The organism is Mesorhizobium sp. CNPSo 4688 (assembly GCF_057784295.1).
Genome location: NZ_JBWLUY010000005.1, coordinates 1 through 224,276, shown reverse-complemented (window position 1 = coordinate 224,276; position 224,276 = coordinate 1). Strand labels below are relative to the sequence as shown.

Sequence of the window (224,276 nt, the reverse complement as noted above, 5' to 3'; positions counted from 1 at the left end):
ATTTGAAAGCCGATCCGATGACCACGACCAATCCCATCGACGCATTGCTGGCCGAAAAGGGCGTGCTGCTGGCCGACGGCGCCACCGGCACCAATCTGTTCGCGATGGGTCTGGAGGCCGGCGAAGCGCCCGAGCTGCTCAACGAGACAGCGCCTGACACCATCACCAGCCTGCACCAGAATTTCGTCGATGCCGGCGCCGACATCATTCTCACCAACTCCTTCGGCGGCACCCGCCATCGGCTCAAGCTGCACCACGCGCAGGACCGCGTCCATGCCCTGAACAAGCGCGCCGCCGAGATCGCCCGCGCCGTCGCTGACAAGGCCGGCAGGAAAGTCATCGTCGCGGGCTCGGTCGGCCCGACCGGCGAGTTGCTGGTGCCGCTCGGCGCCATGACCTATGACGAAGCGGTCGAGGCCTTCGCCGAACAGATCGAAGGTCTGAAGGAAGGCGGCGCCGAAGTCGCCTGGATCGAGACCATGTCAGCGCCGGACGAAATCCGCGCTGCCGCCGAAGCCGCCATCCGCGTCGGCCTGCCCTACACCTATACCGGCTCGTTCGACACCGCCGGCCGCACCATGATGGGTCTGTTGCCCAGGGATATCCATGGCGTCGTCGACGGGCTGTCGCAAAACCCGCTCGGCGTCGGCGCCAATTGCGGTGTCGGCGCGTCCGACATCCTGGCGTCCCTGCTCGACATGACCGAGGCCAAGCCCGAGGCGACGGTGATCGTCAAGGGCAATTGCGGCATCCCGGAATTCCGTGGCACCGAGATCCATTATTCCGGCACGCCGGAACTGATGGCTGACTATGTCAGGCTGGCGGTCGATGCCGGCGCCAAGATCGTCGGCGGCTGCTGCGGCACCTCGTTCCAGCACCTTGCCGCCATGCGCAAGGCGCTCGACGCGCACACCAAGTCCGAACGTCCGACAGTCGAAAAGATCGTCGAGCGCATCGGTCCGATGCGCAACAAGGTGGCGACGGAAAACACCGCCGAGACCAGCGAAGCCCGCCGCGAACGTCGCCGCAGCCGAGCCTGATATCGATCTGGAATTATTCGCTGTTTTCAGCGTAGCGCGACAGCGCCGTCTTGAAATCCGTGCTTGTGCTGCCGGCGTCGCCGCCCATGGTCATCAGCGTACCCGATGCGCCGGGATCGGTGATCTGCTCAAGCATGACGCGGAAGCGGTCGTTGTTCAGTGCCGACATCGCCGTGGTCCTGGCCGCGGCCACGTCATTCATGATCCGCCGAGATTCCGCCGAATGCGGCTGCGAAGCGGTCGACTGAACGTCCCTTGCCGCCGGCATCGAAGTCGCAATGTCTTTGATCTGCAATTCGGCCCCCAAAGCCCTGTATTAGCTCTTCGTAACAAGAGGAAATTGCGATCCCGTTCCGGAATTGCCGCACAATTTAACGATCCGGCACCCCTTTGTTCGAGGCGCACCTCACCTGAATATCGCCAGACCGAAAAAAGGCCGGCAAGGTTTCCCTCGCCGGCCTGCCTCACCCGCCCGTAGCCGGTTCCCCCGTATCAGAACGACCCCCGTCTGAAAGGAACCGGCTGTATTGCCACTACCGGTTACCGCCCAGCGCCGAGGCAAGGCGCACAAGCGAAAGGAACTCGGACCTGTACCCAAACGGGTCGGCTCCTCGGGCGGCGGTGGCAATCTCCATGATCTTGTCGTAGCCGAACTTCGCGGTCGCATCCTCGTCGCGCAGCTTCTGGCCGAAGGCGGCGACAGCGACGGAGAAACGCTGGTCTGTGCTGGCCTGGTCGAAGGACTCGACCTCGTTGGCCGACGTCACCGGCGTTGTGATCAGCTTCGAGACGTCTTCGTTCGGCAGCTTGTAGCGGATCTTCACGAAGGCATATTCGTCGGCATTGGCCACACCGCCATTGTTAACCGTGGCCTGGCCGTAGCGCAGCGGATCCATCTGCTCGCCGCCACTGCCCTTCGGCGTGATCTCGTAGATGGCGGTGACCGAATGGCCCGAGCCGATATCGCCGGCATCGACGCGGTCATCGTTGAAATCCTCGCGGTTCAAAGCGCGGGTCTCGTAGCCGATCAGCCGGTATTCCGACACCTTGTTCGGGTTGAACTCGACCTGGATCTTGACGTCCTTGGCGATGGTGAACAGCGTCGAAGAGGCATCCTCGACAAGGACCTTCTCGGCCTCGGCCAGCGTGTCGATATAGGCGGCGGTGCCGTTGCCGTTCTGGGCGATGGTCTGCATCATCTGGTCGTTCAGATTGCCGCGTCCGAAGCCGAATACCGACAGGAAGACGCCCGTCTTGCGCTCCTGCTTGATCAATCGCTTCAGATCCTCGTCATCAGTCTGGCCGACATTGAAGTCGCCGTCTGTGGCCAGCATCACACGGTTGATCCCGTCCTTGATGAAGGACTGCTGGGCAAGCTTGTAGGCTTCCTTGATGCCTGCCTCGCCGGCCGTCGAGCCGCCGGGCGTCAGATTGTCGATGGCATTGAGTATCTTGTCCTTCTCGGTAACCTTGGTCGGCATCAGCACCGTGCCGGCGTCACCGGCATAAGTGACGATCGAGATGGTGTCGTCCGCCTTCAGCTTGCTGACCAGCAGCCGGAACGCCGACTTGAGCAGCGGCAGCTTGTCCGGCTCGTCCATCGAACCCGACACGTCGATCAGGAACACCAGATTGGCCTTGGGCTGCTCGACCGGCTTGACGTCGAAACCCTTGATGGCGACGTGCATCAGCTTGGTGTGCCCGTTCCACGGCGTCGGCATGACACTGACAGTCGAGTTGAACGGCGTCGAGGCCGAATCCGGACCCTTCCAGTCATAGGGGAAGTAATTGACCATCTCCTCGACGCGCACCGTGTCGGCCTGCGGCAGGTAGCCCTGCTTCAGCGAGCCGCGCACGAAGGAATAGGAAGCGGTGTCGACGTCGATCGAGAAGGTCGAGACCGGATCCTGAAGGGCTGCATGCACCGGATTGGTTTTGAAATCCTCGACGCGGTCGCGGTTTTCCTCCTGCGGCGCAATCTGGTCGGCCGGCATCGTCGAAGGCTGCTGCGGCGCCACCAGCTTGGATTCGGCGGTCCCCTGGACACGGCTTGCCCGCGCGGCATCGGCTGCTGGCGCAGGTGGCGCCAGTTGCATGATAACTCTGCCACCCGATGGCGCGGCCTCGGTGCTTGGCGCAGGCTCGGGCGCCTGCCGGTAAGTCTGCAAAGTGCCGTTCTCGCGTTCGTTAACCGTCGCCGGAGCCTCGGTCTTCGGGGGCGCGGTCGGCGTGACAAGCGCATCGTTGACGTCGCGGCTTCGCACCTCGGCGTCGGCATCGGCCTTCTTCAGGTCGCCTTCGGACGCCTGCTTGTCTTTTCCCGGTGTGTTGATCGCCGGCCCACTGGTTGCCGGTTTGTCGGCCAGCGTTTCGGTGATCTTCTCGTCGCCGCCGAACGGCGACGGCTGTTCCCTCAGCATGTGGAAGGTGGCGTATCCGGCGATCGGCAGGGCGACGAGCCCGGCAATGGCCGGCGTGGCAATGAGTTTCTTTTGCATGATCTCGCTCCAGAGCTTTTGTGCTCGCTCTGTGAGACGAAGCCCGCCAACCGATCCTTGGGTGACGGCAGAAATATTTTCCTGATCATAGGCGCGCATGGCGGCTTCGAAGGCGCGTGCCTTCGCGCTCTCGGCCGGCGCCGGTACTGCTGCATCGCGCAGCCTGTTGAGTTCGTTGTCGTCGACCATGGTCACACTTCCCCGGCCGAACGCATCAACGTCTTCAGCCGTTTCTTCGCTTCATGGATGTGCCAGGAAACCGTCGTCTCCGAGATTGCCATCGCCTCGGCGGCGGCCGCATGGCTCAAACCTTCGCCATAGACCAGAAGTACTGCATCGCGCTGCTTGTCCGGCAATTGCCGCACCGCTGCCCAGAGCGCCTCAGTGGGATCTTCGGGCTCGGCCGAGGCCTCTCCCGATATCATGCTGTAGGCACCGTAGGCCTCGGTCTTGACGTTTTCGCGCGTGGTCTTGCGCATCATGTCGCGCGCCGCGTTCATCGTCACGGAATAAAGCCATGTCGTGAACGCGCCGCCGCCGCGATAGTCGCGGATCGCCTTGCCGAGGCGGACACAAACTTCCTGGGCGATGTCTTCGGCATCGGCCTTTTTTCCGCACCAGCGATAGGCGGCGCGATAGACGAAGTCGTAGTGCCTTTCCAGCAATTTGCCGAAGGCACCCCTGTCTCCGCCCTTCGCCCGCCCGATCAACTCGGCGTCGGAGGCTTCGCTTTCATCCAGCATCATCGCCATCATTTGCCTGTTGGACGAAGGCTAATGGCCAATCCTTGGGGTTATAGAAAGATTTTTTTCAGGCAGGCGCTTTTCGAAACTAGACGACTTGTCCTGCCACCCAGCCGGACGACCACGCCCACTGGAAATTGTAGCCGCCAAGCCAGCCCGTGACATCGACGACCTCGCCGATGAAAAACAGGCCCGGCACGGACTTCGCCTGCATCGTCTTCTGGTCGAGCCCGTTGGTGTCGACGCCGCCAAGCGTCACTTCGGCGGTGCGATACCCCTCGGAGCCGGCCGGCTTGATGCGCCAGTCGTTGACGGCGGCGTCGACAGTTTTCATCTGCAGGTCCGTCAAATCAGCGAGATTGCCATCGATCCCCGTACGCTCGGCCACCGCTTGTGCAAGGCGCTTGGGCAGATGGTTTGCCAGCACCGTCTGCACCGCTTGTCTGCCGTTGACGCGCCGGGCGGCGCGCAGCAGCTCGGCCACATCCATCCGCGGCAGAATGGCGATGCGGATTTCGTCGCCTTCGCGCCAATAGGACGATATCTGTAGGATGGACGGCCCGCTCAGGCCGCGATGTGTGAACAGCATCGCCTCCGAAAACCGCGTCTTGCCGCAAGCGACCTCGGCGTCGACGGCGTTGCCCGCCAGGGGCGCCAGCCGCTCGAGCGTCCTGGCGTCGAAGGTCAGCGGCACCAGCGCCGGTCGCGTTTCCATCACGGCCAGGCCGAATTGTGCCGCCAGCTCGTAGCCGAAACCCGTCGCGCCCATCTTGGGGATCGACTTGCCGCCGCAGGCCACGACCAGCGATTGGCAGGCGACGGTGCCGCTGGAGAGGCTCAGGGTAAACCCTTCCGCGGTCCGGCTGACGTCCCTCACCTCGGTCGACACCGCTAGTTCCGCACCCCGGTCCTGCATTTCGGAAACCAGCATGTCGATGATCTGGCGCGCAGAGCCATCGCAAAACAGCTGCCCCAGCGTCTTCTCGTGATAGGCGATGCCATGGCGTTCGACGAGCGCGATGAAGTCGCGCTGCGTGTAGCGGCTGAGCGCCGAGATGCAGAAATGCGGATTGCCGGAGAGAAAATTCTTCGGGCTGGTATGGATGTTGGTGAAATTGCAGCGCCCACCGCCCGAGATGCGGATCTTGTCGCCGGGCTTTGCCGCGTGATCGAGCACCAGAACCGAGCGGCCGCGCTTGCCCGCCTCGATGGCGCACATCATTCCGGCGGCACCGGCGCCGATCACCACGACATCACAGGATTGCATCAGGCTGTTCGTTCCCGCTCGACCTGCGGCGTTCTAGCAGGCCACCAACGGTAAGAAGTCAAGCCAGCGTTTCGGCAAAGAACGCCAGCAGCCGCTTCCAGTGGCGTTCGGCGCCCGCTTCATCGTAGACGCCGTGGTCCGGTACGCACCAGCCATGGCCGACGCCGACATAGTTCTCGATCGTGTGGTCGACCTCGGCGACCCTGAGCGCCTCGGCCAGCCGCGCAGACTGCTCCGGTGGAAAGCTGCGGTCGACGCCGGCGGTGCCGACATAGACGCGCGCCTTGATCGAGGCTGCGTTGCGGTGCGGGCTGTCGGGAGCCTCGCTCGCCAGATTGCCGCCATGGAAGCTCGCCGCGGCCGCGATCCGATCGGAATGCGTAGCGGCAGCGTTCAGCGCCCGGCCGCCGCCCATGCAATAGCCAACGACGCCAACCGGACCGCTGATGCCTTGCGAAGCCAGAGCATCGAGGAAAGCGCCGCTGTCGCGGATGGTCATGTCCTGCGTCGTGCCGGTGACCAGCGCCATCAGCGCCACCTTCGTCTCCTCGACGGCAAAAGCGGACTTGGCGTCGAACGGACCATAGGGCGCATTGCGGTAGAACAGGTCCGGCACCAGCACGGCATAGCCATGTCCGGCGAGCCGCTCGGCCATCACATCGAGCACCGGACGCGGCCCGAACGCGTCCATATAGAGGATCACGCCGGCCTTCGCTGGGCCAGCCGGGCGAAACAGCCCGGCTTTGGCCACGCCGTCCTTGGTCTTGATCTCGATGTCCTGCTTGGCCATGGCTCGCTCCGTTTGAGTGTCGCGCGATACATATCCGGGACAGACGGCTGGGCAAATCAATCCCGGACCCGACGCGTTTACAAATCCGTATCGCTCGGCCGCAGGGACGGAAACTCAGCGCGCGAATGCCGCCATGTGAAAGGCCTGCACGTCAGGGGGATAGCGATAGGCTTTGCCATAGGGACAGGCGTTGCGGTCGAGGCAGCCGCCGGTCCGACAGGGCGAACCATTCGCTCCCCGCAGATGCGCGACGCATGATTGATAGGCAAAGCCATCCTTCGAATAGGCGTCGACCGGACAGGATTTCATGCAAGGTTTTGCGACACATGTGTCGCAGAGGTGAATCGATGCCTGAGACGCCTCGACCGATATCTCGTCCTCGAACAGCAGCGCGCCGCGATAGGCATGCCAGAGCCCGTATTTCGGATGCATGAGAATGCCGAGCGGTGACGGCTTTAGCCCTTCAGCCCGCATCGCCCATTGCTGGAACGGCAGATATGGCCTGTCGGATGGCGACACGGCGCGCGCGCCAAATTTTTCCGCCACCGCGCCGATCACCTCGCGTGACCATGTGTCCAGCGGATTGGCGATAGTTTGCGGTTGTCGCTCGCGCCAGCGCAGGAAATGCGGCCAGGGCGCCGCGCCCGCCTGCCCGACCAAAAAGGCTGATTTGGCGGAAGCACCTGACAGGCCAGAGGGTGCCTCCTCGCCTTCGGCGAATGTGACGCAGCCGCGCAGGATGAGGCCGTTGGCGGAAAGCGCGGCCGCTATCTCGTCAGCGGTGCCGCGCACAATCATCCCTTCTGGTCCGGGTCGGAGAAAGCGCTCCGCCAGACTTCCTTGTGGATGATGTTGGCGACTTTAGCCCCGCCTGACTCGGGCTCCTTTCAAGTGAAGGCGTCAGCCATCGACGCCTTCTTCGTCGCGATGTAGTCCTTCAGCCCGTCGTCGATGCCCGGATCGAGATACGGCGCCTCGTAGCTCTCCAGCCAGCGGCGGGCGAGCTCATTGGCGCGCTGAGGTGCGGTCTTTTCGCCCTCGGCCAGCCACTGCTCGTAGGAATTGTTGTCGGCTATGCTGGAACGGTAGAAGGCGGTCTGGAAATTCGCCTGCGTGTGGTCGCAGCCGAGATAGTGGCTGCCCGGGCCGACCTGGCGGATGGCGTCCATCGCCTGGCCATTTTCCGACAGGTCGACACCCTCGGCGAACTTCTGCTGCATGCCGAGCTGGTCGATATCCATCATGAATTTTTCGTAGCAGGACGCCAGTCCGCCTTCGAGCCAGCCAGCCGAATGCAGCACAAAATTGGTGCCGGCCAGAATGGTCGAGTTCAGCGTGTTGGCGCTCTCATAGGCTGCTTGGGCGTCCGGAACCTTGGACGCGCAGAGCGAGCCGCCGGTGCGGAACGGCAGGCCAAGACGGCGGGCCAGCTGTGCAGCGCCATAGGACACCAGCGACGGTTCCGGCGTGCCGAAGGTCGGCGCACCCGACTGCATCGAGATCGACGAGGCGAAGGTGCCGAACAGCACCGGCGCACCGGGCCGGATCAGCTGCGTGAACGAGGCGCCGGCCAGCACTTCGGCCAGAACCTGCGTCAGCGTGCCGGCGACCGTCACCGGGCTCATCGCGCCGGCGAGAATGAACGGCGTGACGATGCAGGCCTGGTTGTGGCGCGAATAGACTTTCAGCGCGCCCAGCATGGTTTCGTCGAACACCATCGGCGAATTGGCGTTGATCAGGCTGGTCAGCACGGTGTTGTTTTCGACGAAATCGTCACCGAACACGATCTTGGCCATGGCGACCGTGTCTTCGGCCCGCTCCGGCGCGGTGACCGAGCCCATGAACGGCTTGTCGGAATACTTTATGTGCGAATAGACCATGTCGAGATGACGCTTGTTGACCGGCACGTCGACCGGCTCGCACACCGTGCCGCCCGAATGGTGGATCGATGGCGCCATGTAGGCGAGCTTCACGAAATTCTGGAAATCCTCGATCGTTGCGTAGCGCCTGACACCGTCGAGATCGCGCACGAAGGGCGGGCCGTAGACCGGCGCGAAGACGGTGGCGTTGCCGCCGATCTGCACCGAACGCTCGGCGTTGCGCGCATGCTGGGTGTAGATGGGCGGCGCGGTCTTGAGCAGCGAACGGCAGAGGCCCTTGGGGAAGTGCACGCGCTCGCCCTTGACGTCGGCGCCGGCCTCTTTCCACAGCTGCAGCGCTTCGGCGTCGTCGCGGAAGATGATGCCGATCTCTTCCAGCACCGTATCGGTGTTGTTTTCGATAATCGCCAGGCCCTCCTCGTTGAGGACCTCATAGATGTTGATCTTGCGCTTGATGTAGGTGAGCTGCGTGCCCGGTCCGCCGCCCGAGCGCGCCGCGCGCCTTGCCGCCGCGCCGCCGCTGGCCGCACGCCCGCGTCGCGCATTGGACGCTTCCTGGTCGACTGACGCGTTCTCACTCATGATCGTTTTCCCTAAAAACCGTTTGCGGCCGCATATCGCAGCTTCTCGCCCGGATCGTAGCCATGCACCCTATTCGAAACGGCCCGCCAGCGCCAACGCCTGTCGCAAAATCGACAAGAATTCCAATAGATTTGCGGTCGCTTTCCTTTTGCGGGAAGTCGCAAATCAGCTATGGATACACGCCCACGCCGGGTTAGGTATTGACGCGATAAATTTGAGCCGCCGCGATCTCATCCCGCGCGGCAAGGAGCCTGAGAAAAATGTCCGACGACGAGATCATCCTCTCCGAGCTTTCCGACGACGAGCTGGTGCAGCAGATGCACGACGATCTCTATGACGGGCTGAAGGAAGAGATCGAGGAAGGCACCAACATCCTGCTCGAGCGCGGCTGGGCGCCCTACAAAGTGCTGACCGAGGCGCTGGTCGAAGGCATGCGCATCGTCGGCGAGGATTTTCGCGACGGCATCCTGTTCGTTCCCGAAGTGCTGCTGTCGGCCAACGCCATGAAGGCCGGCATGTTCATCCTGCGCCCGCTGCTCGCCGCCACCGGCGCGCCCAAGCAGGGCAAGATGGTGATCGGCACCGTCAAGGGCGACATCCACGACATCGGCAAGAATCTCGTCGGCATGATGATGGAAGGCGCCGGCTTCGACGTCATCGACCTCGGCATTAACAATGCGGTCGAGAAATATCTCGACGCCATTGAGCAGCACCAGCCCGACATCATCGGCATGTCGGCGCTTTTGACCACGACTATGCCCTATATGAAGGTCGTCATCGACACGATGAAGGAAAAGGGCATCCGCGACGACTATGTCGTGCTGGTCGGCGGTGCGCCGCTCAACGAGGAATTCGGCAAGGCCGTCGGCGCCGACGCCTATTGCCGCGACGCGGCGGTGGCGGTCGAGACCGCCAAGGACTTCATGAAGCGCAAGCACAATGTGCGCGCTTCAGCCTGATTTCACTAGCAAGGCGTCTGGCCAACAATCGAAAGCCGCGCCTTGCAGCGCGGCTTTTTTGTTCCCAGCTATTGGAACGGATAGCGGCGTCAGGGTTTGGTGACGGTGTCGTCGATGGCTTTCGCGGTCGATTTGAGATCCCGGCCGACGCCGCGGACGGTGTTGGCGCAGGCCGTAAGCGCCAGGGCGCAGGCAAGGATTGCGATCGGCGCAACGCGTAACAGTTTCATGGACGGTTTATCCCTCTCTCGATAGATTCGCCCCACAGCAACGAAGGCCGCTTCGACCGGGTTCCATGGCAAGGATGCAAAAAACGAAACCGAATCAAGACGACAGGCTGCTGGTCATCGCCTGCGGAATGATTGCGCGCGAAGTTTTGGCCGTCAAGGAGCAGCTCAAGCTCGACCATCTCGACCTGACCTGCCTGCCGGCGGAGTTCCATTTCTACCCCGACCGAATCGCCCCGGCGATGGACAAGGCGATCGAAAAGGCCAAGGCGGAAGGCTATGAGCATATCTTCGTCGGCTATGCCGATTGCGGCACCGGCGGCCTGCTCGACCGGGTGCTGAAGAAGCACGGTGTCGAGCGCATGGCCGGCCCGCACTGCTTTGCCTTCTATCAGGGCATGGATGCCTACGCGAAGGTCGCCGACGACGACATGATGTCGTTTTACATGACCGATTTCCTCTGCCGCCAGTTCGACGCCTTCTTCATGAAGCCGCTCGGCCTCGACAAGCATCCCGAGCTGATCAAGGACTATTTCGGCAATTACGAGAAGCTGGTCTACATCGCCCAGACCGACGATCCGGAGCTCGACAAGGTCGCCGAGAAGGCCGCTTCTCTGCTCGGTCTCGCCTATGAGCGCCGCTCGACTGGCTATGGCGACCTCACAGGCGAACTTGCGCGGGTGGCGGCACATCCAGAAGAAGTCCGCTAGGCGCCCGAATTCGGATTATTTGCTCTCCGGTTGCGGATCCGACACGAAATCGACAACGCGGCCGTTGTCCAACCGGATCGGCCCCGTTGCAGTTGGATCCTTGCGCAAAGCCTCTGCAAGCAGAGCGTCGACTGAGTCGAGATTGGCCTGCAGAACTGAGCGATCGCCCAGTTCCCAGTACTCGCCTTCATCAAAGACGTCGAACTCTACGAAAAGAGGGGCAACCTTACGAAGCAACTCAATGATTTCGATATGGGCCTCCGACCCGGCAAACTGGCTCTTGCAATATTGCTGCATGAAGAGGTCCCTGTCGAACTCGAACCTTAGGTGATCCGACTTGGGATGCGGCAGGCATTCTATCCCCATGACCGGGCTGATATAGTCAACGCTGCGTTCGTCGATGACCCGGTTGAGAACCATTTCGGCTTCGTCTATTGGCCGAAATCGCCAGTCTCGAGCGATGGCAAACGCTTCAACTTCCTGCAACAGCGCAACATATTGTTCCTCTCCGGGCAGTTGCCCCTCAAAATGAATCGTAACCCCCACGCGCACCTCTCCACGGACATACTGCAATATAAAGCACGGATGACAGGCCGCCGCGAATGGTTAAGTTGTGCGCCGGTAGACAGAATCGGCTGCTCCAGCCGTGCCAACATGGATACATCAGATGACCCCTCGCCTGCTGATTGCCGCCCTTGGCCTCCTCTGTTTCGCCCTGCCCGCTCACGCCGACGGCGAGGTGCAGAAGATCATCACGCCGGCCGACAAGGCACGGCTCGACAAATATGGCGAGACCCGGAAAGCTGCCCTTGAAGAGGCGAAGGCCGGCGACCCGGCCGAGGTTAGCGAGCTCAACACCTTGCTGGCCAAGCCCCTGGTCGCCTTTTCCGACAAGGATCTGACCGGCAACTGGCAATGCCGCACCATCAAGGTCGGCGGCATCAGTCCGCTGGTCATCTATGGCTGGTTCAAGTGCAAGGTCACGGACGACGGCTCCGGCTGGCGGCTGGAAAAGATCACGGGCTCACAGCGCACGACAGGCCGGTTCTTCGATGACAGCGAGAAACGCGCAATCTATCTCGGTTCCGGTTATGTCAATGACAACAAGCCGAAGCGCTATGGCAGCGGCCCGGAAAGCGACCAGGTCGGCTATGTCTTCCGCAACAGCACCAATGAGTGGCGCATCGAATTCCCGGCGCCCTATTACGAATCGCATCTCGACATCATGGAATTGAAGCGCTGATCCACGAGCTTTTCGCCCTCGGGGGCGGCTGGCGCGGTCATCAAGATTTAACCCCGCCTGGCACAGAATTGAGCCAGGCAGCGCACGGGAAGACGGTTGCGCGCCGGCAAGAAGGCGCGCCATGGCTTCAGCTGACAAGAACAGTGCTGCGATCGTTGTCGTCACCGAAGGCGGCCCCCACATCTGGGCCATCGTCAACGCCATCGCCGACCGTCTCGGCCCTGTCAGCGTCATCCTGGAAAACCCTGAGTCCAAAAAGCAATTGCTGCTCGGCCGCGCCCGCCGCCAGGGCTGGTTTTCTGCCATCGGCCAGCTCGGTACGATGCTGCTGACCAGGCTGGGCAAACGCTTCTTTGCCGGCCATGCGGCGCAGCTGATTGCCGGGCAGAAACTTGAGACCGAACCAAGGCCGGACCAGAAGATCATCCACGTCTCCTCTGCCAACGCGCCCGACTGCCTGCAGGCGATCGCCGACATCCGACCGGGCGTGGTGTTGCTTGCCGGCTGCCGGCTCTTGTCCCGGCAGACGCTGGCGCAAATGCCTTGTCCTGTGCTCAACTATCACGCCGGCATCGCGCCGAAATACCGCGGCATGAATGGCGGCTACTGGGCGCTGGCTTCCGGCGATCCCCAGAATTTCGGCACCACGGTGCATCTGGTCGATGCCGGCGTCGACACGGGCGACGTTCTGAAACAGGCGCGCGGCAGGCCTGAGCCCGGCGACACCATTTCAAGCTATGCACTGCGCCAGGCGGCATTCTCGCGCGACATCTGTGTCGAGGCGGTCCGCGATGCGCTGGACGGCAAGCTGGCGACCATCAAGCCGGATCTGCCGTCGAAACAATGGTACCACCCGACGATCTGGTTCTACCTCTGGACCGGCCTCACCAGGCGGGTCTGGTAGCCGGCAATTCCCCGAAATCTCGCCTTTCTTTTTGCGACTCCCAATAGCGTCGCTTTTGAATGCGCGCGCGTCGTCCCATAACAAGCAGCCCCACTGCGCATCCGGCAATGCTCGCACCTGCTGAATAGAGTGGTCGAGCGTCCTTCGTGCGTCCAAGCGGATGCACTGCGCTCGGCAGGGAGTGAGAATTCATGGCCGATCTGATCGTCGTCTACTGGCGCGACATACCCGCCCAGGTGATCGTCAAGAAGGGCCGGCAGAACGCCAAGCGCGAGCTGCCGCTGCGCTTCACCGAGGCGATCGACATGTGCGCCATGCGCACCGGCGCCGGCGGCACCGATGATTACCTTGCCGAATGGCGCAAGGCCGAACCGGTCCCGGTCGGCGACGATCTCGAAGCCGAGGTCGAGAAGGCCTTCAACGACATCGACGCGAAATATGACCGCGAGCGGCTGGTCGCTCTGGTCAAGGCGGGCGGGAAAGAACATGTCTGAGTCTCAACCGGCGGTTACCCAGGCCACTCTGGTCAAGAAGGCAGCGCCGAAATCCGACTACAAGCCGGCCGATGTGTCGCCGCAGCGGCGCGTGCAGCGCTCGTTTGCAGTCAGGCTGTGGTCGATCCGGCATTCGCGCCTGCTCGAATGGTTCTACTCCAGGTTCGCCGACATGTTCCTGCTTCTCCATCCTTTGTGGAAAGGCCTCGGCTACGGGCGGGTCGAAGCCCCGATCAAGTTTGTCGAAAAACGCGTCAAAGGCTTCATGTTCGACTGCCGCATGTGCGGCCAGTGCGTGTTGTCCTCGACCGGCATGTCGTGCCCGATGAACTGCCCCAAGCAGCTGCGCAACGGCCCGTGCGGCGGCGTGCGCGCCAATGGCAATTGCGAGGTCGAGCCCGACATGCCCTGCGTCTGGGTCAAGGCTTGGGAAGGCTCCAAGAACATGGTGCATGGCGACAAGATCCTCGACGTGCAAAAGCCGGTCGATCAGTCGTTGCGTGAGACGTCGGCGTGGCTGCGGGTGACCGCGCAGGCGGCGGCAGCCCGCGAAGCCGCGGCCAATGCCAAGACCGGAGCCGCCGCATGATCGCCCGCCAGCGCGACGAGAACCCGGCCGGCATCCATCTGCCGCTCGATCCCCTGCCCGGCCACTCCTCGCGCGGCCGGCTGGAGCGCGTGCTGCGGCGTGGCGAGTTCGCCGTCACCACCGAGCTCAACCCGCCCGACAGCGCCGATCCCGAAGACGTCTACAACCGGGCGAAGATTTTCGACGGCTGGGTCGACGCCATCAATGCGGTCGATGCCTCCGGCGCCAACTGCCACATGTCCTCGGTCGGCATCTGCGCGCTTTTGACCCGCATGGGCTACGCCCCGATCATGCAGATCGCCTGCCGCGACAAGAACCGCATCGCCATCCAGGGCGATGTGCTGGGTGGTGCGGCGATGGGAGTCGCCAACATGCTGTGCCTCACCGGCGACGGTGTGCAGGCCGGCGACCAGCCCGGCGCCAAGCCGGTGTTCGATCTGGATTCCATGTCGCTGCTCGAAACCTGCCGCATCATGCGCGACAACGGCAAGTTCCTGTCCGGCCGCAAGTTGACGACACCGCCGCAGATCTTCCTCGGCGCCGCCGTCAATCCGTTTGCGCCGCCCTTCGATTTCCGTCCGATCCATCTCGGCAAGAAGATCGCCGCCGGCGCGCAGTTCGTGCAGACGCAGTACTGTTTCGACGTGCCGATGTTCAAAACCTTCATGCAGAAGGCGCGCGATCTCGGCCACACCGAAAAGGTGTTCATCCTGTGCGGGGTCGGCCCGCTGGCCTCGGCCAAGACGGCCAAATGGATCCGCTCCAACGTGCCCGGCATCCATATCCCGGACGCCATCATCAAGCGGCTGGAGGGTGCGCAGGACCAGAAGAAGGAAGGCAAGCAGCTCTGCATCGACATCATCAACGAGGTGAAGGAAATCCCGGGCGTCGCCGGCATCCATGTAATGGCCTACCGCCAGGAGGAGTATGTCGCCGAGATCGTCGATGAATCGGGCGTGCTGAAGGGCCGCCAGCCGTGGAAACGCGAGATCCGCCGTGACGACCAGATGGTCGCCGACCGGCTCGACCACATATTGCATGACGAGATTACCGAAACGCAGGTGGACATGGTAAAGACCGCGCACTAAGCCCGGCCGAGCACCAGACCCTGGAACGAAACCAGACACGATATAAAGAAGCACTTTATATCAGGCGGAGAGACTTCATGACCCGGACCATCGTCGCCTCGGCGACACGCGAGATCATCATCGGCTTCGACCAGCCCTTCTGCGTGATTGGCGAGCGCATCAACCCGACCGGCCGCAAGAAGCTGGCCGCCGAGATGGTGGCCGGCAATTTCGAAACCGTCATCAAGGATGCGCTGGAACAGGCCGCCTGCGGCGCCACCATGCTTGACGTCAATGCCGGCGTCACCGCTGTCGACCCGAACGCCACCGAGCCGGCGCTGCTGGTGCAGACGCTGGAGATCGTCCAGGGTCTGGTCGACCTGCCGCTGTCGATCGATTCCTCCGTCAGCGCCGCAATCGAAGCCGCATTGAAGGTCGCCAAGGGCCGGCCGCTGGTCAACTCCGTCACCGGCGAGGAAGAAAAGCTCGAAGCCATCCTGCCGCTGGTCAAGAAGTACAATGTGCCGGTCGTCGCCATCTCCAATGACGAGACCGGCATTTCGATGGATCCGGACGTCCGCTTCGCCGTCGCCAAGAAGATCGTGCAGCGCTGCGCCGATTTCGGCATTCCGGCGCATGACGTCGTCGTCGACCCGCTGGTCATGCCGATCGGCGCGCTGGGCGATGCCGGCCGCCAGGTGTTTGCGCTGCTGCGTCGGCTCCGCGAAGAGCTCAAGGTCAACACCACTTGCGGCCTCTCCAACATCTCGTTCGGCCTGCCGCACCGCCACGGCATCAACGCCGCCTTCATCCCGATGGTGATCGGCGCCGGCATGACCTCGGCGATCATGAACCCCGTGCGCCCGCAGGAAATGGAAGCCGTGCGCGGCGCCAATGTGCTGAACGGCACTGACGAGAACTGCACCAACTGGATCAGGACCTACAAGGACTACAAGCCGGCCGAAGGTGGCCAGGCGGTTGCCGCGCCGACGCAGGTCAACGCGCCGGGCGATGGCGCTGCCAATGGTGGCCGCCGCCGTGGCGGACGCGAAGCTCGGATGGCTCGAGGATAAGCGCGCAATCGTGAACTCGCCTGCAAACATTACCGATCCGCTCGTGCTGTTCATGCCGTCAGGCAAGCGCGGGCGGTTTCCTGTTGGCACATCGGTACTCGACGCCGCGCGCCAGCTTGGCGTCTATGTCGAAAGCGTCTGCGGAGGTCGTGCCACTTGCGGGCGCTGCCAGATCGAGGTGCAGGAAGGCAATTTCGCCAAGCACAAGATCGTCTCCTCTAACGACCACATTTCGCAGAAGGGCGCCAAGGAAGAGCGTTACGAGCGCGTGCGCGGCCTGCCCGAACGCCGCCGCCTCTCGTGCTCGGCGCAGATCCTCGGCGACCTCGTCATCGACGTGCCGCAGGATACGGTTATCAACGCGCAGACCATCCGCAAGGATGCCGACACCCGCGTCATCGCCCGCGATGCGGCGATCCGCATGTGCTATGTCGAGATCGAAGAACCCGACATGCACAAGCCGCTCGGCGATCTCGACCGCCTGAAGATCGCCCTGATGAAGGATTGGGGCTTCAAAAACCTCGAATTCGATTTCTACCTGATGCCGCAGGTGCAAGGCATTTTGCGCAAGGGCAACTGGACCGCTACCGCCGCCATCCACAAGGATGCCGAAAGCGACATCGCCCGCGTCATCGCGCTTTGGCCCGGCCTCAAGAACGAGGCCTATGGACTGGCCTGCGACATCGGCTCGACCACCATCGCCATGCATCTGGTGTCGTTGCTGTCGGGCCGCGTCGCCGCGTCGTCCGGCACGTCCAATCCGCAGATCCGCTTCGGCGAGGATCTGATGAGCCGCGTCTCCTATGTGATGATGAACCCGGACGGCCGCGAAGGCATGACGGTCGCCGTGCGCGAGGCGATCTCCGGCCTGGTCGACAAGGTCTGCGCCGAAGGCAATGTCCAGCGCAATGACATCCTGGATTCCGTCTTCGTCGGCAATCCGATCATGCACCACCTGTTCCTCGGCATCGATCCGACCGAGCTCGGCGGCGCGCCCTTCGCGCTCGCCGTCTCGGGCGCGGTGCGCATCAAAGCCTCCGATATCGGCCTGAAGCTCAACCAGGGCGCGCGTCTCTACATGCTGCCTTGCATCGCCGGCCATGTCGGCGCGGATGCTGCCGCCGTGACTTTGTCGGAAGGTCCGCACCGCCAGGATGAAATGATGCTGATCGTCGATGTCGGCACCAATGCCGAGATCGTGCTCGGCAACCGCACGCGCGTCGTCGCGGCCTCCTCCCCCACTGGTCCGGCCTTTGAGGGCGCTGAAATCTCCGGCGGTCAGCGCGCCGCGCCTGGCGCCATCGAGCGCGTGCGCATCGATCCCGAAACGCTGGAGCCGAAATACCGTGTCATCGGTTCGGAACTTTGGTCCGACGAGCCAGGCTTCCTCGACAGCGTCCAAGCCACCGGCGTCACCGGCATTTGCGGCTCCGGCATTATCGAGATCGTTGCCGAGATGTACCTCGCCGGCATTATCTCCGAGGATGGCGTCGTCGACGGGTCGCTGGCCGAACGTTCGCCGCGTGTCACCGCCAATGGCCGCACCTTCTCTTATGTCTTGAAGGAAGGCGAACCGAAGATCACCATCACCCAGACCGACGTGCGCGCCATTCAGCTTGCCAAGGCAGCGCTCTATGCCGGCACCAAGCTTCTGATGGAAAAGCAGAACACCGAGCACGTCGACCGCATCCATTTTGCCGGCGCCTTCGGCTCCTTCATCGATCCGAAATACGCCATGGTGCTGGGGCTGATCCCGGACTGCGACCTCGACAAGGTGTCGGCCGTCGGCAACGCCGCCGGTGCGGGCGCGCGCATGGCGCTGCTCAACCGCGGCTATCGCCGCGAGATCGAGGACACCGTCAGCCATATCGAGAAGATCGAGACCGCGCTTGAGCCGAAATTCCAGGAGCATTTCGTCTACGCCATGGCGCTGCCGAACAAGGTCGACCCGTTCCCGAAATTGTCGGCGGCGGTGAAATTGCCACCGCGCAAGACCGTCAGCGAGGACGGTATCGCCGGCGATGCCGCCCCACGCCGGCGTTCGCGCGAAGGCCACGCGGCCAGGCGCAGCCGCGAATAGGCCGGCCACCAAGGCTGGCGAATTCTTTCAATTTCATTTGTATGCAAATGTTTCCAGATCGCACCGATCTGGAAACCGAAGCGCTGTTTTCGCGCAATCCACCCGATACAGACGTGAAGCATTTAACGGACACCGAAAGGCGGGCCGGACTATTGCGCCGTCACAACGCTTCAAAGGAGAGTAACGATGTTCGAGACCCTCGGCCGTTTTCGTGCGGCCATCAAGCATGCCCAGTCCGTGCGTGCCATGAACAGCCTGCCGCCCGAAGTGCAGAAGGACGTTGGCTGGCCCGTGTCGCCGCGCATCGACGCCCAGGCCAACCTGACGCGCCTGATCCTGGGCTCGAGCCGCTGATGACCTTCGCCGACAAATGCAAATTGCTGACAAAACGCCGGGGCCGCCGCGTGGTCCCGGCTGCGCCTGACATCAAGCTGCGCGCCGCGCTGCTGCCCCGGCGCTGAGGCCGTTGGCGGGAAAACCGCAAACTCGGTCGATCAAACAACCGTGTTGCGTTGGTCCAAATTCTTGACATTTCGGCTGGAGGCGCGATCTTCGAACTAGTGGGGAATTCTCTTAGTCGGCTGCTGCCGAGCTTGTGTATTCGAATGCCCAGTTTCAAAAGCTATCTCGTTTCGTTCATCCTCCGGCACAGCCGGAAGAAGGCATTTGCCAGCCCCGAAAACCTGCAGCGCTGGATCGCCTATGCGCGCAAGACCGAGGACCACCGTCCTCCGGCATTGCTGCGCGAGCGCCTCGATATCACCGAGCGCAGCGTCGATGGTTTCCCCGTCTACGAGATCGCGCCGAAGGCCGGCGAGCGCAGGCGCATCCTCTACATGCATGGCGGCGCCTATGTCTTCCAGATCACCTCCTATCATTGGGGGTTGATCGCCGAGATGGCCGAGCGGCTGGGTTTCGGCATCACCGTGCCGATCTACCCGATCGCGCCGGAGCATGATTTTCACGCCATGTTCGGCATGGTCGGCGACGTTTACCGGCAGATGCTGGACGAGGCGGACGCCGAAAATATCGTTTTCATGGGCGATTCTGCAGGCGGCAACATGGCCGTGGTGCTGACCATGATGGCGGCCGAAGAAGGCCTGCCCTTGCCGTCGCGCCACGTGCTGATTTCACCCGGCCTCGACATGTCGCTGTCCAACCCGGAAGTGTTCGAGGCGGAACGCAACGATCCGTGGCTCGGCATTCCCGGCGGGCTGGAAGCGATCCGCATGTACAGCGCCGGCATCGATCGCAGCGACTGGCATATCAGCCCGCTCTACGGCGACCTCTCGGTGCTGCCGCAGACCCTGCTTCTGACCGGCTCGCACGACCTGCTCAGCCCCGACAATCTGATCTTCGCCAAAAAGGCGCGCGCTGCCGGCGTCGATATCGACGTCGTCTACGAGGAAGGGATGTTCCACGTCTGGCCGCTGATCGAGATGCCGGAGGCGCGTCGCGCCAGGGACAGCATCGTCACCTTCCTCGCCGGTGAGCCCGCCAGGCGGCGCGCAACTGCGCGGCGCAGAGCGCGAACCGCCTTCGCGGCGCGCCCTGCCGAAGCAGCGAAATAGATCAGAACTTCCCGGTTTCCCGGAACAGTTCGAAGGTCGCGCGGATATGGTCGGCGACCGCCTTGACCGGGGCGCTGGCGTCCGGCGACACCACCATCGCCAGATTGTAGGTGCCGATGTCGGGCATACCGTCCTTCGGGCACAGCTCGACCATGTCGTTGCCTAGGAACGACTTCGGCAGCGGCGCGACGGCGAGATCGGACATGATGGCGGCGCGCTGGCCGGCCGTGTGCGCGCTCATATAGGCGATGCGGTAGTTGCGGCCCTCACGGCTGAGCGCATCGAGCGCGCCGGCCCGCCAAGCACAGCCCTCTTCCCACAGCGATACGGGCAATGGCTCACGCAGATGCGCGCTGCCGCCCTTGGCGCCAGCCCAGACGATCGGCTCAGTCAACAGCACCTCGGCGCCGAGCGCGCTGGTCTTGTAGGAGTTGGTCAACAGCGTGATGTCGAGTGCCCGGTCGTCCATGCGGCGGCGCAGATTGCTGCTCTGGTCGATGGTGACGTCGACGGCGATCGACGGATGCGATTGCGCGAACCGCTTCAGCACATGCGGCAGCACGCGCTCACCATAATCGTCCGGCGATCCGAGCCGCACCACGCCGACGATCTTGGGGATGATGAATTTCGACACCACCTCGCGGTTGATTGACAACAGCCGGCGGGCATAGCCGAGCAGCATCTCGCCATCGGTGGTCAGCGTCACCGAGCGCGCATCGCGCGCAAAGACCGAGCGGCCGAGAATGTCCTCGAGCTTCTTAATCTGCATGGAGACCGCCGACGGCGTGCGGAACACCGCATTGGCCGCGGTGGTGAAGCTGCCGGTCTCGGCAATGGCCACAAACGTGCGCAAAACGTCGAGATCGAGCAGGGGGAGCGGATGATTGAGTGGGGCGTTCATCGGGATCGACCTTCAATTTTTCTGATGTGAAGCATCATTCCATTTCGTTTGATTGAACATCAGATTGGGAGGATAGTCAACTCCATCGAAGGCAGGACGTGCCCCGGATCGAAAAGCTCCTGACACGAAACTGCATTCGATGCGGAATATCCCGGTCACGGAACGCGTTCATGCGGGACGTGCCACAACCAAAGGAGAATGAAATGTCTATCCTGTCATCCATAGGTCGGCTTGCGACCGAGTTCAGCGCGGCCCGCGCCCGCTTCCAGACCGAACGTGCGATCCGCTCGCTGCCGATCGAACTGCAGAAGGATATCGGCTGGCCTGAAGCTGCCGACACCAAGACCGGTGCACGACACGGCGTCGGATCCTGGGCTGGAGCAAAGTAAACCATTGTGTACCATGTGCTGAAGGCCTGCCGCGCAGAACCAGCCCGGCAGGCCTTCTCTGTTTTACTCACCCGCCTTCTCTAACTTATTTGCATTCAAACGATTTTCAGAGCCATGTCGCCCTTGCATGGCGCATATGAGCAAGCTGCATAGCAGCTCAAATTTCCAATTAATGCCTTGTAAATAATCACAAATCTCGGGCAGTCTGCCGAAAAATGTCGCAATTGATGTCGCTTTTCATATCAAGCGCTTCGCATTTGCGATTTAGTTTCTGCTCACACACGCCTATATCACCGCCAGCAAACGAGCTGCCCCACTCCATCAAGCGAAGGCGACCCGTCTGAGCAACCGATAGGAGATGATGATGAAGCTTTTTGCCCGCCTTTTCCCCCGCCGCGAAATGAACCTGACCACAGCTCTCGAGCGCCAGCGCCTTGCCAACACCATGCCCGGCCAGACCGGCGCCATGAATGCGGTGCGCCTCGGCTTCGTCGCCTGAGATAACGGCTACCGCGCAGCGCTCCCTGCCGCTGCCGAAAGTCGATTACAGCGCCGCTTCGGTTTGACCGAGGCGGCGTTTTTCGTTCTGAAGCCGATGTTGCCGGATAGCGATGCTAAATCTCGCGGCAGCCCGTGCCCGTCATCCCCAGGGATTGCCCATTTGCGACCCATGTCGCAAATTTAGTTGCCGCTTAGCCGCCTAGCCGATTGACAGGAATGGTTTTTCCTGATGACGCTATGCTGTTCGCGACATCCTGTTCGCGCCATGGCTGCGTGAGGTTCCCTTGAACGCCGTAAAGCATCCGATCAAGCGATCGTTTGTATTCTTCCTCGTCCCCGACTTCACCATGATCGCCTTTGCGACGGCGCTCGACCCGCTGCGCTCGGCCAACCGCATGCTTGGCTATGAGGCCTATCGCTGGCGCCTCGCCAGCATCGACGGCAAGCCGGTGCGCGCCTCCAACGGCGTCGAATGCGCGGTCAACACCTCGCTCGAGGAAGAGCGCAAGAAAATGGCCGGACCGGACCGGCCGAATATGGCCATTGTCTGCAGCGGCGTGAATGTCGAGCGCTACCAGAACAGGTCGGCCTTCGCCTGGCTGCGCGAGGAGTATAACAGAGGCGTCGCCGTCGGCGGCCTGTGCACCGGCGCGCATATCCTTGCCGCCGCCGGCCTGCTCTCCAACAAGCGCTGCGCCATCCATTGGGAAAACCTGCCGGGCTTTTCCGAGGCCTTCCCGAAGGCCAACGTCTTTGCCGACCTATTCGAAATCGACCAGAACATCTACACCTGCGCCGGCGGCACAGCAGCATTGGACATGATGCTGAAGCTGATCGGCGACGACTTTGACGACAATCTGGTCAACCGCGTCTGCGAGCAGGTGCTGACCGACCGCGTGCGCAGCCCGACCGACCGCCAGCGCTTGCCGTTGCGCGCCCGCCTCGGCGTACAGAACTCCAAGGTGCTGACCATCATCGAACTGATGGAAGGCAACCTCTCCGAGCCGCTGTCGCTGATCGAGATTGCCGACCATGTCGACCTGTCGCGCCGCCAGATCGAGCGCCTGTTCCGTACCGAGATGGGCAGGTCCCCTGCCCGCTACTATCTCGAGATCCGCCTCGACCGCGCCAGGCATCTGCTGATCCAGTCGTCGATGCCGGTGGTCGAGGTGGCGGTCGCTTGCGGCTTCGTCTCGGCCTCGCATTTCTCCAAATGCTATCGCGAGCTCTACGCCCGCTCACCGCAGCAGGAGCGCGTCGACCGCAAGCAATTGCTGGCCGCCTGAACCGAACGCTTCAGATCAAGCCTCGGCCGGCTGCGCCTGTGCCGTCCGCATCGCCTCGACGCGAATATCTTCGGTCAGCCGCGCCTTCAGCGCCGAGAACTCCGGGCTGGTCTTCAGCGTGTAGTGGCGTGGGTGCGGCAGGTCGATGGCGACATCCGACTTGATGCGCCCCGGCCGCGCGCTCATCACGATCACCCGCGAGGCCATGAAGATCGCCTCCTCGATGTCGTGAGTGACAAATAGCACCGTCTTCTTGCGCCGTTCCCAGATGCCGAGCAAAAGCTCCTGCATCAGCCCGCGGGTCTGGTTGTCGAGCGCGCCGAACGGCTCGTCGAGCAACAGGATCTCGGGATCGTTGGCCAGCGCCCGGGCGATTGCCGTACGCTGCTGCATGCCGCCGGAAAGCTGCTTTGGCCAATGGTTCTCGAAGCCCTTGAGCCCGACGAGATCGACATAGGAGGCAACGATCCCGTCCCGCTCCTTTCCGGCCATGCCGCGTTCGCGCAGGCCGAAGGCGATATTCTGCGCCACCGTCAGCCACGGAAACAGCGTGTAGGACTGGAAGACCATGCCGCGATCCGGTCCCGGCCGCGTCACCGCCTTGCCGTCGAGCAACACGCGGCCTTCGCTCGGCGCCTCGAGGCCGGCGACAATCCTGAGCAGCGTCGACTTTCCGCAGCCCGACGGCCCGAGAATGGTGATGAAGTCGTTGGCGGCGACCGTCAGATCGACCGGCATCAGCGCCTTGACCGGCTGCGCGCCGCGCACGCCGGCGAATGTGCGCGAGACGCCTTCGATCAAAAGCTTGCTCATGCCAGGCTCCAGGGGAAGAGCCAGCGGTTGAACGCCTTGAAGGCGAAGTCGGACAACAGCCCGATCAGCCCGATGACGATGATGCCGAAGATGATCTGGCCCGTCGCCAGCCGCGACTGACTGTTGATGATCATATAGCCGATGCCTGAGGACGAACCGATCAGCTCTGCGACGATGACATAGGTCCAGGCCCAGCCAAGCACCAGCCGCAGCGTCTCGGCGATCTCCGGCGCATTGGCCGGCATGATCACCCGTTTGACGATGCCATTGTTGGTCGAGCCCAGCGTAGAGGCGGCTTCGACCAGGTCGCGCCGCGTCGAGCCGACCTTGACCGCGACGATCAGGATGATCTGGAACACCGAACCGACGAAGATGACCAACAGCTTTTCCAGCTCGCCAATGCCCGCCCACAGGATCAACAGCGGAATGAAGGCCGAGGCCGGCAGATAGCGGGCGAAGGAGACGAACGGTTCCAGGAACGCCTCCACCGGCTTCCAGGCGCCCATGGCGATGCCGATCGGCACGGCGATGATCGACGCCAGCACAAAGCCGCCGAAGACCCTCCAGATGGTAATCAAAATGTCGAGCCAGAAACGGTCTTCGACCAGCAGCCGCCAGCCATCCCGCAGCATTGACAGCGGATCGGCGAGGAAGATGCGGTTGACGTGGCCGCCAAGCGTGATCCACGCCCAGAAGGCGACGAACAGCACGAAGAAGGAAATGCCGAGCACGGTTCGAATGCCCGGCGACACCGGATGCAAGGGGCGCATCGTCAGATCGTCCGCATCTTCAAATCACCACTTGTCCAGGAGGAGGAGGCGGCGCCAAGCGCCGCCGCCTGATGGTCAAAGGCGAGCCCGTCAGTTCGATACCGCGCTGGTGTCGGCCAGCGTGGCGACATCTGGCGCTTCCTTGATCAGCCCCATCTGCAGGAGCAGTTCGCCGGCGGTTTTGGAAAAGTCCTGGAATTCCTTGGTGAAGAACTGCTTGTTCTCTGCCTTGTCGGCCCACTTCAGATATTTCGCCGAATCCTCGAACTCCTTGGCCGACTGTTTTACGTCGGCACCCATGATCTCGTAGGATTTCTGCGGATCGCTCTTGATCAGGTCGAGTGCCTCGAAATAGCTGTCGGCGAGCGCCTTGGCGGCGTCGGGATTGGCGGTGAGGAATTCGGGCGTGCAGCCGACCGTGTCGAGCACCATCGGATAGTCGAGCGTGGTCGCCAATATATGGCCCTGGTCAGCCCTGTCACGCACCGCCGAGATGAACGGCTCGTAGGTGACCGCCGCATCGTTCTGGCCGGCGAGGAAGGCTTGTGCGGCCGCATCCGGCTCCAGGTTGACTACGGTCACGTCCTTGGTCGACAGCCCGTTCTTGTTCAGCACCCAGGCCAGCATGAAATAGGGGGACGTGCCCGGCGCCGAGGACGCGACATTCTTGCCCTTGAGGTCAGCGACGGTCTTGATGTCGTTGCGCACGACAACGCCGTCGGCGCCATAGGATTTGTCGAGCTGGAATATCTGTTTGGTGGTGACGCCGCTGGCGTTCCAGACCAGCCAGGTCTCGACCGTGGTGGCGGCGCATTGCAGGTCGCCGCTGGCGATGGCAAGCGGCCGGCTGGCCTGCGGCACCTTCTTCAAGGTCACGTCGAGGCCATGCTTCTCGAATATGCTGGCCTGCTTGGCAAGCGTCAGCGGCGCAAACCCGGTCCAGCCGCTGATGCCGATGGTCACCAACGTGGCGGCCTTGGCCGGAGCGGACAATCCCGCTGCAAGCGCCAATGCCGCAGCAAAGACGATGGTCCTGTTCATGTCAGTTCCCCTTGTTTTTTTCGGATGGGGAATTGTGTCACAGACGCCCATGGGCTTGTCAATGAAACTGATGCTGCATTGCGGCATGGGCCAAAGGTCTAGTCTAGCGCGCGTCGAACATCCAGCTGCGGTCGCGCCACATTTTTTCGCCGACCTGGCAGTCAGTCGGCCGGTCCTGCGCCAGCACCACCGGCGGATGAGTGGCTTCCTCTCGGGCCCATTGCGGCGAAGCGGGGCCGGCCAGCTCCAGCACCAGCTTGCGGCGAATGGCTTCGGGAAACTGCGTCCAGTCATTGACCGGGATCATGAAGGATCCGGGCCCGCCGATAACACAGTCGCTGTAGTAGCGGTCGAGATTGTTGACGTCATAGGCGCCACCAAACCCACCGCCGCGCGTCATCAGCGGCAGTCCATTGATGATTATGCCTTGCTTGACCACCGCGTCGCGGGTGATGTCGACGGGCGCGCCCTGGTTGTTGGGGCCATCGCCGGAAATATCGATGACGCGCTTTGTCCCCTGGAAGCCGCTTTCGGCAAAAAGATCGCTGCCGAATTCGAGCGCGCCGGAAATCGAGGTGCGCCGGGCGCTGGCCGGCGGATGGGCGGAAAGCTGCGCCGCCACTCGCTCGGCGTCGGCCCGGCTGGCGATCACCGTCCACGGCACGACGACCTGTTGCGTGGTCGCTCCCGCCCATTCGACATAGGTGACGGCGACCTTGCCATAGGCGCCATCGGCTATGGCTTGCAGCACATTGTCGTGGGTTAGCGCCGCGGCATAGCCGTGGCGCTGGATTTCGAGTTCGGTGGGCGACATCGACAGCGACACATCGACGGCCAGCACCAGCTCGACATCGACCGGCTCGGCGGCCTCAACCGACAGCGTCAGCCAGAGCACCAGCGCCAGCGCGGCGCTGCCTGAAAGGAAATGTCTTGCGTGGGAAAAAGCAGACATGCCCCAAGGTAAGCGAGAATCGGCTGCTGACAAAGTGAAAAGCCCGGCCGTGAGCCGGGCTTTGCATTCATGCTTCCGCGATTGCGGTTGTCTTCTTGCCGGCTCAACTTCTCGGCTTCAAATTCTCCGGATCGTAGAGCGGCTTGTAGCCGACGCCAGCAACCTCGACGGGATAGGTCTCGCCAAAATACTCGACACTGAGCTTGCGGCCTTCCTGGGCACAGGCCCAAGGCAAATAGGCGAGCGCGATGTTCTTGCCGATGGTCGGGCCATAGGCAACGGAGGTGGTGAAGGAGCGGCGGCCGAGTTCATCGACCAACGTCTCGCCGGTCTTCGGATCCATCACCGGCATGGTGCCGACGGGATAGCGGGCGACGCCTTTGGAATCGACGTTCTCGGTCATCACCAGCGTGCACAGGATCGCCGGCTGGTGTTCACGAGCCCGGTATTCGACATGCTTCGCCTTGCCGCAGAAATCGTTCTCCTTGACCTTTGGACGCGCGAGATCGGCTTCGAGCAGATTGTACTCGGTCAGGAGGTCGGCGTTCTGCAGCCGCAGGCTCTTTTCCATACGGCGCGTGTTGGCATAGGTCTCGACGCCGAACGGCATAACCCCGGTCGAGCGCAGCGCATCCCAGACGGCGAGACCGTCCTCGTAGCGCATATGCAATTCCCAACCCTGCTCGCCGACATAGGAGATGCGGAAGGCCGTGACATCCTTGCCGCCGATTCTGACCGGCTTGATCGCCGCGAACGGGAAGTTCTCGAGCGACAGGCCGTCCGGATTCTCGACCACCTTCTGCAGCGTCGTGCGGGCATTCGGACCCCAGATGCCGATGGTGACAAACTTCTCCGTCACGTCGGTGATGGTGACATCAAAACCTTTGTCCTGCGCGGTGCGTTGCATGTAGCGGAAGTCGCGCGGGCCGGCGTCGGCGCCGTCGATCAGACGGCAGCGATCGGCCATGCGGATCACCGTGAAGTCGGCGCGCACCATGCCTTCCTCGTCGAGGAAGTGGGTGTAGATGCCCTTGCCGATATTGTTGTCGCCGCCGATCTTGGCCGCGCACAGCCATTCCAGCAGGGCGACATGGTCGGGTCCCTCGACGTCATACATAGAGAAGTGCGAGAGGTTGACGATGCCGCAATCCTCGCTCATCGCCAGGTGCTCGGCATTGGACACCCGCCAGAAATGGCGGTTGTCCCATTCGTTCTCTCGTACGGGAACCCGGTTGCCATACTTCTCCAGCAGGTGCTGGTTGGCGGCGTAGCCATGCGCGCGCTCCCAGCCGCCCAGCTCCATGAAGTAGCCGCCGAGCTCCTTCTCGCGCTCCCAGAACGGCGAGCGGCGGATGTTGCGGCCCTTGGAGAACGGCTCGCGCGGATGCACCGCCGGATTGTAGACCTTCATCGCCGTTTCGGTGCAGCGATCCCAGATGAACTGCTCCTTGGTCTGGTGCGGGTAGAAACGCGCATAGTCGATGGCATGATGGTCGATCTCGGTGCGGCCGTCGGTCATCCAGTCGGCGATGAGCTTGCCCATGCCGGGCCCGTCCTTGACCCAGATGGCGACGGCATACCACAGACCCCTCACCTTCTGGCTCTCGCCCATGGACGGACCGCCATCGGCGGTCACCTGCAAGAGGCCGTTGAAGGAATGGCTTTCATTGTAGCCGAGTTCGCCGAGGATCGGCGTCAGCTCCATGGCACGTTCGAGCGGCGCCAGGATCTGCTCCATGTCGAGGTCGCGCTGCGACGGCGACAGCCGCGCCTGGTCCTTTTCCAGGAGGTCGCGCGGATGGCAGAGGCGAGGATTGGTCTCTTCGTAATAGCCCCATTCGATCTGGCCGCCCTCGGCGGTCTTGGGATCGCCGGTGTCGCGCATATAGGCCGAATTGCCCTGGTCACGCAGCAGCGGCCAGCCGATCTCCTTGCCGGTGCCGGCAAACTCATTGTAGGGGCCGAAGAAAGTCAGCGGATGGTCGATCGGCATCACCGGCAGGTCTTCGCCGACCATTTCGGCGATCAGCCGGCCCCATATGCCGGCGCAGACCACGACATAGTCGGCCATGATGGTGCCCCGGTCGGTGACGACGCCCTTGATGCGGCCCTCCTCGACGATGAGGGATTTGGCCGGCGTGTTGGCGAAGGATTTGAGTTTCCCCGACGCTTCCGCCTGGTCGACCAGCTTGCCGGCGACCGTCTGTGAGCGCGGGATGACCAGGCCGGCATCCGGATCCCACAGCCCGCCCTGCACCATGGACTCTTCGATCAGCGGGAATTTTTCCTTGATCTCGGCCGGCTCGATCAGCCGGGCGCGGGTGCCGAAGGATTTGGCCGAAGCGATCTTGCGCTTGATCTCGTCCATGCGGCCGTCGTCGCCGACACGCGCCACTTCGAGGCCCCCGATGCGGGCGTAATGGCCCATCTTCTCGTAGAAATCGATGGAATAGAGCGTCGTCCAGCAGGACAGGAAATCATGGCTCGTCGTGTAGCAGAAGTCCGAGGCATGCGCGGTCGAGCCGATATCGGTGGGGATGCCTGACTTGTCGATGCCGACAATGTCGGTCCAGCCGCGTTCGATCAGGTGATGGGCGATCGATGCGCCGACAATACCACCCAGGCCGACGATGACGACCTTCGCCTGTTTCGGAAACTCTGCCATTGCCCACGACTCCAAGGGGATAAAGCGGGCGCGTCCGCGCCCGTTCGAATGGCGCACAATATGCAGACGACGCGGATGGAGCTACCGCCTGTTTGCGACACGTCGCAGATGCGGCGCGACCAGCGCGCCGGCGTGTCGTCAGTGGCGATCTATCTCAGGCAAAGGCCCAGATGTCCTCGGCCTGGAACCCGACCTGGTAGCCCGCGGTCTTCAGCTTGACCACGACCTGGCCAATTTCCGGGGCGGGCAGCGCGCCGACCTCGACCTTGATCATGCCGGGACGGTAACGCTTGAGGTCGAGCTGCTCGAAGACGATCCAGTCGGCGCCCTCGCAATCGACCAGAAAGGCGTCGATGTAGGTGATGCCGTTGCGATCGAGCAGCGTCTGCAGCGTTTCCGACGGCACCTCGATATCCCTGAAATGCGGGGCGAATTTGTTGAAATTGGCATCGGCCGCGCCCCAGGCATTCTTGCCCGACATCAAATTGGTGTCGGTGACCGACGAGCAGCCGATGAACTCGATCGGCAGGGTGCCGGCCTCGAGCGCTGCGGCATCGAAAGTGTGGACGGTGATCGTGCCCTTGGTTTTGGTCACCGCCACCGGCTCGATGACGAAGCGTTCGGTATCGGGGTAGTTGGCACGCAGGCGTTTCTGATTGTACGGGATCGGCTCGACCAGCACGGCCCGCGCCCGCGGGATGCGATGCAGCCATGGCGTGACGTCGTCGAACAGCGCGCCGTCGCAAGCGCCGACATTGACCATCCGGAACGGTTGCCCGCCACCAAAGCGCGCCTTCAGCGCCGCCTTGGCCAGGAATTTCGTGCCATGCAGCGCCGGCCCACGGTCGAGCAGGCCGGCAGGCAGACCGAGCGAAAGGGCAATGCGCGCCAGACCGGATACAGAACTCATGGCTTATCTCCGGGAAGGGCGTGCAAGGCGATGGGCCGCCTTCCATTCAGGTTTGCCGACGCCCACAGCGCCATGACCGGACCCACCAGCAGCAGGAAGGGCGGCAAAAGGTTGGGGAAATAGATGCGGGTGTCGTGGATCGGAAAGACGGTGAACTTCGCCAGCACGCCAAGCACAAGTGCTGCCAGCAGAATGCCGGCGCGGCGATCGAGCCGGAAGCCGGCGCGGGCCAGCGCAAACCACCCGGCCAGAGCCAGCACCGAGACGCCGACCCAGCTGTTGAGCTCAATAGCGCGAATGAAGGATGCGGCAAACGCCTTGAGATACGCGCCCACCGAAAATGGCGGCTCGAAACCATCCATATTGTAGTGCTGCTCGATGCTGGAGAACCACAGATGCGGCCACCAGCCGGGATGCTGGGCCCAGTGCGAGATGGCGAAATAGGCGACAAAGGACGCGGCAAAGCCGGCCAGCGCCCCCCATGCCCGCTGCCGGAAAACCACCAGCAGCACAGCGAAGATGGCCAGGAACACGATGTTGTCGGGACGCGCCATGAAGGCGAGGAAGAGCAACACCGCCGTTGCCACTTCGCGGCCGCGCACATAGGCAAGCAGGCCGCCGAGGAACAGCGCAGAACACAACAGATCCGGCGTCGAGGCGCGCGCCGCATCGCCGAAATCGGCCATGATCAGCACCGCGCCGACCACCGGCGCCAGCGCCAGCCCGCCTTCGGTTCGCAGCCAGAGCAGCGCGATCATCGCGAACAGCAGCACCGAGACGACCTGCAGCAGCCGCATCGCCTCCACCGGCGACATTACCGCGCTCATCGTCGACAGCATCTCGGCGTAGAGGAACTTGATCCGGTACATGCCAAGCAGCGAGTGGAAGTCGGAAGCATTTTCAGCCATATGGCTGCGGAAGCCGCTGCCATCGTCGGTCAGCGCCTTGTAGTCGGCGGCCGACACACCGGCCTGGACCGTGCTGTAGGCATAATCATGCAGCGCCTGCGCATCGGGGTAAGCGCCCTCCTCGGCAATGGCGAGGTAGGGCAGCATGTCCCAATTGGCGTCGGGCATCGTCCAGGCGGTAAAGGCCGTGAGCAGGATGTAGAGCGAAAACGCGATCGCACCGATCGGCGCCGCCCACCGCGCATAAGTCCCCTCGCCCCACGCCAGACCGGCGGCCGTCAACCGGTCGAGTATGTTTTGCGCGGAGGGAGACTTGCTCAGCATCGTCAGGCTCGGGACTTAACGGACTTGGCTTTTGACGAAATCCTTCACGATCGACACGATGCCGCGTGACAAGAGGCTGTCGAAGGCATCGATAAAGCGGTCGACATGCTCGCGCTGGCAGATCAGCGGCGGCTCGAGGCGGATGACGTTGCGGTTGTATTCGGTGAAGGCGACGAGCACGTCATAGTCGCGCAGCAACAGCGCACCGACGAAGCCTGACAGCGAACCCTTCAGCTTGTCGTCGAGCACGCTGACGATCGGCCGCAGCACCATCGGCAACGTCTGCGAGAAGTCGTGGAATTCGAGCCCGACCATAAAACCCTTGCCGCGCACATCCTTGATGATCTTCGGATATTTGTCCTTCAGCGCCTGCAGCCGCTGCAGCAGGTACTCGCCGGTCGAGGCGGCGTTGTCGATCAGCCCCTCGTCATAGAGCACGTTGATGCCTTCGATCGCGGTGACGCAGGCCTCGCCCATGCCGCCGAAGGTCGCCATGGCGTGGATCATCGCCGTCTTCGGCGTGCCATAGGCCTTCATATAGACCTCGCGCCGGGCGATCATGGCGCCGACCGCGGCCTTGCCGGCGCCGAGCGACTTGGCCAGCGCGGTCACATCGGGCACCACGCCGTAATGTTCGAAGGCGTAGAAGCGGCCCGAGCGGCCGTAGCCGCACTGCACTTCGTCGGCCACCCACAGCACGCCATACTGGTCGCACAGCGCGCGCAGCTTCTGCCAGTATTCGGCGGGCGCCTGGATGATGCCGCCGCCGCCCTGGATGGTTTCGAGCACGATGACGCCGACCTCCGGGTCTGAGCGGAACAGCCGCTCGACCGCCTCGATGTCGGCGAACGGGATGCGGACCGTATTCTCGGCCATCTTGAAGTCGGCGCGGTAGAGCTGGCCGTCGGTGATGCCGAGCACGCCCTTGGTCTTGCCGTGGAAGGAGTTCTCGGCATAGACGATTTTCGGCCGCTTCGGGCCGGCGGCACGCTCGGCGAGCTTCACCGCTGCTTCCATCGCCTCCGAGCCGGACGAGCCCAGAAACACCATGTCGAGATCGCCGGGCGAGCATTTGGCGATGTTGTGCGCAAGCGCTGCCGCATATTGCGACATGAAGGCGATGGCGATTTCCTGGCGTCTTTCCTCCTGGAACTTGCGTCGAGCCTCCAGGATGCGCGGATGGTTGTGGCCGAAGGCCAGCGAACCGAAGCCGCCGAAGAAGTCGAGAATCTTGCGGCCGTTCTGGTCGATATAGAACATGCCTTCGGCGCGTTCGATCTTGATCTTGTGGAAGCCGAGCAGCTTCATGAAGTGCAGCTGGCCCGGGTTGAGATGCGCCTTGAACAGGTCGGTCATGCGCGCGACATCCATCGACTTCGCCTGCTCGACGCTGATCAGTTCGGGCTTGGCGATAGTGGCGGGCGACAGCGCCGGCGCGCTGACCATGGTGCGCGTGTTCGTCTGCTCAGGCTTGGCCATGACGGTCATCTCGGAGTTCTCCTGGTCGTCCCATCTTATTCGGCAGGGACATGATTGGCGGTGACGGCATGGCCGTCTTTCTTGGCGCGGTACTCGCTGTAGGCGGCGATCAGCATGTCCTCGTCGCGATATTGCGGCACCCAGCCGAGCTGGCGCTCGGCCTTGGACACGTCGAGCACGCACTCTTCATCGGCGATCAGATATTGTTCGGGATCCATGATCGGCATGTTCATGAGATCGAGCAGGTCGAGCGTGCGCTTGACCGCCCAGCCCGGCGTCGGGATCAGCAACGATTTCGACCCGGCGTGCTTGATCAGGTCGCCGAGCAATTTCCTGACCGGCGGCGGATTGAGCGAGCCCAGATTATAGGCCTCGTTGGGCACGCCGGCCTTCCAGGCCGCGCGCGCAGCTTCCGCACAATCGAAAACAGAAATGAACTGATAGGGGTTCTTGCCTGAACCGATCATCGGCACCGGAAGGTTCCAGTCGATCAGCTTGAACAGTTTTTCCAATATGCCGAGACGGCCGGGGCCGATGATCAGGCGCGGCCGGAACAGCGAGATCGACATGCCGCGCTTGCGCCATTCGGCGGCAAGCTCCTCGGTCTTCTGCTTCGACCAGCCATATTCGCCGAGCGGCGCGACCGGATGCTCCTCGGTCATCGGCTGGGTCACCGTGTGGCCGTAGATCATGTCGGTGGTGTAGTGGACGAGCTTCGGTGCGCCGGCCTTGCCCATGGCCTGCATGATGTGTTCGGTGCCGTGGAAATTCACCGGGAAGAAGAAGTCGTGGCGCTTGGCCCGCACCTGGATCGGCGACAGCATCTTGGCCGACAGATTGTAGACCATGTCGTCGGCCTTCAATCCGACCTTGGCCACCGAGGCCGGATCGGTCACATCGCAGGTGACGAAGCGAACCGAACGATAATGCGGCAGGTCGCTCTTGACGATGTCGGCAACGACAACCTCTTCACCGTCGGCCACAAGCTTCGGGGCAAGATGACGGCCGACGAAGCCGTCACCGCCGAAAATTATATGTCTCATCGAACGATCTCGTTTGTCTGGATCTTGTCGGGGTCAATGGAAGCCGTCTGGTCGTCATGCCCGCGCCCGCTTTGCGCGATCAGCACCGTGCCGACGCAGATGAAGGCGATGCCGGCAATGCGCCAGGCGTTGAGGTCCTCGCGAAAGATGAAATAGGCGAAGATCGCGACCGCGACATAGGCAAGGCTGAGGAACGGATAGGCAAAGCTGAGCTCGACCTTCGACAGCACATAGAGATGCGACGCCATCGAGATGACGAAGGTGCACAGGCCGAGGAACACCCATGGGCTGAAGACGATCTGCAGGAGCTTCAGAAGCGGGTTGGTGCCTTCGAACGAAATCGGGCCAAGCGACATCATGCCTTGCTTCAGCATCAGCTGCGCGGCGGCATTGGTCATGACTGTGAACAGAATAAAGACGATATATTTCATATTTTCCATCCGCCGCTTGCGACAATCCTACTACTAACCTGCAAACATTTCGTGAAGTCATGACAATGTTTTGAGTGTTTTGAATAAACCATGGAATTTACGATCTATTTACCATGATTTGTTCGAATTGTACCTGTTCCGCAGCCTCGACGCGTCCCCTTGGCATCTCCAGTTTTTTCGCTGTCCGCAGCCAGAAACTGGACATGAACGCCGGGTCGCGCAGCGCTTCCAACAGCTGCCAATCCGGGAAGGAGGCGGCGAAAGTCTCCGCACTCATGCGCGCATCCTTATAGGGATTGACCGCGCCGCCGGCCGCGACCGTGATGCGGTCGAGTTCGCCAAGCAGTGCCAGCGTCCTACTGCCGCGATTGGGGAAATCGAGCGTCAGCGTGAAGCCGGGCCGCGGAAAGGACAGCAGTGCCGGCGAGCGGATCGACCCGAAGCGCTTCAGCACGGTGAGGAAAGAGCCCTGCCCGGCCCGCCGCGCCGCGTCGAGCAGCGCCGGCACGGTCTGGCGCGCTGCATGTTCCGGCACCACGCTCTGGTGCTGGTAGAGACCTTTGGGGCCATAGAGCCGGTTCCAGTCACCGACACCGTCCAGCGGAAAGAAGAAGCCCTGATAGCCGGTTTGGCGCGGCGCCGCCGAGCGCCCTTTCTTCCACCGGTAGGCGGCGTTGAAAGCAGTCAGGAACGGCCGGTTGAGGACGTTGAACAGCGGCTGGATCGGCACCGAAAGGCGGGAGCCGGCGCGCGACGCCGCATGCGAACCATGCTCGGCGTGATTGCCTGACAACAACAGGCCGCGCCCGCGGCCATGGCCGCCGGCGAGCTGATCAATCCAGGCGACGGCATATTCATTGGCCTGGTCGGCGGCCTCTGCCAGTTCGAAGAATTCACCGAGGTCGGCAAATCGCACTGCCGTCTCGACGATGTCGAGAGAAGGCACCCGCATCAGCCGGATCGAGGCCGACAGGATCAGGCCAGTCAGCCCCATGCCGCCGATCGTCGCCGCAAACAGCCGGGCATTGTCCGTTGCCGAGCAGGTGTAGGTCCGCCCGTCCGAGCGCAGCAGCGTCAGCGATTCGACATGGCAACCAAAGGTGCCGCGCCGGTGATGGTTCTTGCCGTGGACGTCGTTGGCGATGGCGCCGCCAAGGGTGACGAACTGGGTACCGGGAACCACCGCCGGAAAGAAGCCGTAGGGTGCGGCGTGCGCAATGATGTCGGACAGGAGCACGCCGGCTTCGGCCTCGAGCAGGCCGGTCTCGGCGTCGAAGGCGCCGATACGGTTCAGCGGCCGCATGTCGACGACCGCGCCCGCCTCGTTCTGACAGGAATCACCGTAGGAGCGACCGTTGCCGTAGGCGAGCAAGCCGTTTGCCTTTGCCTTGCCACTCTTCATCAGCTCGACAGCCGTATCGGCCGCGATGGTTCGCTTTGCGGCCGGCGTGGCGCGGCCGAAACTCTGGAACCGTTCGCCCGCCACGCTCTACCAGCCTCCGGCGACCAGCAATGCCGCGCCGATAGCCACGATGATCTGGCTGCGCCAGTCGCGGATGATGAAGACGACCGGATCGTCGTTCATCTCGTCGCGGCGCGCCAGGATCCAGACGCGCATGGTCAAATAGAGCACGATCGGCGCCAGCGGCCAGACCAGCCAGGGATGCGGATAGAGTTCGCGCACGGCGGCGCTGTCCATGTAGAGCGCCAGCACCAACGCCGAGGAGAAGGCCGACGCCATGCCGGCCTGGGCGACGATCTCCTGGTCTTCGATGCGGTAGCCGCGGCCTGCAATACGCTCGCCAACCGGAATGGCGGTGGTGCGCAGTTCGACATAGCGCTTCACCAGCGCCAGCGACAGGAAGAAGAAAATCGAGAAGGCGAGCAGCCAGAACGATACCTCGACGCCGGTCGCCGCGGCGCCCGCCAGCACGCGCACCGTGTAGAGGCCGGCCAGCGTCAGCACGTCGACCAGAAGCATGCGCTTGAACGACAGCGAATAGGCCGTGGTCACCACAATGTAGCCGGCGAGCACACCCAGGAACTCGATCGGCAATAGCAACCCGGCTGCAATGCCGATCGCCAACAGGCCGGCCATCGCGCCGAGGCCGAACGGGATCGACAGCGCGCCGCTGGCGAACGGCCGGTTGCGTTTGGTCGGGTGCTTGCGGTCGAGCGCAAGGTCGAAGAAATCGTTGAGGATGTAGATCGCCGAAGCCACCGCACTGAAGGAGACGAACGCCAGCATGCATTGCCAGATCATGTTGGCGTTGAAGTATTCGTGCGACAGCACCATCGGCACCGCGATCAGCGAATTCTTCAGCCACTGATGCATCCGCAGCATCATGACGAATGTCTTCAACGTCCTTTTTGGCGCCGGCACCATTTCGGCGCTACGCGCGGTCTGCCAGCGCTTCGCGTGGCGGTCGGGCGCCACGACGATGGCGTCGCGCGCTGCTTCGAAAACCTTGAGATCGTGGCGGCTGTTGCCGGCATAGTCGAAACCGCCATCGCCATAGGCGGCGATGAGCGCGTCGCGCTTGCGGCCCGAGGTCATGTTGTGTGGACCGTCGGTCGCCAGCACATAGTCGAAGATGCCCAGATGGGCGGCGATCACCTCGGCGAACTTGCGCGGCGTACCTGTCGCCAGCACGATCTTGCGGCCGTCCACATGGTCGGCGCGCAGGCGCTGCAGCAGCGCTTCGCGATAGGGCAGCGAGGCCGGATCGATGTCGATGCGGTCGGCGATGGCTTGCTTCAGCCGCGCCGGGCCGGCGGCCAGCCAGAACGGAACCAGGAAGACATAGAGCGGATTCTTCTTGAGAAGGATGAACAGGCCTTCCCACAAAAGGTCGGTCGCAATCAGCGTGCCGTCGAGGTCGACCGCAAGCGGGATTGCGTTCTTGTCCGACCGCGCATCCATGTCTGTCCTGTCCTGCTCATAAACCCGTCGCGCCGTGTTTCGGCGTCTTCGCAAGGGTATAGCGGCGGAACGGCGTAGTGAACGTTAAAACGCCTGGTTGCAGCCGGTAGGCGCGACGATATTTCCCGCGTCATTGTTAAGCAATCACTACCACAAACAATAAAAGGCCGGGCATTGCCCGGCCTTTGCAAGAGCTGCCCGCCGACTTTACTTGATGCGGGCAACGCCACCCGAAATTTCGACCGTTTCCGAGCCGGTCAGGGCCTCGAGGTCACCATTGGGTAAGGTGACGAAACAGCCGTTGGGGCAGAATTCCACGGTTTCGCCGGCGGCCAGCGCCAGCTCCGTCTTGCCGCCGCCTTCCGTCACAATCAGCGTACGGGTCTCAGCGTCCTTGTTGACCGCGCTGGCGGCAAAGGCCGAGCCATTCGCTGCGGTAAGAGCGATGGCGACGACGAGCGACTTCCACATTTTGCAATATCGGTGTTTCCACACCGCCTCTGTTGCATTTCGCAAGGCATTCTCGCCTTTGCATGTGAGCTTATATGAGATGCAAGCTGAACCGCAACTGAATGCCGCATTCATGCCGCAATTGGTTTTGGGAGGAGCCCGGGCCCTAGCCGGGATCGGGTTTGCGCGCCTTGCGGCCTGATTTGGCCAGGCGCGCCTTCTCGGCGGCGGCTTCGGCCTCCGCCTGCTCCTTCTCAGCGAATTCGACTTCGATCTTGTCGTCGTCGAGCGGCCATGCCTCGGTCTGCTTGACCTTGACTTCGGCGCGCGGCGTCGAGGGGATTTCGATATGTTCGGCGTCAAAAGCATCGAGCACGGCAAAGCGGATATCGTTCTGCACGATGGCCCCGTTCAGCACATCGGCAAGAAACACGCGGATCTCGAACTCGAGTGCCGCCGCACCGAAATTGGTGAACAGCACGAAGGGCTCCGGGTTCTTCAGGACCAGCGGATGGCCGCGCGCAATCTCCAAGAGGATGGCGTGCACCCGCTTGACGTCGCTGCCATAGGCGACGCCGACTTTGATCTCCACACGCCCAAGCTTGTTGCGGTGCGTCCAGTTGCCGACGGCGTTGTTGATCAGGTTCGAGTTGGGCAGGATCACCGACTGCCGCTGGAAGGTCTCGATCTCGGTGGCGCGCACGCTGATCTTCTTGACCGTGCCTGAGGTGTCGCCGGCGACGATCCAGTCACCGACCTTGAAAGGCCGCTCGGCGAGCAGGATCAGGCCGGACACGAAGTTGGAGACGACATTCTGCAGGCCAAAACCGATACCCAACGAAAGTGCGCCGGCAACGAGTGCCAGGTTGGAGAGGTCGATGCCCGCCGCCGAGATGCCGACGAGACCCGCGACCGCGACGCCGGCATAGCCGACCGCCAGCCGGATCGAATTGCGCACGCCGGTATCGACCTTGCCGCGCGCCATCACCGAACCGTCGAGCCAGCCCTGGAACCAGCGGGTCAGAAAATAGCCGATGATGAAAACGACGATGCCGCTGAGGATGCCGGTAACCGAAATCGTCACCGAGCCGATGGTGATGCCTGTTGCCAGCTTGTAGGCCCAGGCCTGGATGTCGCCGGGCTGGAACCCCCACATAAACAGGATCAGCGGCAGGAACACCAGCACGATCATCAGATTGATGGCGACGCTGACCACCAGGCCGAGCTGGTCGAGCGCGGTGTCCTCGTAGCTGGCATTGGCCGACAGCCAGCGCCCGATCGAGGTGCCGGCGAAACCGCCCTCCTCGCCGATCTCGCGCGCCGACAGAAAGCCGATATAGGCGGTGACCAGGATGGTGCCGGTGACCACGACCTGGACCGAAACGAAGATGGCCAGGCCAATATAGCCGAACAGCGCTGCCACAATGGTGGCCAGGCCGAGCGCGATGGCGGTATAGCGCAGCCAGGTTGGCCATGGACGCCAGCTCCCATCGGAGCCTTTGTACGGCCTCAGCAGCGCCATCAGGATCAGGATGACGCCGACGATGATGGCGGCGACAAAACTTCTGGCGACCGTCAGCGACAGCGGCGAGCCCATACTGTCGTTGACCACCGCTAGGAAATAGTGGACGCCGATGACAATCGCCATGGCTGTCGTCAGCCGCACCAGCCAACGCGCCGGGCCGGTCTCAACCTGGATCAGGCGCCAGTTCGGCTGCCGCGGTTCGAGCGCCGCATTGGTCAGGCGGTTGACGCAGAAAACGACGGCGATGACGCCAGCCAGCGCGTTGAGGAAGAGGCCGATGTCGCCGCGCAGCACATTGTTATAATTGTACAGGAAGACCGTCGAAGCGAGAAAGGCGCCGACCGCCAGCGTCGGCAGCAAGGTCGACCAGAACGCCACCGACAGGCGGCTGAGATAGGTGGGGTCCTCGACCGATGGATCGGCTTCGAAGATACGCCCGAACAGGCGGCGTCCGCCAACGAACAATATCGCGGCCAGCCCCAACGACATGAAGGTCGCCGCGAGCATCGCCTGGAACTTGAACTTCAAGGCAAAGGTGAGCCAGGACGACACCGCCCTGAAAAGGTTGGCGTATTCGTCGCGGGCGTCGGAAAAGACCTGCGGGCTCAGCACGTCGGACAGCACATAGCGCTTGGTCAGCAGGTTGCGGAACAGTTCGCTGCGCATATTGCCGATCTTGTCGATCAGCCCGCTGATGCGGATCGACAGGTTCTGAGCGCTGGCGACAACCGCGTTGATCTCGGCCTTTTCCGATGCCAGCGCCTGGCGCTCGCCGGTCACGATGTCGGGCTCCTGCGGCTGGCCCGCCGCCGGAGGAGGACCCAGCACCTCGATGCGATTGTTGATGTCGGTGAGCCGCGAACGGAACGCCAGCGCACTGGTCAGCGCCGCCCGCGACAGATCCTCCAGCTGCAGACGGATATCGACGAGGGAGGCATCGTCCTCGCCGTCCTGCTGTATTTTCTTCTCGAGATCGTCGGTCTTGGCCGTCAGGCCCTGGATGACCTTCTGCTGATCGCTGATCAAGCCGGCGGAGCCCTGGCCCAGCGCCTGCGCCATCGCCTCGAACGAAGGCGACGCCGAAATGATCAGCGTGAAAACCAAAATGAGGCGAAGCAATCTCAAAAGCATGACTGTTGGCGACTCACGGGCGGCAAAGGCATTCAAAAAGCCTGTCCTTGATAAAGACGGCCATATCGTGGGGCAAGCCGTCGCATCGCGGCGTCGGCCAGTCGAAAAGCCATGGCGCAATCTTGGCTTTGCGCCCGCCGCCTGCTCTATAGTCTGCCGCATCGCACCAAGGATGGCATGAAGAATGGCGGAATATTCAGCCCTTTCGCTTCTCACGAACGCGCTCAAGGGAAACCAGGACTGGAAGCCGGCCTGGCGCAAGCCCGAGCCCAAGGCCTCCTATGATGTCATCATCATCGGCGGCGGCGGCCATGGCCTGTCGACGGCCTATTATCTGGCCAAGGAGCACGGCATCACCAATGTCGCGGTGCTGGAGAAGGGCTGGCTGGGCTCCGGCAATGTCGGCCGTAACACCACGGCGGTGCGCTCCAACTACCTGCTGCCCTCCAACACCCGCTTCTACGAACATTCGATGAAGATGTGGGAGAACCTGTCACACGACCTCAACTACAACGTCATGTTCTCGCAGCGCGGCTGCCTGAACCTGGCCCATACGCCGGCCCAGTTCGACGACTATGCACGGCGCGGCAACGCTATGCGCCATCTCGGCGTCGACGCCGAGTTGATGAGCACCGCCGAGATCAAGCGGCTGGTGCCGGCGCTGGACGTTTCGGCCTCGGCGCGCTTTCCGATCGTCGGCGGCCTGATGCAGCCGCGCGCCGGCACCGCCCGCCACGATGCGGTGGCCTGGGGCTATGCGCGCGGCGCCGACCGCCGCGGCGTCGACATCGTCGAGAATTGCGAGGTCACCGGCTTCCTGCGCGACGGCGACCGCATCACCGGCGTGCAGACGACGCGCGGCGAAATCCGCGGCAAGAAGGTCGCTGTGGCGGTTGCCGGCAGCACCGGACGGGTGATGCAGCTTGCCGGCATCGACCGGATGCCGATCGAGAGCCATGTGCTGCAGGCCTTCGTCACCGAATCGCTAAAACCCTTCATCGACACGGTGCTGACCTTCGGCATGGGCCATTTCTATATGTCACAGTCCGACAAGGGCGGCCTCGTCTATGGCGGCGACATCGACGGCTACAACAGCTACGCCCAGCGCGGCAACCTGCCGATCGTCGACGAGGTGATGAGCGAGATGCTGGCGCTGTTTCCCGGCCTTGCCCGCGTGCGCATGCTGCGCTCCTGGGGCGGCGTCTGCGACATGTCGATGGACGGGTCGCCGATCATCACCGCCGGGCCGCTGCCGGGCATGTATCTCAACTGCGGCTGGTGCTATGGCGGCTTCAAGGCGACGCCGGCCTCGGGCTGGTGCTTTGCATACACCATCGCCAAGGACGAGCCGCACGAGTTCAACGCGCCCTTCACGCTCGACCGTTTTTATCGCGGGCTGGTGATCGACGATAAAGGCCAGGGCGCAACGCCCCGGCTGCATTAGGGTCTAGGGAAAAGAAGAAAAATGCTTATCACCTGCCCCTATTGCGGCCCGCGCGACGTCATCGAGTTCACCTATCAGGGCGACGGCAACCGCGAGCGCCCGCAGCCCAACTCGCAGGACCTCGACGCCTGGAACGCCTATGTCTACGACCGGCTGAACCCGGCCGGCGACCACAATGAGATCTGGCAGCATTCCGGCGGCTGCCGCACGCATCTGAGGATGGTGCGCAACACGGTCACGCATGAGATTTCCAGCACCGGTTTCGCGCGTGGCGACCACAACGCCGCTGCTCGGCACAAGACTGGGGGCAAGTCGTGAGTCCGCGCCGCACTGAAACCGGCGGCCGCATCGACCGGCTGCGCACCATCCGCTTCACCTTCGACGGCACCCCTTACACCGGCCATGCTGGCGACACGCTGGCCTCGGCCTTGCTTGCCAATGGCGTCACGCTGTTCGGGCGTTCGTTCAAATACCATCGTCCGCGCGGCCTGCTGTCGGCGGGCGTCGAGGAGCCGAACGCCCTGGTGACGGTGCTGCGCGGCGAAGTGCGCGAGCCAAACATCGCCGCAACCATGGTCGAGATCTATGACGGGCTGGTGGCCGTCAGCCAGAACCGTTTCCCCTCGCTCGCCTGGGACGTCAACGCCATCAACCAGCTCGGCGGCAAGATCCTGGCCGCCGGCTTCTACTACAAGACCTTCATGGGACCGGTTTTCGGTCCGCTGAAGGGCACCCGTTTCTGGATGTTCTGCGAGCATTTCATTCGCCGCGCCGCCGGTCTCGGCAAAGCCGGCATTGCCGCCGACACTTCGCGCTACGAGCGGATGAATGCGTTTTGCGATGTGCTGGTCGTCGGCTCCGGCCCGGCCGGCCTGTCGGCCGCAAAGACGGCCGCCGATCAGGGCGCGCGCGTCATTCTGGCCGAGCTTGAGCCGCGTTTTGGCGGCTCGGCCAACTGGTCGGGCGAGACCATCGACGGCGCGCCGGCCGCCGACTGGGCAGCACGCACCGTCAGCCAGCTCGAAGGCCACGACACGGTCCGCCTGCTGCCGCGCACCACGGTGTGGGGCTATTATGACGGCAACACGCTGGCCGCGCTCGAGCGCGTCACCGATCACAAGGAAGTGCCTGGCAAGGGCGAACCGCGCCATCGCTACTGGGCCATCCGCGCCAAAACGGTGGTGCTGGCCACCGGCTCGTTTGAGCGGCCGCTGGTGTTTCCAGGCAATGACCGGCCGGGCATTATGCTGGCGCATGCGGCCGAGCGCTATGCCAATGACTATGGCGTGCTGCCCGGCGACAGGATTGCGCTGTTCACCAACAATGACGGCGCCTATCGCTCGGCGCTGGCGCTGAAGAAGGCCGGCGCGGCCATTGTCGCCATCGTCGACGTGCGCCCTGAGCTTTCCTCTGAGATGCGAAGCCTCGCCACCGAGGCCGAGGCTGAAATCCTCTCCGGCCATGCCGTGGTCGCCACCGAGGGCGGCAAGGCGCTTAGCGGCCTCAAGGTGCAGCGCTTCGATATGAACTCCGGCTTGCTCAGCGATGACGCCCGCAGCATCCACGCCGATTGCCTGCTGATGTCGGGTGGCTGGTCGCCGACCATCCATCTGGCCAGCCAGGCCGGCGCGAGGGCCGAATGGAACCCTGCCCGCCAGGCCTTCCTGCCGCCCAAGCCGACGCAACAGCGCTGGATCGGTGCGGGCGCTTTCAATGGCAGCTTTTCGACCGTCGAAGCCATCACTGAGGGCCGCGCCGCCGGCCTGTCCTCGGCAGGCGGCGCAAGCGCGCCGGCAGCCTTGCCCGATGTCGAAGCAGCCCCTGGGGATCCCAATCCAGCGCCGGTGTTCGAGATCAAGGCGAAAGGCAAAAGCTTTGTCGACTTCCAGCATGACGTCACCGCCGAAGACGTGCGGCTGGCGCATCGCGAAGGCTTTGTCTCGGTCGAGCACCTGAAGCGCTACACCACGCTCGGCATGGCGACCGACCAGGGCAAGAATTCCAACGTGCCGGGCCTCGCCATCATGGCTGAGGCGCTGGGCAAGCCGATCCCCGAAGTCGGCACGACGCGTTTCCGCCCGCCCTATTCGGCGGTGTCGATCGGCTCGCTCGCCGCCGAGCGTTTCGGCGATTTGAAGCCCGAGCGGCTGACGCCGATGCATGACTGGCACCTCGCCAATGGCGCGACCATGTATTCGGCCGGCCTCTGGTTCCGGCCGATGATCTACGGCCTTGCCGGCGAGACGATCGAGCAGGCCTATGTTCGTGAAGCCAAGGCCACGCGCGAAAGCGCAGGCATCGTCGACGTCTCGACGCTGGGCAAGATCGCAGTGCAGGGGCCGGATGCGGCCGAATTCCTCGACCGCGTCTACACCAACATGTTTTCCACCCTCGCCGTCGGCAAGGCCCGCTACGGGCTCATGCTGCGCGAGGATGGCCTAGCCTTCGACGACGGCACCACCTGGCGACTCGGCGAACAGGATTTCCTGATGACCACCACCACGGCCAATGCCGGCAAGGTGATGCAGCATCTGGAATATTTCCTCGACGTCATCTGGCCGGAGCTGAAGGTGCACGTCACCTCGGTGACCGACGAATGGGCAGGTGCCGCGATCGGTGGGCCGAAGGCTCGGGCTATCCTCGCCGCCTGCGTCACCGGCACTGCCGTCGACAACACAACCCTGCCCTTCATGGGCATCGTGCATGGACAGATTGCCGGCGTTCCGGTGATGATTTGCCGGCTGTCATTCTCCGGCGAGATGGCCTTCGAGGTCTATTCCGGCGCTGGCTACGGCACACATGTCTGGGAAGCCTTGATCGAAGCCGGCAAGCCGTTCGGCCTGGTCACCTACGGGCTGGAGGCGCTGGGCACGATGCGTATCGAAAAGGGCCACGTCACCGGCGCCGAGATCGACGGCCGCACCACGGCTCGCGACCTGCATCTCGACTGGATGCTATCGAAGAAGAAGCCGTTCATCGGCTCGGCGATGATGGACCGCGAAGGCCTGATCGCGCCCGACCGGCTGCAGCTGGTCGGCCTGGTCTCGCTCGACAACCTGCCGCTTAACGGCGGCGCCCACATCGTGGCGGAGCTGGACGAGACCAATCCGCACGATTCGCTCGGCCACATCACCGCCTGCTGCTATTCGCCGGCACTCGGCAAGCATATCGCGCTGGCCCTGGTCGAGGGCGGCAAGGCGAGGCATGGGACCCGCGCCTTTGTCTCCGATCCGCTGCGCAAGCGTTTCGGGCCGGTCGAGATCGTCTCCAACCACTTCTACGACCCGGACGGGAGCCGCATGCATGGCTGAGCGCCAATCACCCGAACGCCTTTCGCCGCTCGAGCCGGTATTCCATCCGGGTTCGCACGGCAATTTCGAACATGGCGTCGATGTCATCCTGACCGAGACCCGGCCGGGCTCGATCTTGCAGCTTGCCGCATGGCCGGGTGCGGAGAAGCAGCTGATCGATGCGATCCGCAAGGCCACCGGCCTCGCGCTGCCCGATGGCGCCGGCGGCGGCGTTGCCAGGGACGGCAAGGCCGTATTCGGCTTCGCGCCGGGAAAGTTCACCATCGTTGACGAGGCCGAGGGCCTGGCATCGGCCTTTTCCAAGGCCGTCACCCCGGCCATCGGCACCGTCACCGACCTGTCGCATGGCCGCACCGCCATCCGCATCGCCGGGCCGAAGGCCGAATGGGTGCTGGCGAAATTCTTCGCCATTGACTTCGCTTTGCCCGCCTTCCCCATCGGCGCCGGCCGCTCGACCACGCATCACGACGTCTTCGCCCAGATCCAGCGCACCGGCGCCGACCAGTTCGACATCTATGTCTTCCGCTCCTTCGCCCGTTCGTTCTGGAAGGCGCTTTGTCACGCCAGTGAGGAAGTCGGCTACGAGGTGCAGTAGGTGGCCGAATAGCCGTTCTGGCATCAAGGCCAGCCGGTTCTGCCGCTAGAGAATCCTGCTGCAGACGCCCATGATGGAAGATGTGGCCGTCCAACCGGTCCAAGGGATCAAGAAATCCCGTCTCAGGGTCGGCATCGTCGTTTGGTTCGAACATCCCCATGACCGCAGAACTATCCGCCGGCGCCACGGATCGCGCCGATGTGTCGGCCAGAGCCTTGCTCCTGCTGCCGCTGACGGTCGCCTGCGGCGTGTTCATGACCAGCCTCGACCAGAATGTCGTGGTCACCGCGCTGCCCGGGATCAGCGAAAGCCTCGGCCGCCCGCCCAGCCAGCTCGGCCTGCTGATCACCGTCTATGTCGCCAGTCTGATCATCTCGATGCCGCTTGGCGGCTGGGCAGCCGACCGCTTCGGCCTGCGCAATGTCTACTGCTTTGCCTTGCTGGTGTTCGCTGCGTCATCGACGCTGTGCGGGCTGTCCAACGACATCTGGACGCTGGTCGGCGCCCGCGCGCTGCAAGGCTTCGGCGGCGCCTTGATGGGCACGCTCGGCCAGGTCGTCATCCTGTCGACCTTCCCGCGCAGCCATACGCTGAAGATCAACATGTATATTTCGCTCGCCGGCCAGTCCGGACCGCTTGTCGGGCCGCTCGTCGGCGGCGCGCTCACCACCTACATCTCCTGGCGCTGGATCTTCTTCATCAACGTGCCGTTCGCGCTGGCGGCCGCCGTCCTTGCCGCGTCGCTGTTCCCTACGGTCACCAAACCGGTGCGCACGCCGTTTGATTTTCCAGGCTTCCTGCTGGTCGGCAGCGGCATGGTGCTGCTGGTCTTCGGCATGGACTCACTTGCTGCGAAAGATACATCCGGCAGCATGATCGCGGCCGAGCTGGCGCTGGCGATCGTCATCCTGACGCTTGCCTCCTTCTACTGCCTGCGTGCCCGCAACCCCTTGCTTGACCTGAAACTCCTGCGCATCCGCACCTTCCGCATCTCCTTCCTCACCGGTGGCGGGCTGGACACGATCGGTTTAAGCTCCGTCGTCTTCCTGCTGCCGCTGATGTTCCAGCTCGGCTTCGGCATGAGCGCGGTGCAGGCGGGATCGCTGACCTTCGTTGCCGCAATCGGATCGCTGATCATGCGTGTCTTCATGCCGCGCCTGCTCAACCGCTTCGGCTTTCGCCGCGTGCTGGTCGTCAACACGCCGATCGTTGCCGCCATGGTTGCCGGCTTCGCCTTGATAGAGGCCACCACGCCGGTCTGGATCGTGCTTGCCTATATCTTCGCCTTCGGTGTCCTGCGCTCCGCGCAGTGGGCGTCGACCGGCAATCTCGCCTATTCCGACATCGCGCCCGCCCAGCTCGCCCGCTTCAGCGCCCTCTACTACATTCTCTGGCAGCTGGCGGTGGCGATCGGCGTTGGCCTGGCGGCGGCGCTGCTGTCATTCCTGGCCGGCGGCGGGCCTGCCGTGACCAACGATTTCCGCATCCTGTTCGTGGTCGAGGGCGTCATCACGCTGTGCGCGCTGATCGCCTATCTCAAGCTGACGCCGCAGGACGGCGCCCATGTCAGCGGTCACGGCGCGCAATTGAGCGTGGACTAGAACCAGTAAGCCGAAGTTCGTCTTACTCGCTGAACGTCACCCACTCTTCCAGCGGCACGCGATCAGTGCGGAAGTCGTTTTCGGGCTTGGACGTGTCCTCATGGCCGAGCGCCATGCCGCAGACGACAATTTCCTCATCGGGAATGTTGAGCACCGGCCGGATCTGCCGGTGATAGGGCGCGAAGGCTGCCTGCGGGCAGGTGTGCAGCCCCCTGCCCCGCGCCGCCACCATGATGTTCTGCAAGAACATCCCATAATCGATCCACGAACCCTGGTTCAGCCGCCGGTCGATGGTGAAGATCATGCCCACCGGCGCATCGAAGAAGACGAAGTTGCGGTCGTGCTGGGCGCGCATCTTGTCGACCTCGCGGCGACCGATGCCAAGCGCCCCGTAGAGCCCGAAACCATTGGCGCGCCGGCGGGTCAGATAAGGTTCGAAGAACTGGGTGGGATAATAGCGATACTCGTCCCAATCGGCCTTTTCGGCGCGGATACCGGAGTTGAGGATGGCATCTGATATCTGCTGCTTGATCTCGCCCTTGACCACATAGACCCGCCATGGCTGCATGTTGGTGCCGGAAGGCGCGCGCGCGGCAACGGAGAGAATGGCGCGGATCGTCTCGTCATCGACCATGTCGGGCAGAAAGGCGCGCACCGAACGGCGCGACAGGATCGCCTCGTCGACAACAGCCGCGTCCTGCGCGATTTGGGCGTTTTTTTCCAGCATGGGCCGTCCCTTTGCGCATACCCGGAAAGCCGAAACGGCTTTCAGGGACACGTTGCGCAGATTCCAAACCTTGGTCGCCGACCCGGCGCCCCCACATCAGCCGTTCGTGGCCGAGCCTTTGCATGAACCGCCAAAATCGCGCAAGCAAATCTTGTGGCCCCATGAAAATCCCCTTGATTTTTTCACGAGCGTGGGCTCTCATGAAATTCACTTCGGAATTTTCATAAAGTGAGCGTTTTGTCCCCAGCTATCGCCAAAACATTGCAGGGACCTGACGAACGCCTGCTGGCGAGCGATATCCGTGCGCTGCGCAAGGCGCGTGGGCTGACGCTGGCCGAGATCGCGCTCAAGCTCGGCCGCTCCGTCGGCTGGGTCAGCCAGGTTGAGCGCGGCCTGTCGATCCCTTCGCTCGGCGACCTCAGAGCCTTCGCCGACCTATTCGGCGTGCCGCTCAGCCTGTTCTTCAGCCACGACGTGCCGATCGAGAAGGAGCGCGGCGTCGTCGTGCGCGCCGGCAGCCGGCGCACGCTTGGCACAAGCGAATCCGGCCTGGTGGAGGAGCTTCTATCGCCCGATCTCGGCGGTAGTTTCGAGATGGTGCGCTCGATCTTCGCGCCGGGCGCGGAGATGAAGAGCGAGCAGCTGCGGCCGACCGAGGAAGCCGGCTACATCGCTTCGGGTATTTTCGAGATCGAGATCGCCGGCGTCTGGCATCGTCTCGGCGAAGGCGATTCCTTCCGCTTCGAACGCAAGCCGTACCGCTGGCGCAATCCCGGCACCGAGCCGGCCGTGGTTATCTGGGTGGTTTCACCGCCTGTCTATTGAACGAGGGTTTCTAATATGGCCGGTTTGCCGACCACGGCACGCGTGGTGATCATCGGAGGTGGTGTCGTCGGCACCTCCTCGCTCTACCACCTTTGCAAGGCGGGCTGGACCGACTGCGTGCTCTTGGAAAAGAACGAGCTGACATCGGGCTCGACCTGGCATGCCGCCGGCAATGTGCCGACCTTCTCCTCGTCCTGGTCGCTGATGAACATGCAGCGCTATTCGACCGAGCTCTATCGCGGTCTCGCCGACGCGGTCGACTATCCCATGAACTATCACGTCACCGGCTCTCTGCGGCTTGCCCATACAAGGGAGCGCATGCAGGAATTCCAGCGCGCCAAGGGCATGGGCCGCTACCAGGGCATGGACATCGACATTGTCGGCCCAGACGAGATCAAGCGCCGCTACCCCTTCATCGAGACGCATGATCTCAAGGGCGCGCTCTACGACCCGAGCGATGGCGACATCGACCCGGCGCAGCTGACCCAGGCGCTGGCCAAGGGCGCGCGCGACATGGGCGCCAAGATCGTCCGCTTCTGCCCGGTGACATCAGTGCGCCGCGAGAATGACGAATGGGTGGTCGAGACACCGCAAGGCGAGATCCGCTGCGAGATCGTCGTCAACGCCGCCGGCTACCGTGCCGCCGAAGTCGGCAAAATGTTCGGCCGCGATGTGCCGATGATGGTGATGAGCCATCAGTACATTCTGTTCGAGGAAATCCCCGAACTGATGGCCTGGTCAAAGGAACAGGGCAAGAAACTGCCGCTGCTGCGCGACGTCGACACGTCCTACTATCTGCGCCAGGAAAAGAACGGCATGAATCTCGGCCCCTATGAGCGCAATTGCCGCGCGCATTGGGCGACCCACAACGATCCGATGCCGGAGGATTTTTCCTTCCAGCTCTTCCCTGATGATCTCGACCGTCTCGAGCATTATCTCGCCGACGCCGTCGCCCGCGTGCCGATCCTCGGCACTGCCGGCCTGTCCAAGGTCATCAACGGGCCGATCCCCTACGCGCCGGACGGCAACCCGCTGATCGGGCCGATGCCCGGCGTCCCCAACGCTTTCGAGGCCTGCGTCTTCACTTTCGGCATCGCGCAAGGCGGCGGCGCCGGCAAAGTGCTGGCCGAATGGGTGACCGAAGGCCAGACCGAATGGGACATGTGGTCCTGCGATCCGCGCCGTTTTACCAGCTTTGCCGCCGCGCCCGACTACAGCGTCGCCAAGGGCATGGAGATCTATGGCAACGAATACGCCATCCAGTTCCCGCGCCATGCCTGGCCCGCGGGGCGCGACCGCAAGCTGTCGCCGATCCACGATCGCATCAGGGCGCTCGGCGCTCAGTTCGACGCCTATAATGGCTGGGAACGCGCCACTTGGTATGCGCAACCCGGTGACGACACGTCGGAAGAAGCGACGCTGACCTTCCGCCGCGAAGGGCCATGGCACCACCGCGTACGCAAAGAGTGCCTGGCGGTGCGCGATGCCGCCGGCATTCTCGACCTGCCCGGCTTCTCGCGCTTTAACCTCGAAGGCCCTGGCGCAGCCGAATGGCTGGCGCTGCAGGTCACCGGCCTGGTGCCCAAGCCCGGCCGCATCGGCCTCGTCTATTTCGCCGACGACAAGGGCCGCATCGTCACCGAGATGTCGGTGGTGCGCCATGGCGAAGAGCAGATGACGCTGATCACCGCGGCGGTAGCGCAGTGGCACGATTTCGAATGGCTGAAGTCGCGCATGCCGAGGGACGCGGCTTTCACCCTCACCGACAGGACCGAAGACTATTCGACGCAAATCCTCGCCGGTCCTAACTCGCGCAAGATCCTGGCCGAGGTCTGCGACGCGGATCTCTCGCTGCCCTGGCTGACGCATCAGGAAACCACGATCGCCGGCCGTTGGGCGAAGCTGGTGCGCGTATCCTTCGCCGGCGAACTCGGCTGGGAAGTCCACACCAAGGTGGAAGACACCGCCGCCATCTTCGACGCCGTCTGGGCGGCGGGACAAAAACACGGGCTGAGACCGTTCGGCATGTATGCGCTGGATTCGCTGCGCCTCGAAAAGGGCTACCGGACCTGGAAGGGCGACCTGTCGACCGACTACACGATCCTGCAGGGCGGGCTCGAACGCTTCGTCAAATGGGACAAGCCTCAATTCCGCGGCAAGGCAGCCTTGCAAAACGAAAAGCAGCAAGGCGTGAAGAAGCGCTTCGTCACCCTGGTCGTCGAAAACCCCGGCGATTGCGACGCGCCGTCGGTGTCGACACTGTGGCATGACGGCAAGATCGTCGGCGAGACGACCTCGGGCGGCTGGGGTCATCGTATCGACAAGTCGATCGCGCTCGGCATGCTGCGCGCCGACCTGGCTGAGCCCGATACCGCCATCGAGATTGAAATCTTCGGCGACCGCTTCAAGGCGGTCGTGCAGAAGGACGAGCCGCTGTGGGATCCGAAGAACGAGAGGCTGCGGGCGTGAAGACTGTTATCCTCACCGATGGCGGTATGGGCCAGGAGCTGATCCGCCGCAGCAAATCCGAGCCGACGCCGCTGTGGTCGGCCAGGGTGCTGATCGACGAACCGGATCTGGTGCGCGACCTGCATGCGGAATTCATCCGTGCCGGCGCGCGCGTCATCACCATCAACACCTATTCGGCCACGCCGGAGCGGCTGGCGCGCGAGGGTGCGGAGGAACTGTTCAAGCCGCTGCAGAAGCGCGGCATCGAGCTTGCAAGGCAAGCTTGCGAGCAAGCTGGAGAGGCAACCATCGCCGGCTGCCTGTCGCCGCTGTTCGGCAGCTATGCGCCGGCGCTGACCATTTCCTATCAGGACACACTCGACATCTATCGCCGCATCGTTGCCGAGCAGGCGGACGGCGTCGATCTCTTTCTGTGCGAAACCATGGCCTCCGCCGATGAAGCGCGCGCGGCCGTCACTGCGGCATCGGAAAGCCGCAAGCCGGTCTGGGTGTCGTGGACGCTGGCCGACCACGGTACCCCGCGCCTGCGCAGCGGCGAAGCGATCGCCACGGCCTCCCGAGCACTCGACGGCCTGCAGCTCGCGGCACGGCTGGTCAATTGCTGTCGGCCCGAAGCGATCGCCGCTGCGCTTCCCGAGCTGATCGATCTCGGCGGCCCGGTCGGCGCCTATGCCAACGGCTTCACCTCTACCGAAGCGCTCAAGCACGGCGGCACCGTCGATGTGCTGCACGCCCGTCACGACCTTGGTCCGGACGCCTATGCCGACCAGGCGCTCGGCTGGGTCGAGGCCGGCGCGAGCATCGTCGGCGGATGCTGCGAAGTCGGCCCTGCCCACATCGCTGCCTTGCGTGACCGGCTCGAACAGGCCGGTTACCAGATTTCGGGAGTTCAATGATGCCCAGACCGTCAAAGCGCATTTCCGGCATCGTGCCTTCGGGTAAGGATGGCTGGGAGGTCCACACCGAGGCCTGGGCCCGCAAGGAGGCCGGCCAGGACATCATCATGCTGTCGGTCGGCGACCATGATTTCGATACGCCGAGCCAGACGATCGAAGCCTGCGTGACAGCGGTTCGGGGCAGCAACCACCATTACACCCCGCTTCCCGGCGTTCCGCGCCTGCGCAGAGCAATGGCGGCGGCCTCGACCGCCTGCACCGGTATCGAGACAGGCCCCGAGCAGGTGATCGCCACACCCGGCGGCCAGGCCGCCCTTTACGCGGCGGTGCAGGCCGTGCTCGACCAGGGCGATCATGCCATTGTGGTGGCGCCCTACTACGCCACCTATCCCAACACGTTCAGCGCCGCCGGCGCCAGCTTCACGGTGGTCGAGACGCCGGCCGAGGACGGTTTCCAGCCACGCGCCGACAGGATCCGCGCGGCACTGAAGCCGAACACGCGCGCCATATTGATCAACACGCCGAACAACCCGACCGGTGCTGTCTATTCGCGGGAGCGTCTGGAGGAACTGGCCGATATCTGCAAAGAGCACGATCTCTGGCTGCTGTCGGACGAGGTCTACTGGACGCTGGGCGGCGGCGAACACATTTCGCCGCGCGGCCTGCCCGGCATGGCTGAGCGCACGCTGGTCATCAACTCGATGTCCAAGAGCCATGGCATGACCGGTTGGCGCATGGGCTGGCTGACCGGCCCGGCGCAGATGATCACGCTGTTGACCAACCTCAACCTGGTGACGACCTACGGCCTGCCGGCGTTCATCTCGATCGCCTGTGCCGAGGCGCTGGAGAACCGCTACGGCGTCAAGGAGATCGCCGAACGCTACGCGGCGCGGCGCACCGTCCTGCTCGATGCCGTGCGCGGCATGAACAATGTCAGCGTGCACGGCTCCGAGGGCGGCATGTATGTCATGCTCGACATCTCGGCGGTCGAGCCCGACGACGAGAAATTCGCCTGGGCTTTTCTCGACGCGGAGAAGGTCGGCGTCATGCCGGGCTCCAGCTTCGGCCATGCCGCCGCCGGCCACATCCGTATCAGCCTGTGCCAGCCGGAACCGGTGCTTCAGGAAGCCGCAAAACGCCTGCGCCGCTTCGCATCCAGCTATCGCCGCGAGGCCGCATGACCAAACCCATTCCCACCAAAGCCCGCGCCGTGATCATCGGCGGCGGCGTCTCCGGCTGCTCGGTCGCCTATCATCTGGCCAAGCTCGGCTGGACCGACATCGTGCTGTTGGAGCGCAAGCAACTGACATCGGGCACGACATGGCACGCCGCCGGCCTGATCGGCCAGTTGCGCGGCTCGCAGAACATGACGCGGCTGGCGAAATATTCGGCCGACCTCTACGTCAAGCTGGAGGCAGAAACCGAAGTCGGCACCGGCATGCGCCAGGTCGGCTCGATCACCGTGGCGCTGACCGAGGAGCGCAAGCACGAAATCTACAGACAGGCGTCGCTCGCCCGCGCCTTCGATGTCGATGTGCGCGAGATTTCGCCTAGGGAAGTCAAAGAGATGTATCCGCATCTCAATGTGTCAGATGTTGTCGGCGCGGTACATCTGCCGCTCGACGGCCAGTGCGACCCCGCCAACATCGCCATGGCGTTGGCCAAGGGTGCACGCCAGCGCGGCGCCACCATCGTCGAGAATGTGAAAGTCACCAAGGTTCACACCAGGGCCGGCCGCGTCACCGGCGTGTCGTGGTCGCAAGGCGAGGACCAGGGCACCATCCAGGCCGACATCGTCGTCAACTGCGCCGGCATGTGGGCGCGTGAACTCGGCGCACAGAACGGCGTCACCATCCCGCTGCACGCCTGCGAGCATTTTTACCTTGTCACCGAGCCAATCGCCGGTCTCGGCCGCTTGCCGGTGCTGCGCGTTCCCGACGAATGCGCCTACTACAAGGAAGACGCCGGCAAGATGATGCTCGGCGCTTTCGAGCCGGTGGCAAAACCCTGGGGCATGGACGGTATTCGCGAGGACTTCTGCTTCGACCAGTTGCCCGAGGACATGGAGCACTTCGAGCCTATCCTCGAAATGGGCGTCAACCGCATGCCGATGCTGGCGACAGCCGGCATCCATACCTTCTTCAACGGCCCCGAAAGCTTTACCCCGGACGACCGCTACTATCTCGGCGAGGCGCCGGAGCTATCGGGATATTGGATGGCGACCGGCTATAACTCGATCGGCATCGTCTCCTCCGGCGGCGCCGGCATGGCGCTCGCGCAGTGGATCAATGACGGCGAAGCGCCCTTCGACCTCTGGGAAGTCGACATCCGCCGCGCCCAGCCGTTCCAGAAGAACCGCCGGTATCTCAAGGAGCGTGTCTCCGAAACGCTCGGCCTTCTCTATGCCGACCATTTTCCCTATCGGCAGATGGCAACGTCTAGAAATGTCAGGCGCTCGCCGCTGCATGAGCACCTGAAGGCGCGCGGCGCTGTCTTCGGCGAGGTCGCCGGCTGGGAGCGCGCCAACTGGTTTGCCCGCGAAGGACAGGAGCGCGAATACCGCTATTCCTGGAAGCGGCAGAACTGGTTCGGCAACCAGCGCGAGGAGCATCTGGCGGTCCGCAACAAGGTCGGTCTGTTCGACATGACCTCGTTTGGCAAGATCCGCGTCGAGGGCCGCGATGCCTGCGCCTTCCTGCAAAGACTCTGCGCCAACGATATGGACGTGGCGCCGGGCAAGATCGTCTACACCCAGATGCTCAACCAGCGCGGCGGCATCGAAAGCGATCTGACGGTGTCGCGCCTGTCGGAGACAGCCTATTTCCTCGTCGTTCCCGGCGCGACGCTACAGCGCGACCTGGCCTGGCTGCGCCGGTATGTCGGCGAAGAATTCGTCGTCATCACCGATGTGACGGCGGCTGAAAGCGTGCTCTGCCTGATGGGGCCGGATGCGCGAAAACTGATCCAGAAAGTCAGCCCCAACGATTTCTCCAATGAGAACAATCCGTTCGGTACTTTCCAGGAGATCGAGATCGGCATGGGCCTCGCCCGCGCCCACCGCGTCACCTATGTCGGCGAGCTCGGCTGGGAGCTCTATGTCTCGACCGACCAGGCGGCGCATGTCTTCGAGGCGATCGACGAAGCCGGTGCGGATGTCGGCCTGAAACTCTGCGGCCTGCATACGCTGGATTCCTGCCGCATCGAAAAGGCCTTCCGCCATTTCGGCCACGACATCACCGACGAGGACAATGTGCTGGAGGCCGGCCTCGGCTTTGCGGTCAAGACCGCCAAGGGCGAGTTCATCGGCCGCGATGCGGTGCTCAAGAAAAAGGAAGCCGGCCTGTCACGCCGGCTGGTGCAGTTCCGCCTGAAAGACTCTGAGCCCCTGCTCTTCCACAATGAGGCCATCCTGCGCGACGGCAAGATCGTCGGCCCGATCACCTCGGGCAATTACGGCCATCATCTTGGTGGCGCAATTGGGTTGGGTTATGTGCCCTGTCTGGGCGAGAGCGAAGCGGATGTGCTTTCCTCGTCCTACGAGATCGAGATCGCCGGCGAGCGCTTCGCAGCGGAAGCATCGCTGAAGCCGATGTACGACCCGAAGGCGGAACGGACGAAGATGTAGCGCCTCTTCCTTCGCCCCGTTTACGGGGAGAAGGTGGCCCGAAGGGTCGGATGAGGGGCGGCGCCAAGGTCTGCAGAGTTCGCGCTGCCCCTCATCTGCCTGCCGGCATCTTCTCCCCGTGAATGAACGGGGAGAAGGACGCTAATCCCTCAAAACCGCTCCAGCTTTCTCCGAACTTTCGTGAGAAATGCCGCCCGGCTTTTCGGCGTCGAGGCATCCATCAGATAGTGCGCCAGAAAGAACGTCCGGCAGCGGCGAGCGCACAGTGCGCGCATGCCGCGCAGCAAGGTCTTGCGGCCGGGCTGGCCGACGACCACGCTCCACCAGGTCGGCGCGCCGCAGGTGGTGATGACGCCGACCTTGGTGACATGCGTCATCAGCGACGTGATCCGCCCCTTGCCCGCCGGCAGCTTGAAGGCGACATCGGTCGCCCACACCCGGTCGAGCCAGCCCTTCAGCATCGCCGGCAGCCCGTACCACCAGGTCGGATAGATGAAGAGGATCGCCTGCGCCCAGGCGAGATGCCCGAAATGCGGCTTCAGCGCAGGGTCTTCCGGCGCGCGCTCATTGTAGGCGCGCCGCTCTTCAGTGCCCATGACCGGATCGAATTTTTCGGCATAGAGGTCGAGCAGCCGCACATCCCAGCCCCGTGCCTTCAGCACGTCGACCGCTGTGTCGCGAATGGCGGCGCAAAAACTTTCGGGCACCGGATGGCAATAGACCACCAGCACGCGCATCAGAATTCATCCATCCCGGCCACGACCTTGGCCATGAAGGCCGCCCGCGTCTCATTGGTCGACAGGTTCATCGAATAATGCGCGAGATAGGACACGGAAGCGCCGGGCTTGATCGTCGCGCGCAGCATCCGCTTGACCAGCCGGCGTGGCGGATCGCCCATCAGCATGGCCCGGAACCGGCTGCCGCCATAGGTGGTGACGGCCGCCAGTTTACTGATGTTGTGCAGCGATGGCTGCGCCTGGCCGTCGACCAGCTTGAACGACACTCCGGGCAGGAAGACGCGGTCGAAAAAGCCTTTCAGGATAGCCGGAAAGCCATAATTCCAGACGGGGTAGGACAGCACCAGCGCCTCGGCCTTGAGCAGACGCTCGACATAGGGTGCGGCCGGGTCCGCGGGGCTGCGCTGGTTGTGATAGTCCAGCCTCTCCCCGCGCGTCAGCCTGGGATCGAAATCCTCTGCATAGAGATCGCAGTCGTCGACGTCATGGCCGGCCGCCATCAGCCGCTCGACGATCGTCCGGTGCATGCCGGCGTTGAAGCTGGTCTCCACAGGATGCGCATAGAGGACGAGGACTTTCATCACCCTGCCCTTTGCAGGCCCTTGAACAAAAAAGTCCGGCCCGAGCGATAGTCATAATCCGGATTTTCCCAGGCGATCATTTTGCCGGGGTTGAGCAGGCCTTGCGGATCGGTCTCGCGCTTGAAGGCGAGCTGGATTTCGTCGGTCTGCTTCATGCCGCCTTCTTCCAGCGTGTAGCGATGCGGGTTGAAGATCGGGCAGCCATTCTCCTCATGCAGCCGGATGATCTCGTTAAGCCGCGCCTCTGTGGTGAATTTCACCAGCGGCAGGCCGAAGCAAGTGATGTTGCCGTCGAGCCGCACGAATTCGAGATGCGAAAAGACCTCGCCCGGAAACATCGCATCCATCTTCTCGACCAGCGTCAGCTGGTTGGGAAACGGATAAAGCGACTGCAGATAGGTGATCGAGGGATCGACGCGCAGCGCCCGCAGCGTCGTGTGGTTCCACGCCAGTTCGAAACCCGGCGGCAGGCCTTTCTTGTCCTCGTCCGTCACTGTTGCCGCATTGAAGATGATTTCGCCGCCGGCGCGACGGGTGAAGGCGAGGAAAGCGTCGAGCCCATGCTTTGCAACCATCACGACGCAGATGCTCTGCCCTTCCTTGAAAAACTTCTGGTGCCGCTTGAAATAGAGCTGCGGCACCGGGGCGGCGATCGGCGTGATCAGTTTGGTCAGAATGCCGTCCTGGCACGCGAGCGCATTGCCGTAGCGCGCCGCCGGCATGAAAGCATCGAAGCCGACGATGACGTCGATCCATTCATAGGCTGCCGTCAGCGGCATCTCGACTTCCGTGATGACGCCGTTGGTGCCGTAGGCATGCGTGACCTTGTGCAAATCCTCGCCGGTGAGTTCGAGTGCCTTCGGCTCGGCTTCCATGGTGACGACGCGCAGGCGCAGCACATTGCCGAAATCGCGCAAGCCGCCGAAATTGATCGAGCCGACGCCGCCCGAGCCACCGGCGATGAAGCCGCCGATCGACGCCGTGTTGTAGGTCGACGGCGACAGCCTAAGCTCCTGCCCGGAATGCGCCCGCGTCGCTCTGTCGATGTCGGCCAGGATCGCGCCCGGTCCGGTCACGACGCGGCCCGGCGCGATGGCCTTGATCTCGTTCATCTCGGCAAGGTTGAGCACCACGCCGCCCGACAGCGGCATCGCCTGGCCGTAATTCCCGGTGCCGCTGCCGCGCGGTGTCACCGGAACGCCATGCCGATGGCAGGCGGCAAGCACCCGGATCAGTTCGGCCTCGTTCTTCGGCGTCACGATCAGGTCGCCGGTGACATGGTCGAGTTGCTGTTTCAGCACCGGGCTGTACCAGTAGAAGTCACGGCTCTTCTGCTGGACGATGGCCGGATTGTCGTCGAGTTTTATGCCGTCGAGATCGCGTTTGAGCGCCGAAACATCCATTAGTCCACCATCAGTTCGTCGAGCTCGGCATAGTCGGGCAATTGCCGATCGATCGCTTTGCCGTCACGCACGACGATGCGATCCGATTCGGGCCTCGACAGCAATTCCGTCCAGCTCCGCCCCTTGAAGATGATGAAGTCTGCGCTGCCGCCGGCAGCCAGCGTACCGAGACCGTCGAGCCGCATCACCTTGGCCGGCGTTAACGCCACCGCTTGCGGCCAATCGCCGACCGGATGGTCGAAATGCAGGATGCGCGTCGCCATACGGTAGACCTCCAGCATGTCGAGATCGCCATAGGCATAGAACGGGTCGCGCGTGTTGTCGGAGGCGACGGCAACCGGAATGCCCCTCGCCTTCATCTCGTGCAGCAGTGTCACCCCGCGCCAGCGTGGCGTGGTCTGGTCGGCGCGCCGGTCCTGCAGATAGAGATTGCACATTGGCAGCGACACCACGGCCAGCCCGGCCTTGGCCACCTTGTCCAGCGTGTCCAGCACGTCGAGGTCCGGCTGGCGCGCCAGCGAACAGCAATGCCCGACGAGGATGTTGCCCTCAAAACCGCTCCAGAGGGCAGCCTCGGCGATCTTCTTCAGCGAGATCGCCGCGACATCGTCGGTCTCGTCGGCGTGGAAATCGAGGTCGAGCCCGTGCTTGATCGCCTCAGAAAACACCTTGTCGAGCAGTTCTTCGAGATCCGGCACCATATAGGTGACGACGCCCAGCACGCCCTTGGCTGCGGCCACGCGCTTCGCCAGTTTTTCGAACCATTTTGTGTCGCGCACGCCTTCGATACCGAGCAGGCAGGCCGCCTGCAACTCGATGCGGCCGCGCCACTTATCCCGCATCGCCTCGAATACCGGCCAGGAAATCTCCTCCTGCGGCGGCACGCTGTCGAGATGCGTGCGCAATGCCTTGGTGCCATGCGCATAGGCTGAGCGCAGCGAGAAATCCATGCGCCGCGCCACATCCTCGGCGCTCCAGCGCGCGGCGCGATCGGCGCCGGTGGCATTGAGTGCGCCCATGAAGGTGCCGTCCGGATTGGGCTTGCGCGGCCAGATATGGCCCTTGTCGATATGGGTATGGCAGTCGACGAAACACGGCAGGATGATGCGGCCAGCGAGGTCGATGGCGTCTATTGGTGCTTTCGATTTCTTATGCGCTGCGATGCTGGAGATCTTACCGTCTGCAACGGCGATATCGGCCAGTGCGAAACCCTGGCTGTCGTAAGCCGCGGCCAGACCGGGCGTCAGCGACCGGTGAAGGCGGACGTTGGCGAGATGGTAATAGCCAGAGGTTGGTATCAAGCCGCACCCCCCTCTGCCCTGCCGGGCATCTCCCCCTCAAGGGGGGAGATTAGCAGTTTCGCTGGCAGCGCCCATCTTGCAACCTCGGTGATTGGCGAAATCGCGAATGACATCCAATCTCCCCCCTTGAGGGGGAGATGGCCGGCAGGCCAGAGGGGGGTGCTCCGCGCCGACATCTCGCTCACCTCACGCACCCTAACGCTCCTGCTTCAGCGCGCTCTCGTGCCAGCGGCGCAGGATGAGATGCGACACCAGCGACAGCACCAGGAAGATCACTATGCCAGTCAGCGAAATCAGGATCAGCGCCGCAAACAGCCGCGGCGCGTTGAGCCGATAGCCGGCCTCGATGATGCGCGACGCCAACCCCGACGATTGCCCCTGCGCGCCGGCGACGAACTCGGCCACCACGGCGCCGATCAGCGACAGGCCGCCGGCGATCTTCAAGCCACCGAGGAAATACGGCATCGCCGCCGGCAGCCTGAGATAGCGCAATTGCTGCCAGCGCGTGGCGCCGTTGAGCTTGAACATGTCGCGCAGATTGCGGTCGACGGAATTCAGGCCGAGCGTGGTGTTGGACAGGATCGGGAAGAAGGCGACGATCCAGGCGCAAAGCAGCAGCTTCACCGTCTGGTTGTTCACATAGATGTTGATCAGCGGGAAGATCGCGACGATCGGCGTCACCTGCAGCACGATGGCGAAGGGGAAGAACGACATCTCTACCCATTTCGATTGCGCAAACAGCACCGCCAGCCCCACACCGCCGATCACCGCCAGAAGCAGGCTGAGGAAGGTGATCCTGAGCGTTACCAGCAGCGAAGAGAACAGCAGCCCGGCATCGTCATAGAGCGTCTGCAGCACCACGCCCGGGCGCGGCAGGATGTATTTCGGGATCTCGTTCCAGACGCAGATACGGTCCCAGAACCAGATCGCCAGGATCATGATCGCCAGCGGCAAAACCCATCGGCCGATCCGCTCCAGCCGTTCCTGGCGCACGCGGCCGGCCTCCTCCGGATCGAGGGTCAGCGCAGTTTGCTCAATGGCCGTCATGATGTGGTCCGGCAGATGTGTTGATGGCGTTGACCAGGATATCCGAGGCCTGGCGGCAGAGCGCGGCGTAGCCGGGCGAGGTCCGAAACACCTCGTCGCGCGGATAGGGCGCATCAATCGCAAGCTCGGCGTGAACGCGACCCGGCCGCGCCGCCATGACGACGACGCGGTTGGACAAAAACACGCTCTCAAAGACACTGTGGGTGACGAAGACGACTGTGAAGCGTTCGTCCTGCCACAGCTCCAAGAGATCGTTATTGAGCTTGAAGCGGGTAATCTCGTCGAGTGCGGCGAACGGCTCATCCATCAGCAGGATGCGCGGCTTGGTCACCATGGCGCGCGCGATCGAGACGCGCATCTTCATGCCGCCGGAAAGTTCGCGCGGCACGGCGTTTTCGAAACCGGTGAGATGCACCCGCGCCAGCATCTCCGTCACCGCAGGCGCCGCCTTGGCCCGCGAGATGCCTTTCAGCCGCAGCGGCAGCCAGACATTGTCGAATACATTGGCCCAGGGCAGCAGCGTCGGTTCCTGGAAAACGAAGCCGATGTTGGCGCGGTCGATCGAGCCGCGCCAGTCGAGCACGCCTGAGGTCGGCGTCGACAGGCCGGCGATCAGCCTGAGCGCCGTCGACTTGCCGCAGCCTGACGGCCCGAGCAGGCTGAGAAAATCGCCTTCGCGGATTGTCAGGTCGACATCGCTCAGCGCCGTGACGCCGTTGGAAAACACCTTGCCGACATGGCGCAGCGCCAGCAGCATCGGGCTTTTACCCGATGCCGTCATGGGCGCCTGCGCCATTGTCTCCAGTCTCACGATTACTTCTTCAGCTCGAGCCCGACGCCCTTGTTGATGAAGGCCAGCGTGTAGGCCTTCTTGATGTCGATGCCGGGCTGCGCGACCTTGGCCTTGACCATCTTGTCGTAGAAACTCTGGATGCGGGCGTCGGTCATGGCGCCGATGCCGAGCTTTTCCGAATCGCCGGAATCAACCACGCCGAATTTCTTCAGCTGTTCGATCGAGAAGGCGATCTGCTCATCCGTCATGTCGGGATTGTCCTTCTTGATCATGTCGTTGGCGGCTTTGTTGTCGCCGTAGAGATAGTTGTACCAGCCCTTGGCCGAGCCATCGACGAAGCACTGGACGACCTCGGGCCGCTTGTCGATCGTGTCCTGCATGACCTCGACGGTGGTCGCATAAGTGTCCCAGCCATAGTCGGCGAGCAGGAACTGGTTCGGCACAAAGCCGCCGGCTTTCTGCACCGCGAACGGCTCGGACGTGACATAGCCCTGCTGGATCGACTTCTTGTTGGCAATGAAGGGCGCCGGATTGAAGGTGTAGGGCACGCGCTTGGCGGCATCGAAGCCGAGCTCGGTCACCATCCACTGGAAGAAGGTCTGCGCGCCCTCGTCGCCCAGTATGTACTGGTCGGCGTTCTTCAGGTCTTCCCATTTGTCCAGCCCCTGCCCCGGCTGGGACATGATGACCTGCGGGTCCTTCTGGAAATCGGCCGCGACGACGCGCATCGGAATGCCTTGTTGCACGGCGTCGAAGGCCGACAAGAGATTGCCGCCCATGTAGAAATCAAGCTTGCCGGCCAAGAGCAGCGGCCGGCCGCTGACCTGCGGGCCGCCCTGCGAAATGGTGACATCGAGGCCGCAGGCGGCATAGGTGCCGTCGGCCACGGCCTGGTAGTAGCCGCCATGTTCGGGCTCGGCCAGCCAGTTGGTGCCGAAGGTGACCTTCTCGTTCGCCGCCGCACCCAGCGTGCTGGCTCCAAGCAGCGCGAGCGCCAGCGCTGAAATCTTCTGTTTTCCGTACATCAACACCACCCTCTGTTGGCTCCGGAGCGTCACGCGCCGGGCTCGACACCATTGGTCCAAGAAGCAAGACACATGCCACCGCCCGGACTGCCTGCTTCACGCGGCAGTCATTGCCAAGACCGGACGGGTCATGCTGTGCGGGAGGCATCGTGCCTATTTTTTGGACGCCTGTCCACAATCGCCCCCGCGACATGCACCACATCTTGAGGGACTTGTTGCCTGGCCCTAGGTTGGCGACAAACCGGAGATTGCCATGTTCAGATTCCTCACCCCGAAGTCGATCAAGCCACCTTTCGCCCGCTACAGCCACGGCGTCGAGGTGCCGGCGGGCAAGCGGCTGGTGCTGTGCTCTGGTCAGGTCGCCGTCACCGTGGACGACCAGATCCCGGAGGATGCCGGCGCCCAGGCCGAACTCTGCTTTCAAAACATAGCGGCGATTCTGGCTGAAGCGGGGCTCGGGCTTGCCGACATCGTGCGTATCAACGCCTACGTCACCGACCGCGCGCATCTGCGGCCCTATATGGATGTCCGCGATCGGCTGTTTAACAGCCCGGCGCCGGCCTCGACACTGATGATCGTGACGGGCTTCGCGCGACCGGAATTCAAGGTCGAGGTCGAGGCGATCGCGGCTGGGTGAGGAGTGGTCCGCGAAGCGGGAAAGCCACAGAATTGGCTTTCCAAGCGACGAACGCCCGAAGCCATAGCGGAGGGCCGGGTCGACAATTTCGGGTTCCAGCCCTAAGGCTGGCCTATCCGCTTGAAGAGGCATGACATGACCGTTGCAAACAGACGCGTGTGGTGGGGCGATTACCGGACCACCGAATACGCTACGATCGACCCGGAGGCGACCATTGCCGTCCTGCCGGTGGCGGCGATCGAGCAGCACGGCCCGCATCTGCCTGTATCAACCGACACTTCGATCATGAACGGCATGCTGGAGACGGTGATCGCCCGCCTGCCAGGCGATCTCGACATCCGCATTCTGCCGGTCCAGGCGGTCGGCAAATCGAACGAGCATCTGCATGCACCGGGCACGCTCACTTTGCCTGCGACGACCCTGGTCGATGCCTGGACCGAGCTTGGCCTGTCCGTTGCCCGCGCCGGCGTCCGCAAGCTGATCGTCGTCAACTCGCATGGCGGTAATGAGGAGATCATGGGCATCGTCACGCGCGAATTGCGCGTGCGTGAAAGGATGCTGGCGGTGAAAACCAGCTGGCAACGCTTCGGCCGGCCGGCCGGCATGTACACCGAACTGGAAGACCGCCACGGCATTCATGGCGGCGATGTCGAGACCTCGCTGATGCTGCATTTCCGCCCGGAGCTGGTCGACATGGGCAAGGCCGACAATTTCGTCTCCAAGGTCGCCCGCGCCGAGACCGAATTTGCGCTGCTGCGCCACACCGGAACGCACGCCTTCGCCTGGATCGCCAGCGATCTCAACCCCAACGGCGTCGTCGGCAACGCCTCGATCGCCACGGCCGAAAAAGGCCGGCTGACCGCGGAGCATCAGGCCGACGGCTTCATCACCCTGTTGAAGGACGTGCGCAAGGCGAAGCTTGCCGACTGGCTGGCGTAACGGGCCGAAGCGGCTTAGCCGTCGATCTTCAACACGAAAGGCGTGCCCTCAAAAGCGTCGGCGCCACGTCCGATCGCTTCGATCGCTTCGATCATGCGGCCTTGGCGTGAGAGCAACGTATCGGCTACCGCGATCAGCCGCGGATTGGGCGTCGCCGAGGGCGAAAGCTTCCGCAATGTCTGCGCCAGTTCCACCTCGTCGCGCTTCGGCGCCAGCGCTGCGGCGATGATGTAGGCCGAGGCGGTCGAGCGGCTGATGCCGGCGTAGCAGTGCACGACCATCGGCTTCGCACGGTCCCATCGGCGCGCGAAATCGAGCAGATTACGCACATGGTCTTCGCCCGGCATGGTCATGCCGTCCTGCGCCACCGCGATATCATGCATGACCAGATGCAGGTGGTTTTCCCGCACAATCGAGGCCGGCCGCATCACCTCGGTGCCGGCGGCAAGCAGCGACAGCACGCGTTCGGCGCCGCTTCTGGCCACCGTCTCCTCAAGCTTGGACAGCGAACAGACATGGATCATCGCGCGATCTCCCTGGCGCTATCGTCGCGCCGTGCGTCCCAGCCGGCAAGCGCCGATTCAAGCCGCTGCCATTCCTCCTGACTACCCGGCAGCCCCGCGCGCAGCGCCTGCGGGCGGTCGGAAAAATGCCGGAGCAGGATGCCGCACTCGCCAAGCGCCGAAAACAGACCGGGCGCATCGGCCAGCCGGAGATAGCGAAACAGCGTCGTGCCACCGGCGACGGGAATGCCAAACCGACCGAACAGCGCGTCGAGCCGCGCGGCATCCTCGGCCAGCCGGCGGCGCATATCGGCCTGCCAGCCGCTGTCGGCAAGCGCGCGGATACCGTACTCCAGCGCCGGCCCGGCGACAGCCCAGGGGCCGAACTGCATCTCCAATCTCTCGACCGTCAGCGGTTCGGATAGCGCAAAACCGAGCCGCAGGCCGGCCAGGCCAAAAAACTTGCCAAACGAGCGCAGCACGACGATGCCGCCCTGCCCGACATCGCCGGCAAGGCTTTCGGCCCCTGGGCCGACATCCATGAAGGCTTCGTCGACGACCAGCAGCCCGCCCTTGGCACGCAACTCCCCGGCAAGCCGCAGCAGCCTTTCCCGCGACACGACGCGTCCATCGGGATTGTTGGGGTTGACGACGATGGCGAGGTCGGCACCGGCGAGCCTGTCGAAATCGTCAACCTCCGTCACCGCATGGCCGGCAATGGCGGCTGCCCTGGCATGCTCGGCATAGGTCGGCCCCAGCACCAACGTCCGGCCGGGGCTCACCAGCGAGGCGACGCGCGGCAACAGGATCTGCGTGCCCGGGGCTGATGCAACATGCACCGCCGACGGCGCGCCATAGGCATCGGCGGCGACCTTAGCCAGCTCACGCAGACGCGCCGCTTCCGGCAATCGCGACAGAGCGGTGGCGGGCAGATCGAAAAGCGGGTAGGAGTGCGGATTGATACCTGTCGAGAGATCGACGAAAGGCTGTGGCGCGTGGGGGAAGAGCGCGCTCGCCCGGCCAAGGGATCCACCGTGATCCACTGCAGCAATCGCTCCATCAGAAAGCTTCATGTCGGTCCTGATCGCTTTCCTGTCGCTGGCCATCGAACGCATCCTGGGCTACCCGGACTGGCTGTTCCGTGCCGTTGGCCATCCCGTCACCTGGTTCGGCAGGCTGATAGCCTTTCTCGACCTCCGGCTCAACCGCGCCACTGATTCCGACGCGCAGCGTCGTCGCCGCGGCATACAGGCGCTGCTGGTGATCGTGCTGGTGCCGGCGCTGATTGCCTTCGCCGTGCAAATCCTGCTCTGGCAGCTCTTTCCTGCCGGCATGATCCTCACCGCGATCTTGGCCTCGTCGCTGCTATCGCAGAAGAGCCTCACCGAACATGTCGAAGCGGTGGCCGACGCGCTGGACACCGGAGGGCTGGCGCTCGGCCGCATTGCGGTTGCCCGCATTGTCGGCCGCGATCCCGAAAAGCTCGACCACGCCGGCGTCAGCCGGGCCGCCATCGAAAGCCTGGCCGAGAATTTCTCCGACGGCATCGTCGCCCCCGCCTTCTGGACCGGTGTTTGCGGGCTAGCTGGCGGCGTCGCCTACAAGGTGGCCAACACCGCCGATTCGATGATCGGTCATCGCACCCCGCGCCACGAGGCCTTCGGCCGCGCGGCAGCATTTTTCGACGACTGGATCAACCTGCCGGCCTCCCGGCTGACCGCACTGCTGATCATCGGCGCGGCCTTTCTCGTCCGCGACGCTGACCCCCGCAATGCTTGGCAAGCAGTGCGGCGCGATGCGAAAAAACACCGCTCGCCCAATGCCGGCTGGCCGGAAGCGGCAATGGCCGGCGCGCTCGGCCTGGCGCTCGCCGGCCCGCGCAGCTATGGCGGCGTTGTCGTCGAGGACGCGTTCATGGGCGAAGGCGGCCGCCGCGAAGCCGAGAGCCTGGACATCAGGCGGGCACTGAAGCTCTACCAGGTGGCGGACTATCTGCTGATCGGCCTGTTCGGGTTGCTCTCGGCGATACTGATCGCGGTAACGTTCTGACAGCTTTACCCTCCCCCTTGTGGGGGTGAGCAGCCGGTTCGCGTAGCGAATTCGGCGCGCCAGTGGCGCGCTGAAAGGCCGGCGAACGCCGGGACGCTGCCGCAGGCAGCGGGGACCCGGCCGGGCTAGCCAATTGTCAACCCGGCCCTTCGCAGGCCCAGGGCGTTCGAAGCTCGAAAAGCCAAGCAATTGGTTTTTCGTCCGCTACGCGGACCACTTCTCACCCCCACAAGGGGGAGGGTAAAATACCCCCTAGAACTCAATCCCCTGCTGCGCCTTCACGCCGGCCGAAAAATGATGCTTGGTCACGCCCATTTCGGTGACAAGGTCCGCCGCCTCGACCAGCGCCGGCTTGGCATTGCGGCCGGTGACGACGACATGCAGGCCTTCGCGCCGCGCCTTTAGGGCCGCCACGACCTTGTCGAGATCGAGGTAATCATAGCGTAGCGCAATGTTCAGTTCGTCGAGCACGACAAGGCTGATGGACGGATCGGCGATCAACTCCAGCGCCTTGGCCCAGGCTGCCTCAGCGGCCGCAATGTCGCGCTTCAAATCCTGCGTTTCCCAGGTGAACCCCTCGCCCATCGTGTGCCAGACGACGCGGTCGCCGAACGCCGCGAAGGCATCCTTCTCGCCGGTGTGCCATTTGCCCTTGATGAACTGGACGACGCCGACGCGCTTGCCGTAGCCGAGCATGCGCAGCGCCAGCCCGAACGCCGCGGTGGTCTTGCCCTTGCCAGGCCCGGTGTTGACGATGAGCAGTCCCTTCTCGACCGTTTTTTCCGCAACCTCGGCATCCTGCATCGCCTTGCGCTTGGCCATTTTGGCGCGATGGCGCTCTTCGTCTTTTGCGTCGATGTCGGTCATCATTTCACCTTGAGCGGCAGCCCGGCCACCATCAATAGCACCGTATCGGCAATTGCCGCGATCTGCTGGTTTAGCCGGCCGGCGGCGTCTCTGAACCGGCGTGCCAGCGCATTGTCGGGCACGATGCCTTGCCCGACTTCATTGGAGACCACGAACCACGGTCCGCGCGGCCGCGACAGCACATCGGCCAACCGCCGGCACTCCGCCTCGAGATCATGGTCGGAAAGCATATGATTGGTCAGCCACAGCGTCAGGCAATCGACAAGCACCGGCTGATTCTCCGGCGAGGCCTCGAGCGCACCGGCAAGATCGAGCGGCGCATCGATGGTCGCCCAGCCCTCGCCGCGCCGCGACCTGTGTTGCGCAATGCGCTCACGCATCTCGTCATCGTAGGCTTCAGCGGTGGCGATATAGGCCCATGGCGGCGGCAGCGCCATCGCCAGGGTTTCGGCATGCGCGCTCTTGCCGGAGCGCGCACCGCCGATGATGAAGGTCAAACTGCGATCAGGCAAAGCTGTCGCGCAGGTTGGTGGCTGCGCCGGTAAAGCGTCCGCGCACCACGCCGATGACGGCGCCGAGCACCAGCCAGAACACCAGATTGGTCACCGTCGACGCTACCACAAACTGGTGATGCAGGCCTTCGGGGATCGACGTCACGTAGTTGTCCGGCTGCGGCGCGCCGACGACATGCGGCGCCACGATCAAGGCCACCGCAAGGATCGCCAGCGGCAACGACTTGCGGAAGGCAAGCAAGCCCAGACCGGCCGCAGTCGCCGCCACCGTTGCCCACCACCAGATCTGGCGCTGGGTGAGATTGGCCGCAGGCATCGCCGGCAGTTCCGGCGGCAGGCCGAGGCCCGGCGCGAGCGTGAACACGGCAAAGCCGGCCAGGCCCCAGAATATGCCCTGGCGCCAGTTGCCGATGCCTCCGGCGAATTCGGAAACCGCCACCAGGACCAGCGCGAAACCGATGCCGGTGACGATATTGGCCAGCACGCTGAAGGCGAAGCGTTCGAAGCCATCGGCCGGCGCCCAGCCTTCGTCCTCCGCCGGCGCGGCTGCTTCAGCCGGTGCTGATGCTGCGCTGCTCATGGCACTTTCGGGTGGCGCGGCGGTGCTCATGGCATCGGTATCCGCTGCGGCTGGAGCGGCATGATCGTGATGGTGACCATTGCCGGCCTTCTCAAAAACTTCAGCCTTGTAAATCAGAGGATCGGTGGCATAGGCCTGCATGCAGGCGAGAACGACGCCGGCCACGAGCCCTGCGATCGCCGCGATAAACACGACGTTGCGAAACAGGTTCATGATGTCAGATCCTCGTCAGTGGCAGGGAAACGCCATCGAATGGCGATAGTCATGCGCGGCATTGTGGACCGCATCGATATGCGAGAAGCCGACAACGCCGATGACGAAAATGCCCAGAAACGCGCTAAGCACGAGCTGCATGAAGCGCGACTGCGAGGAAACGGAAGCGCCGAGAGAAACGGAAGCGGTATTCATATCTTGTCCTTTCGCCCTCCACCCGAGGGCATCGAAGTCAGTTCCCTGTCGCCGGCAGGTCTCCTGGCTCGCGGATCAGCGCCCTTCCCCACCTTCCCGAAGAGAAATCCTCAGTGGCTTGGAGAGGACTACCGCACACAGTTGCGGGGGCAGCCACGGCATTGGGCAACAAGTCAGCCCTCACCGCATTCCCTCTTGGTCCCTAACGGAACCGACGACATGCGTGACTATAGGCTGAAACAGCCGCATCCGGCAAACCAAATTCCGCCGGCCAACAGCGCGAATGCGCCATGCGGCGCTACGGGTTCAAGGCGGTGATCCGCTCGGCGACCAGCCGCTGCAGCCGCCACAGATGGCGGTCGTGAATGCCGCGCTCCTCCAGATTCTTCACCGTGTTGTAGAGATAGTCGGCGCCCGACCCCCAGTGCCCGCAGGATGTCGCCAGCCTGTCGACGACCTTCGTCTCGTCGAGCGGGCCGGAATAGGTCAGGCCGTTGCGGTTGATGACGAAAGCCAGCGCCCTGAGCGGACCGGCCTCGCTTGCAAGCTTCAGCATGCGCGGCCGGTAACTTGTCGGCTTCAGCGTAACTTCGCGCCGGAAAAGCCGGCCCAGCTGTTCTCGCCGGTTGTCGTCGGCCAGCCGGAAGGCGACGCCTTTGCACTGTCCGCCGCTATCGAGCGCCATCATCAGGCCGGGGCTTTCCTTGGTGCCCCGCCAGCGCGTCATGTTCATGCAGAAAGACCGGTGCCAGCCACGCGCCAGCGCAACGCGGTCCTCGACATAATCGATTTCCGGCTTCCAGATCAGCGAGCCATAGCCGAACAGCCACAGCGGTTCGCTGTCAGGGAGCTCGGCCTGCAATTCATCCAGCAGCGCATCGTAGTCGCTGTCATCCAGATGCATCGCGTCCGGATCCGGCCCGGGGTCCCTGATCTCGCGCCAGCAGCGCGCGACCAGCTCCGGCGTAAGCGACATTTGTCGTGCGGCCAATTTTCCGAATCCCCCTTGTCACGACATGATTATGCGCCGTGCCTCAAACCGGCAATGCGGCACCCTGATTGACAAACGATTTGCCGGGGTGTCGGCTGGCGTATACGGGAGGAAGCCAGCCATGCAACCCAATCCGAGCCAGCGCGACCCCTATAATGGCCTGACCCGGCTGGAGCCGACGCTGCCGTCCTCGGCCTATTGGGACGCCGGCGCCCACCAGCGCGACCTCGACGCCATCTGGTACAAAAGCTGGCTGCTCGTCTGCCGCGAGGCTGACCTTGCCCAGCCTTTGGCGTTCAGGACATTTCGTGTCGGCACGCAGGAAATCGTCGTGCTGCGCGACGACACCGGCGAACTGCGCGCCTTCCACAACACCTGCCGGCATCGCGGCTCGCAGCTTTGCCAGGAAAACGAAGGCCGCCTGAAGGCGCGGCTCATCACCTGCCCCTACCACGCCTGGTCCTATTCGCTGCGCGGCGATCTGGTGCGCGTGCCCTCGAAATCGCTGCCCGAGGGTTTCGACAAGGCCGATCATCCGCTCTACCGCGTGGCGCTCTCGGTGTGGCGCGGATTTGTCTTCATCAACCTTGCTGAAAGCGTCGACGGTACGGCTGCGTCATCCTTCGATCCGGCATCCGGCAACCTCGGCAACTGGCCGCTGGAAACGCTGGTATCAGGCCATGTCCTGCGCAAGGTGATGAACTGCAACTGGAAGATATTTTGGGAAAACTTCAACGAGTGCCTGCACTGCCCTGGCGTCCACAAGGACCTGTCGCGGCTGGTGCCGATCTACGGCCGCGGCCTGATGAGCCGGCACGACGACCCCGACTGGGTTCGCCATGCCGACAATGACGCGCCGGAGTTTTCCGGCGGCTTGCGCGCCGGCGCCGAGACCTGGTCGCGCGACGGCCACGTCCATGGCCCGGTCTTCTCCGGCCTAACACCGGCCGAACGCGCGGCCGGCCAGACCTATGCCACCAATCTGCCGTCGATGTTTATCGTCGGCCATGTCGACTATGTCCGAACCGTGCGGCTGACGCCGCTCGGGCCGGAGCAGACCGAACTCACTGCCGAGTGGCTGTTCGCGCCCGAAGCGCTGGCTCAGACCGACATCGACAATGTCGTCGCCTTCGGCACCCAGGTGCTGGAGGAGGATGCCGCGATCTGCGAGATCAACCAGAAAGGCCTGCGCTCGATGCGCCACCAAGCGGGCGTGCTGATGCCTGAGGAATACGATCTGCATCGCTTCCACAACTGGGTGCGCGAACGGCATGCGGCGCTCTGATTAGAGTGACTTCGGCAGATAGCGCCAGGTGACGAAGCCGCAGGCCGCGGCCAGCAGGCCGAGCGTGACGAAAACCGAGCCCAGGCCGAAAAACGCCAGCACCACCGAATAGACCAGTGGCGGCAAAAGCGAATTCGGCCAAAGCCTTTCGGGCTCTGGCCTAAAGCGCCGCCTCATGCAGCCACGAGGCGAGCGATGCCAGCGCGCACGGCCTTCTTTTGTCCGGTGCAACCGTGATAGTCGTCCTCAGGGGCTGAATCAGATTACGAGACCATGAGCATCCAAACGCCGATCGCACCTGTTCCGGATCAACCGAAGCGCATCGTCGCCATCGACGTCGTGCGCGGCATCGCGCTGATCGCCATGGCCAGCTACCACTTCACCTGGGATCTCGAGAATTTCCACTACACCGATCCCGGCCTCACCGCCTTCGGCTGGTGGAAGATCTATGCGCGCTGCATCGCCTCGACCTTCCTGTTCCTGGTCGGCGTCAGCCTGTTCCTCGCCCATGGCAAGCAGATCCGCTGGACCGGCTTCTGGAAACGCTTTGCCATGGTCGCTGTGGCGGCCGCCGCCATATCTGCAGTCACATACTTCGTGACGCCGGGCAGCTTCATCTTCTTCGGCATCCTGCACGAGATAGCGCTGGCCAGCCTGCTTGGTTTGCTGCTCCTGCGACTGCCGTCCTTGCTGACGCTGGTCGTGGCGGCAGTGGTGATCGCAGCGCCCCTCTATCTCCGATCCGAGGCCTTCGATCATCCAGCACTTTGGTGGGTCGGTCTGTCGGCGATCAACCCGCGCTCCAACGACTATGTGCCGCTGTTTCCCTGGTTCGGCGCGGTGCTTGTCGGCATTGCGACGGCAAAGCTGGCGTCTACCACCGGCTTGCTGGCGCGGCTGGCGACGCTGACACCCGGAAGCTGGGCCAAGCCGCTCACCTTCATCGGCCGCCACAGCCTGGCGTTCTACCTGATCCACCAGCCGCTGCTGTTCGGCTGTGTCTGGCTGTTCTCGCAGATCGCGCCGGCGCCGGTCGAGACACGGGAAGTGGTCTTCCTCAAGGAATGCCAGGTATCCTGCGAACAGCAGCGCGACACGGAGTTCTGCGCCAGCTATTGTGTGTGCATGCTGGAAACGCTGCAAGGCGAGGCGGCATTCGACCGGCTCTACAATGGCGAACAGACCCCGGAGTTCAAGGCGCATCTCGCTGAACTCGCCGGCATCTGCACCGCCAAAACGGAGGAGAGCCCGATGACGCAGGGAGGGCAACAATGACCGACAAGCTTGCAAAACCCGGGCCGGCAAAAGCAGGGGTGATTCCCTGGCCGCCGCTGATCTACTGCGCCGCCATCGCCATCAGCATCGTGCTTGGCCTCTTCTATCCCCTGCCCTGGATCGGCGATCTCCTTGGCGACCTCCTGTTCGCGGCCGGCTTTGTGGTGCTGTTTGCCGTCGCCGCCCTCTGGTTCACCGCCATCCGCGCCATGATGCGCGCCAGGACCACGATGAATCCCAATGGCGTGCCGGAGCATCTGGTGACGTCAGGCCCGTTCGGCGTCACCCGCAATCCGATGTATCTCGCCAACACGCTGATGCTCATCGGCGTCGCCTTCGTTTCGGGGATCGTATGGTTCCTGCCGCTGGCCCTGATCGCAGCCTTCGCCACCCAGAAGGTCGCGATCGAAAAAGAGGAAAAAGTTCTGGCCGCCAAATTCGGCAAGAAGTACCGCGACTACGCCAAGCGGGTCAGGCGCTGGATCTGAGGGTATGAGGTTCGCAGGCGAAAGGCATTCGCTCGAGTTCGAACGTTGGCGCTGCCCCTCATTGTCCTGCCGGACATTTCTCCCCGTATAGTGACGGGGAGAAAGGGCCCTTTGGCCGAAGGTTTCGCCAATTGTCGGCGTTGCAGAAAAGGGCCGGCGCCTCGTTCAACCCCTTCTCCCCGTCACTATACGGGGAGAAGGTCCCGGCAGGGGGATGAGGGGCAGCACCAACCTTCAGAAGTTGGAACCAATAGCCTGCGGAGCGACCCTCAGGTATTCACACCCAACTCCACCAGCCGCTCGACGCAGGACTCCTCCGCCTGGTCGAGCTCCGCCAGCGTCTCCTCCAGATCGCGTCGCTTCTGGCGCAAATCCTCGCGCTTTTCCTCGATGCGCTTGATCATCAGGTTGAGTTGACCGACCTCGCCGGGCGGCTCCTTGTACATCTGGATGATTTCACGGATCTCGTTGATCGAGAAACCGAGCCGTTTTCCTCGCATGATCTGGCGGATCAGATGCCGGTCCGAAGGGCGAAACAGCCTTGTGCGGCCGCGCCGCACCGGCTGCACCAGCCCCTCATCCTCGTAAAAGCGTAGCGTGCGCGTCGACACATCGAATTCGCGCGTCAGCTCGGTGATCGTATAGTATTCCCGCATCATTGCTCCAAATGCCGGAACATGAGTCAGCGGCCGCCTGCGCGGCACCTCCCCCAATTCCGATCAAACCCGCTCCATACCGGACTCGGCAGGAAACCCCGAGACAGCGTCGCACGGCATTTACGTAAAAGTCAATTGGCGGCGCGATGCCCTGTTTCTTCAAGGGATAGCGAACCACCATGTGGCCAGTCCGAGAAAGGCGAAAAAACCGACGACGTCGGTGACCGTGGTGACGAAAACCGCTGACGCCACAGCCGGATCGATCTTGAACCGGTCGAGCAGCAGCGGGATCAGGATGCCGGCAAGGGCTGCCACGAACATGTTGATGATCATCGCAGCGGCGATGATGCCGCCCAGATTGGGATCGCGGAACCACGCCGCCGCGACGATGCCGATCAGCACGGCGAAAATGATGCCGTTGATGGAGCCCACGCCCATCTCGCGGCGGATGATGCGGCCGGCATTGTAGATGTCGAGGTCCTTGGTCGCCAGTGCCCGCACCGTCACGGTCATGGTCTGCGAGCCGGCATTGCCGCCCATGCCGGCCACGATCGGCATCAGCACGGCCAGTGCCACGATATGCTCGATGGTGCGGTCGAACAGGCCGATCACCGAAGCCGCCAGGAACGCGGTCAGCAGATTGACCAGCAGCCAGGGCACGCGCGAGCGCGAGGTCGACAGAATGCTATCGGACAGTTCTTCGTCACCGACGCCGCCCATGCGCAACAGATCTTCCTCGGCCTCCTGCTGGATGACGTCGACGACGTCGTCGATGGTCAGCACGCCGACCAGCCGCTCGTTCTCGTCGACGACGGCGGCGGAGAGTAGATCGTATTGCTCGAACTCCCGCGCCGCCTCTTCCTGGTCCATCGTGGCCGGAATGGCATGCCTGGTCTCATGCATGACCTCCCCGACCTTGGTCGCGCGCTTGGTGCGCAGGATCTGATCGAGATCGATCGCGCCGAGCAGCTTGAAGCTCGGATCGATGACGAAGATCTGGCTGAAGCGCTCGGGCAAGTTCTTGTCTTCGCGCATGTAGTCGATGGTCTGACCGATGGTCCAGAATGGCGGTACCGCGACAAACTCGGTCTGCATGCGGCGGCCGGCCGTCTCTTCAGGATAGTCGAGCGAACGCCGCAGCCTGATCCGTTCCGTAAACGGCAGCTGCGACAGGATCTCGTCCTGGTCTTCCTTCTCGAGGTCTTCGAGAATGTAGACCGCGTCGTCGGAATCGAGGTCCTGCATGCCCTGGGCAATTTGCGCATTGGGCATATTGTCGACGATATCGCGGCGGATCGCCTCGTCGACCTCGGTCAGCGCCGAAAAGTCGAAATCGGCGCCAAGCAGTTCGACAAGCGCGCGGCGCTGTTCGGGATGCAGCGCTTCGAGCAGGTCGCCGAGTTCGGACTGGTGCAGGTCGTCGACTTCGCGCTTCAGCGTCAGCGTGTCGCGATCGGCGATCGCAGCCCCGATCTGGGCGAGGAAGGACGACAGAACGGCGCCGTCCTCGCCATAGATGTCAGCGTGGGCATCGTCAGCGGCTTTGGCGCCGCTCGTTTGTTCGTCCTGGCTTTCCACCAGCGCCTCCCGCCATCATCCCTTGGGAAAAGGTGTCCGTCAGGTCTAGACCATGATCTTGAAAACTGAAAACCGGTTTTGGGTCCGGCGCTCAGACGAAAGTAGATAGGGCCGCAACACGATTCGACAACGCAAGCTGTCGCTCTAACGCACGGGAATTTCAAGCGAAATGGCCGCTTGGCGGTTGGCGCCTTTTTGCCGTGAAGCGACGGTGCCGGCCACACCGGAACCCTGTCGTTGCCATCGAAACAGCACGCGTTCCGGCTTAAGGCAGCGCGACAGCGCATGTCGCTGGGGAAAGAGCACCCCCGCACGGTTGGGGCAGAATTGTCATGATGCAGGTCCCAGGCAATGGCCGGACCGCTTAGATTGCAACCAGAATAGCCGGAAGCCCTTGAAGATCAGGTCGCAGACAGAACCCAAGGCAACCGCAGAACCGCGCGTGCGCGTGGTCGTGGCCGAACGCAACCCGCTCGTCGTATCGGCCTTGCGCGAAATGCTGGACTGCGACGGGCGCTTCGAGCTCCTGGCCTGCGTGCAAAGCGGCAGGCATTTCCTCGAACTGGCAGCGGAAGGCGAATTCGACGTCGCCGTCATCGGCTGGAAGCTCGCCGACATGGACGGCGCCGATGTGCTGGCCGAGGTTCACAGCCGCAAGCTCGGCGTGCGCATCGCAGTGTTCTCCAACGACCATGACATCGGCATTCTGAAGCAGTGCGTGCGGCTCGGTGCCCAGGGCTACTGCTTCCAGTTCGACGATCCGTCGATCATCTTCGAAACCATCCTGGCGGTCGCGCATGGCCGCATCTGCATCCCCTATATCGACATCAACAAGGTCAACGACACGCCCTTGTCGCAGCTCACCGTGCGCGAGCGCGAGCTGCTGGCGGTGCTGTCCGACGGCTGGACCAATTTGCAGATCGCAACGCGGACAGGGATTTCCGAGAACACGGTGAAATACCACCTCAAGAATCTCTACGACAAGCTCGACGTCCGCAACCGGGCGATGGCCGTTGCACTTTATGCGCGCGAGAGGCGTACCCAGAAGCAGCCTTTCGGGTAGGCAAGCGACAGGCCGCGGGTAGGCCAACCGGGTAGGCCGCCCCCACCCGCACGCGGCAAGATGTTACCCGGCAAGGTGTTGTTGCCTTTAGCCGCCGAAACGAAACTCCCCATCACCGCTTTGCTGGATCAGGAGGAGTTCGCATCATGGCCGGTTTCACCCATCTTTTCATTCCCGGACCGACCAACATTCCCGAACAGGTCCGGCAGGCAATGAACCTGCCGATGGAGGATATGCGCGCCGCATCCTTCCCCGATCTCACGCTGCCGCTGTTCGAGGACATCAAGAAAGTCTTCAAGAACGAGACCGGCCGCGTCTTCATCTACCCCTCCTCCGGCACCGGCGCCTGGGAAGCGGCGATGACCAATGTGCTCAGCCCCGGCGATCGCGTGCTGATGTCGCGCTTCGGCCAGTTCTCGCATCTGTGGGTCGACATGGCCGAACGCCTCGGCTTCGAGGTCGATGTCATCGACTGCGAATGGGGCACCGGCGTGCCGCTCGAACTCTATGCCGAGCGGCTTAAGGACGACAAGGCGCACCGCATCAAGGCGGTCTTCTGCACCCAGAATGAGACGGCGACCGGCGTGACCAGCGACGTCGCCGGCTGTCGCGCCGCGCTCGACGACGCCAACCACCCTGCCCTGCTCTTTGTCGACGGCGTCTCGTCGATCGGCTCGATCGATTTCCGCCAGGAAGAATGGGGCGTCGACTGCGCCGTCAGCGGCTCGCAGAAAGGTTTCATGCTGCCCGCCGGCCTCGGCTTCCTCTCCGTCAGCCAGAAGGCGCTGGCAGCTTCGAAGACTGCAACGCACCGGCGCTGCTTCTTCTCATTCGAAGACATGATCCGCGTCAACGACACGGGCTATTTCCCTTATACGCCGGCTACACAGTTGCTGCGCGGCCTGCGCGCCTCGCTCGACCTGATCGCCGAGGAAGGGCTGGAGAACATCTTCGCCCGTCACCACCGCCTCGCCGAAGGCGTGCGCAAGGCGGTCGACGCCTGGGGCCTGAAGCTCTGCGCCAAGGCGCCGAAATGGCACTCCGATACGGTCAGCGCCATTCTGGTGCCGGAGGGCATCGACAGCGCCAATGTCGTCAAACGCGCATACGGGGCCTACCAGACATCCCTCGGCGGCGGCCTGAACAAGGTGGCCGGCAAGGTGTTCCGCATCGGCCATCTCGGCTGGCTGAACGAGGTGATGGTGCTGGCCTCGCTCTCGGCGGCTGAACTCACGCTGCTCGACTGCGGCGTGCGGCTGGCGCCCGGCTCCGGCGTCGGCGCCGCCATCCAGCATTTCCGTGCCTCGGCCGCCGTGCCGGTCGCCGAAGCGGCGTGAGGAACCGACGATGAGCCACACCATCAACCATCTGAAGAAGCTGCGGCTGCAGCGCAGCGAACTCGCCGTTCCCGGCTCCAGCCCGGAGATGATCGACAAGGCGGCCAACAGCGCCGCCGACTTCATCTTCCTCGACATCGAGGACGCGGTCGCCCCGCCCGACAAGGAACGCGCCCGCAAGAACATCATCCAGGCGCTGAACGACATTGACTGGCGCGCCAAGGGCAAGACCGTCTCGGTACGCATCAACGGCCTCGACACCCATTACATGTACCGCGACGTGGTCGATGTCATGGAACAGGCCGGTGACCGGCTGGACACCATCCTGGTGCCGAAGGTCGGCGTGCCGGCGGACCTCTATATGGTCGAGGCCATGGTCAACCAGATCGAGATGGCCAAGGGCTACAAGACCCGCGTCGGCCTGGAAGCGCTGATCGAGACAGCGCTCGGCATGGCCAATGTCGAGGCGATTGCCGCCACCCCCGGCCGGCTGGAAGCCATGCATTTCGGCGTCGCCGACTATGCCGCAAGCTGCAAGGCGCGCACCGTCAACATTGGCGGGCTCAACCCCGACTATCCCGGCGACCAGTGGCATTTCGCTTTGTCACGGATGACCGTCGCCTGCCGCGCCTACGGCTTGCGCGCCATTGACGGGCCGTTCGGCGACTTCTCCGATCCGGAAGGCTACATCGCCGGCGCCAGGCGCGCCGCCGCTCTCGGCATCGAAGGCAAATGGGCGATCCACCCCTCGCAGATCGCGCTTGCCAACGACGTCTTCTCGCCACCGGAAAAAGAGGTCACCCGCGCCAGGCGCATCCTCGAAGTGCTGAAGGAGGCGGAGGCGCAGGGCAAGGGAGCGGCAGCCCTCGACGGCAAGATGATCGACGCCGCGTCGGAGCGCATGGCGCGCAATGTTCTGGTGGTCAACGAAGCCATCGAACGCGCCCGCCAACCGCACGTCGCCGCGCAATAGAGCAATTCCAGGAAAAGTGTGAGCGGTTTTCCGTCCGGAATTGCGGAAAAACAAAGAGAAATACCGGGAGGACAAAATGGACATCCACGAATATCAGGCCAAGGAACTGCTCGCCCGCCACGGCGTGCACGTGCCGCGCGGCGGGCTGGCCTACAGCCCCGAGCAGGCGACCTATCGCGCACGAGAGATCGGCGGCAGCAAATGGGTCTTGAAGGCGCAGGTGCATTCCGGCGCCCGTGGCAAGGCGGGCGGCATAAAGCTCTGCGCCAATGACGAGGAGATCTCCAATGCCGCCGAGGCGATGCTCGGCCGCAAGCTGGTGACCCAGCAGACCGGTCCGCGCGGCAAGCTGATCTCGAGGCTCTATCTCGAGGAAGCCGTCGATATCGCGCAGGAGCTCTATGTCGGCTTCGTCCTCGACCGCAAGGAAGAGCGCGTCATGATCGTGGCCTCGGCCGCCGGCGGCATGGAGATCGAGGACATCGTCGAGAAGGCGCCCAATTCCATCCTGCGCACCTCCGTCGATCCCGGCGTCGGCATGCAGCGTTTTCAGGCGCGCGAAATCGCATTCGGGCTCGGCCTCGACCACAATCTGATCGGCAAGGCGACCGAAACCATCTTCAGTTGCTACCAGGTGTTTCGCGACTACGACGCCTCGATGCTGGAGATCAATCCGCTGGTGGTGACCCGCGACGGCAACCTGATCGCGCTCGACGCCAAAATGTCGTTCGACGAGAACGCGTTGTTCCGTCGGCCGGAAATTTCCGAACTGCGCGACAAGAGCCAGGAAGACCCGCGCGAAACTTTTGCAAGCGACCGCGGCCTCTCCTATGTCGGCCTCGACGGCAATATAGGCTGCATCATCAATGGCGCCGGTCTCGCCATGGCGACCATGGACATGATCAAGATCGCCGGCGGCGAACCGGCCAACTTCCTCGACATCGGTGGCGGCGCCTCGCCCGAACGGGTGGCAAAATCCTTCCGCGCGGTGCTCGGCGACAAGAATGTCGAGACCATCCTGGTCAACATCTTCGCCGGCATCAACCGCTGCGACTGGGTCGCCGAGGGCGTCATCAAGGCGATCCGCGAGGTCGGCGTCAACGTGCCGCTGGTGGTCAGGCTTTCGGGCACCAAGGCCGAGGAAGGGCGCCGCATCCTGGCCGATTCCGGCGAGGCGGTGATCGTTGCCGACACGCTGGCCGAAGCCGCCGAAAAAGCCGTCGCCGCCTGGCGCGCGGCCACCAAGAAAAAAGCAGCCTGAGGGAGGTCGATAAAATGGCAATTCTGCTCAACCGCAGCACCCGCGTCATCGTGCAAGGGTTCACCGGCAAGATCGGCAGTTTTCATGCCGACGACATGAAGCGCTACGGCACCAAGCTGGTCGGCGGCGTCACCCCCGGCAAGGGCGGCCAGAAGCATCTTGGCCTGCCCGTCTTCAACACGGTCAAGGGCGCGGTGCGCGAGACTCGCGCCGAAGCGAGCATCGTCTTCGTGCCGCCGCCCTTTGCCGCCGATTCGATCATGGAAGCGGCGGACGCCGGGATAAAACTCTGCGTCTGCATCACCGACGGCATCCCGTCGCAGGACATGATGCAGGTCAAGCGCTACATGATGCGCTACCGCTACGAAGACCGCATGCGCCTGATCGGCCCGAACTGCGCCGGCGTCATCACGCCGGGACAGGCGCTGATGGGCATCATGCCCGGAAGCATCTACCTCCCCGGCCGCGTCGGCATTGTCGGCCGCTCGGGCACGCTGGGCTACGAAGCCGCCTCGCAGATGAAGGCGCTCGGCATCGGCGTCTCGACCAGCGTCGGCATCGGCGGCGATCCGATCAACGGCTCGTCGTTCAAGGACATGCTGAAACTGTTCGAACAGGATGACGACACCGACGCCGTTGTGATGATCGGCGAGATCGGCGGTCCGCAGGAAGCCGAAGCCGCGATCTGGGCGCGCGACAATATGAGGAAGCCCCTCATCGCCTACATCGCCGGCCTGTCCGCTCCGAAAGGCCGCCGCATGGGCCACGCCGGCGCCATCATCTCGGCCTTCGGCGAGTCGGCGCAGGAGAAGGTCGAGATCCTGAAGGAAGCCGGCGTCATCATCGTGCCGACGCCGTCCTCGTTCGGCGAGGTGGTGGCCGACACGCTGTCGCGGATGAAGAAGGCGGCGTGATACCGGTCGGGCAAAGCCCGCATAGCGCAATGTGCAGTTGAGGGCTGGCGCCAGGGATCGCCAGCCCAGCAATCGGCAGGATGTCAGATGAAACCGCGTTTGATTGTTACCCGCAAATGGCCGGCCCCTGTCGAAGCGATCCTTGCCGAACGCTTCGACACGACGTTCAACACCAGCGATACGCCGTTGAGCCCGGCGGCAATGACGTCCGCCTTCGCCGACTACGACGCGATCCTGGCAACGGTCAGCGACCGCTTGCCTGACGCAGTGTTCCCCGGCAGCGCTGCCCGCACCCGGATCATCGCCAATTTCGGCGTCGGCTTCAGCCATATCGATGTCGCGGCCGCCCGCAACCGCTCTATCGTGGTGACCAACACGCCGGGCGTGCTGACCGATTGCACCGCCGACCTGGCGCTGAGCCTGATATTGGCTGTCGCGCGCCGGACCGGTGAAGGCGAGCGCCAGCTGCGGGCCGGAGAATGGCGCGGCTGGTCGCCGACGCACATGGCCGGCGCGAAAGTGTCGGGCAAAACCCTTGGCATTGTCGGCATGGGCCGCATCGGCAAGGCAACGGCCAGGCGTGCCCATTTCGGCTTCGGCATGAAGATCGTGTTCTTCAATCGCTCAACTGTCGACGATGAGGAGACGCGCGCCATGGGCGCGGTGCAGATGCAGACTATGGAAGGGCTGCTCACGGCATCCGACTTCGTGTCGCTGCACTGTCCAGGCGGTGCGGAAAATCGCCATCTCATCGATGCCCGCAGCCTGTGGCTGATGAAACCTAGCGCGTTCCTGATCAACACGGCGCGCGGCGATGTCGTCGACCAGGATGCCCTGATCGGCGCGCTGGAAAGGCGCGAGATCGCTGGAGCCGGCCTTGATGTCTTCGACGGCGAGCCGGCCGTTCCGGAAGCGCTCAAGCGGTTGGAGAACGTCGTGCTCTTGCCGCATCTCGGCAGCGCGACCGAGGAAACGCGCGTGGCGATGGGTATGAAGGTGGTGGAGAACCTGACCGCCTTCTTCGAGGGTCGCCCGGTCCCCAACCGGGTTGCTTGAAAGCCTTAGCAATTCCAGGAAAAGTGTGAGCGGTTTTCCTTCCGGAATTGCGAAAAACAAAGAGATAGAGCGGTTCGCCGTTTCCGTGAAACGGTGAACCGCTCTCGCAGCCCTCGGCCCAAGGAGGAAAGCGGTTGGAACAGAGCAAACCCATCAAGTTTCGCGAAGACGAGCGCAGCCTGCTGTTGCGGCTGCTGCTTCAGGTCGCCAGCGCGCGTGAGCCCGAGATCGCCGCCGTTCTGAGCGGGCGGAGATCACTTGTCTCCCTTGCTCCGGAGCAGCGCATCCCGGCGTTGCAGGCGAGCGGCGTATGGTTCCAGTTGTTGGCGATTGCCGACGAGTTGCTGGCCATGCGCACGCGCCGCGAACTCGAACAGGGCGCGGGCGCCGACGACGTGCCGGGCTCCTTCGCCAGCGTGATCGCGCAGATGGCGGCGAACGGGCGCTCGGCAGCGGACGTGCAGGCCGCGCTCAATGAACTCTGCGTCGGCCCGACCATGACCGCGCACCCAACGGAGGCCAAACGCGTCACGGTTCTCGAGATCCACCGCCGCATCTACCGCAAGCTGACCGAGCTCGACCAGCCGCGCTGGGCGCCGCGCGAACGCGAGCTGTTGGTCGCCGATCTTGAAAGCGAGATCGAGCTTCTGTGGATGACGGGCGAGCTCAGGCTGGAGCGCCCAACGGTCGAACGCGAAATCGCCTGGGGCCTGCATTTCTTCCGTGAAGTCATTTTCGAGGCGACGCCGCAGCTCTACGGCAAGCTGCAGGACGCCTTCCAGCGTCACTATCCCGGAGAGCGGGTGAAAATTCCTGCCTTCATGCGCTACGCCTCTTGGATCGGCGGCGACCGCGACGGCAATCCGAACGTCACCGCCGCCATGACCGCCGGTGCCCTGGCCGAATACCGCAACACCGCCATTGGCTGGTACCTGACGCAGGTACAGCGGCTGGTGACGGTGCTCAGCGCCAGTTCGAACGTCGTCGAGCTGCCGGCCAGCTTTGCGCCGATTCTGCAAAGGGCACTCGACAAAAGCGGACAGGGGCACGACATCGCCGCCCGCAACCCTGACGAGCCGCTTCGCCAGTTCGCTTCGGCCTTGTTGGCCAGACTCGTGGCCACACGCGACGGCGGAGCCGCCGCCTACCCCTCCGCGGAGGCGTTTGGTGCTGATCTCCGCGGTCTGGCTTCTGTCCTCGAAGCGATCGGAGGGCGCGCGGTAGCCCGACGTTTCGTCCAGCCGCTGCTCTGGCAGGTCGCAAGCTTCGGCTTCCGTACGGTCTCGCTCGACATCAGGCAGAACTCGACTGTCGTCAATCGGGTGCTGGCCGAGATCTTTGCGCTGGCAGACCCGGTTGCATCAGGCACGCCGCAATGGTCGGCGCGCATCCGCGCGGCCCTTGGCCAAAGCGCGGGGTTGCAGATCGACGCGGACCGGCTGTCGCCCGAGGCAAGGGAACTGCTTTCGACATTCTCTGTCATTGCGAACCAGATCGCCGCCGCCGATAGCGATGCGGTGTGCTGTTTCATCCTCAGCATGACGCGCTCGGCTGACGATCTGCTCGCGGTCTATCTCTTGGCGCAATATTGCGGGCTTTCGACCGCGCCCGGTGGCGACGGCACGATCAGACTGCGGATCGTGCCCTTGTTCGAGACCATCGCCGACCTGCAGGCAGCCCCCGGCATCCTGAACGCATTGCTCGACATTGCCCTGGTGCGGCGCACGGTGCGGGATTTCGGCGCGCGCCAGGAAATCATGCTCGGCTATTCGGATTCCAACAAGGACGGCGGTTTCCTCGCCTCCAATTGGGAACTGGCCAAGGCGCAAAAGCGGCTCGCTGCCGTCGGCCGCAAGCACAAGGTCAGGATCAGTTTCTTTCACGGCCGTGGCGGCTCTGTCAGCCGTGGCGGCGCGCCGACCGGCCGGGCGATCGCGGCGCAGCCGGCAGGTACTGTCACTGGGTCCATGCGAGTAACCGAACAGGGCGAGGTCGTGTCGTCGAAATTCGCCAATCGCGGCACCGGCCTCAACCAGCTCGAAATCCTCGCCGCCGCCGTGCTGGCTCACAGTGCCGTATCGCCGGGCGACGCCGAAACCAGGCAGACACCCGAGTTCGACGAAGCGCTGGAAGCGCTGGCCGGCATGTCGCAGGCCTCCTATGCCAGACTGATGGCGGAGCCTGGATTCCTCGATTATTTCAACCAGGCGAGCCCGGTGGCGGAACTGGGATTGCTGAAAATGGGCTCGCGGCCGGAGCGCCGTTTCGGCGCCAACGGCATTGCCGACCTGCGCGCCATTCCATGGGTATTCGCCTGGAGCCAGAACCGCCATCTGCTGACCGGCTGGTATGGCATCGGCAGCGCGCTGAGTTCCTTCGTCACGGTGCGTGGCGATGCCGGGCGAGACCTTCTGGCGCGCATGTTCGAACAGTCGCGCTTCTTCCGCCTGATCGTCGACGAGGCGGAGAAGACGCTCTACCAGTCCGACATGGAGATTGCCCGGCTCTATGCCGGCCTGGTGTCCGACAGCGATGCGTCCCACCGGATCTACACCCGTATTCTCACGGAATACGAGTTGACGCGGGGCCTGATCCGCGCCCTTACCGGGGGTGACCTCTCCGTGCGCTTTCCGATGTTCAAGCGGCGTTTCGACAGTCTACGGCGTCAGATGGACGACATTCACCGGCTGCAGGTCGATTTGCTGCGTGAAGTCAGAGCAGGCACGGCGGATCAAAAGCGGTCGACCGACGCCTTGCTTGTCTCAATCAACTGCATCTCGGCTGGCCTTGGGTGGACGGGATAGGCATCCCAACGCCTCCGTCAGTTCCTCACATACGACCGCGCGCGCCTTCCGGGTCATAGGGAGAGTCGGCGATTACCCGTGCCGGGCGCCGCTCGCCGAGAATTGAAACCTCCAGCGCTGTCCCTGGCGTGCCGAGCTCGAGCGGCAGCAGCGCCAATGCTATGTCGTGGCCAAGCGTGTAGGAATAGCCCGCTGACGTAACGCGGCCGACAAGGCTGCCGTCGCGATAGACGCCCTCATAGGCAAAGGCGCTCGCCCCGTCCGCATCGATGGACAGCGTCACGATCCGGCGTGCCAGGCCCTGCTTTTGCTTCGCGGCCAGAGCGGCGCGGCCAATGAAGTCTCCCTTGTCGAGCCTCACGAAGCGGTCGAGACCGCTCTCCCAGGCCGACAGTTCGAGGTTCATGTCGCGGTACATCGCGCGAAAAGACTTGTCGAGACGCAGCGATTCCAGCGCCTGCAGCCCGACCAGCCTGAGCCCGTGCGCCTCACCTGATGCCAGAAGCGCGTCCAGCAAATGCCGCTGGTAGCAGAGCGGATGATAGAGCTCCCAGCCGAGTTCGCCCGAATAGTTGACGCGCATCAGCCGCACGTCGCTGGCTAGGTCGACAGTCGCCGACTGCACGCTGAACCAGGGGAAAGCCTCGTTCGACAGATCGATCTCGGCCAGCGGCTGCAGAACGCCGCGCGCCTTGGGCCCGACCACGGTGAAGCTGCCGCGATCGTTGGTGACGTTGCGCAGTTGCACACTACCGTCCTTCGGCAACAGCCGGTTCAGGTCGTCGTAGTTCCAGCGTTCGGCGCGCGGCGTCGAGACGAGGTAGAACAGGTCGCTCCGTAGCCGCGCCACGACATACTCGGCCTGCACACCACCGGCCGGCGTGAGATGGTGGGCGAGCGCGATGCGACCGAGACGCGGCAAACGATTGGCGAGGATCCCGTCGAGCCAGCGCTCGGCACCCGGGCCGCTGACCTCGAACTTCGTCATCGGCGTCATTTCGACCAGGCCGACGGCCTGCCGGACCGCCTGGACCTCCTCGCCGACATAGGTGCCCTTGTCGGTCCAGCGCCAGCTGTATGAATTGCGTGCCTCGACGCCCGAAGGCGCGAACCAGCTTGGCATTTCCCAGCCGTTCAGAACATCCCACACAGCACCGAGCTGACTCAGGCGCTCGTAGGACGGAGCTGTTTTCTGCGGTCGTGCCGCCGGCATGTCCTGGTCCGGATAGTGCTGTGTTGCATGGGTGCCCCAGGCTTCCCGAACCTTCTCCCGGGTCCAGTTCTTGTTGGCATGGTCGCCAAAGCGCCGCGGATCCAGTTCCGCCGTGTCGATGCTGTTGCCGCCTTCGACAATCCGCTCCGAGAGATAGTGGCCGATCGCTCCGCCCCACAGGATGCCGCCCGGCACGCCTTCGGCGAGCCAGACATTCTGAAGCCCCCAGGCCGGCCCCATCAACGGCAGCTCATCGGCCGTCATCTGGAAAGGCCCGCGTACATTTCTCTTGATGCCGGCGCGCCCGAGCGCGGGCACGAGTTCCGTCGCCCGTTCCCAGTTCCAGGAAACGGCGTCGAAATCCTCATCGAGCAGGTCGGCGCCGAACCATTCCGGCACGCCGTTCTCGGCGAACAGCTTGAGCTGTTCGGTGCGCTCATAGGGGCCGAACAGCAGCCCGTCCCCCTCTTCACGCAGGTAGCCCTCGTAACCCTCGTCCCTCAGGATCGGCATTTCCGGAAGACCCTGCCGCTTGCGTTCCACGACTTCGGGCACCGCGTCGGTGATCCAGTACTGGTGCACGATCGGAATTGCCGGAATGTCGAGGCCCAACATGGCGCCGGTCTGGCGCGCATAATTGCCGGTGGCGAGGATTACGTGTTCGCAGATCATGTCGCCGCGGGAGGTTCTGACCTTCCACTCGCCGCCCGGCATCCGCTCGAACCCCGTCACTTCGGTGCCAAGATGGATCTTCGCGCCGAGGTCACGTGCACCCTTGGCCATGGCCTGGGTCACGTCAGCGGGCGCGATGTGACCGTCATCGGGATGATAGAGCGCGCCCAGCATGCCGCTGTTGTTGAGCAGCGGCCAGATTTCTCGCGCCTCGGCAGGCGATACGATCCGCGCCCTTATGCCCTGGACTTCGGCGACGTCGATATAGCTGCGGTATTCGTCGAGCCTGTCGCGCGTGTTGGCGATTCGCAACTGGCCGCATTTGTGCCAGCCGACCTTCTGACCGGTTTCAGCTTCGAGGCTCTCGTAGATCTCAATGGATTTGGCGATCATCCGGCCGACGTTGAGACTGCGGGCGTAGGAGGGTATCAGCCCCGCCGCATGCCATGTCGAACCGGCAGTGAGCTGCGTCCGCTCGAGCAACGCGACATCGCTCCAGCCGCGCTTCGCCAAGCCGTAAAGAATACCTGCGCCGACACAGCCGCCACCGACGACCACCGCACGAAAATTGCCCAACATACGCGATGCCCCTGGATGAAGTTGTCATGGGCACTATAGGTAAGCGCGACGCCGTCGGTCACGCCATTTGCGACGCCGACGTGGCGGTTGGCGGTCGGTCCGACCGCCCGTGTGACAGCGCTTACGGATCGGTTGAATCTTGGATTTGAAGGCCGATTTCTGCCACAGTCGCGATCACGTCGAACGCCACAGAGGCGATCGGTTCCAGTTCTTTGGCGGGCCGTTTCAGAGCTTGTGCAAGCGCTGCCACGACAGCTCGAAACAGTCGGAAGAGATCAACGGCTATTCCTTTGACTTTGGCGCCGACAGCCTTCCGCTGGACGCCAGGCATCCGTTTAATCGAGGTGAATGACCGACTATGGGCAAAACTCGAATCGGCCAAGCTGCTCGGGACGTTGCTCAGCCTAGGTTTTTCTTAGGGGTGTAGAAATTTACCTTCACAATGGCGATGAACATATCTGAAAGGACACTTTCGTAAGAAGATAGATTCTGCCTCATGAACTTGCGCAGTAGGATGTAGCCCGAGGACGGTGTGTATATTACGCTGTGCTCAACCGTTTCCTTTGTGCCGTCCTCGTACTTGACTTCGGCAAATGACTCCTGGCGATCGAGTCCGATTGGAAGCTCGCTATCCATCATCCTCGACCGCCGGGTATCGAAGGCAATTTTAGGGGTCTTCTTCGGGATCACCACTGGGATTTGCACTTTTGATGTCAGTCCCTTCATCGAAACCAGCCAGCCCTCGGCGGGTGCCTGAATGACTTGACGATGTATCACCTCGTCCCGATACGATCTTAGTTGGCCGAGCCAAGCGCGATGCGCCGCCACCACGTCCAAAACGCCCCCCGTCTGCTTCTTGAGGACCATTTTCTCAAGGTCGTGCATTGAGTGAGCGGTCACCCCCGGTAAAGTTCGCGCGGCCGCAGTAGCTAAGAAATCCAATCCCGACCTAACGGCGGCCAAGAACGCTGAGAGTTCGTGAATGTAGCCCGCTGAAGACCTGATCGTGGATGCCCACTTGCTCACGATTTTTGGACTAGAGGGGGCCTTTGCTATCACCTCTTGCATCTGCTTCTTCGAGACCCCGCTCGAATTTTCAAGCATCGCTTCTATGTTGGAGAGATGATGTCGCGCGGCTTGCGCCTTGCGCACGGCAAACATTAGCAGAGTTTCGAAGTACTCCTTGTCGCTCGGTTTTTTAAATATCGGATAATTTCCAATTGGAGCCGAATCAAGGGCCTTGAACAACGCTTCGAGCGCCGCAGAATACCCAACCGAGTCAGTATTTTTCCCCATATCGGTCTAACCCTTCTCCGGCGTTCTGCGCAATTTGGGTTTGACCCTAGACGATCCGGAAGGCGTTCTTGAAATCTTCGTGCAGACACGCTTCGGCGGATAGAGGCAGGTGGCGCGCAATGCGCCGACGGTGTGACGATGGCGCGCAGAGCACGCGTCATCGTAGAGGAACTCCTCATCAGGACAAGCGTCAATCCAGCCGATGAAAGCCGTGGCGGCTTCCCGCCCATGCGCGGCCGCAAGGCCGACGGCGATATGAGAGGGCGCTTTTCTGCACCAACTGCGATCGAGGCGGTCCCGTCAGGCTGGCGATCCACAAGCTGCCGCGGAATTGAAGCTACTCCTACTCGCGGGCTGCCGTCTTAAAAGCGGGCCAGCGGATTACCTTGTGCGGGAGTGCGGTGAAACTCCTCAGGATGTTTGGTCATTTCCGCCCATACGTGGTCGGGCACCACATGCGGCCAGGCGATGACGCTGTGACTACCTGATCCCGACAAAACCAACCCTTTTTGAAGGAGCCCTACAAACCGCCCTTCGCCATACGGATAAGCAAAGGCTTGCTGATTCGAACTCAGGAGATACGACATGATGGCGTGTTCGTGTTCGGGGAGATCATGCAACCAAGCAAGCTGCGTCTTGCGCTGCTTCCTTGTCCGGAACCATCTCACCATCCACCGCAATCCGCGTCCGATCGATTGTAGTATTGACACTATGCATATGCCGGCCGCGAACACCGCGACCGCAAAGATGATCGTGAGTATCCACTCGGGGATGCCCGTCGCGTATCGGACGCCGTAGGCATTACCTGCCAGAAGAGCCGCGCAACCTATCAGCGCGGTCAGGGCGACCGGCCAAGCAACCCCAAGCGCCTCCATGAACTCCTTTAGGCTAGGCATCGAGGTCACCTCAAAAGGGCGCTATACGTCAAGATTGCCGCAAAACCGCCCCACGCGATCATATTGAGCACCAAAATGCTCCAGCCAATAATGCGCTTTCTGATGTACGGAGGAAACGGAAACCGCAGGCTTGTCGAATCAAGCTCGTCAGCCGACATACGGTAGCGTGTCTTCATTCCCCAATGATTATCCGAGTAGTCAGCTAGCGACCAAAAGTGCACGACTCGCTCATGGCTTGGAGCTATATCTCCTACCGGCAGTGCCTTGCCCTTCTCGAGTGGCCACAATTCCAGGCTGTCATCTATCTGGTACAATGCGTGTAGATCATCCGCCATTACGCTGACGTTGGTCAGCTTCTTCTTGCTGATGTTTCGCAATCGTAGCGACGTGTATCCTTTGATACCGCCAAAACTGACTAGCTGGTGATACTCTGCTTTGCCCTCTTCCGTGTCGTATGGGAGGGCTTTTATGTGATCGGCGACGATTTTTGCGATAAGCTGACTTGTCTTCGCTGGAGAAATCCTGACTTCCGCTCGCAGCCGCATACGAGAATCAAAAAAGAACTTCTTTACGAGCGGCACGATCGCAATTGGCGACAGCAGAGCCAACACTGCAAAAATAATCTGAATATTGCTCATTCATACCCCCAAGCATTTCCACCATTGCGCGAGCCCCGACGCGCGGACAAGGCCGCAGCCTAGGTTTTGTTTGGGGTTATGCCTCTTCCATTTTGAAGAGGATTCCTACGAGACTCGTCGTCTTGGTATTTGTATGTCTCGCCCCATATTCTTATCCTGCGTCAAGCCACTGAAAGCAACAGAAGCAGGGTCAAAACAGGTTCGCCAGCATGCGAATTCCATTTCGCTTTCGGGCTAGTTTATGCTGTGAACTAAACACGGGGATACCAATAAGCCGAAGCCGTGGTCTGGTCGCGCGACAAATGCGCAAACATCTAATCGCCTACATCGCCGGGCTTTCCGCGCCAAAAGGCAGACGCATGGGCCAAGCCGGCTCCATCATCTCGGCTTTTGGCGATTCGGCGCAGGAAAAGGTCGAAAATTCTCAAAGGAGCTGACATCGTCATCGTGCCGACGCCGTCCTCGTTTGGTGAGGTGATTGCCGATACGGTGCCGCGGAAAGCGGCGTCCCGAACCGGTAGCATCGCATAGCGGCCGCGTGGTCCAATATGACGCGCCGCCGTTTCGATATCCAAGGTTTGTTTGATTTGGCGATCAACGACCACGTTCAGGTCGAGAAGCCGACTTGTGACGCTGGCTTCTTAGTGCGAAGTTGGACTTGGGGAATTGGGAGGGCAGACTTCATGGCGGATCATGGTATTGACGCCGGTAAGATCACGAAACCGCTGCAACTTCTGGCGGTTTGGCTGATCGGTCTAGTACTGATCAACGGATCATTCCTAGCAGCCGCCAGGCTAATTACAGAACCGCACTGGGCTCCGAGCCTTCTCGTAATCGCGGCAGTAGCAAACGTTCCTATATTTCTTTCTTGTTTATTTCTTTTGCAGACGCGCTTCCGACCAGAAATGCAAGAAGATCATTATTATTCAAGATACCTTCAACGCAGATTCTCAGCTACAACAGGGCAAACCGAGGTTATCGAAGTCAGAGGCACAAGCGAACATCAAATATCTCACAACAATCCTTCAGAAGAAACCAACAAACTTCCAACGTCAGCCCAAATCGAATTAATTTCAGTAAATCAGATTTGGCTCAATGAGCTTTTACCAAATTTCAAAGAGATAGAGAATGACCTACATAAAATAGGAATTTTCTCCAACCATAAATTCGGCACTGGCGCAGAAAACCCAGAGACGCCAAATCCATTTATAATTACTATAACAGAAAATGCAGATTGGGATATGGTCCAAGACGTCGTCAGGGTCTGCGCAAATTATGGACTTCAAACTTTACGAATAACACGGCAACAATACTCAGAGGGTCGTATTTACATCGGTTCGTTTTCGTATCGCCAATATCCAGTTACGGACGCACTCCCGAATAGTTCTTTGATTAACCGCATTTCCGAACGCCGCTCAACAAAGACCGAGATTGAGACTCAAGTGCAACACGAACCCGCGCATTGGCCAAAGACTTAGGGACTGCCTTGCAGCCAAGTCATCCTCCATTGGAGGAAGCTGTGTCACATGCGTGAATGTCGCAAGAAACTTTATCGGTGCGGTCGAGAAGACTCGAACTTCGATGGGGTTGCCCCACAGCGACCTCAATGCTGCGCGTCTACCAATTCCGCTACGACACCGTCGTGTGGCCGATACGCTCGCGGAGGTGAAGAAGGCCGCCTGAACAGCGGCCCTCGAGTTCGGCCAAACCTCAGGCGGCCTTGTCGGTCGCGGGCTTCGCGACCTTGGTGCGGGTGGCGCTGCGGCGGCCGTCGACGCTGACCGGAACGTCGCCGTCGACCGTGGCGCGACGCACCACCCGGTGCTGATCGCCATAGTCGTTGACCGCGTAGTGCTGCGTGGCCCGGTTATCCCAGATCGCCACATCGCCGGCTTTCCAGCGCCAGCGGACTGTGTTCTCCGGCGCGGTGACATAGGACTGGAACACCTCGTAGAGCCGCGCTGAATCGCTTTTGGAAAGACCGACCAGCCGTTGCACGAAATTGCCGAGCAGCAGCGAGCGCTCGCCTGTTTCGGGATGGACGCGGACAACGGGATGCTCGGTCTCATAGACCGTCGAGGTGAAGACCTCCTCGAAGTGCTTCCTTTCCGCGGCGCTCGCACGCGGCCGCACGGCGGCATAATCGTAGGCGTTGCTGTGAACTGCCCAGAGATTGTCCGCGAGCAGCTTCAACGGTGCGGGCAGGTCCTGGTAGGCCGCGGCGGTGTTCGACCAGATGGTGTCGCCGCCGGCCGGCGGTATGACGACGCCGCGAAGAACGGAGAATTTCGGATAGGCGTCAACGAAGGTGACGTCGGTGTGCCACTGATCGGCGCGACCGCCGCCACGGCTCGAATCGAGCTCGAGAATGGACGCCGTTCCCTTGACGGGACCCTGGGTCGGATGCGGAACGAGGTCGCCGAGACGATGCGCGAAGCGCTCCTGCTCGGCATCGTCGAGATGCGCCTGATCGCGGAAGAAGACAACCTTGTGCCGCAACAGGATCTGGTTGATCGCCGCGACCGTCTGCTGCGGCAGGTCGCCGGAAAGCCGTATGTTCCTGATCTCTGCGCCGACTCGTCCCGTAAGCGGGACAATATCGGCTTCCGGGATGGTCTGCTCTACGGGTGCAAGTTTGGGCATGGGAACCTCTGTCCTCTGGAACCGCGGGCTGCTGGCAATGCTCCGCCGTTACCGGCCGCACAGCGATCGGCGGAGCAACTCCCCTCGAGGGAGCTAACTTGCTGATTCCGAAAGCGCTGCTCGCAACTCAGGAGACGAAGGCCGCCAAGGCTTAGCGAACAGTACCGAGATCCCATTCAAATCGTAATTCTACAAAATCCATAGAAAAAGTCTTTCAAAGTTCGGCGGCTCGGGGAAAAATGACTTCTGCCCGAGCTCGTTCTCCGAGCTGGCGGCGGCGTGGAGCGCGCAGGCAATGGCGGATCCAGACTGTGCCGAGTTTGCTGGGGAGGACGATGGGGAAGCGTCCCAACGGGGCAGGAAGCCGTTTCCCGGGCAAATGAGCCGCGCTGATGGCGATGCATCCACCATCGGGACCTAGCAGTGCCCGACGGCTGCCGCAGGCAGCAGGACGTCGCAACCTGATCTCATTTGGATTTAGGCGATCCCGATCGCGAAGGATCGGATGTTGGTGCGGTCGAGAAGACTCGAACTTCCACGGGTTGCCCCACAGCGACCTCAACGCTGCGCGTCTACCAATTCCGCCACGACCGCCCGTGGTAGGAGCCGGAACGAACCGGCTCGCGGCGTGTAGCAAATCGTTTCCGGCGAAACAAGGGCGCGGTACGCAATAATCGCCGGGAATTGGCATAACGGTCGGGAAGGCCAAAATGCGGGGCGAACTGGACGTTTCAGCTGGGTACCGCCATATGAAGGGCAAATGCATTCCGCCCCAGGCCAGAAGCGGTTTTGGAAGCCGGCGTGCATTAAGCGAAAAACGAAAAGCCATGACAGAACGCAGCCAGATCGCCACGTCGTTCCTGCCCTTGCCCGGCTCAGCACCGGTCGAATGGCGCATCGAGCCGGGCTTGACCGGCTACACCGATGCGCTGGCCCTGATGGAAGCGCGTGCCGAGGCGATCCGCACCGGTGCCGCCGCCGAACTGGTCTGGCTGGTCGAGCACCCGCCGCTTTACACCGCCGGCACCAGCGCCCGCATCGAGGACCTGATCGACCCCGACCGTTTCCCGGTCTTCGCGGCCGGACGCGGCGGCGAATACACCTATCACGGGCCGGGACAGCGGGTCGCCTACGTCATGCTCGACCTGAAGCGCCGGCGCGAGGACGTGCGAGCCTTCGTCGCCGCGCTGGAACAATGGATCATCGGCACGCTCGCCGCCTTCAACGTGCGCGGCGAACGCCGCGAGGACCGCGTCGGCGTCTGGGTGGTGCGGCCCGATCGCCCTGCCCTGCCCGACGGCTCGCCGGCCGAGGACAAGATCGCGGCCATCGGCATCCGCCTGCGGCGCTGGGTGAGCTTTCACGGCATCGCCGTCAATGTCGAGCCGGATCTCAGCCATTTCAGCGGCATCGTACCCTGCGGTGTGCCGGACCACGGCGTCACCAGCCTCGTCGATCTCGGCCTGCCCGTGACCATGGCCGATTTCGACCTGGCGCTGAAATCCGCATTCGAGGATGTCTTTGGCGCAGCCGAGGCTATTTCTGCCGAACCAGCGCGCAAGGCCGGCTGAAACCGCTCGATCAAACGCTCAGAGAAGCTTTGCCGAGGCCCACAGCAGGCCGTAACCATGAATGGCGAAGACGGCCAATAGCGCGCCAGCCATGGCGAAACGGTCGAAGGTGCGGATCGGCTTCAGCTCGTGGCGCGGCTTTACTCCGCTGCCCACGGTCAGCAGGCTGAGGATGGCAAAGACCGCGCCTGCCACCAGCAGAAAGCCTTGGGAAAAGCCAGCGAACCAGCCCACCGCCAGCAAGGCAGAAAGCAAAGAAAACGAAGCCAGCGCCAGCGCGATCGGCCCCGGGCAGATCTGGCGCAGCACCTGGCCGCCGTCGAATTTCCACACCGGCACAAGATTGGCGATGTTGAACAGCGCGGCAAAGCCGGCGAGCGTCGCCAGAAGGGCGGCGGCCAGCCGATGCCCCTCGCTGGACGCGAAGCCGCTGGCGACGATCAGCAGCGGCACCAGGAAAGCGGAAAAGCCGGCGCCCATCAGCGCCACGAAAGCGACCTCGAACCGGCTGTCATAAGGCCGCCCGCCAATCGCGATACCACCGAGCAGCGGGATGAAGATCATCCGCGCCTTGCGGTGACCGGTCAGCCGGAAGGCTGCCATATGGCCGAGCTCGTGCAGGGCGACGACCGAGGTCAGGATCGCGGCCAGCGCAAAGCCACCGAGATTGAGCCCGAAGAACGGCCACAGGATGAAGGCCGACAGAACGGCAAAGCCGACTTGGCTCAGCGGATGCTCGAACCAGCCGCCCTTGCGATATTCTCCGGTCCTCGCCCAGTGCTGCAGCTTGCCGAGTTCGCGGCGCATGGCGAAGTAGCGGAACACCAGAAAGGCGACGCCGCGATAGCGATCGGTCTGGCTGAGCGTCACCCGCGTGCCCGCGCCTTCCGAGACGAGTTCGATGGTCTCGTAAAAATCCTTCCAGAACGAAGCGTCGAGCGCGGTATCCTCAATGACGCGCATCGAAAACCGACTGCCTTCGACGACGTCTTCGAAGCGCGACCTGCGCTCGATCGGTTGGCCGTCGCGGCCTTCCCAGGACATCATGATGCGGGTCGTACCCTGCCCGTCCATCGGCTCTGCCGACAGGATCTCGCCTGACCAGCCGGCATCGCTGCCGAGCGGCCACAGCGCCTGCCAGAGGCGCTGCCGGTCCATGGCAACCACGCGGCTGAGCCTCACCGTGCGCAAACCGAGCGGCGCGGTTATCAGCAAGAAAATCAGTCCGAGATTGCCGGCCACGAGAAGGGCCGTGATGATCGGCGACACTTGGGCGTTTGCTCCCTGTCTTGACAGGGCACCCTAGCGTCATGGCGGCAAGAAAGGCTTAACAACACAACGCCCTCCTGCCCGCCTCAAAACACTGCGGCGAACCGCAGACTGATCACATGGCGCCGATCCAGACGGCCATGGAAACCAGAAACGCACTCATGCACACCAACGAAACGACGTCCTGAACAAGATCGCTCATAACTCTCTCCTGTTGTTGCTATGTTCGTATTTTGTTCTAATTTTGTTCGAATGTCAACGATCGGAGAGCGGCATGCAGACGAATCCTGACAGCCGGTTTGGGCAGGGTTAAGAAAGCGTTGATGGGATGAGGGGCAGGATCGTGCGGTGGAAGATATCCACTGCTTCAGGTGGCGAATTGTTGGCGAACGTAGGCGCCGCCCCTCACCTGCCTGCCGGCATCCTCTCCCCGTATAGTGACGGGGAGAGGGGTCGCTCTCATCGACGATTTCGCCAATCGCCGGCGTTGCAGGATTAAGCGCCGAGGGGCGCGGCAGGCCCCTTTCTCCCCGTCACTATACGGGGAGAAATGTCCGGCAGGACAATGAGGGGCGGTGCTGCCTTCGGCGATCTTGCTTGCCCTGAAGAACCTCGCCAAGGACAGCATGGGCCAACATCCGCAGACCGGCCGAGTATCGCCATGCCCTAAAGCGGGACGACCTTACCCTCGTGCAGCGTCACCCGCCGGTCCATGCGCGAGGCGAGCTCGTGATTGTGGGTGGCAATCAGCGCGGCAAGGCCGGACTGCCTGACCAGCGCGCCCAGCGCCTCGAAGACATAGGACGCGGTGACCGGGTCGAGATTGCCGGTCGGCTCGTCGGCGAGCAGCAGCAAGGGCGCATTGGCGACCGCGCGCGCAATGGCGACGCGCTGCTGCTCGCCGCCCGACAATTCGGACGGCCGGTGCGACGCGCGCTTGCCGATCTGCATGTAGTCGAGCAGCTGTGCGGCGCGCTCCGAGGCTTCCTTGCGGGACAGCCCCTTGATCAGCTGCGGCATCATGATGTTTTCGAGCGCCGAAAACTCCGGCAGCAAATGATGAAACTGATAGACGAAGCCGACATCGTTGCGGCGGATCGCCGTGCGCTCATCGTCGGAGAGCCGTCCGCAGGCGCGACCGGCCAGAATGACGTCGCCGGCGTCGGGGCGCTCGAGCAGGCCCGCAGTGTGCAAGAGCGTCGACTTGCCGGTGCCAGACGGCGCCACCAGCGCCACCATCTCGCCGCGCTTCAGCGAAAAGTCGGCGCCGTTCAAAATGGTGAGCTTGCGCGGCCCCTGGACATAGTGCCGCTCGACGCTCTTCAGCTCGATAATGATGTCGGACTTCATTCGTATCTCAAGGCCTCGACCGGATCGAGACGGGCAGCCCGCCATGCCGGAAACACGGTGGCCAGGAAGGACAGGCCGAGCGCCATCAGGATGACATAGGTGGTCTCGCGCGGGTCCATCTTGGCCGGCAGTTGGCTGAGGAAGTAGAGTTCCGGATTGAACAGCACCTTGCCGGTCATCCAGGAGAAGAACTGGCGGATGGACTCGATGTTGGTGCAGATGAGCACCCCGAGCAGCACGCCGGCGATGGTGCCGGTGACACCGATCGCCGCGCCCGTCATCAGGAAGATGCGCAGGATGGCGGCGCGCGAGGCGCCCATCGTGCGCAGGATGGCGATGTCGTGGCCCTTGTCCTTCACCAGCATGATCAGGCCGGAGATGATGTTGAGCGCCGCCACCAGCACGATCAGCGTCAGGATCATGAACATGACATTGCGCTCGACCTGCAACGCCGAGAAGAACGTCTCGTTGCGCTGGCGCCAGTCGACCATATCGATCGGCCGCTGCGCCGCCGCATCGACCAGCGGTTTCAGCGCGTCCACATCGTCGGGATTGTCGACATAGATCTCGATCGTCTGCGCCCTGCCGTCCATGTTGAAATAGAGCTGCGCTTCGGAAAACGGCATGTAGACGATGGAACTGTCATACTCCGACATGCCGACTTCGAAGATCGCCGCCACCTTGTAGCCCTTCAGCCGCGGCGTCGTGCCCATCGGCGTCACATCGCCTTCCGGCGAGATCAGCGTGATGGTGTCACCGAGCACGAGGCCGAGATTTTCGGCCATGCGCTTGCCGATGGCGACGCCCTCGCCCGAGTCGAAATCGGCGAGCGAACCCTGCTTGACGTTGTTGGCGACGATGGCGATCTTGCCGAGGTCCTCGGCGCGTATGCCGCGCACCAGCGCGCCCATGCCGCCGCCGACATTGCCTTGCGCCAGCACCTGGCCGTCGATCAGCGGAATGGCATATTTGACGCCGGCCACGCCGTTGATGCGGGCGGCGACCTGCGCATAGTCCTCAAGCGGCGAATCCAGCGGCTGCACGATCAGATGACCGTTGACGCCGAGAATGCGGGTCAGAAGCTCGGCCCTGAAGCCGTTCATCACCGCCATGACGACGATCAGCGTGGCGACGCCGAGCATGATACCGAGGAAGGAGATCGAGGCGATGACCGAGATCACCGTCTCCTTGCGGCGCGACCGCAAATAGCGCCAGGCGACCATGCGTTCGAACATGGAAAACGGGCCAGCGACCGGGGATTTGACGACCGGCGACTTGGCGACCGAAGGCTTCGTTGCCGCGGCTTCGCTCATGCGGTGACACCAAAGCGTTTCTTGGCCTCCGCGACCGGCAGCGTCTCGCGCTCGCCGGTCCGGCGGTTCTTGATCTCGATCTCGCCGGCGGCGACGCCGCGCGGGCCGACGATCACCTGCCAGGGCAGGCCGATCAGATCGGCGGTGGCAAACTTGCCGCCCGGCCGCTGGTCGGTGTCGTCGTAAAGCACATCCTTGCCGGCGCCGGCGAAGGCGGCATAGAGCTCGTCGCAGACGCTGTCGCAGTCGGCGTCGCCCACCTTCATGTTGATCAGGCCGATGTCGAACGGCGCCACCGCTTCCGGCCAGATGATGCCGTTATCGTCATGGCTGGCCTCGATGATCGCCGCCACCAGGCGCGACGGCCCGATGCCGTAGGAGCCGCCGGAGACGAAATGATCCTTGCCGTCGGGCCCGGTCACCTTGGCGCCCATGGGCTTGGAATACTTGTCGCCGAAATGGAAGATATGGCCGACCTCGATGCCGCGCGCCGAGACCCGGTCCGCTTCGCCGAGCTTGTCCCAAGCCGCTTCGTCATGCATCTCGTCGGTGGCGGCGTAGGGCGTCGTCCACGTCTTGACGATGTCGGCGATCTCGCCGTCATTGGCAAAGTCGGTGTTTTCGCCCGGCACCTGGAGCGACAGATACTCGCGGTCGCAATAGACCTGGCTCTCGCCGGTGTCGGCCAGGATAATGAATTCATGGCTGAGGTCGCCGCCGATCGGCCCGGTGTCGGCCCGCATCGGAATGGCCTGCAGCCCCATGCGCGTGAAGGTCCTGAGATAGGAGACGAACATCCTGTTGTAGGCTGCCTTGGCGCCCTCGAAATCGAGGTCGAAGGAGTAGGCGTCTTTCATCAGGAATTCGCGCGAGCGCATGACGCCGAAGCGCGGCCGCACCTCGTCGCGGAACTTCCACTGGATGTGGTAGAGGTTGAGCGGCAAATCCTTGTAGGACTTGACGTAGGCGCGCACGATTTCGGTGACCACTTCCTCGTTGGTCGGGCCGTAGAGCATGTCGCGGTCCTGCCGGTCCTTGATGCGCAGCATCTCCTTGCCATAGTCGTCATAGCGGCCGCTTTCGCGCCACAGATCGGCCGACTGGATGGTCGGCATCAGGATCTCCAGTGCGCCTGCGCGGTTCTGTTCCTCGCGGATGATGCGGCAGACCTTGTCCAGCACCAGCTTGCCCAGCGGCAGCCAGGAAAAGCTGCCCTGCCCCTGCTGGCGGATCATGCCGGCCCGCAGCATCAGCCGGTGCGAGACGATCTCTGCCTCACGCGGATTTTCTTTCAGGATGGGCAGGAAAAACTGCGACAAACGCATGGACAGGTCCGTGAGAGAGGAGGCTGCACCGGAATCGGCGCGGCTGGCTTGCTTGCCCCGGCTTCATAGCTATTTCGTGACGGAATGGAAACCCGACCCGCGGCATCGGCCCGAAATCGCAAAAATCGATTCTTCTTCCAAAGACCTTCGAACCGAAAACGATAATCCTTGGGCGCAAAGTGCTCCGCCAGGCTGGAAAGTGCTGATACACGCCTTGCGCCCCTGAGCGACGCAGCACACCTGGTCGCATTAATGCGGCAGCGCCGGCGTTGTTCGTTTCGCAAGCAAAGCCTGCCGTACTATTGTGCAGTGCAGCACAGGATTGCCCGTTTGCGGGCAAAATTCTGCGTGACAATTTCATCGGGGTTAGGCTAGTGTGCCCCGATAACCGAGAGGGTAGAGAAAAATCTGCTCTCCTACGCGGTCAAAGTCTTGGGAGGATGCGATCTAGGCGCGGTTACCCGCTGCCGCCGGAAACCGGAAAACAGATCGGAACGCGTTTAAATTGCAAGGCCTTGTGCCTTGCATTTTTTTTGCGCAATCATCTCGTTAGATCTACACATTCCCAAATCACATGAGCTTGCGCCGGCGTGATCTGGTCGCGATTCTATCAGGATTGGCTATGCTTGCGTGCGGGGTTGCTAACCTCAGCCCGAGTGCGCCGAAACTGGAGTTCGATGCTCCGAAAATAGGCACAAACAGCAGCATGCCGCCCGCCCGATTTTGTCGGCGGAAAAGGTTTTAGTTAGCCGGTGCCTGGCTGGCTTCGGGGATGATGTGCGGGACTTCGTCGAGGCTGTAACCCAGCCCGTGCGTCAGGCCGTAGAAAATGCCCATGACAACCGCCGTGACAATGGTGGTGCGGATCACGGCGCGCAGCATATGCGGCCCGCGCGGCGCGCTGGCGACCGTGCCCAGCGTCACGTCGTGATCGTCGTCCTGCGTGCGCACGCTGAACGGCAGCACCATGAACAGCATCAGCCACCAGGTGATGAAGAACAGCGCGGCAAACGAAATCCAGCTCATGCCTGCTCCAGTTCAACCAGCGTGCCGAAGAAATCCTTCGGGTGCAGGAACAGCACCGGCTTGCCGTGGGCGCCGGTTTTGGGATTGCCGTCGCCCAGCACGCGGGCGCCGCTCGCCTCGAGATGATCGCGCGCGGCAAGAATATCGTCGACCTCATAGCAGACATGATGCATGCCGCCCGAGGGGTTCTTCGCCAGGAAGGCCGCGATTGGCGAGCCCTCGCCCAGCGGCTCCAAGAGTTCGATCTTGGTGTTGCCGACATCGACGAACACCACCGTCACGCCATGCTCAGGCAGCGGCTGCGGCGCGGTCACGCGTGCGCCAAGCGTATCGCGATAGGCGATGATCGCCGCCGCCAGATCCGGCACTGCAAGCGCGACATGGTTCAGGCGTCCCAGCATGAAACCTCCAGCTTCTATGCTGGCGTCTTACGGCAAATCGGCCGACATCAATAGCCTTTGCGGAGGCGCGCAAGGTCGCACTTCGGTGAACCGCCGCCCTGTTCCAATCGATGTCTGCGAAGTACAAACGGCGATGCCCGATGCCCGCCCCCGCGTTTTTAGTTTCGATCTTGGCTCGTTCAAGGTCGCCGCCCTGCTCGACGCCGTCGATGTCAGAGACAATCTCGCGGCTGCTTTCGCCCCCGGGCAATCGCCGGGCGCGGTGCGGGAACTCGTCGTCTCGAACTTCATCGATCCCAACCGCTACGAGCATTGCTTCATCCCGACGCTGGTCGACACTGGCACCGAAAAGATCCTGTTCGACACCGGATTCGGCGACGACGACAGTTCGCTCCTGCAATGCCTGCGGGACCTCGGGCTCGAACCCGGCGACATCGATTTGGTGGTCATCACGCATGGCCACCCCGACCACATCGGCGGCCTCGTAAACAACGGCGAACCAGTTTTCAGCCGGGCGCGCTACGTCTTCGGTGCGGCCGAATTCGTCTTCTGGACCGAGGCGGATACGGTGCGCGAAGCCAGGCTGAACAACCGCGACCTGTTCCTGCGTGTCTGCGCCGGCCTTGCCGACCGCGCGACATTCGTAGCGCCCGGAGACGAGGTCGTGCCGGGCATCACCGCCATCGACGCCGCCGGCCATTCTCCGGGACTGCTGGCGTTCCACGTCGAAAGCGACGGACAGCAATTGCTCGTCTGGTCGGACGCCTTCCTGCACTCTGTCGTGTCGATCCAGCAGCCTGAGTGGCATGCCGACCTCGACGACGAGAAAGAGCAGGCCGTCGAGACCCGCAAGCGCCTGCTGAAACTGGCCGCCGACCACCGGCTGCTTGTCGCCGGTTATCATATGCCGTTTCCGGGTCTCGGGCACATCGAGCAGGTGGACGGGACCTTTCGCTGGCGCCCCGCCACCAGCTGAACTCCAGCGGATGGCGTCGCCCTAGCGGGTGACAAACACCGTCACCAGCGGCTTCTTGCCCCAGGCTTCGTTGGCGGCACCGCGCACGGCGCGCCGCACCGCTTCCTGCACCAGATCGAGGTCCTTGCGGCGTTGGCGGGGGATAGAGTCCACCGCGCCGACGGCCGCGTCGAGCATCAGATCTTCCATGTTCTCCCCACGGGCATCCGCCTCGGCGACGCCGATGGCGACCAGGTCGGGATCGCCGGCGAGCTCATATTTGTCGTCGAGCACGACATTGACCGCGACGTGGCCAGCGAACGACAGCTTGCGCCGGTCGCGTATGCCCATCGCCTGGTCGGTGCCGATCAGGCGGCCATCCTTGTAGATGCGGCCGAACGGCACCTGGTCGATGATGGTCGCGGGACCGGGTGCGAGCCGCAGCATGTCGCCGTCGCGCACCTGCGCCACCTGGCCGATGCCGGAGGTCGACATCAGCGACCCTTGCGCCACCAGATGCGCGGCTTCGCCATGTACGGGAACGCCGATTTGCGGCCGCACCCATTCATACATCTTGCGCAATTCGCTGCGGCGGGGATGGCCGGAGACGTGCACCAGCGCGTCGCCGTCCTCGATGATCTTGATGCCGAGATCGATGAGACGGTTCTTGATTTCGAGGATCGCCTTCTCGTTGCCGGGAATGGTGCGCGAGGAAAACACCACGGTGTCGCCTGCCGTCAGAGACACCGATTTCATCTCTTCGCGCGACAGCTTTGCCAGCGCCGCCAGCGGCTCGCCCTGGCTGCCGGTGCAGATGATGACCAGGTTTTCGCGCGGGATGAAGCCAAAGTCTTCTTCGGCGATGAATTCCGGCAGACCGTCCATGTAGCCGAGTTCACCGGCGACATCGATGACGCGCTTCAGCGAGCGTCCCAGCACCAGGCACTGCCGGCCCGCATCGCGCGCCGCCTTGGCGATCGAGACGATGCGCCCGACATTGGAGGAGAAGGTGGTGACCGCCACGCGGCCGACGGCACTCTGGATCACGCCCCTCAGGCCCTCGCCGACCGCCACTTCCGAGGGCGATTCACCTTCGCGCAGCGCATTGGTCGAATCGCAGACCAGCGCCAGCACGCCCTTGTCGCCATAGGCGCGGAAGCGCGCCTCGTCGGTCTTCGGGCCGATCGTCGGTTCCGGATCGATCTTCCAGTCACCGGTATGGATGACGGTGCCGGCCGGCGAGGTGATGGCCAGCGACATCGGCTCGGGGATCGAATGCGCCACCGGAATGGCCTCGATCTCGAACGGCCCGACGGTGAACTTTTCGCCCGCCCGGTAGATCGTCACCGGGATCTTCGGCGCGCCCTGTTCGCCCTGGCGCTTGGCGTCCAGCAGGCCGGCACTGAACGGCGTCATCCACACCGGCGCCTTCAGCTTCGGCCAGGTGTCGAGCAGCGCGCCGTAATGGTCTTCATGCGCGTGGGTGATGATGATGCCGCGCAGATTGGCGAGGTTCTCCTCGATGAAGCGCGTATCGGGCAGGATCAGGTCGACGCCTGGATGCGCCGCGTCTGGAAAGGTGACGCCGACATCGACGACGATCCACTCGCGCGCACTGGGCGGCCCATAGCCGTAGAGGGCGAAGTTCATGCCGATCTCGCCGACGCCGCCGAGCGGCACGAAGACGAGTTCGGCGTTTTGCGCTTTCGCCATCAATTTTCCCTTCCCGGCCGTTGCGGCCAGCCCCTTAAGCAATTCCAGGAAAAGTGTGTAACGGTTTTCCCACAGGAATTGCGCACAACGATCAGACTCTTGCCGACGCGACCGCGCCGAAATGCACGTCGCCGGCGGCTACCGTCACGACCGACCCCTCATCATCGCGGATCACGAAACGGCAGTCCGCGTCAATGGTCTCGAAGGTACCGCGCACCACATTCCCGTCAATCCTGACAGCAACCTCGCCGCCAAGCCCCGCCGCACGTGCCAGCCAGCGCCGCCGGATGGCGTCGAGCCCGCGTCCTTCATCCCACAGCCGCGCATTGTCGGTCCACGCGTCCGATAGCGCCAAAAACAGCGTTTCGGCATCGCATGTCGCGCCAAGCGCCTGCAGCGATGTCGCCGGATACGGTAAATCCTCGGGATGTGCCACCACATTGACGCCGATGCCGACCGCCACCGCGAAGCGGCCGCCGTCGAGAATGGCCGATTCCAGCAGGATGCCGGCAAGCTTGGCGCCGGACGCCAGCACGTCGTTCGGCCATTTCAACTCGAAACGGTTCTTGCCGTCGCTTCCGCCGTCGAGGCCGATGGCGATCCTGCCCTTCGGCACGACGGCATCGAGCGCGTCGGCCAGCGACAGGCCGGCGACGAAGCCGAGCGTCGCGGCAAGGCGAAGCTCACCGCCGGTGATGACGAGCAAGGTCGCGGCGAGATTGCCTTCGGGCGATACCCAGGCTCGACCCCGCCGGCCGCGCCCGCTTTCCTGCTTTTTGGAAACGACCCACAATTTGCCGGGGTCGCCTGCCCTTGCATGGTCCAGCGCCACCGTGTTGGTGGAGCCGATACTGTCATGGGCCTCGAGCCGGAACCCTTCCGTCTCAGAGGTTGGAGCCAGCCGAAATGCCATCCCGCTCAGAAAAATGTCTTGGCGGCGGCTTCGGCGTAGGTCGCGATCGGACCGCCGATCAGCACATAGAACAGCACGAAAGCGCCGGAGACGCCGAGCACGAGGCGCAGTTCGCTCGCCATCGGCACGAAGCCGCCCGCCGGTTCGTCGAACCACATGATCTTGATGATGCGCAGATAGTAATAGGCGCCCACCACCGAAGCCAGCACGCCGATGATCGCCAGCGCGTAAAGGTTGGCGTTGATGGCGGCGAGGAAGACGTACCACTTCCCCCAGAAGCCGGCGAGCGGCGGGATGCCGGCCAGCGAGAACATCAGGATGGTCAGGATCGTCGCCATGATCGGGTTGGTCGACGAGAGACCGGCGAGATCGCTGATCTGCTCGACATTGCCTTCCTTGCGCCGCATGGCGAGGATGAAGGCGAAGGTGCCGAGCGTCATCACCAGATAGATCAGCATGTAGATGGCGACGCCGCGCACGCCGGCCTCGCTGTTGGCGGCAAGACCGACCAGCGCGTAGCCCATATGGCCGATCGAGGAATAGGCCATCAGCCGCTTGATGTTGGTCTGGCCGATGGCGGCAAAGGCGCCGAGCGCCATCGAGGCGATCGAGATGAAGACGACGATCTGCTGCCAGTCGGAAGCGATCGGCTTGAAGGCGCCCATGGTGACGCGCACGATCAGCGCCATCGCCGCCATCTTGGGGGCTGCCGCCAGGAAGGCGGTGACCGGCGTCGGCGCGCCCTCATAAACATCCGGCGTCCACATATGGAACGGCACCGCCGAGATCTTGAAGGCGAGACCGGCCAGCACGAAGACCAGGCCGACGACGAGGCCAAGCTGGCGCTCGCCGCTGCCAAGTGCGGAGGCAATTTCCTGGAAGCCGACATTGCCGGTGTAGCCGTAGACCAGGCTGATGCCATAGAGCAGCATGCCCGACGACAGCGCGCCGAGCACGAAGTACTTCAGGCCGGCCTCGGTCGAGCGCAGATTGTCGCGGTTGATCGCCGCCAGCACGTAGATCGCCAACGATTGCAGTTCGAGGCCGAGATAGAGCCCGATCATGCCGTTGGCCGAGATCATCAGCATCATGCCGAGCGTGCAGAGCAGGATCAGCACGGGATATTCGAACTTGTCGAAATGCTCCTGCTTGGCAAAGCGCATCGACATCACCAGCGTCACCGCCGAACCGATAAGCGACAGCACCTTCATGAAGCGGGAGAAGGGATCCTGGATGAAGGCGTTGCCATAGGCTGAGCCCTGCCCGGTGGAAAAGACCAGCCACAGGCCTGATATCACCAGCACAGCGACGGCAAGGCCGGTCACCAGGTTGACGGTGCTGGCGCGCGAATAGGCGCCGACCATCAACAGCGCTAGGGCGCCGATGGCGAGGATCAGCTCCGGCGTCGAGAGCGAAAGGCTGGAATAAAGGTCCGGCGTCATGGTTCGCAAAACCTCTGGTCAGTTCGCCGCCGCGGTCTGCGCGGCGCCGATGGATGCGGTGACATTGGTGACGAGCGCCTTGACCGACTGGGCCGTGGCATCGAAGACGGGAGCGGGATAGACGCCGAAGAAGATGACCAGCACGACCAGCGGGTAGATGATCGCCTTTTCGCGCGTCGAAAGGTCAAGCAGGCCCTTCAGGCTTTCCTTGGTCAGCGCGCCGAAGATCACCCGGCGGTAGAGCCAGAGCGCGTAGGCCGCCGACAGGATAACGCCGGTGGCGGCGAAGAACGCCACCCAGGTGTTGACCTTGAACACGCCGAGCATGGTCAGGAATTCGCCGACGAAGCCTGACGTGCCGGGCAGGCCGACATTGGCCATGGTGAAGACCATGAACACGGTGGCGTATTTCGGCATGTTGTTGACCAGGCCGCCATAGGCGTCGATCTCGCGCGTGTGCATGCGATCGTAGATGACGCCGACGCACAGGAACAGCGCGCCGGACACGAGGCCGTGTGACAGCATCTGGAAGATCGCGCCCTGCACGCCTTCCTGGTTCATGGCGAAGATGCCCATCGTGACGAAGCCCATATGGGCGACCGACGAATAGGCGATCAGCTTCTTCATGTCCTCCTGCATCAGCGCCACCAGCGAGGTGTAGATGATGGCGACGACCGACAGCGTGAACACCAGTGGCGCAAACATCTCCGACGCCAGCGGGAACATCGGCAGCGAGAAGCGCAGGAAGCCGTATCCGCCCATTTTGAGCAGGATGGCAGCCAGGATCACCGAGCCCGCCGTCGGCGCCTCGACGTGCGCATCAGGCAGCCAGGTGTGCACCGGCCACATTGGCATCTTCACGGCAAAGGAGGCGAAGAAGGCGAGCCATAGCCAGGTCTGCATGCTGGCCGGGAAGTTGTGGGTCAAAAGCGTCGGGATGTCGGTGGTGCCGGACTGGAAGAACATCGCCATGATGGCGAGCAGCATCAGCACCGAGCCGGCCAGCGTATAGAGGAAGAACTTGAACGAGGCATAGACGCGGCGCTTGCCGCCCCAGACGCCGATGATGATGAACATCGGGATCAGGCCGGCTTCGAAGAAGACGTAGAACAGCACGATGTCGAGCGCGCAGAACACGCCGATCATCAGCGTTTCCAGGAGCAGGAAGGCGATCATGTAGGCCTTGACGCGCTTGTCGATCGCTTCCCACGACGCCAGGATGCAGAGCGGCATCAGGAACGTCGTCAGGATGACGAACAGCATCGAAATGCCGTCGACGCCCATATGGTAGGAAATGCCGGAATCCAGCCAGGCAAACTTCTCGACAAACTGGAAGCCGGCCTGCGAATTGTCGAAGCCGGTCCAGATGAACAGCGAGATGATGAAGGTGGCCGCCGTCGTTGTGAACGCGATGGCGCGGATGTTGCGGCGTGCGTTTTCGCTGTCGTCGCGGATGAACAGGATCAGCAGCACACCAACCAGCGGGAGGAAGGTGACCAGCGAGAGGATTGGCCAGGCGGTCATCAGAGCATCATCCAGGTGACGAGTGCCGCCACGCCGATCAGCATGGCGAAGGCGTAGTGATAGAGGTAGCCGGTCTGCAGCTTGACGACGCGGTTGGTGACGTCGACGACGCGCGCCGAAACGCCGTCCGGCCCGAGCCCGTCAATGATGGTGCCGTCGCCGGTCTTCCACAGGAACCTGCCCAGCGCTTTGGCCGGCCGCACAAACAGGACGTCGTAGAGCTCGTCGAAATACCACTTGTTGAGCAGGAAGGCATAGAGCAGGCGATGGTTGGCGGCGACACTGCGGGGAAGTTCCGGCGAGCGTATGTAGAATTTCCAGGCGACGGCAAAGCCGATGACCATGGCGACGAACGGCGCCAGTTCGACCCACAGCGGCAATTCGTGGATGTCGTGCAGGATGTGGTTGTCCGGCAGCGTGAACAGCGACGCCTTCCAGAACTCGGCATAGCCCTCGCCGATGAAGGCGCCATGGAAGATGATGCCGGCAAACAGCGCGCCCGCGGCCAGGATGAACAGCGGCACCAGCATCACCGGCGGCGATTCATGAACATGGTGCATGACGTCGTGGCTCGCCCGCGGCTCGCCGTGGAAGGTCATGAAGATCAGCCGCCAGGAGTAGAACGAGGTGAAGCAGGCGGCAATGACCAGCAGGATGAAGGCAATGCCGGCAACCGAATTGTGCCCGGCAAAGGCAGCCTCGATGATGGCATCCTTGGAGAAGAAGCCGGCGGTGCCGATGACGGTCACCGGAATGCCGACGCCGGTCAGCGCCAGCGTGCCGATCACCATCATCCAGTAGGTCTTCGGAATGAGCTTCCGCAGGCCACCCATCTTGCGCATGTCCTGCTCGTCGGAGACGGCATGGATGACCGAGCCCGAACCGAGGAACAGCAGCGCCTTGAAGAAGGCATGCGTAAACAGGTGGAAGATCGCCGCTCCATAGGCGCCGACGCCGAGCGCCACGAACATGTAGCCGAGCTGCGAGCAGGTCGAATAGGCGATGACGCGCTTGATGTCGTTCTGGACCAGGCCAACGGTCGCCGCGAAGAAGGCGGTGAAGGCGCCGATGAAGGTCACCACCGTCAGCGCCGAATGCGACAGCTCGAACAGCGGCGACAGACGCGCCAGCATGAACACGCCGGCGGTGACCATGGTGGCGGCATGGATGAGCGCGGAGACCGGCGTCGGACCTTCCATGGCGTCCGGCAGCCAGGTGTGCAGCGGCACCTGCGCCGACTTGCCCATGGCGCCCATGAACAGCAGCAGACAGACGATGGTCATGGCCGAGTGCTTGTCGAGCGCATAGCCAAGGAAGGTGAGCACGGCAGCACCGTGCTCGGCGCCTTCGGCCGGAATGAACGTCGCGGCATTGGCAAAGATGGTGCCGAGATTGACCGAGCCGAACAGCACGAAGACGCCGAAAATGCCGAGCGCGAAGCCGAAATCGCCGACGCGGTTGACGACGAAGGCCTTGATGGCCGCGGCATTGGCCGACGGCTTCTTGTACCAGAAGCCGATCAGCAGATAGGAGGCGAGACCGACACCCTCCCAGCCAAAGAACATCTGCACCAGATTGTCGGCCGTCACCAGCATCAGCATGGCGAAGGTAAACAGCGACAGATAGGCAAAGAAGCGCGGCCGGTCCGGGTCGTGGTGCATGTAGCCGATCGAATAGATGTGAACCAGCGCCGACACGGTGTTGACCACCACCAGCATGACCACCGTCAGCGTGTCGATCCTGAGCGCCCATGACGCGTCGAGCCCGCCCGACTGGATCCAGCGCAGCACCGGCACAGTGAACACCTCGCCCTCGCCGAAGCCGACGGAGAAGAAGGCGACCCAGGACAGCACGGCCGAAATCACCAGGAAGCCAGAGGTGATGTATTCCGATGCCTTGGCGCCGAGCGAATTGCCGAACAGGCCGACAATCAGGAAACCCAGCAGCGGAAGGAAGACGATCGCTTGATACATAACTGCCTCGTCAACCCTTCATCTGGTTCACGTCTTCGACCGCGATCGAGCCGCGGTTGCGGAAGAAGACGACAAGAATGGCAAGACCGATGGCCGCTTCAGCGGCCGCGACCGTCAGCACGAACAGCGCAAACACCTGTCCGACGAGATCGCCGAGTGCGGCCGAGAAGGCGACGAAATTGATGTTGACGGCCAAAAGGATCAGCTCGATCGACATCAGGATGACGATGATGTTGCGGCGGTTCAGGAAGATGCCGAACACGCCGAGCGTGAACAGGATCGCCGATACGGTGAGGTAATGTGCGATGCCGACGACCATCTCAGAGCCCCTCGCCCGACTTGACCTTGCGGATTTCCATGCCCGTCGCCGGCGTGCGGCCAACCTGGGCTGCGATCGACTGCCGCTTGATCCCTTCCTTGTGGCGCAGCGTCAAGACGATCGCGCCGATCATGGCGACCAGCAGGATGAGGCCCGAAATCTGGAAGTAGTAGAGGTAGTCGGTATAGAGGATGTCGCCGAGCGCGGCCGTGTTGGTCCGCGCAGCAAGATCCGGGGTCGGCATTGACACCGTCGACGCCAGCTGCGGCGCGAATGTGTAACCGCCGAGCACCACGATCAGCTCCGCCGCCAGGATCAGCCCGACCATCGCGCCGATCGGCGCATATTGCAGAGCGCCCTCCTTCATCTCGGCGAAGTCGACATCGAGCATCATGACGACGAACAGGAACAGCACCATGACCGCGCCGACATAGACGACGAGCAGGATCATCGCCAGGAACTCGGCGCCGGTCAGCATGAACAGGCCGGCGGCGTTGAAGAAGGTCAGGATCAGGAACAGCACGGAATGCACGGGGTTACGCGACGAAATGACCATGAAGGCCGACGCCACCGCGACAAAGGCGAAGAGGTAGAAAAAGGCCGCCTCTAGTCCACTCAGCATTGGGGATCCCCCGGGTTTCTGTCCGAAACAGGACATCCGTCCTGTTCGATGTTTGCGACCGCCTCCGGCCGGCAAGTTGCGTTGTCCTTAGACGAGGCCCCTCGCCCCGTCCATGCGTCAAATGTCAGCGGTAGGGCGAGTCCAGCGAGATGTTGCGCGCCAGTTCGCGCTCCCACCGGTCGCCATTCGCCAACAGCCTGTCCTTGTCGTAGTAAAGCTCCTCGCGCGTCTCCGTCGCGAATTCGAAATTCGGTCCCTCTACGATGGCGTCGACCGGGCAGGCTTCCTGGCAGAAGCCGCAATAGATGCACTTCACCATGTCGATGTCGTAGCGCACGGTGCGGCGCGTGCCGTCATTGCGGCGCGGGCCGGCCTCGATGGTGATCGCCTGCGCCGGGCAGATCGCTTCGCACAGCTTGCAGGCAATGCAGCGTTCCTCGCCATTGGGATAGCGGCGCAGCGCATGCTCGCCCCGGAAGCGCGGGCTCACCGGCCCCTTCTCGTGCGGATAGTTGATCGTCTCCTTCGGCGCGAAGAACTGGCGCATCGACAGGAAGAAGGCGCTGACGAAATCCTGCAGCAGCAGCGATTTGGCGGCTTGACCGAGAGCGGACATCACGCAAACCCCGTGATCTTGAGAAAGGCGGCGACAATCACCACCATCGCCAGCGAAATCGGCAGGAAGACTTTCCAGCCGAGCCGCATCAGCTGGTCGTAGCGGTAGCGCGGCACGAAAGCCTTCACCATCGAGAACATGAAGAACATCAGGCAGATCTTGAGCACGAACCAGATCACGCCGGGCACCCAGGTGAAGGGTGCGAAGTCGAAGGGTGGCAGCCAGCCGCCGAGGAACAGGATGGTGGCCAGCGCGCACATCAGCACCACGGCGACATATTCGCCGAGGAAGAACAAAAGGAACGGCGTCGAGGAATATTCGACCATATGGCCGGCGACGAGTTCGGACTCGGCTTCCACCAGATCGAAGGGCGGGCGGTTCGTCTCGGCCAGCGCCGAGATGAAAAAGATGACGAACATCGGGAACAGCGCCAGCCAGTGCCAGTCGAGGAAGCTGTTGGGCAGGCCAAGCTTGGTGCCCAGCCCGTCCTGCTGCGACATCACGATGTCCGACAGGTTGAGCGAGCCGACGCAAAGCAGCACGGTGACGATGACGAAGCCGATCGAGACTTCGTAGGACACCATCTGCGCCGCCGAGCGCAGCGCGCCGAGGAACGGGTATTTCGAGTTCGATGCCCAGCCGCCCATGATCACGCCATAGACCTCGAGCGAGGAGATGGCGAAGACGTAGAGGATGCCGACATTGACGTTGGCGATCGCCCAGCCGGCGTTGACGGGAATGACCGCCCAGGCCGAGATCGCCAGCACCGCCGACACCAGCGGCGCCAGCAGGAACACGCCCTTGTTGGCGCCGGACGGAATGACCGGTTCCTTGAAGACGAATTTCAACAGGTCGGCGAAGGCCTGCAGCGTGCCCCAAGGGCCGACGACGTTCGGGCCGCGGCGCAACTGCACCGCCGCCCAGATCTTGCGGTCGGCGTAAAGCAGGTAGGCGACCCCGATCAGCAAAACGACGATCAGCACGACCGACTTCAAGAGGATGATCAGCGTCGGCAGCACGTAGAAGGAGAAGAAAGTGTCCATGTCTACTCTGCCGCCTGCCTGAAGCCGTTTTTCGCCAGCGCCGAGCACTCAGCCATGACGGCCGACGCCCGCGCGATCGGGTTGGTCAGATAGAAGTCCGTGACCGGCGAGGTGAAAGTGCCCTTGTTCAGCCGCCCGCCGAGCTTCGCGACCTCGGCGATGTCGTCGGCGTTGCCGGCCTCGACATGATCGATGCGGGCGAGATGCGGGTATTCGCCATAGAGCTTGGCGCGCAGCTGCTGCAGCGAATCAAACGGCAGCTTCTTGCCGAGCACATCCGACAGCGCCCTGAGAATCGCCCAGTCCTCGCGCGCATCGCCCGGCGCGAAGCCGGCGCGGTTGGTCTGCTGCACGCGTCCCTCGGTGTTGACATAGGTGCCCGACTTTTCGGTGTAGGCGGCGCCCGGCAGGATGACATTGGCGCGGTGCGCGCCGGCGTCGCCATGGGTGCCGACATAGACGACGAAGGCCCCGCTGGTCTTGCCCATGTCGATCTCGTCGGCGCCGAGCAGGAACAGCACATCGCTCTCGCCGAGCATGCCGGCGACATTCTTGCCGCCCTCGCCCGGCACGAAGCCGACATCGAGGCCGCCGACGCGGGCGGCCGCATTGTGCAGCACGGCAAAGCCGTTCCAGTCGGCGCGGGCAGCGTTGACGGCAGCGGCGAGCTTCGCCGCCTGGCCGAGCACCGCCGCGCCATCGGCGCGCGCGAGTGCGCCCTGGCCGACAATGATCAGCGGATGCGTCGCCTTCTTCAGCAGCTGGAAGAACTTGCCATTGCCGTCGGCCAAATCCTTCAGCGATTCCGGACCGGCGCCGAGCTGTTCGTAATCGTAGCGTGTGTCGCCGACCTCGCCGATGACGCCGACCGGCAGATTGCCGATGCGCCAGCGCTTGCGGATGCGGGCGTTGAGCACCGAGGCTTCGAAGCGCGGATTGGCGCCGATGATCAGCACCGCGTCGGCCTGCTCGATGCCCTCGATGGTCGGATTGAAGATATAGCTGGCGCGGCCAAGCGCCGGATCAAGTGCGGCGCCATCCTGGCGGCAGTCGATGTTCTTGGAGCCCAGCGCAGCCATCAGCTGCTTCAGCGCGTAGATTTCCTCAACCGCCGCGAGATCGCCGGCAATGGCGCCGATCTTCTCCGGCGCAGCCTTCGACACCGCATCCTTGATCGCCGCGAAGGCCTCGGCCCAGCTGGCGGGCGCCAACTTGCCGTCCTTGCGCACATAGGGGCGGTCGAGGCGCTGCGTGCGCAGCCCATCCCAGATGAAACGGGTCTTGTCGGAAATCCACTCCTCGTTCACCGCTTCGTTGACGCGCGGCAGGATGCGCATCACTTCGCGGCCGCGGCTATCGACGCGGATTGCCGAGCCGACGGCGTCCATCACGTCGATGGATTCGGTCTTGGTCAGCTCCCACGGCCGCGCCTGGAAGGCGAAGGGCTTCGAGGTCAGCGCGCCGACCGGGCACAGGTCGATGACATTGCCCTGCAGCTCCGAGGTCATCGCGCTTTCGAGATAGGTGGTGATCTCGGCATCCTCGCCGCGGCCGATCAGGCCGAGCTCGGAAATGCCGGCGACTTCCGTGGTGAAGCGGACGCATCGCGTGCAGTGGATGCAGCGGTTCATCACCGTCTTGACCAACGGCCCGATATACTTGTCTTCGACCGCGCGCTTGTTCTCGTGATAGCGCGAGGAGTCGACGCCGAAGGCCATTGCCTGGTCCTGCAGGTCGCACTCGCCGCCCTGGTCGCAGATCGGGCAGTCCAGCGGATGGTTGATCAGGAGGAACTCCATCACGCCTTCCCGGGCCTTCTTGACCATCGGCGTGTTGGTGAAGATTTCCGGCGGCTCGCCGTTCGGGCCGGGGCGCAGGTCGCGCACGCCCATGGCGCAGGAAGCCTGCGGCTTGGGCGGCCCGCCCTTCACCTCGATCAGACACATGCGGCAATTGCCGGCGATCGACAGCCGCTCATGGAAGCAGAAGCGCGGCACTTCCGCGCCGGCGTCCTCGGCCGCCTGCAGCAGCGTGTAGTGGTCGGGTACAGTGATCTCTTTCCCGTCGACCTTGAGCTTTGCCATCAATTGCCCCCGGCGGTCTTCGCCGTCTCATATGCCTGAAACAGATCGCTCAACTTGATGCCATTGATCATCATGCCGGCGAGTTCAGCGTTTTCTATCTTCAAATTGCTCATATTCACATTGGTGAAAAACGCGTTCGAGAGGTTCGCGTCTTCCACCAGGACGGCCGACAGGTTGACGTTGTGAAACTGCGTGTTCGACAGGTTCACATCGTCAAATCTGGAGTTGCTGACGATGGCATTGCGCACATCGAGAACATCGCTCCTGTCGTGGACATCCATGCCTGCCCCCTACCTCTTCGCCTTGGCGGCGAGCGTCAGCGCCGCCGCTTGGCGGGTCCACTCGTCGCGGCCGACGCGGCCCTTGAGCGACAGGTAATCCTCGATCCAGGCGATCTCTTCCGGCGTCCATGCGGCGATCTGGGCAAAGGTCCAGATGCCGAGGCCGTTCAGCACCTTTTCCAGCTTCGGCCCGACGCCCGCTATGGCCTTGAGATCAGACGGCTTGGACGGGCGCGCAATGGTCTTGGGCTGCCGGAAATCCTCCGGCATCAATCCGGCCGTCGCGCCTTCGGCGACCGGATCCGCCTTCTCCGGCTCGGCATCGACGGTGCTGGCGGCAATATCGGTCACGTCCTGGGCAAAAGTCTGCGCCTCGGCGATCAGGGTCTTGGTCGCCGCGCGCGCCTTGGTGGCGGGGACGGTCTCCGTATAACGCTCGGCGCGCTGCTCGAAATCGTCGATGATCGGCTGGAAAATCCGCTGTGATGTCTCGACAGCACCCGACCATGCGCCGAGCCAGACGCCAAAGGCATGGTTGGCAAGGCCGAAGCCAAGCGCCGACATGGCAGCGGCACCGGCCACAGGATGCGCGAGAAGGTTGACGGCGCTGGCCATCTCCTTCGGCATCATTCTGGTCAGGTCGCGGTTCATTTTCTCAAGTTCATCCAATTTGGGCATCAAAGGGTTCGAATACGGCGCCATAGAAATCTCCTGGTCGTTTCTTCGTCTGCCCCGCCCCGATATGTCAGTCCCGGGCTTCACGCCCGTATTTCAAATCTATTCCGCTGCCACCATCACCGGCTCGGCCCGGTGCGCGTTGCGCGAAAACTCGTCGATGCGCCGCTCCACCTCGCCGCGGAAATGCCGCATCAGGCCCTGGATCGGCCATGCCGCCGCATCGCCCAGCGCGCAGATCGTATGGCCTTCCACCTGCTTGGTGACGTCAAGCAGCATGTCGATCTCGCGCTTCTGCGCCTCGCCGCGCACCAGCCGCTCCATCACCCGCCACATCCAGCCGGTGCCTTCGCGGCACGGCGTGCACTGGCCGCAGCTCTCGTGCTTGTAGAAATAGGACAGCCTGGCGATCGCCTTCACGATATCGGTCGACTTGTCCATGACGATGACAGCCGCCGTGCCAAGGCCGGATTTGAGATCGCGCAGCGCGTCGAAATCCATCGGCGCATCGATGATCTGCTCGGCCGGCACGAGCGGCACCGAAGCGCCGCCCGGAATGACCGCAAGCAGATTGTCCCAACCGCCGCGAATGCCGCCGCAATGCGTCTCGATCAGCTCGCGGAACGGAATCGACATCGCCTCTTCGACGGTGCACGGATTGTTGACGTGGCCCGAGATGCAAAACAGCTTGGTGCCGACATTGTTGGGCCGGCCGAAGGACGAGAACCAGGCAGCACCTCGGCGCAAAATGGTCGGCGCGACCGCAATGGACTCGACATTGTTCACGGTTGTCGGACAACCGTACAAGCCGACATTGGCCGGGAATGGCGGCTTCAGCCGCGGCTGGCCTTTTTTGCCTTCGAGGCTTTCCAGAAGTGCGGTTTCCTCGCCACAAATATAGGCGCCGGCGCCGTGATGCATGTAGATGTCGAAGTCGTAGCCGGACGTGTTGTTTTTGCCGATCAGCTTGGCCTCATAGGCCTCGTCGATGGCGCGCTGCAGCGCCTCGCGCTCCCTGACGAACTCGCCGCGCACATAGATGTAGGCGGCGACCGCGCCCATGGCGAAGCCGGCGATGAACGAGCCCTCGACCAGCGTGTGCGGATCGTTGCGCAATATGTCGCGGTCCTTGCACGTGCCGGGCTCGGATTCGTCGGCATTGACAACGAGATAGCTCGGTCTTCCGTCGCTCTGCTTGGGCATGAACGACCATTTCAGCCCGGTCGGGAAACCGGCGCCGCCACGGCCGCGCAGGCCCGACGCCTTCATCTCGTTGACGATCCACTCGCGGCCCTTGGCGATGATGCCGGGCGTGTTGTCCCAGGCGCCGCGCGCCATGGCGCCGGCCAGCGACTTGTCGAAGAGGCCGTAGATGTTGTTGAAGATGCGGTCTTTATCCTGAAGCATTTTTCGTCCCTCAGACCGGCTTCTTGCCGAAGACGCGGATGTATTCGGCGACGCCGCCCTTGGCGAGCGCCTTGGCTTGGCTGACCCAGTCGTCGCGGTCGATGCGGCCGTGGAAGGAGAGATAGCCGTCCACCCACTCGCGCTCTGCCTTCTTCCAGGAAGCGACCTGCGCGAAGGTGAAGATGCCCAGCGTGTGCAGGATGCCTTCGATCTTCGGGCCGACACCCGAGATCAGCTTGAGATCGTCGACCGCAGCCGGCCTGTCGATGCCGGCTGGACGGTTCTTGTCCTCAAGCGACGGCTTTGCCGGCCTGGCTGCTGGAATCTTGACTTCCGGCGCCTTGAAGGCAGCCGCCGGCTCGGCTTTGTTCCTGGGGCCGCTACGCTGTTTCGAGACATCCTCGACTTCCGGCGCAGCCAGATTGGCATTGGCAGCCGAATGCAACGGTGCGGCAACGCTCGCTGCTTTTTCCACCTCGGGCGCGACCTTGACCGGCGATGGCGACTTCAGAGCCGGACTGGTCTCCGGAGCATCGGTCTTTGGCTTGCCGGCCTTGGACGGCGCAACCGGCGCTGCGGCCGGCGCCTGCGAAACCGTAGCGGCCGGCGCAACTGCGGCTGGCGCCGCTTTGGCAGCCTTGGTCGCCGCTTTGGCTTCCTTGTCGCGCGTCGCCTTGAGGATCGCCTTTTCGCTCTTCAGCGTCGTCAGGCCGGGGGCCGGCTCCGAGCCGGTACGGCCATTCTGCGGTCCCGTGGGAACCGTGGCACCCTTGCCCGCATCGTAAAGATCGATGATTTCGGCCAGCCGTTCCGGCGTCAGATCCTCGAACGTGTCCTTGAACACCATGACCATCGGCGCGTTGACGCAGGCGCCGAGACATTCGACCTCTTCCCACGACAGCGTGCCCTTGTCGTTGGTGTGGAACTGGTCGTGGTGGATTTTGGAGCGGCACACATCCATCAGCGCTTCCGAGCCGCGCAGCATGCAGGGCGTGGTGCCGCAGACCTGGATATGGGCACGAGTGCCGACCGGGCTCAGCTGGTATTGCGTGTAGAAGGTCGCGACCTCGAGCCCGCGGATGCGCGGCATGCCGAGCATGTCGGAAATCGTCTCGATCGCCGCCTTGGTGACCCAGCCTTCCTGCTCCTGCGCGATCATCAGCAAGGGAATGATCGCCGATTGCTCGCGGCCCTTCGGATATTTCTTGATCCATTGCTTGGCCGCCGCCGCATTCGCCCGGTTGAAGGCGAAGGAGGCTGGCTGGACGCTGGCTTCTGCGAGACGGCGGACTGACATTTAGCGATCGACCTCACCAAACACGATGTCGAGGGAGCCGAGAACGGCGGTAACGTCGGCCAGCATGTGGCCGCGGCAGAGGAAATCCATGGCTTGCAGATGCGCGAAACCGGGGGCGCGCAGCTTGCAGCGGTAGGGCTTGTTGGTGCCGTCGGAGACGAGATAGACGCCGAACTCGCCCTTCGGCGCCTCGACGGCCGCATAGACCTCGCCGGCCGGCACGCGATAGCCTTCGGTGTACAATTTGAAGTGGTGGATCAGCGCTTCCATTGAGCGCTTCATCGCCTGGCGCTTGGGCGGCACCACCTTGCCGTCGAGATTCGACACCGGGCCGGTGCTTTCCTTGCCGAGCAAGAGGTCGACGCACTGGCGCATGATCTTGGCCGACTGGCGCATTTCTTCCATGCGCACGAGGTAACGGTCGTAGCAGTCGCCGTTCTTGCCGATCGGGATGTCGAAATCCATCTCGGAATAGCATTCATAGGGCTGCGACTTGCGCAAATCCCAGGCGGCACCCGAGCCGCGCACCATGACGCCGGAAAAACCCCAGGCCCAGGCATCGGCCAGCGACACCGTGCCGATATCGACATTGCGCTGCTTGAAGATGCGGTTGCCGGTGAGCAGCTTATCGAGATCGTCGAGCGACTTCAGGAACGGGTCGATCCACTTGCCGATGTCTTCGACCAGCTTCTGCGGCAGGTCCTGATGGACGCCGCCCGGACGGAAATAGGCGGCATGCATGCGCGAACCCGAGGCGCGCTCATAGAACACCATCAGCTTTTCGCGCTCGACGAAGCCCCACAGCGGCGGCGTCAGCGCGCCGATGTCGAGCGCCTGTGTCGTCACATTGAGGATGTGCGACATGATGCGGCCGATCTCGCAATAGAGCACGCGGATGAGCTGCCCGCGCTTCGGCACCTCGATGCCGAGCAGCCGCTCTGCGGCGAGCGCGAAGGCATGCTCCTGGTTCATCGGCGCGCAATAGTCGAGCCGGTCGAGATAGGGCACCGCCTGCAGATAGGTCTTGTGCTCGATCAGCTTTTCCGTGCCGCGATGCAACAGCCCAATATGCGGATCGACGCGATCCACAACCTCGCCGTCCAGCTCAAGCACCAACCTCAAAACACCATGCGCTGCAGGGTGTTGAGGTCCAAAGTTGATGTTAAAATTGCGGACGGAGGTTTCGGCCATTCTGGCGCCTCAATTCGTCTTGGCTTTTTCGTCCCCGGGCAGCACGTAGTCGGTGCCTTCCCACGGGGAAAGAAAATCGAAATTGCGGAATTCCTGCTTGAGCTCGACCGGCTCGTAGATCACGCGCTTGGCTTCGTCGTCGTAACGCACTTCGACGAAACCGGTCAGCGGGAAATCCTTGCGCAGCGGATGGCCCTCGAAACCGTAGTCGGTGAGGATGCGGCGCAGATCCGGATGGCCCGAGAACAGCACGCCATAGAGATCGTAGGTCTCGCGCTCATACCAGTCGGCGCCGGGATAGACAGCTGTCAACGACGGCACCAGCGTCTCTTCGTCGGTCTGGACCTTGATGCGGATGCGCAAATTCTGCTTCGGCGACAACAGATGATAGACGACGTCGAAGCGCTTGACCCGCGACGGATAGTCGGCACCGCAGACGTCGATGATCGAGATGAACTGGCAGCCCGCATCGTCACGCAGGAAGGTCACCACGTCGATCAGGTCGCCGGGCTCTACGGAAATGCCAAGCTCGCCATAGGCCAGCACCGCGTCTTTGACGCGGCCCGGCAGCTTTTCGCCGAGATAGGTCGACAGTTCGCTCAGGGATGCGGCCATGGATTTACCGTTCGATCGTGCCGGTGCGGCGGATCTTCTTCTGCAAGAGAAGAATGCCGTAGAGCAGCGCTTCGGCGCTCGGCGGGCAGCCGGGCACATAGATGTCGACCGGCACGATGCGGTCGCAGCCGCGCACCACCGAATAGGAATAGTGGTAGTAGCCGCCGCCATTGGCGCAGGAGCCCATCGAGATGACGTAGCGCGGCTCCGGCATCTGGTCGTAGACCTTGCGCAGCGCCGGGGCCATCTTGTTGGTCAGCGTTCCCGCCACGATCATGATGTCGGACTGGCGCGGCGAGGCGCGCGGCGCAACACCAAACCGCTCCGAATCATAGCGCGGCATCGAGGTGTGGATCATCTCGACGGCGCAGCAGGCCAGACCGAAGGTCATGAACATCAGCGAGCCGCTGCGTGCCCAGGTGATCAGCGCCTCGGTCGAGGTGACGAGAAATCCCTTGTCGGCCAGTTCATTGTTGATCTCGAGGAAGAACGGGTCGTCAGAACCGACCGGACGTCCGGTATTGGGGTCGATCAGGCCCTTGGGCTTCGGCGCGACGAGCGTACCGGAACTGTCGTTCAATCCCATTCCAGCGCTCCTTTTTTCCATTCATAGGCAAAGCCGATAGTCAGCACCGCCAAAAACACCATCATCGACCAGAAACCGAGCATGCCGATCTTCGAGAACGACACCGCCCACGGGAACAGGAAGGCCACTTCCAGGTCGAAGATGATGAACAGGATCGACACCAGGTAGAAGCGGATGTCGAATTTCATGCGGGCATCATCAAAGGAGTTGAAGCCGCACTCATAAGCGGAAAGCTTTTCCGGGTCGGGACTACGGTAGGCCACCAGGAACGGCGCTATGATAAGCGCCAAGCCGACGACCGCCGCCACGGCGATGAAGAGGACGATGGGCAGGTACGAACTGAGCAATGCGTTCATGCTGCGGCTTTCCGTTGGCGGCCAATCCACGTTGATTACAGCAACCAACCCTAATGCGGAAGCGTGACAGATTAACCGCTGAACCGTTTTAGGTGCCTATGCTGCAACGCGGCGAGGGTTAGCGCAGGGCTTTGAGCGAAGCAAGTCAAACCTTGTTCAAAACGCAGTGCTGGACGGCAGGTCGGGAAAAACTGGTCCGATCCGCTCCTGTTTGATTTCCTTCACTTTTTACTCCACTTTTGTCTCCTGACATGTCTCCCGCCATTTGCCTGTTAGCATGGTCGGAATCACCGGCTAAAAATCGGGCAAATGGATCGAGGCAAGGCACTTTGACGAAGGACAAAATTTCACTCGCGACGGCCAGGCGGATCGCACTCGCAGCGCAAGGGTTTCTCGATCCCCGGCCGGGCGGCACGCCCGACCGCCGCCACCTCGCCCGCGTGCTCTCGCGCACCGGCCTGCTGCAGATCGATTCCGTCAGCGCCGTGGTGCGCGCCCATTATATGCCGCTCTACTCCCGCCTTGGCCCCTACCCGCTCGCCTTGCTCGACAATGCCGCCCTCACCCGCAAGCGCACGGTGTTCGAATACTGGGCGCATGAGGCCTCTTTCCTGCCGGTCGAGACCTGGCCGCTGATGCGCTGGCGCATGCAGCGCGCCGAGCAGGGCGACGAAATGTATCTCGGCCTCGCCAAATGGGGCCGCGAACACGCCGGCTATATCGAAGAGATCTACCGCGCGGTCGCCGAGCGCGGCCCGATTGCCGCTTCGGCGCTCGAAGGCCAGAAGGGCTCGGGCGGCTGGTGGGGCTGGAGCCATGCCAAGCATGCCTTCGAATGGCTGTTCTGGGCCGGCCGCATCACCACAGCGCACCGCCGCGGCTTCGAGCGTTTCTACGATCTGCCCGAGCGCGTGCTGCCTCAGGCGATCCTCGATCTGCCGGTGCCGGCCGCCGAGGACGCGCATCGCGAGTTGCTGCGCATTTCCGCCCGCGCCCACGGCATCGCCACATCAGGCGATTTGCGCGACTATTTCCGCCTGTCGCCGGCCGACATGAAGGGACGGCTGGAGGAACTCGTCGAGTTGGGCGAATTGCTGCCGGTGCGCGTCGAAGGCTGGGACAAACCGGCTTACCTCCACAAGAACGCCCGCCTGCCGCGAAAAATCGAGGCGCGCGCGCTGCTGGCGCCGTTCGATCCCGTCGTCTTCGAACGCTCGCGCAGCGAGCGGCTGTTCGATTTCCACTACCGCATCGAGATCTACACCCCGGCCGAAAAGCGGCAATATGGCTATTACGTGCTGCCATTCCTGCTCGGCGACCGGATCGTGGGGCGCGTCGACCTCAAAGCCGACCGTCCCGCCAGCGTGCTGCGCGTCCACGCCGCCTATGCCGAGCCGGGGGCGCCGCCGGAGTCTGCTGCACAACTCTTCGAGGAATTGAAGCAGATGCAGGGCTGGCTTGAGCTCGAGCGCATCGAAGTGACGCCGGCCGGCGATTTGGGGCAGCCTTTGGCCGACATCGCCATGTCGTAGCCGTGCGTTGACACCGCCGCTCGCAAAAGCCTAAATCCGCTGCAGACGGTCCCTTGCCCGCAACGGCAGGGGCTAAGAGGGAATGCGGTGCGGGATTTCGATCTCAAATCCGCGGCTGTCCCCGCAACTGTAAGCGAAGAGCCAAGGCCGAAAGCCACTGGGTAACACCGGGAAGGCGGCTACCAAGGCGATGACCCGCGAGCCAGGAGACCTGCCGTCTGCGACAGAAGAATCCGATCGCCTGGCGGGTTTCCGGGCAAGGAGCCCGGTTTTTGGACCAGAACAGCAGTTTTTCGGCTGGCACAGCGGATGTTTCGTCCGCCGATGGTGACGCGTTGACTGGCGTGACCGTCATTGTCTGCGCCTCCTGCCGCGACGAGGCCGGCTCGGACGCTCACCCCCGCGCCGGCGAACTGCTGGCCGACGACACGCGCCGCGCCGCAGCCGATGACAACGTCCGTGTCCGCACGGTCGAATGCCTCGGCAACTGCAAGCGCCGCCTCAGCGCCGCCATCCTGCGCGACGGCTGCTGGAGCTATGTCTTCGGCGACCTGACCGCGACCAGCGGCGCCGATCTCGTCACCGGGGCAAAGCTCTTCGCGACCTCGACCGACGGCCTCATCCCCTGGCGCGGCCGGCCCGATTCCCTCAAGCGGGGCCTTGTTGCCCGCATCCCGCCCCTCGACATGCTGAAGGACTTGATATGACCGCTTCCGTTTCCCGTGTTCCCTGCACCGTCGTCACCGGCTTCCTCGGCGCCGGCAAGACGACGCTGGTCCGCCATCTCCTGGAAAACGCCGGCGGCAAGCGCATTGCCATCATCGTCAACGAGTTCGGCGACATCGGCATTGACGGCGAAATCCTGAAAGGTTGTGGCATCGACACCTGTCCCGAGGAAAACATCGTCGAACTGGCCAATGGCTGCATCTGCTGCACCGTTGCCGACGATTTCGTGCCGGCGCTTGACCAGATCCTGGCGCTGACGCCGAAAGTCGACCATATCCTGATCGAAACATCCGGCCTCGCTCTGCCCAAGCCGCTGGTCCAGGCGTTTCAGTGGCCGAGCGTGAAAAGTCGTGTCACGGTTGATGGCGTCATCGCCGTGGTCGACGGTCCGGCGCTGGCCGAAGGCCGCGTCGCCAACGACATGGACGCCCTGCAGGCGCAGCGTGTCCAGGACGAGACGCTGGACCATGACGACCCGGTCGAAGAAGTGTTCGAGGACCAGATCGCCTGCGCCGACCTGGTCATCCTGTCGAAGAGCGATTTGATGGATTCAGCCGGGTCGGCCCGCGCCAACGCCATCATCGGCGAACACTCCGCCCGCGCCGTAAAAATCGTGCCGACCGCGCATGGCAAGGTCGATCCCTCCGTGCTGCTCGGACTCGGCCTTGCCGTCGAGGACGACATCGAGAACCGCAAGTCGCACCATGACGGCGCCTTCGACCACGAGCATGACGACTTCGACACCTTCATCGTCGATATCCCCTCGATCGCCAATCCGGATGAACTGGCAAAGCGCGTCGCCACCGTCGCCGAAGAAGAGAATGTGCTGCGCGTGAAAGGCTTCGTCGATGTCGGCGGCAAGCCGATGCGGCTTCTGCTGCAGGCGGTCGGCCCGCGCGTCAACCATTACTATGACCGCGCCTGGACGGTCGAGGACGACCGCCGCTCGCGCCTCGTCGTCATTGGCCTCAAGGGGCTGAACCGCCCGGCGATCGAGCGTATACTCGCCGGCTGACCCCAAATCACGAGCCGCAATGCACATACTCACCACGACCTCCGCCTCGCTCGACGATCTCGCCGAGCCAGTTGATCTCAGGCAGACGCCGGCGGATATCGTGGCCCTGTCCTTCACCGACAGCGACCTCGCCGGGCTGGCGGCCGCATGGAAGGCTGATGCCGCCCGCCTGCCCTCGATGCGGCTGGCGGCGTTGCGTGATTTGCGCCATCCCATGTCCGTCGACCTCTGGGTCGATAGCGTCGCCCGCCACGCCAAGATCATCTTGGTTCGCATCCTCGGCGGCTATGACTGGTGGCGCTATGGCTGCGACCAACTCGCCGCCACTGCCCGCGAACGCGGCATAAAGCTCGCGCTGCTGCCGGGCGAAAGCCACGACGAGGATCTCAGGCTGATCGAAGCCTCGACACTGCCGCGCGCGGAATTGGACGCCTTGCTTGGTTATTTCCGCGAAGGCGGCCCAGAGAATATGACAGCGCTGATGCAGCGGCTGGCGGGGCTGGCTGGGTCCAATGTGGTGGCGGCTGAGCCGGTCGCGGTGCCGAAAGCCGGCTACTACGAGCCAGGCCGCGGCGTCATCCCCCTCCCCCTCGAGGGGAGGGTCCGGCCGCAGGCCGGGGGTGGGGTCGCCGGTGAAGTGCGCCGACTTTCTGAAGCGCGGCGGCTCAAAGAAACGCCGCATCCAGTCGTACCGACCCCACCCGGCCCTTCGGGCCACCCTCCCCTCGAGGGGGAGGGAAAGGTCGTGCCCATCCTCTTCTACCGTTCGATGCTGCTCGCCGCAGACGTGGCGCCTATCGACGCACTCGTCGAAGCACTTCGCCAGCGCTGCATCGCGCCGGTCCCGATCTTCGTCTCCAGCCTGAAAGACGCCACCTCCCTCGCCTTCGTCGAAACCGCGCTGGCCACGCTGAACCCCGCCGCCATCATCACCGCGACCGCCTTCGCTTCCGGCGCTGAACCCGGCGTCGAAACCCTGTTCGATCGCGCCGGCGTGCCCGTCTTCCAGGTCATCGTCGCCACCACCCGCCGCGACGTCTGGGAAAACAACCAGCGCGGGCTCGCACCCGCCGACCTCGCCATGCATGTCGTGCTGCCTGAACTCGACGGCCGCATCCTTGCCGGCGCGATCTCCTTCAAGGGCGAAAGCGAAACCGACCCCGCACTCGGCCATCGCGCCTTCGCCAACCGGCCGGAACCGGACCGCGTGGCGCAGGTGACGGATAGGGTAGCGGCGTTTATTCGCCTACAGGAGACGGCTCGCGCGGCGCGCAAGCTGGCGATATTGATTCCCGACTATCCGAGCGCCCCCGGCCGCACCGGCTATGCGGTTGGCCTCGACGTCCCGTCCAGCGTGCTGGCGATGCTGCATGACCTGAAGGAGCAGGGCTATGCGGTTGAAGGGATTCCACAAACGCCGCGCGCGCTGCTTGATGCGCTGGAGCGGGGTGGCGATGGGTTGGGGCTGGACGACTATCTGGGTTTCTCGAAGGCCCTGCCGGCTGAGGCACTGACTGCGGTCGAGGCGGCATGGGGCGCTCCTTCACCCTCCCCCTTGTGGGGAGGGTCGGTTCGCGACATGCGCGAAGCGGATGGCGCGAAACGGGGTGGGGGTAGCGGCGCACCACCCCCACCCGGCCCTGCGGGCCACCCTTCCGATAAGGGGGAGGGTAAGAGCGGCTTCCCCTTCCGCGCCGCCACCTTCGGCAACATCATCGTGGCACTGGCCCCCGATCGCGGCCGCTCGGCCGACCGCCGCGCCGATTACCACGACCCGACGCTCCCTCCCCGCCACGACCTCATCGCCTTCGGCCTGTGGCTGCGCAAGTCGCTCGGTATCCATGCGCTGATCCACGTCGGCGCCCATGGCACGCTGGAATGGCTACCCGGCAAGACAGTCGCGCTGTCGCAAGCCTGCTTTCCCGAGATCGTCACCGGTGGATTGCCCGTCATCTACCCCTTCATCGTCTCTAACCCGGGTGAGGCAGCACAAGCCAAGCGGCGCATTGCCGCCGTCACGCTTGGCCATCTGCCGCCGCCGCTGGCCGGCGCCGGCCTTGACGAGGAACAGCACAAACTTGAGCGGCTGGTCGACGAATACGCCCAGGCCGACGGTCTCGACCGCCGCCGCCGCGACCGCCTGGCAAAACTGATCGTCGACACCGCGCGAAAGACCGGCCTTGCCTCCGAAGCCGGCGTCGCCAAAACCGACGCGCCCGATGAAGCGCTGCGCCGTATCGATGCCTGGCTTTGCGACCTCAAGGATGTCGCCATCAAGGACGGCCTGCACATCTACGGCCGCGCCCCCGAGGACGAAGCTGATGCCATGCGGCTGCAAAGCGCTGCTGCCGAAAAGACAGCGCTGCTCACAGCGCTCGACGGCCGCCACGTCAAGGCCGGTCCGGCAGGTGCGCCGGCGCGTGGCCGCTCCGATGTGCTGCCCACCGGCCGCAACCTCTTCACCTCCGACCCGCGCACCATGCCGACGCCGACCGCCTACGATCTTGGCAAGGTGGCGGCGGAAGAGGTGGTGCGAGGCTATATGCAGTCGCATGGCGACTGGCCGCGCTCGCTGGTCATCGATCTCTGGGGTTCGGCCTCGCTGCGCACCGGCGGCGAGGAGATCGCGCAAGGCCTGGCGCTGATGGGCTGCCGGCCGCAATGGGACACGGCTACCGGCCGCATCACCGGCATCGAAGTGCTGCCACCGGCCATCCTCGGCCGCCCGCGCGTCGATGTCACCTGGCGTATATCGGGCCTGTTCCGCGACATGTTCCCGACCCAGATCGCGCTGATCGATGCCGCCGCCAACGCCGTTGCCGCGCGCGACGAGGACGATTCGGAAAATCCGCTCGCCGCCAAAACCCGCACCGACGGCAAGATCAGCCCGCGCATCTTCGGCACCTCGCCCGGCACCTATGGCGCCGGCATCGAGGACCTGTTGTCGAGTGGTGATTGGGGCGTGCGCGAAGAGATCGGCCGCGCCTATCTCAATGCCACATCGCATGCCTATGGCGGCGCCGAGGGCGACGGCATCGCCTCCCCCGGCGCTTTCGAAACCCGCATCGCCGAGGCCGATCTTCTCGTCCACACCGGCGACGACCCCGGCCGCGACATTCTCGAAGGCTCCGCCGATGTCGCCTTCATCGGCGGCTTTTCGGCGGCCCTGGCCGCGCTGGGCCGAAACGCCGACGTCATCGTGCTCGACACGACGGATCCGCAAAAACCAAAGCCGCGTTCGGTGAGCGAAGCCGTATCGCGGGTGGTGCGAGCACGAGCGGTCAACGCGCGGTTTATATCGGGCCAGATGCGCCACGGCCCGCGCGGCGCTTCCGAATTCGCCGAGACGGTCGACCGCCTCATCGGCTTTGCGGAAACCACCCACGCCATTTCGGGCGCGCTGATCGAGGCCGTGCATGACGCTTATGTCGGTGATCCCGACGTGCGCGCCTTCATCCTGCGCGAAAACCCCGCTGCCGCCAAAGTGATCGCCGAACGCTTCCTGTCGGCGCGCCGGCGCGGCCTCTGGCATCCCTTGCGCAACTCGATCGACGACGATCTCGCCGCGCTGATTGCCGAGGCCGAGGCGCTCGGGGTCGCGGCATGAACGCCTTTTCAAGGCGCGGCGCCTGCCCGGCCCTGTCAGCGCCGATGCAGACTGGCGACGGCCTGCTGGTCAGGCTCAACCCCGTTGCTGGAGGATTATCGCCGAAACTTCTGATCGGACTCTGCGAATCCGCCCTGCGGCACGGCAACGGCATCATGGAGGTGACGGCGCGCGGCAGCCTGCAGATCCGCGGGCTGACGGCGGAAAGCGCAGCCCTGCTGGCGGCGGAGGTGGACGCGCTGGGCATTGTGGTGCGCACCGGCGTCCCGATCGAGACCGGGCCGCTGGCGGGTATCGATCCGCAGGAGATCACTGATCCGAGACCGCTGGCTGAGCGGATCAGGGTGGCGGTTGAGGATGCCGGGCTGACGCAACGGCTTGGGCCGAAGGTTTCGGTGGTTGTCGATGGTGGCGGGCAGCTGACGATGGATGGGGTGACGGCCGATGTCAGGCTGAAGGCGGTGTCGGCCGGCGCTGGCGTGCTGTGGGCTGTGTCGGTTGCCGGTGACAGCCAAAGCGCAAGGCCGCTTGCAACGGTCGATGAAGATGCGGCGCGGGACATCGCCGTTGCGGTGCTCAGGATGGTTGCCGAGAAAGGGCGTGACGCCCATGCGAGAGATTTGTCCGAAAGGCAGCTGATATCTCTCGCAGCTTGGCACTCCGTCACACCCCCCTCTGGCCTGCCGGCCATCTCCCCCTCAAGGGGGGAGATCAGCAGCTCTGCCGTCGGCGCTCCCCATTTGTTCGAAACTGATGCGGCGTTTGCGATTGGCGAAGCCAGCGGCGACGCGTCAATCTCCCCCCTTGAGGGGGAGATGTCCGGCAGGACAGAGGGGGGTGTGCAGGATCGCCGACCCATCGGTCTTTTCTCCTTATCGACCGGCCACGCCCTCGGCATAGCCCTCCCCTATGGCAGCATGCCGGCCAACAAGCTCATCGCCCTCACCCAAAGCGCCATCACCCTCGGCGCCACCGAAATCCGCCTCGCCCCAGGCCGTGCGCTCCTCTTCCTCGGCCAGCCGGCTGCCGCCAACGACCCCCTCCAGCACACAGCCACCGCCCTCGGCTTCGTCACCTCCGCCACCGACCCGCGCATCCGCATTGCCGCCTGCCCCGGCGCGCCGGCCTGCGCCTCCGGCCAGATCGCCACGCGCGACATCGCCGAAACCATCGCCGCCGAAAACGCCGATATCCTCGACTTCACCCTGCACATTTCCGGTTGTGCCAAGGGCTGTGCACACCCCGGCCCGGCGGCGCTAACATTGGTCGGCGGCGAAAACGGAGCCGGACTTGTCGTGAACGCGACGGCAAAGGCCCTTCCTGCGGGCTACAGGCCGGGCTATGACGCCGCGCGCGGCATCAGTCACGTCGCGGCAGCGATCCGTAGCGCACGATATCCAGGCGAAACCGCCGCCGCTTGCCTCACAAGGCTGGGGCCGGCGGCAGTCGCCGGGACTTACCGACAGGCCCAAACCAAACAACGGAAATGAGCATGGCCGCCTACGACTACATCCATGACGGCAACGCGATCTACGAGCGCTCCTTCGCCATCATCCGCGCCGAGGCCAACCTGTCGCGCTTTTCCGAAGCCGAGGCCGAAGTCGCCATCCGCATGATCCATGCCTGCGGCCAGGTCGAGGCATCAAGTCATTTTGTTTTCTCACCCGACTTCGTCGCGGCCGCCCGCACCGCCCTCGCTGCCGGCGCACCGATCTTCTGCGATGCGGAAATGGTCTCGCATGGCGTCACCCGCGCCCGGCTGCCCGCCGGCAACGAGGTGATCTGCACGCTGCGCGACCCGCGCACGCACGACATTGCCAAAGACATCGGGAACACTCGTTCGGCCGCTGCGATCGACCTGTGGGGCGAACGCATGGCCGGTTCGGTTGTGGCCATCGGCAACGCGCCGACGGCGCTGTTCTATCTGCTGGAAAAACTGCGCGATGGTGCACCGAAACCGGCGGCAATCATCGGCATGCCGGTTGGCTTCGTCGGTGCGGCCGAATCCAAGGATGCGCTGGCCGAGAATTCTTATGGCGTGCCTTATGCCATCGTGCGCGGCAGGCTTGGCGGCAGCGCGATGACCGCTGCCGCCCTCAATTCGCTGGCGAGGCCCGGCCTGTGAACGCGCTTCCCAAAGGCAGGCTTGTCGGCGTCGGCACCGGTCCCGGCGATCCCGAACTGCTGACGCTGAAAGCCGCCCACGTCCTGGCCGAAGCCGATGTCGTCGCCTATTTCGCCAAGCGCGGCAACAACAGCAATGCGCGCGCCATCGTCGAGGCGCGCTTCCGCCCGGACATGCTCGAACTGCCGCTGCTCTACCCCGTCACCACCGAGATCGACAAGGACGACGACGACTACCGCTCGCAGATTACGGGCTTCTACGAGGAGTCGGCCGAGAAGGTTGCCGAACACCTCGAGGCCGGCCGCATGGTCGCCGTGCTCTCCGAAGGCGATCCGCTGTTCTACGGCTCCTACATGCACCTGCATGTGCGGCTTGCCCACCGCTTCCCGACCGAAGTCATCCCCGGCGTTACCGCGATGTCCGGATGCTGGTCGCAGACCGGTGTGCCGATCGTCCAGGGCGACGATGTGCTGACGGTTTTGCCCGGAACGATGAGCGAGTTCGAACTCACTCGCCGGCTGGCCGACACCGACGCCGCCGTGATCATGAAGGTCGGCCGCAACCTGCCCAAGATCAGGCGGGCGCTGGAGGCGACAGGCAAATTGACCCGCGCTGTCTATGTCGAGCGCGGCACCATGGCCGGCAGCGTCTCGATGCGGCTCGCCGACAAGCCGGACGACAAGGCGCCCTACTTCGCCATTGTGCTGGTCGCCGGCTGGTCCGGCCGGCCTGGTGCTATGGGAATGGGTGCCAAGCCATGAGCGGCCGTCTCACCGTTATTGGCCTCGGACCCGGCAATGCCGATCAGGTTACGCCGGAAGCCAGCCGCGCCGTGGCGGAAGCAAAATTCTTCTATGGCTACAAGCCTTACCTCGATCGGCTCGACTTGCGCCCTGACCAGACCCGCGTCGCCTCCGACAATCGCGAGGAACTCGCTCGCTCCAAGGACGCGCTGGTCAAGGCCGCCGAGGGCCATGATGTTGCCGTCGTCTCCGGCGGCGATCCCGGCGTGTTTGCCATGGCGGCGGCCGTCTGCGAGGCGATCGAGGCCGGTCCCGCTGAATGGCGCACCGTCGATGTCGCCGTCGTGCCCGGCGTCACCGCCATGCTGGCCGTCGCCGCCCGCATCGGCGCGCCGCTCGGTCATGATTTCTGCGCCATCTCGTTGTCCGACAATCTGAAGCCATGGGATCTGATCGAACTGCGTCTTTTGGCGGCGGCCGGCGCCGGCTTCGTCATTGCGCTCTACAATCCGATCAGCAAGGCGCGCCCCTGGCAGCTCGGCCGCGCCTTCGAATGCCTGACCGCCATCCTGCCCGGCACCACGCCGGTGATTTTCGGCCGCGCCGCCGGCCGCCCGGACGAGCGCATCGAGCTGTTTCTGCTGGCCGATGTCGACGCCGAAAAGGCCGACATGGCGACCTGCATCATCATCGGCTCGCCGGAAACAAGGATCATCAAGCGCGGCGACAAGCCGGCGCTGGTCTATACGCCGCGCACCGCGACAGGGTCGAGCAAATGACCAACCAGCGCGGCAAGCTCATCGACGGTTTTGGCGGAGGGCACGTCCGGCAGGGCGGGCCTGCGCACCATGACCACCTCGATGCCGAGCGCCCGCGCCGCCGCGATCTTGCCGTAAGTCGCCTCGCCGCCGCTGTTCTTGGACACGACGATATCGATGTGATTCTCCAGGAGCAGCGCGCGTTCGTCCGCTTCGCGGAACGGCCCGCGCGCCAGCAGGTAAGCCGCATCCGGCACCGCCAGTTTCGGCTCGACCGGGTCGACGCTGCGGATGAGATAATGGTGCTGGGGCGCGGCCTCGAAAGCTGCGACCTCTTGCCGGCCGAGCGCGAGGAAGGCGCGGCGCGGAGCCGGTCCAAGCGCTTGCACGGCATCGCCCACCGTATCCACCAGCGTCCAGCGGTCGCCTTCGCGTGGCTCCCAGCCGGGACGGCGCAAAGCAATGATCGGCACGCCGGTCAGGCGCGCGGCTTGCGCGGCATTGGCAGAGATTCGCGCGGCATAGGGGTGCGTGGCATCGATCAGCAGGTCAGTGCCCGTCTCCCTGAGATAGGCGGCCAGCCCATCGGCGCCGCCAAAGCCGCCGCGGCGCACCGGCACACCTTGCGCGACCGGGCTTTCGGTGCGGCCGGCGAGCGACAGGGTGACGGACAGATCGGCGCGCGCGGCCAGCTTTCCCGCCAGTTGCCGGGCTTCGCTGGTGCCGCCGAGGATCAGAACGCGGTGGGTCATCATGCCTGCTGAAGGTAAGCGCGGCGCCAGACCGAAATGGCTGACGGTGATCGGCATCGGCGAGGACGGTTTAGCGGGTCTCGGCGACGAGGCCAAGCGGCTGATCGCCGAAGCGGAAATCGTCTTCGGCGGCAAGCGGCATCTGGCGCTGGTCGCGTCCCTGGCAAAAGGCGAAGCGCGCGCCTGGCCGATTCCCTTCGATGCCGGCATGGCCGATGTGCTGGCGCTGGCCGGCCGGCGCGTCTGCGTGCTCGCCTCCGGCGACCCGTTCTTCCATGGTGTCGGCGCTACTCTTGCCCGCAAGGTCGAGCCACAGGAGATGCATGTCATCCCTGCACCCTCGGCCATTTCGCTGGCCGCCGCGAAGCTTGGCTGGGCGCTGCAGGATATCGAGACCATCTCGCTGCATGGGAGGCCGCTCGACCTGATCCGGCCGTTGCTGCAGCCGAATGCGCGCATCCTGGCGCTGACATCGGACGCCGATGCTCCGGCGGCGATCGCGCGCCTGCTCACAGAGCTCGATTTCGGCGCTTCGCGGCTGACGGTCCTGGAAGCGCTGGGCGGACCGAACGACAAACAGCGTTCCGCTCGAGCCGACGCTTTCGATCTCAAGGATATCAATCCGCTGAACGTGCTGGCGCTCGAACTTGAATCGACACCGGAAGCGCGTATCCTGCCCCTGACCGTTGGCCGCGCCGATCATCTGTTCGACCATGACGGCCAGATCACCAAGCACGATATCCGCGCCATCACGCTTGCCGCACTGGCGCCGAGGCGTGGCGAATTGCTGTGGGACATCGGCGCCGGCTCCGGCTCGATCGGTATCGAATGGATGCTCGCTCACCCCTCGATGCGCGCCATCGCCATCGAGGCCAACAGCGACCGCGCGGCCCGCATTACCCGCAACGCCACGCATTGCGGCGTGCCTGGCCTTGTCGTGGTAGAAGGCAAGGCACCCAAGGCGCTCAACGGCCTGGCCACGCCGGATGCGATCTTCATCGGCGGTGGGGGCAGCGATGCAGGCGTGTTGAACGCCGCCATTAAGGCACTGCCATCCGGCGGCCGTCTGGTCGCCAATGCCGTTACGCTGGAGATGGAAACGCTGCTGCTTGCCTCACACACGAAGCGCGGCGGCGACCTCACCCGCATCGCCATTTCCCGTGTGTCCCCCGTCGGCTTGATGCAGGCCTGGCGACCGGCCATGCCGGTCACCCAATGGAGCTGGGCAAAACCATGATGGTCGCGGGCATCGGCAGCCGGAAGGGCGTGAGCGTCGAAGACGTGCTGGCGGCAATCGAAACCGCGCTCGAAGCGCACGGGCTGGCGATGACGGCGATTTCGGCACTGGCGACCGCCACGCTCAAGAAGGATGAGGAAGCGATCGCTGCCGCCGGCCGCGCGCTGAACCTTCCCGTTATCATCGTCGATGAGGCAGAACTTCAGGCCGCGTCACCAGACACACTCAGCCACTCCGGCCTTTCGCAAGACCTCGCCGGCACGCCATCGGTCTCCGAAGCATCCGCCCTTGCCGTCGCCGGCGCCGGTGCAAGATTGCTCGGTCCCCGCACCGTGCTCGGCTCGGTCACCTGCGCCATCGCCATCAGCGGAGATGCGCCATGACCGTCCATTTCATCGGCGCCGGTCCCGGTGCCGCCGACCTCATCACGCTGCGCGGCGCGAAGCTGCTCGCAAGCTGCCCGGTCTGCCTGCATGCCGGCTCGATCGTGGCGCCTGAATTGCTGCAGCACTGCGCGCCAGGCACGAAACTGATCGACACCGCGCCGATGTCGCTCGACGAGATCGAGGCTGAGTATGTGGCTGCCCACCAGGCAGGCTATGACGTCGCCCGCCTGCATTCCGGCGATCTCTCGGTGTGGAGCGCGGTGGCCGAGCAAATCCGCCGGCTGGAAAAGCACGGTATCCCTTACACGCTGACACCGGGCGTTCCCTCCTTCGCCGCCGCTGCCGCAGCCCTTCGTCGCGAACTGACCATTCCCGAAGTGGCGCAAAGCCTGGTGCTGACCCGGGTCTCCGGCCGTGCCTCCAAAATGCCGCCGGGCGAAACGCTGGCCGGCTTCGGCCGCACCGGCGCTACGCTGGCCATTCATCTCGCCATCCACGCCATCGACCGCGTCGTCGCCGAATTGACGCCGCACTATGGCGGCGATTGCCCGGTGGCGATCGTCTTTCGCGCCTCCTGGCCGGACGAGCGCGTGCTGACGGGCACGTTGGCGACCATCGAGGCGCTACTCGCCGCCGATCCGATAGAGCGCACGGCGATCATCTTCGTCGGCTCTTCGCTGGCGGCGGAAGGTTTTGGCGAGAGTTCATTGTACGACGCCCACTACCAGCGGCGTTTTCGCGGACGGGACGGATTGTGAGCGGCAAGACCAAAAGCGAAAACGCCACGCTCGAACAGGCGCTTGCGCGGCTGAACTTCAAGCCGCACGCGCTTGAGCCGGGCCATGTCTGGCTGGCCGGCGCCGGCCCTGGCGATCCAGGCTGCCTGACGCTGGAAGTGCTGGCGGCTTTGGCCGATGCCGATGCGCTGGTCTACGACGCGCTCGTCTCCCCCGATGTTGTCGCCGTCGCGGACAAGGCCGAGCTGTTCTTTGCGGGAAAACGCGGCGGCAAGCCATCGATGAAGCAGGGTGACATCACCGCTTTGCTGGTTCGGCTGGCGCGCGACGGCCGCCGCGTGGTCCGGCTGAAGGGCGGCGACCCCTACATTTTCGGCCGTGGCGGCGAAGAGGCACTGGCGCTGGCGCGGGAAGATATCCCGTTCCGTGTCCTGCCCGGCCTGACATCTGGCCTCAGCGCGTTGGCCGCCACCGGTATCCCGGCCACCATGCGTGGCATCAACAAGGCGGTGATCCTGGCAACCGGCCACGCCGCCGGCACCGATGACGATCTCGACTGGGCAGCGATCGCCCGCACCGGCCAGCCGGTGGTCATCTATATGGGCATGGCCAATCTGCCCATCATCGCCGCGTCCCTGCTCGAAGGCGGGCTGGCGCCATCGACGCCGGCGGCGGTCATCGTTTCGGCGACGACGCCGCAGGAGCGCACCGTCGTTGCCACGCTCGCCACCATCGCCGAGGCCGCGGCAGCGGCCGGGCTCGCCTCACCGGCATTGATTGTCGTCGGCGGTATTGTCGCCATGCGCGCGGCACTGGCAGGCGACGCATGACCCGCGCCATCATCATCGGCGCACCGCGCTCCGGCTCCGGCAAGACCAGCGTCACCATCGGCATCTTGCGCGCGCTTGCCCGGCGCGGCATCAAGGTGCGCGGCGCCAAATCCGGCCCCGACTATATCGATCCCGGCTTTCACACGGCAGCGACCGGCCTGTCCGGCGTCAATCTCGATAGCTGGGCGATGTCGCCCGACCTGCTCAACGCGCTGGCCGGCAACGCCACCGAGGATGCCGACTTCATCTTCCTCGAAAGCGCCATGGGCCTGTTCGACGGCATCCCTGCCGGGCAAGGCCGCACCGGCTCGGCCGCCGATCTGGCGCGGCTCTACCACCTGCCGGTGCTTTTGGTGCTCGATGTCTCCGGCCAATCGACCACGGCGGCCGCCGTCGCCAAGGGTTTTGCCACCTATGACCCGGATGTGCGCATGGCCGGCGTCGTGCTCAACCGTCTCGGCAGCGAGCGTCACCGCAAGCTGTGCAGCGAGGCCATCGAAGCGCTCGGCCTGCCGGTCGTCGGCGCTATCTTGCGCGATCCCTCGCTCAACCTGCCGGAGCGCCATCTCGGCCTCGTCCAGGCCGGCGAATATGCCGACCTGATGGCGCATCTCGACCGCTTGGCAGATATGGTCGAGAAATCCCTCGACCTCGACGCCATCATGGCGCTGGCAGCACCCTTTTCGCCGGCGCCGGGCAGTTTCGAAAATGCCTTGCCGCCGCCCGGCCAGCGCATCGCGCTCGCCGAAGACGCAGCCTTCACCTTCCTCTATCCGCATGTCGCAGCCTATTGGCGCAAGGCCGGTGCGGAGATCGTGCCGTTCTCGCCGCTCGCCGACGAAGCACCGGCGCAGGATTGCGATGTCTGCTGGTTGCCCGGCGGCTATCCCGAGCTTCACGCTGGCCGCCTTGCTGCGGCAACGAATTTCCGCGCCGGCATGGCGCGTTTCGCCGGGGCAAAACCCGTCCATGGTGAGTGCGGCGGCTTCATGGTGCTGGGCGAAGCGTTGGAGGATGCTGCCGGCGACACGCACGCCATGCTCGGCCTGCTCGGCCATTCCACCAGCTTCGCCAAGCGCAAGATGGACCTCGGCTACCGCGAAGCGCGGCTGCGCGCCGCGTGTCCGCTGGGCGCGCAGGGCGCGCTGATCCGCGGCCACGAATTCCATTATGCGCAGATGATTGCGACCGGCAATGACGAGCCGCTGGCCGATCTCGCCGACGGCCAGGGCAATCCGCTTGGCGCCTCCGGCTACCGGCGCGGCCATGTCAGCGGCACCTTCTTCCATGCCATTGCGAGGGGCGCATGACCGCCGTTCCCTCGCCCCGGCAGGCGCTTGACGACATCGCGCTCTGCCTCGTCTTCTTCACCCGGTTGCCGCTGCCGGTCTTCGAGTTTCGCGGCCGCAGCCTGGCCGATGCGATCTGGGCTGCACCCATCGCCGGCCTCGCCGTGGCCGTGGTTGGCGCCGTCGTCTACGCCATCGGTGTAAAGCTCGGTCTTGCCGCCGGTCCGGCGGCCGCCCTTGTCCTTGCCGCAACGCTGCTCGCCACCGGCTGCCTGCATGAGGACGGGCTGTCGGATGTCGCCGATGGCTTTGGCGGCGGCAAGACGCGCGATAAAAAACTGGAGATCATGCGCGACAGCCGAATCGGCGCCTATGGCGCTTCGGCGCTTGGCCTGTCGCTGCTCATCCGCTGGAGCGCGCTGTCGCAACTCGCCAATCCGACAAGCGTTCTCTTCGCCCTGATCGCCGCCCATGCCGCTTCGCGCGGCCTGCTCGGCGCCTTCATGCACCTGTCGCCGCCGGCGCGCAGCGACGGTCTGTCCGCAGGCGCTGGCACCGTGTCGGCGCAAACGGCTGTTCTCGGCGCAGTCCTCGGCGCCGCAGCACTGCTGGCGCTGGGGCTGGGAGGTGCGTTTGCCGCGCTGGTCCTGCTGGCGCTTCTGTTCAGCGCCCTGCGCGCGCTCTGCCTCAACCAGATTGGCGGCCAGACCGGCGACACGATCGGCGCCCTGCAACAGCTCGGCGAGATCATAGTGCTGCTGGTCGCTTCCGTTTCCCTCACCTGAATCACTTCCGGAGATTGCTTCCCCATGCCCTTCAAATCACGTGATGAACTGCGCGCCGCCTGCCTTGACCTGCCTGCCGGCAGCGACACCGCGGCCAATGCCGTCGCCCGCCGCCAAGACACGCTGACCAAGCCGCAAGGCAGCCTTGGCCGGCTGGAGACCATCACCGCCTGGCTGGCGCGCTGGCAAGGCCGCGACATGCCTAAGCTCGACCGTGTGAAGGTTTTCGTCTTCGCCGGCAATCACGGTGTGACCGCGCAGGGCGTGTCGGCTTTCCCCTCGGAAGTGACCGTGCAGATGGTAGCGAATTTCGCCGGCGGCGGTGCAGCCATCAACCAGCTTGCCCGCATCGCCGGCGCCGAACTCGACGTCATCCCGCTCGATCTCGACCACCCGACCGGTGACTTCACACAAACCCCGGCGATGGACGAAAAGGCCTTTCTTGCCGCCGTCTCCGCCGGCTACGACGCGGTGACGAAAGACCTCGATCTCGTCTGCTTCGGCGAGATGGGCATCGGCAACACCACGCCGGCGGCCGCCATTTCGACCGCCTTGTTCGGCGGCGGCGCGGAAAAATGGACCGGGCGTGGCACCGGCGTCGACGATGCCGGCCTGAAGCGCAAGGTCACGGCCATCGAAGCCGGCCTCAAGCGCCACGCCGATGCGCTGTCCGATCCGCTGAAGATCGCCGCTGCCTTGGGCGGGCGCGAACTCGCCGCCATCTTCGGCGCCACGCTTTCCGCGCGCCGCAACAATGTCCCGGTGCTGCTCGACGGTTTCGTCTGCACGGCCGCAGCGGCACCTTTGGCGCGGCTGCACCCAAGTGGCCTCGCCCACACCATCGCCGCCCACGTCTCGGCCGAATCCGGTCACCGCCGCCTGCTCGAAGCGCTCGGCCTGCCGCCGCTGCTCGACCTCGGCATGCGGCTCGGCGAAGGCTCCGGCGCCTGCCTCGCCGTCAACATCGTGCGCTCGGCGCTGGAGTGTCATGTAAGGATGGCTAGCTTTGCCGAGGCCGGTGTGTCGGAGAAGTAGCTAGGGCGATTTGACGGGAGAGCGCCGGCCCGAACCTTCACTGACGATCGTCGGGCCGGTCACTGGCATTCCGGGCTGGTGGCTCGAACGGCAAGGCCGCTGAAAGATTCCCTACCTGGAGAACATTGGCCCGCTGCTTCTGTGGTGGGCTCTTTTTACTGGCTCTAGTCGCCGTCGTTGCCGACAAAATGTGATTGACGTGACGTTGACTAGGCGCAATCATTACGATTGTGCAGGGTGAGGGCGTTTCAATGAAACTCGTTGTCTTTGGCGTAGCAATAGTATTGGCCGCCACCGGAGCAGCTGTTGCGAAAGAGAAGAAAAAGGTGGCCACCGCTCAGGCTACAACCTCGTGTTCTACAGCTCATAAGAAGGCTGGCAGCAAGCCGACCGCGAAACCGAATTGCAAATCGACAGGCACCGTTGTTGCGCGGCCGTCAAATAGGGCCGAAAACTTCCTGGATCATTATAGTCCGCGCTTAGGGTATGACACCAGTCCGTGGTTTCAGACTGGCTTTAATTGATGGCGGCTTAGGCTTCCGGGCCTTTCTTTATCCAGCGCGGCCTTCCCTCCTTCGTAAGCTTGCCTTTCGGGCCAAATAGCGCACCGGCTTACCGGCCGCCGAGCCTTTAAAGTCTAATTGGAGGGTCTGGTGCAGCCCGAAATCAGAATTTGTAGCTAAGTCCAACGCGAACATCGTTGGTGGTCAGATCAAGTCTGGCTTGCTGTCCAGGGAAGCTGTACGGCGCAGGTTGCGATTTGCGGCCATAGTCGGAATAACGGTATTCGACCCGCGCGATCAGTTTGTCGGTCATGGCGTATTCAAGTCCAGCGCCTGCCGTCCAACCAACCATGGTATCGCCGTTTTCGATTGATCCACCTGGAAAATTGAAAGTGCCTGAGTAATCACCGATAGCAAGACCGCCAGTTACAAATGGCAAGAAACGATCGAAGGCGTAGCCGACACGCAGGCGCGCCGACCCGAACCATTTTAAATCACCGCTTGCGAAGAAACCGGGAGGAGCCCCAGGAAAGCCACCGTCCCCTTTGGCGTTGGTGAAATTGGCATCCGCTTCGACGCCTATGACATAGTTGCCATTGAACTGGTAGTTATAGCCAACATATGCACCGCCAAAGCCGCCTTTGGGATCGACGGAGGCGCTGATAAAGGGGGGGCCGGCCGGAGACCCGGCGCCGTCATAAGTTGAACTTCCCCAAACGTACCCGGCCTGCGCACCGAGATAGATGCCGGTCCAGTTATAAGCCACAGGCTCGGTCGGCTGGGGAGAAAGATCCGCCGCCAATGCGGGGGTGGCAATCGCAAACGAAGCAAGAAGGGCAAACTTGAGCGTGCGCATCGGGCGTCCCCCAAATTGATAAGTCAAGTTTAGCTTGGTTTTCCAACAAACCATGTAACCCTTCTGCCACAAATTGAGAAAATTGCTCTGCTGGATCCCGCTTGCGCCCCCATGCCCAACGGCAGCGCTGACACGGTCGCGAACCGGTTCCGATTAGCTTGTAGGAGTCGCGCCAATCTAGGCTCGTGCCACCATCGACGCATGCCGAAGACGCGTTAACGCGTCTCTGATTCCAAGGTCTGCCACCAATTTTCTTGAAAATTTGGTGGGTGCGCACAGGATTGAACTGTGGACCCGCTGATTAAGAGTCAGCTGCTCTACCAACTGAGCTACGCACCCACTCGACCGGTAAAACCGGCGTCGGCGGGCATATAGCCGCCGATACCGGTCCTGTCCAGCCCTGCCGGAATCATTTCCCGACAAATAGCTGAACTGCCGCAGGCGGTCAGACGAACAGTCTGCCTTCCGCCACCTTGATGGCGTGGCCGCCAATGCGCGCCGACGCCAGTTTTCCGCCTTCGACAGTGAGTTCGAGGCGGATGCGCGACGGTCGGCCCATCTCCAGCCCCTGCTCGATCCACAGCTGCGAAATGCCGTCGGTGGGGGCGTCGAAATGCATGATTGCGCCGGCAAAGGCCGCCGCGGCCGACCCGGTCGCTGGATCCTCGTATGATGGCGTGCCCGGCACGATCATGCGGACATGGAAGGCGCTGTCATGGTTCACCGTCTGGCGGCAGTAGACGTACGGGCTGGCGAAAGCCCATTCGCTCTTGCGCGGCGCCAGTTCCGACCAGGCCTGGTTGTCGAGCTTGATGCGGGCTGCCGCCTCCAGATTGGCGACTGGAATGGTGACGTAAGGCACGCCGGCGGACCAGAACGAAACCAGGTGATTCTCGAAGCCGATCTCATGCGGCGCGAGGCCAAGGGCCGCACCAATCGCTTGCGGATCGGCTTCGAGCTTCAACGGTTCCGGCAGCTTCGCCAGATCGAACTCGGCAAAGGTGGCGCCATCGTGCCGGCTGACGGCGCAGCGCACCGGGCCGATGTTCTCCTCCAGCACGAAGATGCCGGCGTCGCCCTCGCCTGCCAGTTCGGCCAGCGCAATCGCCGCGCCGACGGTCGGGTGGCCGGCAAACGGCATTTCATAGTCGGGCGTGAAAATACGAATGCGGTTGCGGTGCTTGGGATTGTCCGGCGGCAGCACGAAAACCGATTCGGACAGGTTGAACTCGCGCGCGATGGCCTGCATGGCTGCCGTATCCAGCCCCTTGCTGTCCAGCACGACAGCCAGCGGATTGCCGGCCAGCCGTTCGGTCGTGAACACATCATAAAGCAAGTAATTGCGGGTCTGCATCTTGGAAAACCTTCCGCCTCAATCCGAACATGGCCGAAATTTAATTTGATATTCGAACCAGTAAGCCTGATCTGTGCACCTATAGGGACATTACGCTTCATAGGGGTCCGGCGTGGACCAGCTTGTCAATCTGCCAAAGACGGAATCGGATTCCGCCATCGAGGCGGCGCTCGGACTTGATCGCAACGGCGTGCGCAAGAAGCGCCGCCGCGGCTGGCTTTACGCGCTGCTGGCGCTGATCGCCATTGCCGGTGGTCTCGTCGGCTACCAATGGTATGCCGGCTCTCCCGCCAAGATCGACTACACCACCACGCCGGCCACGATTGCCGATCTCACCGTCGCAGTGTCGGCAACCGGCACGCTGCAGCCCCTCACCCAGGTCGACATTTCAAGCGAACTGTCCGGCATCATACGCTCCGTCTCGGCCGAGGAGAACCAGCAGGTCAAGAAGGGCGACGTGCTGGCGACGCTCGACACGGTGAAACTCGAGGTCCAGATCGAACGCGCCGAGGCTTCGGCCAAGGCCGCCGCCGCCAATGTCGAGGACGCCACGGTCACGCTGGCCGAGAACGAGAAGGCGCTGGTGCGCGCTGCCGAGCTTACCAAGCGCGGCATGGCAACCGACCAGTCGCTTGAGGCCGCAACCGCCACGCGCGACCGCTCCAAGGCAGCGCTCGATAGTGCCGAGGCCAATCTCGCCATCGCCCAGGCCGACCTCAAGGCGCAGCAGACCGACCTTGCCAAGAGCACGATCTACGCGCCGATCGACGGTATCGTGCTGACGCGTTCGGTCGATCCCGGCCAGACGGTCGCCTCCTCGCTGCAGGCGCCGGTGCTGTTCATCATCGCCGCCGATTTGCGCAACATGGAGCTGGTGGCGGCGGTCGACGAGGCCGATATTGGCGCGGTCAGGCCCGGACAGCATGCGCGTTTCACCGTCGACGCCTTTTCGGAGCGGCCGTTCGATGCCGAAATCCGCGACATCTCCTACGCCTCGGTGACCACCGACGGCGTCGTCACCTACAATGCGCGGTTGGAAGTCAACAACAACGAACTGCTGCTGCGGCCCGGCATGACCGCCACCGTTTCGGTCGTCACCAAACAGGCCAAGGGCGTGCTCACCGTGCCGTCCACAGCCTTCCGCTACCGCCCGGCCCAGCAGGCCGCGCGCGCTTGGAGCCTCAGCGACCTGTTTACGGGCCGCATGGGCCGTCCGGGCGGCAATCGCCGCCAGCAGGTGGCGGCACCCACCGACGGCTCACGCACGCTCTATGTGCTGGAGAACGGCCGCCCGCATCCCGTCAACGTCAAGATCGGCTCCACCGACGGTGAGCTCACAGAGATCACATCCGGCCTCGACGAAGGCGCGCAAGTCATCACCGCCTCGCAGCTGCGGAGCTGACGCCGTGGCCGCGACCCTCATCGGCTTCGACACGGTCTGGAAGAGCTATGGCCAGGGCGAAGCCAAGGTGCATGCGCTGGCCGGCGTCGACCTTGCCATCCAGCGCGGCGAATTCGTCGCCATCATGGGTCCGTCGGGCTCGGGCAAGTCGACGGCGATGAACATCATCGGCTGCCTCGACACGCCGACCGCCGGCACCTACTCCTTCATGGGCATCGATGCCGGCCGGCTCGACCGCAACCGCCGTGCTTTGCTGCGCAATCTCTACATCGGCTTCGTCTTCCAGGGCTACAATCTGTTGCCGCGCACCACGGCGGCAGAAAACGTCGAGCTGCCGCTGATCTATCGCGGCGCGCCGGCCCGCGAGCGCCGCGAACTCGCCATGCAGGCGCTGGCCGAGGTCGGGCTTGTCGGGCGCGAGCACCATACGCCGGCCGAGCTCTCCGGCGGCCAGCAGCAGCGTGTGGCGATCGCCCGCGCCATCGTCACCAGGCCGACGCTGCTCGTCGCCGACGAGCCGACCGGCAATCTCGACACCGCCCGCACGCACGAGATCATGGAGCTGTTGACGCGGCTGAACCGCGAGCTCGGCCTGACCATCGCCATGGTCACCCACGAGGCCGACGTCGCCGAATATGCCGAGCGCACCATCCGCTTCCTCGACGGCCACGTCGCTTCCGATTCCTCGAAACTGGAAGTGGCCTGACCATGATCTGGGAAACCGTCCGCCTGTCGCTGCGCTCCGTCCGCCGCAATGTGCTGCGCTCGTTCCTGACGCTGCTCGGCATCGTCATCGGCGTTGCCGCCGTCATCGCCATGCTGACCATCGGCTCCGGCACCACGGCCAAGGTCAAGTCCGACATTGCCAAGCTCGGCTCGAACCTGCTCGTCGTCCGCTCTGGCCGCCCGGCAGGCACTGGCGGACCGGGAGGGCTCGACCAGGCGATGCGGCCGCTGGCCGACAAGGATGTTGCCGCCCTCGTCGCGCATCTGACCGGGGCACGCGCCATTTCGCCGGCCTCGCAAAAACAGGTGCGTGTCATCTTCGGCACCGAGAGCCTGACGTCGGGCGTCACCGGCACCGACAGCGCCTATCTCGACGCCCGCGACTGGAAGCTGGTTTCCGGCCGTCCGTTCAGCGATTCCGAAACCCGTTCCGGCACCGGCGTCTGCCTCATCGGCGAGACCGTGCGCCAGCAATTCTTCGGCGCCGGCGAGCCTGAAGGCGAGATCATCCGCGTCAACCGCACCTCGTGCAAGATCATCGGCCTGCTCGAACCCAAGGGCTATACCGGCTTTGGCCAGGACCAGGACAATGTCGTCCTGATGCCGCTTGCCGCCTACCAGCGCCGAATCGCCGGCAACCGCGACATCGACAACATTTATGTCGCCGCCGACGACCGCACGCCGACCACCGAATTGCAGCCGCGCGTCGAGGACATTTTGCGCGACACCCGCCGCATCACGCCCGACCGCGAAGACGATTTCTCGATCCGCGACATGACCCAGATAGCAGACGCCATGGCCAGCGCCACCACCACCATGACCGGCATGCTCGGCGCCGTCGCCGGCGTCAGCCTTCTGGTCGGCGGCATCGGCATCATGAACATCATGCTGGTGTCGGTCACCGAACGCACGCGCGAGATCGGCATCCGGCTTGCCATCGGCGCGCATGAAAAGCACATACTGATTCAGTTCCTGGTCGAGGCGACGGTGCTATCGCTGCTCGGTGGCATCATCGGCATCCTGATCGGCCTGGCGCTGGCGGGCCTCGCCTCGGCGGCGCTGACCATACCGTTTGCGCCGAGCCCGGCCGTCATCCTGCTTGCGGTAGGCTTTTCCGCCCTGATCGGCATGGTGTTCGGCTTCTTCCCGGCGCTGCGTGGCGCCAGGCTCGACCCGATCGACGCACTGCGGCACGAATAATTGCTATCCACAACTTGGGTGCTTTGTCGACGCCGGCAACGCTGTCATCGTCAGGTCAGCGATGCTAGGGCAAAGCATCACTGGTCGAGAAAGTGGCAATGAGCAAGAAAGCGCGATTGATCCTGGCAATGGTGATCATCGAAGGCGCCCTTGGCGGCATCTGGTGGTATCTCGCCAGCTACGGCATGGCCAATCCTGATCGCGTCACAGCCGATTTCCAGGGCGTCGTCGGCCAGACGATGGGCACGGCGATGGGTGGGTTGCTTGGGCTTGGCCTCATCCTATTTGTCGTCGCCGCTCGCAACGACCGCAAGGCGGCGCAGCAAAAGGCGCGACACTGACCTACGCTTGCAGCCTGTCAGAACGGCAGTCGCGCATTCTCCTTGACCTCCTTCATGACGAAGAAGGTCCTTGTTTGCCGAACGCCCGGCAACGCAATCAGCTTCTGCCCATGCAGCTTGTTGAAATCCGCCATGTCGCGGACCCTGATCTTCAGGAGATAGTCGAAGTCGCCGGCGACGAGATTGCAATCCAGCACCTCCTTGAGCTCGAGCACGGCCTCTTCGAAGGCGGCGAAGCTTTCCGGTGTCGAGCGGTCGAGCACGACGCCGACCATGACCAGCGCGCCGAGGCCGACCGCGACCGGCGCGATCTCCGCCCTCACCCCGGTGATGTATCCCTCTTCGAACAGGCGCTGCGTGCGCCGATGACAGGTGGCGGCGCTGACATTGACGCGGGTCGCCAGTTCCGCATTCGTCAGCCGTCCCTCGGCCTGGAGTGCGCGCAGGATTTTCACGTCGATGCGGTCAAGAGCTTGCGTGGAAGATTCTTCCATTTTGATAGGCCTCTGTGGACGATATAAGCAATCATATCGCCCGTTTGTGAATCATGCAAAAATCCTCGGCGCAAGTTTGAGAGCACATTTCGCATGAGATCGCCTATCCTCTGCCTATCGAAACCGACCGCTGGCGGAGACTAATCGGTGTCACTTCTGGCAAAATTCGAACGCTATCCCCTGACCTTCGGCGCGACGCCGATCGAGCATCTGCCGCGGCTGAGCGCGGCGCTGGGCGGGAAAGTACAGGTCTACGCCAAGCGCGACGATTGCAATTCCGGGCTCGCCATGGGCGGCAACAAATTGCGCAAGCTCGAATACATCGTTCCGGATGCCATAGCCTCGGGCGCCGACACGCTGGTATCGATCGGTGGCGTCCAGTCGAACCATACCCGCATGGTCGCCGCGACGGCCGCCAAGATCGGCATGAAGTGCGTGGTGATCCAGGAAAAATGGGTGCCGCACTACGACGCCGTCTACGACCGGGTCGGCAACATTCTGCTGACGCGACTGATGGGCGCCGACAGCCGGCTTGTCGATGACGGTTTCGACATCGGGATCCGCAAGAGCTGGGAGGACGCCATCCAGTCGGTGAAGGACGCCGGCGGCAAGCCCTATCCGATTCCGGCCGGCGCCTCCGTGCACAAATTCGGCGGGCTCGGCTATGTCGGCTTCGCCGAAGAGGTGGCGAGCCAAGAAGCCGAGCTCGGCTTCACCTTCGACTACATCATCGTGTGCGTGGTGACCGGGTCGACGCAGGCCGGCATGATCGTCGGTTTCGCCGCGCAAGACCGCGCCGACCGGGTGATCGGCATCGACGCCTCCGGAACGCTCGACCAGACCCGCGCGCAGGTCCGCCGCATCGTCGACGACACCGCATCCCTTGTCGGGCTCGGCCGCACGGTCCGCGACGACGAAATCATCATCAACCCCGACTATGCGTACCCCGCCTACGGTGTTCCCTCCGATGAGACCAACGACGCGATCCGGCTGGCGGCCCGCACCGAGGCGATGATCACCGATCCGGTCTATGAGGGAAAGTCGATGCAGGGCCTGATCGATCTGACCCGCAAAGGCTTCTTTCCCGAAGGGTCGAAAATTCTCTACGCGCATCTCGGCGGCGCGCCGGCGATCAACGGCTACAGCTACTACTACAAGGACGATGGCGCCCCGACCCGGCCGCAACCGGCAGCGAGTTCCGACCCTCGGGAAGGCACTGCGCCGGAGACGCTGCCGCCACTCTTTCCCTGATCAGGGATCCTCGCCGCTGCGGGCAAAATGCCACTCGACCAGCGGCTTCATATGCGGCGCCAGCCCCTCCGGCAGGTCGGCGGCATGGCGGATGATGACCGGTCCCTCAATTTCCGGCTCCGCCTCGGTGGCGACGAAGGCGCTGATGCGCCGCGCAATCTCATCCGCTGGCTCCTCGACGTGGTAGCGGCGGAAGAGAACCGTACCGGTCGAAGTCGACAGCGCGTGGTAGCGCCTGCCGCGCGCGGCACCTGTCAGGTCAAGCCCGGTTTCCTCGCGCACCTCGCGGATCATGTTGAAATCGACGTCGACGCGGCCGTCGCGAAAATCGATCGGCTCGAACGAGCCGGCGGCGAAATAGACGCGACCGGCCATGACCGTGTGCGAGCCCATGCGGATCGCCACCAGCGCATTGTCGCCGGCAACCAGCATGGCGTGGCCGTAGGCGTGCTCGGCGCCGGTCCCTTGCCGGTTCTTGCGCCACAGCATGAAGGTCGAGTACTTCACCGCGTGGCAGCGCCCGGCGAGACGGTTGTCGCGCCAGGCGAGTGCTGACAAAAGCACCACGGTGCCATCGAACAGCGCCGGTTTGGCTTCGGTCTCGAGCCGCCAGTTATCAGTGATGGCCTGCGCGTTGTCGCGCTCGAACGGATGCTGGCCGGGGTCGAGCCGCACGTCGACCTCATCGACCGGCAGGATGACATTGCGCGGCAGGTCGAAACTCACGCTCAGGCCCCCACTCAGGCCATGTCCAAAGTGATCGCCACAGGACAATGGTCCGATGCCTTCGGCCGGTCCCAGCCGGCGCGCGGAAAGCGCTCCACCGCCTGTCCCGCCGGAAAGATGGTGCGCCAGGGCTGGCCGTTGCGGATGATGTCGGGAACGGCCGTCGCATTCTTCGCCGCCAGCCCCTTGGACAGCAGAATGTAGTCGAGCTGGCACAGATGCCGCTCCTGCGGCCCGCGCGTGTGGTAGAAACTCCAGCGGTCCATCTCCGGCCGGCGCTCGACGACATTCTCGCAAAAGCCGCCAGCGGTCAGCACACTGAGGCAGGACTGGCTCTCGTCGATTACCTGGAAGCGGTAGCCGTCGACAGCGTCGCCCTCGATCTTCACCCGCTGCCGGTAGTCATTCATGTCGCCGCAGATCGCCCAGCGCTTGTCGGCGGCATGGTCCTTGCTGAAGCGGTCCTCGATGATGCGGCGCACGGCCTGCGCCTCGGCGACGCGCAGCGGCATCGTCGCTTCGCGCCCGTCGAGCCCGTTGCGTGGCGAGCCCATCGATTTGAAATGCACGAGATAGAGCGTCAATGGCACGCCGCCGACCTTGACGTCGACCTCAAGACAATCACGCCGGAAGATGCGCTCATTGGCCTGATGTCCGAGTTCGGCCAGTTCCGGCGTGAACAGGCCGAACTGCTCGAAGGTGGCATAGGCATGGCTGGTCATGCGCACGAATTCGATGGGCTGTCCTTGCGCGGTCTCGTTACGCATCATCACGGCAACGTCGATGCCGCGCGAATCATTGCCGGCGGTGGTGTATTTCTGCCGGTAGCCCTCACCCACCATCTTGAAGAGATAGCCATATTCGAAGGCCTTCAGCGCCTCGATATTGTCGACCTCCTGCATGCAGATGATGTCCGCGCGCGTGGCGGCGATGGCGAGCGCCGTCAGCTGGCGCGTGTCGTCGGACTGCGCAATCGCACGCGCCTGCTCCAGCATCTTGTATTCGGCCTCGCTTTGGATGTCGAAAAGCGCCAGTGTGCGGTCTTCGTTGAGCTGATTGCGGTAGCCGGAGAAATCGAACCTGTTCATCAGGTTTTCGACGTTGAAGGTGGCGAGGCGCAGCGACATGGCCGTGACCTTTGCCCGCAAGCGGTCTCGAAAACAAGGGCCTCGCCCTTGCTCGCAGGGAACCTTTCCGTTCATCCGCCGTTCAGATGAAAAGTCCCATCATCAGGCTTCTTCCCTGGGGTATTCTGGGCGTGGGGCCTGTATCTCTTGGAGAGTGCAATGAACTCGCTCTTTTCGTCCACCGTCAAATCCGGGCTGATAGCGCTCGGTCTCGTCTCGGGTCTCACGGCGCCGTCCGCCGCCGGCCCGATCCTGCAGCCAAACCTGTTAATTCCGTCAAGCACGGCAGCCCCGACGATCACGCCGGTTCGCGACGACTGGGCGGGCGGCAATGACCGCCGCGCCTTTAACGATTGGCAGTGGCGCCGCCATGACGGCCGTCGCTTTGCCCGGTCAGGCAACTGGAACAACGACAACTGGAACGGCAACGGAAACTGGAATGGCGGCGACAACTGGCGCTGGCGCCATCATCGCCATCATCACGGCAGCGATTTTGATACCGGCGCGGCCGCAGTTCTCGGCCTCGGCCTGGGGCTCGGCCTCGGCAGCATCTACAACAACGGCTATTATAACAACGGTTACTACAATAACGGCTACTACGCGCCCCGCCGCTATTACCGCACGCAGCGTCTTTCCAGCGCCCATGTCCAGTGGTGCTACGACCGCTACCGGTCTTATCGATCCTGGGACAACACGTTCCAGCCCTACAATGGCCCGCGCCAGCAATGCTGGTCGCCCTACAGCTGAACCATAAGCGACAATGCATGACGGCGCCGCCCATCGCGGCGCCGTTTCCATTTGGGAGAGACGGCTGGATACGATCGCCGCTAACCATATGTTTATCGGCTCGGACTATCCATGATACGGTGCCCCATCTGACGATCGCGTCGATCCGATCGCGAAGGACGTGCCGTCATGGCCGACAACGAACTGAGAAACAAACACCGGCAGCGCGTGCTGAAAGGCGCGACGATTCTGCTCGGCCTCACCAATTCCGAGGTCAAATGCACGGTGCGCAACATGCACGCCGGCGGCGCCGAATTGAAGATACCGATAGACGCGCGCGTGCCGGACGAATTCCTGCTCTATGTGCCGATCGACGGCATCGGCTACAAGTCTATCGTGCGCTGGCGCCGCGACGACCGCATCGGAGTCGAGTTCACCGGCACCGAGCCGAAGCCGCACTGGCACTACGGCTGAGCGTCCTCAACGCTGATCAATAAACCGGCATAAAAAAGCCGGCGGATCGTTCCGCCGGCCCTTCTCGCAATCTTGAAGCCGCAGATTAATTCTTGGCCTTGTCGACCAGCTTGTTCTTCGAGATCCACGGCATCATGGCGCGCAGCTTGGCGCCGACTTCCTCGATCTGGTGGCTGTCGTTCATGCGGCGGATGCCCTTGAAGCGCGACATGCCGGCGCGGTATTCCTGCATCCATTCCGAGGTAAACTTGCCGGTCTGGATGTCCTTCAGCACGCGCTTCATCTCGGCCTTGGTCTCGGCGGTGATGATGCGCGGGCCCGAGACATACTCGCCCCATTCGGCGGTGTTCGAGATCGAATAGTTCATGTTGGCGATGCCGCCTTCATAGATCAGGTCGACGATCAGCTTGACCTCGTGCAGGCACTCGAAATAGGCCATTTCCGGCGCGTAGCCGGCCTCGACCAGCGTCTCGAAACCGGCGCGGATCAGCTCGACCAGGCCGCCGCACAGAACCACCTGCTCGCCGAACAGATCGGTCTCGCATTCCTCGCGGAAATTGGTCTCGATGATGCCCGAACGGCCGCCGCCGACGCCGCAGGCGTAGGACAGAGCGAGATCGAGCGCATTGCCCGAAGCGTCTTGGTTGACGGCGACCAGACACGGCACGCCGCCGCCCTTCTGGTATTCGCCGCGCACCGTGTGGCCGGGGCCCTTCGGCGCGATCATGACGACGTCGACGGTCGACTTGGGCTCGATCAGGCCGAAATGCACGTTGAGGCCGTGCGCGAAGGCGATTGCGGCACCGTCGCGGATGTTCGGGGCGATCTCGTTCTTGTAGATGTCGGCCTGCAATTCGTCGGGCGTCGCCATCATCATCAGGTCGGCCCATTTGGCGGCGTCCGCCACGCTCATCACCTTGAGCCCGTCGGCCTCAACCTTCTTGGCGGTCGCCGAGCCGGCCTTGAGGCCGATGGCGATGTCCTTGGCGCCGGAATCCTTGAGGTTGAGCGCATGCGCCCGGCCCTGGCTGCCATAGCCGATGATGGCGACTTTCTTGCCCTTGATCAGGTTGAGATCGGCGTCGCGATCGTAATAGACACGCATTTTGGTCTTCCTTCCCGTTTTATAGATCAGTGGCCCCACGGCCGGTTTTTGCTCCGAAAAGAGCGAGAAACTGTTGCGTTGCCCGCACGGCATCGCCGCCGATCGCCGCTTCAGTCAATTCCAGCCGGTCGCCGAGCAAGAGGCGGATCTGCACGTCGCGGGCGACCAGCCCGAAAAAGCTGCGGAATGCCGTTTCGGCATCCGTAAAGTCGAGCAGCCCGGCCTGCTTGCCGGCCAGAAGCACAGGCTTCAGCCGTCTGGCCAGCGCAAAGCGGCCATTCTCAAGCACAATGGCGCCGAGATCGTCCTTGCCGGACCCGGCGTGGCCGACGGCCACACGATTCAAGGCAATCGACGTGTCGCTCGAAATCACCTTCAGCCAGTCCGCGGCGAAGCCTTCAAGGCTTGCCGTCAGCGAGGCAAGATCGAGTTTTTCACCGTCAACCGGCACCACGCGCACTTTCGAGGCCTGCCACTGAACCGTCGCCGTCAGCAGCCCGTCGCGGTCGCCGAACCATTTGTAGAGCGTTTCCTTGGAGCAGCTGGCGCGGCGCGCAACTGCGGTCATGGTCAGATTGTCACCCTCCTCGACCAGCAGGCGCAAGGCCGCGTCCAGAACGGCCTTCTGCCGGTCCGTCAGCGTCGCGCTGGTGTCGATGTCGGCGCTTGCCTGCAACACGGTCGTTCCTCGGCGGCAGGCGAGCCAGCAAGAGCGGCAAGCCGTACCGTACGTTACGGTTCGCCGTTCTATGCCGTATTGCACTCAGCCTTGCAAGCCCTATTTCTGTCTCAACGGTTCGCCGCTGGACCGTTTGCTGGGGGAAGAAGATGCTGGTCGGATTGCTCGCCTTGACGGTCGCCGCCGTGTTCTCCGGCGCCGCCATCTATGTCAGCGTCGCAGAGCAGCCGGCGCGGCTTGGCCTCGATGACAAGGCGCTGCTCAGGGAATGGCAGCCTTCTTACAAGCGCGGCGCTGCCATGCAGGCCTCGATTGCCATTGTCGCCTGCCTTCTTGGCCTGATCGCCTGGTGGCAGACCGGTGGCTTCGCCTTTCTGCTCGGCGCAATTCTGATCATCCTGCCCTGGCCGTGGACGCTGATGGTGATGTTGCCGACCAACAAGGTGCTGGAGGCGATGGACGCAAGCGCCGACAATCCGCAAGCCAGAGCCCTGATCGTCAAGTGGGGCACCCTGCACCTGGTGCGCGCGGGACTGGGCGTGCTGGCGACGCTGGCCTTTCTTTGGGGCAGCCATCTGGCCTGACATCGGCCGGATCTTGTCGGACGGCAAGAATCAATCCGCAACCGGCGGATGACGCAGCCGCCCCAGCAATGCCGACACCGTGCTCAACTGATCCGCCGAGAGCTTGTGGCCGACCAGTTCGGCGATCGAGCGTCCATAGACCACCCACATCCGCCGCCGCGTCTCACGGCCCTTGGCCGAAATACGGATGGTCTGGCCGCGGCCATCATCGGCGACCTTCAGCCTCTCGACCAGTCCATCAGCCTCAAGCCGCGCCAGCAGCCGCGAGATGTTGTACTGCGCAAACAGAGTGCGCTCGGTCAGCTGGAACGGCCGCAGCCCGCCCTCGCCCGCCTCGGCAAGCTCGTGCAGCACGTCGTACCAGTCGAGCGGCGGCAAGCCATTGTCCTTCAAAGCCTGTTCGGCCTGTTCGATCAATTGGCGCGAAACGCGCATCAGGCGCGCCCAGGCCTTGATGGCTTCGGGCGAAGGCGTGGCTGTTTTGATCATGGCTCATCCTAGACGATAGATGCAATTGCATCAAGCTTGACGATTGATGCATCCGCATCTATATTCATGCAATTGCATCAATCACCCGAGGAATTCCATGAAACACGAAATCTGCAAAGTCGCCGACGTCCCGAAGACGGGCAGCCTGATCGCACCGTTCTTCGGCCGCGAAGTCCATGTCTGGCGCAGTGGCGAGCGCATCCGCGCCGCTGCCAATGTCTGCCTGCATTTCGGCGGGCCGCTCGACTGCAAGGACGGCAAATTCGTCTGCCAATGGCACGGCGCCGCCTTCGACATGGCATCAGGAGACCGGCTCGAAGGTCTGGCGCCCAAAGCATCCCGCCTGATGTTCCTGTCGACGCGCGTCGAGGACGGCGCATTGAACTATGTCTGGGGGGAGTGACATGACCGACAAGCTCATTCTCGTCAGCCACCATCTGTGCCCCTATGTCCAGCGCGCCGCGATTTCGCTGACCGAGAAGCGCGTGCCGTTCGAGCGCGTCACCATCGACCTCGCCGACAAGCCGGACTGGTTCAAGGCGATCTCGCCTTTGGGCAAGGTGCCGCTGCTCATCGTGCGGGCAAATGGCAAGGAAACGGTGATCTTCGAATCCGCCGTCATCCTCGAATTCCTGGAGGAGACGCAAGCCAATCCGCTGCACCCCGCCGACGCTCACGCCCGCGCCCGGCACCGTGCCTGGATCGAGTTCGGTTCGGCGACACTGAACGCCATCGGCCGCTTCTACTCGGCGTCCACCGAGGCCGCCTTCCTGACGGAATCCTCGGCATTGTCGGCTATGTTCGATCGTCTGGAGAACGAATTGGCCGACCAGGCCGGACCGTGGTTCAACGGCGAGCGCTTTAGCCTCGTCGATGCCGTCTATGGCCCTGTCTTCCGCTATCTCGACGCCTTCGACCGGATCGGCAATTTCGGCCTCCTCGATGGCAAGCCGCTGGTCCAGGCCTGGCGCAAGGCGTTGAGCGAACGCGCCTCGGTCAAGGCCGCCGTGACGCCAGACTATCCGCAACGGCTGCGTCAATTCCTGCGGGCGAGAAATTCGTTTCTCTCGACCCTGATTGCTCCAGATGATCTCGCCAGCGCGCCTCCTTTAGCCCGATCCGCCTGAACGGATCGATCAGCGTGCCGGCCACCATCGAGGCAAGCACGCTTGGCACTGGCGGGATTTTTGCGATGGTCGCCACCAGCCTGTCGCGGAAGAAGGGCAGCATCGTGCCGTCCGACTGGTAGAAGGGCGTCAGCGCCAGCGACAGCAATTGGAAGACCCGCACATGCCAGCGCCGCGCCCGGGCGTAGGTCTCCAGCGCCGTCTCGACGCTGCCCGTCTGTGCCACCGCATGGCCGAGTGCTGCCGCATCGAGCAGCGCCATGTTCGCCCCTTGCCCGAGCTGCGGGCTGGTCGAATGGGCGGCGTCGCCGATCACTGCCAGACGCCGTCCCGCCGGCAGCTTCATCGTGTGATGGCCGTAGCGGGCCAGCGACAGCTGGTCGAAACTGTCGATCTGGCTGGTGAATGCCTCGCACGCCGGCCATAGCGAGATCAGCCTCTCCTTCCAGGCGTCGAGGCCCGCGGCACGCACGCTTTCGACATCTGTCGGCTTGAGGCTCCAGAAGAACGCCGCCATCTTTTCCGCGCCCGGCTGCGGCCTGCCGATCGGCAGCACGCCGATCATCACGCTGGCCTTGTCGTAGCGCTGCAGCAGCGCATTTTCATCGAACCCTTCGCGCCAGCCGAGCGATGCCCAGAACGCGCCATAGGCAAGCGACCGCGGCTCGGCCGGATCGTTGAGGCTCTGGCGCAATTTCGAGCGCGAGCCGCTGGCGTCGACGACGAGGTCGAACGGCCCTGCCCTTCGGCCCTTATTGAAGACCAGGTTCGCCCGCTCGCCGACGTCCAGCGTCTCGATCTCGACGCCGGTTTCGATGGCGATGCCCTGGCGTTGCGCGGCGTGGAACAACACGTTGAACAGCGCCGCCCGGTGCACCGCCAGCCCGAAGCGACCGCCGGGCTGCGCATCGTAGCGCACGGCGAGCACGGTGCGGCCAGTGCTGGCATCGGCGCCATGCAAACGCTCGATGCGGCTGCCCAGCGCCAAGATGTCGTCGAGCAGGCCAAGATCGGCGAGCACGCTCAAGCCGGTCGGTTGCAGGATCAGGCCGGAGCCGACCGGCTTCGGCTCCTCGAAACGTTCGAAGATAGTGACGTTATGCCCGGCGCGCTTGAGATAGAGCGCCGTGGCCAGCCCCGCCGGGCCGGCGCCGGCAATCGCGATGTCGAGAGATTTTTCCATTGCCCGCCCAACCAATGGCCGGACAATCCTTCAGCGACCCTGCCAAATCAAGCCATTGCGGCACGGACCAAAATATCAACCACCGGCGTCGAAGGCAGCACGTGCCTCGCGCACCGCATCGTGGTTGAGCTCGGCCCACAAGATCAATTGATGATAGGCGCCGAACATCGAGCGTCCGAGATCGGTCAGGCTGTACTCGACGCCCGGTGGCTTGGTCGGGAACACCTCACGATGCACGTAGCCATCGCGCTGCAAATCATGCAGCGTCTGGGTCAGCATGCGCTGCGAAATGTCGGGCACAAGGCGCCGCAACTCGCCGAAGCGATAGGGTTGTTCAGCCAATGCCATCATCAGCAGCGATCTCCATTTGCCGCTGACGCCCTGGATGACATCACGAACCGGACAATTGGCAATATTGCCGCCGTCGCTGATCGCTTTGTAGATCTCCATCTTCGATTTCAGATTGATGACCTTGCCGTCCATGGCTGGTTCCCTGCGCGTGCCTACCTCCCGAAAAACTGCCTTCTTTACGGCACCGGGTCAATTCCTATTTTAGTGCTGGTCTCTTTTTGAGACCACCAAAGGCACCCGCCACATCGGCGCAAAATCAGGATCTCCGATGACCGAAACCCTTCTCGTCACCGGCGCCTCCGGCCAGCTTGGCCGCGGCGTCATCCGCTATCTCCTGGACACGCATAAAATTCCACCGGCGCGGATCATCGCCACCACGCGTAATCCCGAAAGCCTGGCTGATCTGGCGGCGAGCGGCGTTGCCGTCAGGGCCGCCGACTTCAACGACGCGGCCTCGCTGGAAACCGCATTCAAGGGCGCCGACAAGGTGCTGATCATTTCGACGGGCGATCTCGACCTCAAAAGCGGCAGGCGCCTGAAGCAGCACGAAAATGCCGTCGCCGCGGCCAGAAACGCCGGCGTTTCGCATTTGCTCTACACCTCGATGCCCAATCCGGAGCCGGTATCGCCGGTCCTGTTTGCCGATGACCACTACAGCACCGAGCAGGCCATCAAGGGGAGCGGGATTCCCTATACGATCTTCCGCAACGGCTGGTACCAGGAGAACCTGTTCCTGTCGCTGCCGCACGCGATCGCCTCGGGACGCTGGTATACGTCCGCCGGCGAAGGCCGCATCGCCCACGGCGCACGCGACGACATGGCAGCAGCGATCGCCGCCGGCCTTGCTTCCGGCTCGACCGACAGCATGACCTACACCTTGACCGGTCCGCATGCCTACACCACGGCCGAGATTGCCGCGCTGGTAAGCGAGGTTACCGGCAAGCCGCTGGAAGTCATTCAGGTTCCGGATGAGGCGCTGACCGAAGGTGTAAAGGCAGCCGGCGTTCCCGAGGATTTCGCTGACGTCGTCGTGTCCTTCGACGTCAACACGCGCTCCGGCCGCATCGCCATGGTGACCGACGCGATCGAGACGCTGTCAGGCCGCAAGCCGCAAACGTTGAAGCAGTTTCTCGAAGCGAACAAGACTGCACTGGCTGGGTAGAACTGCGCCATAGCGCAAAACGTCAAAGGCCGTGCCTTCGGGCACGGCCTTTCTGTCAGATCGCGACCTGCGTGCCGATCTCGACCACGCGCCCCGTGGGGATCTGGAAATATTCCGTCGCGTCGGCCGCCGTGCGGGCGAGCCCGATGAACAGCTTGTCCTGCCACACCGGCATGCCGGAATTGGGCGAGGCCTTGAGCGAGCGCCGCGACAGGAAAAACGAGGTCGTCATGATGTCGAACTTCCAGCCCTGCTTGCGGCAGATCGCCAGCGCGCGCGGAATGTTGGGCTGTTCCATATAGCCGAAGGTCAGCGTCACCCGCATGAACAGATCGTTGACCGTCTCCATCTTGACGCGCTCGCTGTCGGGCACCAGCGGCTGCGGCGCCGTCACCACCGAGAGAATGACGTTCTGCTCGTGCAGCACCTTGTAGTGCTTCAGGCTGTGCATCAGCGCGGTCGGCGCGCTTTGCGGATCGCTGGTGAGGAACACGGCGGTGCCGGACACCAGCTGCGGTTTCTTCTTCAACAGATTGCCGGCGAGGAAGTCGAGCGGGATTTCGTTGCGGCGGGTCTTGTCGAACAGATAGCGGCTGCCGCGCACCCAGGTCCACATCGCAAGCACGATGGTGAAGGCCACCGCCAGCGACGCCCAGCCACCCTCGAACACCTTGACGATGTTGGAAGCAAAGAAGCCGACGTCGATGAAAGCGAACACCGCCGTCATTGCGACCGCTACCCACAGCCGCCATTTCCAGATGCGCGTCATGACGACGAACAGCAGCACCGTCGTCACCAGCATGTTGCCGGTGACCGAGATACCGTAGGCCGACGCCAGCTTGCTCGATTCGCCGAAGCCGACCACCAGGAGCATCACCACCAGCGCCAGCAACAGGTTGACGCGGGGCATATAGATCTGGCCGGACTGCCGTTCCGACGTGTGCAGGATTTCCAGCCGCGGCAGCATGTTGAGCTGCACCGCCTGTCGGGTCAGCGAGAAAGCGCCTGATATGACCGCCTGGCTGGCGATAACCGTCGCCGCCGTCGCCAATACGACCATGGGGATCAGTGTCCAGCCTTCGTTCATCTCGAAGAACGGATGGCCGACCACGCCGTTCTTGGCCAGCACGAAAGCGCCCTGCCCGGCATAGTTGAGCAGCAGGCAGGGGAAGACGACGGCCAGCCAGGCGAGCACGATCGGCTTGCGGCCGAAATGGCCGAGATCGGCATAGAGCGCTTCGGCGCCGGTGACGGCGAGGAAGATGGCGCCGATGGTGACGAAGGCGACATCGGGCGAATTGATCAGGAAGGCGACGATATAGTGCGGGCTGACCGCCCACAGGATTTCCGGATCGGCGATGATGTGGTTCAGGCCGGAAAGGCCGATGGCCAGGAACCAGACCGCGGTAATCGGGCCGAAGATCAGCGCCACGCCGCCGGTACCGAATCGCTGCACCGAAAACAGGATCGCCAGGATAACCAGCGTCAACGGCACGACATAGGGCTGGAAGGCCGGCGTGACGACATTCATGCCTTCGACCGCCGACAGCACCGAGATCGCCGGCGTAATGACCGCATCGCCAAAGAACAGCGACGCGCCGACAATGCCGATGGCCAGGATCAGCGCCGAACGCGTCGGGAAACTGCCGCGTGCCAGCGCCATCAGCGACAGCACGCCACCCTCGCCGCGGTTGTCGGCCCTCAGCACGAACATGATGTATTTGATGGTGACGATGATCGTCAGCGACCAGATAATCAGCGACAGCACGCCCAGAATATCGCCGCGGTCCGCAACTTCGCCGCCGGACGACGCCACAAGCGCCTCGCGGAACGCGTAGATCGGGCTGGTCCCGATGTCGCCATAGACCACGCCGAGCGCGCCCAGCATCAGCACCTTGGTGCTATGCTGTTCGATTTCGGGATGGCTCGATTGTTCGACGGGTTCTGCCTCACTACCAGTATTGGTAAGGGCCATGGACGACACTCCGATAAGCGCGCGGTGCTCTACGCTTGCTGCGATGCAATATCAAGAGCCCTCACGTAATGGCTGATATGCGGTAATGCCAGCCATCTGCCCTTTACCATCCGCATGCCCTAAGGAACCGCCCCACCGTACCGGCCATGCCATACTCCAACGCATCGGCTGTCAACCCATGTCCGATAGACACTTCGGCCAATGCCGGGATGCGCTTTGCCAATGCCGGCAGATTGTTCACCACGAGATCGTGCCCGGCATTAACCTGGAGCCCGGCCGCGAGTGCGGCATCCGCGGTTTTTCCCAATCTTTCCAATTCCTTCTGCGCCTTGGCGGAATCGGAATGGTAGCTGCCGTAAGGCCCGGTATAGAGCTCGATGCGGTCGGCGCCGGTGTCGCGGGCGGCATTGACGCCGGCGGGATCCGGATCGGAAAACAGCGACACCCGAAAGCCCCCCTTCTTCAGGCGCTTGACGATCGGGTTGAGGAACGCCGCCTCGGCGGCAAAATTCCAGCCGTGGTCGGACGTTGCCTGCGCCGGATCGTCGGGCACCAGGGTCACCTGTTCGGGCTGGTGCTTTTCCACAAGCGCCAGAAAATCTTCCGTAGGGTAGCCCTCGATGTTGAATTCCGCCTTGGGGAACTCGTCATCTATCAGCGCCCGGATCTCCGGCAGGTCGGAATGCCTGGTGTGGCGCTCGTCGGGCCGCGGATGCACGGTCAGCCCGTGCGCGCCGGCGGCCAGCGCCAGACGGCCGAGCCCGGTGACGCTCGGCCATGGCAGGTCGCGGCGGTTGCGCAGCATGGCGATGGCGTTGAGATTGACGGAAAGTTTTGCGGGCATGGCGTGAGGTCCGGCTTAGTGCATGTCGCCCAAAAGTGCGCAGCGGTTTTGGGACAACGAGATGCATGGAAACAAAAATGATTGGCAGCGCATCTATACTGCCTTTGACGGGAACAGACAGGGGGTTTCGGGTGTTCCAGTGATGACATCTGCTCGCAGAGGGAGGCCCAGCCAATGAATTTTCTCCAATCCGTGCCGGCGATCCGCCGTATCGAAACCGACCGTGAGGATCTTTTCGCCATCGACGTTGTCGGCCATATCTCTGCGGCAGACGGTGAAAATCTTTTTGGATTGCTGGAGGCCGCCTACGCGCTTCACCCGCGAATCGACGTGTTGATGCGGCTGGTCGATCACGAGGGCGTCGACTGGGCGGATGTCGCCGACGAGACGCTGAAACAGGGCACGGTGCACGCCCTGCAGCATGTCGCCCGCTGCGCGACGATCGGCGAGCCGAACTGGATAGCGGATGCGCAAAGCTTCCTTTCGGCTTCGTCACCCATCGAGTTCAGGCATTTCAAGGCCGACGATGAAGCAGACGCTTGGGCCTGGCTGGGCGCGACGCCACTCAGCCCTGCTACGCCAGCTGCTACCTGACGCCAGCTATCTAACGATGGTCAGCCGCTCGGCGGCGCGGGTGATGGCGGTGTAAAGCCAGCGCTGGCGGGTTTCCTTGAACGCCCAGCTCTCGTCGAACAGCACGACGTCGTTCCACTGCGAACCCTGCGCCTTGTGCACGGTCAGCGCATAGCCATAGTCGAAATCGTCAAAGCGCTTCTTCTGCTGCCAGGGGATATCGGCGTCCGGATCCTCAAACGCCGACTTCAGCAGCTTGATCTTGGCGACGCCGCGGTCGGGATCGTCCTCTTCGGGCGAGACCAGCAGGTTGATGCCGGGCTTCACCGTCTCGCGCGACGAGGTCATCACCTTCCACAGCGAGCCGTTGAGCAGGCCTTTGGCCGGGTCGTTGCGCAGGCAGACCAGCTTGTCGCCGGCTTGCGGATAATCGGCATTGAACCCCTTCAGCTCGCGCAGGCGCTGATTGTAGCGGCGGCGCGTGCGGTTGGTGCCGACCAGCACCTGATCTGCCTTCAGCACCAGCTCCTGGGTGACGTCTTCCTTACCGATCACCTGCGCGGTCCCGTAGTCGCCACGCATGAACTCGCGGCCCTCGCGCACGTCGAGCGCCAGCTGGATGATCGGATTGTCGCGCGCCTGGCGATGGATTTCGGTGAGCAGCACATCGGGCTCGTGTTCGGTGAAGAAGCCGCCGCCCGAGATCGGCGGCAGCTGCGCCGGATCGCCGAGCACCAGGATCGGCGTGCCGAAACTCAGGAGGTCGCGGCCAAGCTGCTCGTCGACCATCGAGCATTCGTCGATGACGACCAGCTTGGCGCGCGAGATCGGGCTTTGCCGGTTGAGCGAAAAGGTCGGCGACATCGAGGTCTTGCCGGTCACCTCGTCGGCAACCGATTCCTCGCCCTTGGGTCGGTAGATCAGCGAATGGATGGTACGGGCATTGACCGCCCCTTTCGAGCGCAGCACCTGCGCCGCCTTGCCGGTGAAGGCGGCGAACTGCACCTGCCCGTCGACATGTTCGGCAAAATACCGCGCCAGCGTCGTCTTGCCGGTGCCGGCATAGCCGAACAGCCGGAAGATCTGCGGCCGGCCCTCCTTGAGCCAGCGCGCCACCGCCTTGAGCGCCTCGTCCTGTTGGGGGGAGAATTCCATCAGCTGGAGAGACCGGATTCGCAAGGGAAAGACAAGCCGTCACCATCAATGCCTTTAGGCGCTAAGGCTAACAGGGCTGAATTGGAACGTAAAGGGAACAAACATAGACGAGCCGGGCAATCGCCTCAGATAAAGGACATACCGTCAGCGCTGCCCCTCATTGCCCTGCCAGCCTCGGCGCCCTCCTTCTCGCAACCTTGGTGATTGGCGAAACCGGCGATGACAGCACCCCTCTCCCCGTCACTATACGGGGAGAGGATGCCGGCAGGCAGGTGAGGGGCAGCGCAAACGCCGCAAGGACTTCATCCCTTGTCGAAAGACGAGCCTAACCGAGTTGTCCCGGATCGTTCTCCAACAAAATCGGCTTCCCGTGCGGTGTGGCGTGCGCGGCGCGTTCCCAGGCGGCGGCGAGCGTGTCGACATCGCTTTTTCCCGCGACGCCCTTGGCCGCCAGCAGCTTTTCCAGTGCTGCCAGCCAATGCTCGTAGTAATCGTGGCCGTCGCTCGCCGCACCCGGCTTCTTTACCTCAGTGGACAAGGCGTCCGCCCATTCGCTCCACGAAAACAGGCCTTTGTCATGCAGCGCCACCGTCATGGCGAAAGCTTCGGCCTGCCACGGCTCTGAAAACACCGGCTCGTCGAAACCTCCAGGCAATGCGCCTTCATGCCGGCTCAAGATAACTCTCCCAGGCATCGATCGAGACGCTCAGCGTCGGGTCGGCGCCCTCGCCCCAGATCTCCGTGCCATCGAAGACGACGGTATAGACCCATTGCGGGTTTTCGCCCTTTCCATGCGCGTTGCTGTCCGGGAAAACGAAGCCATCGTGCACAGCCTCGATCACACCCTGCTTGTCGCGCGCATAGCGCGGCAGCCTTGTGTGGCCGGTCGGGTTGAAGTTCTTCGTCCGCACGGCCTGCCCGGCCTTGAACCGCGCCGCCTTCGCAACCGGCCGGTCGCAAGGTCCGCCCTTGGCCAGCACCGCCGGCACGTTTTCCGCTTTCAGCACCCTTTTGGGCGTCGCCGCCGGATCGATTGCCCGGCCCTCGGCCAGATCGCGCTCGGTGACGAAGCCGTGGCGCTTCAACAGCACCTCCAGCGCCTTGATCCAGATCTGATAGTAGCTCGATGCATAGTAGACCGCCGGATGCAGCGATTCCCTGGCGTGCCGGCTCTCGTCGATGTTCCAGGCGCCCATGGCGCCGGCAGTCAGCGTCACGCCGAGCGCCCGCCTCTCCCATTCGGCATGAAAGTACGGCTCGTCCTTCTCCGGTGCGACCGCGCCGAACCCCATCTGCCCGCCGAGATCCTGCGGCCCGTTCATGCCGGTACCTTCGCCACCGCCGTGCCGATCATCGCGTCGCGGCTGACCAGTTCTGCGAGTTGCTCCTCGCTCCAACCTTCGGTATTTTCAGGCCGCATCGGCACAACGAGATAGCGCAGCTCGGCGGTCGAATCCCAGACGCGGATCTTTTTCTCCGCCGGCAAGGTCAGTCCGAACTCCTCCAGCACGCCGCGCGGATCGATCACAGCGCGCGAGCGGTAAGGCGGCGCCTTGTACCAGACCGGCGGCAGGCCAAGCACCGACCACGGATAGCAGGAGCACAGCGTGCAGACGACGAGGTTGTGCGTCTCGTCCGTATTGAACACGGCCTGCATGTGCTCGCCTTGCCTGCCGGTATAGCTCAGCGATTCGATCGCCGCCGTCGCATCGCGCTTCAGCCAGTCGGCATAGGCCGGATCGCTCCAGGCTTTCGCCACAACCCTGGCGCCATTACGCGGCCCGATCTTGGTCTCATAGGTGTCGACGATGACGTCGATCGCCGCCGGATCGATCAGGCCTTTTTCAGTGAGGATGGTTTCCAGCGCGCGCACCCGCGCTGCAAAGGGGTCGAGCTCGTTGTCGTGGTCATGATCGTGGGACATGACCGCAGATTAGGATTGCCGGAACGACGCCGCAAGCATGACAGCTTGGGCCACGGGCCGCTGCCTATTCGGCGGCGGCCTTCTGCGGTTCCATGAGCCGGTCCTCGGGGCCGAACAGTGAGCCCTGCTCGCCGCTCTCGACAGCATGCAGCGCCGGCCGGCTCTTTTTCGAGGAGAAGACGCTCATCAGCCAGCCGGAGAAATTCTCGAAATAGACGTAGATCACCGGCGTGACGAACAACGTCAGCGCCTGCGAAGCGAGCAGACCGCCGACAACGGCGACGCCGAGCGGCTGGCGCAACTCGGCGCTGGCGCCGGTGCCGAGCGCGATCGGGAACGTGCCCATCAATGCTGCCAGCGTCGTCATCATGATCGGCCGGAAACGCATCAGGCACGCCTTGTGGATGGACTCCTTGGCCGACATGCCTTCTCGTCGCAGTTCCAGCGCGACGTCGACCATCATGATGCCGTTCTTCTTGACGATGCCGATCAGCATCAGGATGCCGATCACCGCGATCACCGACAGGTCCATGCCGGCAAAGCGCAGCGCCACCACTGCGCCCAGCACCGCCGAAGGCAGGCCGGTCAAAATGGTCAACGGATGGATGAAGCTCTCATAGAGGATGCCGAGCACGATATAGATGGTCAGGATGGCGCCGCCGATCAGCAGACCCTGATTGGCCAGCGAATCCTGGAAGGTCTTGGCGGTGCCGGCGAAGCTGGTCGAGATCTCCTTCGGCATGCCGATCTGCTCCTTCAGCGCGTCGATGCGGGCCGTACTGTCGCCGAGCGCCACGCCTTGCGGCAGATTGTAGGAGATGGTCACCGCCGGAAGCTGGCCGAGCTGGTTGACCGTCAGGGCGCCGGCCGTGCGGTCGACGCGGGCAAAGGCGCCAAGCGGCACCAGGCTGCCGCTCGCCGTCCTCATCTGGATGGCGAGCATGCGCTCCGGCGTCCATTCGATGTCGGGATCGAGCTCGGTGATGACTTCATAGCTGTCGGCCGAACCGAAGATCGTCGAAACCTGGTCGGTGCCGAATCCGCCATAGAGGGCGGAGCGCAGCGTGTCGGTGTCGATGCCGAGCTGGGCGGCCTTGTCGCGGTCGACCACCAGGGATGCCTGCAGGGCATTGTTCTGCAAGTCGCTGGTGACGTCGGTGAAATTCGCATGGTCGGCCGCCATCGCGTCATTCAGCTTCTGCGCCCAGATGTCGGTCTGGCCGGTATCGAGGCCTTGCACGACCAGCTGGTAGGCGCTGGCTGACGAGCGCGAACCGAGCCGCAGGTTCTGCACCGGCTGCATGTAGGTCTCGATACCCGCCACACCAGCCAGTTGCCGCCTTAGATCCGCAAGCACCTTCTCGATGTCGGGGCGCTGGTCCTTGCCCTTGAGCTGGACGAAAAGCTGTCCCTGGTTGAGCGCATTGCTGCCGCTGCCCGCCGACCATGCCACATGATCGACATAGGGCGAATGCGAAAAGACACTGGCCACCTGCCCCTGCAGCTTCGACATGGCGTCGAACGAGATGTCCTGGCGCGCAATCGTCGTCACCGATATTTGGCCGATATCCTCCTGCGGGAAGAAGCCCTTCGGCGACACCTGGATCAGCCACACCGAGCCTGCCGCGGTTCCGATGAAGACGAGGAACACCAGGAAAGTGTGGCGCAGGCAGAAGGTGAGGAGCCGGTCATAGCCGCGTGTGACCAAGTCCTGCTTGTGGCCATGGCCATGCTTGTCGCGATCGGCTTTCGTCACCGACAGCAGCCGCGAGCACAGCATCGGCGTCAGCGTCAGCGACACGAACATCGACGCCAGGATGGCAACCGTCACCACCACCGCGAACTCGTTGAAGATGCGGCCGATGACGCCACCCATCAAAAGCACCGGGATGAACACCGCCACCAGCGAGATCGAGATCGAGATGATGGTGAAGCCGATTTCGCGCGCGCCTTTCAGCGATGCGTCGAAGGCCGACAGCCCATCCTCCTCCATGTGGCGGAAGATGTTCTCCAGCATCACGATGGCATCGTCGACGACGAGGCCAACGGCAAGCGTCAGGCCCATCAGCGATATGTTGTCGATGGAAAAGCCGAACAGGAACATCGCGCCCAGCGTGGCGATCAGCGAGATCGGCACCGCCACGGCCGGGATGATGGTTGCCGTCACCCGGCGCAGGAAGACGAAGATCACCATCACCACCAAAGCGATGGTCAGAAGCAGCGTGAACTGCACATCGTCGACGGCCTGGCGGATCGAGGTCGAGCGGTCGTTGAGCAGCTTGATCTGGGCGGCGGCTGGCATCTGGTCCTGGAAGGACGGCAGCATCGCCTTCACCTTGTCGACGACGTCGACCGTGTTGGCGTCGGGCTGGCGCTGCACGGCCATGATGATCGCGCGCGTACCATCGTACCAGCTCGCCGTCGTCGTGGTCTGCACCGAATCGACGACGCGGGTCACTTCGCCCAGTCGCACCGGGTGGCCATCCTTGGTGGCGATGATGAGGTTGGCGAAGCCTGCGGCGTTGGTGAGCTGCGTGTTGGCGGTGATGGTCAGCTGCTGCTTGTCGTTCTGTAAGACGCCGAGCGGCGTGTTGCTGTTGGCCGACGCGATCGCCGTCTGCAGCTGGTCGATCGAAATGCCGCGCGCGGCAAGCGCGGTCGGATCGATCTGGATGCGCACGGCGTATTTCTGCTGGCCGTAGATGGAAACCTGCGCGACGCCGTCGATGGTCGACAGCGAGGGCGAGATGACATTTTCGGCGAACGCATCGAGATCGGTCAACGGAACCGTATCGCTGACCAGCGACATCAAGAGGATCGGCGCGTCGGCCGGATTGACCTTGCGATAGCTCGGCGGCGACGTCATTTCCGGCGGCAGCGACTTCTGCGTACGCGCGATCGCCGCTTGCACGTCGGCGGCGGCCGCGTCGATGTCGCGGTTGAGTACGAACTGGATGGCGATCGAAGTCTGGCCGAGCGAGTTGGTGGTCGAGATCGAATCGATGCCCGCGATCGTCGCGAACTGCTTGATCAGCGGCGTCGCCACCGAGGTCGCCATGGTTTCGGGCGAAGCGCCGGGCAGCGACGCCGAGACGTTGACGACCGGAAATTCAGCACTTGGCAGCGCCGCCACCGGCAGGAACTTGTAGGCAAACAGCCCGCCCAGCACGAGGGCGAACGACATCAGCAGCGTGGCGACGGGCCTGCGTATGCAGAATTCGGAAATCATTGGGCGCCAGCCTTCTCGGCTTGCGCGACCTTTGGCGCAGCCTGATCCCCGCCAGCCGCCTTGCCCTCATGCACGGCAGCGCCGTCCTTCAGCCTGGTCTGGCCCTCGACGACCACCTTCTCGCCCGACTTGACGCCCTCGCTGATGGCGCTGTTTTCGCCTTCGGTCAGCGCCACTTGCACCGGCCGCATCTCGACCGTGTTGTCCGGTTTGACGACATAGACGAAGGGGCCCTTCTGGCTGGGCTGGACCGCGACCGTCGGAACCGAGGTCATCTGCGGCATGATGCCGGCGTCAAGGATGACGTTCACATACTGTCCGGGCCATAGCGATAGATCGGCATTGGGTATGCTTGCCCGCGTCGCAATGGTTCCGGACGCGGTGTCGACGCTGGAATCGACGAAGTCGAGCGTGCCCTTGCCGATCGGCGTCGGGTCGCCGTCCTTGGTCAGCGTGACCGCGCCCTGCTGCGGGTTGGCCAGCGCCTTGTGCAGCAGCGCCAGATTGCTTTCCGGCAGGTTGAAGTTGACCTGCAGCGGATCGATCTGCGTGATCGTCACCAGCGGCGTCGCCGTGCTCGAGTTGCCGTTGCTCACGGTAACGAGGTCGCCGACCGAAACATTCACAGCGCCCAGCCGCCCGGCAATCGGTGCCGTGATCGTGGCAAAGCCGAGCTGGACATTGTCGGCATCGATCGTCGCCTGGTCGGCATCGACGGTCGCCGCAGCCGCCTTCTGCGCCGCAACCGCCTGGTCATAGGTCTGCTGCGTGCCTGCCTGCTTGGCGACAAGGTCCTTGGCGCGCTGGAAATCGGACACCGAACTTGCAAGCAGCGCCTGGTCCTTGGCGAGCGTCGCCTGGTCCTTGGCGAGTTGCGCCTTCAGCGCACGGTCGTCGAGCGAGAACAAGAGATCGCCGGTCTTCACCATCTGGCCGTCCTTGACGTCGATCGACACGATCTGGCTCGACACTCGCGCATTGATGTTGACCACGGCCGGCGACGAGACGAAGCCGATGGCGTAGCGGCGGATCGGGAAATCGGCTGTAGTCGCGGTGGCTGAAACGATCGAGGCCGAACGGGCGGCGCCGGCGCCGGATTTGCTCCCAGCCTTGTCAGCCGAAGTCTTGTCCGCCGCCGCTGTCTGCCTGGCGCCCGGCAGCATCTGCTTAAGACTGCTCATCGCCGCTGGCGAAAAATACACCCATGCAGCGGCGACACAGGCCGCTGCCACCACCACCGCCAGAACGACTTTCCCGCGCATCGACTAACAAGCCCTATGATCCGACACGCCGAACCCGGTGGTCTCATTCTACTGCAAAACACGGCGCCTTGCCGCGATTTTGCCGAAGTAGATAGGACACGCCTTTGTCGGAAAAGGGCCAAAGCACGGCATTACGAAGATTTAATGTGCACTGCACAATGAATGGGCAGCCGGCTCAGGAGTCGGAAAGCCAGCCAGGATGTGGTTGAGAGTCAGGTCCAGCGAGCCTCGCCTGAACATCAAGCATATCCTATTTCAGCATCGGCCAAAGCGTCGCCGCCAAAAGCACGCCCATGGCGATGTTGAACCATTTCAGCCGTACCGGAACCGACAGGAAACCGCGCAGCGCAGTGCCGAAACCCGCCCAGATCGTGCCGACAACAGGCCGGGAGCGGCAGCAGTCTCCTGATGGCCAGCCAGGCGGCGCAATCCTTTGCGTCTCGGCGTGTTCTCCGGAAGCTTCACCCCATGCGCGAGGCCAAGGGCGGCAAGGATGCGGATAAAGACCCAGCCGAGATCGATTTGCCCGCGCTCAAGCCCGAGCCTGGCGGATTCGGGAAATGCGTGATGGTTGCCGTGAAAGCTTTCGCCGAAGGTCACCAGGCCGAAGCGCGGCAGATTGTAGCCCTGCACGGCGACGCCATCGACGCGCCAGCCCTGCTGGCCGCTGCGATGCGCGAAATGCCCGACCAGCCAATGCCCGGTGAGCGACACCGAGACCCGCACCGCGATGCCCCAGACCACCCAGCTCCAGCCGCCAAGCAGAAAGAAAAGGATCGCCCACGGCAATTGCTGCAGCATCCAGGTGCGCTCGACGAACTTGAAGAAGCGATCGTTGCGGATCGACGGCTCGATGACGAAATCGGGCGGATTGCGCAACGCGACGGCGCAATGCATCTGCCAGAAAGCGTCGGTGAAGAAAGGCCGGCGGTGCGCGTGCAGATCGTGGCAGGCCGTCTGGCGCTGCGCCCAGTCTCTGATGTCATGCGCATAGACCATGCCGAAAGGGCCGGCCATGCCGACGAGCGTGCCGAGATAGACCAGCGCATGCTCGATGAAGATATGCACCTTGAACGAGCGGTGGATGAGCAGGCGATGCATGCCGACCGAATGCCCGGCGCAGATCGTCACCGCCGTTGTCGCCACGAACAAAGCCAAGGCGCTCCAGCTGAAGGTCAGCGGCCCAAACACCAACGCGATCAGCGTCATTGCGCCGACCCAGATCGACTTGGCCGGCATCCAGACCACCTCGCCGTCTTCGGCGTCGCTCAAGGGCTGCGAGATCATTCTGCCTGTGGATATGGTTTTCATCGGTACCCCCCTCCTCTGCAGGAAACATTTCCGAACCAAGAGCCTTGCCTTTCGCCGCGTCGGCGCTTATTTAGGCAGTAAGCTAATTATCTACTATCTCGGATTAGGTATTTAGGCAATAGTCTAAATGCCGGAGAAATGCAGACCGAAGGCACAGGCCTTCGCGACCTACGAGGCGGCAGTGATCGAAGACAAAATATCCGATGCTGAAACAGCTGCTGGCGGCAGCGGCGCCATACAACGTGTGTTCGAGGCGCTGTCGTCGCAGCCCCGGCGCAAGATCCTCGCCTATCTCGCGCACTCGTCGCTGACCGCGGGCGAGATCGCCGCGCGCTTCGACATGTCGAAACCGTCGATCTCGCAGCATCTCAACATCCTGGAGACGGCCGGCCTCATCGCCAGGGAGCGGCAGGGACAGTTCATCCACTACTCGCTGGTCCAGAACAATCTGGTCAACACACTGAACGGCTTCGTCCAGGACGTCTGCCCGGTGGCGCGCCCGATCAAAAGGGAGAGCAAGGAGCTGGCGAGCGGCAAGGTCGATGCCAAGCTGACAAAATCCGCCGGCTGATATCCCGATTGCATCTGCGAGGAAGCCCCCGCCGCATCAGTTCCGGCGACGATACTTCAGCGCCCAGAGAAACCAACTTAAGATGACTATGGATCCAACGTGGAACAGGATCCCATCCCAGAATCTGGTTGGACTGTCCGCATACGCAACCAGGCTATAGGTTCGTCCGACAGGGACCGTCATCGTTACCCAGGCATGGGCAAGAACCCAGACCGAGTACGCGATCAGAGCGTACATCATCACATGTATGATCAGCTCTTTGCGCGGAGTCATGCGTCACCAATTCTCAAGCCTGCTGTCCGACTGCCTTGCCAACCGTGATTGCTGAACTTTAATTTCGCATGAATGCCTACATGCCTGCGGGCCGCGGTTCATTGCCGCCACGCCGGTGCGGCAGATTTCGACCAGGCCGAGCGGCCCTCATGATGGCGATGAACTTGTACCTGCTCGACCCGCTGACGAGGCGTTTCACGAGAGATAAAGAACAGAGTATGAATATGGCTATCGTCATCCACGACTATTAAATTTGCTCTGTCTCAGTTAGGCCGTCAAAGCGAACATGGTCACGGACGCTACGACCAAGAGGAGGTAGAATGACGAATTCAGCGCGGCGTACTAGCTCTTGGTTCATGATCCTGTCGTTTATCATTGCATTTCTTCCTTCCTCCGCAGCTTTTTCAGGGGCGCTGGAAGCAGAGGCCGCCTTCAAGGCGAATAATTATGAAGTTGCGTATAAAGAATGGGAAGCGGTCGCTAGAACAGGGGACGCTACCGCTGAATTTAACGTCGGATTTCTTTACTCCAGAGGATTTGGAGTGCCGCAAGATTACTCGAAGGCAGCTGAGTGGTGGGCAAAAGCAGCAACGCAAAATATGGCGGTGGCTGAGCTGAACCTCGGTCTTTTGTACTCTTGGGGTAAAGGCGTTCAGCAAGATGATGCAGAGGCGGCCAAGCTTTGGCGCAGTGCTGCGACGCAAGGTTTGCCTGAAGCCCAGCAATACCTTGGGAACGCGTATCTCGTTGGCAAAGGGGTACCTCAAAGCGGCCAGGACGCCATTCTTTGGTTCACCAGAGCTGCAGATCAGGGAAATGTCGACGCTCAAGTCAACCTAGGTGCGGCATATCTAACCGGGACGAATGTCGAGAGAAATCCAGAAATTGCCTTTCATTGGTACGAAAAGGCGGCAATGCAGAATGATGCCAAAGCGCAATACAATATCGGCTTGATGTACTTGAAAGGCATCGGTGTCGGGAGCGACCTGACCCTTGCGACACAGTGGTTTACGCGCTCTGCAGCACAAGGTTTTGAGGGAGCGCAGATTGCTCTCGATCGCATACACTCAGTACTTAAGAAGACGTAGCTATAAACGGTCGCGCTCCATCAAGCGGGAGAGCCAGGAAACTGGCCGGCAGCAAGGCCGAGCCAGCAAAACCAAAAAACTGAAAATCCTACATGCCTTGCGGGCCGCGGTTCATCGCTGCCACGCCGGTGCGGCAAATCTCGACCAGGCCAAGCGGCTTCATGATGGCGATGAACTGGTCGAGCTTGGAGCCCTTGCCGGTGATTTCGAAAATGAAATGCTCGGTGTTGGCGTCGATGACCGAAGCGCGAAAAGCGTCGGCCAGCCGCAGCGCCTCGACGCGGGCCTCGCCGGTGCCGGCGACCTTGACCAGTGCCAGTTCGCGCTCCAGCGGCCGCTCCTGACCGAATTCGTGCGAGCGCACGGTCAGATCGACGACACGGTGCACCGGCACGATGCGCTCGAGCTGGTGCTTGATCTGCTCCAGCACATGCGGCGTGCCGCGCGTCACGATGGTGATGCGCGACAGATGCTTTTCATGTTCGGTCTCGGAGACGGTCAGGCTCTCGATGTTGTAGCCGCGGCCGGAAAACAGGCCGATGACCCGGGCAAGCACGCCCGGCTCGTTGTCGACCAGCACGGAGAGCGTATGGTTCTCCGGCTTCTCGGTTTCCTTGGCGATGAAATAGGCGGAGCCGGTCGGTTGAAGCTGTGCGTTCATGACGTGAATCTCGATTTCAGACTTTTGAGCTAATTCTCTGTTTGCGCACGGCTTCTTTCGACAAGCCCTGCCTCGGCTTGTCCTAGACCAGTTCCCTGCCCTTGGCGTCGATGGCGTTGGCCACGGCTTCGTCGGTCGCCTCGTCCGGCAGGAGCATTTCATTATGCGCCTTGCCCGACGGGATCATCGGGAAGCAGTTGGCGAGCGTCGCCACGCGGCAGTCGAACAGCACCGGCTTCTTGACCGAGATCATCTCCTTGATCGCGTCGTCGAGCTCGTCCGGCTTCTCGCAGCGAATGCCATGGCCGCCATAGGCGTCGGCCAGCTTGACGAAGTCGGGCATCGCCTCGGTGTAGGAATGCGACAGACGGTTGCCGTGCAGCAGCTGCTGCCACTGCCGCACCATGCCCATATACTGGTTGTTGAGGATGAAGATCTTGATCGGCGCATCGTGCTGCACCGCCGCACTCATCTCCTGCATCGTCATCTGCACCGAGGCGTCGCCGGCAATGTCGATGACAAGGGCATCGGGATGCGCGATCTGCACGCCGAGTGCCGCCGGCAGGCCGTAGCCCATGGTGCCCAGGCCACCGGATGTCATCCAGCGGTTCGGCTTCTCGAAATGATAGTGCTGTGCTGCCCACATCTGGTGCTGGCCGACTTCGGTGGTGATGTAGGTGTCCATGTCCTTGGTCAGCGCGTAGAGCCGCTGGATGGCGTATTGCGGCATGATCACGTCGTTGTTCATCTTGTAGGCGAGTGAATCGCGCGCGCGCCATTTGGCGATCTGCTCCCACCAGGGATAGAGCGCCTTCTTGTCGGCCTTGGCGCTTGCCCGCCACAGCCGAACCATATCCTCCAGCACGCGGCCGACATCGCCGATGATCGGCACGTCGGTGTGGACGTTCTTGTTGATCGAGGACGGATCGATGTCGATGTGGATCTTCTTCGAGTTCGGCGAGAACGCGGTCAGCCGTCCGGTGATACGGTCGTCGAAGCGCGCTCCGATGCAGATCATCACGTCGCAATCGTGCATCGCCATATTGGCTTCATAGGTGCCGTGCATGCCCAGCATGCCCATCCAGTTCTTGCCCGATGCCGGATAGGCGCCGAGCCCCATCAGCGTCGAGGTGATGGGGAAACCGGTGAGATCGACCAGTTCGCGCAGCAGATGGCTGGCTTCCGGGCCGGAATTGATCACGCCGCCGCCCGAATAGATGATCGGCTTTTTGGCGCTCGCCATCAGATCGACCGCAGCCTTGATCTTGTCCAGATCGCCCTGGACCTTCGGCTGGTAGCTGGTGCGCGGCGCCGTCTGCGGCGGCACATAGATGCCCTTGGCGAACTGCACGTCCTTCGGGATGTCGACCACCACCGGGCCGGGACGGCCGGTCGTGGCGACATGGAAAGCTTCATGGATGGTGGCGGCCAGTTCGTTGACATCCTTCACCAGCCAGTTGTGCTTGGTGCAGGGCCGCGTGATGCCGACCGTGTCGCACTCCTGGAAGGCGTCGGAGCCGATCAGCGAGGTCGGCACCTGCCCGGTCAGGCAGACCAGCGGGATCGAATCCATCAGCGCATCCTGCAGCGGCGTCACCGCATTGGTGGCGCCCGGGCCAGAGGTTACCAGGAGCACACCGGCCTTGCCGGTGGAGCGCGCATAGCCTTCAGCCGCATGACCGGCGCCCTGCTCGTGGCGGACCAGAATGTGCTCGACCTCGTCCTGCTGGAAGATTTCGTCGTAGATCGGAAGCACCGCGCCGCCGGGATAGCCGAAGACATGCTTGACGCCATTGTCCTTCAGCGCCTGCACCACCATTTCGGCGCCTGTCATTTCACGCCGCTCACTCTGTCCGTTGCTCATCGGTCTGGTCCCGTACTGTCCGCCATTGGGCGATTGCTGGTCGTTTAGTCGTGTTTCGGGCAATAAAAAAGGCCCCCGAGGGAGCCTGTATGTTGCGCATGGGAGGTTTTCGCCCGGCGGTTACACCGCCTTGCCCACGCGCCTTCCTACGAGAATGAGTGCCTTTTTCATGGTGGCGGACAATAGAATTGGTTTTGCGCCGATGTCAACGGGCAATTCGCGCGGCATTCACGCCGCGCGGATCTTCTGTTTTCAGGCCCAGAGCGCCACGCCCTTCGCCTTGGCCCAACGCTTGAGGATCTTTTGTTCCTCAAGCGTAGCCAGACGATTGCCGAAACCGCGCACCTGCACCGCGCGGTGTTGCGGGTCGAGCTCGATCGTCAGCAACCGCTCGGCCTTGCCAAGCGCTTTGCGCCGCAGCGTCCAGATCGAGGCGTTGCCGGCAATGCACTTGACCGCGTAGGTCGAAACGCAGTGATGCATCGCCCTGGACTCGGCAACCAGATCCTCGGCCGTCTTCAGCTGGCGGACGAAGAAGCGCTCGCCATGCGCCTTCGCCTCCTTGGCCGGAGGCTCCCATTCCCAGTCCTCAAGGCGCGAGCCCTCCCAGGCGCTGCCCGGCGCCAATGCAGCCCGACCGGCTGCGCGGCGGCGCATGGCCTCGATGCGCTCGATGGCGGCAATGTCGCGATGCCATTGCGACATCTGCCGGCGCAACGAAGCGAGCGTGCGGCCCTTCAGGCTATACGCCTTGTCGCGCCGGTGCATGGCGGCGATATAGTCGCAGAGGTCGTCGATCTCCTCCTTCGACGTGGGTTGCTCGCAGAAGAAGCGCGCCACTTCACGCCAGAAGGTGAGCTCGCCACGCGGCGTGCGCGCAATCTTGGTGCGCGCAAGCCGTGCCGCCAGTCCATTATCCCCGGCGTAGGACCGAACGATCGCGAACCAGAACGCCTCGCAGAAGCCAAGCTCGCTCGACACGTTGAGGAAGCAATGCACCTCCTTGCGAGACAGCCATTCATTGGCGCCCGCTTTGTAAAGCGACTGGCCACCCGCGGCCGCGACGTACCAAGCCAGGCGCAGCGCGATCTCCGGGCCGTCCAGTCCCGACCGGTCCAGCCAGATGGCTTCGAGCGCGGCCGAAACCGGATAGCGCGCATAAAGATAACGGGCAGCAGCCAGCCGCAGACGCGCAGGATCGCGCGTTTTCAGCTTCGGGCGCCACAGCGCCCCGTCGCGGATCGCTACGCCGGCATAGCCCCGGCGCACCTCGTCGAGCGCCCGCTCGAAATCCGGAGCGGGACGCGGCGCGGCGGAAACCCGCTGCAACGATGCCTGGTATGCTTCAATGCGTTGGCGCTCGGCGTCCTGCCTGAGCTGTATCATGGACCTGGCCATGGCCGTTCTTCCCGATTGGAACCCTGTCAGCCGCGCGCAATTCCAGCGCCGGCACGGAATGTGTCGAACTGGATAGGCGTGACATGAACAGGTCTCCTCTTGGGGATGACGGTTGCGAATGGGCGGGGTCACTACGCCTGCAAAACTCCAGACGCAAGAGCCATTCTTTCAATGTTTACAAAGGCCTGTCCGTCTGTTGCAAAGGTGCATCTCAGACCTCCAGACAGCCGCCATCCTCGGCGGAAGCGTTCGGCTTTAACCGGTTTGCCACGGCTCTGACCGGGCATTTGATTTCGATGTGAGCGCCTTCGATCAGCGACCGCCGCCACGCCTCACGGCGCGCTGGTTCAGGTCGTCAGGAATTGGGTATCAGCCGTGAAGCGGCTCAGCCCGTCCGCCGCCGGCGGAGGCGCAAAATGCGTGAACGTGATCTCATCGTCGCCTCCTTCAAAAGCGTGGTTGGTACGGGTGCGGCACGATGAAAGGGTGCCGCTGACTGGGCGCGGCTAATACAACGGAACGGGTGCAACGGCAAGAAGGCGAACAGCCAGGTCGCCCGGCCCGGACAAACCGGCAGTGGCAAACCGGCTGTACGCGTCGTTGATGATCGCCGGCAATAAAGCAGGAGCGCTTGCGACAGGCCGTCGCTCACAGGCTGGCGGCCGGTATGCAGCCACCGCGCCTTCGCCGTCGAAGCAGAAACACATCGCTGTCTCCTCCCGCCTGCCATCAGGCGCGACTGGCGAAGTCGCTAACAACCCGCTGCAGCAGCGGCACGTAGTCGCGAAACGCCCGCGTCTTCATGTTGGCGATCTTGCCGGCCTCGTCCCAGATGCGGACCCGCACAGCTTCTTCGTGAAACGGGTTCTTGCGGAACGCGGCCACTTCCTCGGCATTCATAGGCCCACCCTGCAGCGACAGCGTGTGCACCGAGGCCGGCGAAAGCCGGCCGAAGTAGGTCGGGTCGGTGGCGCAGAGAAAGCGCTTGGCGGCGACATGCAGCCTGACGCATTCGACGATGACGGGCGGAAAGAACGGCGCCAGCACCTCGCCGCCGGCCTCGTCATGATGCTTGTCCTCGACATCATCGGGCGAATAGGTGCCGAACTCGCTGGTGTAGTGGCCGATATCGTGCAGCAGTGCCGCCGCCACCAGCACATCCGGCGCGCCGTCCTGTTCGGCAAACCATGCGCCCTGCAACATGTGTTCCGACATGGTGACGGGTTCACCGAGATAGGATTCCGCACCCCGGCGCTCGAAAATGTCGGCGATGAATTCGACGATGTTGTGCGCGTTCAAATCCTGGCCGCTCATTCCGCGGCCTCCTTGAACTCGTGTTCGATCGCCGAAAGCGTCGACAAAAGGCCGTCCTTGTCAGCGTAGCAGCCCTGCAGCCAGCGCTTGCCGGTCCCGGAAAACGCCTTGCGGGCATGCATGACGCGCGTGTTGTCGACGATGAAGGCCTGCCCTGCCTCGAGCTTGAAGGTCACTTCGAAGGACGGATCCTCGATCAGTTCGGCGAACCGGCGATAGGCGGCGTAATAGGCTTCCATATCGGCGAATGGCACATCGACGGTCGGCGCCAGTGAGCGGTTGTTGAAGCGGATGGCGATGAGTTCGCCATCCGGGCCGAGCTCGATCATCGGCCGCTTCGCCTGCAGCCGCACGCCGGATGAGCCGGCATATTCGAAACGCGCCGGATATGAACTCAACAGACGGAAGCCTTCGGGGTTTTCAGCCTGCAGGGCGGCCGCGACGGCAAAACCGTCGACGACGCTGGATTCGCCGCCCTCCACCGTGTTCTCGATGCAGGACAATATCTGCAGCGTCGGCACCGGATCGCGATAGGGATTGTCGGTGTGCGCCTGCAGGCCGAGATTGGTGTAGGCGAGGTTGTTGGGATTGACCTCCGCGCGGACCTCGAACCAGCGGCCGTAATTGGTCTCCCTGATATAGCCGAACAGATCGGAGACCTTGCACAGCGCCCCGGATTCGGTCGGCAGGCCCTCCATCACCGCGAAGCCATAGGTCTTCACCGCCGACAGCCATTGCCTGAGCACCGCGCGGTCGCGGCTGGCAGCTGCATAGCCGGCGCGCGGCACCGAATGCTGCATCGAAGCCTTGGTCCATCGCACGATGGCCTCGCCGGTCCAGCCGGGCTCGCGGGCGGCATCGCGATCATAGGCATTGGCACTCAGCCAGGCCGCGGGAAAGCTGACTGTTTTCTGTTCCGGTACGAAGCTGATCTCAAGAGCATCGCCCTTGATCGCCGCAGTGCCGATCCGCGTTTGCGCCGGAATGTCGAGAATGGTGATCAGCCGCTGGCCATTGCCGGCGCTGCGCGTCTTGTCGTCCAGCGCATTGTCGCGCAGCCACATCGCGTGGAAGCGGGTGCGCGTCCCATCCTTCCAGCTGAGTTCGATTGTTCTGCCTTCGTCGCCGATCAGCGCGTGGGTGAGCATGAAGATCCGTTCCTGTCCGCAATGCCCCACGGCCAACTCCGCAGGGTTTCCGATTGCATGGTGATGGCACGACAGGCATAATTCAAATTATCATTTTGCAGCCAAAGGCCACAAACTGCTTATGCCTCAAACCACCCTGCCCTTGCCCCCGCTTGACTGGCTGCGCAGTTTCGAAGCCGCCGCGCGGCTGTCGAATTTCACCGCCGCAGCGGCCGAGCTTGGCCTGACCCAGGCTGCCGTCAGCCAGCACATCCGCGCGCTTGAAGAGCGCTTGAAGCAGCCGCTGTTCATCCGCCTGGCGCGCGGCGTCGAACTGACGCCGCAGGGCGCTGCCTATCTGCCGCATCTGCAATCGGCCTTTGCCGTGATCGCCAACAGCACGCGCGAGCTGTTCGAACCGAGGACGATCCAGAGCGTCACGATCCGCTCGCCGATTTCTTTCGCGGTGCTGATGATCGCGCCGAAGCTGCCGCAGATGGCGAGTGATCTGCCCTTCGTCCAGCTGCAGGTCGAGACCATCCACACCCCGGCTGACTATAGTGAGCGCTCCGGTGGGCTCGACATTCGTTTCGGCGCCGGCTCCGGCTCCTTCCCCGGACGGCAGGCCGACCGCCTGACCCGCGAAGCCTTGACGCCGATGGCGGCGCCCGACCTCGCCAGGATCCCCGATTGGACGGCATTGCCGCGACTTACGGTCGTCGGCGCGCGGGAAATGTGGGGCGAGTGGTTCGCCGTCGCTCGGATGAAACCGACGATCGGGCCGACGCACAAATTCGACAGTTTCGTCACTGCACTGGAGGCGGCCAAGCACGGCGCCGGTATGGTGCTGGGATCACGCCCGCTGGCCGATGCGGCGCTGCGCGACGGATCCCTTGTCACCCTGTCCGGTTTCACGCTGTCGAGCGGCGCCGGCCACTATCTGACAGCGCCCTCGGGCGCTCATCTGAGCCCGGCCGAGGATGCAGTCCGCCGCTGGTTCGCAACAGCCTTCGGCGCCCCGATTTCCCGATAAGTCCCTGAATACGCGCCAAACTATTGGACGACGTGACGGGGCGCATAATTTGCCGCGATACTGCGCGAAGCCGGACGTCAAGCTTCGGCAGGTTCCGCCCGCTACAGGCGGCCAGGAAAAAATCGCGGAGGAAATTCGATGCTCGACAAGGCCCCCAACAAGAAGCTGTCCGACCTGCTCGATCGCTTCGGCGCGGCACTCACAGCCGGCGATATCGACAAGGCAGTCGCCTGCTTTCAGGAGGATTGTTACTGGCGCGATCTCGTCACCTTCACCTGGAACATCAAGACGATGGAAGGGCGCGACCAGGTGCGCGACATGCTGGTCAGCCAGCTGGCGAAGACCAAGCCGTCGAACTGGGCGATCGCCAAGGGCGAGGACGCCACGGAAAACGATGGCGTGCTCGACGGCTGGATCAGCTTCGAGACTTCAGTGGCGCGCGGCTTCGGTCACATCAGGCTGAAGGACGGCAAGATCTGGACGCTGCTCACCACCATGGTCGAGCTCAAGGGCCACGAGGAGCCGGCCGGCTTCGACCGCCCGCTCGGCGCCAAGCATGGCCACGGCAAGAACCGGCCGACCTGGAAGGAAGAGCGCGAGAAGGAAGCCGCCGAACTCGGCTTCAAGACGCAGCCCTACACGCTCATCATCGGCGGCGGCCAGGGCGGCATCGCGCTCGGCGCGCGACTGCGGCAACTCGGCGTGCCGACCATCATCGTCGAAAAGAACGAGCGGGCCGGCGACAGCTGGCGCAAGCGCTACAAGTCGCTCTGCCTGCATGATCCGGTCTGGTACGACCATCTGCCCTATATCGATTTTCCCCGGAACTGGCCGGTCTTCGCGCCCAAGGACAAGATCGGCGACTGGCTGGAAATGTACGCCAAGGTGATGGAGCTGAACTACTGGTCCTCGACCGAGGCCAAGAGCGCTGTCTATGACGACAAGAAAAAGGAATGGACGGTCGTCGTGCGCCGCGACGGCAAGGACATCACGCTGAAGCCGAAGCAGCTGGTGCTGGCCACCGGCCAGTCCGGCAAGGCCAACATGCCAAACTTCAAGGGTATGGAAAGCTTCAAGGGCGACCAGCATCACTCCTCGAAGCACCCCGGTCCCGACGCTTATGTCGGCAAAAAGGCTGTCATCGTCGGCTCGAACAACTCCGCCCACGACATCGCGGCAGCCCTTTGGGAAGCCGGCGCCGACGTCACCATGGTGCAGCGCTCCACCACCCATATCGTCAAGTCGGACACGCTGATGGAGATCGGGCTGGGCTCGCTCTATTCGGAAAAGGCGGTCGAGAGCGGTATGACCACCGCCAAGGCCGACCTCGTCTTCGCCTCCCTGCCCTACAAGATCCTGCACGAGTTTCAGATCCCGGCCTATGCCGAGATGAAGAAACGCGACGCCGGCTTCTACAAAGGCCTTGAGAAGGCCGGCTTCATGCTCGACTGGGGCGATGACGCCTCCGGCCTGTTCATGAAGTATCTCAGGCGCGGCTCCGGCTACTACATCGATGTCGGCGCCTCCGACCTGATCATCGATGGCTCGATCAAGCTGAAGAGCGGCGTCGAGGTGAAGGAGGTCAAGGAGCACTCGGTGCTGCTCAGCGACGGATCCGAATTGCCGGCCGATCTCATCGTCTACGCCACCGGCTACGGCTCGATGAACGGCTGGGCGGCCGACCTGATCTCACGGGAGGTCGCAGACAAGGTCGGCAAATGCTGGGGCCTTGGCTCCAACACCACCAAGGACCCCGGCCCGTGGGAGGGCGAATTGCGCAACATGTGGAAGCCGACGCAGCAGGAGGCGCTGTGGTTCCATGGCGGCAACCTGCATCAGTCACGCCACTATTCGCAGTTCCTGTCACTGCAGTTGAAGGCGCGGATGGAAGACATTGCAACGCCGGTCTACGGGCTGCAACAGGTGCATCACAAAGGTTAGCGAAGGATAGTTACCGAGGCTGGCCGATGCGCTTCCAGTAGATGAGCGTGCCGGTCAGTCCACCACGCGGCTTCAAGGCAAAGTCCGGTATTTCGCCGGTGAGCGTGAAGCCGAGTTTTTCGTAAAGGCCCGAAGCGCCCTCCTCGGTCGCAGTATCCAGCACCAGCAACGTGCGGCCTCTCTCGACGGCGAGAGCCTCCGCGGCGCGCATCAGCCGGCTCGCTATGCCCTTGCCGCGATGTGCGAGCCGGGTCATCAATTTGGCGATCTCGGCGCGGTGCGGCTGGTTGACCGGAAAGTCGAGCAGCAAGGTCACGGTGCCGACGAGAGCATCACCGTCCCAGGCGCCCAGCACCACCCTTTCACCTCTCTCCGCAGCCGTCAGCGACTGGTCCCAGAAGCCTTCCGCCGCCTGCCGGGACAAGGGATGCATGAAGCTGACCGAGCCGCCGGCCGCGACCGTCTCGATCAGCATGTCGACCAGCGCGGTTAGCGTTGCGGCGTCACGGGTCAGGACCTTGATTTCGATGGAACTCATGCGTGATGTCCCTTGCTAATCCAGACGCGCGACGCGGCGCCGTTTTCGTCCCGCCTTGATCGCGGCGATGCGATCGGCGTCTTTCGGCTGCAGGTGCAGCCCGCGTTCGAGGATTTCGAGCGTGTATTCCTCATAGGTCAGGCCGAGCCGTTCGGCCTTTTCCATGCGCATCAGCATCACGTCACGGCTCGGCGCCTTCCACGCCTTGGCGTGCGCTGCCTGCCAGGCGAGGAAGATGTATGGATCGCCCTTGCCCCAGGGCGGTCCTTTGTAATCATCGAGCGGCGGTCCGCCATTGTCGGAGCGCTTGGGACGTCTTGCCACGGCCTCAGCCCCTGACCAGCGCGACCAGATAGTCGGCGGGCTGCGGCCCCACGGCGTGGAACGTGCAGTCCGACGGCGCGCCGAGCGCCAGGCAGTCGCCGGGCTCGAGACTGTACACGACATCGCCCTCGGTGAATTCGAGCCGTCCGGAGATCAGCCACATCTGCTGCTTGATGAAGGCATAGGACGCTGCCGGGAAGCTTACCTTGGCGCCCGCCGGCAATTGCACCCGGATCAGTTCAAGCGGCATGTCGGAGATCGGCGACAAATGCCGCCTGACATAGCCGGTGCCGGGATCTCGCCACACCGGCTGCTCGCTTTCGCGCAGCAGGCCGCCGCCTTGCTGCTCGGCGCGCGCAATCAGCGTCGACAGCGTCATGCCGAAGGCGGCGGCGATGCGCACCAGGAGAGCCGCGGTCGGGCTGGTCATGCCCCGCTCGATGGTGCTGAGCATGGCTTTGGAGACGCCGGAGCGGTCCGCCAGCTCTGCCAGCGACCAGTTGCGCAAGGTTCTTTCGGCATGGATTCTTTTGCCGATCGTGGCGGATACGTCATTCGCTATATCAGTCATTCGTCCAATATATCGAAATTTCTGCACTGGGAAAGAGGCTGGTCGGTTGAATTTTCGCTAACGGGTTAACGCCTGCTACACCATCCCGCATCACGCCACCTTAACCCCATTTGCGTAGGGTCAACGCTCCACGGAAATGGGGATCGGACCGTATGTTTGTCGAGCGCGAAGCCTCCGTCGGCGAACCGACCTCGCAGGAGCGCCGCCGCGCCGAGCAGAACGACAAGCGCATTCTGGGCAATGTCGTGCAGTGCGACGGTGCGCGTGCCACCATCAGTGCCTATGCCGACGACCTCGAAGGCGCGGTCACCGGCCTGTGGACGGTCGGCAAGATGATCTCCATCAACCTCGGCACATCGCGCACCGTTGGCCTGGTCTATGAGATCGGTAAATCGGATCGCGCCTGGAGCAGTGAGGGGCAGAACCCGATCGAGGTCAGCGTCGAACTGATCGGCGAGGTGCGCGACGGCGCCGAGCCCGGCGACCGTCCGATCTTCGACCGCGGCATCACCACCTATCCCCATATCGGCGCCATTGCCCACCGCATCCGCAGCCGCGACCTGCAGGCAGTCTACGATCTCGCCGGGCGTCATTCGATCACCATCGGCACGCTGTCGCAGGACGAGGCGATCGACGCCAACATCGCCATCGACGACACGCTGGCGCGCCACTTCGCCATTGTCGGCACGACGGGCGTCGGCAAATCCACGGCGGTCTCGCTGCTCTTACGCAAGTCGATCGCCGCCCGGCCCGATCTGCGCATCCTCATCCTCGATCCGCACAATGAATTCGCCGCGTCGCTGCCGGAGTTCTGCGTCCGGGTCGATTCCAAGACGCTTGATCTGCCGTTCTGGATGTTCAGGCTGGAGGAGTTCGCCGAAGTGCTGTTTCGCGGCCGGGAGGTCGTGCCGGAAGAAGTCGATGTCCTGCGCGATCTGATCCCCGCCGCCAAGAACCTCTATCGCAACCCCAGTTCCGGCTCCTATGTGCGGCGCGGCAGCGATGCGCTGACCGCCGACACGCCGGTGCCCTACCGCATGGTCGATCTCATCAAGCAGATCGACGAGCGCATGGGCCTCCTGGAAAGCAAGAACGACCGCCCGACGTTGAAATCGCTGAAGACGCGCATCGAGTCGGCGGCATCCGACCCGCGCTATCGCTTCATGTTCAATTCGCGGCTGATCGAGGACACGATCCACGAGACGATCGGCAACATTTTCCGGGTGCCGCATCATGGCCGCCCGGTGACCTGCTTCGAGATGGCCGGCATGCCGTCCGAAGTGGTCAACTCCGTCTGTTCGGTGCTGGCGCGCCTCGCCTTCGACCTCGCTCTGTGGAGCGAAGGCCGGCTGAAACTTTTGCTGCTGTGCGAGGAAGCGCATCGCTACATGCCGGCCGATCCGCGACTCGGCTTCGCGCCGACAAGGCATGCGTTGTCGCGCATCGCCAAGGAAGGCCGCAAATATGGCTGCTATCTCGGCGTCGTCACCCAGCGTCCGGGCGAACTTGATCCGACCATCCTGTCGCAATGCTCGACCTTCTTTGCCATGCGCCTGGCCAACGAGCAGGACCAGGCAATCATCCGCTCGGCGATCGCCGATTCCTCCGCCTCGACGCTGGCCTTCCTGTCCTCCATGGGTCAGCGCGAAGCCATCGCCTTCGGCGAAGGCGTGGCGACGACCATGCGGCTGAAATTCGAAAAGCTGGCGGAGAATCTGATCCCCGGCACCGCCAAGCGAGAGCAGGACGAGTTCTCACAGGACGGCAACGACGTCGATCTCGCGGCCATCGTGGAGCGGCTGCGCAACGTGCCGAAGCCGCAACAGGCGATGGCCTTCGCCGAGGTCGTGGATACCGGCCGCCAGGCCGGCGATCCAGATTATCGCAAGCCGCCAGCGCCGCGCGTCCAGCCAGACGACGATTTCGACATGCGCTACGGCCTCAAGCCCGCCACCTTCGGCATGCGCTCGCAGAACGATTGAGCTTCAGCGTAACGTCCTTCTGCCGAACAATTGAAAAGCCGCGTCGGCGTCCCAGCGCCGGCTTCGTTGACCGGCTTGGGCAAATCCCGTCAGAAAATTCGTCAGGCTGCGTCGACTGGTGCTGTCTTCGAGAATCGGAGCGGAGCGGACATACAGTCCGTGAGCACCGGCCTACGCCGGCCGTAGCCTTAACTGCCAAACCACTCATGAGTGCTTCGGCCGGCGAAGGCCGGAAGCGCAGAGGGCGGCACCAGGCGGCCAGCCTCACGAATTTAATGCCGGGATTTTAGGCGCAAACGCGATTGCGGCCCTGCCTCTTCGCCTCATAGAGCTGGCGGTCGGCGCGGCGGTAAAATTCCTCGGCCGTTTCCTTCCGGTCCCACACAGCAAGTCCGACGCTGGTGGTGATCTTGAGGCGGACATTGCCCGACAGCACCGACATGTTGGCGATCGCCTTGCGGATGCGTTCGGCGAATTTCCCCAGCAACTCCGCATCCATGTTGGGCGTGACCACGGCAAACTCCTCGCCGCCGAGCCGCGCCACCACGTCGTGATATCTAGTCATGCCTTTGAGGCAATTGGCGACTGCCCTCAGCACCTCGTCGCCGACATCGTGGCCATGCGTGTCATTGACCTGCTTGAAATGGTCGAGGTCGAGGATCATCAGCCCAACGGGCTTCTCGATACGGCGGAATTCTTCGAGATATTCCTTCAGCGCATCGTCGAAATAGCGCCGGTTCTGCATGCCGGTGAGACCGTCGGTCAGCGCCGCATGCTGCAGCGTTTCCGAACGGGCGCTGAGCGACACCGTCATCGCCCGCAGCTTGCCCTCTTCCGTCGCCTGTCTGCGGATCAGCGGGTAGATGAAGAACACACCGAAGAACAGCGCCGTCGCCAGAAGCACACCGGTGATGAACAGCAGCCTGTTGAGGTAGACGATCCTCTCGATGCGGGACGCCGCATCCATGTCGGCGGCGATGCCCTGCAAAAGACCATAGGCATGAAGTGTCACCAGGCCTGCGGCGAGGATCACGAAAATAAAGACGAAAAATGCGGATTCCGCCTTATGGAAACGCATCTGCTCCCCGTTGGAAAAGTACCCGCCTGATTTATGGCATGACGGCGCCTTACGGACAGTTAATCCAGACAACCGGAACGGGAATGTTCATTCCGGATCCTGTTTCTTTAATTGTATTAGCAGCAGGAGAATCAAATCGCCGTTTGCAGGTCGTCACCAGGCTGCAATCTTAGCCATTCCGGCCCCAACTGATGGCGAAACCACGTCGTTTGCCGTTTGGCATATTGCCGCGTCGCGGCCTTGCAGCGCTCGATGGCCTGGGGGAAACTGATGTCATCAGCCATCGCGGCCGAGAGCTCGCGAACGCCGATCGCCTTCATCGCCGGCAAATCAGGATCGAGGCCAAGCGCCACAAGGCGTTTGACTTCATCGAGAGCGCCAAGATCGAGCATACGATCGAACCGGCTCTCAATCCGCTCGACAAGGGCCGCGCGGTCCGGTTCGATGACGAAGAACTGAGCGCTGTCGCGGTCGATCAGCGGCCGGCCACGCGCCGCTTGCCATTCGAGAATGGAGCGGCCGGAGGCGTCAAGCACCTCCAGCGCCCGCACGATGCGCTGGCCGTCGGTCGGCTTCAGCTGCATAGCAACCGCCGAATCCTCGTGCATCAGGAGGCGATGCAGCTTGGCCGCGCCTTGCTCCTTCAACTCGTAGCGCCAGCGGTCGCGCACCTGCTGCGGAATGTCCGGCATCTCCGAAATGCCCTCGGCAAGGGCGCGAAAATAAAGCCCGGTGCCGCCGACGAAAATCACCGGTCGCTCAAAGGGAGGGCCATCGGGCCGCCGGGCAAGCGTACCGTCATCGATCAGCTTCATCACGTCGCGCAGCCAGGCACCGGTGGAATAGGCGGTGGAGGGATGCACGTGGCCGTAGAGAAAGTGCGGCGCGCGGCCGAGTTCGGCCGCGTTCGGTCGCGCCGTCAGCACATCGAGCACCGAATAGCCCTGCATGGAATCGGTGTTGACGATGACACCGCCCTTGCGTTCGGCGAGATCGAGCGCCAGCGCCGACTTGCCGCTTGCGGTCGGCCCGGCTATCAGGATCGCGTTCTTCACGCGGCCCTCGCCCGCCTGCCTGGAATTTTCGATGCCGCTGATTGCCACGCTTGTGTCCCATCCGGTCCGCCGCAATGTCTCGGCCTCGCTTGCGAATATGGCCTCACGCTCGGTCGGCGCAAGCGCTGTTCGCTGGCTGGGTGAAGGCGTTGCGTGCGATCTGGTGTTGGCCGAAGGGGCTGAAACCACTGAGACGATTGCCGCCTTGCGCGCCTCGCTTGCCTCCGAGCCTGTCGACGTGATCGTCCAGCAGGCTGACACGCGCCGCAAGACAATACTGCTCGCCGACATGGATTCGACCATGATCGACCAGGAATGCATCGACGAACTGGCCGACGAGATCGGCGTCAAAGATCGCGTCGCCGCCATCACGGCGCGCTCGATGAATGGCGAGATCGCCTTCGAGCCCGCCTTACGGGAACGCGTGGTGCTGCTGAAAGGCCTCGATACCGCCGTTGTCGACCGCATCATCGCCAACCGCCTGACACTGGCGTCGGGCGGTCGCGCTCTGGTGCAGACGATGCGGGCCAATGGCGCCTGGACGGCACTTGTCTCCGGCGGCTTCGACGTGTTTACCAGCCGCATCGCGGGCATGCTCGGCTTCCAGGAAAACCGCGCCAACCGCCTGATCGAGGAAAACGGGCGCTTTGCCGGACTGGTCGCCGAGCCGATCCTCGGCCGCGCGGCCAAGGCCGATGCGCTTATCGAAATCTCGGCCCGCCTGGGCCTGACGCCGGCCGACGCCATTGCCGTCGGCGACGGCGCCAACGACCTCGACATGATCCGGCTTGCCGGCACCGGTGTTGCGCTCCACGCCAAACCCACCGTCGCCGCCGAAGCCAAAGTCCGCATCGACCATGGCGATCTCACCGCGCTGCTTTATGTGCAGGGCTACCGGCAGGAGGAATTCGTCGTATGAAACCGATGCGCACCGAACGCCTGATCCTGCGCAATTGGGAAGACCGCGACCGCGAGCTCTTCCATCGCATCAATTCGGACGAGCGGGTGATGGAATTCTTTCCGTTCCGCCGCGACCGTGCCGAGACGGATGCCAAGATGGACGAATTTCGGGGCTGGATCGCCGAGGACGGCTTTGGTTTTGCCGCCGCCGAGATTGCCGCGACGGGCGAATGCATTGGCTTTGTCGGCCTCTTGGAGACCGATCACGTGCCGTCCATGCCTTCCGATACGATCGAGATCGGCTGGCGACTGGCGCCGGAATTCTGGGGCAAGGGCTATGTCACCGAGGCCTCCGAAGCCTGGCTCGCCTTTGGCTTCGAAACGCTTGACCGCGACGAAATCGTCTCTTTCGCCGTCGCGGCCAACCGCCGCTCGACGGCCGTCATGGAGCGTCTTGGCATGAGCCCTGACCCGGCTCGCGATTTCGACCACCCATCCATCCCTGACAGCCACCCGCATCTCAAGCGGCATGTCCTCTACGCCCTATCGCGCAAGGACTGGCAGGCACGAAAAAGGGCGGCTCGCTAGCCGCCCTTTTCATTTCGAAATCAGATCGTTGCAGGCCTGACCGGACTCAATCCATCCGGATCGTAACAAACCGCAACTCGCCGGTCTTCGACGCCAGCATCAAGAGCGCATTCTTGCGCCCCTGCTCCTTCAGCGCGCCGATCCGGTCCATCACGTCCTTCGGGGTCGCGACCGATTCCTGGGCAATCTCGGTGATCACCTCGCCGGCCTGGATACCGCGCTCGGCGGCGGCGGAATCCTTGGTGACGTCGGTGATGACGACGCCCGAGACATCAGCCGCGATGCCGAACTTGGTCCGCGTCTCGTCATTGAGTTCGCCGACGGTCATGCCGAGCACCGAAGCCGTCGACACCGCCGGCGCCTTGTCACCGCCCTTGTCCTCCTCGGTAGTGCCGTCTTCGCCGCTGGCGAGCTTCTCGCCGTCCTCGAGCCGGCCGAGCGTCACCTTCACCGTCTGCTCGACGCCCTTGCGCACGATGATCACGTCGACCGCCTTGCCGACCGGGCTTTCCGCCACGACGCGCGGCAGGTCGCGCATTTCATGAATGTCCTTGCCGTCGAACTTGATGATGACATCGCCGGCGAGAATTGTGCCGTTGTCGACCGGTCCGCCCTTGATGACACCGGCAACCAGCGCGCCCTTGGCGGTCGCCATGCCGAGGCTCTCGGCGATGTCGTCGGTCACCGGCTGGATGCGTACGCCGAGCCAGCCGCGGCGGGTTTCGCCGAACTGGCGCAACTGGTCGACAACGCCCGAGGCGAGCTGCGAGGGGATGGAGAAGCCGATGCCGATCGAGCCGCCCGACGGCGAGATAATCGCCGTGTTGATGCCGATGACCTCGCCCACGCTGTTGAACAGCGGTCCGCCGGAATTGCCGCGGTTGATGGCGGCGTCGGTCTGGATGAAGTCGTCATAGGGGCCGGAATTGATATCGCGGTTGCGGGCCGAGACGATGCCGACCGTGACCGTGCCGCCGAGGCCGAACGGATTGCCAATCGCCATCACCCAGTCGCCGACGCGCATCTTGTTGGAATCGCCGAACTTCACCGCCGTCAGCTTGTGGCCCTTCGGGTCGACCTTGAGCACCGCGACGTCGGTCTTGGTGTCGGTGCCGACCAGCGTCGCCTTCAACGTCACGCCGTCGGAGAAATTCACCTCGATGTCGTCGGCATCGGCAATCACGTGATTATTGGTCACGACAATGCCCTGCTCGGCATCGACGACGAAGCCGGAGCCCAGCGACTGCACCTTTTGCGAGCCGCCATCCTTGTCGCCGCCACGGTTCTTGAAGAAATCGTCGAAGAAATCCTGGAACGGCGAGCCCTCCGGCAGTTGCGGCATCGGCACCGCGCCCGGACCTTCCGTGCCCTTCACGGTCTGCGAGGTCGAGATGTTGACCACCGCGCCTAGCAGGCCTTCGGCGAGGTCGGCGACCGAAGCCGGTCCGTCCGCAGCCACCGTCGGCGTCACGAAAGCCGGAACGGCAAGCGCGCCGACCATAAGTGCCGCAGCACCTGCGATGAACGTCCGCCGCGCCGCGCGCAGAAGGGTGTTGGATGTCATCGAGAGCCTCCCGGAATTGCGAAAAGAAAAAGCGCTTCGGCAAAACGCCGCGTCGCGTCATGTTGGCAAGAAATACGGCACATCTGCGGCTATAGCCACATCAGGAGGATAAATCCTCCGTTACACCTGATATCAGCGATCCTCAGCCACGCACCAGCCAGACAATGCCGACGCCGATGGCGATCGCCGCCAGCCCGACGATGCGCAGCGCATTTTCAGGCATCGACAGCACTTCCCCAGCAAGGCGTTTGGCAAGGCCGGGGAAACCGCCATAGACCAGGCCCTCGACGACGAGGACCAGGCCTATGGCCGCAAGAAAATCCTGCACCGCCCTACTGGGCGGGTGCAGGTTGCGCTGCCGGCGCGGCAGGTGCCGCCGGGGCCGCAGGCTTCGCGTCCGTGCCATCCGGATTGCGGAAGAAGCGGAAAAACTCCGAGTTCGGCGACAGCACCATCGTCGTCCCGGAGTTGTCCAGCGCCGTGCCGTAGGCATTCATCGACCGGTAGAAGTCGAAGAACGCCGGATCGCGTTTGTAGGCATCGGCGAAGGTAGCGCTGCGCTGGGCCTCGCCCTCACCGCGCAGGATTTCCGATTCCTTGCGCGCTTCGGCGACGATTTCCACCACCTCGCGGTCGGCGCGTGCGGTGATGCGCTGCGCGGCCTCTTTGCCGCGCGCTCTCAGCCGTTCGGCCTCGGCCAGACGTTCGGCCTTCATGCGGTCGAAGGTCTGCTGCGAAACCTCAGCCGTCAGGTCGGTCCGGCGGATGCGCACATCCTCGATCTGCAGGCCGAGCGACGTCGCGTCCGGCCGAAGCTGATCGCGCACTTCGCGCATCATCACGGCCCGCTCTTCCGAGAGCGCCGCTTCGAAGTCGCGCAGACCGTAGACACGGCGCAGCGCCGCATCGAGACGCGTCCGCAGTCGCGCTTCGGCCAGTGTGATCTGACCGGACACGGCGGAGCGGAACACGCGCGGATCCGAGATGCGGTAAGCGATGAAAGCATCGACCTCGTAGAACTTGCCGCCCGAAACCTGGACGCGGATGTTGTCGAGATCGAAGCGCAGCACCCTGTTTTCGATCAATTGCACGCTGTCGGCGTCGAAGAAGGCGAAAGGCGCCTTGAAATAGATGCCGGGCTCATTCTTGACATCGACGATCTCGCCGAACCGCAGCACGAGCGCCTGCTGGCGCGCGTTGACCACGAAGACCGAGGAGTAGATCAGGAACAGAAGCACGGCCGCGATGACGGCGAGGATGGGAAGACGATTGGCCATCACTGGGCTCCTCCGGTCGTGGCGCCAAGGGGCACGGGTGCCGGGGCCTTCGGCTGCAGTGCCGGCAGCGGCAAATAGGGGACGACCCCCTGCCCGTTGCCCTGTTCGACGATGACCTTGCTGGAGTCTTTCAGGACCTTCTCCATCGTTTCCAGATAAAGGCGCTTGCGCGTCACATCGGGGGCCTTGGCATATTCGTCATAGACCGAGATGAAGCGCTGCGCTTCGCCTTCGGCCTCCTGCACGACACGGTTCTTGTAGGCGGCCGCGTCTTCACGGACCTGTGCCGCCTCGCCGCGCGCCTGACCGAGCTTCTGGTTGGAATACTGGTTGGCCTGTTCGACGAACTTGTCCTCGTCCTGTTCGGCGCGCTGCACTTCGTCGAACGCGTCCGCCACTTCACGCGGTGGCGCCGCATCCTCGATCGAAACCGCGTTGACGTTCAGGCCGGCCTTGTAGCCGTCGAGCGTCGTCTGGATGATTTCACGCACCGACGCGGCGATGCCCTGGCGATCGTCGCGGAAAATGTCCTGGGCCGGTCGCCGGCCGACGGCTTCACGCATTGCGCTTTCAGCGACCTGCTGCAGCATGCCTTCGGGATCGGAGACGTCGAACAGATAGGCCCTTGGATCGGAGACCTGGTAGGCCACCGAAAACTGGACGTTGACGATATTCTGGTCGCCGGTCAGCATCAGCCCGGACGTGTTGCCACTCGTCGCGCCGCCACCACCGATATCGACGAGCTGCTCGGCGATGTTGGCCGTCTCGACGGTTTCAACGGGCCACCAATGGAAATGCAGACCCGGCTGCGACAGCTCCGGCTTCGGCTTGCCGAAGCGCAACTCGACCGCAACCTCGTCAGGCTGCACGGTATAGACCGCCTTGAACGCCCACAGCACGACCAGTGCCGCTGCGATCAACGCAAAAACGGCCGGGCTGGCGCCGCCGCCACCGGGCAGCGCGCGCCGCAGCCGGTCCTGGCCGCGGCGGATGATGTCCTCGAGATCGGGAGGTGACCCTTGCGGGCCGCCAGGCCCCTTTGGTCCCTGCCCCCAGGGTCCCTGATTGCCACCGCCGCCGCCCCATGGGCCGCCGCCGCCACCGCTCTTGTCGTTCCAGGGCATGAATGTCCTTTCGCTTGGAATTCCCTCAGCGCCGGCCTTGCGGCGCAAAATCCAGTTGTTCTTCTATAGGGACGCAGCGATGCGCTTTCAACGCGATCCGACACTGCACCGTCCGATTTGGACCGCTGCAAGCAGCAAATTCCAATAAGTCGCCTTATGAATGCGGCGTATTGTCGAGGGGAAGGCACCAAATGGCAAAAAGCGGCTTGGCATCCGCGCGCATGGCATGAACGATGTCAGGTGGATTGTAGACGACCCCGCCAACCCCGGGTTCATGCCACGCCTCGGCATTCTGCCGCCATTCCCCTTGAGACAGGACAAGATAAAGCTCTTCCGGCGGATGCCAATGATCAGGATAGGTCGTATGCGGCGCCATGACCGAGACTCCGATCTCGATTGCACTGCCTTGGACGAACCCGCCCGGGCCGACAATGAACGAATCGGCGTAGTTATCGGCCAGCACCGCCGACTTGCGGCGCTCGCTTTGATTGTTCCAGCTGAGATGCGGCTCGATCTCGCGCAGCGCGGCGGCGAGCTTGCCGAGATTGCCGCCGATCTTTTCAAGCTCCGCGAAGCATTCCGCGAGGTGGCGACAAGCCGGCTGGCGCTGGGGTCTCTCACGGCTTGCCTGCGGCGCCTCGAGCGCGGTGTTACCGAAAATCCGCTGGTGCGCAGCTTCACGCGCGGGTTCATTTCCCATACGCGAGCGTATTTCTGTACCGAGCAAATCCATGAAAGTGTCGATCGGCTGATGCTTGTTGGCTGTCACGGAGATACCTGGGTCATCGGCCGGCTGCGCTCGTAAACGGTATAGCGCGTTGCGTGGCTGTCCTTTTCACCAGCCGGAATATCCTGCGAACGGACAATTCGCCAGCTGGCCGGATCGATGTCAGGGAAATGCGCATCACCGTCGACCTTGGCCAGCACATGGGTGACATGCAGGCGGTCGGCGAGCGGCAGCGCCTGCGCATAGATCTCGCCGCCGCCGATGATGCAGATTTCGTCGACGCCGCTCATGCAACGCCCGCGCACCGTGGCCAGCTGGATCGCGGCTTCCAGCGAGTGCGCTACCTCGATGCCCTCGGCGCGCCAGGCCTTGTCGCGGGTCACCACGATGTTCAACCTGCCCGGCAGCGGCCGGCCGATGCCTTCATAGGTCTTGCGGCCCATGATGACGGGCTTGCCCATCGTATCGGCCTTGAAGCGCTTGAGATCGGTGGACAGCCGCCACGGCAGGCCGCCCTCGCGCCCGATGACGCCGTTCTCGGCGATGGCGACATAGATCGCGACGTCCATCAGTTGGCTTCCCCGGCGCCGTCATCAGACGGTTCCAAAAGCAATATGTCGACGTTGTGCTCGGGATAGAAATCCTGCGCCGTCGTCTCGAAGGTCGTCGGCCCGACCTTTTTGACATTGTCGCCGCAGAACGAAATCAGCGCTTTCGGATTGCCCTTGTCGACGGTCAACTTGAACTTGCCGATGCTGCCGTTCGCCCAGTTACCGCCGGTGGTCAGGATATAGGCGATGCGTTTCTCGTAAAATTTGGGATAACCGTCCGGATCGTCCTTGGCCGCCTTGCTCACCGCATTCTCGAAATTGTTGTCCATGCAGTAGCGGGTCTTGTAGGCAGCATACTGGCTACCCTGGAACTTGCCGTCATAGAAGAAGCTGACCGATGACGTCCCGCCGACGCTGGGCTTGTAGCGGTGCGAGACATGGACATCCTTGTTGGCCGGAAATGTCGAACGCCACCAATAGGTCGAGCGCAACTGCCACCACGGTGTATAGACTTTGTTCGCCTCAGTACCGTCGCTGCCCGTATCCTCGATGATGATGCCGCGGTTCTCCCAATCCTCGGCCACCGCCTTCGGCAGCTTCGCCAGGGCCGCCTTGGCCGCATCGCCGAATGGATTGAACGGCACGTTCTGCGCCTTCAGATCGGCGCCGATATCGATGCCGACAGCGAACACTTTCTGCTCCAGCTGCGGCTTCACCGGCGCGCCATCGATCGTCACCTCGAAACCAAGGAAATTGTCGCTCTGGTTTTCCGGGATGGCCGGCATTTCCTCAGGGTCGCCTTCGATGTCGGGCAACGGGAAGGCGACGATGGCATCGACATCCTTGTCGGTGTTGTTGTGGAAGACGTAGTCGACCGTCACCTTTTCCGGCGAGATGAACAGATCCTCGCTTTGCATCGCCACCGCATCGCTGCGTGACAGTATCAGGCCACCGGTGCCGAGTTCGGCGGTCGAATCATTGGCCAGTGCAGGCGCGGCTGAAAGCGCCAGCGCTACAGTCAGAACATATTGCAACATCGAAGCCCCTCGCCAAGAATGGGCGACCCTAGCCGTTTCAATGTGGCGTTTCAAAGCCCTTCCGCTGCAGCACCGGCATCACGACGGTCTGGACTAACAGGTTTCGATCGGGCAGGAGTTCGCCTCATGCGCAAGCTTCTCGTCATCGGCATCGGCGCCGGCAATCCCGATCATATGACCGTGCAGGCGATTGATGGCCTGAACCGGGCGGACGTCCTGTTTATTCCCGACAAGGGCGCGAAAAAGAACGATCTTGCCGAACTGCGCCGACATATCTGCGACCGTTTCGTCAAAAACCCGAAATCGCGCCGCGTCGAATTCGACGTGCCGGTGCGCGCCGAGCCGGCGCCGTCCTATCGCTCGACCGTCGACGACTGGCACGAGGCAATCGCCGAAATCTACGAAGGCCTGATCCGCGACGAGCTTGCCGAAAACGGCTGCGGCGCTTTCCTGATCTGGGGCGACCCTTCTCTCTACGACAGCGCGCTGCGCATTCTTGAGCGTGTGCGCCTACGGGGCAATGTCGGGTTCGAGTTGGAGGTCATTCCCGGCATCACTGCCGTCCAGGCGCTCGCCGCCAGCCACAAGATGGCGCTGAACCGTATCGGCGACCCCGTGCTGATCACCACCGGCCGCCGCCTGACCGAAGACGGCATGCCGCAAAATGCCGGCAGTGCGGTGGTCATGCTCGACGGTAAATGCGCCTTCAACACGCTGGCCGACAAGGATCTGATCATCCACTGGGGCGCCTATCTCGGCACCAAGGACGAAATCATGCTCTCCGGCCGCCTGGGCGATGTCGGCGAGAAGATTGAGAGGACAAGGGAAGAAGCCCGCAAAAGAAAGGGCTGGATCATGGACACCTATCTGCTGCGCAAGGCAGGCGAAGACGGTTAAGCCTACTGCCCTACTGCCCTACTGCCCTACTGCCCTACTGCCCTACTGCCCTACTGCCCTACTGCCCTATCCCGCATCAATCTCCGCCTGCAATGCCGCCATATGCGTGGCCGCTGCCGCGGCCGCAGCGCGTTCGATGGCGCGGAAACGGCTGACCACCGCCAGTCCGACCGAGGTCAGTTGCGCGCCGCCGCCCTTGCGACCGCCGGTCTGCGCCGCGACCAGCGGCTTGCCGAACACACGGTTCATGTCCTCGACCAGATCCCAGGCGTGTTTGTAGGACATCTCCATGCCGCGCGCGGCGGCCGAGATCGAGCCGAAGGTGGCGATCTGCTCCAGAAGCTCGATCTTGCCCGGACCGATGCGCCCGTCCGGATCGAGATTTATCCGCAAGCTCAGCGACGGCATGTCGTGTCCTCCGCGATCACACTAGCCTCTCTCGACCCATAGCGCTATTCCAAAACGATATAGCGGCAATCAGCCATCCGCTTCGGCCGGCAGCCCGGCGCCGGTATTGGCCCTGTCGAAGCTCACCGTCTTGACCACCGCGAACACCTTGCTCCCCAACTGGAGGCTCAGCGCGTGTCGTGACTGCTCGGTGATGCGGGCAAGCACGGTTGCGCCGTTGCAGTCGATGCCGACCTCGACCGTTGGCCCCTCACCCGAGCTGATCGCGACGATGATGCCGGGCAGGATGTTGAGCGCGCTCAGGCCTTTCGGTTGCTCGGTGGCGATCATCACGTCGCGGGCGCGGATGCGAATGCGCACCGGCGCACCGACCGATATAGCCAGCCGTGGCACCCGGATTTCGCCCGCCGCCGAACCGAGCACGCTCATGCCGAACGCCTCGTCGTGGCGCAGCACTTTGGTGTCCAGCACCGCACCGCCCTCGCCGCGCTCTTCCATCGGCAACAAATCGAGCCGCTGCATGATCGCGCCGGTCGGGCCTGAGGCAGCGACCTTGCCTTGCGCCATCACCACCACGTCGCTCGCCAGCCGCGCCACCTCGGCGACGGAGTGGCTGACATAGACGATCGGCAGCTTGGTCTCGTCGCGCAGCCGCTCGATATAGGGCAGGATTTCAGCCTTGCGCGCATCGTCGAGCGAGGCCAGCGGCTCGTCCATCAAAAGCAGCTTCGGGCTGGCCAGCAATGCCCGGCCGATCGCTACCCGCTGCTTCTCGCCGCCCGAGAGCTTAGCCGGCCGCCGGTCGAGCAGAGGACCGATGCCGAGCAGTTCAACGACGGCGTCCATATCCGCATAGCGCTCCGCTCCCGGCGTGAACCAGCGGCCATAGCGCAGATTGCCGGCCACACTCATATGCGGAAACAGCCGCGCATCCTGGAACACCATGCCGATGCGCCGCTTGTGCTTCGGTACGAAAATGCCAGCGCTGGTGTCGACCAGCACACGACCGTCGACCGCGATGCGTCCCTTGTCGGGTCGGATCAGGCCGGCGATCATGTTGATCAACGTCGTCTTGCCGGAGCCTGAGGGCCCGAACAGCGCCGTCAGCCGCCCGGCACTTTCGAAGCGCGCGTCGATGGCGAACTCACCGAGACGATGGCTGATGTCGACAAGGACGCTCATTCGATGTCCATCCGCCGGCCAACGCGCCGCGCCAGCACTTCCGAGGCGACCAGCGCTGCCATCGAAATGACGATGGAGATTAGCGTCAGCCGCAGCGCCCCGTCATCGCCGCCCGGCACTTGCGTAAAAGTGTAGATCGCCGAAGGCAGCGTCTGCGTCTCGTTGGGAATGTTGGAGACGAAGGTGATGGTGGCGCCGAACTCGCCCATCGCCTTGGCAAAGGACAGGATCGAGCCGGCGATCAGCCCGGGCAGGATCAGCGGCAGCGTGATCGTGGCGAACACAAACAGCGGATTGGCACCGAGCGTGCCTGCGGCGGCTTCCATTTTGCGGTCGACTGCCTCGATCGACAGACGGATCGCCCGCACCATCAGGGGGAAGCCCATAATGCCGCAGGCGAGAGCCGCGCCTGTCCAGCGAAACGAAAAGACGATGCCGAAATGCTCGGCCAGGAACGCACCGGCCGGCCCGCGACGACCGAAGGTGAGCAGCAAGAGATAGCCGGTCACCACTGGCGGCAGGATCAGCGGCAGATGGACCACGCCGTTGAGCAGCGTCTTGCCCCAGAATTTGCCGCGGGCAAGCAGCAGCGCGATCGCGATGCCCGGGGGCAGGCTGAAAAGCATTGCCACCGTCGCTACCTTGATCGACAGCCGGACCGCATTCCATTCGTCGGGAGTGAGGTCCAGCAGCCAGTTCATGTCGCGAGGTGAAGCCCCTTGGAACTCAGTTGCTTGGCGTCAGGATCGTGAAACCTTGATCCCTAAACAGCTCCGCCGCCTTGGCGGACTGCAGGCATTTCAGGAGGGCCGGCGTATCCTTGTCCTTCGAGTCGGCGGTCTGGGCAACCGGGTAGATGATCGGCGGATGTGAATCCTCCGGGAAGGTGCCAACCACCTTGACGCCCTTGTCGGCATGCGCGTCGGTAGCATAGACGATGCCGAGCGGTGCTTCACCCATCGAAACCAGCTTGAGTGCCGCGCGCACATTCTCGGCCTGCGCCACCTTGCCTTCGACCGAGGACCAGACGCCGAGCGATTCAAGTGCTGCCTTGCCATACTTGCCGGCCGGCACCGCCTTGAAATCGCCCATGGCGAGCTTGCCGTCGCCGACCAGCTTGGCGAGGTCAAAGCCCTTTTCGATCTTGGTTTCGACCGTCGAATCCTTCGGCGCCACCAGCACGATCTGGTTGCCGAGCAATTTCACTTCGGTGTCCGGCTTGGTCAGCTTCTTGTCGGAGAGATACTTCATCCAGTCGAGATCGGCCGAGATGAAGACATCGGCCGGAGCGCCACCCTCGATCTGCTTGGCCAGGGCCGAGCTTGCGGCGTAGGAAATGGTAGCGGCTTCACCGACATCGGCTTCGCAGGCCTTGTTGACGGCATCGAGGCCGTCCTTGAGGCTGGCCGCGGCGAATACGATCACCTTGTCTTCCGCGTGCGCGGCCGGCACCGTGGCCATCAGCGCTGCAGCAAAGCCGCCGACCGCGATCCCCCTCAATCCAAAACCTTTGTGCCTCAACATGAAAACTCTCCCTGGGTTTTGAAATCCGACCGGCCCGTGCTTAGGATCGATATATCCGGATGAATATAACATGGGAAGGCACCATCCGTCGAAAGCGTCTGTTCGGCATCGATCGTTCTGGTTATGACGAGCGCAGAAACCCTGAAAAGGAATTCCCCATGAAAATCAGCGCGCGCAACATCCTCAAGGGAACCGTCACCGAGATCGTCAAGGGCGCCACCACCTCGCATGTCCGCATCGACGTCGGCGGCTCGGTCGTCACCGCTTCGATCACCAACGAGGCCGTCGCCGATCTCAAGCTCGAAAAGGGCAAGCAGGCCTATGCCGTGATCAAGGCATCGGACGTCATGGTCGGCATTGATTGAGGAACGGAGAGCTAAACGGCGATCGGCGCCTTGATCGTCGCGTCAGCAAAATAGTTTTCCAGCCGGAAATCCTCGAAGCGGAAGGCGAACAGGTCCTTCACCTCCGGATTGATCCACAGCGTCGGCAGCGCCTTGGGCGTGCGCCGCAATTGCTCGCGCGCCTGCTCGAAATGGTTGGAGTAGAGATGCGCGTCGCCCAGCGTATGGACGAAATCGCCAGGCTTCAGCCCGGTGACCTGCGCCACCATTAGGGTCAGCAGCGCATAGGAGGCAATGTTGAACGGCACGCCGAGGAAAATGTCGGCCGAGCGCTGGTAGAGCTGGCAGGAGAGCTTGCCTTCCGAGACGTAGAACTGGAACAGGCAGTGGCAGGGCGGTAGCGCCATGGCCTCGACCTCGGCCGGGTTCCATGCCGAAACAATCAGTCGGCGTGAATTCGGATTCTTGCGTATCTCCTTGAGAAGATTGGCAATCTGGTCGATCGACCCGCCATGGCCATCCGGCCAGGAGCGCCATTGCTTGCCGTAGACCGGGCCGAGATCGCCATTCTCGTCGGCCCACTCGTCCCAGATCGAAACGCCGTGGTCATTGAGGTATTTGATGTTGGTGTCGCCGGCCAGGAACCACAGGAGTTCATGGACGATCGATTTCAGATGCAGCTTCTTGGTCGTGGTGACGGGAAAGCCGCGCGCCAGGTCGAAGCGCATCTGGTAGCCGAACACCCCACGCGTGCCGGTGCCAGTGCGGTCGCCGCGATCGGCGCCATTGTCCAGAACATGCTGCAAAAGGTCGAGATATTGGCGCATCGGCTTCGCCTCGATTCGGGGTTTAGCAATAATAGCCGACTGGCGGACGGGCGAACATATCAAAAGGGACCAGAACGCGGCTTGCTCCCACCACTCTTTCAACGGGTGGCGCTGCCCCTCACCTGCCTGCCGGCACCCTCTCCCCGTATAGTGACGGGGAGAGGGGTGCTGTGCCGAGGGTTTCGCCAATCGCAAGTGTCGATGAAAGAACGCCAAGGCGGCGGTCAGCTCTTTCTCCCCGTCACTATTACCGGGAGAAATGCCCGGCAGGGCAATGAGGGGCGGCGTCCACGCTTAACAAGGAGCATGCCAGAAGGCTCGCTACCCAGCAAAAATCTCAGAGCGAGCCGAGCTTGCCCAGATCCTTGGCGACCAGATAATAAAAGGTCACGCGGCTCTTGGAACTGTCGGCGGCCAGCGCCTTGCAGGTCTTCTCGATCGCGGCGTCGGCTTTCGCCCCGTCGGTCACGCCGAGCTTCTTGGCGACCCAGTTGGTCTTGACCCGCTCTAACTCCTTGGGGTCGGTGCACGAGACCAGCGAGGAATCGCGGTTCCTGAGCGCAATGCCCAGATGCTTGACGATCTTTTCGACCGCATCGGCGCTGGCACCGGCGTCGTATTTCTTCACATCCGCAAGATAGTCGGCCATCAGACTTCCCTCGTCGGCGCCACGGATCCGGTCGATGAGGGCTGTGGCGCGCTACGCAACCTGTGCGCTAGGTCGATACTCCTCACCGGCGCAAAGCTTCGGTTGAGACCGTGTCCAAGTCAACCCTCGGGGTCACAGTTTGCCACGGGCAAGAAGTGCCATTGCGGCCTTTCATTTCGTGCGACGACCCCCTATATTCGTTTTGTCGGCTTGACCGACTATGGCGATAAATGGGCGATGAAATAAGCCGTTCGGACCCGGGGGCGGTACCCGGCGCCTCCACCAAAAGCCGCTTTGACCACAAGGCGGTTTTTGCTGGGGGCGAAATAGGATCGACGAAGGTGTAAAGATCGTACTTTTGCCCGGCATTGTACCACCGTCATCGGGCTAAACTTATAGTTGCCAACGACAACTATGCGGAAGCTCGTCTCGCTGCGTAATGCAGTGCGAACGCTTCAAATCAAGCCCTAGAGGTTCGCACTTCTAGGCGGGGTTCGGAGGTACCTGGCAACAGAAACCTCCACTTCTCCCCCTCCATCGATATCATACGCGCAATGTCGGCTGGCGCTGGCTTCGCACGGGCGGCGAAGCCGTCGAGCTGTCTGCGCTCTTTCTCCATTCTGGCTGGGACCGGATTATCCCAGACATGAAAAAAGGCCGGGTCAGATCCGGCCTTTTTCGTTGCGTGTGGTTGCTTACTCAGCCGGCGCTTCCACCGCTTCCCGCGTGCGGCCGAGCGTCAGCTTGGCCAGCGTGAACGAGATCACGGCGCACAGCGTAATGCCGGCCACCATCGGCAGCGGCGTGCCATCGAAGAAGATGCCCGCGACACCCATGGCCAGCGCGCCGATGGCGAAGTGCAGCGTGCCCATCAGCGCCGAGGCCGTGCCGGCGATCTCGCCATGCTCTTCCATGGCCAGCACCGACGTGGTCGGAATGACCAGGCCGAGGAAGCCGTAGCCGATGAAGAGCAGCGCGGCCATCACGTCGAGCCGGTCGACGCCGGTCGCCATGATCGCAAACAACACCACCATCGTCGTGGCATAGCCGGTCACCGCAACCCAGACGATGCGCTTCAGGCCGAAACGTTCCGACAACACTCCGGTCAGCTGCGACATGCCGATAAAGGCCACCGCATTGATCGAGAAGAACACGCTGTAGACCGAAGGCGACAGCCCGTAATGGTCGATCAGGATGAAGGACGAGCTCGAGAGGTAGACGAAGAAGCTGGCAATGCCGAAGCCGGCGATCGCCACCAGGCCGAGGAAATTGCGGTCACCCATCAGGAAGCGATAGCCGGCAAGTGCGGTGCCGAAGGAGGAACCGACGCGTTCTTCCGCCGGCCGCGTCTCCTTGAGCGAGGTCGCCAAAAGAATGGTCGCCAGCAGGGCCGCGCCCGTCACCGTCCAGAACACGGCGCGCCAGCCGAAATTCTCGATGATCTGGCTGCCGGTCAGCGGCGCCAGGATCGGTGACACCGAAAACACCAGCATCAACAGCGACATCAGCTTGGCAGCTTCAGTGCCGGTGTGCAGGTCGCGCACGATGGCGCGCGGCACCGCCATACCGGCGCTGGCGCCGAGGCCTTGCAGGAAGCGGAAGGCAATCAGCCATTCGATGGTCGGCGCCATTGCCGAACCGATGCCGCCGACCATGAACAGCGCCAAGCCGCCATAGAGCGGCAGCTTGCGGCCAACCATGTCGGAGATCGGCCCGACGACGATCTGGCCGAAGCCCATCGACAGGAAGAAAATCAGCAGGCTCATCTGCACGGCGGCGGTGCCGGCATGCAAATCCTCGCCGATCGAAGGTAGCGCGGGCAGATACATGTCGATAGCGAAAGGGCCGATGGCGGACAACAAGCCGAGCACGACCGCGATGCGGAGGAATTTGGGACTCATGATAAAGGCTTCTTTCGAATCTGGTTGCCGCCGGCAAGCGACGTCTAACCCCAGGACGTTCCATCCCGTGGAAATCCGACATCCCGGGGCGAATTCATTCGTCCCCTTGGAGTAGATTTCCGTTTTCTTATGTCCACAAATTTAGACAGTCTTGTCTAATTCGTCAATCACCTCTATATAGATTTTTATGAAGCCCGCCGTTTCTCCTGACATTTTCCCGCCACGCGGCCACGAGGCCAAGCGTATGTCGATCATCGATGCGGCGGCCTCGGTGTTTTGCCGCGAAGGCTTTGCCGGCGCCAATATCGACCTGATCGCCGCGGAGGCCGGCGTCTCGCGCCAGACCATCTACAATCACCACCGCGACAAGGAAAAGCTTTTCATGGCCGTGGTGCGCGACCTGACCGAGCGCTGCAATGCCGGCATCTTCGCCACCTTCGCCAGCTTCCCCGATCAGCCCAGGGATCTCGAAGTCGATTTGATCGGCTTCGCCGTGCGCATGAACCAGAACTGCATCTGCAATCGCGACGGACGCTTCCTGCGCAAGCTGATCCAGACCGAAGGCGAGCGCTATCCCGAGCTGTTCGCCGAATGGCGCGACCAGGGTCCGGGGCGGACCTGGCCCGCACTTGCCGCGCGCTTCGCCCGCCTCGCCCATGCCGGCCACCTCGCGGTCGACGATCCCGATGTCGCCGCGCGCCAGTTCCTGGCGCTGGCCAACGCCGAACTGCAGACCACCTTCATGCTCGGCGGCACGCCTTCGGAAGATGAAGTGCTGCAATCCGCCACCCACGGCGTGCGCACCTTCCTGCGCGCCTTCGGCAAGCGTAGATCAGCAGCGGCGGTGGAAAAGCAGTTGGCCAGCGCCTGAACGAATTAGAGCCAGCGATCAAATCGTCATTGATGGGCCTCGCTTCGGCGCATCAGCGATCTATATCCGGTTTACGCCGCCCTCAAGCTTGATTACAGCTATGCGGACGATTCAACGGAACCCGACCAGCACATGGCCGACGACCACATCCGCTACGACATTCTGGCCCAGGAGGCGTTGCGCGGCGTCATGCGCAAGGTGCTGGCCGAAGTCGCGCGCACCGGCCTTCCCGGCAATCATCATTTCTTCATCACATTCCTGACCGGCGCGCCTGGCGTGCGCGTGTCTTCCAGGCTGCGCGAGCGCTATCCCGAACAGATGACCATTGTCATCCAGTTCCAGTATTGGGACCTCAAGGTGACCGACACCGGCTTCGAGGTTGGTCTGTCCTTCTCAGATGTGCCGGAGAAACTGGAAATCCCCTTCTCGGCCGTGCGGGGCTTCTACGACCCGTCGGTCAATTTCGAACTCGAATTCGACGTCAAGACAGACATTTCCGCCGAAGACGAAGCGCCAGCACAGCAGGCTCGCGAGCCCTTGGCCATCGTCTCCGAGAAAAAGCCTAAGGCCGAAAAGAAGGCCGCCGCGGCCGAAGCCGAGAAGAAGCCCGCCGTGGCCGATGCCGGCAAGGGCGCCGACGTCGTGTCGCTCGACGCCTTCCGCAAGAAGTAGCCGACGAGCCACGACATGGGCGAAATCGTCAATCTTCGCCAGGTCCGCAAGCAGAAGGCGCGCGCCGAAAAAGAAAAGCACGCCGGCGAGAACCGCGCTCTGCACGGCCGTTCCAAAGCCGAAAAAACCCGCGACCGGCTGACATCAGATAAGGCCGAGAAGTTCGTCGCCGGCCATCGCCGCGAACGCCCGGAAGATCAGGGCGATTGATGGGCAGCCTGCGGTGAGCCCGGTCGAAAAACGCTCGGTGACGATCCGCGGCCACCGCACCAGCTATTCGCTCGAAAAACCCTTCTATGACGATCTCGTCGCCATGGCCGCAGCGCGAAAGCTGACACTTGCGGCCCTTGTCGCCGAAATCGATGAAACCCGACCCCGCGACGCCAACCTCTCCTCGGCGCTCAGACTGCATGTGCTGGACTGGGCCAAGCGCGGGATGCGTTGAACTGGGCTAGAGCGTTTCACCGTTTCACGGAAACGGCGAACCGCTTTATCTCTTTGTTTTTACGCAATTCCGGACGGAAAACCGCTCACACTTTTCCTGGAATTGCTCTAATTACCCAGCGACTTCAGCAGATTGTCGACCGAGAACGGATTTGTCTTGGGCTTCGGCGGCGCCGGGGCCGTACCGTCATTGACGCCGGGCAGTGAACGGTCGACCTTCGGCGCCTGCTCCTGAGCCTTGCGTTCGGCCTCCAGCCTGGCCTTTTCCTGCGAAGCAATCCGCATCGCTTGCTCAGCCTTCTTCCGTTCGGCTTCGGCCTTGGCGGCGTCTTCGGCAGCTTGCTGCTCGGCCTGCGCCTTCGCGTCGGCATCTGCCTTGGCCCTGGCGTCGGCATCCGCTTGCGCTTTCGCGTCGGCCTGGGCCTTTGCCTCCGCATCCGCCTTGGCCTTGGCCTCCGCTTCGGCCTGCGCTTTTGCGTCGGCCTCCGCTTTCGCTCTGGCGTCGGCCTCGGCTTTCAGCCGCGCCGCTTCTTCCTGCTTGCGCAATTCTTCGGCCGCATTGTCACGTTCGGTCTGCAGGGCAGCGTAATAGCGCACCTCGCGCCGCAGCCGCTGCTTCTCGAGCAGTGCGGCCTGCATCGCCTCGACCCGCTGCTGCTCTTTTTCCAGCGCGCGCTGGGTCAAAAACTGCGCCAGCGGCTCGCTGTCGAACTGCTTCTTCATCGCGCCGAACGGCCCGTCGACGCTGAAATTGACCGAGGGATCCGACCCGACCAGCGCCTCGTCGCCGGGCTTGTAGGTGATCGCACCCCTGGCGGCGACGGTACTGGTGTTCAGGTCCGCCGTGATGTCGGCGGATAGCGCCGCGCTGGCGTTTTCGAGCTTGACCGGCGGCGCCCGCAGCGTGCCGCCGGCAACCGTGAAAGCGATGTCGGTATCGCCGGCCACGAAACTGCCGTGGCCGGCAATGTCAGGCGCAAAGCCCGCGGTCTTGGCAACGTCAATGTCGCGCCCGATCGTATCGGCCTTGGCGATCAAGGCGCCGAAGGCATCGGGATTGACACCGGCAATGGTCAGGCCTTTCAGTGCCGCCGTCCCGGAGCCGGAGAGTGCGGCAATCATCGCGTCGACGGACTTGCCGCTGGTCGACAGGCCAGTCGAGAAATCGCCCCTGCCACTCAGGCCAGCATTGGGCAGCACGGTCGTGAGATCGGCGCCGGCAAGCCTCATCTGACCGGAGAACAGCCCGGTGCCGTCGGTGTTCTTCAATTCGAACAGCCCGGTGAGCGCGCCGCCGAGCAGCTTTGCCTTCAGGTCGGAAACGCGGATGCCTTCCTGGTCGAGTTTTAGCGACAGCGACGCGTCGTACGCTGTCGCCAGCGGTCCGGCGGCAAGCGTGGCTGTCGTTAAATCCAGGTCGGCGGTGAACGGCAGGCTGGACTTCTGGCTGAACGGCGCCGTCGGCCAGTTGCCGTTGCCGGCGATGAAGGACTGGTCGCCGAAGAGCGCCACCGCCATCGGGTCGAGATCGAGTTCGTCGAGCGCCAGCGCACCGGCAAGGTGCGGCAGGCCCTGCTTCACGTCGAGATTGATGTCACCGGACACCGCCGCTTCGTTGATGGATCCGCTGAGGCCGCTCAACACCAGAAGGCCACTGCCGAAATCGGCATCCGCGCTGAGCGAGGTCGAGGTGCCGGTGCCCATGCCCGGCAGGCCGACGCCGGTGGTCATCAGCCAGGGCTCGATATCGGAGGCGTCGAGGCCGATCTTGCCCTTGACGGTCGCGCCTTGCGGACTTTCGGCGACGGTGCCGTCGAACGTTGCCTTGAAATCATCGGCAGCGAGGTTGAAGCTCGTCGCCAGACCGCCGCCAAGCGTGCCTTTCGCCGAGATGTCGGTACTTGCCTGGCCGAGCATGCCGAGCGGCAGCGCCGGCAAGCCATAAAGCGCCAGCAGTGCTGTGGCGTCGGGGTTTTTGGCGTTGAAGGTCAGCGTCACCGGCGCCTCGAGCAACTGGCCGACGGCGCCCTTGCCCGACAGCGACGCCGAAAAGGCCGAACCACCTGCCTTGCCTTGCCCGCTCACCGCCAGCCCCGTCGTGCCGTCACCATTGTCGGCGGCACTTGCCACCAGATCGACTCGCGCGTCCTGGAACAGCTCGGGATAGGCGGAAGTGCGGCTTGCCAATCCCTTCAGCACCTCATTGTCGGGATAGTGTTGCGCGGCGATGTCGATCAGCGGCTTCAGATCGACGGCGACCACCGAGGCGTCGAGCTTGCCGGTCGGGCTGGCCGGGAAATCCTTGACCCGGCCGGTGGCGCTGATCGACGTGCCGGCAAGGCCGCCAATCGACAGCCGGTCGATTTCGAGGAGCCCGTCGCGCAGCCTGAGCGCGGTATCGACGGTGTCGGCAGTCAGCCCGCCGGCGCTGACAGGCCCGGCCTTGATCTGGAAATCGAGGTCGCGGTCGGAAAAGCGGTTGGCGCCCTTGTCGCTGACGAAGATCGAGGCGAACGCCGTCAGGCCGTCGACGTCGAGTTCGCCGCCCGTGAGCCGCATCAGCACCGACGGCTTGGCGTCGTCGGGCTGGCTGGAATCGATGCGGCCGGAAAACTTTGCCTTGCCGAGGATCAGTTCGAGATCGCTGAACGCCTGGCGCTTCTCCGACAGATCGACCTTGGCCTTGAAGCCGGCGGCAGGCAGGCGGCGGATCGCCTCGTCGACATCCTTCGACAGCCAGGCGGCAAAGCCGGAAGGCTGCGCCACCGCCAGCAGCATGGAGCCGCTGAAACCGAAATGATCCTCGACGCTGAGCATGCCGCTGGCTTCCAGCGTGGTGCGCCCGGGCAAGGTCGCAGCCATCGACTTCACCGACCAGCCACCCTCGACCGGCTCGGCCGAGAGATGCACGTCGCGCACCGTGGTGTCGCCGGCCACCACCGCAGGCAGCTTGACCTCGACGGTGCCGGGTATGGTCGGTTTCGGCAGGTCGAGCAGCGCCTGCTCTATCCCGGCAATGCGCTGATCCAGTGTCAGGCCGGTGCCCTTCCCGGCGCCCACCGCCTCGTCCAATTGCACCTGTGCGCCATTGGCCTCGATGGCGAAGCTCGGCTTCTGCCCGAGATCGACCGAAGCCTTGCCGTCGGCGGTATAGGGATTGTCGAGCGGCCCGGTCTCGAAACGGAATTCGTCGACGCCGAGTTTCTGGTGATCGAGCGAGAACTTGCCGTTCAGCCGAAACCCCGGATCGGGCTTGCCGGCGCTGACTTTGCCCGTATTGATCTCAACAATCTCGCCATTGCTGCCGCGCAGCTCGACCGGATTTTTGTCGTTCTTGTCGGCGCCGGAAATCTTGAACTGGCCGGAGTAGACGGCGGCCCCGTTGACGATGCCGGCATTGCCGTCGGTCTCGACGACCAGCGGATAGGCATCGGGATCGATCTTGAGCCTCAGCCGCATCTGGCCATTGCCCTCGGCCTTCCCCGTCGAAGCGACGACCGTCGAGCGCAGGCCGTCGAGCAGCAATGTGCCGTCCATGCGCCACGGACCGGCCAGCGACTTGGCCGAGATGGTCGAATTGACCTGAGAAATCAGATGGCTGCGCCCGCCGGCGGCATGGCGCAGCGCAATCTCTCCCTCCGTCACCGTCAGCTTTTCGATCGAGATCTGGTTGAGGTCGAAGGGCGAGGACGGCCGCATCGCCCAGTCGACCGTGCCGTTGTCGGCGATGTCGATCGTCGCCTTCGGATGCACCAGCCGCATGTCGAAGATCAGCACCTCGCCGCGCAGGAACGGCGCCAGCTCCGCGTCCATCGAAAAAGTCTCGACGGTCATTGCCGGCTGGCCGCCGGGACCGCCGGCGACGGTGACGTTGGAGAACGTCACCGAGGGGAACGGCAACAGCCTTGCCGTGGCGTCGCCCTGCACCGTCACCTTGCGGCCGAGAATGGCGCTCGCCTCGCGCTCGAACTCGGCGCGGTAGCCGGTCCAGTCGATAAAGTACGGCACCACCAGCGCCGCAAGCAGCACCAGCACGAACAAGCCACCGAAGATCACGAACAGGCGTGCGAGCATCAGCTCCGAAAGGGTTGATTGAAAGCCAACTGCACTCTACCCGCATCAGCGTGTCGATAAAGAGGCAATCTCCTTGGCAGACACATTGCAGTTGGCCCATTCCAGTGCGCCCGATCACTGAGATCCGACCGCCTCCATCAGCGTCGGCAGGACCGCCCCCTGACGAAGGCTGACCGAAAAGCCCCTTGCAATGAATTCCAGCGTCGAATCCTGGAACGTCAGGATGAAGTGCCGATAGCCGGAAAACAGCTCTGGTGTGTGGGACGAATGAACCCGGTTTGCCTTCTCGAAGGAGGCGATCCAGTAGGAGTTGCGGACTTCGAACGCGGAATATGGCCGCAGGCCAAGTCCATAGAGACGATGCCCGCTGATGGCTTCGTCGTTTGGCGGGCCGAATTGCAACGCCAGATAGGGATCTGCTGTCAGGATGGCGATCGTCTGGCCGGCAGTCGCGGACGAAATCGAGCGCGGATTGGTGCCGTCGAACTCTGGATCCGGTCTGTGAGCAATGTAGGCAATGAGCAGCCTGCCCTCATCGGCAAAGACATGCGGCAAGGGCGCGCCGGCGGACGACAACGGCACGTCGATCGGCAACAGCGCCTCTGATGTCGGCATCTACTGACCCCCACGCAACGACGCAGCTCGCGCGCGCCACGGTTCTTATCCCGTCATGGCCCTTCGGCGATATTCGTTCAGCAGCACGGCCATCTCTTCGGGCGAAAATGGCCAGCCCTTGGGCAATGCGGCTTCGGCCCCCAGGCTTTTGGTTATGCTGCGCATGACGGAGCTCTTCTTGACCCCCGGTGCGAAATTGTACCCGATCATCTCGCCGGCTTTAGGCAAGCTATAGACGTGGAAGCCTTCAATGTCTTTCCAGCGGACCAGCTTCGGCGATCGAACAAGACCGCCGCCGAGAATGAAACCTTGTCCGTTCAGCACCAGCATCTGTGGGCGCACAAGCAACCAGGCAAACACCAACGCGCAAAGCCCGAAGAAGGCCATGCACAACCAAAGGCCGATGGTGTCGTCGTCCTTGGAGACATAGATCAGGAAAGCGCTGCCCAGGACAAAGACGAGGCTGGCCAGCAGCAACAACAATGTCTTGTCGCGCGATGCCCTTATAACCAGGAGCTCCACAGTCTTGGTTCCGTACCGCATTGCCCCTCTCGCCCCTCATATTTCGGCTATGCAGGTAATATCTTGCCCGGGTTCATAATGTCTTGCGGATCGAGCGCTTTTTTGATCGAACGCATGATATCGACGCCGTGGCCGAGCTCGTGGCGCAGGAAGCCGATCTTGCCCTGGCCGATGCCGTGTTCGCCAGTGCAGGTGCCGTCCATGGCGATCGCCCGCATGTTCAGCCGCGCGACGAATTTTTCGGCCAGCGCGATCTCCTTGGGGTCGTTGACATCCATCAGCACCAGCACGTGGAAATTGCCGTCGCCGGCATGACCGACGATCGGCGCCACCAGGCCCATCTCGGCAATGTCGGCCTCGGTTTCAGCCACGCATTCGGCCAGCCGCGAGATCGGCACGCAGACATCGGTCGACAGGCCCTTGGCGCCCGGCCGCAGCGTCAGCGAGGCCCAGTAGGCGTCGTGCCTGGCCTTCCACAATTTCGTCCGCTCCTCGGCGACGCTGGTCCACAGGAACGGCCCGCCGCCATTGTCCTCGGCGATTGCGCCGAAGGTTTCCGCCTGCTCGGCAACGCCGGCATCGCTGCCATGGAATTCGACGAACAGGCACGGGCTCTCGGGATAATCGAGCCTGGAATAATTCTTCATCGCCCGCATCTGCAGCGCGTTGACCAGTTCGATGCGCGCCACCGGGATGCCCATCTGGATCGTCGCGATCACAGCGTTGCAGGCAGCCTCCAGGCTCGGAAACGGACAAACACCGCCGGAGATCGCCTGCGGGATGCCTTGCAGCTTCAAGGTCAGCGAGGTGATGATGCCGAGCGTGCCTTCCGAGCCGACCAGAAGCCGCGTCAGGTCGTAGCCGGCCGAGCTCTTCTTCGCCCGCTTGCCGGTGGTTACCGTCTCGCCATCGGCCATCACGGCCGTCAGCGACAGCACATTCTCGCGCATCGTGCCGTAGCGCACCGCATTGGTGCCGGAGGCCCGCGTCGCCGCCATGCCGCCCAGCGAAGCATTGGCGCCGGGATCGATCGGGAAGAATAGGCCAGTGTCGCGCAGATGACGATTGAGGTCCTCGCGCGTCACGCCGGGTTCGACCGTGCAGTCGAGATCCTCAGGGTTGACCGCCAGGATGCGGTTCATGCGCGAGGTGTCGACCGAGATGCCGCCGCCCGGCGCATTGGTGTGCCCCTCCAGCGAGGAGCCGACGCCGAAAGCGATGACAGGAACGCGGTGCGCGGCGCAGGCGCGCACGATCTCCTGCACCTCTTCTGTCGTCTCCGGGAACGCAACGCCATCGGGCGCCTGCGTCGGAATATAGGTGGTGGTATGCGCATGCTGCGAGCGGATCGCCGCGCCGGTCTGGAAACGTTCGCCGAACTGCTGCTTGAGGATGCCGAGCACGGCGGCGATGCCTTCCTCGTTGCGTTCGACCGGGTTGAGGTCGCTCAGAGCCATGAATTCCTCCGCGAATGGACCAGCGTCCACGCTTGTTATGCGATTATGGATGCGTAGTCTCACCTACCGCGGCCTGTCCAGCACCAGAACTCGGTCCAGCACCAGAACAAGGAAGTTCCAATGTCCATCCCTGCCCCGTACGTCTCCAAGCCGATGGACATCGAGAAGGACTGGATCGACTATAACGGCCATCTCAACATGGCCTATTATAACGTGCTGTTCGACCGCTGTTCGGACGAGGCCTTCGCGGCGATGGGCATGGGGCTGGACTATGTGAAGGAGCGGCGCCTCACCATCTACACGGCCGAGGTCCATGTTTGCTACGTCCAGGAGCTGCATCTCGAGCACAAGGTCGTCGTCTCGTTTCAGCTGATCGACCATGACGACAAGCGGCTCAGGGCCTATCAGGAAATCCGCCATGTCGATGGCTGGCTCGCCGCCACCTCCGAAACCCTGTCGCTGCACGTCGATATGTCCGGGCCGAAAGTCGCGCCCTTCCCCGCCGACGTGCAGGCCAAGGTGGAAGCGATGCGCGCCGCCCATTCGGCGCTGCCGATGCCCGAACGCGCCGGCCGTTCGATCGGCATCAAACGCAAGTAAGCCAAACTCTGTCCTCACCAGGGGCTCCAAAGCCACACTGGCAAGCCAAAGTCGCAGCGTCCACAAAATCCACTGGTCGCTGCGCTTGAAGCGCTTTCGGCCGCGCGTTAACCTTACCGAGCTTTTAACGTTAACAAACCATTTGAGCCATTGAACGACTCAGCGGACCGTTTGAGAACGGGCTGATTAAGAGTTGCGATGCGGGCGGCGGGGCACAGGCGGTTCGAGGAACGTGCATGAAAACCGACATCAAGGTCGAAGTGGACAGGCTGGCTGCCGATCCGCGCGTCACCGACTATGATTTCTGGCGCTCCTTGAAGAACGTCAACAACGAGATCTTCCAGATCGCCAACAACAATGAGCCGATCCCTTTCGACATGATTCGCTGGCGCGCCATCCTGAAGCAGGCGCGCATGAAGCGCGGCCACGCCTGACGTCGGCCTGCACTGCCCTCATTGCCCAGGCGGGCGTCGACTGGTCGACTAAGCCAGCTTCTCCTTCAGGAAAGCGATCGTCCTGCCCCAGGCGAGATCAGCTGCCTTCTTGTCGTAGCGTGCGGCTGACGTGTCGTTGTTGAAGGCATGGTTGACGCCGTCATAGACATAGACGGTGTATTCGACATGGGCGGCGTCGAGCGCCTTCTTGTAGGCATCGATGCCGGCATTGATGCGCTCGTCGAGCCCGGCATAGTGCAGCAACAGGGCCGCCTTGATCTTCGCCGCGTCCTCGGCCTTCGGCTGCATGCCATAATAGGCGACGCCGGCCGCGAGATCCGGCGCGTTGACGGCCAGATCGTTGACCGCGCCGCCGCCCCAGCAGAAGCCGACGGCGCCGACCTTGCCATTGCCATCCTTCTCGGCCTTGAGATAGGCGATGGTCGCCAGGCCATCGGCGGTGACCTGACGGGCATCGAGCTTGGTGAACATGTCGCGCGCCTTGTCTTCGTCAGCGGGCGTGCCGCCGAGCGGCGACAGGAAATCCGGCGCCAGCGCCACAAAGCCTTCCAGCGCCACACGGCGCGCGATGTCCCTGATGTGCGAATTGAGCCCACGGTTTTCGTGAATGACGATGACGGTCCCGAGCTTGCCGGACAGGCTCGCCGGCTTGACCAGATAGCCCTTCATCTCGCCGCTGCTGCCGGGATAGGTAATATCCTGCGCCTTCACCCGCGGATCGTTGTCGGCGACGATTGCCGCCTGCGCCGAATTGGCCGCCAGCAGCGGAGCGATCGCAGCCGCCGCGGCACCCGACCCAGCAAGCCTGGTCAGTTGCTCCATGAAACGGCGGCGGTCGAGCGTCAGATGCGTGTATTCGTCATAGGCGTCGATCATCGCCTGGCTAATGGCAGGAGTCGTGATGGCAGGCTTGGCGGCTTCGTCGGCGGGTTTCGTCATGGCGTGCTCCTCGCTCGGAGATGACCTCACGGTCACTCCGGGATGACCTTGCGGGTCAAGATAGGGTGCAAGCGCGCACGGTCCAGTCACGGATCAGTGACGCTTTCGTCGTCAGGCCGTGCAGTTGGCACAAGTCAGCTGCACCAACCGCGCGGCCATCACATTTTGGTCATTTCAGAGAATGTTGATGGTGCCGCCACAATATCAGGGGAAGTTGATTTTGGCTTCGCCCGTTGTGGCAGCCAGACGAGAAGGAACATCGCCATGACCTTGTCCACTCCGATCCTTGCAAGTGCGCTCGTGGTTGCCGCAGCCGCCTTGCTGGCCCTGCGCTCCGCCGCGTCGGAAGCTGCCAAGCGGATGGTGAAGGTCCGCGTCGACCGGCGCCGTTCGAAAGCCCGCTAACTGATAGCCGAGGGGAAATACCATGGACGCCCAGAGCATCCTGAAGGGCCATCTCGGGCTCTGATCAGGCCTACTTCGGCAGCGTATACGCCATCACATAGTCGCCCGGCTTGGTGCCGACCGAGCCGTGGCCGCCGGCGACGATGACCACGAACTGGCGGCCATCGGCGACGGTGTAGGTCATCGGCGTCGATTGCCCGCCTGCCGGTAGCCTCGCCTGCCAGAGCTGCTTGCCCGACGTCACATCATAGGCGCGCAAATAGTCATCGACGGCCGCGCCCAGGAAGGCAACGCCGCCGGCGGTGATCATCGGTCCGCCAATCCCCGGCACGCCGACCTTCAGCGGCAAGGGCAGCGGCGTCATGTCGTAGACGGTGCCGTTGCGGTGCTTGTAGGCGATCTTGCCGGTCCTGAGATCGGCGCCCGCGACATAGCCCCATGGCGGCGCCTGGCATGGCACGCCGAGTGGCGACAGGAACGGCCCCATCACCACTGCGTATGGCGCACCCTCATTGCGGTTGAGCCCCTGTTCGCTGCCGCGACCTTCATCCGGGGGTGGCACCTGGTCGCGCGGAATGAGCTGCGATTTGAAGGCGAGATAGGTCGGCATGCCGAACATCACCTGCCGCACCGGGTCGACGGCGACGCCGCCCCAATTGAAGGTGCCGAAATTGCCGGGATAGATCAGCGACCCCTGCACGGAAGGCGGTGTATAGCGGCCCTCATAGCGCAGGCCCTGGAATTCGATCCGGCAGGCCAGCTGGTCGAACATGGTGATGCCCCACATGTCGGCGCCGGTCAGCGGCTTCGGGCTAAAGGACAGGTCCGAAGACGGCTGCGTCGGCGAGGTGTGATCACCCTCGACCGCGCCGCCTGGCGCCGGCACTTCCTTGACCGGAATGATCGGTTCGCCGCTGCGCCTGTCGAGCGTAAAGAGGTCGCCCTGTTTGGTCGGCCCGACCAGCGCCGGCACCAGGCCGGCAGCCGTTGTGATGTCGACCAGCGTCGGCTGTGCCGGCACGTCCATGTCCCAGAGGTCGTGATGCACGGTCTGGCGCACCCAGCGCAATTGTCCGGTGGCAAGATCGAGCGCGGTTATCGAGGAGGAAAACTTTTCGACATTGGCGCTGCGCCCGGCGCCGAGCTGGTCCGGCGTCTGGTTGCCGAGCGGCACGTAGAGCAAGCCTAGATTCTCGTCGGCGCTCGGTGTCGACCACATGTTGGGTGAGTTGTGGGTGTAGGTCTGGCCCGCCGCCAGCGGTGTCGTCTGGTCCGGATTACCGGAATCCCAGTTCCATACAAGCGCGCCGGTGTCGACATCGAAGGCGCGGATGACGCCGGACGGTTCCTCGGTCGAATAATTGTCGTTGACCGCGCCGCCGACGATGATCTTGCCGCCTGATATCAGCGGCGCCGATGTCGAATAGTAGTAGCCCGACTTCGGGTACGGCATGTTGGTCAACAGGTTCAGCGTGCCGGCTTCGGCAAAGGCCGGGCAGCCCTGGCCATTGGCGGCATCAAGCGCGATCAGCCGCGCGTCCGAGGTCGGCAGATAGACGCGTGTCGCGCAGGGCTGGCCAGGGGCGATCTTCGCATCGGCGTAGTAGGACACGCCACGGCAGGTCTGGTGCTGGCGGTCCTTGTCGAGCTTGATCTTGGGGTCGAAGCGCCATTTCTCCTTGCCGGTCGTGGCATCGATGGCGATGGCGAAATTGTGCGGCGTGCAGATGTAGAGCGTGTCGCCCACCTTGAGCGGCGTTACCTGATAGGTGGTTTCGCCGATGTCATCCGGACCCTTCACGTCGCCGGTCTGGTAGGTCCAGGCCGGCTGCAATTTGGCGACATTGTCCGGCGTGATCTGGTCGAGCGGCGAATAGCGCTGACCATAGGGCGTGCGGCCATAGAAGTGCCACTCGCCCGGAGGCACATTGCCGCCGAGATCCGCGGTCGGCGTCACCTTGTCGGCGCTGAGCTCACCGGCGATGTCCTTGGGATCGGCGGTCATCGAATAGCCAGCCACCGCGAGCGACGCGAGCACGGCCAGGATGAGCGGCGCACGCGCGTCGGGGCCGGTGAGGCCCTGCCTTGCCCACGGCGTCAGCAGCCACAGCGCCAGAAGCACGATGACGCCGCCGCGCGGGCCGAGTTCCCACCAGTCGAAGCCGATTTCCCACACCGCCCAGGCAAGCGTGCACAGCACGATCGCAGCGTAGAGCCACAGCGCCGTCGATTTGCGCCGGAACAGCAGCCAGGCGGTTATCAGGAAGGCGAGCCCGGTGATGACATAATACCAGCTGCCGCCCAACATCACGAGCCGGACGCCACCGCCGCCAAGCGCCAGGCCGATGAGGAACAGGATGAGGGAGGTGATGACCACAGCCAAGACGATACTCCTTCGACTGTTGCGCTTTGCGGCGCCTCTCAGGCAGCCGCCCCTGCCTGGTCGCCAGCTTTCTCCCGCAGGCCACGTGTGTCAAGCTTGGCCTGCCAGCATAGGGTGAGAACAAGGCGGTCCCTTTGACCGCCTTTCGCAACGGCTCAGCGCTGCAGCACATCCAAGAGATTTTGACCGGTCGCGCGCTGGACATGCGCAACGACCACCTCGGTCGGCACCTGGGCGATCGGGTCGCCCTTGGCCACCATGTCGAACAACACCGACCATTTTGGGTGGAAGTAGTGGTAGCACATGCCGCGATCGGTCTCGACGACGAAGCGAACGATCTTGATGCCGTCGCCGAGATCCTGGCCTGGCTGGCCCTGATGCCAGGCAATGAACTGGCGCGGCTGGGTTCGGCAGCGATAATATTCCCACCACGATCGAGAATCTGGCTTCCAAACCAGAACAAAACGTAGACACTTCTGGTCTTTCGCCGCCGAATCACTACATTCGGGGGCGATGTCCGGCTTTTCGGAAGACATGCCCTTCTTTGACGAACCGAATGCGCGGCCTGCGGCCCCGTCGGGGATAGCCGCGCGCGCCATGGCGGCCCGCAGCGGCCAAAACAGCGCGCCTGACTACCTGAAGGGGTTGAACCCCGAGCAGCGGCTGGCGGTCGAAACCACCGAAGGCCCGGTCCTGGTGCTGGCCGGCGCCGGCACCGGCAAGACGCGGGTGCTGACCACCCGCATCGCCCACATCCTGGCCACCGGCCGGGCTTTCCCGTCGCAGATCCTGGCCGTGACCTTCACCAACAAGGCCGCGCGCGAGATGAAGCAGCGCATCGGCATCCTGATCGGCGAAGGCAACGTCGAGGGCATGCCGTGGCTCGGCACCTTCCACTCGATCGGCGTGAAACTGCTTCGCAGACACGCCGAGCTTGCCGGGCTCAAATCCGATTTCACCATCCTCGACACCGACGATGTCGTGCGCCTGATCAAGCAGCTGATCCAGGCCGAGGGGCTGGACGACAAGCGCTGGCCGGCCAAGCAGTTCGCCCAGATGATCGACGGCTGGAAGAACAAGGGCCAAGGCCCCGCCGATATCGCCGAAGGCGATGCGCGCAGCTTCGCCAACGGCAAGGGCCGTGAGCTCTACAAGGCCTATCAGGAGCGGCTGCAGACGCTGAACGCTTGCGACTTCGGCGATCTGCTCTGCCACCCGATCCGCATCTTCCGCGCCAATCCGGACGTGCTCAAGGAATATCACAAGCGCTTCAAATATATCCTCGTCGACGAGTACCAGGACACCAACACCGCGCAATACATGTGGCTGCGGCTCTTGGCGCAGCGGCCGCAATCCTCCCCCCTCGAGGGGGAGGTGCCCGCGAAGCGGGCGGAGGGGGTCGCCGCAGAAGGCACCACCAAGGCGTCGAGCGCTGCCGACCGGACCCCACCCGACCGGGCTTCGCCCGGCCACCCTCCCCTCAAGGGGGAGGGGTCCCAGCGCGCCACCGTAAACATCTGCTGCGTCGGCGACGACGACCAATCCATATATGGCTGGCGTGGCGCCGAGGTCGACAACATCCTGCGCTTTGACAAGGATTTTCCCGGCGCCACCATCATCCGGCTGGAGCGCAACTATCGCTCGACCGCGCATATTCTCGGCGCCGCCTCGCACCTCATCGCCCACAATGAGGGCCGCTTCGGCAAGACGCTGTTCACTGACCGCAACGAGCCCGAAGACCACAAGGTGCATGTCCACGCCGCCTGGGATTCCGAGGAGGAGGCACGCGCCGTCGGCGAAACTATCGAGACCTACCAGCGCGCCAAGCACAATCTCAACGACATGGCCATTCTTGTCCGCGCCTCGTTCCAGATGCGCGCCTTCGAAGACCGGTTCATCACCCTCGGCCTCAACTACCGCGTCATTGGCGGCCCGCGTTTCTACGAGCGCATGGAAATCCGCGATGCGCTGGCCTTCTTCCGTGTCGTCGCCAATGGCGGCGACGACCTCGCTTTCGAGCGTATCGTCAATGTGCCGAAGCGCGGGCTGGGCGAAGCCACCATCCGCCAGATTCACGACACGGCGCGTGCATTGCGTATCCCGATGCTCGAAGCGGCCGGCAATCTCGCCGAAAGCGATGAGCTGAAACCGAAGCCGCGCGCGGCATTGCGCGAAGTCGCCGCCAATTTCGAGCGCTGGCAGAAGGCGCTGGAAACAACGCCGCACACCGAACTCGCCGAGACCATTCTCGAGGAGAGCGGCTACACCGACATGTGGAAGAACGACCGCTCGGCCGAAGCGCCGGGCCGGCTGGAAAATTTGAAGGAACTGGTCCGTTCCATGGAGGAGTACGAGTCGCTGCGCTCCTTCCTCGAACATGTGGCGCTGGTCATGGATGCCGAGCAGAATGCCGGGCTCGATGCCGTCAGCATCATGACGCTGCATTCGGCCAAGGGCCTCGAATTCGAGACCGTCTTCCTGCCCGGCTGGGAGGAAGGCCTGTTCCCGCATCAGCGCGCGCTGGACGAAGGCGGCCGCTCCGGCCTGGAGGAAGAACGGCGCCTCGCCTATGTCGGGCTGACCCGCGCCAAGAAGAACCTGCATATCTGGTTCGTCTCTAACCGGCTCATCCATGGCCTATGGCAATCGACCATCCCGTCGCGTTTCCTCGAAGAGTTGCCGAACGCCCATGTCGAGGTCGCCGAAAGCGGCAACTCCTATGGCGGTTACGGCAATTCCTATGGCGGCGGTTCTTTTGCTTCCGGTCGTGGCGGCCGCCAGAACCCCTATGGCGCCTCACGTTTCGACAATGTCGGCGCCAATACCGGCAGCGCGGAAAAACAGGGCGCCTTCTCCAACACCTATGCGACGCCGGGCTGGCAGCGGGCGCAAGCCAACCGCACCGAGGCGACCGACCGCAACTGGGGCTCGCGCTCCGGCCACCAGGTCGAGCGCATCGGCTATGGCGAGACCGATTCCGGCTACGGCGCCGGACGAACCTCGGTCAAGGGCCGCACCATAGACGGCGAACTGGTCGCCAAATCCGTCGCCGACACGCCGTCCCCCTTCAGCGTCGGCGACCGCGTCTTCCACCAGAAATTCGGCAACGGCAACATATCAGCCATCGAAGGCAACAAGCTGACCATCGATTTCGACAAGGCCGGCCAGAAACGCGTGCTGGACGGGTTCGTCGCGGCGGTGTGAGTGTCCGCTTGTCCCGTTGTCGAACAAGTGGCCACCTTGTTATTCTCCGGCGGAGCCCTCCCCATCCGCTTCGTCATTCTAGGGCGGAGCAGGAGCGAAGCTCCGTCGCGAAGACCCTAGAATCCATTCCGTGACCTTGGCCGTGGAGTGCAGCGGCGCAGAATTCTGCACCGTAGCAACGCTTTGAAGTCGCGGCATGGATCCTCGGGTCTGCGCTGCGTCGCTGCGCTCCTTGCTCCGCCCGTGGATGACGAAACGTCGGCGTCTGCCGCAATCGTCAAGGCACGCGGCCCATCAACGAAACTACCCCCTCACCTGTACCGCGCCTGGTTCCACTTATGGCCGAGCAGCGACAGGATGATGATCAGGCCGTTGAAGAACTGCACGTAGAAGCCGCTCAGCCCCGCCGCCACCACGCCGGTCTGGATGAAGGCGACGGTGACCGCGCCGATGGCGCCACCGGCGACCGTCCCGATGCCGCCCCAGGTCGGCGTGCCGCCGACGAACACCGAGGCCAGCACCGGCAGGAGATAGCCGTCTCCGGCCGTCGGCCACCAGGTGAAGTTGATCATCACCGAAAACGTGCCGGCGATCGCAGCGCCTATGCCGACAAAGACAAACACTTTCACCCGCACGCGTTTGACGTCGATGCCCATCTGCTGGGCGCTGTCGGGGTTGTCGCCGACCACCCTCACCTGCGCGCCGAAGCGGTGACGGTTGTAGAGCATCGCTGACAAAACGACGAAGGCGAGCGCCCAGAAGATCTGCACCGGGATGCCCCACACCTGGCTGGAGAAGATCTTGTAGGCCCAGCTGTCGGCAAGGCCGGTCAGCGCCGTCGACTTGCCTTCGTTGATGATCTGGATCAGGCCGCGCAGCAGAAAATTCATGCCGAGCGTGGCGATCAGCGACGACAGCCCGCCATAGACGACCAGCGAGCCGACGAGGACGCCGAGCAGCGTCCCGGTGACGATTGCTGCGGCAATGCCGAGGAACGGGTCGTAGCCGGCCTGCACCACCAGCGCGAACACCCAGGAAGCAAAACCCATGGTGGCCGGAAACGACAGGTCGATCTCACCGCAGGTGACGACGAAGACCAGCGGCACCACCACGAACAACGCGACCGGCAGCGTCGTCAGCACCGAGCTGTAGAGATACCAGGTGGTGAACACGGTCGGGTTGGCGATCAGGAATACTGCCATCATGACGATGAACACGGCGAGCGTGCCGAGTGCGGCGCGATTGTCGATGACGAAGCCGCGCAGCCAGTGATCGGACGGGTGTTTCCATTCAGGTCGCGCTGCCTCGCTGCTGAGCGGGCTCTGCAGATCGGGTTCCATGGTCTTGCTCATCGCACTGCCCTCCCCGCGTCGCCGGCATCGTGCAGACCCGGCAATCCGCCGGGATGCGCGACGTCTTCCATGAAATTGATGAGATCCTCGGCCGACTTGACCTCAGTGCGGTCGGCGGTCAGCGCCACCTTGCCGCGATCCAACACCACGAAGCGGTCCGCGATGTCGAAGACATGGTGGATGTTGTGGCCGATGAACAGGATCGAACGGCCGCTCGCCCGCACCTGACGCACGAAGTGGAACACCTTGGCGGTCTCAGTCAGAGACAGTGCTGTGGTCGGCTCGTCGAGGATGATAAGCTCCGCCTGCTTGTAGATGGCGCGCGCGATCGCCACGCCCTGGCGTTCGCCGCCCGACAGCTGGCCGACGATCGAATGCGGCGTGAACACCTTCGAGGTGAAGCCGATCTCGCGCATCAGCCGGCTGGCCTCCTCGATCTCCTTGTTGACCTTCAAAAAGCCCATGAAGCCAGTGAGTTCGCGGCCCATGAAGATGTTGCGCACGATGGTCTGCTGGACAGCCAACGCCCGGTCCTGGAACACCGTCTCGATGCCGGCGTCGCGTGAGCGCGCCGCACTCCAACCGGTCACCGGCTTGCCGCGCACCAGGATCTCGCCGCTGGTCGGCTTGACGACGCCGGACAGGATCTTGATCAGCGTCGACTTGCCGGCGCCATTGTCGCCGATCAGGCCGACCACCTCGCCGCGATCGACTGAGAGATTGACCCCGCCCAGCGCATAGACCTGGCCGTAGGATTTGCTGATGTCGCGCAGTTCGATGATGCGTTCGGCCATGGCGATCCTCGCGTTCATTGTCGCTTGCCGGCATTCTCGCCAGCGGTCCTGCCGGCTGGGCTTGGGCCCAGCCGGCAGCTTGGGAGGTCAGCGCAGCGCCTGCTTGGCGAGCTCGGCGACAATCTCGTAATTCTGCGGCGTGACGAAGCCGGCGCCGGTGTCGACATTCATCGGCGCCAGGCCCAGCACCACCTGCTGGCAGAGGCTGAGGATCGGCAGGTAGCCCTGCAGGAACGGCTGCTGGTCGGCCGTCAGCTGCACCCAGCCGCCCTTGAACGCCTCGACGATCTGCGGGCTGGTGTCGAAGCCGAAATTGAAGATGTCGCCGGGCTTACGGCCGGCCGCCTGCATGTAGGTGGCGACATTGCCGAGCATCTGGCCGCCGGGATAGCCGACCGCCTTGACGTCAGGATTGTTGAGGAGCGCTGCCGTGATCACCGGGATCGCCAGATTGGGATCGGACGCCCACTCGCCGCTTGGCGGCGACGACAACTGGATGACCTCGACGCCGGCTTCCTTGAGCGCAGCCACCGTGCCGCGTTCGCGCGCGCCGCGGGCCTCGTTCTCGAACGGGCCGATCATGATCGCCTTGTCGCCGGACTTGAGCTTGCCGAGCTTGAACGCCTCGGCGCCGAGCGCGCGGCCCTGCTGTTCCTGCTGGGCGCCGACATAGCCGCCGCCGAACGCTTCCACCACCTTCGGCACCGGCACGTTCTGGTACATCATCTTGATGCCGTCCTTGTGCGCCTGCTCGGCCAGCGGCATGATCGCGGCGTCGCCCGGATGGCCCATCATGGCGATGCCGTTGGGCTTGACGGCGACGGCCTCGCGCAATTGCTGCACCATCTTCTCAACGTCCCACTGGGAGAAGATGTAGTCGACCTTCGGCCCGAGATCGGCCGCCGCCTGCTTGGCGCCATTATAGACGATGGTGCCAAAGGCGTCGCCCTCGGCGCCGCCGACGAAGAACCGGATATGGACGTCCTTGCACCACTGGGCGTCGAGCGCCTGCGCCGGCAAGGTGGAGATGGCGGCGCACAGCGCCGTGGCGGCGGCCACGACGGTCGAGCGCAAAACTGTCGTTCTCATTGCGATGCTCATGCACGTTCCTCCCTTTTGTCCTCGGTGAGCCGAGGGGTTTCGTCATTTCGCTTGTCAGCAGTGCCCGGCACTCTTCTCCGGCCGGCTCCTCCCGCCGGCCGCTCCGTCACGCCGGGTTCGGCAGATAGGTCGCTCCTCCCCTGCATTGCTTCAGGTATTCAAGCGCACGCACCTGGCCGGTGATTTCGAGATCCCCGCGATAGACCGGGTCGTGCCAGCCCTCGATGTCGATGGCGCCCGTGTAGCCGGCCAGCCGCAATTCGCTGATCACCCGCGTCCAGTCGCTGTCGCCGAAACCCGGCGTGCGCATCTGCACGAAGGGCAGCCGGCCGAACACGCCATGCTCGCGGATCACATCCCAGCGCACCGTCGCGTCCTTGCCGTGCACATGGAAGATGCGCGGCGCCCATTTGCGGATCTGCGGCAACGGATCGATGAGATAGACCAGCTGATGGCAGGGCTCCCATTCGAGACCGAGGTTGTCGTCGGGCACTTCATTGAACATCAGTTCCCAGGCGTCGGGATTGTGGGCGATGTTCCAGTCGCCGGCGGCCCAGTTGCCGTCCATGGCGCAGTTTTCAAAGGCGATGCGCACGCCCTTGTCGGCGGCGCGTTTTGCCAGCGGGCCCCAGACCTCGCGGAAGCGCGGGAGGCTGTCGGTCAGCTTCTTGCCGCGCAGGCGGCCGGTGAAGCCGCTGACCGTGGAAGTGCCGAACAGATGCGCGTTGTCGATGACGGTTTCCCAGGCGGCGAGCACGCCGCGATCGACCTCGCCATCCTCCAGCGGATTGCCGAACACGCCGAGCGAGGACACGGCGACATCGGCATCGCCAATCGCTTCGCGGATCTCACCGGCGAGCCGCGGCAGATCCTTGCCGCCCAGCGTCTGCCAGAAGAAGGGCTGGATGCTCTCGAAGCCGAGCGGCAGGATCTGTTTGACGTAGGCTGCCGGGTCGTCGAGATTGGCCCGCACCATGGTGCCGATCCGGATGTCGAGAAGCGGGTTTGGCATCATGGTCCTTCCTGTGTAATCGCCACGCGCCGGCCGGTCTCGGCGCTTTCAATGGCGCCAAAAACCATGGCCAGGCTTTTGATGTTGTCGGAGCCCCGCGTTTCCGGCTCGGTGCCGGTCTCGATGGCGCGCATGAAATCCCTGATGATGCCGAGATGGCCGCCGACCCGATCGGCGGGATCGAGCGCCGGCACTTCGATCGCCTGCGTTTTGTCGATAATCCCGTCGCGGCCCGGCACCACCACTTCCGCCTTCAGGTCGTCATTGCCGTCCCAAATGAGGCTGCCGCGCTCGGCGACGATGCGCCAGCTGCCTTCCCAGCTGGTGCGAAAACCGTCGGCGCACCAGGAACCGGCATAGGTAAAGATCTTACCGCCGCCGAGGTCGAAGACGGCGCTGGCCGACGAGCCCTGCCGGTACCAGGAATTGGCCGGCTCCCATTCCTGGCAATAGACGCCGGCGGGATCGCCACCGACCATGTAGCGGGCGGCGTCGAATGTGTGGATCGCCATGTCGAGCAAGAGCACATGCGCCATCTCCTCGCGAAAGCCGCCGAAATGCGGCGCGACGAAGAAGTCGGCATGGATGCTGGTCGGCTTGCCGATGGCGTCGGAGTCGAGAAAGCGCCTGATGCGCCGCACATTGGCGACATAGCGCCGGTTCTGCACGACAGCATGGACGCGCCCGGCGCGGCGCGCCGCCTCGACGATGGCGCGGGCGTTCTCCGGAGTGTCTGCGAGCGGCTTTTCGGTGAGCAGGTGGCAATTGTGGGCGAAGGCAGCAAAGGCGACGTCGCGCCGGGCGGCGGGAACCACGACATCGAACACCGCGTCGGGACTGGTCTGGTCGAGCACAGCATCAAGGCTGGTGCCGATGACGGCGCCGTCTAGCTCGTATTCGCGCGCCCTCGCCTGCGCCCGTTCGGCGTCGAGATCGACAAGGCCGACAATGGCGAGCCCGTCGATTTGCCTTGCGGCATCGAGCCAGGCCTTGCTCATCGCACCGCAGCCGACGAGGACGGCATTCATCATCCGGCATTCCTCCCGTCCGGTCCCTCCAGACCGAATGTCACGGCATCCACGGCATCACCGTAAACGTTTTTCCGTAAACGTTTACGACAACACACCCGATGGCGTAGAATGTCAATCGGCTGCTTGCAAAAATCATCCCGAAGCCTTGGCCTGAGCGGCAGCCGGTGCTAGCCAAGGGTCGGCGGAGAGAAGTCCTTGGCGTCCAGCATCCACGACCTTGCGCGTCACCTGAACATTTCGATCGGCACCGTGTCGCGGGCGCTGAACGGCCGCGCCGACGTCAATGCAGAGACGCGCCAGCGCGTGCTCGAGGCGGCCAGGAAGCTGAACTATTCGCCCAACCAGTCGGGCCGCAGCCTGCGCCAGGGCGCCACCCGTTCAATCGCCTTCATGCTGCAACCGCATCCCGGCGACCAGCAATACGGCGAGCCGTTCTTCATCCCGTTCCTGACCGGTTTGCAGGCGCGGCTCGCCGAGTATGACCTGGATCTGATGGTCGTCATGGGTGAGCCCGGCCAATATCAGCAGGAGAGGCTGCGCCGCGTGGTTGAGACGCGCCGGGCCGACGCGGTCGTGCTGGCCAATACACGGCGGGAAGACGATCGGATCGACTATCTCAGCAAGGCCGGCTTTCCCTTCGCCACGCTTGGCCGAAGTCAATCCGGCGACGACACCTATCCTACGCTCGATATCGATTTCGAGAGGGCGGGTGATGAAGCCGTCGACCGGCTGGTCGCGCGCGGCCACCGCCGCATTGCCGCCATCCGCCCTTCGCTTGATCTCAACTTCGGCTACCTGTTCCTCGACGGCTACCGCAAGGCGCTAAAGCGGCACGGCATCGAAGTCGACCCCGGCCTGATCGCCGACGGCTTCATCAACGAGGCCGGAGGCTACCAGGTGACGCCGCGCGTGATGCTCTCCAAGGACCGGCCCACAGCCATCATCTTCAACAATGACGCAATGGCGCTCGGCGGCTGCAAGGCACTGGCCGAGATGGGCATCAGGCCCGGCCACGACATCGCGGTGATCGTCATCGTCGACACGCCGCTTTGCCGCTACTTTTCGCCGGCGCTGACCGCCTTCCGTCCGTCGCTGGAGCCCATGGGCCGGCGGCTGGCCGAAATGCTGCTGGCCTCGCTCCCCGCCTTCGCCGGCCCCGAAGGCACACGCATCATCCGCGAAGTCTGGCCGCTGGAGCTGATCGCGCGCGAGAGTGATTGATCACTGCCGGAGGTAGGCCGGTCGGCCTCAATCCACCTTCTTCTCGCCCTTCTCGCCGGCCTTGACGATGTCGCCGGTGGTGAACAGGATTTCCTTCAGCTCTGCCCGCCAGTCTTTCTTCTGGCGCAGCAGGAATTCGAGATCCATACCGAAATGCTTGAACTCTTCGCCTTGCGCGTTCTTCATGATTGCCTTGGCCTGCGGGTCCTTTTCCACCGACATGCGCTGTTCGTACCAGCCGATCGCTTCCGCCTCCTCAATCAGCGAAGTGATCATGCGAGCGAAGGTTCGCACCTTCTGCGTCAGTTCTTCCGGCGGCTCGTGATACTGATCGAAACCCATATCGCCTCCCTCAAATGGACCGGCAAATCCAGCCGTATCCAGGAATGCGCTGGAGCGCCGCGGGGTTCCGCCTCATTGCTGCAATTCGACCAAAGCCCTCTGCAAAGTGAGCGCTGTTGCGGCACCACCTTTCGCGCGTGGTCGTGAGCCACGATGCTCGGAGCCTTTGAGGGCTTCGACACATGACGATTTCAGAGCTTACGCTTAAGTCCAGAGACGAAGAGCCGGTTCGTCGGCTTGAGATATTCACGGGTT

Annotated in this window: 215 protein-coding genes, 3 tRNA genes, 1 other RNA gene, 3 pseudogenes and 2 riboswitches; of the genes and pseudogenes, 90 read left to right on the top strand and 132 right to left on the bottom strand. The window is 63.3% G+C overall.

Annotated elements, in window-relative coordinates:
• Nucleotides 1-17: 17 nt before the first annotated feature.
• Nucleotides 18-1,040: a betaine--homocysteine S-methyltransferase gene (gene bmt / locus AC04SH_RS11320; protein WP_488575074.1), complete on the top strand. Its 1,023-nt coding sequence runs from the start codon at nt 18-20 to the stop codon at nt 1,038-1,040.
• 13 nt (nt 1,041-1,053) lie between these two features.
• Here the strand turns inward: bmt and AC04SH_RS11315 are convergent, their stop codons facing one another.
• From AC04SH_RS11315 to AC04SH_RS11285, 7 genes are all read right to left on the bottom strand, one after another.
• Nucleotides 1,054-1,242: a hypothetical protein gene (locus AC04SH_RS11315; protein ID WP_488575073.1), complete on the bottom strand. Its 189-nt coding sequence runs from the start codon at nt 1,240-1,242 to the stop codon at nt 1,054-1,056.
• 331 nt (nt 1,243-1,573) lie between these two features.
• Complete coding sequence (locus AC04SH_RS11310) at nt 1,574-3,727, bottom strand: vWA domain-containing protein (RefSeq protein ID WP_488575072.1); 2,154 nt, start codon at nt 3,725-3,727, stop codon at nt 1,574-1,576.
• A 2-nt stretch (nt 3,728-3,729) separates the two neighbouring features.
• A complete protein-coding gene (locus tag AC04SH_RS11305; RefSeq protein ID WP_112565450.1) occupies nt 3,730-4,290 on the bottom strand; it encodes an RNA polymerase sigma factor in 561 nt (186 codons plus the stop codon).
• Nucleotides 4,291-4,369: 79 nt separating this feature from the next.
• Nucleotides 4,370-5,548, bottom strand: coding sequence for a BaiN/RdsA family NAD(P)/FAD-dependent oxidoreductase (locus AC04SH_RS11300; RefSeq protein WP_488575071.1), 1,179 nt, complete (start codon nt 5,546-5,548; stop codon nt 4,370-4,372).
• 58 nt (nt 5,549-5,606) lie between these two features.
• A complete protein-coding gene (locus tag AC04SH_RS11295) occupies nt 5,607-6,338 on the bottom strand; it encodes a dienelactone hydrolase family protein (RefSeq protein WP_488575070.1) in 732 nt (243 codons plus the stop codon).
• Nucleotides 6,339-6,452: 114 nt separating this feature from the next.
• Nucleotides 6,453-7,136 carry a hypothetical protein gene (locus tag AC04SH_RS11290; protein WP_488575069.1) on the bottom strand — a complete coding sequence of 228 codons (684 nt, stop codon included), beginning with the start codon at nt 7,134-7,136 and terminating at the stop codon, nt 6,453-6,455.
• Between the two features lie 89 nt (nt 7,137-7,225).
• The gene (locus AC04SH_RS11285) at nt 7,226-8,800 is read right to left on the bottom strand and encodes a trimethylamine methyltransferase family protein (protein ID WP_352587969.1); all 1,575 of its coding nucleotides are present in this window, start codon (nt 8,798-8,800) and stop codon (nt 7,226-7,228) included.
• A gap of 260 nt (nt 8,801-9,060) precedes the next feature.
• Here AC04SH_RS11285 and AC04SH_RS11280 point away from each other — a divergent pair, with 260 nt between their 5' ends.
• Entirely contained in the window at nt 9,061-9,759 is a 699-nt protein-coding gene (locus AC04SH_RS11280) for a corrinoid protein (RefSeq protein ID WP_013531175.1), read from the top strand.
• An 89-nt stretch (nt 9,760-9,848) separates the two neighbouring features.
• Here AC04SH_RS11280 and AC04SH_RS11275 read toward each other — a convergent pair whose 3' ends face one another.
• Nucleotides 9,849-9,989 carry an entericidin A/B family lipoprotein gene (locus AC04SH_RS11275; protein WP_112565267.1) on the bottom strand — a complete coding sequence of 47 codons (141 nt, stop codon included), beginning with the start codon at nt 9,987-9,989 and terminating at the stop codon, nt 9,849-9,851.
• 65 nt (nt 9,990-10,054) lie between these two features.
• Between AC04SH_RS11275 and AC04SH_RS11270 the strand changes: the two genes are divergently transcribed.
• Nucleotides 10,055-10,696: a DUF1638 domain-containing protein gene (locus AC04SH_RS11270; RefSeq protein WP_488575068.1), complete on the top strand. Its 642-nt coding sequence runs from the start codon at nt 10,055-10,057 to the stop codon at nt 10,694-10,696.
• Nucleotides 10,697-10,711: 15 nt separating this feature from the next.
• Here AC04SH_RS11270 and AC04SH_RS11265 read toward each other — a convergent pair whose 3' ends face one another.
• Complete coding sequence (locus AC04SH_RS11265; protein ID WP_488575067.1) at nt 10,712-11,242, bottom strand: hypothetical protein; 531 nt, start codon at nt 11,240-11,242, stop codon at nt 10,712-10,714.
• Between the two features lie 121 nt (nt 11,243-11,363).
• Here AC04SH_RS11265 and AC04SH_RS11260 point away from each other — a divergent pair, with 121 nt between their 5' ends.
• From AC04SH_RS11260 to AC04SH_RS11220, 9 genes are all read left to right on the top strand, one after another.
• Nucleotides 11,364-11,939 (top strand): DUF4893 domain-containing protein, encoded by a 576-nt coding sequence (locus AC04SH_RS11260; RefSeq protein ID WP_488575066.1) that lies wholly within the window; start codon nt 11,364-11,366, stop codon nt 11,937-11,939.
• Nucleotides 11,940-12,060: 121 nt separating this feature from the next.
• The gene (locus tag AC04SH_RS11255; RefSeq protein WP_488575065.1) at nt 12,061-12,843 is read left to right on the top strand and encodes a formyl transferase; all 783 of its coding nucleotides are present in this window, start codon (nt 12,061-12,063) and stop codon (nt 12,841-12,843) included.
• A gap of 191 nt (nt 12,844-13,034) precedes the next feature.
• Nucleotides 13,035-13,337, top strand: a complete 303-nt coding sequence (locus AC04SH_RS11250; protein ID WP_477231347.1) for a virulence factor — start codon at nt 13,035-13,037, stop codon at nt 13,335-13,337.
• A complete protein-coding gene (locus tag AC04SH_RS11245; protein ID WP_488575064.1) occupies nt 13,330-13,926 on the top strand; it encodes a methylenetetrahydrofolate reductase C-terminal domain-containing protein in 597 nt (198 codons plus the stop codon). The genes AC04SH_RS11250 and AC04SH_RS11245 overlap by 8 nt, the downstream gene beginning before the upstream one ends.
• Complete coding sequence (locus AC04SH_RS11240; RefSeq protein WP_488575063.1) at nt 13,923-15,014, top strand: methylenetetrahydrofolate reductase; 1,092 nt, start codon at nt 13,923-13,925, stop codon at nt 15,012-15,014. The genes AC04SH_RS11245 and AC04SH_RS11240 overlap by 4 nt, the downstream gene beginning before the upstream one ends.
• Before the next feature lie 77 nt (nt 15,015-15,091).
• Complete coding sequence (locus tag AC04SH_RS11235; RefSeq protein WP_352587956.1) at nt 15,092-16,066, top strand: methyltetrahydrofolate cobalamin methyltransferase; 975 nt, start codon at nt 15,092-15,094, stop codon at nt 16,064-16,066.
• On the top strand, nt 16,017-18,146 hold the full coding sequence (locus tag AC04SH_RS11230; protein ID WP_488575062.1) for an ASKHA domain-containing protein: 2,130 nt from the start codon (nt 16,017-16,019) through the stop codon (nt 18,144-18,146). The genes AC04SH_RS11235 and AC04SH_RS11230 overlap by 50 nt, the downstream gene beginning before the upstream one ends.
• A 186-nt stretch (nt 18,147-18,332) precedes the next feature.
• Nucleotides 18,333-18,500 carry a hypothetical protein gene (locus AC04SH_RS11225; protein WP_477231350.1) on the top strand — a complete coding sequence of 56 codons (168 nt, stop codon included), beginning with the start codon at nt 18,333-18,335 and terminating at the stop codon, nt 18,498-18,500.
• Nucleotides 18,501-18,751: 251 nt separating this feature from the next.
• A complete protein-coding gene (locus tag AC04SH_RS11220; RefSeq protein ID WP_488575061.1) occupies nt 18,752-19,717 on the top strand; it encodes an alpha/beta hydrolase in 966 nt (321 codons plus the stop codon).
• Nucleotide 19,718: 1 nt separating this feature from the next.
• Here the strand turns inward: AC04SH_RS11220 and AC04SH_RS11215 are convergent, their stop codons facing one another.
• Nucleotides 19,719-20,618 (bottom strand): LysR substrate-binding domain-containing protein, encoded by a 900-nt coding sequence (locus AC04SH_RS11215; RefSeq protein WP_488575060.1) that lies wholly within the window; start codon nt 20,616-20,618, stop codon nt 19,719-19,721.
• A 203-nt stretch (nt 20,619-20,821) separates the two neighbouring features.
• Here AC04SH_RS11215 and AC04SH_RS11210 point away from each other — a divergent pair, with 203 nt between their 5' ends.
• The 3 genes from AC04SH_RS11210 (at nt 20,822) to AC04SH_RS11200 (ending at nt 22,794) form a co-directional block, all read left to right on the top strand.
• The gene (locus tag AC04SH_RS11210) at nt 20,822-21,007 is read left to right on the top strand and encodes a hypothetical protein (RefSeq protein ID WP_023700331.1); all 186 of its coding nucleotides are present in this window, start codon (nt 20,822-20,824) and stop codon (nt 21,005-21,007) included.
• A 364-nt stretch (nt 21,008-21,371) separates the two neighbouring features.
• Nucleotides 21,372-21,506 carry a hypothetical protein gene (locus AC04SH_RS11205; protein WP_112565447.1) on the top strand — a complete coding sequence of 45 codons (135 nt, stop codon included), beginning with the start codon at nt 21,372-21,374 and terminating at the stop codon, nt 21,504-21,506.
• A gap of 349 nt (nt 21,507-21,855) precedes the next feature.
• A complete protein-coding gene (locus AC04SH_RS11200) occupies nt 21,856-22,794 on the top strand; it encodes a GlxA family transcriptional regulator (protein ID WP_352560327.1) in 939 nt (312 codons plus the stop codon).
• Between the two features lie 15 nt (nt 22,795-22,809).
• Here AC04SH_RS11200 and AC04SH_RS11195 read toward each other — a convergent pair whose 3' ends face one another.
• From AC04SH_RS11195 to AC04SH_RS11130, 14 genes are all read right to left on the bottom strand, one after another.
• Complete coding sequence (locus tag AC04SH_RS11195) at nt 22,810-23,607, bottom strand: ABC transporter ATP-binding protein (RefSeq protein ID WP_488575059.1); 798 nt, start codon at nt 23,605-23,607, stop codon at nt 22,810-22,812.
• The gene (locus tag AC04SH_RS11190; RefSeq protein WP_488575058.1) at nt 23,604-24,377 is read right to left on the bottom strand and encodes an ABC transporter permease; all 774 of its coding nucleotides are present in this window, start codon (nt 24,375-24,377) and stop codon (nt 23,604-23,606) included. Before AC04SH_RS11190 ends, AC04SH_RS11195 begins: the two co-directional genes overlap by 4 nt.
• 90 nt (nt 24,378-24,467) lie before the next feature.
• The gene (locus AC04SH_RS11185) at nt 24,468-25,418 is read right to left on the bottom strand and encodes an ABC transporter substrate-binding protein (RefSeq protein ID WP_488575057.1); all 951 of its coding nucleotides are present in this window, start codon (nt 25,416-25,418) and stop codon (nt 24,468-24,470) included.
• 103 nt (nt 25,419-25,521) lie between these two features.
• A complete protein-coding gene (locus AC04SH_RS11180; protein WP_488575056.1) occupies nt 25,522-26,370 on the bottom strand; it encodes a DUF1194 domain-containing protein in 849 nt (282 codons plus the stop codon).
• A 103-nt stretch (nt 26,371-26,473) separates the two neighbouring features.
• Complete coding sequence (locus tag AC04SH_RS11175) at nt 26,474-29,035, bottom strand: GcvT family protein (protein WP_488575055.1); 2,562 nt, start codon at nt 29,033-29,035, stop codon at nt 26,474-26,476.
• Between the two features lie 154 nt (nt 29,036-29,189).
• Nucleotides 29,190-29,945: an FkbM family methyltransferase gene (locus AC04SH_RS11170; protein WP_488575054.1), complete on the bottom strand. Its 756-nt coding sequence runs from the start codon at nt 29,943-29,945 to the stop codon at nt 29,190-29,192.
• Nucleotides 29,942-31,177: a hypothetical protein gene (locus tag AC04SH_RS11165; RefSeq protein WP_488575053.1), complete on the bottom strand. Its 1,236-nt coding sequence runs from the start codon at nt 31,175-31,177 to the stop codon at nt 29,942-29,944. The genes AC04SH_RS11170 and AC04SH_RS11165 overlap by 4 nt, the downstream gene beginning before the upstream one ends.
• 15 nt (nt 31,178-31,192) lie before the next feature.
• A complete protein-coding gene (locus AC04SH_RS11160; protein WP_488575197.1) occupies nt 31,193-32,623 on the bottom strand; it encodes an aspartate aminotransferase family protein in 1,431 nt (476 codons plus the stop codon).
• A 68-nt stretch (nt 32,624-32,691) separates the two neighbouring features.
• A complete protein-coding gene (locus AC04SH_RS11155) occupies nt 32,692-33,699 on the bottom strand; it encodes an NAD-dependent epimerase/dehydratase family protein (RefSeq protein WP_488575052.1) in 1,008 nt (335 codons plus the stop codon).
• Nucleotides 33,696-34,130, bottom strand: coding sequence for an EamA family transporter (locus tag AC04SH_RS11150; protein ID WP_112565444.1), 435 nt, complete (start codon nt 34,128-34,130; stop codon nt 33,696-33,698). Before AC04SH_RS11150 ends, AC04SH_RS11155 begins: the two co-directional genes overlap by 4 nt.
• 97 nt (nt 34,131-34,227) lie before the next feature.
• Nucleotides 34,228-35,616, bottom strand: coding sequence for an FAD-binding oxidoreductase (locus tag AC04SH_RS11145; protein WP_488575051.1), 1,389 nt, complete (start codon nt 35,614-35,616; stop codon nt 34,228-34,230).
• A 3-nt stretch (nt 35,617-35,619) separates the two neighbouring features.
• Nucleotides 35,620-37,053 carry a UbiA family prenyltransferase gene (locus tag AC04SH_RS11140; RefSeq protein WP_488575050.1) on the bottom strand — a complete coding sequence of 478 codons (1,434 nt, stop codon included), beginning with the start codon at nt 37,051-37,053 and terminating at the stop codon, nt 35,620-35,622.
• Nucleotides 37,054-37,260: 207 nt separating this feature from the next.
• Nucleotides 37,261-37,524, bottom strand: a complete 264-nt coding sequence (locus AC04SH_RS11135; protein ID WP_112565226.1) for a hypothetical protein — start codon at nt 37,522-37,524, stop codon at nt 37,261-37,263.
• Nucleotides 37,525-37,669: 145 nt separating this feature from the next.
• Entirely contained in the window at nt 37,670-40,159 is a 2,490-nt protein-coding gene (locus AC04SH_RS11130) for a mechanosensitive ion channel family protein (RefSeq protein ID WP_488575049.1), read from the bottom strand.
• Between the two features lie 184 nt (nt 40,160-40,343).
• Here AC04SH_RS11130 and AC04SH_RS11125 point away from each other — a divergent pair, with 184 nt between their 5' ends.
• The 5 genes from AC04SH_RS11125 (at nt 40,344) to AC04SH_RS11105 (ending at nt 47,110) form a co-directional block, all read left to right on the top strand.
• Nucleotides 40,344-41,603 carry a sarcosine oxidase subunit beta gene (locus tag AC04SH_RS11125; protein WP_488575048.1) on the top strand — a complete coding sequence of 420 codons (1,260 nt, stop codon included), beginning with the start codon at nt 40,344-40,346 and terminating at the stop codon, nt 41,601-41,603.
• Nucleotides 41,604-41,624: 21 nt separating this feature from the next.
• Entirely contained in the window at nt 41,625-41,921 is a 297-nt protein-coding gene (locus tag AC04SH_RS11120; RefSeq protein WP_488575047.1) for a sarcosine oxidase subunit delta, read from the top strand.
• Complete coding sequence (locus AC04SH_RS11115; RefSeq protein ID WP_488575046.1) at nt 41,918-44,914, top strand: sarcosine oxidase subunit alpha; 2,997 nt, start codon at nt 41,918-41,920, stop codon at nt 44,912-44,914. The genes AC04SH_RS11120 and AC04SH_RS11115 overlap by 4 nt, the downstream gene beginning before the upstream one ends.
• Nucleotides 44,907-45,509 carry a sarcosine oxidase subunit gamma gene (locus AC04SH_RS11110; RefSeq protein ID WP_488575045.1) on the top strand — a complete coding sequence of 201 codons (603 nt, stop codon included), beginning with the start codon at nt 44,907-44,909 and terminating at the stop codon, nt 45,507-45,509. Before AC04SH_RS11115 ends, AC04SH_RS11110 begins: the two co-directional genes overlap by 8 nt.
• A 158-nt stretch (nt 45,510-45,667) precedes the next feature.
• Entirely contained in the window at nt 45,668-47,110 is a 1,443-nt protein-coding gene (locus tag AC04SH_RS11105) for an MFS transporter (RefSeq protein WP_488575044.1), read from the top strand.
• A gap of 22 nt (nt 47,111-47,132) precedes the next feature.
• Here AC04SH_RS11105 and AC04SH_RS11100 read toward each other — a convergent pair whose 3' ends face one another.
• Nucleotides 47,133-47,837: a nitroreductase gene (locus AC04SH_RS11100; RefSeq protein WP_192257567.1), complete on the bottom strand. Its 705-nt coding sequence runs from the start codon at nt 47,835-47,837 to the stop codon at nt 47,133-47,135.
• Nucleotides 47,838-48,119: 282 nt separating this feature from the next.
• Between AC04SH_RS11100 and AC04SH_RS11095 the strand changes: the two genes are divergently transcribed.
• The 5 genes from AC04SH_RS11095 to AC04SH_RS11075 are packed head-to-tail and all read left to right on the top strand — an operon-like array spanning nt 48,120 to nt 55,652.
• On the top strand, nt 48,120-48,662 hold the full coding sequence (locus AC04SH_RS11095; protein WP_436262014.1) for a helix-turn-helix domain-containing protein: 543 nt from the start codon (nt 48,120-48,122) through the stop codon (nt 48,660-48,662).
• Nucleotides 48,663-48,677: 15 nt separating this feature from the next.
• Entirely contained in the window at nt 48,678-51,131 is a 2,454-nt protein-coding gene (locus AC04SH_RS11090; RefSeq protein WP_488575043.1) for a GcvT family protein, read from the top strand.
• A complete protein-coding gene (locus tag AC04SH_RS11085) occupies nt 51,128-52,027 on the top strand; it encodes a homocysteine S-methyltransferase family protein (RefSeq protein WP_488575042.1) in 900 nt (299 codons plus the stop codon). The genes AC04SH_RS11090 and AC04SH_RS11085 overlap by 4 nt, the downstream gene beginning before the upstream one ends.
• A complete protein-coding gene (locus AC04SH_RS11080) occupies nt 52,027-53,208 on the top strand; it encodes a pyridoxal phosphate-dependent aminotransferase (protein ID WP_488575041.1) in 1,182 nt (393 codons plus the stop codon). The genes AC04SH_RS11085 and AC04SH_RS11080 overlap by 1 nt, the downstream gene beginning before the upstream one ends.
• Complete coding sequence (locus AC04SH_RS11075; RefSeq protein ID WP_488575040.1) at nt 53,205-55,652, top strand: GcvT family protein; 2,448 nt, start codon at nt 53,205-53,207, stop codon at nt 55,650-55,652. Before AC04SH_RS11080 ends, AC04SH_RS11075 begins: the two co-directional genes overlap by 4 nt.
• Nucleotides 55,653-55,801: 149 nt before the next feature.
• Here AC04SH_RS11075 and AC04SH_RS11070 read toward each other — a convergent pair whose 3' ends face one another.
• From AC04SH_RS11070 to AC04SH_RS11040, 7 genes are all read right to left on the bottom strand, one after another.
• Complete coding sequence (locus AC04SH_RS11070) at nt 55,802-56,389, bottom strand: NAD(P)H-dependent oxidoreductase (RefSeq protein ID WP_488575039.1); 588 nt, start codon at nt 56,387-56,389, stop codon at nt 55,802-55,804.
• Nucleotides 56,389-56,970: an NAD(P)H-dependent oxidoreductase gene (locus tag AC04SH_RS11065; protein WP_488575038.1), complete on the bottom strand. Its 582-nt coding sequence runs from the start codon at nt 56,968-56,970 to the stop codon at nt 56,389-56,391. Before AC04SH_RS11065 ends, AC04SH_RS11070 begins: the two co-directional genes overlap by 1 nt.
• Nucleotides 56,970-58,373, bottom strand: coding sequence for an FAD-binding oxidoreductase (locus AC04SH_RS11060; RefSeq protein ID WP_488575037.1), 1,404 nt, complete (start codon nt 58,371-58,373; stop codon nt 56,970-56,972). The genes AC04SH_RS11065 and AC04SH_RS11060 overlap by 1 nt, the downstream gene beginning before the upstream one ends.
• Complete coding sequence (locus tag AC04SH_RS11055) at nt 58,373-59,674, bottom strand: cytosine deaminase (protein WP_488575036.1); 1,302 nt, start codon at nt 59,672-59,674, stop codon at nt 58,373-58,375. Before AC04SH_RS11055 ends, AC04SH_RS11060 begins: the two co-directional genes overlap by 1 nt.
• 195 nt (nt 59,675-59,869) lie before the next feature.
• On the bottom strand, nt 59,870-60,721 hold the full coding sequence (locus AC04SH_RS11050; RefSeq protein WP_488575035.1) for an ABC transporter permease: 852 nt from the start codon (nt 60,719-60,721) through the stop codon (nt 59,870-59,872).
• Nucleotides 60,708-61,517, bottom strand: coding sequence for an ABC transporter ATP-binding protein (locus AC04SH_RS11045; protein ID WP_488575196.1), 810 nt, complete (start codon nt 61,515-61,517; stop codon nt 60,708-60,710). The genes AC04SH_RS11050 and AC04SH_RS11045 overlap by 14 nt, the downstream gene beginning before the upstream one ends.
• Before the next feature lie 17 nt (nt 61,518-61,534).
• On the bottom strand, nt 61,535-62,539 hold the full coding sequence (locus tag AC04SH_RS11040; protein WP_488575034.1) for an ABC transporter substrate-binding protein: 1,005 nt from the start codon (nt 62,537-62,539) through the stop codon (nt 61,535-61,537).
• Nucleotides 62,540-62,792: 253 nt separating this feature from the next.
• On the opposite strand from AC04SH_RS11040, the gene AC04SH_RS11035 reads away from it, so the two are divergent.
• Together AC04SH_RS11035 and AC04SH_RS11030 are read left to right on the top strand one after the other, a co-directional pair.
• Nucleotides 62,793-63,176 carry a RidA family protein gene (locus tag AC04SH_RS11035; protein ID WP_488575033.1) on the top strand — a complete coding sequence of 128 codons (384 nt, stop codon included), beginning with the start codon at nt 62,793-62,795 and terminating at the stop codon, nt 63,174-63,176.
• Nucleotides 63,177-63,311: 135 nt separating this feature from the next.
• A complete protein-coding gene (locus tag AC04SH_RS11030; RefSeq protein ID WP_488575032.1) occupies nt 63,312-64,115 on the top strand; it encodes a creatininase family protein in 804 nt (267 codons plus the stop codon).
• A gap of 14 nt (nt 64,116-64,129) precedes the next feature.
• Here the strand turns inward: AC04SH_RS11030 and AC04SH_RS11025 are convergent, their stop codons facing one another.
• Together AC04SH_RS11025 and cobD are read right to left on the bottom strand one after the other, a co-directional pair.
• Complete coding sequence (locus tag AC04SH_RS11025) at nt 64,130-64,639, bottom strand: tyrosine phosphatase family protein (protein WP_488575031.1); 510 nt, start codon at nt 64,637-64,639, stop codon at nt 64,130-64,132.
• Complete coding sequence (cobD, locus tag AC04SH_RS11020; protein ID WP_488575195.1) at nt 64,636-65,691, bottom strand: threonine-phosphate decarboxylase CobD; 1,056 nt, start codon at nt 65,689-65,691, stop codon at nt 64,636-64,638. The genes AC04SH_RS11025 and cobD overlap by 4 nt, the downstream gene beginning before the upstream one ends.
• Between cobD and cbiB the strand changes: the two genes are divergently transcribed.
• Nucleotides 65,690-66,667 carry an adenosylcobinamide-phosphate synthase CbiB gene (gene cbiB, locus AC04SH_RS11015; protein ID WP_488575030.1) on the top strand — a complete coding sequence of 326 codons (978 nt, stop codon included), beginning with the start codon at nt 65,690-65,692 and terminating at the stop codon, nt 66,665-66,667. The two genes, cobD and cbiB, sit on opposite strands and share 2 nt — an antisense overlap.
• A 252-nt stretch (nt 66,668-66,919) precedes the next feature.
• Here cbiB and cobO read toward each other — a convergent pair whose 3' ends face one another.
• The 5 genes from cobO to AC04SH_RS10990 all read right to left on the bottom strand — a co-directional run bounded on the left by cobO (nt 66,920) and on the right by AC04SH_RS10990 (nt 70,025).
• Nucleotides 66,920-67,534, bottom strand: coding sequence for a cob(I)yrinic acid a,c-diamide adenosyltransferase (cobO, locus tag AC04SH_RS11010; protein ID WP_488575029.1), 615 nt, complete (start codon nt 67,532-67,534; stop codon nt 66,920-66,922).
• Nucleotides 67,534-68,046, bottom strand: a complete 513-nt coding sequence (gene cobU / locus AC04SH_RS11005) for a bifunctional adenosylcobinamide kinase/adenosylcobinamide-phosphate guanylyltransferase (RefSeq protein ID WP_488575028.1) — start codon at nt 68,044-68,046, stop codon at nt 67,534-67,536. Before cobU ends, cobO begins: the two co-directional genes overlap by 1 nt.
• A complete protein-coding gene (locus tag AC04SH_RS11000) occupies nt 68,039-68,839 on the bottom strand; it encodes a CbtA family protein (RefSeq protein ID WP_488575027.1) in 801 nt (266 codons plus the stop codon). Before AC04SH_RS11000 ends, cobU begins: the two co-directional genes overlap by 8 nt.
• A 15-nt stretch (nt 68,840-68,854) precedes the next feature.
• A complete protein-coding gene (locus AC04SH_RS10995) occupies nt 68,855-69,034 on the bottom strand; it encodes a CbtB domain-containing protein (protein ID WP_112565177.1) in 180 nt (59 codons plus the stop codon).
• Nucleotides 69,035-69,070: 36 nt separating this feature from the next.
• A riboswitch (cobalamin riboswitch) is annotated at nt 69,071-69,265 on the bottom strand.
• 67 nt (nt 69,266-69,332) lie between these two features.
• Nucleotides 69,333-70,025, bottom strand: a complete 693-nt coding sequence (locus AC04SH_RS10990; protein ID WP_488575026.1) for a gamma-glutamylcyclotransferase — start codon at nt 70,023-70,025, stop codon at nt 69,333-69,335.
• Nucleotides 70,026-70,146: 121 nt separating this feature from the next.
• Here AC04SH_RS10990 and AC04SH_RS10985 point away from each other — a divergent pair, with 121 nt between their 5' ends.
• Entirely contained in the window at nt 70,147-71,310 is a 1,164-nt protein-coding gene (locus AC04SH_RS10985; protein ID WP_488575025.1) for an aromatic ring-hydroxylating oxygenase subunit alpha, read from the top strand.
• Here AC04SH_RS10985 and AC04SH_RS10980 read toward each other — a convergent pair whose 3' ends face one another.
• Nucleotides 71,311-71,487 (bottom strand): hypothetical protein, encoded by a 177-nt coding sequence (locus AC04SH_RS10980; RefSeq protein ID WP_488575024.1) that lies wholly within the window; start codon nt 71,485-71,487, stop codon nt 71,311-71,313. It lies immediately after the preceding gene.
• 96 nt (nt 71,488-71,583) lie between these two features.
• Here AC04SH_RS10980 and AC04SH_RS10975 point away from each other — a divergent pair, with 96 nt between their 5' ends.
• Together AC04SH_RS10975 and AC04SH_RS10970 are read left to right on the top strand one after the other, a co-directional pair.
• Nucleotides 71,584-72,585: a heparan-alpha-glucosaminide N-acetyltransferase gene (locus AC04SH_RS10975; protein WP_488575023.1), complete on the top strand. Its 1,002-nt coding sequence runs from the start codon at nt 71,584-71,586 to the stop codon at nt 72,583-72,585.
• Nucleotides 72,582-73,073 carry a methyltransferase family protein gene (locus AC04SH_RS10970; protein ID WP_488575022.1) on the top strand — a complete coding sequence of 164 codons (492 nt, stop codon included), beginning with the start codon at nt 72,582-72,584 and terminating at the stop codon, nt 73,071-73,073. The genes AC04SH_RS10975 and AC04SH_RS10970 overlap by 4 nt, the downstream gene beginning before the upstream one ends.
• Nucleotides 73,074-73,342: 269 nt before the next feature.
• Here AC04SH_RS10970 and AC04SH_RS10965 read toward each other — a convergent pair whose 3' ends face one another.
• Both AC04SH_RS10965 and mgtE read right to left on the bottom strand, forming a co-directional pair.
• Nucleotides 73,343-73,729: a MerR family transcriptional regulator gene (locus AC04SH_RS10965; RefSeq protein WP_112565167.1), complete on the bottom strand. Its 387-nt coding sequence runs from the start codon at nt 73,727-73,729 to the stop codon at nt 73,343-73,345.
• A gap of 159 nt (nt 73,730-73,888) precedes the next feature.
• Entirely contained in the window at nt 73,889-75,307 is a 1,419-nt protein-coding gene (gene mgtE, locus AC04SH_RS10960) for a magnesium transporter (protein ID WP_488575021.1), read from the bottom strand.
• Between the two features lie 394 nt (nt 75,308-75,701).
• Between mgtE and AC04SH_RS10955 the strand changes: the two genes are divergently transcribed.
• The 7 genes from AC04SH_RS10955 to AC04SH_RS10925 all read left to right on the top strand — a co-directional run bounded on the left by AC04SH_RS10955 (nt 75,702) and on the right by AC04SH_RS10925 (nt 84,715).
• Nucleotides 75,702-76,370 carry a LuxR C-terminal-related transcriptional regulator gene (locus AC04SH_RS10955; protein ID WP_488575020.1) on the top strand — a complete coding sequence of 223 codons (669 nt, stop codon included), beginning with the start codon at nt 75,702-75,704 and terminating at the stop codon, nt 76,368-76,370.
• A gap of 146 nt (nt 76,371-76,516) precedes the next feature.
• The gene (locus AC04SH_RS10950) at nt 76,517-77,707 is read left to right on the top strand and encodes an aminotransferase class V-fold PLP-dependent enzyme (protein WP_488575019.1); all 1,191 of its coding nucleotides are present in this window, start codon (nt 76,517-76,519) and stop codon (nt 77,705-77,707) included.
• Between the two features lie 10 nt (nt 77,708-77,717).
• The gene (locus AC04SH_RS10945) at nt 77,718-78,680 is read left to right on the top strand and encodes an HpcH/HpaI aldolase/citrate lyase family protein (RefSeq protein WP_477310806.1); all 963 of its coding nucleotides are present in this window, start codon (nt 77,718-77,720) and stop codon (nt 78,678-78,680) included.
• A gap of 76 nt (nt 78,681-78,756) precedes the next feature.
• The gene (locus AC04SH_RS10940) at nt 78,757-79,941 is read left to right on the top strand and encodes a malate--CoA ligase subunit beta (RefSeq protein WP_112565159.1); all 1,185 of its coding nucleotides are present in this window, start codon (nt 78,757-78,759) and stop codon (nt 79,939-79,941) included.
• A gap of 14 nt (nt 79,942-79,955) precedes the next feature.
• Nucleotides 79,956-80,855 (top strand): succinate--CoA ligase subunit alpha, encoded by a 900-nt coding sequence (sucD, locus tag AC04SH_RS10935; RefSeq protein ID WP_488575018.1) that lies wholly within the window; start codon nt 79,956-79,958, stop codon nt 80,853-80,855.
• An 87-nt stretch (nt 80,856-80,942) separates the two neighbouring features.
• Nucleotides 80,943-81,911 carry a 2-hydroxyacid dehydrogenase gene (locus tag AC04SH_RS10930; protein ID WP_488575017.1) on the top strand — a complete coding sequence of 323 codons (969 nt, stop codon included), beginning with the start codon at nt 80,943-80,945 and terminating at the stop codon, nt 81,909-81,911.
• A 134-nt stretch (nt 81,912-82,045) separates the two neighbouring features.
• Nucleotides 82,046-84,715 carry a phosphoenolpyruvate carboxylase gene (locus tag AC04SH_RS10925; RefSeq protein ID WP_488575016.1) on the top strand — a complete coding sequence of 890 codons (2,670 nt, stop codon included), beginning with the start codon at nt 82,046-82,048 and terminating at the stop codon, nt 84,713-84,715.
• A gap of 25 nt (nt 84,716-84,740) precedes the next feature.
• On the opposite strand, the gene AC04SH_RS10920 is transcribed toward AC04SH_RS10925, so the two are convergent.
• Nucleotides 84,741-87,179 (bottom strand): GcvT family protein, encoded by a 2,439-nt coding sequence (locus tag AC04SH_RS10920; RefSeq protein ID WP_488575015.1) that lies wholly within the window; start codon nt 87,177-87,179, stop codon nt 84,741-84,743.
• Between the two features lie 139 nt (nt 87,180-87,318).
• Here AC04SH_RS10920 and AC04SH_RS10915 point away from each other — a divergent pair, with 139 nt between their 5' ends.
• Nucleotides 87,319-87,531, top strand: a complete 213-nt coding sequence (locus AC04SH_RS10915; RefSeq protein WP_488575014.1) for a hypothetical protein — start codon at nt 87,319-87,321, stop codon at nt 87,529-87,531.
• 47 nt (nt 87,532-87,578) lie between these two features.
• On the opposite strand, the gene AC04SH_RS10910 is transcribed toward AC04SH_RS10915, so the two are convergent.
• From AC04SH_RS10910 to AC04SH_RS10900, 3 genes are all read right to left on the bottom strand, one after another.
• A complete protein-coding gene (locus AC04SH_RS10910) occupies nt 87,579-88,475 on the bottom strand; it encodes a hypothetical protein (RefSeq protein WP_488575013.1) in 897 nt (298 codons plus the stop codon).
• A 362-nt stretch (nt 88,476-88,837) separates the two neighbouring features.
• Nucleotides 88,838-89,371, bottom strand: a complete 534-nt coding sequence (locus AC04SH_RS10905; protein ID WP_488575012.1) for a hypothetical protein — start codon at nt 89,369-89,371, stop codon at nt 88,838-88,840.
• A 5-nt stretch (nt 89,372-89,376) separates the two neighbouring features.
• Complete coding sequence (locus AC04SH_RS10900; protein ID WP_488575011.1) at nt 89,377-90,009, bottom strand: hypothetical protein; 633 nt, start codon at nt 90,007-90,009, stop codon at nt 89,377-89,379.
• 273 nt (nt 90,010-90,282) lie between these two features.
• Between AC04SH_RS10900 and AC04SH_RS10895 the strand changes: the two are divergent.
• Together AC04SH_RS10895 and AC04SH_RS10890 are read left to right on the top strand one after the other, a co-directional pair.
• Nucleotides 90,283-90,540 (top strand): annotated as a pseudogene (locus tag AC04SH_RS10895) (succinate--CoA ligase subunit alpha); the annotation flags it as partial.
• A gap of 17 nt (nt 90,541-90,557) precedes the next feature.
• Nucleotides 90,558-91,487, top strand: a complete 930-nt coding sequence (locus AC04SH_RS10890; RefSeq protein ID WP_488575010.1) for a hypothetical protein — start codon at nt 90,558-90,560, stop codon at nt 91,485-91,487.
• A gap of 78 nt (nt 91,488-91,565) precedes the next feature.
• Here AC04SH_RS10890 and AC04SH_RS10885 read toward each other — a convergent pair.
• The 3 genes from AC04SH_RS10885 to AC04SH_RS10875 form a co-directional block, all read right to left on the bottom strand.
• Nucleotides 91,566-91,648: transfer RNA gene (locus tag AC04SH_RS10885), tRNA-Leu, on the bottom strand.
• A 71-nt stretch (nt 91,649-91,719) separates the two neighbouring features.
• Entirely contained in the window at nt 91,720-92,652 is a 933-nt protein-coding gene (locus tag AC04SH_RS10880) for a TauD/TfdA dioxygenase family protein (RefSeq protein ID WP_488575009.1), read from the bottom strand.
• Nucleotides 92,653-93,161: 509 nt separating this feature from the next.
• A tRNA-Leu gene (locus AC04SH_RS10875) sits at nt 93,162-93,246 on the bottom strand.
• A 233-nt stretch (nt 93,247-93,479) separates the two neighbouring features.
• Between AC04SH_RS10875 and lipB the strand changes: the two genes are divergently transcribed.
• Entirely contained in the window at nt 93,480-94,223 is a 744-nt protein-coding gene (gene lipB, locus AC04SH_RS10870) for a lipoyl(octanoyl) transferase LipB (protein ID WP_488575008.1), read from the top strand.
• A gap of 18 nt (nt 94,224-94,241) precedes the next feature.
• On the opposite strand, the gene AC04SH_RS10865 is transcribed toward lipB, so the two are convergent.
• The 6 genes from AC04SH_RS10865 to mce form a co-directional block, all read right to left on the bottom strand.
• Complete coding sequence (locus AC04SH_RS10865; protein ID WP_488575007.1) at nt 94,242-95,492, bottom strand: site-2 protease family protein; 1,251 nt, start codon at nt 95,490-95,492, stop codon at nt 94,242-94,244.
• 666 nt (nt 95,493-96,158) lie between these two features.
• Entirely contained in the window at nt 96,159-96,842 is a 684-nt protein-coding gene (locus AC04SH_RS10860; RefSeq protein ID WP_488575006.1) for an ABC transporter ATP-binding protein, read from the bottom strand.
• The gene (locus AC04SH_RS10855) at nt 96,839-98,155 is read right to left on the bottom strand and encodes a lipoprotein-releasing ABC transporter permease subunit (protein WP_488575005.1); all 1,317 of its coding nucleotides are present in this window, start codon (nt 98,153-98,155) and stop codon (nt 96,839-96,841) included. The genes AC04SH_RS10860 and AC04SH_RS10855 overlap by 4 nt, the downstream gene beginning before the upstream one ends.
• Entirely contained in the window at nt 98,152-99,480 is a 1,329-nt protein-coding gene (gene proS, locus AC04SH_RS10850; RefSeq protein WP_488575004.1) for a proline--tRNA ligase, read from the bottom strand. The genes AC04SH_RS10855 and proS overlap by 4 nt, the downstream gene beginning before the upstream one ends.
• Before the next feature lie 741 nt (nt 99,481-100,221).
• A complete protein-coding gene (locus AC04SH_RS10845; RefSeq protein ID WP_477231404.1) occupies nt 100,222-100,506 on the bottom strand; it encodes a DUF1467 family protein in 285 nt (94 codons plus the stop codon).
• On the bottom strand, nt 100,503-100,907 hold the full coding sequence (gene mce, locus AC04SH_RS10840) for a methylmalonyl-CoA epimerase (RefSeq protein ID WP_488575003.1): 405 nt from the start codon (nt 100,905-100,907) through the stop codon (nt 100,503-100,505). Before mce ends, AC04SH_RS10845 begins: the two co-directional genes overlap by 4 nt.
• A gap of 133 nt (nt 100,908-101,040) precedes the next feature.
• Between mce and AC04SH_RS10835 the strand changes: the two genes are divergently transcribed.
• Nucleotides 101,041-101,883, top strand: a complete 843-nt coding sequence (locus tag AC04SH_RS10835) for an MBL fold metallo-hydrolase (RefSeq protein WP_488575002.1) — start codon at nt 101,041-101,043, stop codon at nt 101,881-101,883.
• 21 nt (nt 101,884-101,904) lie between these two features.
• Here AC04SH_RS10835 and AC04SH_RS10830 read toward each other — a convergent pair whose 3' ends face one another.
• The 18 genes from AC04SH_RS10830 to AC04SH_RS10745 all read right to left on the bottom strand — a co-directional run bounded on the left by AC04SH_RS10830 (nt 101,905) and on the right by AC04SH_RS10745 (nt 120,519).
• Nucleotides 101,905-103,575 (bottom strand): ribonuclease J, encoded by a 1,671-nt coding sequence (locus tag AC04SH_RS10830; protein WP_352584105.1) that lies wholly within the window; start codon nt 103,573-103,575, stop codon nt 101,905-101,907.
• A 91-nt stretch (nt 103,576-103,666) separates the two neighbouring features.
• Complete coding sequence (locus AC04SH_RS10825; RefSeq protein WP_477231407.1) at nt 103,667-104,488, bottom strand: biotin--[acetyl-CoA-carboxylase] ligase; 822 nt, start codon at nt 104,486-104,488, stop codon at nt 103,667-103,669.
• Between the two features lie 5 nt (nt 104,489-104,493).
• Complete coding sequence (gene nuoN / locus AC04SH_RS10820; RefSeq protein ID WP_488575001.1) at nt 104,494-105,930, bottom strand: NADH-quinone oxidoreductase subunit NuoN; 1,437 nt, start codon at nt 105,928-105,930, stop codon at nt 104,494-104,496.
• Between the two features lie 18 nt (nt 105,931-105,948).
• Complete coding sequence (locus AC04SH_RS10815; protein ID WP_352584100.1) at nt 105,949-107,454, bottom strand: NADH-quinone oxidoreductase subunit M; 1,506 nt, start codon at nt 107,452-107,454, stop codon at nt 105,949-105,951.
• Nucleotides 107,454-109,427, bottom strand: coding sequence for an NADH-quinone oxidoreductase subunit L (nuoL, locus tag AC04SH_RS10810; protein ID WP_477231410.1), 1,974 nt, complete (start codon nt 109,425-109,427; stop codon nt 107,454-107,456). The genes AC04SH_RS10815 and nuoL overlap by 1 nt, the downstream gene beginning before the upstream one ends.
• 10 nt (nt 109,428-109,437) lie before the next feature.
• Nucleotides 109,438-109,746 (bottom strand): NADH-quinone oxidoreductase subunit NuoK, encoded by a 309-nt coding sequence (nuoK, locus tag AC04SH_RS10805; protein ID WP_023670810.1) that lies wholly within the window; start codon nt 109,744-109,746, stop codon nt 109,438-109,440.
• A gap of 1 nt (nt 109,747) precedes the next feature.
• Nucleotides 109,748-110,368 (bottom strand): NADH-quinone oxidoreductase subunit J, encoded by a 621-nt coding sequence (locus AC04SH_RS10800; protein ID WP_477231411.1) that lies wholly within the window; start codon nt 110,366-110,368, stop codon nt 109,748-109,750.
• Nucleotides 110,369-110,492: 124 nt separating this feature from the next.
• Nucleotides 110,493-110,984: an NADH-quinone oxidoreductase subunit NuoI gene (gene nuoI, locus AC04SH_RS10795; RefSeq protein ID WP_181055889.1), complete on the bottom strand. Its 492-nt coding sequence runs from the start codon at nt 110,982-110,984 to the stop codon at nt 110,493-110,495.
• A complete protein-coding gene (nuoH, locus tag AC04SH_RS10790) occupies nt 110,984-112,027 on the bottom strand; it encodes an NADH-quinone oxidoreductase subunit NuoH (RefSeq protein WP_352559276.1) in 1,044 nt (347 codons plus the stop codon). Before nuoH ends, nuoI begins: the two co-directional genes overlap by 1 nt.
• Before the next feature lie 2 nt (nt 112,028-112,029).
• On the bottom strand, nt 112,030-114,111 hold the full coding sequence (nuoG, locus tag AC04SH_RS10785; protein ID WP_488575000.1) for an NADH-quinone oxidoreductase subunit NuoG: 2,082 nt from the start codon (nt 114,109-114,111) through the stop codon (nt 112,030-112,032).
• Nucleotides 114,111-114,392 (bottom strand): pentapeptide repeat-containing protein, encoded by a 282-nt coding sequence (locus tag AC04SH_RS10780; RefSeq protein WP_488574999.1) that lies wholly within the window; start codon nt 114,390-114,392, stop codon nt 114,111-114,113. Before AC04SH_RS10780 ends, nuoG begins: the two co-directional genes overlap by 1 nt.
• 9 nt (nt 114,393-114,401) lie before the next feature.
• On the bottom strand, nt 114,402-115,094 hold the full coding sequence (locus AC04SH_RS10775) for an NADH-ubiquinone dehydrogenase (RefSeq protein ID WP_488574998.1): 693 nt from the start codon (nt 115,092-115,094) through the stop codon (nt 114,402-114,404).
• 75 nt (nt 115,095-115,169) lie between these two features.
• A complete protein-coding gene (gene nuoF / locus AC04SH_RS10770; protein ID WP_192257651.1) occupies nt 115,170-116,474 on the bottom strand; it encodes an NADH-quinone oxidoreductase subunit NuoF in 1,305 nt (434 codons plus the stop codon).
• A 10-nt stretch (nt 116,475-116,484) separates the two neighbouring features.
• Nucleotides 116,485-117,771 carry an NADH-quinone oxidoreductase subunit E gene (locus AC04SH_RS10765; protein ID WP_488574997.1) on the bottom strand — a complete coding sequence of 429 codons (1,287 nt, stop codon included), beginning with the start codon at nt 117,769-117,771 and terminating at the stop codon, nt 116,485-116,487.
• A complete protein-coding gene (locus AC04SH_RS10760; protein ID WP_488574996.1) occupies nt 117,772-118,962 on the bottom strand; it encodes an NADH-quinone oxidoreductase subunit D in 1,191 nt (396 codons plus the stop codon).
• A gap of 9 nt (nt 118,963-118,971) precedes the next feature.
• Entirely contained in the window at nt 118,972-119,577 is a 606-nt protein-coding gene (locus tag AC04SH_RS10755; RefSeq protein WP_488574995.1) for an NADH-quinone oxidoreductase subunit C, read from the bottom strand.
• A 4-nt stretch (nt 119,578-119,581) separates the two neighbouring features.
• Complete coding sequence (locus AC04SH_RS10750; protein WP_023670824.1) at nt 119,582-120,163, bottom strand: NuoB/complex I 20 kDa subunit family protein; 582 nt, start codon at nt 120,161-120,163, stop codon at nt 119,582-119,584.
• On the bottom strand, nt 120,154-120,519 hold the full coding sequence (locus AC04SH_RS10745) for an NADH-quinone oxidoreductase subunit A (RefSeq protein WP_112565102.1): 366 nt from the start codon (nt 120,517-120,519) through the stop codon (nt 120,154-120,156). The genes AC04SH_RS10750 and AC04SH_RS10745 overlap by 10 nt, the downstream gene beginning before the upstream one ends.
• A gap of 329 nt (nt 120,520-120,848) precedes the next feature.
• On the opposite strand from AC04SH_RS10745, the gene AC04SH_RS10740 reads away from it, so the two are divergent.
• The 8 genes from AC04SH_RS10740 to AC04SH_RS10705 all read left to right on the top strand — a co-directional run bounded on the left by AC04SH_RS10740 (nt 120,849) and on the right by AC04SH_RS10705 (nt 131,046).
• Nucleotides 120,849-122,051: a winged helix-turn-helix domain-containing protein gene (locus AC04SH_RS10740; protein WP_488574994.1), complete on the top strand. Its 1,203-nt coding sequence runs from the start codon at nt 120,849-120,851 to the stop codon at nt 122,049-122,051.
• A gap of 29 nt (nt 122,052-122,080) precedes the next feature.
• A riboswitch (cobalamin riboswitch) is annotated at nt 122,081-122,284 on the top strand.
• A 39-nt stretch (nt 122,285-122,323) separates the two neighbouring features.
• On the top strand, nt 122,324-122,758 hold the full coding sequence (locus AC04SH_RS10735; RefSeq protein ID WP_488574993.1) for a DUF1636 family protein: 435 nt from the start codon (nt 122,324-122,326) through the stop codon (nt 122,756-122,758).
• Nucleotides 122,755-123,792 (top strand): cobalamin biosynthesis protein CobW, encoded by a 1,038-nt coding sequence (cobW, locus tag AC04SH_RS10730; protein WP_488574992.1) that lies wholly within the window; start codon nt 122,755-122,757, stop codon nt 123,790-123,792. Before AC04SH_RS10735 ends, cobW begins: the two co-directional genes overlap by 4 nt.
• 19 nt (nt 123,793-123,811) lie before the next feature.
• Entirely contained in the window at nt 123,812-127,399 is a 3,588-nt protein-coding gene (gene cobN / locus AC04SH_RS10725) for a cobaltochelatase subunit CobN (RefSeq protein ID WP_488574991.1), read from the top strand.
• Nucleotides 127,396-128,889, top strand: coding sequence for a precorrin-3B synthase (gene cobG / locus AC04SH_RS10720; RefSeq protein WP_488574990.1), 1,494 nt, complete (start codon nt 127,396-127,398; stop codon nt 128,887-128,889). Before cobN ends, cobG begins: the two co-directional genes overlap by 4 nt.
• Nucleotides 128,890-128,891: 2 nt before the next feature.
• On the top strand, nt 128,892-129,524 hold the full coding sequence (locus tag AC04SH_RS10715; protein ID WP_488574989.1) for a precorrin-8X methylmutase: 633 nt from the start codon (nt 128,892-128,894) through the stop codon (nt 129,522-129,524).
• On the top strand, nt 129,521-130,285 hold the full coding sequence (locus AC04SH_RS10710) for a precorrin-2 C(20)-methyltransferase (RefSeq protein ID WP_488574988.1): 765 nt from the start codon (nt 129,521-129,523) through the stop codon (nt 130,283-130,285). Before AC04SH_RS10715 ends, AC04SH_RS10710 begins: the two co-directional genes overlap by 4 nt.
• Nucleotides 130,282-131,046 carry a precorrin-3B C(17)-methyltransferase gene (locus AC04SH_RS10705; RefSeq protein WP_477231425.1) on the top strand — a complete coding sequence of 255 codons (765 nt, stop codon included), beginning with the start codon at nt 130,282-130,284 and terminating at the stop codon, nt 131,044-131,046. The genes AC04SH_RS10710 and AC04SH_RS10705 overlap by 4 nt, the downstream gene beginning before the upstream one ends.
• Here the strand turns inward: AC04SH_RS10705 and AC04SH_RS10700 are convergent.
• Nucleotides 131,010-131,777 (bottom strand): cobalt-precorrin-6A reductase, encoded by a 768-nt coding sequence (locus tag AC04SH_RS10700; RefSeq protein WP_488574987.1) that lies wholly within the window; start codon nt 131,775-131,777, stop codon nt 131,010-131,012. The two genes, AC04SH_RS10705 and AC04SH_RS10700, sit on opposite strands and share 37 nt — an antisense overlap.
• Before the next feature lies 1 nt (nt 131,778).
• On the opposite strand from AC04SH_RS10700, the gene cbiE reads away from it, so the two are divergent.
• The 8 genes from cbiE (at nt 131,779) to AC04SH_RS10660 (ending at nt 138,600) form a co-directional block, all read left to right on the top strand.
• Nucleotides 131,779-133,014, top strand: a complete 1,236-nt coding sequence (gene cbiE / locus AC04SH_RS10695; protein ID WP_488574986.1) for a precorrin-6y C5,15-methyltransferase (decarboxylating) subunit CbiE — start codon at nt 131,779-131,781, stop codon at nt 133,012-133,014.
• Nucleotides 133,011-133,397, top strand: a complete 387-nt coding sequence (locus AC04SH_RS10690) for a cobalamin biosynthesis protein (protein ID WP_488574985.1) — start codon at nt 133,011-133,013, stop codon at nt 133,395-133,397. Before cbiE ends, AC04SH_RS10690 begins: the two co-directional genes overlap by 4 nt.
• On the top strand, nt 133,394-134,158 hold the full coding sequence (cobM, locus tag AC04SH_RS10685; RefSeq protein ID WP_488574984.1) for a precorrin-4 C(11)-methyltransferase: 765 nt from the start codon (nt 133,394-133,396) through the stop codon (nt 134,156-134,158). The genes AC04SH_RS10690 and cobM overlap by 4 nt, the downstream gene beginning before the upstream one ends.
• Nucleotides 134,155-134,967, top strand: coding sequence for a uroporphyrinogen-III C-methyltransferase (gene cobA / locus AC04SH_RS10680; RefSeq protein WP_488574983.1), 813 nt, complete (start codon nt 134,155-134,157; stop codon nt 134,965-134,967). The genes cobM and cobA overlap by 4 nt, the downstream gene beginning before the upstream one ends.
• Nucleotides 134,964-136,277: a cobyrinic acid a,c-diamide synthase CobB gene (locus AC04SH_RS10675; protein WP_488574982.1), complete on the top strand. Its 1,314-nt coding sequence runs from the start codon at nt 134,964-134,966 to the stop codon at nt 136,275-136,277. Before cobA ends, AC04SH_RS10675 begins: the two co-directional genes overlap by 4 nt.
• Nucleotides 136,274-137,041 carry an adenosylcobinamide-GDP ribazoletransferase gene (cobS, locus tag AC04SH_RS10670; protein ID WP_488574981.1) on the top strand — a complete coding sequence of 256 codons (768 nt, stop codon included), beginning with the start codon at nt 136,274-136,276 and terminating at the stop codon, nt 137,039-137,041. Before AC04SH_RS10675 ends, cobS begins: the two co-directional genes overlap by 4 nt.
• Before the next feature lie 24 nt (nt 137,042-137,065).
• Nucleotides 137,066-138,076, top strand: coding sequence for a nicotinate-nucleotide--dimethylbenzimidazole phosphoribosyltransferase (gene cobT, locus AC04SH_RS10665; protein WP_488574980.1), 1,011 nt, complete (start codon nt 137,066-137,068; stop codon nt 138,074-138,076).
• 251 nt (nt 138,077-138,327) lie between these two features.
• Nucleotides 138,328-138,600, top strand: a complete 273-nt coding sequence (locus AC04SH_RS10660) for a hypothetical protein (protein ID WP_488574979.1) — start codon at nt 138,328-138,330, stop codon at nt 138,598-138,600.
• A gap of 142 nt (nt 138,601-138,742) precedes the next feature.
• Here the strand turns inward: AC04SH_RS10660 and AC04SH_RS10655 are convergent, their stop codons facing one another.
• The 3 genes from AC04SH_RS10655 to AC04SH_RS10645 all read right to left on the bottom strand — a co-directional run bounded on the left by AC04SH_RS10655 (nt 138,743) and on the right by AC04SH_RS10645 (nt 140,789).
• On the bottom strand, nt 138,743-139,435 hold the full coding sequence (locus AC04SH_RS10655; protein ID WP_488574978.1) for an outer membrane protein: 693 nt from the start codon (nt 139,433-139,435) through the stop codon (nt 138,743-138,745).
• 263 nt (nt 139,436-139,698) lie between these two features.
• Nucleotides 139,699-139,774: transfer RNA gene (locus AC04SH_RS10650), tRNA-Lys, on the bottom strand.
• A gap of 106 nt (nt 139,775-139,880) precedes the next feature.
• The gene (locus AC04SH_RS10645; RefSeq protein ID WP_488574977.1) at nt 139,881-140,789 is read right to left on the bottom strand and encodes a PhzF family phenazine biosynthesis protein; all 909 of its coding nucleotides are present in this window, start codon (nt 140,787-140,789) and stop codon (nt 139,881-139,883) included.
• A 112-nt stretch (nt 140,790-140,901) separates the two neighbouring features.
• Here AC04SH_RS10645 and AC04SH_RS10640 point away from each other — a divergent pair, with 112 nt between their 5' ends.
• The 4 genes from AC04SH_RS10640 to AC04SH_RS10625 all read left to right on the top strand — a co-directional run bounded on the left by AC04SH_RS10640 (nt 140,902) and on the right by AC04SH_RS10625 (nt 144,458).
• Complete coding sequence (locus AC04SH_RS10640; protein WP_488574976.1) at nt 140,902-142,191, top strand: efflux RND transporter periplasmic adaptor subunit; 1,290 nt, start codon at nt 140,902-140,904, stop codon at nt 142,189-142,191.
• Between the two features lie 4 nt (nt 142,192-142,195).
• Nucleotides 142,196-142,897, top strand: a complete 702-nt coding sequence (locus AC04SH_RS10635; protein WP_477231437.1) for an ABC transporter ATP-binding protein — start codon at nt 142,196-142,198, stop codon at nt 142,895-142,897.
• 2 nt (nt 142,898-142,899) lie between these two features.
• Nucleotides 142,900-144,117 carry an ABC transporter permease gene (locus AC04SH_RS10630; protein WP_488574975.1) on the top strand — a complete coding sequence of 406 codons (1,218 nt, stop codon included), beginning with the start codon at nt 142,900-142,902 and terminating at the stop codon, nt 144,115-144,117.
• 98 nt (nt 144,118-144,215) lie between these two features.
• The gene (locus tag AC04SH_RS10625) at nt 144,216-144,458 is read left to right on the top strand and encodes a hypothetical protein (RefSeq protein WP_488574974.1); all 243 of its coding nucleotides are present in this window, start codon (nt 144,216-144,218) and stop codon (nt 144,456-144,458) included.
• Between the two features lie 17 nt (nt 144,459-144,475).
• Here AC04SH_RS10625 and AC04SH_RS10620 read toward each other — a convergent pair whose 3' ends face one another.
• On the bottom strand, nt 144,476-144,952 hold the full coding sequence (locus tag AC04SH_RS10620; protein ID WP_477231440.1) for an Lrp/AsnC family transcriptional regulator: 477 nt from the start codon (nt 144,950-144,952) through the stop codon (nt 144,476-144,478).
• A gap of 147 nt (nt 144,953-145,099) precedes the next feature.
• Here AC04SH_RS10620 and AC04SH_RS10615 point away from each other — a divergent pair, with 147 nt between their 5' ends.
• Nucleotides 145,100-146,203, top strand: a complete 1,104-nt coding sequence (locus AC04SH_RS10615) for a 1-aminocyclopropane-1-carboxylate deaminase (protein ID WP_488574973.1) — start codon at nt 145,100-145,102, stop codon at nt 146,201-146,203.
• Here the strand turns inward: AC04SH_RS10615 and AC04SH_RS10610 are convergent, their stop codons facing one another.
• Nucleotides 146,204-146,929, bottom strand: coding sequence for an NUDIX hydrolase (locus tag AC04SH_RS10610; RefSeq protein ID WP_488574972.1), 726 nt, complete (start codon nt 146,927-146,929; stop codon nt 146,204-146,206).
• Nucleotides 146,930-146,943: 14 nt separating this feature from the next.
• Nucleotides 146,944-148,056 carry an endonuclease/exonuclease/phosphatase family protein gene (locus AC04SH_RS10605; protein ID WP_477231442.1) on the bottom strand — a complete coding sequence of 371 codons (1,113 nt, stop codon included), beginning with the start codon at nt 148,054-148,056 and terminating at the stop codon, nt 146,944-146,946.
• A gap of 159 nt (nt 148,057-148,215) precedes the next feature.
• On the opposite strand from AC04SH_RS10605, the gene AC04SH_RS10600 reads away from it, so the two are divergent.
• Both AC04SH_RS10600 and AC04SH_RS10595 read left to right on the top strand, forming a co-directional pair.
• Nucleotides 148,216-148,803: a BA14K family protein gene (locus tag AC04SH_RS10600; RefSeq protein ID WP_488574971.1), complete on the top strand. Its 588-nt coding sequence runs from the start codon at nt 148,216-148,218 to the stop codon at nt 148,801-148,803.
• A gap of 168 nt (nt 148,804-148,971) precedes the next feature.
• The gene (locus tag AC04SH_RS10595; protein ID WP_488574970.1) at nt 148,972-149,256 is read left to right on the top strand and encodes a PilZ domain-containing protein; all 285 of its coding nucleotides are present in this window, start codon (nt 148,972-148,974) and stop codon (nt 149,254-149,256) included.
• A gap of 85 nt (nt 149,257-149,341) precedes the next feature.
• Here the strand turns inward: AC04SH_RS10595 and ilvC are convergent, their stop codons facing one another.
• Complete coding sequence (ilvC, locus tag AC04SH_RS10590; protein WP_488574969.1) at nt 149,342-150,361, bottom strand: ketol-acid reductoisomerase; 1,020 nt, start codon at nt 150,359-150,361, stop codon at nt 149,342-149,344.
• Between the two features lie 19 nt (nt 150,362-150,380).
• Entirely contained in the window at nt 150,381-151,037 is a 657-nt protein-coding gene (locus AC04SH_RS10585; RefSeq protein WP_488575194.1) for a TetR/AcrR family transcriptional regulator, read from the bottom strand.
• A 155-nt stretch (nt 151,038-151,192) separates the two neighbouring features.
• Between AC04SH_RS10585 and AC04SH_RS10580 the strand changes: the two genes are divergently transcribed.
• Nucleotides 151,193-151,624: an anthrone oxygenase family protein gene (locus AC04SH_RS10580; RefSeq protein ID WP_488575193.1), complete on the top strand. Its 432-nt coding sequence runs from the start codon at nt 151,193-151,195 to the stop codon at nt 151,622-151,624.
• Between the two features lie 30 nt (nt 151,625-151,654).
• Here AC04SH_RS10580 and AC04SH_RS10575 read toward each other — a convergent pair whose 3' ends face one another.
• Complete coding sequence (locus AC04SH_RS10575; RefSeq protein ID WP_488574968.1) at nt 151,655-152,113, bottom strand: MarR family winged helix-turn-helix transcriptional regulator; 459 nt, start codon at nt 152,111-152,113, stop codon at nt 151,655-151,657.
• Between the two features lie 97 nt (nt 152,114-152,210).
• On the opposite strand from AC04SH_RS10575, the gene AC04SH_RS10570 reads away from it, so the two are divergent.
• On the top strand, nt 152,211-152,516 hold the full coding sequence (locus AC04SH_RS10570; protein WP_488574967.1) for a Rieske (2Fe-2S) protein: 306 nt from the start codon (nt 152,211-152,213) through the stop codon (nt 152,514-152,516).
• Nucleotide 152,517: 1 nt separating this feature from the next.
• Nucleotides 152,518-153,216, top strand: a pseudogene (locus AC04SH_RS10565) (glutathione S-transferase family protein); the annotation flags it as partial.
• Here AC04SH_RS10565 and AC04SH_RS10560 read toward each other — a convergent pair.
• Both AC04SH_RS10560 and AC04SH_RS10555 read right to left on the bottom strand, forming a co-directional pair.
• Nucleotides 153,110-154,423, bottom strand: a complete 1,314-nt coding sequence (locus AC04SH_RS10560) for an FAD-dependent oxidoreductase (protein ID WP_488574966.1) — start codon at nt 154,421-154,423, stop codon at nt 153,110-153,112. The pseudogene AC04SH_RS10565 and the gene AC04SH_RS10560 overlap by 107 nt on opposite strands.
• Nucleotides 154,424-154,498: 75 nt before the next feature.
• On the bottom strand, nt 154,499-154,906 hold the full coding sequence (locus AC04SH_RS10555) for a winged helix-turn-helix transcriptional regulator (RefSeq protein ID WP_477231448.1): 408 nt from the start codon (nt 154,904-154,906) through the stop codon (nt 154,499-154,501).
• A gap of 136 nt (nt 154,907-155,042) precedes the next feature.
• On the opposite strand from AC04SH_RS10555, the gene AC04SH_RS10550 reads away from it, so the two are divergent.
• Entirely contained in the window at nt 155,043-155,936 is an 894-nt protein-coding gene (locus AC04SH_RS10550) for an SDR family oxidoreductase (protein WP_488574965.1), read from the top strand.
• Between the two features lie 55 nt (nt 155,937-155,991).
• Here AC04SH_RS10550 and AC04SH_RS10545 read toward each other — a convergent pair whose 3' ends face one another.
• Complete coding sequence (locus AC04SH_RS10545; RefSeq protein WP_488574964.1) at nt 155,992-157,911, bottom strand: potassium transporter Kup; 1,920 nt, start codon at nt 157,909-157,911, stop codon at nt 155,992-155,994.
• Between the two features lie 103 nt (nt 157,912-158,014).
• A complete protein-coding gene (locus AC04SH_RS10540) occupies nt 158,015-158,755 on the bottom strand; it encodes a pyridoxine 5'-phosphate synthase (RefSeq protein WP_112565038.1) in 741 nt (246 codons plus the stop codon).
• Between the two features lie 174 nt (nt 158,756-158,929).
• Here AC04SH_RS10540 and AC04SH_RS10535 point away from each other — a divergent pair, with 174 nt between their 5' ends.
• On the top strand, nt 158,930-159,349 hold the full coding sequence (locus tag AC04SH_RS10535) for a SpoIIAA family protein (RefSeq protein ID WP_488574963.1): 420 nt from the start codon (nt 158,930-158,932) through the stop codon (nt 159,347-159,349).
• Between the two features lie 6 nt (nt 159,350-159,355).
• Here the strand turns inward: AC04SH_RS10535 and AC04SH_RS10530 are convergent, their stop codons facing one another.
• The 7 genes from AC04SH_RS10530 to AC04SH_RS10500 all read right to left on the bottom strand — a co-directional run bounded on the left by AC04SH_RS10530 (nt 159,356) and on the right by AC04SH_RS10500 (nt 168,209).
• Nucleotides 159,356-160,483, bottom strand: coding sequence for an ATP-dependent DNA helicase (locus tag AC04SH_RS10530; RefSeq protein ID WP_112565033.1), 1,128 nt, complete (start codon nt 160,481-160,483; stop codon nt 159,356-159,358).
• A 325-nt stretch (nt 160,484-160,808) separates the two neighbouring features.
• On the bottom strand, nt 160,809-161,159 hold the full coding sequence (locus AC04SH_RS10525) for a nitrile hydratase accessory protein (RefSeq protein ID WP_488574962.1): 351 nt from the start codon (nt 161,157-161,159) through the stop codon (nt 160,809-160,811).
• Nucleotides 161,146-161,805: a nitrile hydratase subunit beta gene (gene nthB / locus AC04SH_RS10520; protein ID WP_488574961.1), complete on the bottom strand. Its 660-nt coding sequence runs from the start codon at nt 161,803-161,805 to the stop codon at nt 161,146-161,148. The genes AC04SH_RS10525 and nthB overlap by 14 nt, the downstream gene beginning before the upstream one ends.
• The gene (gene nthA, locus AC04SH_RS10515) at nt 161,802-162,407 is read right to left on the bottom strand and encodes a nitrile hydratase subunit alpha (RefSeq protein WP_488574960.1); all 606 of its coding nucleotides are present in this window, start codon (nt 162,405-162,407) and stop codon (nt 161,802-161,804) included. The genes nthB and nthA overlap by 4 nt, the downstream gene beginning before the upstream one ends.
• A 64-nt stretch (nt 162,408-162,471) precedes the next feature.
• Entirely contained in the window at nt 162,472-165,636 is a 3,165-nt protein-coding gene (locus tag AC04SH_RS10510; RefSeq protein WP_488574959.1) for an efflux RND transporter permease subunit, read from the bottom strand.
• A complete protein-coding gene (locus tag AC04SH_RS10505) occupies nt 165,633-166,898 on the bottom strand; it encodes an efflux RND transporter periplasmic adaptor subunit (protein ID WP_488574958.1) in 1,266 nt (421 codons plus the stop codon). Before AC04SH_RS10505 ends, AC04SH_RS10510 begins: the two co-directional genes overlap by 4 nt.
• Nucleotides 166,899-167,210: 312 nt before the next feature.
• Nucleotides 167,211-168,209, bottom strand: coding sequence for an acyl-CoA desaturase (locus AC04SH_RS10500; RefSeq protein WP_488574957.1), 999 nt, complete (start codon nt 168,207-168,209; stop codon nt 167,211-167,213).
• 127 nt (nt 168,210-168,336) lie between these two features.
• Here AC04SH_RS10500 and AC04SH_RS10495 point away from each other — a divergent pair, with 127 nt between their 5' ends.
• Nucleotides 168,337-168,780 carry a metalloregulator ArsR/SmtB family transcription factor gene (locus tag AC04SH_RS10495; protein ID WP_488574956.1) on the top strand — a complete coding sequence of 148 codons (444 nt, stop codon included), beginning with the start codon at nt 168,337-168,339 and terminating at the stop codon, nt 168,778-168,780.
• Nucleotides 168,781-169,137: 357 nt separating this feature from the next.
• Here AC04SH_RS10495 and AC04SH_RS10490 read toward each other — a convergent pair.
• Nucleotides 169,138-169,219: pseudogene (locus AC04SH_RS10490) on the bottom strand (acetolactate synthase small subunit); the annotation flags it as partial.
• A gap of 154 nt (nt 169,220-169,373) precedes the next feature.
• On the opposite strand from AC04SH_RS10490, the gene AC04SH_RS10485 reads away from it, so the two are divergent.
• Nucleotides 169,374-170,141, top strand: a complete 768-nt coding sequence (locus AC04SH_RS10485) for a tetratricopeptide repeat protein (RefSeq protein WP_488574955.1) — start codon at nt 169,374-169,376, stop codon at nt 170,139-170,141.
• Between the two features lie 88 nt (nt 170,142-170,229).
• On the opposite strand, the gene ilvN is transcribed toward AC04SH_RS10485, so the two are convergent.
• The 5 genes from ilvN to tmpA form a co-directional block, all read right to left on the bottom strand.
• On the bottom strand, nt 170,230-170,802 hold the full coding sequence (ilvN, locus tag AC04SH_RS10480; RefSeq protein ID WP_023668352.1) for an acetolactate synthase small subunit: 573 nt from the start codon (nt 170,800-170,802) through the stop codon (nt 170,230-170,232).
• An 82-nt stretch (nt 170,803-170,884) separates the two neighbouring features.
• Nucleotides 170,885-172,666 carry an acetolactate synthase 3 large subunit gene (locus AC04SH_RS10475; protein ID WP_192257930.1) on the bottom strand — a complete coding sequence of 594 codons (1,782 nt, stop codon included), beginning with the start codon at nt 172,664-172,666 and terminating at the stop codon, nt 170,885-170,887.
• A gap of 252 nt (nt 172,667-172,918) precedes the next feature.
• Nucleotides 172,919-174,064: a PcfJ domain-containing protein gene (locus AC04SH_RS10470; protein ID WP_488574954.1), complete on the bottom strand. Its 1,146-nt coding sequence runs from the start codon at nt 174,062-174,064 to the stop codon at nt 172,919-172,921.
• Nucleotides 174,065-174,793: 729 nt separating this feature from the next.
• Nucleotides 174,794-175,378: a (R)-1-hydroxy-2-trimethylaminoethylphosphonate oxygenase gene (tmpB, locus tag AC04SH_RS10465; RefSeq protein ID WP_488574953.1), complete on the bottom strand. Its 585-nt coding sequence runs from the start codon at nt 175,376-175,378 to the stop codon at nt 174,794-174,796.
• A complete protein-coding gene (gene tmpA / locus AC04SH_RS10460; protein ID WP_488574952.1) occupies nt 175,375-176,526 on the bottom strand; it encodes a 2-trimethylaminoethylphosphonate dioxygenase in 1,152 nt (383 codons plus the stop codon). Before tmpA ends, tmpB begins: the two co-directional genes overlap by 4 nt.
• Before the next feature lie 121 nt (nt 176,527-176,647).
• On the opposite strand from tmpA, the gene AC04SH_RS10455 reads away from it, so the two are divergent.
• On the top strand, nt 176,648-177,538 hold the full coding sequence (locus AC04SH_RS10455) for a LysR family transcriptional regulator (RefSeq protein ID WP_488574951.1): 891 nt from the start codon (nt 176,648-176,650) through the stop codon (nt 177,536-177,538).
• A gap of 138 nt (nt 177,539-177,676) precedes the next feature.
• Nucleotides 177,677-179,479 (top strand): NAD(P)-binding domain-containing protein, encoded by a 1,803-nt coding sequence (locus AC04SH_RS10450; RefSeq protein WP_488574950.1) that lies wholly within the window; start codon nt 177,677-177,679, stop codon nt 179,477-179,479.
• Nucleotides 179,480-179,489: 10 nt separating this feature from the next.
• On the opposite strand, the gene AC04SH_RS10445 is transcribed toward AC04SH_RS10450, so the two are convergent.
• From AC04SH_RS10445 to AC04SH_RS10435, 3 genes are read right to left on the bottom strand one after another with little or no spacing between them, the layout of a single operon-like run.
• Entirely contained in the window at nt 179,490-180,017 is a 528-nt protein-coding gene (locus tag AC04SH_RS10445; RefSeq protein ID WP_488574949.1) for a GNAT family N-acetyltransferase, read from the bottom strand.
• A gap of 15 nt (nt 180,018-180,032) precedes the next feature.
• Nucleotides 180,033-180,341 (bottom strand): hypothetical protein, encoded by a 309-nt coding sequence (locus tag AC04SH_RS10440; protein ID WP_112560453.1) that lies wholly within the window; start codon nt 180,339-180,341, stop codon nt 180,033-180,035.
• A gap of 4 nt (nt 180,342-180,345) precedes the next feature.
• Complete coding sequence (locus AC04SH_RS10435) at nt 180,346-180,912, bottom strand: helix-turn-helix domain-containing protein (RefSeq protein ID WP_488574948.1); 567 nt, start codon at nt 180,910-180,912, stop codon at nt 180,346-180,348.
• A gap of 152 nt (nt 180,913-181,064) precedes the next feature.
• On the opposite strand from AC04SH_RS10435, the gene AC04SH_RS10430 reads away from it, so the two are divergent.
• A complete protein-coding gene (locus AC04SH_RS10430) occupies nt 181,065-182,894 on the top strand; it encodes an ATP-binding protein (RefSeq protein ID WP_488574947.1) in 1,830 nt (609 codons plus the stop codon).
• A 286-nt stretch (nt 182,895-183,180) separates the two neighbouring features.
• Here the strand turns inward: AC04SH_RS10430 and AC04SH_RS10425 are convergent, their stop codons facing one another.
• Together AC04SH_RS10425 and miaA are read right to left on the bottom strand one after the other, a co-directional pair.
• The gene (locus AC04SH_RS10425; RefSeq protein WP_488574946.1) at nt 183,181-183,972 is read right to left on the bottom strand and encodes a GGDEF domain-containing protein; all 792 of its coding nucleotides are present in this window, start codon (nt 183,970-183,972) and stop codon (nt 183,181-183,183) included.
• Between the two features lie 131 nt (nt 183,973-184,103).
• The gene (gene miaA, locus AC04SH_RS10420; protein ID WP_488575192.1) at nt 184,104-185,069 is read right to left on the bottom strand and encodes a tRNA (adenosine(37)-N6)-dimethylallyltransferase MiaA; all 966 of its coding nucleotides are present in this window, start codon (nt 185,067-185,069) and stop codon (nt 184,104-184,106) included.
• Here miaA and serB point away from each other — a divergent pair.
• Together serB and AC04SH_RS10410 are read left to right on the top strand one after the other, a co-directional pair.
• Complete coding sequence (gene serB, locus AC04SH_RS10415) at nt 185,059-185,946, top strand: phosphoserine phosphatase SerB (protein WP_488574945.1); 888 nt, start codon at nt 185,059-185,061, stop codon at nt 185,944-185,946. The two genes, miaA and serB, sit on opposite strands and share 11 nt — an antisense overlap.
• Nucleotides 185,943-186,515 (top strand): GNAT family N-acetyltransferase, encoded by a 573-nt coding sequence (locus AC04SH_RS10410; protein ID WP_488574944.1) that lies wholly within the window; start codon nt 185,943-185,945, stop codon nt 186,513-186,515. The genes serB and AC04SH_RS10410 overlap by 4 nt, the downstream gene beginning before the upstream one ends.
• Before the next feature lie 46 nt (nt 186,516-186,561).
• On the opposite strand, the gene AC04SH_RS10405 is transcribed toward AC04SH_RS10410, so the two are convergent.
• The 7 genes from AC04SH_RS10405 to AC04SH_RS10375 all read right to left on the bottom strand — a co-directional run bounded on the left by AC04SH_RS10405 (nt 186,562) and on the right by AC04SH_RS10375 (nt 192,795).
• Nucleotides 186,562-188,079, bottom strand: a complete 1,518-nt coding sequence (locus AC04SH_RS10405) for a DegQ family serine endoprotease (protein WP_488574943.1) — start codon at nt 188,077-188,079, stop codon at nt 186,562-186,564.
• A gap of 142 nt (nt 188,080-188,221) precedes the next feature.
• A complete protein-coding gene (locus AC04SH_RS10400) occupies nt 188,222-188,407 on the bottom strand; it encodes a DUF2065 domain-containing protein (RefSeq protein WP_112560446.1) in 186 nt (61 codons plus the stop codon).
• Between the two features lie 4 nt (nt 188,408-188,411).
• Entirely contained in the window at nt 188,412-189,356 is a 945-nt protein-coding gene (gene hflC / locus AC04SH_RS10395) for a protease modulator HflC (RefSeq protein ID WP_112560445.1), read from the bottom strand.
• Nucleotides 189,356-190,480, bottom strand: coding sequence for an FtsH protease activity modulator HflK (gene hflK / locus AC04SH_RS10390; RefSeq protein ID WP_488574942.1), 1,125 nt, complete (start codon nt 190,478-190,480; stop codon nt 189,356-189,358). Before hflK ends, hflC begins: the two co-directional genes overlap by 1 nt.
• Before the next feature lie 154 nt (nt 190,481-190,634).
• On the bottom strand, nt 190,635-191,249 hold the full coding sequence (locus AC04SH_RS10385; RefSeq protein ID WP_488574941.1) for a dimethylsulfonioproprionate lyase family protein: 615 nt from the start codon (nt 191,247-191,249) through the stop codon (nt 190,635-190,637).
• The gene (locus AC04SH_RS10380; RefSeq protein WP_488574940.1) at nt 191,246-191,776 is read right to left on the bottom strand and encodes a dihydrofolate reductase; all 531 of its coding nucleotides are present in this window, start codon (nt 191,774-191,776) and stop codon (nt 191,246-191,248) included. The genes AC04SH_RS10385 and AC04SH_RS10380 overlap by 4 nt, the downstream gene beginning before the upstream one ends.
• A complete protein-coding gene (locus AC04SH_RS10375) occupies nt 191,776-192,795 on the bottom strand; it encodes a DUF4424 domain-containing protein (RefSeq protein WP_488574939.1) in 1,020 nt (339 codons plus the stop codon). The genes AC04SH_RS10380 and AC04SH_RS10375 overlap by 1 nt, the downstream gene beginning before the upstream one ends.
• A gap of 126 nt (nt 192,796-192,921) precedes the next feature.
• On the opposite strand from AC04SH_RS10375, the gene cobF reads away from it, so the two are divergent.
• The gene (gene cobF / locus AC04SH_RS10370; protein ID WP_488574938.1) at nt 192,922-193,692 is read left to right on the top strand and encodes a precorrin-6A synthase (deacetylating); all 771 of its coding nucleotides are present in this window, start codon (nt 192,922-192,924) and stop codon (nt 193,690-193,692) included.
• Nucleotides 193,693-193,758: 66 nt separating this feature from the next.
• Here the strand turns inward: cobF and AC04SH_RS10365 are convergent, their stop codons facing one another.
• The 4 genes from AC04SH_RS10365 to modA all read right to left on the bottom strand — a co-directional run bounded on the left by AC04SH_RS10365 (nt 193,759) and on the right by modA (nt 196,803).
• On the bottom strand, nt 193,759-194,100 hold the full coding sequence (locus AC04SH_RS10365) for a winged helix-turn-helix domain-containing protein (RefSeq protein WP_203278662.1): 342 nt from the start codon (nt 194,098-194,100) through the stop codon (nt 193,759-193,761).
• Between the two features lie 69 nt (nt 194,101-194,169).
• Nucleotides 194,170-195,282 carry a molybdenum ABC transporter ATP-binding protein gene (gene modC / locus AC04SH_RS10360; RefSeq protein ID WP_488574937.1) on the bottom strand — a complete coding sequence of 371 codons (1,113 nt, stop codon included), beginning with the start codon at nt 195,280-195,282 and terminating at the stop codon, nt 194,170-194,172.
• Entirely contained in the window at nt 195,279-195,983 is a 705-nt protein-coding gene (modB, locus tag AC04SH_RS10355; protein ID WP_112560437.1) for a molybdate ABC transporter permease subunit, read from the bottom strand. The genes modC and modB overlap by 4 nt, the downstream gene beginning before the upstream one ends.
• 25 nt (nt 195,984-196,008) lie before the next feature.
• A complete protein-coding gene (gene modA, locus AC04SH_RS10350; RefSeq protein ID WP_488575191.1) occupies nt 196,009-196,803 on the bottom strand; it encodes a molybdate ABC transporter substrate-binding protein in 795 nt (264 codons plus the stop codon).
• 161 nt (nt 196,804-196,964) lie between these two features.
• On the opposite strand from modA, the gene AC04SH_RS10345 reads away from it, so the two are divergent.
• Nucleotides 196,965-197,171, top strand: a complete 207-nt coding sequence (locus tag AC04SH_RS10345) for a TOBE domain-containing protein (protein ID WP_142865345.1) — start codon at nt 196,965-196,967, stop codon at nt 197,169-197,171.
• 11 nt (nt 197,172-197,182) lie between these two features.
• Here AC04SH_RS10345 and AC04SH_RS10340 read toward each other — a convergent pair whose 3' ends face one another.
• Both AC04SH_RS10340 and AC04SH_RS10335 read right to left on the bottom strand, forming a co-directional pair.
• A complete protein-coding gene (locus AC04SH_RS10340) occupies nt 197,183-197,977 on the bottom strand; it encodes a thymidylate synthase (RefSeq protein ID WP_488574936.1) in 795 nt (264 codons plus the stop codon).
• A 337-nt stretch (nt 197,978-198,314) separates the two neighbouring features.
• Nucleotides 198,315-198,626, bottom strand: coding sequence for a DUF2853 family protein (locus AC04SH_RS10335; RefSeq protein ID WP_112394624.1), 312 nt, complete (start codon nt 198,624-198,626; stop codon nt 198,315-198,317).
• 165 nt (nt 198,627-198,791) lie between these two features.
• Between AC04SH_RS10335 and ssrA the strand changes: the two genes are divergently transcribed.
• Nucleotides 198,792-199,151: a transfer-messenger RNA gene (gene ssrA, locus AC04SH_RS10330) on the top strand.
• Between the two features lie 170 nt (nt 199,152-199,321).
• Here ssrA and AC04SH_RS10325 read toward each other — a convergent pair.
• Nucleotides 199,322-200,527 carry a multidrug effflux MFS transporter gene (locus tag AC04SH_RS10325; RefSeq protein WP_477231480.1) on the bottom strand — a complete coding sequence of 402 codons (1,206 nt, stop codon included), beginning with the start codon at nt 200,525-200,527 and terminating at the stop codon, nt 199,322-199,324.
• Between the two features lie 187 nt (nt 200,528-200,714).
• Between AC04SH_RS10325 and AC04SH_RS10320 the strand changes: the two genes are divergently transcribed.
• The 4 genes from AC04SH_RS10320 to AC04SH_RS10305 all read left to right on the top strand — a co-directional run bounded on the left by AC04SH_RS10320 (nt 200,715) and on the right by AC04SH_RS10305 (nt 202,515).
• The gene (locus tag AC04SH_RS10320) at nt 200,715-201,398 is read left to right on the top strand and encodes a TetR/AcrR family transcriptional regulator (RefSeq protein WP_477231481.1); all 684 of its coding nucleotides are present in this window, start codon (nt 200,715-200,717) and stop codon (nt 201,396-201,398) included.
• Nucleotides 201,399-201,530: 132 nt separating this feature from the next.
• A complete protein-coding gene (locus AC04SH_RS10315) occupies nt 201,531-202,070 on the top strand; it encodes an SspB family protein (RefSeq protein WP_488574935.1) in 540 nt (179 codons plus the stop codon).
• 15 nt (nt 202,071-202,085) lie between these two features.
• Nucleotides 202,086-202,280 (top strand): DUF4169 family protein, encoded by a 195-nt coding sequence (locus tag AC04SH_RS10310; protein ID WP_488574934.1) that lies wholly within the window; start codon nt 202,086-202,088, stop codon nt 202,278-202,280.
• Nucleotides 202,281-202,293: 13 nt separating this feature from the next.
• Nucleotides 202,294-202,515 carry a ribbon-helix-helix domain-containing protein gene (locus AC04SH_RS10305; RefSeq protein WP_488574933.1) on the top strand — a complete coding sequence of 74 codons (222 nt, stop codon included), beginning with the start codon at nt 202,294-202,296 and terminating at the stop codon, nt 202,513-202,515.
• Nucleotides 202,516-202,622: 107 nt separating this feature from the next.
• On the opposite strand, the gene AC04SH_RS10300 is transcribed toward AC04SH_RS10305, so the two are convergent.
• From AC04SH_RS10300 to AC04SH_RS10285, 4 genes are all read right to left on the bottom strand, one after another.
• Nucleotides 202,623-206,588 carry an AsmA family protein gene (locus AC04SH_RS10300; RefSeq protein ID WP_488574932.1) on the bottom strand — a complete coding sequence of 1,322 codons (3,966 nt, stop codon included), beginning with the start codon at nt 206,586-206,588 and terminating at the stop codon, nt 202,623-202,625.
• A 114-nt stretch (nt 206,589-206,702) separates the two neighbouring features.
• The gene (locus tag AC04SH_RS10295) at nt 206,703-207,203 is read right to left on the bottom strand and encodes a hypothetical protein (RefSeq protein WP_488574931.1); all 501 of its coding nucleotides are present in this window, start codon (nt 207,201-207,203) and stop codon (nt 206,703-206,705) included.
• A gap of 45 nt (nt 207,204-207,248) precedes the next feature.
• On the bottom strand, nt 207,249-207,746 hold the full coding sequence (locus AC04SH_RS10290; RefSeq protein ID WP_488574930.1) for an STM3941 family protein: 498 nt from the start codon (nt 207,744-207,746) through the stop codon (nt 207,249-207,251).
• A 26-nt stretch (nt 207,747-207,772) separates the two neighbouring features.
• Nucleotides 207,773-209,182 (bottom strand): FAD-binding oxidoreductase, encoded by a 1,410-nt coding sequence (locus tag AC04SH_RS10285; RefSeq protein ID WP_488574929.1) that lies wholly within the window; start codon nt 209,180-209,182, stop codon nt 207,773-207,775.
• A gap of 120 nt (nt 209,183-209,302) precedes the next feature.
• Here AC04SH_RS10285 and AC04SH_RS10280 point away from each other — a divergent pair, with 120 nt between their 5' ends.
• The gene (locus tag AC04SH_RS10280; protein ID WP_488574928.1) at nt 209,303-209,782 is read left to right on the top strand and encodes a thioesterase family protein; all 480 of its coding nucleotides are present in this window, start codon (nt 209,303-209,305) and stop codon (nt 209,780-209,782) included.
• A gap of 236 nt (nt 209,783-210,018) precedes the next feature.
• Complete coding sequence (locus AC04SH_RS10275) at nt 210,019-210,216, top strand: hypothetical protein (RefSeq protein WP_112394615.1); 198 nt, start codon at nt 210,019-210,021, stop codon at nt 210,214-210,216.
• Between the two features lie 48 nt (nt 210,217-210,264).
• On the opposite strand, the gene AC04SH_RS10270 is transcribed toward AC04SH_RS10275, so the two are convergent.
• Complete coding sequence (locus tag AC04SH_RS10270) at nt 210,265-211,176, bottom strand: dienelactone hydrolase family protein (protein WP_488574927.1); 912 nt, start codon at nt 211,174-211,176, stop codon at nt 210,265-210,267.
• Between the two features lie 264 nt (nt 211,177-211,440).
• Here AC04SH_RS10270 and AC04SH_RS10265 point away from each other — a divergent pair, with 264 nt between their 5' ends.
• On the top strand, nt 211,441-211,581 hold the full coding sequence (locus AC04SH_RS10265; protein ID WP_488574926.1) for a hypothetical protein: 141 nt from the start codon (nt 211,441-211,443) through the stop codon (nt 211,579-211,581).
• 70 nt (nt 211,582-211,651) lie between these two features.
• Here the strand turns inward: AC04SH_RS10265 and AC04SH_RS10260 are convergent, their stop codons facing one another.
• Nucleotides 211,652-213,964 (bottom strand): glucose/quinate/shikimate family membrane-bound PQQ-dependent dehydrogenase, encoded by a 2,313-nt coding sequence (locus AC04SH_RS10260; RefSeq protein ID WP_488574925.1) that lies wholly within the window; start codon nt 213,962-213,964, stop codon nt 211,652-211,654.
• A gap of 155 nt (nt 213,965-214,119) precedes the next feature.
• Nucleotides 214,120-214,500 (bottom strand): hypothetical protein, encoded by a 381-nt coding sequence (locus AC04SH_RS10255; RefSeq protein WP_488574924.1) that lies wholly within the window; start codon nt 214,498-214,500, stop codon nt 214,120-214,122.
• Between AC04SH_RS10255 and AC04SH_RS10250 the strand changes: the two genes are divergently transcribed.
• Nucleotides 214,478-217,168, top strand: coding sequence for an ATP-dependent helicase (locus AC04SH_RS10250; RefSeq protein WP_488574923.1), 2,691 nt, complete (start codon nt 214,478-214,480; stop codon nt 217,166-217,168). The two genes, AC04SH_RS10255 and AC04SH_RS10250, sit on opposite strands and share 23 nt — an antisense overlap.
• A 311-nt stretch (nt 217,169-217,479) precedes the next feature.
• Here AC04SH_RS10250 and AC04SH_RS10245 read toward each other — a convergent pair whose 3' ends face one another.
• The 5 genes from AC04SH_RS10245 to AC04SH_RS10225 form a co-directional block, all read right to left on the bottom strand.
• Nucleotides 217,480-218,520, bottom strand: a complete 1,041-nt coding sequence (locus AC04SH_RS10245; RefSeq protein WP_488574922.1) for an ABC transporter permease — start codon at nt 218,518-218,520, stop codon at nt 217,480-217,482.
• Entirely contained in the window at nt 218,517-219,314 is a 798-nt protein-coding gene (locus tag AC04SH_RS10240) for an ATP-binding cassette domain-containing protein (protein ID WP_488575190.1), read from the bottom strand. Before AC04SH_RS10240 ends, AC04SH_RS10245 begins: the two co-directional genes overlap by 4 nt.
• A gap of 87 nt (nt 219,315-219,401) precedes the next feature.
• Complete coding sequence (locus AC04SH_RS10235; protein WP_112560418.1) at nt 219,402-220,415, bottom strand: substrate-binding domain-containing protein; 1,014 nt, start codon at nt 220,413-220,415, stop codon at nt 219,402-219,404.
• Between the two features lie 106 nt (nt 220,416-220,521).
• Nucleotides 220,522-221,430, bottom strand: coding sequence for a sugar phosphate isomerase/epimerase family protein (locus tag AC04SH_RS10230; protein ID WP_488574921.1), 909 nt, complete (start codon nt 221,428-221,430; stop codon nt 220,522-220,524).
• Nucleotides 221,427-222,458, bottom strand: coding sequence for a Gfo/Idh/MocA family protein (locus AC04SH_RS10225; RefSeq protein ID WP_488574920.1), 1,032 nt, complete (start codon nt 222,456-222,458; stop codon nt 221,427-221,429). The genes AC04SH_RS10230 and AC04SH_RS10225 overlap by 4 nt, the downstream gene beginning before the upstream one ends.
• A 195-nt stretch (nt 222,459-222,653) precedes the next feature.
• Between AC04SH_RS10225 and AC04SH_RS10220 the strand changes: the two genes are divergently transcribed.
• A complete protein-coding gene (locus tag AC04SH_RS10220) occupies nt 222,654-223,679 on the top strand; it encodes a LacI family DNA-binding transcriptional regulator (RefSeq protein WP_488574919.1) in 1,026 nt (341 codons plus the stop codon).
• A gap of 27 nt (nt 223,680-223,706) precedes the next feature.
• Here AC04SH_RS10220 and AC04SH_RS10215 read toward each other — a convergent pair whose 3' ends face one another.
• Nucleotides 223,707-224,021, bottom strand: a complete 315-nt coding sequence (locus AC04SH_RS10215) for a ferritin family protein (RefSeq protein WP_192258424.1) — start codon at nt 224,019-224,021, stop codon at nt 223,707-223,709.
• Nucleotides 224,022-224,276 lie beyond the last annotated feature (255 nt).

What these genes read in the sequence shown, in the direction of transcription:
- AC04SH_RS11205 (WP_112565447.1), top strand. Translation starts at nt 21,372, where the DNA reads ATGAAGCTTTTTGCCCGCCTTTTCCCCCGCCGCGAAATGAACCTGACC.
- AC04SH_RS10760 (WP_488574996.1), bottom strand. Translation starts at nt 118,962, where the DNA reads ATGGCCGAAACCTCCGTCCGCAATTTTAACATCAACTTTGGACCTCAA.
- AC04SH_RS10970 (WP_488575022.1), top strand. Translation starts at nt 72,582, where the DNA reads ATGACCGACAAGCTTGCAAAACCCGGGCCGGCAAAAGCAGGGGTGATT.
- AC04SH_RS11105 (WP_488575044.1), top strand. Translation starts at nt 45,668, where the DNA reads ATGACCGCAGAACTATCCGCCGGCGCCACGGATCGCGCCGATGTGTCG.
- AC04SH_RS10240 (WP_488575190.1), bottom strand. Translation starts at nt 219,314, where the DNA reads ATGGCCGAACGCATCATCGAACTGCGCGACATCAGCAAATCCTACGGC.
- AC04SH_RS11255 (WP_488575065.1), top strand. Translation starts at nt 12,061, where the DNA reads ATGGCTTCAGCTGACAAGAACAGTGCTGCGATCGTTGTCGTCACCGAA.
- AC04SH_RS11030 (WP_488575032.1), top strand. Translation starts at nt 63,312, where the DNA reads ATGACCGTTGCAAACAGACGCGTGTGGTGGGGCGATTACCGGACCACC.
- AC04SH_RS10435 (WP_488574948.1), bottom strand. Translation starts at nt 180,912, where the DNA reads ATGACTGATATAGCGAATGACGTATCCGCCACGATCGGCAAAAGAATC.
- AC04SH_RS10250 (WP_488574923.1), top strand. Translation starts at nt 214,478, where the DNA reads ATGTCCGGCTTTTCGGAAGACATGCCCTTCTTTGACGAACCGAATGCG.
- AC04SH_RS11210 (WP_023700331.1), top strand. Translation starts at nt 20,822, where the DNA reads ATGTCTATCCTGTCATCCATAGGTCGGCTTGCGACCGAGTTCAGCGCG.
- AC04SH_RS11245 (WP_488575064.1), top strand. Translation starts at nt 13,330, where the DNA reads ATGTCTGAGTCTCAACCGGCGGTTACCCAGGCCACTCTGGTCAAGAAG.
- AC04SH_RS10845 (WP_477231404.1), bottom strand. Translation starts at nt 100,506, where the DNA reads ATGAGCTGGATTTCGTTTGCCGCGCTGTTCTTCATCACCTGGTGGCTG.
- AC04SH_RS11120 (WP_488575047.1), top strand. Translation starts at nt 41,625, where the DNA reads ATGCTTATCACCTGCCCCTATTGCGGCCCGCGCGACGTCATCGAGTTC.
- AC04SH_RS10375 (WP_488574939.1), bottom strand. Translation starts at nt 192,795, where the DNA reads ATGTTGCAATATGTTCTGACTGTAGCGCTGGCGCTTTCAGCCGCGCCT.
- AC04SH_RS10600 (WP_488574971.1), top strand. Translation starts at nt 148,216, where the DNA reads ATGAACTCGCTCTTTTCGTCCACCGTCAAATCCGGGCTGATAGCGCTC.
- cobS (WP_488574981.1), top strand. Translation starts at nt 136,274, where the DNA reads ATGACCGCCGTTCCCTCGCCCCGGCAGGCGCTTGACGACATCGCGCTC.
- AC04SH_RS10880 (WP_488575009.1), bottom strand. Translation starts at nt 92,652, where the DNA reads ATGCCCAAACTTGCACCCGTAGAGCAGACCATCCCGGAAGCCGATATT.
- AC04SH_RS10595 (WP_488574970.1), top strand. Translation starts at nt 148,972, where the DNA reads ATGGCCGACAACGAACTGAGAAACAAACACCGGCAGCGCGTGCTGAAA.
- AC04SH_RS11260 (WP_488575066.1), top strand. Translation starts at nt 11,364, where the DNA reads ATGACCCCTCGCCTGCTGATTGCCGCCCTTGGCCTCCTCTGTTTCGCC.
- AC04SH_RS10950 (WP_488575019.1), top strand. Translation starts at nt 76,517, where the DNA reads ATGGCCGGTTTCACCCATCTTTTCATTCCCGGACCGACCAACATTCCC.
- AC04SH_RS11160 (WP_488575197.1), bottom strand. Translation starts at nt 32,623, where the DNA reads ATGGTCAGCGCGCCGGCGCTGTCGCCCGCCACTATCGCCAAGCCCGAA.
- AC04SH_RS10660 (WP_488574979.1), top strand. Translation starts at nt 138,328, where the DNA reads ATGAAACTCGTTGTCTTTGGCGTAGCAATAGTATTGGCCGCCACCGGA.
- cobT (WP_488574980.1), top strand. Translation starts at nt 137,066, where the DNA reads ATGCCCTTCAAATCACGTGATGAACTGCGCGCCGCCTGCCTTGACCTG.
- AC04SH_RS11165 (WP_488575053.1), bottom strand. Translation starts at nt 31,177, where the DNA reads ATGCTGAGCAAGTCTCCCTCCGCGCAAAACATACTCGACCGGTTGACG.
- AC04SH_RS10475 (WP_192257930.1), bottom strand. Translation starts at nt 172,666, where the DNA reads ATGAGCAACGGACAGAGTGAGCGGCGTGAAATGACAGGCGCCGAAATG.
- cobM (WP_488574984.1), top strand. Translation starts at nt 133,394, where the DNA reads ATGACCGTCCATTTCATCGGCGCCGGTCCCGGTGCCGCCGACCTCATC.
- AC04SH_RS10500 (WP_488574957.1), bottom strand. Translation starts at nt 168,209, where the DNA reads ATGAAAACCATATCCACAGGCAGAATGATCTCGCAGCCCTTGAGCGAC.
- AC04SH_RS10860 (WP_488575006.1), bottom strand. Translation starts at nt 96,842, where the DNA reads ATGAAGTCCGACATCATTATCGAGCTGAAGAGCGTCGAGCGGCACTAT.
- ilvN (WP_023668352.1), bottom strand. Translation starts at nt 170,802, where the DNA reads ATGAACGCACAGCTTCAACCGACCGGCTCCGCCTATTTCATCGCCAAG.
- ilvC (WP_488574969.1), bottom strand. Translation starts at nt 150,361, where the DNA reads ATGCGTGTCTATTACGATCGCGACGCCGATCTCAACCTGATCAAGGGC.
- AC04SH_RS11280 (WP_013531175.1), top strand. Translation starts at nt 9,061, where the DNA reads ATGTCCGACGACGAGATCATCCTCTCCGAGCTTTCCGACGACGAGCTG.
- cobO (WP_488575029.1), bottom strand. Translation starts at nt 67,534, where the DNA reads ATGACCGACATCGACGCAAAAGACGAAGAGCGCCATCGCGCCAAAATG.
- AC04SH_RS11315 (WP_488575073.1), bottom strand. Translation starts at nt 1,242, where the DNA reads ATGAATGACGTGGCCGCGGCCAGGACCACGGCGATGTCGGCACTGAAC.
- AC04SH_RS11300 (WP_488575071.1), bottom strand. Translation starts at nt 5,548, where the DNA reads ATGCAATCCTGTGATGTCGTGGTGATCGGCGCCGGTGCCGCCGGAATG.
- AC04SH_RS10625 (WP_488574974.1), top strand. Translation starts at nt 144,216, where the DNA reads ATGAGCAAGAAAGCGCGATTGATCCTGGCAATGGTGATCATCGAAGGC.
- AC04SH_RS10445 (WP_488574949.1), bottom strand. Translation starts at nt 180,017, where the DNA reads ATGAGTTCCATCGAAATCAAGGTCCTGACCCGTGACGCCGCAACGCTA.
- AC04SH_RS10975 (WP_488575023.1), top strand. Translation starts at nt 71,584, where the DNA reads ATGAGCATCCAAACGCCGATCGCACCTGTTCCGGATCAACCGAAGCGC.
- cbiB (WP_488575030.1), top strand. Translation starts at nt 65,690, where the DNA reads ATGTCGGTCCTGATCGCTTTCCTGTCGCTGGCCATCGAACGCATCCTG.
- cobF (WP_488574938.1), top strand. Translation starts at nt 192,922, where the DNA reads ATGCGCAAGCTTCTCGTCATCGGCATCGGCGCCGGCAATCCCGATCAT.
- AC04SH_RS10505 (WP_488574958.1), bottom strand. Translation starts at nt 166,898, where the DNA reads ATGCGCGGGAAAGTCGTTCTGGCGGTGGTGGTGGCAGCGGCCTGTGTC.
- AC04SH_RS11035 (WP_488575033.1), top strand. Translation starts at nt 62,793, where the DNA reads ATGTTCAGATTCCTCACCCCGAAGTCGATCAAGCCACCTTTCGCCCGC.
- AC04SH_RS10215 (WP_192258424.1), bottom strand. Translation starts at nt 224,021, where the DNA reads ATGGGTTTCGATCAGTATCACGAGCCGCCGGAAGAACTGACGCAGAAG.
- modC (WP_488574937.1), bottom strand. Translation starts at nt 195,282, where the DNA reads ATGAGCGTCCTTGTCGACATCAGCCATCGTCTCGGTGAGTTCGCCATC.
- AC04SH_RS10830 (WP_352584105.1), bottom strand. Translation starts at nt 103,575, where the DNA reads ATGGCGAAAGCGCAAAACGCCGAACTCGTCTTCGTGCCGCTCGGCGGC.
- AC04SH_RS10425 (WP_488574946.1), bottom strand. Translation starts at nt 183,972, where the DNA reads ATGCGTTTCCATAAGGCGGAATCCGCATTTTTCGTCTTTATTTTCGTG.
- AC04SH_RS11040 (WP_488575034.1), bottom strand. Translation starts at nt 62,539, where the DNA reads ATGTACGGAAAACAGAAGATTTCAGCGCTGGCGCTCGCGCTGCTTGGA.
- tmpA (WP_488574952.1), bottom strand. Translation starts at nt 176,526, where the DNA reads ATGCTCACCCACGCGCTGATCGGCGACGAAGGCAGAACAATCGAACTC.
- AC04SH_RS10320 (WP_477231481.1), top strand. Translation starts at nt 200,715, where the DNA reads ATGAAGCCCGCCGTTTCTCCTGACATTTTCCCGCCACGCGGCCACGAG.
- AC04SH_RS10455 (WP_488574951.1), top strand. Translation starts at nt 176,648, where the DNA reads ATGCCTCAAACCACCCTGCCCTTGCCCCCGCTTGACTGGCTGCGCAGT.
- AC04SH_RS11045 (WP_488575196.1), bottom strand. Translation starts at nt 61,517, where the DNA reads ATGGCGCAGGCGCCCATGACGGCATCGGGTAAAAGCCCGATGCTGCTG.
- AC04SH_RS11140 (WP_488575050.1), bottom strand. Translation starts at nt 37,053, where the DNA reads ATGGATGCGCGGTCGGACAAGAACGCAATCCCGCTTGCGGTCGACCTC.
- AC04SH_RS11250 (WP_477231347.1), top strand. Translation starts at nt 13,035, where the DNA reads ATGGCCGATCTGATCGTCGTCTACTGGCGCGACATACCCGCCCAGGTG.
- bmt (WP_488575074.1), top strand. Translation starts at nt 18, where the DNA reads ATGACCACGACCAATCCCATCGACGCATTGCTGGCCGAAAAGGGCGTG.
- AC04SH_RS10275 (WP_112394615.1), top strand. Translation starts at nt 210,019, where the DNA reads ATGAAAACCGACATCAAGGTCGAAGTGGACAGGCTGGCTGCCGATCCG.
- AC04SH_RS10690 (WP_488574985.1), top strand. Translation starts at nt 133,011, where the DNA reads ATGATGGTCGCGGGCATCGGCAGCCGGAAGGGCGTGAGCGTCGAAGAC.
- AC04SH_RS10995 (WP_112565177.1), bottom strand. Translation starts at nt 69,034, where the DNA reads ATGAATACCGCTTCCGTTTCTCTCGGCGCTTCCGTTTCCTCGCAGTCG.
- AC04SH_RS10365 (WP_203278662.1), bottom strand. Translation starts at nt 194,100, where the DNA reads ATGCCGTCGCTGAGCTTGCGGATAAATCTCGATCCGGACGGGCGCATC.
- AC04SH_RS10315 (WP_488574935.1), top strand. Translation starts at nt 201,531, where the DNA reads ATGGCCGACGACCACATCCGCTACGACATTCTGGCCCAGGAGGCGTTG.
- nuoL (WP_477231410.1), bottom strand. Translation starts at nt 109,427, where the DNA reads ATGTATCAAGCGATCGTCTTCCTTCCGCTGCTGGGTTTCCTGATTGTC.
- AC04SH_RS11065 (WP_488575038.1), bottom strand. Translation starts at nt 56,970, where the DNA reads ATGAAAGTCCTCGTCCTCTATGCGCATCCTGTGGAGACCAGCTTCAAC.
- AC04SH_RS10325 (WP_477231480.1), bottom strand. Translation starts at nt 200,527, where the DNA reads ATGAGTCCCAAATTCCTCCGCATCGCGGTCGTGCTCGGCTTGTTGTCC.
- AC04SH_RS10535 (WP_488574963.1), top strand. Translation starts at nt 158,930, where the DNA reads ATGAATTTTCTCCAATCCGTGCCGGCGATCCGCCGTATCGAAACCGAC.
- AC04SH_RS10280 (WP_488574928.1), top strand. Translation starts at nt 209,303, where the DNA reads ATGTCCATCCCTGCCCCGTACGTCTCCAAGCCGATGGACATCGAGAAG.
- nthA (WP_488574960.1), bottom strand. Translation starts at nt 162,407, where the DNA reads ATGTCCCACGATCATGACCACGACAACGAGCTCGACCCCTTTGCAGCG.
- AC04SH_RS10905 (WP_488575012.1), bottom strand. Translation starts at nt 89,371, where the DNA reads ATGCCTAGCCTAAAGGAGTTCATGGAGGCGCTTGGGGTTGCTTGGCCG.
- AC04SH_RS10890 (WP_488575010.1), top strand. Translation starts at nt 90,558, where the DNA reads ATGACGCGCCGCCGTTTCGATATCCAAGGTTTGTTTGATTTGGCGATC.
- proS (WP_488575004.1), bottom strand. Translation starts at nt 99,480, where the DNA reads ATGCGTTTGTCGCAGTTTTTCCTGCCCATCCTGAAAGAAAATCCGCGT.
- AC04SH_RS10310 (WP_488574934.1), top strand. Translation starts at nt 202,086, where the DNA reads ATGGGCGAAATCGTCAATCTTCGCCAGGTCCGCAAGCAGAAGGCGCGC.
- AC04SH_RS11000 (WP_488575027.1), bottom strand. Translation starts at nt 68,839, where the DNA reads ATGAACCTGTTTCGCAACGTCGTGTTTATCGCGGCGATCGCAGGGCTC.
- AC04SH_RS10800 (WP_477231411.1), bottom strand. Translation starts at nt 110,368, where the DNA reads ATGCTGAGTGGACTAGAGGCGGCCTTTTTCTACCTCTTCGCCTTTGTC.
- mce (WP_488575003.1), bottom strand. Translation starts at nt 100,907, where the DNA reads ATGCTGGGACGCCTGAACCATGTCGCGCTTGCAGTGCCGGATCTGGCG.
- cobD (WP_488575195.1), bottom strand. Translation starts at nt 65,691, where the DNA reads ATGAAGCTTTCTGATGGAGCGATTGCTGCAGTGGATCACGGTGGATCC.
- AC04SH_RS10775 (WP_488574998.1), bottom strand. Translation starts at nt 115,094, where the DNA reads ATGGCGCCGTATTCGAACCCTTTGATGCCCAAATTGGATGAACTTGAG.
- AC04SH_RS10295 (WP_488574931.1), bottom strand. Translation starts at nt 207,203, where the DNA reads ATGCCGACATCAGAGGCGCTGTTGCCGATCGACGTGCCGTTGTCGTCC.
- AC04SH_RS10700 (WP_488574987.1), bottom strand. Translation starts at nt 131,777, where the DNA reads ATGACCCACCGCGTTCTGATCCTCGGCGGCACCAGCGAAGCCCGGCAA.
- AC04SH_RS11100 (WP_192257567.1), bottom strand. Translation starts at nt 47,837, where the DNA reads ATGCTGGAAAAAAACGCCCAAATCGCGCAGGACGCGGCTGTTGTCGAC.
- AC04SH_RS10510 (WP_488574959.1), bottom strand. Translation starts at nt 165,636, where the DNA reads ATGATTTCCGAATTCTGCATACGCAGGCCCGTCGCCACGCTGCTGATG.
- nuoK (WP_023670810.1), bottom strand. Translation starts at nt 109,746, where the DNA reads ATGGTCGTCGGCATCGCACATTACCTCACCGTATCGGCGATCCTGTTC.
- modB (WP_112560437.1), bottom strand. Translation starts at nt 195,983, where the DNA reads ATGAACTGGCTGCTGGACCTCACTCCCGACGAATGGAATGCGGTCCGG.
- AC04SH_RS10290 (WP_488574930.1), bottom strand. Translation starts at nt 207,746, where the DNA reads ATGCGGTACGGAACCAAGACTGTGGAGCTCCTGGTTATAAGGGCATCG.
- AC04SH_RS10765 (WP_488574997.1), bottom strand. Translation starts at nt 117,771, where the DNA reads ATGTCAGTCCGCCGTCTCGCAGAAGCCAGCGTCCAGCCAGCCTCCTTC.
- AC04SH_RS11025 (WP_488575031.1), bottom strand. Translation starts at nt 64,639, where the DNA reads ATGATCCATGTCTGTTCGCTGTCCAAGCTTGAGGAGACGGTGGCCAGA.
- serB (WP_488574945.1), top strand. Translation starts at nt 185,059, where the DNA reads ATGCCGCTGATTGCCACGCTTGTGTCCCATCCGGTCCGCCGCAATGTC.
- AC04SH_RS11275 (WP_112565267.1), bottom strand. Translation starts at nt 9,989, where the DNA reads ATGAAACTGTTACGCGTTGCGCCGATCGCAATCCTTGCCTGCGCCCTG.
- AC04SH_RS10530 (WP_112565033.1), bottom strand. Translation starts at nt 160,483, where the DNA reads ATGGAATTCTCCCCCCAACAGGACGAGGCGCTCAAGGCGGTGGCGCGC.
- AC04SH_RS10855 (WP_488575005.1), bottom strand. Translation starts at nt 98,155, where the DNA reads ATGAGCGAAGCCGCGGCAACGAAGCCTTCGGTCGCCAAGTCGCCGGTC.
- AC04SH_RS11110 (WP_488575045.1), top strand. Translation starts at nt 44,907, where the DNA reads ATGGCTGAGCGCCAATCACCCGAACGCCTTTCGCCGCTCGAGCCGGTA.
- AC04SH_RS11240 (WP_488575063.1), top strand. Translation starts at nt 13,923, where the DNA reads ATGATCGCCCGCCAGCGCGACGAGAACCCGGCCGGCATCCATCTGCCG.
- AC04SH_RS10570 (WP_488574967.1), top strand. Translation starts at nt 152,211, where the DNA reads ATGAAACACGAAATCTGCAAAGTCGCCGACGTCCCGAAGACGGGCAGC.
- AC04SH_RS11155 (WP_488575052.1), bottom strand. Translation starts at nt 33,699, where the DNA reads ATGAGACATATAATTTTCGGCGGTGACGGCTTCGTCGGCCGTCATCTT.
- AC04SH_RS10715 (WP_488574989.1), top strand. Translation starts at nt 128,892, where the DNA reads ATGGCCGCCTACGACTACATCCATGACGGCAACGCGATCTACGAGCGC.
- AC04SH_RS10245 (WP_488574922.1), bottom strand. Translation starts at nt 218,520, where the DNA reads ATGAGCAAGACCATGGAACCCGATCTGCAGAGCCCGCTCAGCAGCGAG.
- AC04SH_RS10575 (WP_488574968.1), bottom strand. Translation starts at nt 152,113, where the DNA reads ATGATCAAAACAGCCACGCCTTCGCCCGAAGCCATCAAGGCCTGGGCG.
- AC04SH_RS11175 (WP_488575055.1), bottom strand. Translation starts at nt 29,035, where the DNA reads ATGGCAGAGTTTCCGAAACAGGCGAAGGTCGTCATCGTCGGCCTGGGT.
- AC04SH_RS11150 (WP_112565444.1), bottom strand. Translation starts at nt 34,130, where the DNA reads ATGAAATATATCGTCTTTATTCTGTTCACAGTCATGACCAATGCCGCC.
- AC04SH_RS11310 (WP_488575072.1), bottom strand. Translation starts at nt 3,727, where the DNA reads ATGGTCGACGACAACGAACTCAACAGGCTGCGCGATGCAGCAGTACCG.
- AC04SH_RS11195 (WP_488575059.1), bottom strand. Translation starts at nt 23,607, where the DNA reads ATGAGCAAGCTTTTGATCGAAGGCGTCTCGCGCACATTCGCCGGCGTG.
- AC04SH_RS11295 (WP_488575070.1), bottom strand. Translation starts at nt 6,338, where the DNA reads ATGGCCAAGCAGGACATCGAGATCAAGACCAAGGACGGCGTGGCCAAA.
- AC04SH_RS10235 (WP_112560418.1), bottom strand. Translation starts at nt 220,415, where the DNA reads ATGAGCATCGCAATGAGAACGACAGTTTTGCGCTCGACCGTCGTGGCC.
- AC04SH_RS11180 (WP_488575056.1), bottom strand. Translation starts at nt 26,370, where the DNA reads ATGTCTGCTTTTTCCCACGCAAGACATTTCCTTTCAGGCAGCGCCGCG.
- AC04SH_RS11130 (WP_488575049.1), bottom strand. Translation starts at nt 40,159, where the DNA reads ATGCTTTTGAGATTGCTTCGCCTCATTTTGGTTTTCACGCTGATCATT.
- AC04SH_RS11215 (WP_488575060.1), bottom strand. Translation starts at nt 20,618, where the DNA reads ATGAACGCCCCACTCAATCATCCGCTCCCCCTGCTCGATCTCGACGTT.
- AC04SH_RS11290 (WP_488575069.1), bottom strand. Translation starts at nt 7,136, where the DNA reads ATGATTGTGCGCGGCACCGCTGACGAGATAGCGGCCGCGCTTTCCGCC.
- AC04SH_RS11305 (WP_112565450.1), bottom strand. Translation starts at nt 4,290, where the DNA reads ATGGCGATGATGCTGGATGAAAGCGAAGCCTCCGACGCCGAGTTGATC.
- cobG (WP_488574990.1), top strand. Translation starts at nt 127,396, where the DNA reads ATGAACGCCTTTTCAAGGCGCGGCGCCTGCCCGGCCCTGTCAGCGCCG.
- nuoF (WP_192257651.1), bottom strand. Translation starts at nt 116,474, where the DNA reads ATGCTTCAGGATAAAGACCGCATCTTCAACAACATCTACGGCCTCTTC.
- AC04SH_RS10270 (WP_488574927.1), bottom strand. Translation starts at nt 211,176, where the DNA reads ATGACGAAACCCGCCGACGAAGCCGCCAAGCCTGCCATCACGACTCCT.
- AC04SH_RS10825 (WP_477231407.1), bottom strand. Translation starts at nt 104,488, where the DNA reads ATGGCATTTCGGCTGGCTCCAACCTCTGAGACGGAAGGGTTCCGGCTC.
- AC04SH_RS10560 (WP_488574966.1), bottom strand. Translation starts at nt 154,423, where the DNA reads ATGGAAAAATCTCTCGACATCGCGATTGCCGGCGCCGGCCCGGCGGGG.
- AC04SH_RS10900 (WP_488575011.1), bottom strand. Translation starts at nt 90,009, where the DNA reads ATGAGCAATATTCAGATTATTTTTGCAGTGTTGGCTCTGCTGTCGCCA.
- AC04SH_RS11285 (WP_352587969.1), bottom strand. Translation starts at nt 8,800, where the DNA reads ATGAGTGAGAACGCGTCAGTCGACCAGGAAGCGTCCAATGCGCGACGC.
- nthB (WP_488574961.1), bottom strand. Translation starts at nt 161,805, where the DNA reads ATGAACGGGCCGCAGGATCTCGGCGGGCAGATGGGGTTCGGCGCGGTC.
- AC04SH_RS10910 (WP_488575013.1), bottom strand. Translation starts at nt 88,475, where the DNA reads ATGGGGAAAAATACTGACTCGGTTGGGTATTCTGCGGCGCTCGAAGCG.
- nuoN (WP_488575001.1), bottom strand. Translation starts at nt 105,930, where the DNA reads ATGACGCCGGACCTTTATTCCAGCCTTTCGCTCTCGACGCCGGAGCTG.
- AC04SH_RS10545 (WP_488574964.1), bottom strand. Translation starts at nt 157,911, where the DNA reads ATGGCCCTTACCAATACTGGTAGTGAGGCAGAACCCGTCGAACAATCG.
- nuoG (WP_488575000.1), bottom strand. Translation starts at nt 114,111, where the DNA reads ATGGCAAAGCTCAAGGTCGACGGGAAAGAGATCACTGTACCCGACCAC.
- AC04SH_RS10605 (WP_477231442.1), bottom strand. Translation starts at nt 148,056, where the DNA reads ATGTCGCTGCGCCTCGCCACCTTCAACGTCGAAAACCTGATGAACAGG.
- cobN (WP_488574991.1), top strand. Translation starts at nt 123,812, where the DNA reads ATGCACATACTCACCACGACCTCCGCCTCGCTCGACGATCTCGCCGAG.
- AC04SH_RS10940 (WP_112565159.1), top strand. Translation starts at nt 78,757, where the DNA reads ATGGACATCCACGAATATCAGGCCAAGGAACTGCTCGCCCGCCACGGC.
- AC04SH_RS11125 (WP_488575048.1), top strand. Translation starts at nt 40,344, where the DNA reads ATGGCGGAATATTCAGCCCTTTCGCTTCTCACGAACGCGCTCAAGGGA.
- AC04SH_RS10965 (WP_112565167.1), bottom strand. Translation starts at nt 73,729, where the DNA reads ATGCGGGAATACTATACGATCACCGAGCTGACGCGCGAATTCGATGTG.
- AC04SH_RS11060 (WP_488575037.1), bottom strand. Translation starts at nt 58,373, where the DNA reads ATGGATGTTTCGGCGCTCAAACGCGATCTCGACGGCATAAAACTCGAC.
- AC04SH_RS11090 (WP_488575043.1), top strand. Translation starts at nt 48,678, where the DNA reads ATGGCCGGTTTGCCGACCACGGCACGCGTGGTGATCATCGGAGGTGGT.
- AC04SH_RS10985 (WP_488575025.1), top strand. Translation starts at nt 70,147, where the DNA reads ATGCAACCCAATCCGAGCCAGCGCGACCCCTATAATGGCCTGACCCGG.
- AC04SH_RS11230 (WP_488575062.1), top strand. Translation starts at nt 16,017, where the DNA reads ATGGTGGCCGCCGCCGTGGCGGACGCGAAGCTCGGATGGCTCGAGGAT.
- cbiE (WP_488574986.1), top strand. Translation starts at nt 131,779, where the DNA reads ATGCCTGCTGAAGGTAAGCGCGGCGCCAGACCGAAATGGCTGACGGTG.
- AC04SH_RS11220 (WP_488575061.1), top strand. Translation starts at nt 18,752, where the DNA reads ATGCCCAGTTTCAAAAGCTATCTCGTTTCGTTCATCCTCCGGCACAGC.
- AC04SH_RS10450 (WP_488574950.1), top strand. Translation starts at nt 177,677, where the DNA reads ATGCTCGACAAGGCCCCCAACAAGAAGCTGTCCGACCTGCTCGATCGC.
- AC04SH_RS10750 (WP_023670824.1), bottom strand. Translation starts at nt 120,163, where the DNA reads ATGGGATTGAACGACAGTTCCGGTACGCTCGTCGCGCCGAAGCCCAAG.
- AC04SH_RS11270 (WP_488575068.1), top strand. Translation starts at nt 10,055, where the DNA reads ATGGCAAGGATGCAAAAAACGAAACCGAATCAAGACGACAGGCTGCTG.
- AC04SH_RS11185 (WP_488575057.1), bottom strand. Translation starts at nt 25,418, where the DNA reads ATGAACAGGACCATCGTCTTTGCTGCGGCATTGGCGCTTGCAGCGGGA.
- AC04SH_RS10945 (WP_477310806.1), top strand. Translation starts at nt 77,718, where the DNA reads ATGAGCCACACCATCAACCATCTGAAGAAGCTGCGGCTGCAGCGCAGC.
- AC04SH_RS10335 (WP_112394624.1), bottom strand. Translation starts at nt 198,626, where the DNA reads ATGGCCGACTATCTTGCGGATGTGAAGAAATACGACGCCGGTGCCAGC.
- AC04SH_RS10705 (WP_477231425.1), top strand. Translation starts at nt 130,282, where the DNA reads ATGAGCGGCCGTCTCACCGTTATTGGCCTCGGACCCGGCAATGCCGAT.
- hflK (WP_488574942.1), bottom strand. Translation starts at nt 190,480, where the DNA reads ATGCCCTGGAACGACAAGAGCGGTGGCGGCGGCGGCCCATGGGGCGGC.
- AC04SH_RS10620 (WP_477231440.1), bottom strand. Translation starts at nt 144,952, where the DNA reads ATGGAAGAATCTTCCACGCAAGCTCTTGACCGCATCGACGTGAAAATC.
- AC04SH_RS10230 (WP_488574921.1), bottom strand. Translation starts at nt 221,430, where the DNA reads ATGATGCCAAACCCGCTTCTCGACATCCGGATCGGCACCATGGTGCGG.
- AC04SH_RS10255 (WP_488574924.1), bottom strand. Translation starts at nt 214,500, where the DNA reads ATGTCTTCCGAAAAGCCGGACATCGCCCCCGAATGTAGTGATTCGGCG.
- AC04SH_RS10550 (WP_488574965.1), top strand. Translation starts at nt 155,043, where the DNA reads ATGACCGAAACCCTTCTCGTCACCGGCGCCTCCGGCCAGCTTGGCCGC.
- AC04SH_RS10645 (WP_488574977.1), bottom strand. Translation starts at nt 140,789, where the DNA reads ATGCAGACCCGCAATTACTTGCTTTATGATGTGTTCACGACCGAACGG.
- AC04SH_RS10755 (WP_488574995.1), bottom strand. Translation starts at nt 119,577, where the DNA reads ATGGCCGCATCCCTGAGCGAACTGTCGACCTATCTCGGCGAAAAGCTG.
- sucD (WP_488575018.1), top strand. Translation starts at nt 79,956, where the DNA reads ATGGCAATTCTGCTCAACCGCAGCACCCGCGTCATCGTGCAAGGGTTC.
- AC04SH_RS10405 (WP_488574943.1), bottom strand. Translation starts at nt 188,079, where the DNA reads ATGACATCCAACACCCTTCTGCGCGCGGCGCGGCGGACGTTCATCGCA.
- AC04SH_RS11050 (WP_488575035.1), bottom strand. Translation starts at nt 60,721, where the DNA reads ATGACGGCCATTGAGCAAACTGCGCTGACCCTCGATCCGGAGGAGGCC.
- AC04SH_RS10555 (WP_477231448.1), bottom strand. Translation starts at nt 154,906, where the DNA reads ATGGACGGCAAGGTCATCAATCTGAAATCGAAGATGGAGATCTACAAA.
- AC04SH_RS10225 (WP_488574920.1), bottom strand. Translation starts at nt 222,458, where the DNA reads ATGATGAATGCCGTCCTCGTCGGCTGCGGTGCGATGAGCAAGGCCTGG.
- AC04SH_RS11170 (WP_488575054.1), bottom strand. Translation starts at nt 29,945, where the DNA reads ATGAGTTCTGTATCCGGTCTGGCGCGCATTGCCCTTTCGCTCGGTCTG.
- hflC (WP_112560445.1), bottom strand. Translation starts at nt 189,356, where the DNA reads ATGGCCAATCGTCTTCCCATCCTCGCCGTCATCGCGGCCGTGCTTCTG.
- AC04SH_RS10345 (WP_142865345.1), top strand. Translation starts at nt 196,965, where the DNA reads ATGAAAATCAGCGCGCGCAACATCCTCAAGGGAACCGTCACCGAGATC.
- AC04SH_RS11190 (WP_488575058.1), bottom strand. Translation starts at nt 24,377, where the DNA reads ATGCGCCCCTTGCATCCGGTGTCGCCGGGCATTCGAACCGTGCTCGGC.
- AC04SH_RS11080 (WP_488575041.1), top strand. Translation starts at nt 52,027, where the DNA reads ATGCCCAGACCGTCAAAGCGCATTTCCGGCATCGTGCCTTCGGGTAAG.
- AC04SH_RS10815 (WP_352584100.1), bottom strand. Translation starts at nt 107,454, where the DNA reads ATGACCGCCTGGCCAATCCTCTCGCTGGTCACCTTCCTCCCGCTGGTT.
- AC04SH_RS10265 (WP_488574926.1), top strand. Translation starts at nt 211,441, where the DNA reads ATGACCTTGTCCACTCCGATCCTTGCAAGTGCGCTCGTGGTTGCCGCA.
- lipB (WP_488575008.1), top strand. Translation starts at nt 93,480, where the DNA reads ATGACAGAACGCAGCCAGATCGCCACGTCGTTCCTGCCCTTGCCCGGC.
- AC04SH_RS10745 (WP_112565102.1), bottom strand. Translation starts at nt 120,519, where the DNA reads ATGAACGCATTGCTCAGTTCGTACCTGCCCATCGTCCTCTTCATCGCC.
- AC04SH_RS10300 (WP_488574932.1), bottom strand. Translation starts at nt 206,588, where the DNA reads ATGCTCGCACGCCTGTTCGTGATCTTCGGTGGCTTGTTCGTGCTGGTG.
- AC04SH_RS10470 (WP_488574954.1), bottom strand. Translation starts at nt 174,064, where the DNA reads ATGGCCAGGTCCATGATACAGCTCAGGCAGGACGCCGAGCGCCAACGC.
- AC04SH_RS10655 (WP_488574978.1), bottom strand. Translation starts at nt 139,435, where the DNA reads ATGCGCACGCTCAAGTTTGCCCTTCTTGCTTCGTTTGCGATTGCCACC.
- AC04SH_RS10630 (WP_488574975.1), top strand. Translation starts at nt 142,900, where the DNA reads ATGATCTGGGAAACCGTCCGCCTGTCGCTGCGCTCCGTCCGCCGCAAT.
- AC04SH_RS11200 (WP_352560327.1), top strand. Translation starts at nt 21,856, where the DNA reads ATGATCGCCTTTGCGACGGCGCTCGACCCGCTGCGCTCGGCCAACCGC.
- AC04SH_RS10430 (WP_488574947.1), top strand. Translation starts at nt 181,065, where the DNA reads ATGTTTGTCGAGCGCGAAGCCTCCGTCGGCGAACCGACCTCGCAGGAG.
- tmpB (WP_488574953.1), bottom strand. Translation starts at nt 175,378, where the DNA reads ATGAGCGGCCAGGATTTGAACGCGCACAACATCGTCGAATTCATCGCC.
- AC04SH_RS10495 (WP_488574956.1), top strand. Translation starts at nt 168,337, where the DNA reads ATGCCGGAGAAATGCAGACCGAAGGCACAGGCCTTCGCGACCTACGAG.
- AC04SH_RS10485 (WP_488574955.1), top strand. Translation starts at nt 169,374, where the DNA reads ATGACGAATTCAGCGCGGCGTACTAGCTCTTGGTTCATGATCCTGTCG.
- AC04SH_RS10835 (WP_488575002.1), top strand. Translation starts at nt 101,041, where the DNA reads ATGCCCGATGCCCGCCCCCGCGTTTTTAGTTTCGATCTTGGCTCGTTC.
- cobW (WP_488574992.1), top strand. Translation starts at nt 122,755, where the DNA reads ATGACCGCTTCCGTTTCCCGTGTTCCCTGCACCGTCGTCACCGGCTTC.
- nuoH (WP_352559276.1), bottom strand. Translation starts at nt 112,027, where the DNA reads ATGGACACTTTCTTCTCCTTCTACGTGCTGCCGACGCTGATCATCCTC.
- AC04SH_RS10380 (WP_488574940.1), bottom strand. Translation starts at nt 191,776, where the DNA reads ATGGACGTCGCGATCTATGTCGCCATCGCCGAGAACGGCGTCATCGGG.
- AC04SH_RS11235 (WP_352587956.1), top strand. Translation starts at nt 15,092, where the DNA reads ATGACCCGGACCATCGTCGCCTCGGCGACACGCGAGATCATCATCGGC.
- AC04SH_RS10340 (WP_488574936.1), bottom strand. Translation starts at nt 197,977, where the DNA reads ATGCGCCAATATCTCGACCTTTTGCAGCATGTTCTGGACAATGGCGCC.
- AC04SH_RS10675 (WP_488574982.1), top strand. Translation starts at nt 134,964, where the DNA reads ATGACCCGCGCCATCATCATCGGCGCACCGCGCTCCGGCTCCGGCAAG.
- AC04SH_RS11135 (WP_112565226.1), bottom strand. Translation starts at nt 37,524, where the DNA reads ATGTGGAAGTCGCTCGTCGTCGCCATCGCTCTTACCGCAGCGAATGGC.
- nuoI (WP_181055889.1), bottom strand. Translation starts at nt 110,984, where the DNA reads ATGTCCGCTCTCGGTCAAGCCGCCAAATCGCTGCTGCTGCAGGATTTC.
- AC04SH_RS11070 (WP_488575039.1), bottom strand. Translation starts at nt 56,389, where the DNA reads ATGCGCGTGCTGGTGGTCTATTGCCATCCGGTGCCCGAAAGTTTTTGC.
- AC04SH_RS10540 (WP_112565038.1), bottom strand. Translation starts at nt 158,755, where the DNA reads ATGCCCGCAAAACTTTCCGTCAATCTCAACGCCATCGCCATGCTGCGC.
- AC04SH_RS10980 (WP_488575024.1), bottom strand. Translation starts at nt 71,487, where the DNA reads ATGAGGCGGCGCTTTAGGCCAGAGCCCGAAAGGCTTTGGCCGAATTCG.
- AC04SH_RS11225 (WP_477231350.1), top strand. Translation starts at nt 18,333, where the DNA reads ATGTTCGAGACCCTCGGCCGTTTTCGTGCGGCCATCAAGCATGCCCAG.
- AC04SH_RS10930 (WP_488575017.1), top strand. Translation starts at nt 80,943, where the DNA reads ATGAAACCGCGTTTGATTGTTACCCGCAAATGGCCGGCCCCTGTCGAA.
- AC04SH_RS10780 (WP_488574999.1), bottom strand. Translation starts at nt 114,392, where the DNA reads ATGGATGTCCACGACAGGAGCGATGTTCTCGATGTGCGCAATGCCATC.
- AC04SH_RS10285 (WP_488574929.1), bottom strand. Translation starts at nt 209,182, where the DNA reads ATGGCTCTGAGCGACCTCAACCCGGTCGAACGCAACGAGGAAGGCATC.
- AC04SH_RS11075 (WP_488575040.1), top strand. Translation starts at nt 53,205, where the DNA reads ATGACCAAACCCATTCCCACCAAAGCCCGCGCCGTGATCATCGGCGGC.
- AC04SH_RS10410 (WP_488574944.1), top strand. Translation starts at nt 185,943, where the DNA reads ATGAAACCGATGCGCACCGAACGCCTGATCCTGCGCAATTGGGAAGAC.
- AC04SH_RS10920 (WP_488575015.1), bottom strand. Translation starts at nt 87,179, where the DNA reads ATGTTGGGCAATTTTCGTGCGGTGGTCGTCGGTGGCGGCTGTGTCGGC.